Here is a 226,946-nt window from a genome sequence, read left to right as displayed (position 1 = left end):
GCGGTGCCGACCATCGCGACGGTCCGCGGTGTGGTGTTCTCGGGCGCCGGCGCCGGAGGCAGAGCGACCTGCTTGGCCGCCGCCCCGCTCGGCTGGTCGCCGGCGGGCAATTGCCAGGTCAGCGCGGCCACCGGGTCCACGCTGCCGGCGCCGACCACGTTGGACGGGTCGCGGGCGCCGTTGTGCGCGGTCGCGGTGATGCGATGCGTCACCGCGGTGGCGGACAGGTCGGGATACTTGCTGCGCACCAGCGCGGCGACGCCGGCGACGTAACCGGCCGCGTAGCTGGTGCCCTTGAGGGCGACCAGTTGCTGATGGTCGTCGGGCAGGCCGTTCGCCAGGCCCGCGCCGTCACCGTTGCCCACCGACACGATGCGCTCGCCCGGCGCCGCGACACCCACCCACGGGCCCGCCACGGTGAATTTCGACGGCTGGCCCTCCGGGGTCAGCGACGCCACCGAAAGCACGTAGGGCTGCCACAACGACGGGATGGACACGGAGGTGACGCCTGCCCAGTTGCGCGGATCGTTCGGACGGCTCAGGTCGGTGAGCGGGTTGGATTCGCACGACGTCCCACCGGCGAACGATCCGGTCGGTCCGCTGTTGCCCGCGGCGGCCACGATCACCGCGTCCTTGTCCACCGCCGCGTAGCGCACGGCGGCGCCGAGGGCGGCCTGGTCGACGGGCCGGTCGACGGGCAGGCAGGTGGCCGAGCCGACGTCGATGACCCGGGCGCCGAGGTCGGCCGCGTGCACGATGGCCCGGGCGAGGGTCGTGACCTCGGTCGACACCCGCGCCATCAGCGGGTCGCCGCCCGGCGTGCGGGGGGAGAACCTGGCCGACGACGTCCTGATCGACACCACCCGCGCCGCGGGGGCCACGCCCGAGAACCCGTCGTCCGGCGACGGCTGGCCGGCGATGATCCCGGCGACCAGCGTGCCGTGTCCGTCGCAGTCGGTCAGGCCGTCGGTGGCCTCGACGAAGTCGCCGCCCGGCTCGACATTGGGCAGCCGCGGACCCGGCCGCACCCCGGTGTCGAGGACGGCGACCAGCTGACCGTCGCCACGCGAGAACTGCCATGCCGCAGGCAGATTCAGCGCCGACTGGCTGGGCGCGGGGGCGCCCGGATCGCTGCCCGGGATGACCCCGGACGTCACGCACGGTCCGCGCTGCTCCATCGGCTGCACCGGCCCCGGCGCCCCGCTCGGTGGGGGGACGCCGGGATCGACGGTCGGTGGGCTGATCGCGAAAGCCGGCGGACTCGTCCACGTCGCGGTGGCCGGCAACAGGGCCAACACCGCCGCGAAGCAGGCTGATGCCGATCGAATCATCGATTGAGCACCAGGCTGAACAACCCGACCACGAACGCCATGACGGGGATCAGCGAGGCGTCGAGTCCCGCCGCGGCGAAGCCCACCAGCCGGCGCACCGGAAGCGAATAGCTCTCCGGCTCAGCGATTCCCGGGTTCAACGCCAGCACGATCCACACCGCCACGAGCGCCAGGAGCACCACGGCCGCACCGAGGGCGGCGCCGTAGCGTCCCGTCGCCGCGTAGATCACCAGCAGCACGCCGGCGGCCAGGAAGGGCTGGGCGAGCAGCCATGCCTTGCAGGCGGCCGAATCCCACACCCGGGCGCGCAGCACCGATGCCGCGGCGGTCGCCCCGACCACGTACCAACCCGCGCCGCTCAGCGTCTCCGGGCGCAGCGCGATCGCGACCGAGCCCAGGACGCTGAGCAACACCGCGGCGGCGATGAATCCGCTCTGGTGGGCGTCGCTGATCCGGACCCGGCGGGGCAGGTCCTCGAGCACCTGCAGCGAGGGCGCCGACGGCGTGGGATCCCCGGGCGCCGGGATGACCGGCAGCGGGAAACGGGCCCACAGCGCGGACATCTGCGCCGCCTCGATGGTGACCAGCAGCGCGGCCACGATCAGTCCGCAGCCGATGGCGACCAGCTTGACGTGCCACAGCAATTCGGCTCCGGCGGCCAGCAGCACCGCGGCGCCCAGCACCGCCGTCGCGGTGAAGAATCCGGCGATACGTTCCCGTTCGGCGCTGGGCACCATCAAGGCGATCAGCGACCACGCGGTGACCCCGGCCGCGGCCAGCATCACCTGCGCCGGGCCGAACCTGCCCGGCACCGCCAGCACCAGCGCGGCGGCGATGGGCACCAGCGCGGCGATCGACAGCGCCGTGCCGGTGCGCGCCGAGCGCGCCGTGACGAGCAGGCCGACGATCGCGGTCAGCGCCGCCACCGCGCTGACCGCAACCAGCCCGGACAGCGCGCCGGTGGCGACGCGGTAGGTGACCGACAGGCCGGTCGCCAGGAAGGCCACGGCGATCGCCGCGGCCAGCGCGCCACGCTGGATATGCGTTGTGCCCCAAGGCTTGAGCCGAGAGGTGGAGAAAATCATCGCGGCGTCGGCGATGTCCTCGACGATTCCGGGTGCGGCCGGGCCGGCCGGCACCGGCTGCAGCGCGAGCAGGTCACCGTCGACGACGCCGACCGTGTCCAGGCTCGCGTCCAGACTGAACGGCGCGCCACCGATGGGCGCCAGGCTCAGTTGGGTCGCGCCACCGACCTCGGCGGCGCCGCGCGAGCCGGAGGCGTCCTCGCCGTCGCCGTTCGCGGTGGCCGGGACCACCAAACGCTGGACCGCGGGCAGGATTTCGCGCAGCGGCAGCTCGGCGGGCAGGGCCATTTCCGTCAACCTGCTGTCCGCGAGAATTGCCACGCGGACGATCGGCATGACGGTTCCGGACGTCACCGGACCCTCGAAGAATGTTGCGGCCGTTCCTGGAACATCGTGCTCTCTTCTCTATTTCTTTCAGTGTTGGACGGACAGTGTTGAATTCGAAAAGTCTCGTGCTAGCCGGTGTTCGGCGAACCATCCGGCGTCGGGCAATTGGGCGGTCAATTGTTCGATCGCGACGGCGATCGCGAACGGGGTGCCGGGCGCGAAGGTCGAAACCCACTCGCCGTCGAACGCGCGGGACGGGCTGACCAGGACCCGGCCCTCGCTTGCGTCGACAATGCTCATACCCACCTCGGTGGTGGAGTGTCGACCGTCGCGGTGGCAGCCGGCGACGATCTCGACGTAGCTTCGCGACCCGTTGAACACCGACTCCACCACAGGACGCGCCGATTGCGGAATACCAAGATAGTCAAGGACTTCGGCGAGTGGAGCACCGGAACGCAGCCGCTCGTCGGCGCGGGCGCCCACCCGGGTCGGCATGCTGAACTCGTCGAACCGAGCCGGTTGCCGCTGGGCGAGCCCGACGCACAGGACCGGAACCAGGGCGCGCGGATCGTCGATGTCCATGGCGGTGAACGTGATCAGCTGCGCGCTGCGCAACGCGACCACCGTCCTCGACGGCCGGCCGCCGGCCCCGGCGCGCTGCGCGACGATGCCGCGCAGTAGCTCGCCGGCGCCGCCGGCCGCACCGGCGTCCTTGGCGGGGCCGACGTAACGCAGGTCGAGCCACCGCTCGGGAAAACACACCACTTTGATCCACTCGGCAACCGCGGGGTTGATGAGCCCGCCTTCCGATACCAGGCCCATCTGGGTGAGCTCCGCCTTCTGACGGTCGAGGAACGCGTTGCGTTCCGCGGCATCACGATAGGGGCAGGTGATTGCCAATACCCACGGGAAGCTTCCCGCCCCAATCGTTTCCGCGATGAACCACGCGTGGTCGACCGTCAGCTCGACGGCGTTGGGAGCTGGTTCCATCAGGCTCGTTCAGCCACGAACTAGCCGCCCCACTTGGCGGCTTCGGCCTGGTCGCGGGCCAGCATCGACATGGTGTTGGCCTCGTGGGTGCTGGCCATCGACTGGTACGCGCGCACCAGGCTTTCCATGGCCTGGTTCCACTGGGCCTGCCACACCTGGTAGGTCATACCGGTGTCACCCTGCCAGGCGTTGGACAGCGTGGCCTGTTCGGCGGAGATGTCGGCGCCGAGCCCCTGCATCGTGCCGGCGTAGCCCGACATGTCGGCGGCGTGGCTCAACATCGCCGGGTAGTTGTACATGATCTGCGACATCAGAAGTCCTTTCGCGGTTTGGTGGCGTCTAAGGGTGGCTGGATCAGAACGCGGTGTAACCGGAGGCGGCCGCCGCGTCCGCGGCCACGTAGGTGCCGGCGGCGTCGCCGAGGTTGGCCTGGGCGATATCCAGCAGCGTGTTGACCCGTGCGGCGACCTCCACGAACCGCGCGTGCGCGGCCTGGAACGCCGCCGAGGACTCGCCCTGGTGGAAGGCCTGCGCCGACATCGCTTCCTGCTCGGCCTGGCTGATCGTGCTGCGCAGCAACGCGGCCTTGGCGCTGAACGCCGACTGCGAGGCAACCAACTGCGGAATATGAGCGTCCAACATACTCATGGTGATTCCTTTCTATTGCGTCCGTTGGGGTTTGGAGTAGTTCACCTGGATGTGGCTGACTGCCTTATCCCCCCTTCCCCGGTTCGGCTGGGCCCCTACCGTTGACGGCGTCCTGCTCCCACGTGCCGGGCACCATCGGCATCCGTGGGCCGCCGCCGAAGTCGTCGTCGGCCAGCTTGGTCAATCCCGCCGCCTGAAACGCCTTCTGCCTCTGCTTGGTTCCGGCGAACCCGAGCGGTCCGGCCCCCTGGGCCGAAGCCACCGCGGCCGCCAGCTCTTCCTCGTCGCCGTAGTCCGGGGGCACACCGAAATCGGATTCCATGTCCGCGAATTCGTCGGCGTGGTCGTGCAGCGCGGCTCGCCGCCTGCGCCGAGCCCGCGCCTCGGCGCGGGCCGGTGCCGCCGCGCCGGCCGCCGGGATCGTCGCCGCCGGCGCCTTGGCCCCGCCGCGCCCGGTCAGGGTGGGACCGACGCCGGTGTCCGGGTCAGCGCCGTAGGCGACCACGTAGGCCAAGTTTCCGGCCGCCGCCGCCGGCGCCGGGGCCGCCGGCGCGCCGGTGCCGGCCGCGACCGTGGTGGCCGGGGCGGCGGCGGGAGTCGCCACCGTCGGCGCCATGGCGACCGCCGGCAGCATGGACGGCTTGTTCGACGCCAGCACGGGGGCCACCGCGGCCGGGGCCGCCGCCTCCGGCGCGGCCTCGGCGGGCGTGGTGAGCAGGGAGCTGAGGCCGATCCCCAGCAGCAGCGGAATCAGGAACGGTGCGGTCAGGATCGCGCCCCAGGTCGGCCAGCCGACGGCGTTGAAGAACACCTGGTAGGCGATGAAGAACAGCAGCGGTCCGTTGGCCGCCAGGAACGCCGGCAGGTTCGAGAAGAAGTCCTGCAGCATCTGCTGGATGTTCTGGAAGAAGTCCTGCAGGAACTTCGACAACTGCTGGATGAAGTTCTGCCACCAGTCCCCGGTGTTCTGTGCGGCGTTGGACGTGAGGTTGTTGGTCTCGCTCCCGGGATTGACGATGGTCGGCGCGGCCATGGTGCGGGGCGCCGCGGCCAGCGCCGAACCCGAGACGGCCTGGTAGGTGCCCATGGTGGTGGCCGCCTGAACCCACATCCGCGCGTAGTCGGCTTCGTTGACCGCGATCGGAATGGTGTTGATGCCAAAGAAATTCGTCCCCACCAGCACCGCGTGCACGGCGTGGTTGGTGGCGAGCTCCCCCAGTGTCGGCATCGCCGCCAACGCTGCCGTGTACGCCGTCGCCGCGACCTCTTGTTGCGCCGCGGCGCCCGCGCTGTCGGCACTGGCCTGCTGCAGCCAGGCCAGGTACGGCAGGTGGGCCGCCACATACTGCTCGGCGCTCGGCCCTTCCCACGCGCCCGCCTGCGCCTCCCCCAGCAGCGCACTGAGTTCCCCGGCCGCCGTGGCGTATTGGGCGCTGAGCGAGGTCCACGCACCGGCGGCCGCCAACAGCGGCCCCGGTCCCGGACCGGCGCTCAGCAACGCCGAATGCACCTCTGGTGGCGACGCCATCCAGATGGGGGCGAGGGGGGCAGTCATCGTCAGGCGCCCGCGATCCCGAACGTCGCAGCGGCCGCGGTGTCACCCGCGAGATAGCTTGCGCCGGCTTCCCCGACGCCGAGACCGGCGCGGCCCAGCTCCTCGACGCCCTGGGCCGCCATGGCCGAGTGCTCCTGGCCCTGAGCGCTGAATCCCATGGCCGTCTGCAGCGACACCGGATCGACCGCCGGCGGGACCACCGCCGTGATCGCCGGGGCCGCCGCCGCGTGTGCGGCGGCCAGCCGTGCCGTCAGCGCCTCCACCGCGGCGCTGGTGGCGGCCAGTCCTTCGGGAACCACTCGCAGCGTCATCTCTACTCCTCCCGTTGCGCTTCACTTGCCATTACGGATTCCCCGATCAAGGGGTTGATCAACTGCACGTACGTCGGACCATCGCCGTCGCCCAACAGGATCGCCCGCCCGGCCGGCAAGCGGCCGAATCGTTGGCCGCGGATCTTGCCGCTGTCTTGCGGATTGCCCGCCAGCATCAACGTGGTGGCCTGCAGGTCGTTGAAGCGGCGCAGCAGCGGGTTGGTCATCAACGCGTGTCCCGAACCGGTGGCCCGCGCGGTGACGATCACCCGGATCCCCAAATCGGCTGCCTGCGACAGCAACCCGATCAGCGGAGACCACGGGCGCTGCCCGACGTAGGGGCCGCTCATCGCCGGCGAATCCGGAATCTGGTCGACGTCGTCGATGATCAGGTAGTGCGTCTGGCCCGCGAACGTCCAGCGCGACAGCTCGGCCGGCGACAGGCCGGCCGGCGGCCGGCGCGACTCGATCAGGTTGGCCAGCCCCAGCATCGCCGGGATGATGCGGTCGATGTTGGCCGTGTACTCGTTGTCGGCGAACAACGGTTCGTCGACGAGGTGCAGCCGTCGATCCAGCACCGTGAAGGCGACCTGGTCCGGCGTGGAGTGTTCGCGGACCGTGCGGATGAGGTGGCGCAGCAGCGTCGTCTTCCCCGACTTGCTGTCACCGAACACCATCAGCAGCGGGTTGTCGGCGAAGTCGACCACCACCGGCGCGAGGTCCTCCTCGCGCTGGCCGATGACCACCTGCTCGGGCCCGCGGTACAGCGACCCGACGGCATCCGGGGCGAGGTTGGTGGGCAGCAGCCGCACCGGGGGCGCCGCCATGCCCGGGTAACGGTCGTTGATCGCGGCGATCTGGTCCAGCTCCGGGGTGGCGAACAGGAAATGCTCTGCGGCCATGGTCAATCCGCGACCCGGCTGGTCGTGCGGCACCGCTTCGGCGGGCCGGCGCAGGGCGCCCACCACCCGCACGTTGCTGTCCCGCGGATCGTGCAGCTTGAGCTCGAGCCTCAACCCCAGGCCGTCCCGCATCGACAGCGGCACCTCCAGCCAGCTGGGCGTGGTGACCACGACGTGGATGCCGTACGCCAGCCCGATGTTGACCAACTCGGTGACCTTGGCCAGCAACGGGTTTCGCGTGTTGAACTGGTCGGTGTTGTCACGGCCGAATGCGTAGAGGTTGTCGATGAGCAGGAACACCTCGCCGAACCCGTCGTCGGGGACCCCACCGCGGGAGTCCCGGAACGCCTCCCGGCGCTGCCGCGACAACAGCAGCTGCTCGAGCTCGCCGAAGGTGCGACGGATCCGTTCGGGCTCCAGCGCCGAGGCGACGCTGCCGACGTGCGCCAGGCCCTCCATCGCACGGAGCTTTCCGCCGCCGTAGTCCAGGCAGTAGAACGTGACCTCGCGCGGCGAGTGCAGGCTGGCCGCCGACAACATGAACGTCTGCAGCGCAGTCGACTTCCCCGACTTGGGGCCACCGTGGATGACCATGTTTCCGGCCGACGACGCGGCATCGAAGATCAGCGGGTCGCGGCGCATCTCGAACGGCTTGTCGATCTCACCCAGCGGCCACTGCCACTGCCGCGGCGGCACACCGGCCCGGGCCAGCATCGCGCTCACCGGGATCGGCTCGTCCAGCGGCGGCAGCCACAACTGCGGGGCGCGCGGCCCGTACCCGGCCAGCTGGTCGCCGATGGTGGCGATGAGCTTGCGCGGCGGCCCGGTCAGTTCGACCTCGTCGGGGCTGGTGATCACGGTGTCCTGATCGGGCTCGACCCGCCCGGCCGTGAACACCTTGGGCTCCGGGATAGACGGCACCACAAGCGATTTGGCCTTTTGCGGCGGATCGTAGATGCCGTCGACATAGGTGCTGCGGAACTTGATCGGGGTCGCGCCCGGCGCGGGCACCAAGAAGCCCACGCCCTTGTGCTCCTTGCCGGATTCGATGTGGTAGGCGTCCTCCACCCCGATGATCTGGCGGGACACGCTGGGACTGGCCACCTTCAACCCGATGCGGTAGGAGGTGTTCTTGTCGATGTCCTTGATCTTGCCGACATCCAGCGTCTGCGACGCGAACAGGATGTGGATGCGGAACGAACGGCCTTTGCGGGCAACGTAATCGAACAGCTCCGCGTACTCCGGGTGGTCGGCCAGCATCAACGTGAACTCGTCGGCCACCACGAACAGCGTCGGGATCGGCGCCAGGTCGTGCCCGGCCGCGATGGCGTTCTCGTACTCGACCACCGAGTTGAACGCGCTGCCCTGCACCCGGCGGCCGGCCTCGCGCAGCAGCGTCTCCCGGCGGGCCACCTCGCCGCGCAGCGTGTCGGCGAACCGGTCGGCCAGCGACTTCTTTTCGGCCATGTTGGAGATCACCGCGACAACCTGCGGGAAGTGGCGGAAGCTGTCGGCCCCCGCCTCACCCTTGAAGTCGGCGTAGATGACGATCAACCGGTCCGCGGAATGAGTCGTCAACAGCGACAACAGGATCGACATCAGGGTCTGGGACTTACCCGACCCCGTCATACCGATCATCAAACCGTGCGGGCCCATCCCGCCCTCGGCCTCGTCCTTGAGGTCGAACATCAGCGGCTCACCGGTCGCGGTGACCCCGATCGGAACGCGCAGCTCGTCCTCGCGGCGCCGCGGCGCCCACAGCGTCGGCACATCCAGTTGCGACGCGTCCGGGATGCCCAGCATCGTGGTGAACGTGGCGCCCCGGGTGGCCGCTGAACGCAACCCCGTGTGGGTCGGGTTGGAGTCCCAGCGCGACAGCTGGCGCGCCAGGTGGGCGGCCTCGTCGGCGCCCAGTTGGTCGGCGTCGTCGATGTACGGCTGCCAGCCGCCGGTCTGCCAACGCTCGATGGAGTGGGTCCGGCCGCCCGCGCCGTCCGCCCCGGTGATGCGCAGGATCGGCTTCTCCGGGTCCGAATACTGCTCGCGGTGCGGGGCCGTGGCGCCGCGGTGCACGACGGTGACGCCCGCGCGGCCCATCGCCAGCGTCGAGGCGTTCAGGTCGCAGTCCGGGTCGTCGACGATAATCAGCAGGTGCCGCAGCGCGTCGGCGGGTTCGCCGGTGAACGCCGGGCGGTCGACTAGCGCGGACCCCAGCTTGGCGACCAGTTCGTCGACGTTGGTGGCCATGAAGCGGGCCGGCCCGACGCCGTCGAGCTCACCGGGAATGTCAATGTGCGGCAACCACTTCAGCCACGACCAGTCCGGGTTCTCGAGGTCGGGGGTGACCAGCGCGACCCCGAGCACGGTCGGGTCGTGCCAGGTGACCGCCTGGGCCACCCAGGCCCGCATCGCCGAGCGCGCCTCGTCCTCGGAGCCCAGCACGGTGATTCGCGAGACCTTGGCCAGGTCGATCCCGGTCGGCACGTCACGCACCGTGCGGTGGGTGTCGAGCAGGCTGCGTAATGCGCTGTGCGACACCGGTTCCAGGTCGATTTCGTCCGCGGTGTCGTTGACCCGCAGCGCGGTCGCCAGGGGCACGTGGTGGCGTCCGGCCCGCAGCACCAGGAAGTCGGGATCGTGCGGGTCGCGCTCCCACTGACGGCGCGATCCGGGCACGGGGGCCAGCGCCGCGGGCTCCGGGTGGGACCACTGCGCGGCGGCGCGCTGCGCGGCGGCCTGGGTGCGGATGTTGTCCCGGACCACCGACAGGTAGCGCAGGTAGTCGGCGCGTTCGGCGTCGACCTCCTCGGTGCGCGTCTTGTTGTCGTTGCCGCGGTACATCGCCGTCGCGGCGAGCAGCAGCACGAACGGGAAGAACAGCGTCTGCGGGGAGATCAACCGCATTCCGGTCGCGAACAGCGCGACGATCATGCCGACGATCAGGATCACCAGCACGTACGGCATCGCGCGGCGCAGGAACGACGGCGGGATCACCCGCGGCAGCTCGGGCGGGGCCTCGATGGCGATGGTGCCCTTGCGGGTCACCGGCGGCGCCAGCCGGCGGCGCGCTTCGAAGATCAGTCGGCTCATCGGGGGGCTCCCTCGGCTTCCCTAGCAGCGGCAGTGACGCGGCCGGGCTTCTGGTCGGGCGTCAGCCCGTCGTGTGCCAGCAGCGCGTCGGCGCGCGATAATGTCGGGCCGCTCGCGAACAGCGACAGCACCGACCACGGGATCGGGACCGGCGACCCGGTAAGGCCAAGGGCCTCAACGGTTTTGTTCTGCCCGGCGGCCGAGTGCTCGGCCTCGTTGTCGATGCCGTAGCGGACACCGGTGTCAGAGACCCAGAACAGCGACCCGGCGCCCGGCGAGTTCGGCCCGCCGCCGACGGTCTGGGTGAAGTAGCCGGTGCCCGGCGCCAGGGCGACGCGGGCGGCGGTTGCCGGCGAGCCACCGCCCACCAGGTCGACGGTGCGTATCGATTCGGCGACCGGCAGGGCCGAGCCCGTCAGCAGGTTCACCGAGCTGCTGGCGGCCTTGGCGGGCTTGCTCCAATAGGCGCACATGACGGGCGATTTGGCCGCATCCACCACCCCGACCTGCTGGTCGGGGTACCGCGCGGTGTCCAGCATCCGCGACACCGGCAGCTTGGCCACCGCGTCGGCGCCCAGCCGCGGCGGTTGGTCCAGCCCATAGGAATTCGTGTTCCGCAGGATCGCGGCGAGCACCGGCGAGATCTGCTGCAGGCCGTCCGGCAACACCGCGTAGTAGCGCGGCGCCCCGGAGGAGCTCTGGTCCAGGGTGTAGGACACCACGACTCCACCGATCGGTGCCGGCACGGTAAAGGGCGCCGGCGCACCGGCGTTCGGGATGCCGGGCGCGGTCAGCGGCGGGGCTTCGGGTATCGCGTTGAACAGGCCCAGGGCGATCGGGCGGGGCGCGGGGATCTCGGAGTTGCCCTGCCCCAAGCCAAGTGCGTTCGTGATCGCGTGGTCGGTGAGGTTGATCTGACTGCGCTTGCCGTCCCACAAAAGCCACGTGGTGCCGTCACGGTCGGCGAGCAACGCCTGCCGCGACGGGAGCGTGGCGGCGCGGGCACCGCTGCTGTCCGGCCGGCCGGCGATCACCGTGACACCGGTGCTGTGGGCGGCGTGCCCCCCGGGCTCGCTGACCGCGTCGCACACCGTCCAGTTCGCATCCGTCGAGGGGTTTTGCACCATCCGTTCCGGCGCACCGGGGATGCCGATCAGGTTGCCGCGCGGAAACCGGTCCAGCTCACTGCTTTTCACCATGGTCGGGTCCACCGGCCGACCCGTGATCAGTCGGGCCGAGGTCAGGTTGAGCACCGGATGCAGATCCTCACCGACACGGACATACAGCGCGGCGGTGGACCGGTCGGCGAGCACGGCGTTCGTGCCCGCCGTCCCGTTCGGACGGATCAGCGAGAACACGAAGCAGCCGGCCAAACCGGTGACCAGCAGGACGGCGCCCATCGCCACCGCGCGCGACTGCGTGCGCAGCGGGTCGACGAGCATCCTGGTGTCGTGCAACGCGATACCGGAGGCGATCCGGCGCATCACGAATCGCCAGCCGCTCACCTGGTGCCGGGTGACGAAGCCGCGGCGGTACTCGACCTGGTCGGGATTGTCGTTGACCGGGGTCCGAGACGAGAACGAACGGCGTTCGTCGGGTTGCTGATTGGACGTCATGCCGGCACCGACAGCCCGAGGCCGCGCAGCAGCGGCTCAACCGACCTTGCGACGTCGTCGTCGGTGATCGTCATCAGCTCCTCGTCACTGAATTCGCCGGTTCCGGCGTGTTCCGAATGGTCGAGCCGGAACTCTCGTTCTTCTTCGGAGCGTTCGACGATGTTTCGCACGAATCGACCGTTACCGGCGATGTCCAGGTTGCGTCGCGAAATCCCGTTGGCGTCGGGTGTCGACTCGGTCGCCAACTTCGTGAACAACTCCTCCATGTGGTCGAGCGCGGCCTTTTCGAAGATGCTGTCGCGCTGCTCGGCCATCTTGTTTGCGATCTCGACCAGTTCCGACGGTGCGTAGGAAGGGAAGTCGATGTTGCGGGTGAATCGGGAACGCAAGCCCTCGTTGGTGTCCAGGAACTTGTCCAGGTCGGCCCGGTACCCGGCGATGATGACCACCAGGCGGTCGCGGTCGTTCTCCATCCGCGCCAGCAGCGTGTCGATGGCCACCAGCCCGAAGTCGTTCTTGGCGCCGGTGGCGACCAGCGCGTAGGCCTCGTCGAGGAACAGCACGCCGTCGAGCGCGCTATCGATGATCGCGTTGGTCTTGGCCTCGGTCTCGCCGATGTGCTGGCCGATGAGGTCGGCGCGGTGCACCTCGCGGATGTTCTCCCGCTTCAAAAGCCCCAGGCCGCAATAGATCTTGGCGACCACGCGGGCGATGGTGGTCTTACCGGTTCCGGGCGGGCCGGCGAAGACCAGGTGGTGGGCGCGCTGCGCGACCGCGAGCCCACGCTGCTTGCGGACCAGCTCCATGGCGACCGAGCTCTTCAGCCGCGACACCTGGTTCTTGACCTCTTCGAGGCCGATGAACTCGGCGAGCTGGCGTTCGGCCTCGTGCAGCAGCACGGCCTTGCGTTCGTGGGCGGCGGGGTCGACGAAATCCTCGGCGCTGGGCTCGGTTTCGGGATCCCACGGATCGGTGCGGGCTTCGATGCGGGCCGCCGTGGTGGTCACGATGCCGAAACTGGTGTCGGTCAGGGCCTGTTCGACCTGTTCGTTCTCGGGGTGGGCCGCGTACAGGTCCTGCAGCACTTCGCTCGCCGCGTCCTCGTCGACGTGGGCGCGCAGCACCAGCGCTTTGGCCAGCGCGCCGTCGACGGCCGCCACCGCGACCGGCCCCTCGGGCTCCTCCAGATAGGACAGCGCCGGGGCGAACATGCCCAGCCGGGCCAGCGCGGTGCCGAGCGCGATCTTGGCCGCGTGCGAGAACGCCTCGTCCAGGTCCGTGTCGTTGACGATCGGGGTCAGCAGTTTGACGACGTCCGACCAGCGCTCGGCGCGGTAGTTGATGACGACGGACACCCAGCGGGCCTCACGCCAGTTCGGTCGCTCGGCCGTCAGGCCGGCGACGATCGCGTCGGCGTCAGCAAACCGTCCCGCCGTCGCGAGCGCGGCCGCGTAGGCAAGGTGGAAGTCGTCGGGAGTGGTCGCGCGGAACTGTAGATACAGTCCGGTGTCGTAGCGGAAGCCCAGCGAGTTGGGCGCCAGGTCGACCTGGCGCTGCAGCACGCCCGCGGAGGCCGCGGTGCGCGACACCGCCTCGAGCACACGCAGGGACGTGTCTCCGGCGGCCGCCAGCCCCGTCCACGCGTCGCATTGGTCGTGGGCGATGCGGGTCAGCGCGGCGAAACCCGAACGCGCGGCGGCCAGGTCGGCCGGCCGCTGGCGTTGGTAGACGACGATGCCCAGCGCGCGGCAGCAGGTGGCGAACCGGCTGACGACGTCGCCGTCAACGCGCGTGTCCACGCGCGGATTGGCCGGCTGAACTGTGAGCATGCCGGTGTCACCGTGTTCCACGGCCGCGTCTTTTCATGTATGTAATCTCCCCTAACCTGACCCGCCTGAAGTTAGCATTGCATAAGCTAACTGTCGAGGCGTTTGGGCCTGTCCGACTCACCACTGCACTGCCCTTCTTCTACCGCCGATGAGGACGTTCTGGAGAGGGTTTAGCCGCATTTTCGGCATACTCACAGCCGCACGCCGTGCGGCCTCACAGCAAGGCCTCACCTTACTGAAAATCATTTTCATTTTCAATCCCGGCACGCCACCTCGGCGCCCACCGGCTCGGCCGAGCGGATCAGGCACGACATCGTCCGCACCGGCGCGGTCATGGCAAGGACTCCTCGACGATCGGGTTGTGCTCGACGATCGCCCCGACCCGCAGGCCGGTGGAACGATCACGCAGCCACTAGTCGGCTGGCGGACCGAAAAAGTTCCGGCGTTGGTCGCTGCCCGAGCGAACTCGCCCGGCCTCCCGTGAAATCCGCCCCGAGGGCTCAGGTGCGGACGGCGCTCACCAACGTGTTGCGCGCGATCATCGGGCCGGCTTCGGTCTCCGGCCCCGGCACCGGGCGGCCGACCTCGCGCAGGTAGTCGGCCAACGGGGTGCCGACCGCGGTCCAGCCGCGGTTGCCAAACCACTCGGTGGCCGGCGCGCACTGCTCGTTGTAGACCAGCTGGAAGAACACGCGCTGGTCGCCCTGCGCGGTGGCCGCCCGTTCTTCGGCGACGGCGGTCTCGAAGTCCTCGGGGTTCATCGGGGCGCCGTCCTCGACGGCGACGTGGCTGCCGTGACCGGCCAGCCCGTCGATACCGGTGAACAGCTGCTCCTGGGCGCTCGCCGGGAGATAGATCAGCAGGCCCTCGGCGATCCACGCCGACGGTTTCGCCGGGTCGAAGCCGCTGTCGCGCAGGGCTTGCGGCCAGTCCTCGCGCAAATCGATGGCGATCTCGCGGCGCTCGGCGCGCGGCTCGGCACCGACGCCGGCGAGCACCTCCCGCTTGAAGTCGAGCACCTGCGGCTGGTCGAGCTCGAAGATCGTGGTCGCGGCCGGCCAGTCCAGGCGGTAGGCGCGCGAGTCCAGGCCCGCCGCCAAGACCACCACCTGTCGCACGCCCGCGTCGGCGGCGCGCCGGAAGTAGTCGTCGAAGTACTTGGTGCGGGCGCCCTGGAAGTTGACGAAGTTTTCGCCGAAGTCGGCGGTCTTCAGCTGGTGGTCGGGGTCCTTGCCGTCGAGGACGTCGGCGGCGGCACCGCCGACGGCGCGGCAGAAGATCTCCGCGTACGGATCCACGGCCAGCGGGTCGGGCTTTTGCGCCTCCAGCGCCCGCGCGGTCGCGACGAACAACGCGGTCGAGCCCACGCTCGTGGTGATGTCCCAGGTATCGCCTTCGCTTCGCACCCCGCCCACAGTACGCCGCCGCGACTCGGCCCCTTTTCGGCTGGCGCGCAACGGTAGTGGAGCGCGTCGGCGCAGTACGGGCTACCGGCGACCGTAGCGGCGGTGGAACTTCTCCACTTGTCCCGCGCTGTCGACGATGCGGCGGCTGCCGGTCCAGAACGGGTGGGAGTCGGCGGTGACGTCGACGACGACGAGCGGATAGGTCCGGGTTCCCCGCGCCGTCTGCCACTCGACCGTCCGCGGGCTGGTGCGGGTCGACCGCGTCAAGAACATGGCGCCGGTGGTGGCGTCCTGGAAGACGACGGGGTGGTAGTCGGGATGCACGCCGGGCTTCATGAAGGGTCCTTGCCTTGCTGGGTGTGGCCGGCCACGTTGTCGGCGGCCTCGGTCAATTCCGCGCACGGATCCTCGTGCCAATCGCCGAACGGGTCGTCGTAGGCGATCCAGGCGCGCGGGTTCCGCATCTCCTCCTCGGTGAGCAGCGCGCCGCGCAGGGCGTCGAGGACCTCGTCGGTCCGGGCGCCGCACACCAGGATGGCCATCGCGGTATGCCGATCACCGTGCCGGTCGTCCCAGCCGAGCGCGGCCAGCGCGCGTCGCTCGGCGTCGACGCCGTCGCGCTCCGGCCCGCTCATCGCCGCCAGCCATTTGCCGGCCGAGCTCACCCGCAGCCCGGGGCCGGCCGATTCCAGCCACATCGCGCGGTCGGGATTGCTGGCCAGCCACAGCCGTCCCCGGGTCCTGATCACCCCGTCGAGCAACAGATCCAGGGCGGCGTGCAGGCGCTGCGGATGAAAGGGGCGACTTGCGTTGAATTCCACCAGGCTGATCGGACCGCGGGACTCCAGCGGCGGCTGCCCGGCCAGCAGCGGGCCGTGCGGGTCGTCGCTTCGGCCGCGGCGCGCGTCGCGGTACAGGTTGTTCAGTGCGTCCTCGATGCCGCCGGCCCCCACGCGGACGCGGGCGCGCGGCGACAGGCGACGCAGCACGGCCGCCACGAACGGGTTGGCGCGGTCGAGCACGACGACGTCGGCGAACTCGGCCTGCCCGATCACCACCTGGGCGTGGGTGCGGCCGTCATCGAGTTCCTCCTCCCCCAACGCCTGGTCCAGCCAGGCCGCCGAATCGACGCAGGTCACCACGGCGGCGATCGCCACGTCCAGGGCCGCGGGCCCGTCGATGTACCCCGGCGCCACCCGCACGCGAACGTGCTTGATGGCCAAGCAGATTGGTTCGGGTTCCAGCCAGGGCGCCAGGTGCACCACGATCCGGTCCACGTCGTCGCGGCGGTGCAGCCGGCGCAGCAGCACCAACAGGTCGTTGCGGATGGTGCACGAGACACAGCCGTGCGCGAGTTCCAGTCCGTTCTCGGTGCTGGTCAACACGCCGTCGGACAGCGTCGCCGTCGTGCGGCGCACCACGTGACCGTCGAATCGGTGCTCGACGACCAGCGTTCCCGGGGTCTGCAGCATCGCACCCACAACGGCGTCGGTGTCCCGCTGGCCGGCGACCAGGATGACGGGCGTCCGCATCGTCCTCCTTATTGATAATCATTTTCATCTAAGCCGTTCCTACGGTACCGTCCGTGGGGGACCTTGTCGAAAATGATTTTCAATAAGAGATGTGGAGGTGCAGGTGTCCGCCCACTGCCAGGTGACCGGCCGGCGGCCGGGTTTCGGTAACGCGGTGTCGCATTCCCATCGCAGGACCCGTCGGCGCTGGTCGCCGAACATCCAACTCAAGACGTACTACCTGCCCTCGGAGGACCGCCGGATCCGGCTACGGGTCAGCGCCAAGGGCATCAAGGTCATCGACCGCGACGGCATCGAGGCGGTCGTCGCGCGGTTGCGCCGCGAAGGGCAGCGAATCTGATGGCGCGCAACGAGATCCGTCCCCTGGTGAAACTTCGGTCCACCGCGGGCACCGGCTACACCTACATCACCCGCAAGAACCGGCGCAACGACCCCGACCGACTGGTCCTGCGCAAATACGACCCCGTCATCCGCCGCCACGTCGACTTCCGCGAGGAGCGCTGACCATGGCCAAGAAATCCAAGATCGTCAAGAACGAGCGCCGCCGCGCGATCGTGGCCCGCTACGCCGAACGCCGCGCCGAACTCAAAAAGATCATCCGCTCGCCGGCGAGCACCCCCGAGCGACGGGCGGCGGCACAGGACGAGTTGGCGCGCCAGCCCCGCGACGCCAGCGCGGTGCGGGTGCGCAACCGCGACGCCGTCGACGGCCGACCCCGCGGCCACCTCCGCAAGTTCGGGCTGTCGAGGGTCCGGGTCCGCGAACTGGCCCACGCCGGCCAGCTCCCCGGCGTGCGGAAGGCGAGCTGGTGATGGCCAGAAAAGTCGCGCGTCGCCGGGCCACCGCGCCGGCCGGCCGCTCGCCCAAGAGGAATCTGCTCGACAGCCTCGGGTTGCGCACGGTGGACTACAAAGACACGGCGACGCTGCGGGTGTTCATCTCCGAACGCGGCAAGATCCGTTCCCGCCAGGTGACCGGCCTGTCCGTCCAACAACAACGACAGGTCGCGGCCGCCATCAAGAACGCCCGCGAAATGGCGCTCCTGCCCTACCCCGGACGGCACACGGCGCCTTGACGTCCCCACGCCGCGGCACCGATCGCCCGTTCACCGTAATCGTCTGTGCCGCATGCGCCGTCAACGATCGACTGTCGGTCATCGACGAATTGCGTCCCGCCATCCGGCGCTGCCCGCATTCCATGTTGGTCTCGGTCGCCTGCATGCTCGGACCACTGACCTGCGCCTCTCGGCCGACCGGCGGGGGCGTGATGGCCCTGGTCCAGCCCTGCACGAACGATCGGGTGGCCAGCGGCCCGGCGCGGTGGATAGGACCCATCGCCGATAGCGATTCAGCCGCGGCGCTGCGCGACTGGCTGGTGCTCGGTCAATGGGAAAACATCCCCGTCCCAAGGCAACTCGATCGGCATCAGCGCTGGACACGCGACTCGCATCGACGCAACTGACGCCTGACGAACCCGGCGATGGGCTGCCGGGGCGCTAGCCGTCGCGGCCCGCCTCGTCGGCACCGTCGTCGCCCCAGGTGCCCGGCATCATCGGTGCCGTTGGGCCACCGTTGAATTCGTCCCCGGCCAGCCGGGTCAGCCCGGCCGCCGCGGCGACCGCCTCACGCTCGGCGGTGCCGGCGAATCCCAGCGTGCCGGCACCCCGATCGGATGCCAGCGACGCGGCCCAATCGGGGTCGACATCGACATTCATGTCCATGAACTCGTCGCCGTACCCGCGGTCCGTCGCGCCCCGGCGCCGCCGCGCCCGGGCCGCTTTGCGCGTGCGCGCGGCCGCGGCCGCCGCGGCGGCGGCGCTATCCGGTTCCGGCGCTTTCCTTTTCGCGCTGGAGCTGGCGCTCGCCCCCATCCCCGAGCCCGTTCCCATTCCGGGCGGACCGACGACGTACGGAGGAAAGAAGCCCGCCGCGGCCGGCGCCGCAGCGGGTGCGGCGGGAGCGGCGGTCACGGTGGTCGCCGTGGGGGCGGGCGCCGGTGCCGGGGCGGAGGCCGGCGCCGCCACCGGCGCGACGGGGGCGGTGGGGGCCATGGCGATGGCGGGCGGGATGCTGGGCGTTGGCGGCGGCGGCGCGGCCACCACCGGGAGGGCCGCGGGCTGGGGGATGGCGGCGAGGCCGGCCAGCCCGGCGAATCCGCCGACGGCGCCGAGGGGCGCCGCCGCGAGGAGGAGCGCGGGCGCCAACAACTCCGGCTGGCTGATGAAAATCTCGAGGATGTGCGTCGGCCAGTCGAACAGGATGAGTTGCACCAGGTACTGAAAGGCCAACGCCGGATTGTGCACCAGGTAATAGCCGAACTGCTCGAAATCCTCGAGCAGTTCCAGGGCGCGCACCACCCAGAAGATGGGCTGCCCGGCATTCGTGTAGGCGTCGTAGGGCAGGCCGTTGACCGTGCCCTCGGACGGGTCCCAGTTGATGCCCAAGTTCTTCAGGATGTTGGCGATGAAGTCGTTGAACGGATTGTCGATCTTGGGGTCGTGATCCTCGTCACCCGAATCATCGCTTGACGCATCGGATTTCACGATCGGCGGCGCCGGATCGGTTTGCGGTGTCGCGGCGACGGCGGCGGTGGACACCGCCTGGTAGGTCGACATCGTGGTCGCCGCCTGGGTCCACATCCGTGCGTAGTCGGCCTCGTTGACCGCGATCGGAACCGTGTTGACGCCGAAGAAATTCGTTGCCACCAGGGCCCCGTGGACGACGTGGTTGGTGGCGAGTTCGGGCAGCGTCGGCATGGCGGTCAGCGCGGCGGTGTAGGCGGCGGCGGCGGTCTCGTGCTGGGCGGCGGCGGCGGCGCTGTCGGCGCTGGATTTTGTCAGCCACGCCAGGTAGGGGGCGTGCGCGGCCACATAGGACTCCGCGCTGGGTCCCTCCCACGCCCCCGCCTGCACCCCCGCCAGCAAGGTGCTCAATTGTTCTGCGGCGGAAGCGTATTCGGCGCTCAGCTCGGACCACGCGCCGGCGGCCGCCAGCAGCGGCCCGGGGCCGGGGCCGCTGCTGAGCAAAGCGGAATGCACTTCGGGCGGCGAGGCCATGAAGATCGGCGCCGTCATAGGTACTCCTCGGGCTGGAGGGCTTACCAGACTGAGGAGAGCTTAATGAATATGATTGTCGTTATCAACTTGGCGGGCACCGCCCCGCCGCGGGCCGCTACACCAGCGGCCGCCCCTTCTTGATCCGGCGGTCCAGGTCGTGCAGCAAGACGTTGAACGGGAACTGCCGGATGAACCGCGGCAGATACCGGTTCACCGTGGCCAGCACGGCGATCAGCCTGTCGAAGCGCCGCTGCTTGGTCGCGTCCCAGGGCAGCCGCATCTCGTCGCGGAACCGTTGCGGCAGGAAGCCCGTCGTGATCATCAGCGCGAAGCCCTCGGAGAGGCGCTGGATGGGGCCGGGCAGCTTCACGCCCCGGATGCGGTTGGCGGCGATCGGGTACAGGTATTCCCGCACCGCGTCGTCGATGTGCACCTTGGCCAGCGACTCTTCCCAGTAACGGTCGAACGCCGCCCGGTCGGCCGGCCACATCTTCGGCGGCACCTGCAAGGTCGTGGCCAGCGCCATGCCCTCGCGGTAGTGGCGCTCGGCGTCCTCGCCGTCGAGCTCACCGATGAACATCCGGTAGATGTCGAGGCCGCCCTTGTACAGGCAGGCCCCCACCCAGAGCTGCAGCGCGGGATCAAAGGCGTTGTAGGACACCGGGCTTTCCGGCGTCGAGTAAACCTGCGCGTGGGCCTTGTTCACGGCCCGGCGGAAGGCGGCCTTCTGGGCCTCGCTGCCGTTGGTCGCCACGGCCAGGTAGGTGAACGTGGTGCGGGCCCGCTTGAACGGGTGCAGGTCGACCCGGCCGCTTTCGACGCGGCTTTCCATGACGCCGTAGCCCACACCCGGCTGCGCGAGTTGCATGATCACGTTCGCCGGACCGGCCAGCAGGGCGACGCCCATCAGGCCCTCGTCGATGCCCAGCGTCCGCCCGCGCCTGCGCCGCTGGGGGCGCGGCGGATCGGTGGCCCCGCGCTCGACGTGCCCGATCGGTGCCTGCACCGACTGGTGAGTTGCCATCGTCAGATCCTCCCGCAGCGCGGCCGCTAATGTGCGAACGCTTGTTTCCTGATATTGTCGCGCCGCGGCGTTAGTGTCAAGATGGTCCGCATGAGCGACACGTCCAGCGCGCGGCCGTATCGCGGGGTGGAGGCCGCCGAACGCCTGGCCACCCGCCGTAACCGGCTCCTGGCCGCCGGCCTGGACCTGCTCGGCGATCAGCGGCCGGACATCTCGGCGGTCACCGTCCGCGGGGTGTGCCGCCGCGCCGGGCTGGCGGCCCGGTACTTCTACGAGAGCTTCACCGACAAGGACGAATTCGTCTCCTGCGTCTTCGACTGGGTGGTCGCCGAGCTGGCCGCCACCACGCAGGCCGCGGTCGCCACGGTGCCCGCCGACGAGCAGACCCGCGCGGGCATCGCCAACATCGTGCGGACCATCACCGACGACGCCCGCGTCGGCCGCCTGTTGTTCAGCACGCAGCTGGCCGACCCCGTGGTGGTGCGCAAACGCGCCGAGTCCAGCGCCCTGTTCGCGATGCTGTCCGGCCAGCATGTCGGCAACGCGCTTCAGGTGCCGGCAAACGATCGCATCAAGGCCGCAGCGCACTTCGTGGTCGGCGGGGTCGGGCAGACCATCAGCGCCTGGCTGGCCGGTGACGTCCGGCTCGAACCGGGTGAGCTCGTCGATCACCTGGCCGCCCTGCTCGACGAGCTTGCCGAGCCAAACCTCTACCGGCTCACCGAAACACGGGCCGAGGCCTAGCGCCTCACACCGGGCAGACCGTGTGCCAGCCCGTTGTGGCGGCCAGCGAGAAGTCGCTCAGCGTCTTGGAAAGCGCTTGTCGCAGACCCTCGTTCGAATTGTGGCGGCCCAATTCGTAGGCGAGGACCGAGATGAAGACCCGGCCGTGGACCCGCCCCGACAGCAACGCCAGCGCCCCGTTGGTGCGGTGCATCGTCGCGGCGGTCACGCCCGGGTACACCGACTTCATGGCGAAGTAGTCGGCGTCCGTGCCGTCCGGCCGGTTGGCGGCCGGGTCGAGCGCGCCAAGATTGGACGACACCACGGTCGCCGCGCCGCCGGTGACCACGCTGAGCAACCGCCGAAACACCGGCTTCGGGATCAGCGGGACGAGGGGCAGCAGCGCCCACCGCTCGTCGGGCTCGTCGTGATGGCGAACCAGCGCCCGCTTGATGGCGGCGCGGATCTCGCGCAGGTCCGTGGTGATCGCCGCGGCCCCCAGCGTGACGTCGACGTTCGTGACCGCGTTGGCGCGCGTGTCGCTTGGGGCGCGCTCGTTGACGGGCATGCCGATGTTGACCGAGCCGTCGGGGGCCACCCGCCCCACCCGCTGGGCGAGGTGGGCCGCCAACCCGACGAGCAGCGCGTTGCTGGTGCCGCCCAAGGCGGTTGCGCGCGCGTCCCAGTCGTCGGCGCTGACGAAGATCGTCTCCATCGGCAGGACGATGGGGTCGTCGGGCGCGGCGGGCGGCGCGGGCCGCTTCCCGCTTGGCGGGGCGACGGCCGCGGTGCCGTCGCGGCCCTGCCGGAGCATCCGGGCCGCGGCGCCGACGGCGCGGCCGACATCGAGCGCGTCGTGCGCGGTTTGGCGCGCGTCCTCGCGCAGGGCTTGGCAGCGCCGCCGGCCTCCCGCTGCGGGCCAGCGGGTCCGGTCGCCGCGTCCGCGAGCCGCGTCGGCCAGGGCCTCGCACAGCCCGACGCCATCGGTGAGGCAGTGGGTGGTGACCAGACTCACCACCGCGCCGCCGTCGGACAGCGGGAGCATCGCCAAGTGCCATCCGGGCCCACGCTCGGCGTCCGGTCGCTTGTGGGTCTGCTCGTCAAGCCACGCGTCGATGTCGTCGCGCTCCCGCGGCGGCGCGACGATCTCCAAGGGGGAGCACTCGGCGGCCGCCACCCAGCGATGACGGCCAAACGGCAAGGCGGAGCGCTCGACTCGCCGCGACAGCCGCCCCCGGCCGAGGTGGCTGTGGAACTCACGCAGCCCACCGACGTCGACGGCGCGGTCGTACACCCAGACGCACTGCAGCAAGCTGGTGGCACCCGTCGCCCGCTCACCCAGGAAGAGTGTTTGGTCGGCCAGGTCCAGCACGTTGCTCATCGCTACGCCGCTTCGTGATCGTCCGTGTCCGGCGCCGGAGCGAATGTGTCGTCCGGGTTCACCTGGGGCGCAACCACAACCGGCTCGTCCCCGGTGGGCCTGGCGACACGCGCGAACACCTGGATCAGCGTCGCGATGTAGCGCAGCACCGACTCCCGCGCGATCGCGTTGTCCGGGAAGGACATCGTCACCGTGGTGTTCGCGGCCTGGCGGTTGATCCACATGTTCACCCCGCCGTGGGACAGGCTGTCGCCGTAGGTGCCGAACTTCGTCTCCGCCCACAACCCGTTGAGGGGGATCTTGCGGAAGTCGAGGAACGACAACATCATCGGCAGCTGCGTGGGCAGCTTGATGCCCAGTTCGTCCGGGGTGGCCAGCTCCAGCACCCGCTCGACCGGCACGTCGGCGAGGCGCTGAGCGTCGTCGAACGACTTCTGCGCCGTCCGGGCGGCCTGGGCGAACGTCTCGCCGGCGGTCGGCACCGTGATCGGAATCAGGCTGGCGAACCAGCCCACGGTCATCGAGTCGACGCCCGGTGTCCGGGTGTCCTTGGCCGTGAACCCGTGATAGGTCTTCTTGCCGGTCAATTCGTGCTCGGCCAGGCCCGTGCAGGCCAGCACTCCCCCGATGAACCGGGCGCCGGCCGCCACGCAGGCGGCGTCGAAAGACTCCGTGTCCTCGGCATTCATCAACTCGACCGTCAACAGGTCGCCTCTGGTGCTGGACCACGTGTCACCAAGGGGCAGCGGGAAACTGGGCCAGTCGCCGTCGGTGTCGCGGGCGAACTCGATCCAGTCCTTGATCTCGGGCGACGAGAGCGTCAACGTCGCCGCCTTCTCGCGTTGGCGCGCAACGTAGTCGCGGTAGCTGCGGATCTCCGGTAGGCCGCCGGGCTGGTGCCCTGTCTGCGCGAGTTCCTGATACGTGAGGTGGACGTCGAGGAAGATGAGGGCGGCCGACAAGCCGTCGATGTGCAGGTGGTCGACGCTGGCGTAGAACGTGAAATAGTCGGCGTGCTGGACGATTCCGTAGGTGAAGCAGCCCCACTCGAGGGTGTCCGGGGTGGTGGTCAAGGCATGGGCGCGGACTTGGTCCGCGGTCTTGTGCCCCAGCGCCACGGGGACGAACTCGATCGCTTCGGGATCGTCGATCACCCGGCGCACGAACGTGCCGTTGTCGTACTCGAACCAGTTGTGATAGGTGTCCTGGCGGCGAACGTGGGCGTTGATCGTCGCCGTCATCGCCGCAATGTCGCAGGTGCCGGGGATGTCCCACGCGACGATCATCAGACGGGGCAGCTGGCGGTTCATGGCCTTGCCTTGGTAGGAGGCCCAGAGGTGTTGATTCTGTTGGTAACTCGGCGCCAGGTCGCTTCGCCGTGCGGCGCGGGCCGCTTCGCGTGCGTCGGGTGCGGCCATCCACATGGTGACCGGGCCGTGCGGCGGGTGCCATTCGTTGATATTTCCGAGTGCGACCATTTCCTCGAGTCCTTGTGCTGTGAGACGACGACGTTTGCGGGGCGGTCTGGGGGTGCTGGAAGTGCGGTTGGCGCTTGGCTTTTCGAGGATCGTCGATGTGTGTCGCGCTTGAAATTGTCCGACGGACTTTCGCCTGTGTTGGTGAACTACCCCGCCGCTCATACCCCTATGTCGCTGCTGTGGACGCTAGCTGACGCAGGCGAAGATTTCGCGGTTTTGTCAAGACTCGAATTCCGCCGCGAGATCGCCGGCGGTGCAGTAATCTTTTCCCCCTCAACGGCCCTGGCCACGCCGGGCGGGGTCGATTCGCGACGACTTATCGCCGATTCGGCCCGCTACGCCCACAACTCGGGATACAGTTGTCCGGCCCTCGAGCCGGTGCGCGGGCCAAACCCGCACCGCCTCACGGGAACAGCGGCAGCTCCCAGAGGCGCATGCCGGGACGCAGCAGCCACAAACGCATCATGGTGAGCCGCAGGATGCGCATGGCGCTGAAGATCATGAAGATCGCCAGCGGCACCTCGATCAGCAGCGCGGTGATCACCGACAGCCACACGTCCTTGGGGCCCGCGGTCATGAGATCGAACCACGCGTCGCAGATCAGCAGCACCCCGGTGGTGAACGCGGCGAGCACCAGCAGCTGGCGGCGCAGATACCCCAGCGCGGCCGTCGTCAGCATGAAGGCGACCAGCAGCACATCGAAGCCGATCCAGGTGACCGGCCAGTTGTGGGCGACGTACTTCTCGGGCAGCGTCATCGCCAGGTACCCCAGCCAGGGAACCATCGCGATGGAACCGCCGATCATCAGACTCAGCCGGACGCGGCGCACCCGGTCCAGGAAGTCCGGGTCGATGACCTCGCCGAGGGGCCGCTCCAGCCGGGAGATGAGGTCGCGGCGCTGCCCGGGGGTAAGCGCGGCGATCTGTTCGTCGGTCAAAATGCCGTCGGTCATACCTTGCATTCTCCGACTCGCGGAGCAGCGGCGCGATCAGTGACCGGCGCCCACCGGGGGCCGGCGGTCCGCGGCGGTCTTGGGCACGGCCTTCGCGTCGCCGCTTTCGAATTCCTTCACCCAACAGGCGAACTCAAGGGTAATGCCGTCGGGATCCTGGAAATAGAACGAGCGCACATAGACGCCGGGATGCACGGTCGCCGAGACCTGCATGGGGCTCTCGTCGTGGTTGAGCACCGGCCCGACCCGCACCCCTTTTTCCTTGAGTCGCTGGCGGTAGGCGTCGAACTTCTCGGCCGGCACGTGGAAGGCCAGGTGGTTCATCGTGCTGACCGCGCTGGTGATGTCGCCGATGCCGGGGATGGCGCCCGGCGACGAAATGCCCGGCACCCGGTCGGGGGCGTCGGCGAACCAGAAGAAGGCGACGCAGTCGCCGTTGCCGGCGTCGAAGAAGAAGTGCTGGCCCGCCCCGCCGGGCAGATCGAGCGACTTGATCAGCGGCATGCCCAGGATGTTGCTGTAGAAGTCGACGGTTTTGGCCATGTCCGAGCACACCAGCGCGACATGATTGATCCCGCCGAGTTCGAATTCCGCGTTGGTGTTGTGCGGCTTGATCATCGTGCGGCTCCCCTCGGTTCCCGGCTCGACGAGCCTGGCCAAGATCCGAATCTGAATCTAACATCAGATTCAGTTTTGGCCCAGGGAGGTGCGCCGGTGTCCACCGCGGCATCCCCTGCTGACCGGAGCGGGCCCCCCTCGGAGCTGCCCACGCATCGCGGCAGGCGGACGCAGGCCGCGATCGATCTGGCCGCCCGGACCGTCATCGCGCGCAAAGGCGTCCTGGCCACGACCATCGCCGACATCGCCGCGGAGGCCGGCCGCTCGGCGGCGTCCTTCTACAACTACTACGAGTCCAAAGAGGCGATGGTGCGCCAATGGGCGCTGCGCTTCCGCGACGAGGCCAACCAGCGCGCGCTGGCGGTGACCCAGCACGGGTTGACCGATCGCGAGCGCGCGTACGGGGCGGCCGCCGCGCACTGGCACACCTACCGCAACCGGCTCGCCGAGGTGATCAGCGTGTCACAGCTGGCGATGATCAACGACGACTTCGCCCAGTACTGGGCCGAAATCTGCTCGATACCAATTTCTTTCATCGCCGAATCGGTCCGTCGCGCGCAGGCCGAGGGCCGTTGCCGCGACGACGACCCGCAGCTGATCGCGGAGGCGATCGTGGCGATGTTCAACCAGTTCTGCTACATCCAGCTCGGTTCGGCACGCTGCGGGGAACCCGACGACGAGGCCTGCATCCAAACCCTGGCCAACATCTATTACCGGGCCATCTACGCCACTGAGGGGGACCGCTGAATTGACTCGTCGCACCGGTGCCGGAGTCATCCGCGAGTTCGTCGGGCTGCCGTCGCCTACGGCCGGGCGCGCCGGCGCCGGCGGGCACCCCTGCCAGGGGCTGTATCACCGGGGGGTGGGACGCAAGCCCAAGGTGGCGATGATCGCGGCGCACTACCAGATCGACTTCTCCGAGCACTACCTCGCCGACTACATGGCCACTCGCGGCATCGGCTTCCTCGGCTGGAACACCAGGTTCCGCGGCTTCGAAAGCAGCTTCCTGCTCGACCACGCGCTGGTGGACATCGGGGTGGGGGTGCGCTGGCTACGCGAGGTGCAGGGCGTGGATACCGTTGTGCTGCTGGGCAACTCGGGCGGGGGGTCGTTGATGGCCGCCTACCAGTCCCAGGCCGTCGAGCCGAACGTGACCCCGCTGGAAGGAATGCGCCCCGCGGCCGGGGTGACCGAGTTGCCGGCCGCCGACGGCTACGTGGCCACCGCCGCCCACCCCGGGCGACCCGAAGTGCTCACCGCCTGGATGGACGCCGCCGTCGTCGACGAGAACGATCCCGTCGCCACCGACGCCGACCTCGACCTGTTCAACGGGCGCAATGGGCCGCCCTACACCGCGGAGTTCCTCGCCCGGTACCGCAGCGCGCAGGTCGCGCGCAATCACGCCATCACCGACTGGGCCGAAAGAGAGCTCAAACGCGTTCGCGCGGCGGGGTTTTCCGATCGCCCGTTTTCGGTGATGCGCACCTGGGCCGACCCGCGCATGGTCGATCCCGGCATCGAGCCGACCAACCGGCAGCCCAACATGTGCTATGCGGGCGTCCCGGCCAAGGCGAACCGCTCGGCGCACGGCATCGCGGCGGCGTGCACGCTGCGCAACTGGCTGGGCATGTGGAGCCTGCGGGTGGCCCAGACCCGGGCCGAGCCGCACCTGGCCCGGATCCGGTGTCCGGCCCTGGTGATCAACGCCGACGCCGACACCGGGGTGTTTCCCTCTGACGCGCAACGCATCTTCGACGCCCTCGCCGGCGCGGACAAGACCCGGGCCTCGGTGGACACCGATCACTACTTCACCACCCCCGGGGCCCGCAGCGAGCAGGCCGACATCATCGCCGGATGGATCGGCAAGCGGTGGCGGTAGGTGATGTCGTCAACCAACCGACTGGTTGTTAGCTTGGAAGGTACTTGGCCGAGACGGCGTCCTGCAGCAACGGAAGGCGACCAATGCCGATCGCGATAAATCCCGAGCATCAAGAACTGGCCGATTCCGTGCGAGCGCTGGTGGCGCGCATCGCCCCGTCCGAGACGCTGCACGAGGCGATGGAGACGGAGGTCCAGAACCCGCCGCCGTACTGGCAGGCCGCGGCCGAGCAGGGCCTGCAGGGCGTTCATCTGGCGGAATCCGTCGGCGGGCAGGGCTTCGGCGTTCTCGAGTTGGCCATCGTGCTCGCGGAATTCGGCTACGGGGCGGTGCCGGGCCCCTTCGTTCCGTCCGCGATCGCCAGCGCATTGATCTCCGCGCACGACCCGGACGCCAAGGTGCTCGCCGGGCTGGCATCCGGCGCCGAGATCGCCGCCTACGGCCTGAATTGCTGCGCGCTGACCGCCACCCGGCAGGGCAGTTCTCTGGTGATCCGCGGCGAGCTCCGCGCGGTCCCCGCCGCCGCGCAGGCGTCGCTGCTGGTGCTGCCCGTCGCGATCGACAGCGGCGAGGCGTGGGTGGTGCTGCGCGCCGACCAGCTCGAGATCGAGCCGGTGAAAAGCCTGGACCCGTTGCGGCCCATCGCCGACGTGCGGGCCAACGCCGTGGAGGTCGGCGACGACGTCGTCTTGACGAACCTGAGCATGGGCACCGCGCACGCGCTGATGACGACGATGCTGTCCGCCGAAGCCATCGGCGTGGCGCGCTGGGCGACCGACACCGCGTCGAGCTACGCCAAGATCCGCGAGCAGTTCGGCAGGCCGATCGGCCAATTCCAGGCCATCAAGCACAAGTGCGCCGAGATGATCGCCGACACCGAGCGGGCCACGGCTGCGGTGTGGGATGCCGCCCGCGCGATCGACGAGGCCCGCGAAAACCGTTGGGACACCGCGGGTTCCCACGTCGAGTTCGCCGCCGCCGTGGCGGCGACACTGGCGCCGGCGGCCGCTCAACGGTGCGCGCAGGATTGCATCCAGGTGCACGGTGGGATCGGCTTCACGTGGGAGCACGACACGAACGTGTACTACCGCCGGGCGCTGATGTTGGCCGCCTCCTTCGGCCGCAGCTCGGACTACCCGCAAAAGGTGGTCGACACCGCGACCACCACCGGGATGCGCGCGGTCGACATCGACCTCGATCCCGAGACCGAGAAGCTGCGGGCGGAGATCCGGGCTGAAGTGGCGGCGCTCAAGGAGATCGAGCGCGAGCAACGCAAGGTCGCCATCGCCGAGGGCGGCTGGGTGCTGCCGTACCTGCCCAAGCCGTGGGGCCGGGCGGCCGGGCCGGTGGAGCAGATCATCATCGCGCAGGAGTTCGCCTCCGGGCGGGTCAAGCGGCCCCAGACCGGCATCGCCACCTGGATCGTCCCGTCGATCGTGGCGTTCGGCACCGAGGAGCAAAAGCAGCGGTTCCTGCCGCCGACCTTCCGCGGCGAGATGATCTGGTGTCAGCTGTTTTCCGAGCCCGGCGCGGGTTCGGATCTGGCCGGCCTGTCCACGAAGGCCACCCGGACCGACGGAGGGTGGCGCATCACCGGCCAGAAGATCTGGACGACCGCCGCGCAGTTCTCGCAGTGGGGTGCGCTGCTCGCACGGACCGACCCCAGCGCGCCGAAACACAGCGGCATCACGTACTTCCTGCTGGACATGAAGAGCGAGGGCGTCGACGTCAAGCCGCTGCGCGAGCTCACCGGCAACGCGATGTTCAACACCGTCTACATCGACGACGTGTTCGTGCCCGACGAGTGCGTGCTCGGTGAGGTGAACCGGGGCTGGGAGGTCAGCCGCAACACGCTGACCGCGGAGCGGGTGTCGATCGGCAGCAGCGAGGCGAACTTCCTAGCCACGCTGTCGCAGTTCGTCGAGTTCGTTCGTGACGGGCAGTTCGATCAGGTCGCGCAGCACCGCGCCGGTCAGTTGATTGCCGAGGGCCATGCGGCCAAGGTGCTGAACCTGCGTTCCACGCTGCTGACGCTGGCCGGCGGTGACGCGATGCCGTCGGCGGCGATCTCCAAGTTGTTGTCGATGCGCACCGGCCAGGGTTACGCCGAATTCGCGGTCTCGTCCTTCGGGACCGACGCCGCGATCGGCGACACCGACCAACTGCCCGGCAAATGGGGCGAGTACCTGCTGGCCAGCCGGGCGACCACCATCTACGGCGGGACGTCCGAGGTGCAGCTGAACATCATCGCCGAACGGTTGTTGGGCCTGCCGCGCGATCCGTAACCGGGCGCAGAAATGGGCCATGCCGGCCTGACTGAGTCAAGCCGGCATGGTTCCCCCCATACGCGGGCCGCCCATCCCGAGGGTTGGCGTGTCGGTGATGGCCGGCTACCGCGCGGAGATGGTGGTCACCACCACCAGTTCCACCAGTGCTGGGGCTTCCAGTAGCCGGGCCCGTGGACCCAGCCACCGTGCCCCCAGCCGCCGTGACCCCAATTGCCATGTCCCCGACCATCATGGCCACCCCATCCACGACCGCCGGGGCGCTCGGGAATGAAGCCCGGTCCGCTCTGCGGCCCGGCACTGGCGAAGCTTGTGGAGTGACTCGGCCCGGGGGCGGCCGAAGCCACGGGGGCGCCGCCGAAGAGCAGCGCGCCCGCCACGGCTCCGGCGCCCACAACACCTACGGCCGCGCCACGTAACGATGCTGACGAGATCATCGAGGGCGCTCCTTTCAAAGACTTGATATCGATGCTTAAAACGCTAACCGGACATTTCTAAGCAAACAAGCGAATTCGGGGCCTTTGTGGTGTGAATTGTGCAACAACGACGTGATAGCGCCCAATCCAGCGCGCGCTGATCAATCCCTATTTACGCAATTCATTTATCCGCGAATACTGAGCCAGCGCACGGGTGATCGGCTAATACCTGCAGGTAATACGCGGTATACTGATGTACTGCGCGAACCTACCGTATTTACTGAAGTCCGAATGTGCGCATTGTCAGATCCACTGATTCGTCTCCGAATTACCGACTACGGGTCGTCGGATGACCGCAATCCTGGCCCTGTTTTTACCGGCGACAGCTATTTGCAGGAATTTGCTCTTTCGCCTGCATCCGGCGTCGCGCAGGCGCGCGTAAATCCGTCGGCGTCCCACCCGGGCCGTCCGCGGCCCGGCGACGCGACTTAGGGTGGCGTCGGTGAGAGAATCAGTATTGACACATAGGCGACGAGCGCTGATTTACTGATCCGCACTCACGGAGGAAGACACCGAAGTGAACTTCAAGCCCAGTCCCAACGGACCCAGCGCCGGATCCTTTCGCGCCCCCACCCCGGCGGGCGGCCCCGCCGGAGACGCCGCGCCGACCGAGCGCCTCAGCCTCGGGCAGCCCCGCGGCCAGCGCATCGCCAGCGAGCCGTCGGCCAACCAGGCGGGGCGCACCCAGCGGACCCGCCGGACCGTCGACCTGGCGGCCGCCACTCACCGGGCCCTCGACATCTGGCAGCGCGAGGCGGCCGATCGGCTCGGCGTCGCCCGCGTGACCGGGCAAGAGGTGCTCACCGCGCTGATCGACCAACTCCTGGTCGACCCGAAGCTCACGGCCCAGATCACCCGGGCCATCAAAGAACGCCGCTGAGGCCTATTCGATCTCCATTTCGCGCAGCTCGCGCTTGAGGATCTTGCCGGTGGGGTTGCGCGGCAGCTCGTCGAGGAAGATGACCTCGCGCGGCACCTTGTAGCGGGCCAGGTGATCGCGCACGTAGTGCTTGACGGTGTCCTCGTCGAGGTCCGCGCCGTCCTTCTTCACCACGAAGGCGCGCAGGCGGTGGCCCCACTCCTTGTCGTCGACGCCGATCGCGGTGGCCTCCACGACGTCGGGGTGCCCGGTGATGAGGTCCTCGACCTCGGCCGGGAAGACGTTCTCGCCGCCGGAGACGATCATCTCGTCGTCACGCCCGCTGATGTAGAGCAGGCCGTTCTCGTCGAAGTAGCCGACGTCGCCCGACGACAACAGGCCGTCGATGATCTGCTTCTTGCCCCCGCCCGTGTAGCCCTCGAACGGGAAGGCGTTGCCGACGAAGATGCGGCCGACCTCGCCCTGCGGCACCTCCTTGCCGTTGTCGTCGTAGATCTTGACGCGCACGCCCTTGACGACCGGCCCGACGGTCGACGAGTTGTACTGCAGGTGCTTGGGTTCGGCGATCGTCGCAAAGGCGATCTCGGTCGAGCCGTACATGTTGTAGATCACCGGGCCGAGGTCCTTGAGCGAGCGCTCCGCCAGGTCGGCCCCCAGCGCCGATCCCGACACGAACACGATCTTCAGGCTGGACAGGTCGGGCTTGGAGTCCATCTTCTCGACCGCTTCGAGGATCCGCGACAACATCACCGGGACGACGACCATCGCGGTCACCTTGTACTTCTCGATGTCCTGCAGCACCAGCGGCGGCTTGAACTTGCGGCGCAGCACCAGCGTCGAGCCCAGGAACATCGCGATCGTGCCGTGCAGATAACCCAGCGCGTGGAACATCGGCGCCGGCAGCGACGTCACTTCGCCGGCCTTGAACGGGACGTGCGACAGGATTCCGCCGACCGGCGCCAGCGTCGGCGGGGTGCTGCGGTTCGCGCCCTTCGGGGTGCCGGTGGTTCCGCTGGTCAGGATGATGATCGAGGCGTGCCTGGCCGCCTTGGGGGCGGGCTCCTTGCTGCTGCGCTCGATCAGGTCGGCCAGCGTCTCGTCGGTGCTGCCGGACGGCTCGTCACTATCCGGGTTGGTCCCCAGCGCCCGCAGCTTGCCCAGCTCCGGCGAGGCCTTGCTGACGGCCTTGGTGTACTCGTCGTCGTAGATGATCAGCTTGGCGCCCTCGCGCTCGGACACCTCTTTGATCTGCGGACCCGAGAATTCGCTGTTGAGCAGGATGATGCGCGCGCCGACCCGCGCGGCGCCGTAGTTGGCGATCAGGAACCAGCGGGTGTTGCGGGCCAGGATGGCGACGCCGTCGCCGCCCTTGACGCCCTTCTCGATCAGCGCGTTGGCCACCGCGTGCGCCGCCTCGTCGAGTTCGCGGTAGGAGAATTCGCCCTCTTCGTCGATGCACGCCGCGCGGTCGGGATGGCGCCGCGCGTTGAGGGCGGGCAACATGCCGAACTCGCCCCACTTGTAGATGTCGGCCGCCATCGCGGCGTAGTTCTGCGGCGGCTCGATCCGGAACGCGCCCGACTCGAAGATTTTGCGCACGTAGTGCAGTTCGGCGGAGCCGCGCTCGACGTACTGGTGCAGTTTTGCTACCGCTTTGGAGGCCTGACCGGGCAGGCCGAGGAGGTTAGGCATGGAATCCACCATATGTGACGTCCGTCTCAGCACGGCCAGAAATTCTGGCGAATTAACATGAACCGCATGACCCGTCCGGTTTTGCTGGAGGTGGCCGGGCGCGAGGTCACCGTCACCCATCCGGACAAGGTCGTGTTCCCCCGCGCGGACGGCCACAAAACATCGGGCCCCTACACCAAGCTCGACCTGGTCCGCTATTACCTGTCCGTGGCCGACGGCGCGCTGCGCGGCGTGGCCGGGCGCCCCATGATCCTGAAGCGCTTCGTCAAGGGCATCACCGAAGAGGCGGTGTTCCAGAAGCGCGCGCCGGCGAAACGGCCGGACTGGGTCGACGTCGCCGAACTCCGTTACGCGCGAGGCACTTCCGCGGCGGAGGCCGTCATCCGCGACGCCGCCGGGCTGGCCTGGGCGATCAACCTGGGCTGCGTCGACCTGAATCCGCACCCGGTGCTCGCCGACGACCTCGATCATCCCGACGAACTGCGCGTCGACCTCGATCCGATGCCCGGGGTCTCCTGGCGGCGCATCGTGGACGTCGCCCTGGTGGCGCGCGAGGTGCTCGAGGACTACGGCCTGACCCCGTGGCCGAAGACGTCGGGGTCGCGCGGCTTCCACATCTACGCCCGCATCGCCCGGCGCTGGGAGTTCCGCCAGGTGCGCCTGGCCGCGCAGACCGTCGCCCGGGAGGTGGAGCGGCGCGTGCCCGAGGCGGCGACCAGCCGGTGGTGGAAGGAAGAACGCGAGGGGGTGTTCGTCGACTTCAACCAGAACGCGAAGGACCGCACGGTCGCCTCGGCCTATTCGGTGCGGGCGACGCCCGACGCCCGGGTCTCGACCCCGCTGCACTGGGACGAGGTCGCCGGGTGCCGGCCCGAGGCGTTCACGATCGATACCGTGCCCGCGCGGTTCGCCGAGATCGGTGACCCCTGGGAGGGAATGGACGACGCGGTCGGTGACCTCGACCGGTTGCTGGTGCTGGCCGAGGAGATGGGGCCTCCCGAGCGGGCGCCCAAAGGGTCGGGCAAGCGCGACAAGGGCACCGGCGGCCGGCGTCAATCCTCGATGCCCCTGATCGAGATCGCCCGCACCAAGACCAAGGACGAGGCGATGGCGGCGCTGGACACCTGGCGCGGCCGCCATCCGGCGGCGGCCGAGCGGCTGCAGCCGGTCGACGTCCTCGTCGACGGCATGCGCGGGCCCAGCTCGATCTGGTACCGGATCCGGATCAACCTGCAGCACGTTCCTGAGGACCAGCGGCCGCCGCAGGAGGAGCTGATCGCCGACTACAGCCCCTGGGCCAACTACAGCGGCAAGCAGCAGCCGTAATTAGATCCCGACCCGGGTTATCGCGTTGTGCCTGCGCAGGTAGCAGTACCAGGTGACGCCCAGCAGGGCGAGGAAGAACGCGATGTAGAACCGCAGCGCCGGCTCGATGCTGCCGAACTCCGACTTCGACCAGGCGTAGGCCAGCGGCACGATGAAGCCGCCGAAGGCGCCCACCGCCGAGATGACGCCCAGCGCGCCGGCGGCCTGGCGCCGCATCTGCACCATGGTGTCCGGATCGCCGCCGGCCAGCTCGCCCTTGATCTTGAAGATCCGCGAAATCATCCGGTAGGTCGAGCCATTGCCGATGCCGGTGGCGACGAACAAGAACATGAAGCTGGCGAAGAACGCCGGCAGGTTGACCGCCCGCACCGACCACAGCGCGGCCGCCGCCCCGAGGGCCAACAGCGCGAAGCTGGCGGCGGTGATGCGCGCCCCGCCGATCCGGTCGGCCAGCTTGCCGCCGAGGGGCCGGATCACCGACCCGATGCCGGCGCCGAGGAAGGCCCAGGTCAGCGCGATGTCGCCGCGGCCGAACACCGTCTTGAGCAGGGTCGGGAAGGCGGCCGAGTAGCCGATGAAGGACCCGAACGTGCCGATGTAGAGCAGCGACATGACCCAGGTGTCGGGGTGGCGCAGCGACTGCCACACCGGCTTCACGTCGGCCTTCGCCTCGCTCAGGTTGTTCATGAATCCGAACGCGCACACGGCGGCCACGACGGCCAGCGGCACGTAGAACAGTCCGGCGCGCGCCAGGGCCACCCCGCCGCCGGCGACGACGACGGGCGGGATGATCTTCTGCACAACGGCGACGCCGACGTTGCCGCCGGCCGCGTTCAGGCCCAGCGCCCAGCCCTTGTCCTTCTCCGGGTAGAAGAAGGAGATGTTGGCCATCGACGAGGCGAAGTTGCCGCCGCCGAAGCCGGCGGTCGCCGCGACCGCCACCAGGACCGCGAACGGGATGCCGGGATGGCTCACCGCCCAGGCCAGCAGCAGGCACGGGATCAGCAGCAGCGCCGCCGAGATGGTCGTCCAGTTGCGGCCACCGAAGATCGGCACCGCGAAGGTGTACGGCAGCCGCAGGAAGGCGCCCACCCCGCTGGGGACGGCGACCAGGCACAGCGCCTGGCTGGGGGTCAGCGCCCAGCCGGACGCGGCGGGCAGCCCGTGCGCGCCCGCGGTCATCTGCACCACGACGATGCTCCACAGCATCCACACGCTGAACCCGACGTGCTCGGCCAAGATCGAGAAGATCAGGTTGCGGCGGGCGATCGGCTTGCCGGTTGCCTCCCAGAACTCCGGGTCTTCGGGTCGCCAGTCGTCGATCCAGTGCCGTCCGGCAGGACGCTCGCGCGTCGGCGCGGGCTGCGATGCCGGGCTGAGGGTCGTGGTCATCTGGTGGGACTCCCTTGTGGGTAGGCGCGGGCGGTGACCACTTGACGCTAGAGAGGCACTGTTACCGGTCCGGGTGTGCACAGTTACGCGGGCGATACGCAGAAATCGCAACGGGGCGGGCGCGTTTGTCAGAACTCTGCAACGCGAGCCGCCGGGTGGCGGAACGCGATACTCTCACGCGATGCGACAGGGATGGAATCGACGGGGATTCTTGCAGCTCGCAGGGGCTTCCGGCGTCGCCGCGCTGGCCGGGTCCTCGGCGCTTTCGGCGGGGTGCTCGTCAAACAAATCCGCACCGGGAGCCACGCCGGGATCGGTGACCCTCACCCACCTGTTCGGTCAGACCGTCATCAAAGAGCCGCCCAAGCGCGTCGTCAGCGCCGGCTTCACCGAGCAGGACGACCTCCTCGCCGTCGGTGTGGTGCCGATCGCGGTGACCAACTGGTTCGGTGACCAGCCGTTCGCGGTCTGGCCGTGGGCCGCGCCCAAGCTCGGCGGCGCGCGGCCGGTGGTGCTGAACCTGGACAACGGCATCCCGGTCGACCAGATCGCGGGGCTGAAACCGGACCTGATCGTGGCCGTCAACGCCGGCCTCGACGCCGACACCTATCAGAAACTGTCCGCGATCGCCCCGACCGTCGCGCAATCGGGGGGCGACGCCTTCTTCGAACCGTGGAAGGAGCAGGCCGCCGCCGTCGGGCAGGCCGTGTTCCAGGCGGACCAGATGAAGTCGCTGGTCGACGGTGTCGACCAGAAGTTCACCGACGTCGGCAAGAGAAACCCGCAGTGGACCGGCAAGAAGGCGCTGCTGATGCACGGCGCGCTGTGGCAGGGGACCGTCGTGGCCACCATGGCGGGCTGGCGCACGGATTTCCTGAACCAGATGGGGCTGGTCATCGCCGACACCATCAAACCGTTCGGCACCGATCAGCGCGCCGTCATCCCGCGCGATCACATCAAGTCCGTGCTCGATTCGGCCGACGTGGTGATCTGGACGACCCGCAACCCCGACGATCAGAAGGCCCTGCTGGCCGACCCCGAGGTGGCCGGGTCACTGACCACCGCGCAGAACCGCCACATCTTCACCACCGCGGAGCAAGCCGGCGCGATCGCCTTCGCCTCACCGCTGAGCTACCCCCTCGTCGCCGACCAACTGCCCCCGCTGCTCACCAAAATCCTGGGCTAGCCGCTCGCGCGCATCCTGGCTGTTTGAGCGTTTGCTAAGGCAGCTCTGGCAGTGCTCGAAAATCCCGCCGCCGCCCCTCGCACGAGCCCCGATCCCGGGGTTACCGTCGAGTAATGAGCGTGACGGACCTTAGCGGCGACCTGGCCCACGAACTGCCGACCGAGCTGGCCGGCAACACCGTCCTGGACTACGGCGACCGGGCGCTGATGGTGCAATGTGGCAGTGCCGCAGAGGTTTTGGCGTGGACCGCCGCGCTGCGCTCCGAGCCGATCGCGGGCGTGGTCGATGTCGTGCCGGCCGCCCGCACCGTGCTGGTGAAGCTGGACGGCCCACGCCGCCAGGGCGTCGTCCGCCGGAGGCTGCACGCGATGCGCGTCACCGCCACGCCACCGGCCCCGTCCGAGCGCGGCGCCGACGTGGTGATCGACGTGGTCTACGACGGCCCCGACCTCGCCGAGGTCGCCGGCCACACCGGGCTGACCATCCCGCAGGTGATCGACGCCCACACCGCCACCCTGTGGCGGGTCGGATTCAGCGGATTCGCACCCGGTTTCGCGTACCTGGTCGACGGCGACCCGCGCCTGCGGGTGCCCCGGCGTCCCGAGCCGCGGACCGCCGTGCCGGCCGGATCCGTCGCCCTCGCCGGAGAATTCAGCGCGATCTATCCCCGGCAATCCCCCGGCGGGTGGCAACTCATCGGCCACACCGACGCGGTCCTGTGGGACCTGCAGCGCCCGGACCCTGCGTTGCTGATGCAAGGCATGTGGGTTCAGTTCCGGGCCGTCTAGCCCAACCGGGCCGCACCATTCAAGGAGGCAGTCGTGGCAGTCCTGGAGATCCTGCGCACCGGGCCGTTCGCCGTCGTCGAAGACCTCGGCCGGCCGGGACTGGCCCACCTCGGCGTCAGCCGGTCCGGGGCCGCCGACCGGCGAGCGCACAAACTGGCCAATCGGCTGGTGGCCAACCCCGACGACCGCGCCACCGTGGAGGTGACGTTCGGCGGGTTCGCGACCAGGGTCCGGGGCAGCGACGTCGACATCGCGGTGACGGGCGCCGACACCGATCCGACCGTCGACGGAATCGAGTTCGGCACCAACAGCATTCAGCACGTGCGCGACGGTCAGGTGATCTCTTTGGGCGCCCCGCGGGCGGGGCTGCGAAGCTACCTCGCGGTCCGCGGCGGGATCTGCGTGGAGCCGGTGCTGGGCTCGCGCAGCTACGACGTCATGTCGGCCATCGGGCCCTCACCCCTGCGGGCCGGGGACCGGCTGCCGATCGGCGAGCACACCGCGGACTACCCCGAGTTGGACCAGGCGCCGGTGGCGGCCATCACCGGCGGCGTCGTCGAGCTGTCCGTGGTGCCCGGGCCGCGCGACGACTGGTTCCTCGACCCCGACGCGCTGGTGCGCACCGCTTGGGTGGCGTCCGATCGCAGCGACCGGGTGGGGATGCGGTTGGTCGGCCGTCCCCTGCAATGCCTCCACCCGGACCGGCAGCTGCCCAGCGAGGGTGCCACCCGTGGCGCAATCCAGGTGCCGCCCAACGGTTTACCGGTGATCCTCGGTCCGGACCACCCCGTCACCGGTGGCTATCCGGTGGTGGGTGTGGTGATCGACGAGGACGTCGACAAGGTCGCCCAGGTGCGGCCCGGCCAGTCGGTGCGGCTGCACTGGGCGCGGCCGCGTACCCCGGTCGGCGCCGTGGCCGGGGCCGGCGTCGCGAGTTGGCCGTTCGGCTAACGCAATTCCGGCGTTCGACTGTAGGACAGCTCACAAAGTCCGACGCACCGGCGTGAGATCACTTGGCGGCGATCGGCATTCGCGCGCGCCGGCACCCTTCAGGGACTTACCAGATAACTGGTAATCAACTAACAGCCCATATCGGCCGATTCCGGTTGACCCGCTCGCGTCCTAGATGTGAGCATCGGAAACCTACGGCGGGGCATGCCCCTTCATGCGGGACGCCCACGCGCGTCGCTGGCCAGACCCCGAACTGCTTCCAAAGAGAGGGATCGGTATGCACGCACGCGCAGCGTCCATATGCCAACGCGCCCAGGTGATTTCGCCGCACCGCAACCATCGCATCGCGGACTGGAATCCCGAAGACGCGGCGGCCTGGGATGCCGGGAACAAGAAGATCGCCCGGCGCAATCTGCTCGGCACCATCGCGGGTGACCACGTGGCCTTCTCGATCTGGACGCTGTGGCCCGTCATGGCGCTGTTCATGCCGGGCGCCGTCTACGGTTTCTCCGCGGGCGACAAGCTGCTGCTGGGCGCGGTGGCCACCCTGGTCGGTGGTTGCGCCCGGATCCCCTACACCCTGGGCATCGCCGCCTTCGGCGGTCGCAATTGGACGACGTTCTCGGCCTTCGTGCTGGTGATCCCGACGGCGGGCACGATCGCCCTGTTGGCCAACCCCGGCCTGCCCCTGTGGCTCTTCGTGCTGTGCGCCGCGCTGACGGGGCTGGGCGGCGGCAACTACGCGGCCTCGCTGGCCAACGTCAACGCCTTCTACCCGCAGCGCCTCAAGGGCGCCGCGATGGCGGTCAACGCCGGCGTCGCCAACCTCGGCGTCGCGGTGATCCAGCTGATCGGCCTGCTGGTGCTGGCCACCGCCGGGCACCAGGCCCCGTACTGGGTGTGCGCGATCTACCTGGTCTTGCTCGTCGCCGTGGGGATCGCGGCCGCGTTGGTCATGGACAACGTCCACCACGGCACCCAGCTGCGCACCATGCGCTCGATCCTGTTCGAGCGCGACACCCACGTCATCTCGCTGCTCTACATCGCCACCTTCGGCTCCTGGATCGGGTTCTCCTTCGCCTTCGGGCAGGTGCTGCAGGTCCACTTCCTGGAAAGCGGGGAAACCGCCAAGCACGCCGCGCTGCACGCCGCCCAGGTCGCCTTCGTCGGCCCCCTGCTGGGCTCCGTGGCGCGCATCTACGGGGGGCGGCTGGCCGACCGCATCGGCGGCAGCCGCGTCACGCTTGGCGTCCTCGCCGGGATGACCCTGGCGGCCGCGCTGTTGGTCACCATCAGCGCCCTCGAGGACCAGCAGGCCGTAACACGTTCCGTCAGCATGATCGGCTGCGTCGCCGGCTTCATGGTGCTGTTCGTCCTGTCCGGCATGGGAAACGGGTCGGTGTTCAAGTTGATCCCGACGGTCTACGAGGCCCGCAGTCGCGGGCTGGCCATGAGCGAAGACGACCGTCGTCGTTGGGCGCGCGCGCAGTCGGGATCGCTGATCGGCATCTGCTCCGCGGTCGGCGCGTTCGGCGGCGTGGCAATCAACCTGGCGCTGCGGCAGTCCTACCTGAGCACCGGTACCGAAACGGCGGCGTATTGGGCGTTTTTGGCTTCCTACGTCGGCGCGGCGATCATGACCTGGATGGTCTACGTCCGGCGTCCCGTCACGGCCCCGGGCCGCTCCGGGGCGCGGGCGGAAGCCGAGGCCGCCCGTGTGTGAGCGGACTCGCAACACGGGCAATGCCACAGCAATTGCCCGGTAACGCAACCGAAATGTCGCAGGCATACACACTTCATATGGCCCCCCAACTGGCCCCACCAGACTCCGCGCCGCTGACCGGCTACCGGATCGCCGTGACGTCGGCGAACCGGGCCGAAGAGCTGTGCGCGTTGCTGCGCCGCAACGGCGCGGAGGTGTCCAGCGCCGCGGCCATCAACCTCATCGCGCTGCCCGAAGACGAAGAACTGCACCGCCACACCGAAGCGGTCATCGCCGAGCCTCCCGATATCTTGGTGGCGCACACCGGCATCGGCTTCCGCGGCTGGGTCGCCGCGGCCGACGGCTGGGGACTGGCCACCCAGTTGCTGGCGTCCCTGTCTCGGGCGCGGATCGTGGCCCGCGGGCCGAAGGCGACCGGCGCCTTGCGCGCCGCCGGACTGCATGAGGAGTGGTCGCCCAGGTCCGAATCGTCGAGCGAGGTCCTGCGCTACCTGCTCGAATCGGATATCGCCGGAAAGCGGGTCGCGGTCCAGCTGCACGGCGCGGCCGACACCTGGGACCCGTTCCCGGAATTCCTCAACGGGTTGCGGTCCGCGGGCGCCCAGGTGGTCCCCATCCACGTATATCGCTGGAAACCAACGCCGGCCGGCGGCGACTTCGACCAACTCGTCACCTCGGTCGCCCGGCGGCAGTTCGACGCGGTGACCTTCACCTCGGCGCCCGCGGGCGCGGCGCTGCTGGAGCGCAGCCGCGAGTTGGGCGTCGAAGAACAACTGCTGCAAGCACTTCGCAGCGACGTGCACGCGATGTGCGTGGGCCCGGTCACCGCGCAGCCCCTGCTCCGCGCCGGGGTCCCCACGTCGTCGCCCGAGCGAATGCGGTTGGGGGCGTTGGCCCGTCACATCGCCCAGGAGCTCCCGACCCTTCGCTCGACCACCATCCGGGCGGCCGGCCACGAGATGGAGATCCGCGGGACCTGCGTGCTGGTCGACGGTTCGCCGCGGTCCCTGTCGGGATCGGGAATGGCGACGCTGCGCGCGCTGGCGGAGCGCCCCGGCGACGTCGTCGCGCGCAACGACCTGTTGCGGGTGCTTCCCGGCAACAGCAACGATCCCCACGCCGTCGACACGGCCGTGCTGCGGCTGCGAACGGCGCTGGGCGACAAGAACATCATCGCGACGGTGGTCAAGCGTGGCTACCGGCTCGCGATCGACCATCCGGACGAATCCCCATGGCACTGATCCTGGTGGCGCACGGCACCCGCAGGCCCGGCGGCGTGGCGATGGTCGAAGACCTTGCGGCACAGGTGAGTACGCTCGTCCGCAGCCCGGTCGACGTGGCGTTCGTCGACGTGGTGGGACCCACCCCCAGCGAGGTGCTGGCCACAGCGAAGGCCGCCGGCCGGCCGGCCATCGTGGTGCCGGCGTTCCTGTCGCGCGGATATCACGTCCGGGCCGACCTGCCCGCCCACGTCGCGATCAGCGGTCATCCGAACGTGACCGTCACCCCCGCGCTGGGCCCGAGCGGGCAGGTCGCGCGGATCGTCGGCGATCAGCTGCTGAAATGCGGTTGGCGGCCGGGTGATTCGGTGATTCTGGCGGCCGCGGGAACCTCGGACGACAACGCCCGCGCCGACCTGCACACCACGGCGACGTTGTTGTCGGCGCTCACCGGGTCGCGGGTGAGCCTGGCGTTCGCGGCCACCGGGGACCCGCAACTGCACGAGTCGGTCGACCGGGCGAGGCGCCGCGGTGGACGCGTCGTGGTCGCCTCCTACCTGTTGGCCGACGGCCTGTTCCAACAACGGCTGCACGACTGCGGCGCCGACCTGGTCAGTCAACCGCTGGGCACCCATCCCTGCCTGGCGCGCCTGATCGCGAACCGATTCCGCCGCGCCCTGCCGCCCGCCCTGGCCGCCACCGCCCGGCATGCGTCGCGTCGATCGGCCCCCCAACAGGTCACCCACGCGCGCGCGTTACGGCCAATTCCTTGATCTTTGGGCTCGAACCGGCGATCCTGGCACCATGCCCCGTCGCGAAGAGCCGTCGCGTGGCATCCTTGATCCGGTCGCCAAGGCGCTGCGTTTGCCGTTCGGCACACCGGAATTCATCGACCGGCTCGTCACCGGAGGGGTCAATCAAATCGGCCGCCGGACCCTGACGATGCTGATCACCACCTGGGATGCCGCCGGGGGTGGGCCGTTCGCGGCCAGCGCCGTCGCGTCCACGGGCATGGCCAAGACCGCCGAAATCGTCCAAAGCAATTTCGTGGGCCCGGTCTTCGGCCCGCTGCTGAAAATCCTCGGCGCCGACAAGGCGGCCACGCGGGCCTCGTTGTGCGCCTCCCAGCTCGTGGGCCTGGGCATCATGCGCTACGGCATCCGCTCCGAGCCGCTGCACTCGATGTCGGTGGACGCGCTGGTCGACGCGATCGGTCCGACGATGCAGCGCTACCTGGTCGGCGACATCACCCGGTGAGCGGTCGCGCGCTCAGGCCGCCCGGGCCTCGGCGTCGCGGGCGATCTGCACGAAGCCGTCTGCGGTGATCCGCACCGGGTACACCGGCACCGAAACGCTCGGATCGTCCAGGCAGGAACCGTCTTCGAGCGAGAACGCCTGCTTGAGAATGGGCGACTGAACCGTGACGCGGCCTCCGCGGTCGCCGACGATGCCGCGGGACAGCACGGCCGCCCCGGAGAACGGGTCGACGTTGCCCACCGCGTGCACGGACCCGTCGTCGAGCCGGAACAACGCGGCCTGGGAACCGTCGTCGAGCAGCACGCCGACGCCGCGGCCCGGAATGAGGTGGTCGTACGCGCACGCGCTCGTCCACACGGCAATGTCGTTGAGAAGCGTCATGATACCTTCCTCGTTCCTTCGGAGTTGTGCTCGCGAACCGTCGGCATGCCAATGGACACAGGGATTTTGCGCCCGGCGTGCTCGGTGAACGTCACCGTCGAATCGACGGCGTCGGGGGCGTTGACGAACGAAACGAAGCGCGAGAGCTTGTCCGGGTCGTCGAGCACCCCCTTCCATTCGCACTTGTAGTTGCGCACGTGCCGCTCCATCGCGGCCTCGAATTCGGCTGCCAGGCCCAGTGAGTCCTCGCAGACGACCTCGCGCACGTGGTCCAGACCGCCGTCGAGCGACTCGACCCACGGCGCGGTGCGCTGCAGCCGGTCAGCCGTGCGGATGTAGTACATGACGAACCGATCGACGTACCGGACCAGCGTCTCGGTGTCGAGGTCGCTGACCAGCAGCTGCGCGTGCTTCGGGGTCATCCCGCCGTTGCCGCCGACGTAGAGGTTCCAGCCCTTTTCGGTGGCGATGACGCCGACGTCCTTGGAGCGGGCTTCGGCGCACTCCCGCGCGCAACCCGAGACGCCCATCTTGATCTTGTGCGGCGCCCTCAGGCCGCGGTAGCGCAGTTCGAGGTCGATGGCCAGCTGCACCGAATCCTGCTGCCCGTAACGGCACCAGTCGGTGCCCACACAGCTCTTCACCGTGCGCAGCGCCTTGCCGTACGCGTGCCCGGATTCCATGCCGCCGTCGACCAGGCGCTTCCAGATCTCGGGCAGTTGGTCCACCCGCGCGCCGAACAGGTCGATGCGCTGGCCCCCGGTGATCTTGGTGTAAAGGCCGAAGTCCTGGGCGATCTGGCCGATCAGGATCAGGTGCTCGGGCTTGATGTCGCCGCCGGGGACCCGCGGCACCACCGAGTAGCTGCCGTTCTTCTGGATGTTGGCCAGGAAGTGGTCGTTGGAGTCCTGCAGCGACGCCTGCTCGCCCTCGAGGATGTGGTCCGAACCGGTGGACGCCAGGATCGAGGCGACCACGGGTTTGCAGATGTCGCAACCCTTTCCGCGACCGAAGCGCTCCAGCAGTCCGGAGAAGGTCCGCAGCTCGGTGGCGGAGATGATCTCGAAAAGCTCGGCGCGCGACTGGCTGAAGTGCTCACACAGCGCCTTGGACTGCTCGACGCCCTCGGCTTCCAGCAGCTGCTTGAGCAGCGGCACGCACGACCCGCACGACGTCCCGGCCGAGGTGCACGACTTCAGCGAGGGCACATCGGCGCAGCCGTCGGCGATCGCGCACTTCAGATCGCCCTTGGTGACGTTGTTGCACGAGCAGATCTGGGCCGAATCCGGCAGCGCCCCAATGCCCAACGCCTCGCCGCCGCCGGATTGGGCCGGCGCGATCAGCGCGAGCGGATCCCCGGGCAGCTCGCTGCCGACCATCGGCCGCAGCACCCCGTAGGAGGAGGCGTCGCCGACCAGGACGCCCCCGAGCAGGGTCTTGGCGTCGTCGGAGAGCACCAGCTTCGCGTACGTCCGGTTCACCGCGTCGTTGACGGCGACCTCGAGGCAGTTCTCGGTGACGCCCATCGCGTCACCGAAGCTGGCGACGTCGACGCCCAGCAGCTTCAGCTTCGTGGACAGGTCCGCCTCGCCGAACTCCGCGACGCCGTCCAGCAGGCGGTCGGCCACCACCTCGGCCGAGGTGTAGCCCGGACCCACCAGGCCGTAGCACCGGCCGCCGATCGCGGCGACCTCGCCGATCGCGTAGATGTCGGGATCGCTTGTCCGGCAGGACACGTCGGTGAGCACACCGCCGCGCTCGGCGCGCGTCAGCCCGGCGGCGACCGCCAGTTCGTCGCGCGGCCGGATCCCGGCCGCGAAGATCACCAGGCCGGCGTCGACCACCTGCCCGCCGGTCAGGCGCACCCGCACCGACGTCGACCCGTCCGGGTGGTCGACCGATTCGATCGACTCGGTGCCGGTGCCGACATGCACGGAGATGCCCAGGTCCCCGACCATCCGGGCCAGCAGCGCGCCGCCGGCCTCGTCGATCTGCTGCGCCATCAGTCGCGGCATCATCTCGATGACGTGGGTCCGCAACCCGAACTGGCGCAGCGCATTTGCGGCCTCCAGCCCCAGCAGGCCGCCACCGATGACCACGCCCGCGGTCGCGTGTGAGCTTTGCGCCGCGCGCTGGGCGTCGGCGCGGATGGCGTCGAGGTCGTCGAGCGTGCGGTACACGTGGCAGGCGGGCAGGTCGTGGCCGGGCACCGGCGGCACGAACGCGTAGGAGCCGGTCGCCAGGACCAGGGTGTCGTAGTCGTGGCGCCGCCCGTCGGCGGTGAGCACCGACTTTGTCGCGCGGTCGATTTCGGTGACCCGCTGGTTCAGCACCAGCCGGACCCGGTCGTCGCCCGCGTACTCGTTGCCGGGCAGCGCGAGCAGCTTGCGGTCCCAGCTTTCGGTGTAGGAGGTCAGCCCCACGCGGTCATAGGCGGCGTCGGTCTCCTCGGCGAAAACCGTTATGCGCCAACGGCCCTCGGTGTCGCGGGCGCGGAGCGCCTCGACGAACCGGTGGCCCACCATGCCATGTCCGACTACGATGATGTGACGCGGCGCACAGCTTGCGCGCGAAATCCCGTCTGCAGACATGGCTTTGAGAGTAACGGCCAGAAATTACGTCTTTTTCGCGCAATGTGACAGTCCTATGACGAGGATCTCACAACTCACAGGGACGGCTGTGATTGATCGTTCGCTGCCGGCGAACAGCCAGTTGGAACTTAAGCGTGGTCGACTCATGTTTGTACTAGTAGCCGGTCATCGGAGCGCCGGTCACAGGAATCTCACAACGAAGATCAAGGAATCGAAAGGGGAAGCACCATGAGCAACCTCGCACTGTGGTCGCGACCGGCCTGGGACACCGACCGGTGGCTGCGCGACTTCTTCGGCCCCGCCGCCGCGGCGGACTGGAACAACCCGCTGAGCAGCGGTTGGCGCCCCGCCGCCGAGATCGTCAAGGACGGTGACGACGCGGTCGTACGTGTCGAGCTCCCGGGCGTTGACGTCGACCGGGACGTGAACGTCGAGGTCGACCGGGGTCGCCTGGTCATCCACGGCGAACACCGCGACGAGCACGCGGAGGAGAAGGACGGCCGGACGCTGCGCGAGATCCGGTACGGCTCGTTCCGCCGGTCGTTCCAGCTGCCCGCCCACGTCACCGGCGACGCCATCACGGCGTCCTATGACGCCGGAGTGCTGACGGTGCGGGTCAGCGGCGCGTACGCCGGGAACCAGGCGCAACGCATCGCGATCACCAAGTAAGGCGCCGACGAGACGCAACAGCCCCCGCACGCACCGCGTGTCGGGGGCTTTTGCGTCGCTGCGCGTCAGCCCCAGCGGGCGAGCAGCTCGTTGGCCCGGCCCGTCAGCGCGGCCTGCAGGAAGGGCCCGAAGCTGATTCGCGCCACGCCCAGCGGACCGAAGGCCGCGGGGTCGTCCTGGTCGGGCAGCGCGATCGCGTTGACCGGCAACACCAACTCCGCGGTCAAGCGCCGCAACGTGTCGGGGTGGTGGCGGCCGACCGGGTACAGGACATCGGCGCCGGCGGCGGCCGCCTGATTCAGCCGTGCCACGGCGCGGTCGACGCGATCGGACTCCTCGCCGTCTTGGCGCAGGAACAGATCGGTCCGGGCGTTGATGACCACATGCACCCCCACCGCGTCGGCGGCCGACCGCAGCGCGCCGACCAGCTCGGCGTGTTCCTCGGCGGACCGCAGCCGTCCGCCCTCCGAGTGCACGGTGTCCTCGATGTTCAGCCCGACGGCCCCGACGCTGAGCAGGCCCTCGATCAGGCGGTCGGCCGGAAGTCCGTAGCCGGATTCGATGTCCACCGAGACCGGGACGCCTTCCGTTTCCGAGACCGCCGCGGTGATCTGCGCGACGCGGGTGAGCACGTCGTCGAACGACATGCCCTCGTTGTCGGATTTGCCGATCGAGTCCGCCATCGGATGGCTCCCCACGGTCAGCGCGGCGAATCCCGCGCCGACGGCCAGTCGCGCCGACCAGGCGTCCCACACGGTCGGCAGGATGACCGGGTTGCCCGGCCGGTGCAGCTTCAACAGGGTGGCGGCGCGCTCGGCCGGCGTGTTGGGGCCCGTCATCAGTGTTTGCTCCCTTGGCGTCGGAGCTCAATGGTCTGACGTTCGCCTGTGCCGTGGATAGTATTGGGGACGTACTGTGATCCGAAACACTGCCGAGGAGATGCGTTGACGAGCACGACTGGCACGACAGAATTCGCCGAACTGCACGATCTGATCGGCGGCCTGCGGCGGTGCGTGAGCTCGCTGCGGTCGCGATACGGCGACAGCCCCGCGATGCGTCGCATCGTCATCGACGCCGACCGCATCCTGTCCGACGTCGATCTGCTCGACACCGACGTGTCCGAGTTGGACCTGGCGGGCGCCACCGTGCAGCAGTCGGGCGAGAAGATCGTCATCCCCGACACCCAGTACGACAGCGAATTCTGGCGTGATGTCGACGACGAGGGCGTCGGCGGTCACAACAGGGCCTGAACAACCCGAGCGACCCGACTCCATGCCCCCCGCTGGAGGGGGCCTTCTCTCTGTGTACCCTTCGACAGACAGCCCGTTCGAAGAGGAACAACTAGATGAGCGCACCCACGGCGAACCGTCCTGCGTCCGGTGTCTTTTCACCCACGCGCGCCCGTATCCAGCAGCGGACCCTCCGTACCGACCGGTGGTGGATGTCGCCGCTGAGGATCGACCTCGGCTTCGCCGCATTCGTCATCTACGCGACGGCACGAGCGTTCCAGCAGAACTACTTCTTTGTCCCCAAATACCACTACCTGACGCCGTTCTACTCGCCGTGCGTCAGCAAGGGTTGCGGTGAGGCCGGCGACATCTGGCCGCAGTTCCTGCCCGACGTGTGGTGGCTGCCGTATGCGGCGGTGTCGCTGCCGTTCCTGCTGCTGTTCCGGTTGACCTGCTACTACTACCGCGGCGCCTACTACCGCACGGTGTGGCAGTCGCCCACCGCGTGTGCGGTGGCCGAGCCCCGCGTGCACTACAGCGGCGAGACGAAGTTCCCGCTGATCATCCAGAACACCCACCGGTACTTCTTCTACATCGCCTGCCTCATCTCGATCGTCAACAGCTACGACGCGATCGTCGCGTTCCATTCCGACAGCGGGCCGGGCGGATTCGGCTTCGGGCTGGGCAACCTGATCCTGCTGGGCAACGTCATCATGCTGTGGGTCTACACGCTGTCCTGCCACTCCTGCCGGCACGTCACCGGTGGGCGACTCAAGCACTTCTCCAAAAACCCTGTGCGGTATTGGATCTGGACGCAGGTCAGCGCGATGAACACCCGGCACAAGCAGTTCGCCTGGATCACGCTGGGCACCCTGATGCTCACCGATTTCTACATCGCACTGGTGGCCAGCGGCGCCATCAGCGACCTGAGATTCGTTGGCTGAAAAGCCATTTGACTTACAAATCAGAACGTAGCTAGCGAGGGTTTTCATGGTTGATGTCGAGCGGCATGCCTACGACGTAGTCGTCATCGGCGCCGGCGGCGCGGGATTGCGCGCGGTCATCGAGGCGCGCGAACGCGGCCTGCGGGTCGCGGTGGTGTGCAAGTCCCTGTTCGGCAAGGCACACACCGTGATGGCCGAGGGTGGGTGCGCGGCCTCGATGGGCAACACCAACCCGAAGGACAACTGGAAGACCCACTTCGGCGACACGATGCGCGGTGGGAAGTTCCTCAACAACTGGCGGATGGCCGAACTGCACGCCAAGGAGGCCCCGGACCGCGTCTGGGAGCTGGAAACCTATGGCGCGCTGTTCGATCGCCTCAAGGACGGCAAGATCAGCCAGCGCAACTTCGGCGGGCACACCTACCCGCGGCTGGCGCACGTCGGTGACCGCACCGGCCTGGAGCTGATCCGCACCATGCAGCAGAAGATCGTCTCGCTGCAGCAGGAGGACTACGCCGAGCTCGGCGACTACGAGGCCCGCATCCGGGTGTTCGCCGAAACCACGATCACCGAACTGATCAAGGACGGCGACGCGATCGCCGGGGCGTTCGGCTACATCCGCGAAAGCGGCAACTTCATCCTGTTCGAGGCGCCCGCGGTGGTGCTGGCCACCGGCGGCATCGGCAAGTCGTTCAAGGTCACCTCGAACTCCTGGGAGTACACCGGCGACGGGCACGCCCTGGCGCTCCGGGCGGGCGCGTCCCTGATCAACATGGAGTTCGTCCAGTTCCACCCGACGGGCATGGTGTGGCCGCCGAGCGTGAAGGGGATCCTGGTCACCGAGGGCGTTCGCGGCGACGGCGGGGTGCTGAAGAACTCCGACGACAAGCGGTTCATGTTCGACTACATCCCGCCGGTCTTCAAAGGCCAGTACGCCGAGACCGAGCAAGAGGCCGACCAGTGGCTCAAGGACAACGACTCGGCCCGCCGCACCCCTGACCTGCTGCCGCGCGACGAGGTCGCGCGCGCGATCAACTCCGAGGTCAAGGCCGGCCGGGGCAGCCCACACGGCGGCGTCTTCCTCGACATCGCGTCGCGGCTGACGCCGGCGGAGATCAACCGCCGCCTGCCGTCGATGTACCACCAGTTCAAGGAGCTGGCCGGGGTCGACATCACCAAGGAGCCGATGGAAGTCGGGCCGACCTGCCACTACGTGATGGGCGGCGTCGAGGTCGACGCCGACACCGGGGCGGCCACCGTGCCCGGGCTCTTCGCCGCGGGCGAATGCTCCGGCGGCATGCACGGCTCGAACCGGCTGGGCGGCAACTCGCTGTCGGACCTGCTGGTATTCGGCCGGCGCGCCGGCCTGGGCGCCGCCGACTACGTGCGGGCGCTGAGCAGCCGTCCGACGGTCGGCGACGGCGCCGTCGAGGCGGCGGCGAAGCGGGCCCTGTCCCCCTTCGAGGCGCCGGCGGGCGGCGGCCCCGGCGAGAACCCCTACACCCTGCAGCTCGAGCTGCAGCAGTCGATGAACGACCTGGTCGGCATCATCCGCAATGCCGACGAGATCTCCGAGGCTTTGGCCCGGCTCGACAAGCTGCGGGAGCGGTTCAAGAACCTGCATGTGGAGGGGCAGCGCCGCTACAACCCGGGCTGGAACCTGGCCATCGACCTGCGCAACATGCTGCTGGTCAGCGAATGCGTCGCCAAGGCCGCGCTGCAGCGCACCGAGAGCCGGGGCGGGCACACCCGCGACGACCACCCGTCGATGGACTCGTCGTGGCGCAAGCTGTTGCTGGTCTGCGAGGCAGTCGCCGAGCCAGGCGACGTTGAAGCCGCGGTGATCCCCGACATCACCATCACGAAGAAAGAGCAGACGCCGATGCGGCCCGATCTGCTGGAACTGTTCGACATCGCCGAGCTGGAGAAGTACTACACCGACGAGGAGCTCGCCGGGCATCCAGGGCGGACACCCAGGACGGAGAAGTAAATGACCTACAACGCGACGATGCGGGTGTGGCGCGGCGACGACGCCAACGGTGCGTTGCAGGACTTCACCGTCGAGGTCAACGAGGGTGAGGTTGTCCTCGACATCATCCACCGCCTGCAGCAGACCCAGACGCCCGACCTGGCGGTCCGGTGGAACTGCAAGGCGGGCAAGTGCGGCTCGTGCTCCGCGGAGATCAACGGCTATCCGCGGTTGCTCTGCATGACCCGGATGTCCACGTTCGCCGAGGACGAGGTCGTCACGGTCACGCCGCTGCGGACGTTCCCGGTGATCCGGGACCTGGTCACCGACGTCTCGTTCAACTACGAGAAGGCCCGCGAGATACCGTCTTTCGCGCCGCCCAAGGACCTGCAACCCGGCGAGTACCGGATGGCGCAGGAGGACGTCCAGCGCTCCCAAGAGTTCCGCAAGTGCATCGAGTGCTTCCTGTGCCAGAACGTGTGCCACGTGGTCCGCGACCACGAGGAGAACAAGAAGGCGTTCGCCGGCCCCCGCTTCCTGATGCGGATCGCCGAGCTGGAGATGCACCCCCTGGACACCCGGGACCGGCGCAAGGACGCCCAGGAAGAGCACGGCCTGGGGTACTGCAACATCACCAAGTGCTGCACCGAGGTCTGCCCGGAGAACATCAAGATCACCGACAACGCGCTGATCCCGATGAAGGAGCGCGTCGCCGACCGCAAGTACGACCCGGTGGTCTGGCTCGGTAACAAGCTGTTCCGTCGCTGAGCGCTCCCGCCGCGCCCCCACCCGGGTGGCGGGGTTAGGGCGTCGCGGTACCCGGGTAACCAACCTGCATCCTGTCGGGCCGTCCGGATGGACGGCCGCTGTACCAACGACCGGAAAGGCAGCTCATGGAACCCAGGCGAGAAACCGCCAGCATCAACAACATTCGGACCGCAATCCGGCAATTGTCCGTGCGCGCCCAGCTCGCGCAGAAGGAGGGGCGGCACAACGACGCCGCCGAACTCGAAAGCCGCATCCAAGGCTTCCGGGAAGAACTCAGCCACCGGCCCTAGCGCGCGCCGGCGGCCCCGGTTCAGGCGCCCAAGCGGCGGAAATTGCTCCGGTGGAACACGATGGGCGCCACGTCGGCGTCCACGGTCACCTCGTTGACCCGCAACACGACGATCGTGTGGTCGCCGGCGGGAATGAGTTGCTCGATGGCGCTTTCCAGCCACAGGCCGGTGCCCTTGATGAACACCGCCCCGGTGGGCCGCGAGACGGTCTCCAGGCCGGCGAACCTGTCGCCGGTTTTGGCGGCCAGCGTGCGGGCGGCCTCGTCGTGCGCCTCGCCGAGCACGCTGATGCCCAGCATGGGCAGGTCCTTGAGTTTGGGCCACGTCGTCGAGGTGTTCTGCACGCAGAACGACACCAACGGCGGGTCCAGCGAGACCGGCACGAAGGTGCTGGCGGCCAGCCCTTCCCGGGTTCCGTTCACCTCGGCGGCGATGGCCACCACACCCGATGGGAAATGACCGAAGGCCTCACGAAGTGACGACGCTGTCAGCTTGTTGTTCGAGTTCACCGGACTTTTTCGCCCCTAGAGCGCCAGACGTATTTTCGGGTCCGACCCTACCCGGCGCGCATCGTCCCGGCGCGGACACCCTTACTCGTTTTCTAAGCGCTCTGCCGAATACCCGTGCGCGGAAGCGACATCCGGGTGCGAGCGCAGCCGGCTCTTCCAGGCGTTGCGGCCGTAGACCGAGAAGATGGGGTCGGCGGGATCCTGCGACGCCGCCCAGTCCGTCCCGGTGCCCGCCGCGAGTTCGCGGGGCAGCGCGAGTACGGGTATCCGCGCGTCGAGGCGCGGATTGAAGAAGTAGGGCACCGAGATCCGGTCGGTCGCCGGGCCCTGCAGGTTGACCCGGTGCTCGGTGGCCCGCAGGTAGCCGCGCGTCGCCGCCTCCAGCAGTTCACCGATGTTGACGATGAACGCCCCCTCGCGCGGGGGGACGTCGATCCAGGCGTCGTCGAACGCCCGCCGCACCTGCAGGCCCCGGCTGCCCGGCTCCGCCAGCAGCAGCGTGAGCACCCCGGCGTCCCGGTGCGCGCCCACGCCCTGGGAGCCGGCCGCGCGCCCCGGGTAGCGGATGATCTTGATCAGCGTGGCCGGGGTTTCGGCGAAGGCGCGGTCGAACACGTCGGCCGGGCTGCCCAGCGAGGCCGCCCAGTGCCGCAGCAGGGTGCGGGCCACCGCCGACAGCGCGGCGTCCCACTCCTCGACGAGTCCGGGCAGCTCGGGCAGCGCGGCCGGCCACTGGTTGGGACCCTGTAGCCACCGGTAGTCGGACTTGCCCAGCCCGCCGATCGGCGGACGTTGCGGCCCGATGTCGATCTGCTCGCGCCAATCCACCTCGCCGCGGGTCACCTCGCCACCCAGGCGGGTGTAGCCGCGGAAATGCGGGCTGCGCACCATGGCGACCGAGTCCTTGTCGTGCTGCGGCAGCGCGAAGAGCCGGCGCGCGGCCTCGAGCATCCGCGTCACCAATTCCGGGGCGACCCCATGGCCGGTCAGATAGAAGAATCCGACCCGGTGGGCGGCCTCGCGCAGACCGTCCCGCAACCGCGCCGGATCGGCCCGCAGGTCGACGACCGGCACCGCAGTGACGCCCGGCACATTGGCCGTCCCGCGCCCGTCTCCGCAGGTAGCGCGGGTTTTCGACGGCATCGGCGCACCCTTCCCAACCGGTTGGTTAATTAGGCAATGAAATCTAGCTCACATCCGCTTGCATCCCACTGACGCTAACGATATTTTAGGTGTTGTTACTGGTGGGTAACTTAGACCTAGTACCCAACCACAAGTGGCATTCTCAACGAGGAGGACCGTAGTGAGCCACTACAAGAGCAACGTCCGCGACCAGGCGTTCAACCTGTTCGAGGTATTGGGCGTTGACAAGGCCTTGGGCCAGGGCGAATACAGCGACCTGGACGTAGACACCGCCAACGAAATGCTCAACGAGATGAGCCGGCTGGCCGAGGGGCCGATCGCCGACTCGTTCGTCGAGGGCGACCGCAACCCGCCGGTCTTCGACCCGAAGACGCACTCGGTGACGCTGCCGGAATCCTTCAAGAAGTCCGTACACGCCGTCATCGAGGCCGGGTGGGACAAGGTCGGCATCGACGAGGCCCTCGGCGGCGTGGCAATGCCCAAGTCGCTGCTGTGGGCGCTGCACGAGCACATCCTGGGCGCCAACCCGGCCGTGTGGATGTACGCCGGCGGCGCGGGTTTCGCGAACATCCTGTACCACCTCGGCACCGAGGAGCAGAAGAAGTGGGCCGTCCTGGCCGCCGAGCGCGGCTGGGGTTCGACCATGGTGCTCACCGAGCCGGACGCCGGCTCCGACGTCGGCGCCGGGCGGACCAAGGCCGTCAAGCAGGACGACGGGTCCTGGCACATCGACGGTGTGAAGCGATTCATCACCTCGGCCGACTCCGGCGACCTGTTCGAGAACATCTTCCACCTGGTGCTGGCGCGCCCCGAGGGCGCCGGACCCGGCACCAAGGGCCTGTCGCTGTTCTTCGTGCCCAAGTTCCTGTTCGACTTCGAGACCGGTGAGCTGGGCGAGCGTAACGGCGTGTTCGTCACCAACGTCGAGCACAAGATGGGCCTGAAGGTGTCGGCGACCTGTGAGCTGAGCTTCGGCCAGCACGACGTTCCCGCCAAGGGCTGGCTGGTCGGCGAGGTGCACAACGGCATCGCGCAGATGTTCGACGTGATCGAGCAGGCCCGCATGATGGTCGGCACCAAGGCCATCGCGACCCTGTCGACGGGTTACCTGAACGCGTTGGAGTACGCGAAGTCCCGGGTCCAGGGCGCGGACATGACCCAGATGACCGACAAGACGGCACCGCGGGTGACCATCACGCACCACCCCGACGTGCGCCGGTCGCTGATGACCCAGAAGGCCTACGCCGAGGGTCTGCGGGCGCTGTACCTGTTCACGTCGACCTACCAGGACGCCGCGGTGGCCGAGGCCTTGCACGGTGTGGACGCCGAGCTGGCCGTGAAGGTCAACGACCTGATGCTGCCGGTGGTCAAGGGTGTCGGCTCGGAGCAGGCCTACGCCAAGCTGACCGAGAGCCTGCAGACGTTCGGTGGGTCCGGCTTCCTGCAGGACTACCCGATCGAGCAGTACATCCGGGACGCCAAGATCGACTCGCTCTACGAGGGCACCACCGCCATCCAGGCGCAGGACTTCTTCTTCCGCAAGATCGTCCGCGACAAGGGTGTGGCGCTGGCCCACGTGTCCGAGCAGATCCAGAAGTTCGTCGACAGCGAGTCCGGCAACGGGCGGTTGAAGACGGAACGGGAGTACCTGGCCAAGGCCCTGACCGACGTTCAGGCCATGGCGACCTCGCTGACCGGTTACCTGATGGCGGCGCAGGAGGACGTGACCAGCCTCTACAAGGTGGGTCTGGGTTCGGTGCGCTTCCTGATGAGCGTCGGTGACCTGGTCATCGGCTGGCTGTTGCAGCGTCAGGCCGCGGTGGCCGTGGCGGCGCTCGACGCCGGCGCCAGCGGTGACGACAAGGCCTTCTACGAGGGCAAGGTCGCGGTGGCGTCGTTCTTCGCGAAGAACTTCCTGCCGATGCTGACCAGCACCCGCGAGGTCATCGAGACGCTGGACAACGACATCATGGAGCTCGACGAGGCCGCCTTCTAGGCCGCTTCGAAGAGACGCACAAAAATCCCCCGCCTCGCGTGCGAGGCGGGGGATTTTGCGTCGGTCTGACCGTCAGAACACCAAAAAGGCCGCCGCTGGATCCCCTCACTCCAGCGGCGGCCCTTTTCGGACGCCCATCGGCCAAGACCGACAGGCGGTCGTTCCGGGGGATGCCCCGTATTGCCGTCGGGGTCGGGGGGTCAGACCACAACACGGGGCCATCCGGGGTCACGGATACCCGCCGCCTTCGATCGCTAACCCGATGTGACCCATCTCATCGGCCCGACGGTCAGGCCTCCAGGATCGCGGCCACTCCCTGGCCGCCCGCCGCGCAGATCGAGACCAGGGCGCGCACCGGCTGGCCCGCGCCCTTCTGCTCGGCCTTTCGCTGCGCGAGCTGCTTGGCGGCCTGAGCCAGGATCCGCCCGCCGGTGGCGGCAAACGGGTGGCCGGCGGCCAGCGAGGAGCCGTTGACGTTGAGCTTGGACCGGTCGATCGAGCCCAGCGCGGCGTCCAGCCCCAGCCGCCCCTTGCAGTACTCCTCGGATTCCCACGCCTGCAGGTGACACAACACAACCGACGCGAACGCCTCGTGGATCTCATAGAAATCGAAATCCTGCAGGCTCAGGCCATTGCGGGCGAGCAGCCGCGGCACCGCGTACGTGGGCGCCATGAGCAGGCCGTCGCGCCCGTTGACGTAGTCGACCGCCGCCGTTTCGGAGTCCACCAGGTACGCCAGCGGTGTGAGCGAGTGGGCCTCCGCCCACTCGTCGGTGCCCAGCAGGGCGACCGAGGCGCCGTCGGTCAGCGGGGTCGAGTTGCCGGCCGTCATCGTCGCGTCTCCGGCCTTGACGCCGAACACCGGCCGCAGCTTGGCCAACTTCTCGGCCGACGAGTCCGCTCGCAGGTTGTCGTCGCGGTACAGCCCCAAAAACGGCGTGACAAGGTCGTCGAAGAAGCCGCGGTCGTAGGCGGCGGCCATGTTGCGGTGGCTGGCGGCGGCCAGCTCGTCCTGGGCGACGCGCGAGATGCCCATCTGCTTGGCGGTGATCGCCTGGTGCTCCCCCATGGACAGCCCGGTGCGCGGTTCGCTGTTGACCGGGATCTCCACGCCCAGGGTCGCGGGCAGCGTGCCCACCAGCTTCAGCCGCTGCACGTTGGACTTGGCGCGGCGCAATTTGAGCAGGGTGCGGCGCAGGTTGTCGCCGAGGCCGATCGGCGCGTCGGAGGTGGTGTCCACCCCGCCGGCGGCGGCCACCTCGTAGCGGCCGGCCGCGATGCCGTCGGCGGCGGCGATCGCCGCCTGCAGGCCGGTGCCGCACGCCTGCTGCAGGTCGAACGCCGGCGTGTACGACGCCAACTGCGAACCGAGCACGCATTCGCGCGTGAGGTTGAAGTCCCGGCTGTGCTTGAGCACGGCGCCGCCGACCACCACGCCGAGCCGCTCGCCGGCCAGCCCGAAGCGATCCACCAGCCCGCCCAGCGCGGCGGTGAACATGTCCTGGTTGGAGGCCTCGGCGTAGGCGCCGTCGGACCGGGCGAACGGGATGCGGTTGCCGCCCAGGATGGCGACGCGCCGCCGCTCGGAGCTGCGCTGAGCAGCCGGTGTACTTGCCTCAGAACTTGCAGGGGCCACTGTTTTCTCCGTGCTCGTGCGGTCTATCGGTTTGGGATTCGCCCGTCTGGGGCCATACTACCCACTGTTCTTACTCTGCAGTAAGTTCGTCCTCGATACGGTTGTGCTGTAGGCATACCCCGACTTCGCAAGAACATGGAAGGTAGCTCCGGTGGCTCCCAAGGTCTCGTCCGATCTGTTCTCTCAGATCGTCAACTCCGGTCCTGGTTCGTTTCTCGCCAAGCAGCTCGGTGTTCCCCAACCCGAGACGCTGCGCCGCTATCGCGCCGGTGATCCGCCGCTGGCCGGGGCGCTGCTGATCGGCGGGGAGGGCAGAGTCGTCGAGCCGCTGCGCGCGGCGCTGGACGCCGACTACGACCTGGTCGGCAACAACCTGGGCGGGCGCTGGGCCGACAAGTTCGGCGGGCTGGTCTTCGACGCCACCGGCATCACCACGCCCGAAGGGCTCAAGGGGTTGTACGAGTTCTTCACCCCGCTGCTGCGCAACCTGCGCCACTCGGCCCGCGTGGCGGTGGTCGGCACCACGCCCGACGGCGCCGCCAACCCGCACGAGCGGATCGCCCAGCGCGCGTTGGAGGGCTTCACCCGCTCGCTGGGCAAGGAGCTGCGCAACGGCAGCACGGTCGCGCTGGTGTACCTGTCGCCGGACGCCAAACCCGCTGCGACGGGCCTGGAATCGACCATGCGGTTCATCCTGTCGGCCAAGTCGGCGTACGTGGACGGCCAGGTGTTCTACGTCGGGGAGGCGGACTCCACACCGCCGGGTGATTGGGAACGGCCGCTGGACGGCAAGGTCGCCATCGTGACAGGCGCGGCCCGCGGCATCGGCGCGACGATCGCCGAGGTGTTCGCCCGCGACGGTGCGCGCGTCGTCGCGATCGACGTCGAATCGGCCGCCGAGGCGCTGGCCGAGACGGCCAGCCGGGTCGGGGGCACCGCGCTGTGGCTCGACGTCACCGCCGCCGACGCCGTCGACAAGATCACCGAGCACCTGCGCGAGCATCACGGCGGCCACGCCGACGTCCTGGTCAACAACGCCGGGATCACCCGCGACAAGCTGCTGGCCAACATGGACGACGCGCGGTGGGACGCCGTCTTGGCCGTCAATCTGCTTGCCCCGCTGCGCCTTACCGAGGGGCTGGTCGGCAACGGCAGCATCGGCGAGGGCGGCCGGGTGATCGGCCTGTCGTCGATGGCCGGCATCGCGGGCAACCGCGGCCAGACCAATTACGCCACCACCAAGGCCGGGATGATCGGCCTGACCCAGGCGCTGGCCCCAGAGCTCTACGACAAGGGCATCACCATCAACGCCGTCGCACCGGGATTCATCGAGACCCAGATGACGGCCGCCATCCCGCTGGCCACCCGCGAGGTCGGCCGCCGGATGAACTCACTGCTGCAGGGCGGCCAGCCGGTGGATGTCGCGGAGGCCATCGCCTACTTCGCCAGCCCGGCCTCGAACGCGGTGACCGGCAACGTCATTCGCGTATGCGGCCAGGCCATGCTGGGCGCATAGGAGAACTTGATGAACCAGCCAAGCGGCCTGAAGAATCTGCTGCGCGCGGCCGCGGGAGCCCTGCCGGTGGTGTCCCGCGGCGGCGGACTGCCCACCCGCACGGTCACCATCGAGGAACTGCCCATCGACCGCACGAACGTCGCCGAGTACGCGGCGGTGACCGGCCTGCGCTACGGCAACTGTGTGCCGCTGACCTACCCGTTCGCGCTGACCTTTCCGGCGCTGATGTCGCTGGTGACCGGGTTCGACTTTCCTTTCGCCGCAATGGGTTCGGTGCACACCGAAAACCACATCACCCAATACCGCCCCATCGCGGTCACCGACACCGTCGGCGTGCACGTGCACGCCGAGAACCTGCGCGAACACCGCAAAGGTCTGCTGGTCGACCTGGTGACCGATGTCAGCGTCGGCAACGACACCGCGTGGCACCAGGTCACGACCTTCCTGCACCAGCAACGCACCAGCCTGTCCGACGAACCCAAACCGCCCCCGCAGAAACAGCCCAAGCTGCCGCCACCGCCCACCGTGCTGCGCATCAGCCCGGGCCTGATCCGGCGCTACGCCGTCGTCGGGGGCGATCACAACCCGATACACACCAACCCGATCGCGGCCAAGCTGTTCGGATTCCCCACCGTGATCGCGCACGGAATGTTCAGCGCCGCAGCCGTATTGGCCAACATCGAGGCCGCCATCCCGGACGCGGCTCGGTACTCGGTGCGCTTCGGCAAGCCGCTGGTGCTGCCCGCGACGGCCGGTCTCTACATCGACGAAAACGACGACGGCTGGGACCTTTCGCTGCGCAACATCGCCAAGGGATACCCGCACCTGACCGGCACGGTCCGGCCGCTTTAGCTTCTACCGGTGGCGACCGGCTAGCCGGCGTGCGTCGAACCGCGCCCGCAGGCAAGCACTTTCAGCGCGTGGGCGGCGGTCGCGGTCAGCAGGAACAGCGCAAACAACCACAGCGGCGGGCGGGCGAGTTCCCACACGAAGATCGCCGCCCAGATCGGCGAGCCCTGGGTCACCGCGAGCACACCGGCGGCCCCGGCCAGCGACACCGCCGGCACGTGCAGGTGCGTCCCGCTCGCCCAGTTGATCGCCAGCACCAGCGCCGCCCCCGCCGCCGCGCCGGTGGCCAGCGACGGCGTCAGCAGCCCGCCCGTACCCCCGGCGCGCAGGAACAACGCTGTCAGAAGGGGTTTCAATGCCAGGATCGCCAGCGCGGACACCAGGGTCATGCCGCTGGCCAGGCTGACCGTCAGGATGCTGCGGCCGTTGCCGGGTAACTCGGGCCACCAATGCGAGCAGACGCCCATTACCAGGCCCGCCCCGGCCAGCGCCGGGATCAGCACCCAGCTTCGCACCGGGCGCGGCGGCCGCGCCGCGGCCATCAACCGGTTGAAGGCCCAGCCCGCCGCGAAAGCCACCGGCGCCAACAGCAATCCGTGCGCTGTCAACAGATAGGTCGATTCCTCGATCGGCCACTGCAGGTTGGGTTGATCGCGCGTGATGGCCGAGCCGATGGCGACCGCCAGGCCGGAGGACAGGAACGCCGCGCCCACCGCGCGCGGGTGCCAGGTGCCCAGCAAGATCCGGGTCGAGAAGAGCGCCCCGGCCAGCGGAACCGCATACACCGCGCCCAGCCCCGCCCCGGCCGCGCAGGCCAGCAGGATCTCACGGTCGCGCCCGGAGAGCCGCTTGAGCCATCCGGTTCCCAAATCGCTTAGCACCGCGGCGAATTGGCGTGGCGCCCCTTCCCTGCCGAGCGATGCTCCCGACCCGACGAGCACCACCTGCAGCATGGCGTCGATGCTCCACGAGAGCCGCGGCACGCGTTCTCGGCGGGCGATGGTTTCCGCCAGCGGCGGCACGTCCGTGCGGCGCCGCAGCAGCCACCACCCGAGCGCGGCCAGCGCGGCGCCGATCATCGGGCCGACCACGCGGCGTATCGGGCTGCTGGCGGCGACCCCGGCCAGCAGGGTGCCGAAGCTGTAGTGGTAGGTGGCGTGCTGGACCGCCCGCAGCACGAGCGTCGTCGCTAACCCGGCGACGCCGGCCAGCAACCCGACGATGACGACCGCGCAAAAGAAGTCGAGGTTGCCGCGGTCCGTGCGGGCGACGGGCATCGGGGCCACCTGACGAAGGAGGGGTCTAGTCGCCGGCGGCGTCCGAGCCGTCCGGCTGGGACCGGGCCGCTTCCCGCTCCTCCGGTGAGCCTTTGAGGCCGTACCAGAACAGGTCGATCATCAGCTGGGCGGCCTCGTCGACATCGATATCGCCGGTGGACAACCGATTGGCCACCGCCTCGCCGGCGCCCACCAGCGCCACGGCCATCATCTCGTGCTCGATGTCCGGCCGCGGCGCGCGGCTGCCGGCCCGCATCAGCCCGGCGACCAGGTCGATGATCTGCTCGCGTCCCTCGCGCACCATGTGGGCGAACGCCTGCGAGCTGGTGGCCTGGGTGTACATCACGATCCACGACGCCCGGTTCGCGTCGATGTAGCGCATGAACGACGCGATCGTGTTGCGCAGCATGTCATTCGGGCTCTGGCGAAAGTCGATGTCGGCGCGCAACACGTCGATGAACCGGGTCATTTCCCGGTTCAGGCAGGCACCGAACAGGTCCTCCTTGGAGCCGTAATACAGGTACAGCATGGGCTTGGAGATCTGGGCCTCGGCGGCGATGGCGTCCATCGAGGTCTCGTGGTAGCCGTTGACCGAGAACATCTGCACGGCGGCGTCGAGCATCTGCTGCTCGCGCACGGCGCGCGGTAATCGCTTGGTACCACCCGCCATCGCTCGCCTCTCTAGCCCGTCTATCTGACTCAAGAGTAAGCAATGCGGCCGGACCGCACAGCACTAGTGCCCACGGCGGCGACCCGCTTCCCCCGGGGTGGACTATGCGGCGACCCGCTTCGCCGGCTTCGCCTTGGCCCGTCTTCGCCGCCGCGCCTCGGCCCGTCTTCGCCGCGCCTTGGCCCGTCGAGTGTGAATCGTTGGCTTTCGGTGTGAATCTGCGGCGGCGACACGCCGATCGGGCGCGCCGCCACTGCACACTCAAAGCCGTCAGTTCACACTCAAGGTTGCGGCGGCCGGCCCGGCTCACGCCGCGCTCGCGATCGCCGCTAGTGCCCGCAGGTCGGGCCGGGGCCCTTCATCTTCGCCACCCGCACCAGCGCCTCGTCCACCCGGCGTGCCGGCAGTTCGCCTGAGGCGACGGCCTTTTGCAAGCGGTCCAGCACCGCGGGCACCTCGTCGGTGGTGACCCACAGCGCGACGTCGACGCCGGCCAACAGGCTGCGCAGCACCGCCTCCGACACCCCGTACCGGTCGGAGATGGCGGCCATGCTGGACAGGTCGTCGCTGAACACCGGGCCGGTGAACGGCGGCCCCTTGTAGCCGACGCCGTTACGCAGCAACTGCACCGCCTCGGGGCTCAGGCTGGCGGGGACATCGCCGGTGAGGCCCGGGACCTGCAGGTGGCCCACCATCACCGCGACCGGCGCCGCGGCCACCAGCGACCGGTAGGGCACCAGGTCACTGGTCTGCAGGTCGGCGAGCGGCGGCGTGACCACACCGCCGGTGTGCGAATCACCCGAGCCGTGCCCGTGCCCGGGGAAATGCTTGAGCACCGGCAGCAGCCCGGCGTCGCGGAGGCCCTGCGCGTACGCCCCGGCGTAGTCGGTCACCGTCTGCGGGTCCGCGCCGAAGGAACGGTTGCCGATGACGGCGTCGTCGTCCTCGTCGCTGACGTCGACCACGGGAGCGAAGTCGACGGTGATGCCCAGGTCGCGCATCTTGCGGCCGCGGTCGGCGGCCAGATCGTGGACCTGCTGGACGGTTTGTGTCTGCGCCAGCTCCCGGGCCGGCGGCGACGTGCCGATCAGGGTCTTCAGCCGCGACACCCGGCCACCCTCTTCGTCGACGCTGACCGCCAGCGGCAGCGGTCCCGCCTTGGCGCTGATGTCCGCCAACGGCCCCTGGAAGATCGTCAGGTCGGTCCAGCTGCCGATGAAGATCCCCCCGACGTGGTAGCCGTTGACAACGGCCCGGGCGTCATCGGCGTTCTTCACGCCCACCATCAGGAGTTGGGCCAGCTTGTCGCGGATGCCCAGCGCGGCCGGCACCGCCGCCGGGTCGGCGCACACCGGGGGCGCGGGCGCGGCCGCCGGCTTGCTCGACGTCGACGAGTGGGCGGGTGGCGCGGGGTGGTGGCCGCAGCCGGCCACCAGCGCCGACGCGGCCGCGAGCACGGCGAAGGTGCGCGAAAATGCCATCGGGCCATGCTTTCACGGGGGGCGTTTCGTCCCCGGCCCCAGGGGGCACAAGCGGTAGGTTGCCCATCAGGGGAGGTCAGCAGGCGATGAGCGGTTTCACGGTGGCGGCCGCGGCCAGCATCGCGGCGGGGTTGGCCGTCGGGATCGCGACGACGGTCGGCATCACGCTCGCGGTGGCCGACGACACCGCCGTCCCGGCGCAGGCGCCGGCGCGCCCGGCGTTGCCCTATCAGGTGCAATACGGCGACCGCTGTTTCCACGGACACTGTCTGCACTGGTGACGAGCGCTCGGTCGAACGCTCTTCTGCTAGGTTGGCGCTAGGTTGAAGTCACGACCGCAAGCCCCGCAATTACCCAGGAGCCGTCGATGAACCGGATCGTTGCGCCCGCCGCAGCGAGCGTTGTGGTTGGCCTGTTGCTCGGCGCGGCCGCGATCTTCGGGATCACGTTGATGGTCCAGCAAGACACGAAGCCGCCACTTCCCGGGGGCGATCCGCAGTCGTCAGTGCTCAACCGGGTCGAGTACGGCAACCGTAGCTAGCGGCGAGGTAGGGGCAGCGCGGCCGGAGCCCGCGGAGACGACCCTCACTTCGTCGGCTGTGTCGCGCCGCTGGTTGTGGTTGGTCGGCGCGATCGCGCTGGCGTTGACGTTCGCCCAGTCGCCGGGGCGGATCTCCCCCGACACGAAGCTCGACCTGACCGCCAACCCCCTGCGTTTTTTGGCGCGCGCGACCAACCTGTGGAACAGCGAGCTGCCGTTCGGGCAGGCGCAGAATCAGGCCTACGGCTACCTGTTTCCGCACGGCACCTTTTTCCTGATCGGTCACGCGCTGGGCGTGCCCGGCTGGATCACGCAGCGGCTGTGGTGGGCGCTGCTGCTCACGGCGGGCTTCTGGGGGCTGATCCGCGTCGCCGAGGCGCTGCGGATCGGCAGCCCGGCGTCGCGGGTGATCGCCGCGGCCGCGTTCGCGCTGTCGCCGCGGGTGCTGACCACCCTCGGATCGATCTCGTCGGAAACCTTGCCGATGATGCTGGCGCCCTGGGTGTTGCTGCCCACGATCCTCGCGTTGCGGGCGTCGACGGATCGGTCCGTGCGAGCGCTGGCCGCCCGGGCGGGCCTGGCCGTCGCGCTGATGGGCGCGGTCAACGCCATCGCGACACTGGCCGGCTGCCTGCCCGCGGTGATCTGGTGGGCATGCCACCGACCGAACCGGCGGTGGTGGCGTTACACCGGGTGGTGGCTGCTGGCGCTGCTGCTAGCCACGCTGTGGTGGGTGGTGGCGCTGGTGATGCTGCGCGCCATCAGCCCGCCGTTCCTGGACTTCATCGAATCCTCCGGCGTGACAACGCAATGGTCGTCACTGACCGAGATGTTGCGCGGGACCGACAGCTGGACCCCGTACGTGGCGCCCAACGCCACCGCGGGCGCCCCGCTGGTGACGGGGTCGGCGGCCATCCTGGGCACCTGCCTGGTCGCCGCGGCCGGGCTGGCGGGGCTGGCCTCGGCCGCCATGCCGGCGCGTGGCCGCCTGGTCACGATGCTGTTGGTCGGCGCGGTCTTGATGGCCGTCGGCTACAGCGGCGGGCTGGGCTCTCCGGTGGCGCACGCGGTGCAGGCCTTCCTGGACGCCGGCGGCGCCCCGTTGCGCAACGTGCACAAGCTGGGGTCGGTGATCGGCATCCCGGTGGCGCTGGGCATCGCCCACCTGCTGGGTCGGATACCGCTGCCGGGCGCCGCCCCGACGCCGGTGTGGCTGCGCGCGTTCGCCCACCCGGAGCGCGACAGGCGGGTGGCGGCCGCGATGGTGGTCCTGACGGCGCTGATGGTCAGCACCTCGCTGGCGTGGACCGGTCGGCTGGCGCCGCCGGGGACGTTCACCGCCATCCCGCCGTATTGGCATGAGGCCGCCGAATGGCTCACCGAGCACAACACGGGCGCCCCCACACCCGGGCGGGTGCTCGTCGTGCCGGGGGCGCCGTTCGCCACGCAGGTGTGGGGCACCAGCCACGACGAGCCGCTGCAGGTGCTGGGCAGCAGTCCGTGGGGGGTGCGCGATTCGATCCCGCTGACCCCGCCGCAGACCATCCGGGCGCTGGATTCGGTGCAGCGCCTGTTCGCCGCCGGACGGCCCTCGGCTGGATTGGCCGATACCCTTGCGCGCCAAGGCATTTCCTACCTTGCGGTGCGCAACGACCTGGATCCCGACACGTCGCGCTCGGCGCGCCCGATCCTGGTGCACCGCGCCGTGGACGGCTCGCCGGGGCTGCGGAAGGTGGCGCAGTTCGGCGCCCCGGTGGGGCCCGGCACGCTGTCCGGCTTCGTCGCCGACAGCGGGTTGCGGCCGCGCTACCCGGCGGTCGAGATCTACCGGGTCACCGGCGGCGGTGACGTCAGTGACCCCGCCACGCCCTACCTCGTCGACGCCGACCGGCTGGCCCGCGTCGACGGCGGCCCGGAAGCGTTGCTGCGCCTGGACGAACGGCGGCGGCTGCTGGGCCAGCCGCCGCTCGGCCCGGCGCTGCTGACCGCCGACGCGGGCGCCGCCGGGCTGCCGCTGCCGCCGGGAGCCGGCGTGACCGTCACCGACACCCCGGTCGCCCGGGAGACGGATTACGGTCGGGTGGACCAACATTCGTCGGCGATCCGGGCCCCCGGCGACGCGCGGCACACCTACAACCGGGTGCCGGACTATCCCGTCCCGGGCGCGGAGCCGGTGGCCGGCGCGTGGACCGGCGGGCGGATCACCGTGTCGAGCTCGTCGTCGGATTCCACCGCCATGCCCGACGTCGCCCCGGCGACCTCCCCGGCCGCCGCGATCGACGGGGACTCCGCGACCGCCTGGGTGTCCAACTCGCTGCAGGCCGCCGTCGGCCAGTGGATGCGGATCGATTTCGACCACCCCGTGACGAATGCGGCAATCACGTTGACCCCCAGTGCAACCGCCGTCGGCGCCCAGGTCCGCCGCATCCTGATCGAAACCGCCACCGGCAGCACCACCCTGCGGTTCGACGAGCCGGGCAAGCCGCTCGCCGCGGCGCTCCCCTACGGTGAAACGCCGTGGGTCCGGATCACCGCCGCGGGCACCGATGACGGGTCCGCCGGCGTGCAATTCGGCATCACCGACCTGACGATCACCCAGTACGACGCGTCCGGGTTCGCCCACCAGGTCGACCTGCGGCACACCGTGCGGGTGCCCGGGCCGCCCCCCGGCGCCCCGATCGCAGGGTGGGACCTGGGCTCGGAACTGCTCGGCAGGCCCGGCTGCGCCCCGGCGCCCGACACCGTGCGCTGCGCGCCGTCGATGGCGCTCACCCCGGAGGAGCCGGTCAACTTCAGCCGGACGTTGACCGTGCCGGCGCCGGTGTTGGTGACCCCGACGGTGTGGGTGCGACCCCGGCAGGGCCCGAAGCTGGCCGCCCTGATCGCCGAGCCCAATGCGACTGTCGCCCAGGGTGATTCGGATGCGGTCGATGTGCTGGGCTCGGCCTACGCGGCCACCGACGGCGACCCGGCCACCGCCTGGACGGCGCCGCAGCGGGTGGTGCAGCACAAGACCCCGCCGACGCTGACGCTGAGGCTGCCTCGACCCACCGAGGTCACCGGGTTGCGGCTGGTGCCCAGCCGGGCGGCGCTGCCCGTGCGTCCGACGATGGTGGCCGTCAACCTCGGTGACGGCCCGCAAGTGGGGGCGGTCAAGGCCGATTCAGGCGCGGCGCAGACGCTCGCGCTGAAGCCCCGGGTGACCGACACGGTGACGCTCAGCCTGCTGGACTGGGACGACGTCATCGACCGCAACGCGTTGGGCTTCGACCAGCTCAAGCCGCCCGGGCTGGCCGAGGTGGCCGCGCTCGGTGCCGACGGCAACGCGATCGCGCCCGCCGACGCCGCCCGCAACCGCGGCCGGGAGATCTCCCTCGGGTGCGATCGCGGCCCGGTCATCGCGGTCGCGGGCAGGTTCGTGCACACCGCGATCCACACCACCGTCGGGGCGATACTGGACGATCAGCCCCTGGCGGCGGTGCCGTGCGACCGCGATCCGATCGCGCTGCCCGCCGGCGACCAGGAGCTGCTGATCAGCCCGGGGGCGCAGTTCGTCGTCGACGGGGCCCAACTGTCGACCTCGGGGGCCCCCGAAAGCGCGCGGGCCGAACGTCTTTCGTCCTGGCGGGCATGGGGACCGGCCCGGCGCGAGGTCCAGGCTCCCCCGTCGGCCACCCCCCGGGTGATGGTCATCCCGGAAAGCATCAACCCCGGCTGGGTGGCGCGCACCGGCAGCGGGGCCCGGCTGACGCCGATCGCCGTCAACGGCTGGCAGCAGGGGTGGGTGGTCCCCGCGGGCGACCCCGGCACGATCACGCTGACGTTCGCCTCCAACCCGCTTTACCGTGCGGGACTGGTGGTGGGACTGGCCTTGTTGCCGCTGCTGGCGCTGCTGGCGTTCTGGCGCACCCGAACACGCGACGCGGGCGCCCCCACGCAACCATGGCGGCCCGGGGCATGGGCGGCGGTCCCGGCGCTGGCCGCCGGAGCGCTGATCGCCGGCGCCGGCGGCGTCGTCGTGATGGGCGCCGCCCTGGGGTTGCGCTACGCGCTGCGCGCCCGGCGCTGGGAAGGCCTCGCCCTGGTGGGCAGCGCCGGCGGGCTGATTGTGGCCGGGGCGGCGTTGTCGCGCCAGCCCTGGCGCTCGGCGGACGGCTACGCGGGTCATTCGGCGAACGTCCAACTGCTGGCGCTGGTTTCGCTCGCGGTGCTGGCCGCCTCGGTGATCGTCATGCCCGACCGGGAGCGCCGGCCCGGCGACGAATAGTGCCGAATAGTTTTGGCGGGTAGTGGCTACCCCCGTTTATCGGCTGATTGACTGGATATGCGGTCGGTGCGACAGCCGCCGATCGGGGAGTGAGCGCCATGACCTGGTTTTCCGCGCCCGAATACTGGGTGGGCAGACTGGTCCTCGAGCGCGGCGCCGCGGCGATCTATCTGCTGGCGTTCGTCGCGGCGGCCGCGCAATTCCGCGCGCTCATCGGCGAACACGGGATGCTGCCCATTCCGCGGTTTGTGGCGGCGCAGTCGTTTTGGCGCACGCCGAGCATCTTTCATCTGCGCTACTCCGATCGGCTGTTCGCGGCGGTCGCCTGGTTCGGCGCGGCACTGTCGGCGGCCGTCGTCGCCGGCGCGGCCGACGCGGTGCCGCTGTGGGCCGCGATGGCGACGTGGCTCGTGCTGTGGGTGCTCTATCTCTCGATCGTGAACGTCGGGCAGACCTGGTACTCGTTCGGTTGGGAGTCGTTGCTTCTCGAGACCGGGTTTTTGATGATCTTTCTCGGCAACGACGACGTGGCGCCCCCGGTGCTGACGTTGTGGATGGTCCGATTGCTGTTGTTCCGAGTCGAATTCGGTGCGGGGCTGATCAAGATGCGCGGCGATCCGTGCTGGCGCGACCTGACGTGTCTGTACTACCACCATGAGACGCAGCCCATGCCCGGGCCGCTGAGCTGGTTCTTCCACCATCTACCCAAACCGCTGCACCGGGTCGAGGTGGCGGGCAACCATTTCGCGCAGCTGATCGTGCCGTTCGGATTGTTCGCGCCGCAGCCGGTGGCCAGCGTGGCCGCGGCGATCATCGTCATCACGCAGCTGTGGCTGGTCGCGTCGGGCAACTTCGCCTGGCTGAACTGGGTGACGATTCTGTTGGCGTGCAGCGCCATCGACGACGCGTCGGTCGCGTCGCTGCTTCCCGGGGGGCTGGTCCCGGCGCACGACGGCCCGGCGGCGCCCGCGTGGTTTGCGGTCCTGGTTGCTGCGGTGTCGGCGGCGGTGCTGTTCATGAGCTACTGGCCGATTCGGAACATGTTGTCGTCGCGCCAGCGAATGAACATGTCGTTCAACTCATTTCACTTGGTGAACACCTACGGGGCCTTCGGCAGCATCGGGCGGATCCGTCGGGAGGTGGTGATCGAGGGCACCGACGATGACCAGCTCAGCGACCAGACCGTCTGGCGGGAATACGAATTCAAAGGCAAGCCGGGTGGGCCGCGCCGGCTGCCGCGACAGTGGGCCCCCTATCATCTGCGCCTGGACTGGCTGATGTGGTTCGCCGCGATCTCGCCGGGCTACGCGCAGCCCTGGTTGCGGCCGTTCCTGCAGCGGCTGCTGCGCAACGACCGGCCGACCCTGCGTCTGTTGCGCCACAACCCGTTCCCGGATGCGCCGCCGCGGTTTGTGCGCGCCCAGCTCTACCAGTATCGCTTCACCACCCCGGCCGAGCTGCGCCGAGACCGGGCGTGGTGGCATCGCGCCCTGGTGGGTGGCTATGCGCCGCCCATGACGTTGTCGACACCTACCACCACCAATTGAGGCCAATCTCGGCGTCACCGGTCGTATCGGCCAGGACGCGACGCAAGGCCGCGTGAACCCCCTCTAGGCGCGGTTGCGTTCACGGAAATTCAAACCGTTGTCCGCCCAACCGATCTGCCATAGCCTCGCCTTCCACAGCGCCGCAGCCTTGCCTGCGCGAATCCCGTGCCAACCGGCCCCGTCCCGGGTACCGCACCGACGTGCTCAGCCAGCTCGGTGTCCTGATCTGAGGAGCTCGATGTCGACACGACGCCATACCGCGCTACTGCTGGCTGCCATCGCTCTGCTGCTGCCGGCGTGCGTCTCCCGCCAACAGGCCGCCGGCCCCGGCGCGGTGCCGGACCGAGTTCCGCTGTCACAGCTGGCCGACCTGACTCTCAAGGTCGGCGATCAAAAGAGCGTTGGCACCGAAGCCATGCTGAGGGCCGCCGGCGAGCTGCAGAACCTTCCGTACCGGATCGAATTCTCCACCTTCACCTCGGGACCACCGATGGTCGAGGCCGCCGCCGCCGGCAAGATCGATTTCGCCATCACCGGTGACACCCCACCGATTTTCGGCGCGGTCGCCAACGCCCGCATCAAGGTGGTGTCCGCATTCGACGGTGGGGGCCCCGGCGATCAGATTCTGGTTCACGCCGATTCGCCTATTCACTCCGTCACCGACCTGCGAGGCAAAACCATCGCGCTGGCCAAGGGCAGTTCGGCGCACGCCAATGTGCTTGATCAGCTCGACAAGGCCGGACTCAAACCCGACGACGTCCACCTGGTGTTCCTGCAACCGGCCGACGCCCTGTCGGGATTCCGCAATGGCCAGGTCGACGCGTGGGCCGTGTGGGATCCCTATACCGCGCAGGCCGAACAGCAACTCCCGGTGCGGGGCCTGGTCACACGCAAGTACAAGTACTCGTTCGGGATCGCCTCCGACCAAACGCTGGCCGACGCCAAACGGAACACCGCCCTGGCGGATCTGCTGGCGCGATACACCCGAGCCGCGGTCTGGGCGCGCGAGCACCCGCAGGAGTGGGCCGCTCAGTACGCCGGGTCCGCCGGCATCGACCCCGCCGTCGCCGCCGTCGCGCAGGGGCGCACTCTGCGACAGCCGATCCCCCTCGACGACACCGTGATTGACGCCGAACAGCGCCTCACCGACCTACTGGCGGCGGCGGGCCAGATCAAGTCCGCACCGCGCTTCGGCAACTGGGTGGATCGTCGCTTTGCCGCCACCGCCGCCGAAACTCACTGACCCGCATGAGGTGGGACTTCTGATGACGAGGCCAGACCGCCCCGCGATAGTGGGCGCGGCAAGGCCGACGTAGTGGTGTTCGCATCGGTTGACGCCGCCGGGGCGGCCGGCTCAGGCACCGGAGGCTGTGGAGCGAAACAACATTCGCGGTCGTCGCTGCGCCGGTGATTCCGGGCCGCGACGGCGACGTCGTGTTGCCAGTGGACTCTGGTCAAGCGCGCGCGGATGACCGCGCCCGGTGCGGGGCAGCGAATTTTGGATGGTGAGATTTTTATTGAGGAAACCCCCTGGCACGCTCATGTTTGCCGGGTGTTGATCGTGTTTTCACTCTGGGACGTGTACGAATTCGCCCGAGGTAGACGGGGCTATCGGCGCCTTGCCAATCAAACCGCTGCGTTGCAGGCCTTGCCATTCGAACGCGGTGTTCCCCCGGCGTCGGCCTGCATTTGCCACGAGCTCTTCGGGCAGAGCTGGCTAGTCTTCTGAGCACCCGAACATTTCAAGCAACTGGCATCCACTGGCGGGTGCCGACCGAAGTTGCTCAATGTTGTTGAAGACCAACCTTATCGGCAAGGACGAGCGCGGGGTCCGTGGTGTTCGCGGCCGGAGGCGGAGGAAACAAATGGAATTCGGAGCGTTACCGCCGGAGATCAACTCCGGCAGGATCTACTCAGGCCCCGGGCCGGCCCCGTTGTTGGCCGCCGCGGCCGCCTGGGACGGATTAGCGTCCGAATTACGCGCCACGGCAGCGTCTTACGGGTCCGTCGTCGCAGAGCTGAGAACCGCGTGGAATGGCCCCTCGTCGACGTCAATGGCGGCCGCGGCCGCGCCGTACGTTGCGTGGCTGATCGGCAGCGCCGCGCAGGCCGAGCAGTCGGCCAGTCAGGCGAAGGCGGCGGCGGGCGCGTATGAGGCCGTCTTCGCGGCCACGGTGCCGCCGCCGGTGATCGCGGCCAACCGGGCGTTGTTGGCGACACTGGTCGCGACCAACATCCTGGGCCAAAACACCCCGGCCATCGCGGCCACCGAGGCCCAGTACGCCGAGATGTGGGCCCAAGACGCGGCCGCGATGTATGGCTATGCGGGTTCCTCGGCGGCCGCGACTCAACTGGCACCGTTCACCACGCCGCCGACGACCACCGACGGCAGCGCGGAAACCAACCAGGCCGCCGCGGTCGCCTCGGCTGCCCAGTCCTCGGCGAGCTCCAACGTGGAATCCGCGGTCTCCCAGGCGCTCTCGCAGGCCCCGGCCGCGGCACAAACCGCGGCGACGGCGACGGCGACGACGTCGCCGGGAGTGTCGCTCGGTCTCGGGGAAGCCACGGGGGGCCTGAAGAGTTTCAACAGCTTCCTCAGCACCCTTACCGGGCCCTACTCGCCGCTTGGGGTCGCAGACGCGGGGAAGGGTTTTTATCAGCTTGCGCTCAACACCAAGGCGATGGGCGGCAACGTTCAAAGTGTCGACCCCACACTGCATCCCAAGGGTCTCCATGGGGTTCTGGCCCCGTTGCTGCACAGCGATCTGCTGACCGGCTCCACCTCCTTTCAGGCGCCGAGTGCGGGAACGGTGTCGGCGGCGGTGGGTCGTGCCGGTGTCGTCGGATCGTTGTCGGTTCCCGCGAACTGGGCCTCGGCCGCGCCCGCGATCAGGACCCTGGCCGCCGAGTTGCCCGAGACGATGCTGGACGCCGCACCGGCGATGACGATGAGCCCCGGCCAGGGCCTGCTCGGCCCCACCGCCCTGTCGAGCCTGGCCGGACGCGCCGTCGGGAGCAGCGCCACCCGCGCGGTGGCCGGGCCGGCGGTCCGGGTGCCAGGGGCGGTGGCCGTTGATGACATCGCCACCACCTCCACGGTCATCGTGATCCCGCCGAACCCGAAATAAGGAAAGGCACCGCCATGGTTTTCACCGATTTCGCAGCGCTCCCACCAGAGGTCATCTCCACCCAGCTCTACGCCGGCCCCGGCGCGGCGCCCATGCTGTCGGCGGCCGCCGCATGGCAGGCGCTGGCCGCCGAATTGCATTCCACCGCATCCTCGTACGGCGCGGCGATCTCCGAACTCATCGGCGAGGACTGGCAGGGCCCGTCGTCGGACTCCATGGCGTCCGCCGCGGCACCGTACGTGAACTGGATCTCGACCACGGCGGGCCTCGCTGAGCAGACTGCCGCCCAAGCCCAGGCCGCGGCCAGTGCCTATGAGGCCGCGCTGGCCTCCGTCGTCCCGCCCGCGCTGATCGCCGACAACCGCACCCAGCTGGCAGCGCTGCAGGCGACCAACCTGTTGGGGCAAAACGGCGCGGCGATCGCGGCCACCGAAGCCGAATACGCCCAGATGTGGTCCCAAGACGTCACCGCGATGTTCGGCTACGCCGCCGCCTCCCAGTCCGCCGGGGAACTGGCGCCGTTCGAGCAGGCACCCGCTGTCAGCAAGGACACCGGGTCGGCGGCTCAGGCGAGCACCACGGCCGCCGCGGCGTCGAGCTCGTCGTCCTCGTGGATGCAACAGCTGCAGGACTACGTCAACTCGCTTACCACGGGATACACCCAATCGTGGCAGAAGCTGATCGAGGGCATGACCGGCAGTAAGGAGGTCGCGCCGCTGTGGGAGGCGCTGTTTTCCAGCGTCAAGGGCGTCGGCGGGCAGGCCACCTGGACCAACGTCGTCGGCGCCAGTGGCGGCCTGGGCGTCTCGGAATGGAAGGGGGCCTTCGTCTACGCCCCCTGGAGCGCCGGCTTGCCCAAAGCGTCGCTGGGCGCGGGTCTGGCCTCCCCCGGAGGCCTTGGCGCCGGCGTCCCGGTGCGTCCCGTATCGGCGGTGCTGGGCACCGCGCCGACCGTGGGAAAGCTGTCGGTGCCCTCGAGCTGGGCCACCGCCGCCCCCGCCATCCGGCTGGCCTCCACCGCACTGCCGGCCACCAGCGCGGCCGCGGCCGCCGCGGCGGGTTTCCCGGCCGAGCTGGTCAACGACGCCACCCTGGGCAGCCTGGCCGGCGGTGCACTCGGCGGCCCCGCCGCCCGCGTCATCAACACCACCACCGGGATCCAGACCCGCGCGATCGCCGGCCAGCGCCGCACCCAACCGGTCAAACTCGACCGCATCATCGCCCAACTACAAGAAATGCCCGACCAGGTGCAGCACTGGAACGTCGACGAGGCCGGCCTCGACGACCTGGTCGCCCAACTCAGAACCACACCCGGCGTGCACGCCGTGCACGTCAACGACGAACCGACGCCCGCCGCCGCACACCCCGAATCCCAGCTGGGATAACCACACCGAAGGAGGCTCCATGACACGGCTGCTCGCGCTTCTCACCGTATCGCTGGGCATCACGCTCGCGGCACCCGCACACGCCACGCCGGGCGAGGACGAGGCACCCGCCGATGACAACAACGGATCCTTCCTGTCCGACCTCCACACCGTCGGGATCAGCTTCAAGGACCCCGGCCAGGCCGTCGCCGCGGGAAAGTCGGTGTGCGGCATGATCACTCGCGGCGTATCCGGCCTGCAACTCCTCACCGACATCCGCGACAACAACCCCGCCCTGACCACCAACGGCGCCGCCCAATTCGCCACGATATCGGCGAAGGCCTACTGCCCCGGGCAGCTCGAAGAGAGCAAGGGCAAAGGCGGGGGCTGAGCGCCAACTGGCCGATGCCCGCGACTACTTCTGGTAGGACAGCGCCCCGGTGCCCGCGAGCCTGCCGCCCTCGACGATCAGGTACTCCGGACGGATCGGCGTGCCGGCGAACCAGCTTTCCAGGATCTCCCGGGTGCCGGCCGCGTAGCGCGCCTGCGCCGACAGGGTCGTCCCCGAAACATGCGGCGTCATCGCGTTATTCGGCATCGTCCGCCACGGATGGGCGACCGGCGGGGGCTGCGGGTACCACACGTCGCCGGCGTAACCGCCGAGTTGCCCGCTGCGCAGCGCGTCGGCGATCGCTTCCGGGACGGTCTCCTCGGCGCGGGCGGTGTTGACGATGTAGGAGCCACGCCGCATCGTCGAGATCAGCTTCTCGTCGAACATCGCGCGGGTGTCCGCGTACAGCGGCGAGTGGATCGAGACCACGTCGACCGCCCGCACCAGCTCCTGCACCGTGGGATGGAACGTCACGTTCAGTTCCTTTTCGACCTCCGGTGCCAACCGGCGGGTGTCGGTGTAGTGCAGGTTGACGTCGAACGGCGCCAACCGGCGCAGCACCGCACGCCCGATCCGTCCGGCGGCGATCACACCCACGTCCATGCCCTCGAGGTCGTAGGCGCGCTCGACGCAGTCGGCGATGTTCCAGCCGCCCTCGACGGCCCACCGGTGGGACGGGACGAAATTGCGGACCAGTGCCAGGATCTGCATCACCGCGTGCTCGGCGACGCTGATGCTGTTGCTGTAGGTCACTTCCGCCACGGTGATCCCGCGCTCCTTGGCCGCATCCAGATCCACGTGGTCCGAGCCGATGCCGGCGGTCAGGGCCAGCTTGAGCTTGGGCGCCTTGGCGATGCGCTCCTTGGTCAGGTAGGCCGGCCAAAACGGTTGCGAGATCACGATTTCGGCGTCGGGCAACGCGCGTTCGAACTCCGAGTCGGGTCCGTCCTTGTCCGACGTCACCACCAGTTCGTGGCCCGCGTCTTCGAAAAACTTGCGCAGCCCGAGGGCGCCCGACACGCAGCCAAGCAACTCACCGGGCGTGAAATCGATCGTTGACGGAGTCGGCACGGTGCTGCCGTCGGGATATCCGTGGATCGTCGGGATGCTGTCGCGCGCGTAGGCCGGCGGGTATCCGTCGACGGGGTCGGGATAAAGCACCATCACACACTTGGCCATTGAATTCTCCTTAACTGGCGATCAACCCCAGTCTCACGGCGCGGCCACGGGCTGTCCAAGACGCGATTCCGACTGGCTGATAGGCGACGCCGATCAGTGGAGACGGGGGCTAGGACCGCTCGGAGAGCGTGGCGCCGATGCGGGCCTCGCGCGCGGTCCGCCGCAACGCCCGCGCCAGCAACGAACCCGGCTCGGCCCGGTTGGTGACCAACGCGATCAGCGCGGTGACCGAGGGCCGGCGCAGTCGCAGCACGCTGGCCCCGGCGGGGATGCCCAGGGTGTGGATCCACGGTTGGGGCACGATGCTCGCCCACCGGCCGGTGCGCACGTGCGCGAACAACGCTGCCACGGAGTCGGTTTCCAGCTGCGGTGTCACCTCGAGGCCGTGGGTGGCCAACGCGTCGTCGATGACCCGGCGCCCGCGCATGCCCTGGGTGAGCAGGCACAGCGGCAGCTGCACGGCATCCGACCACGCGATGGTGTCCGACTCGCCGCCCAGCAGCTCGGCGGCGGCGATGAGCACCGGCTGTTCGTGGTAGAGCGGCGTGACCAGCAGGTCGGCCGTGTCCTGTTGGTCCGGATAGAGGATGCCCGCGTCCAATTCGAACTTGCGGACGCGTTCGACGATGCCGGCCGAACGCAGATTGACCTCGAGCCGGACCCGCACCAGGGGATGCGCGGCACAGAACGGATCCGTAAGCAGCGCAACGGTGGTCGATGCGGCCGGGACCACCCCCAGCCGCAACTCACCGGTCAGCCCGGCCTGCAGCGCGGTGACCTCCCGTTTGAGCGAGTCGCGGTCGGCCAGGATGCGCCGCGCCCAGGGCACCAGCCGCTCGCCTTCGGGGGTGAGGCCTTCGAACCGCTGCCCCCGCCGCACCAGCGGGACGTTGAGTTCGGATTCAAGCTTGCGGATGGCCTCCGACAGCGCGGGCTGCGACACGTAGCACGCCCGCGCGGCGCGCGCGAAGTGGCGCTCTTGCGCGAGCGCGACGAAGTACTCCAGCTGACGAAACAGCATGCGCCCATTCGACCACGCGCACGGTTACTCGTCGCAGTGGTGGGGGAACCCACGCAGCGAACCACAACGCACGCGAAGGAGGCGCACGGTGGCCAAACAGTTCGAGGTAGGGGACCACGTCCGATGGAATTCGGAAGCCGGTCACGTCAGCGGCATCGTGGTCAAGAAGCACACCCGCGACACCGAGTACAAGGGCCACAAACGGCACTGCACGAAAGACGACCCGCAATACGAGATCAGAAGCGACAAAACCGACCACATCGCGATGCACAAGGGCGACGCCCTGGAGAAGATCGACTAGGACACGCCGCGACACCACCATGAGCGACGACGGCGAGATCTGGACGATCGGGCATTGGACATGCCCGGTGCCCACCTTCCTGGAACCCCTCGATCAGGCCCGCATCGACCTGCTCGTCGACGTGCGCGCCCAGCCCGGCTCGCGACGCAATCCCCAGTTCGGCAGTGCGGAGATGGCGCGCTGGCTCAGCGACGCCGGCATCGGCTACCTCCACCTCCCCGCGCTCGGGGGACGACGCGGCCGGCAAAGCGTCGACCCCACCATCAACGCGGGCTGGCAGAACGCCAGCTTCAAGAATTACGCCGATTACACCCTCACCGACGAATACCAGCGCGGCCTGGCGGAACTGATCACGCTCGCCCGCTCCCACCGCGTGGCGATCATGTGCGGTGAGCCCGTGCCGTGGCGATGCCATCGGCAATTGATCGCGAACAGCCTTGTCGCCCAGGGCTGGACGGTATGGCACCTCATCAGCGGATCCGCGCCGCGTGAGCATCGACTCGGACAATGGGGCGCCACACCCGTCGTCGACGAGCGCAGGCGTGTGACGTACCCGGCGGACGCCGACGGTGCCTGAATAACACACTGAGGCAACGGGTTTGGCACGCGGCAGCGCCGTGAGCTAGTCAGCGCTTGCTGCGACCACCACACAGCACCGGCCCGGCGTCGGCTGCAGCCGGGCATCCAGGCAATGCGGGGTCATCGCGTCCACCATCCCGTCGATCAGCGCGTGGTTCATGCCGCAGGCCAATTCGGTCTGTTCCTGAGCCAGCGCATGGAACGGGCAGTTGACCAGATACACGCCGTCGTCGTCGTGACCCGGTTCATAGCCATACTCCCGCAACAAGCGGGCCACCAGTTTCAGCGCCGCACGCGCGTCGGCCGGCCGCCGGCGGGCTGCGCTCAGCGCGCTCTCCGCGATGCTCCGGCCGTAGTCGTGGGCGTTGCGGTGCAACACCTCTACGACGGGCGCGCCGCTCTGCTGGGATTGGACGATGGCCCGGCCCATCAGCCGCCCGGCCAACTCGTACTGACGTTGCGGCAAACTCACGGCGATGTCGCGACGGACACGTCGGTACAGCTTCGAGGTGCGCCCCGCTCCCGGGCCGGTCCGGCCGGTCAACCGGGCGTAGTCACATTCCAGCAGGCCTTCGGCCGTCAGCCGGTCGAGATGAAACTTCGCCTGGTGCCGGGCGATTCCCACCACTTCGGCCGCCTGATCGCGGCTCACCGGTCCGGGCTGCGAACACACAAACTGATACAGCTCGTAGCGCACGGGGTCGGCGAGGGCGCCGATTCCGGCGGCATCGCGTTGCAGTTGGTCCATCGCGCCCACTTCTAAATCACAAAAGTCTTGACGTTACAGCGAATAATTTCTAAAGTTTAATTACTTATCTGTTAGTTTTCAGGAGCCGCCATGGTCACCTTGCCAACCAGCGCCGCCCACATCCATCGGTTCGACGATCAGGCTACCCGCGCGCATCGCCGACCACGATGCGATATCGCCGTGGTAAAGCGCCCGGTGTCGTGAAGCACTTTGTGCTCCGGACCGCCGCGCGGTCGGCCACCTGGACCATCGGGCTGGCGCTGGCGGCGAGGACCGTTCCCCACGTTGTGCTGACGGCATCGGGCCTCATCGTTGCCGTGGTGTTCTTCTCGGTAACGCAGACGACCCTGTCGGTGAAGATCTTGAAATTGCCCCATGGATACGCGTCGCTGCTGCTGGGCTGCACCGGCCTGACCCTGACCATCGGCGCGATGAGCCTGGCTTCGGTGTCGACGCACGGACTCAGCATCTACGGCGGCGCATCGTGGCTCGCCGCGACGGTCATGGTCTGGCTCGTGACGACGATCGGCGCGATCCTGCTGTTCGACGTCTACGTTCCCCGTGATATCGGCTTCCCCAAAGTTGCCGAGTCACTGCGGAATTGACCGACGAGAGGGAACCATGGGAGACACACATCACGACCCGACCGATCGTCATCGGACGGCACACCCACGCGCCGGTCTCACGATGAAGGACAACTTCTTTTGGCCCGGGTTCATTCTGCTGGGGGTCGCATTGTGCGGCATCATCGCCAGCTTGGCCGTCGCCGCCTACCAGCATTACGAATGGCTCAGCACGGTGGCGATCATCGCGCTACTCGCCACCGTCGCCGCAACCTTGTGGTTCGTTGTGGAACTTCGCCGGGTCACGCTGTTGGAGAATCAACAAGACGGGTAACGGGACGCGCCGATCCCGTTGGCGAGCCGGCCATTTCAGGCCGTCAGGCGGGGCCGTAGCCGCGATGCGGTGATATCCGCCCCGGCGGCGAGGGCGTCGATCAGCGCATCGGCGAAGTCCACCAGCCCGGCCGCATCAACGGCGTGCGGCGCCGGCCGATCCTGCTGCGCCAGATGGGCGCGGGCACGGCTGAGCAGCGTGGTCGCACCCTTGACGTTGCCACGCTGCGCGTGGGTGATCCCCACCGCGAGCTGCGTCAGGCCTTGCCACAGGGCCTGCTCGTCGGCCGGTCCGTTCTTCCAGGCGGCCTCGAGCACCTCATGGGCGTTGAAGGCGAGGCCTCGGTCCAGCAGATCCTGGGCGTATGCCAGCGTCTCGACCGGCGCCAGCGCCAGGTCGTCCGGAATGCGTGGAACGCCTTCGCTGCCCGGCGGCAGGGGCCGGCCCAGGGCGTCGCGGGGTCGGGCGCTGCGCGGCCGGCCCGATTCGTCGCGATCACGCTCGGTCATCGGCAATGGATTCCCGAATCACAGCGTTTCGTCCAGCTCGCCGAGCCGGTCGGTCAGCCGCAGGTTCTCCGAGTAGTCGACCGGGCAGCTGATCAACGAGACGCCCTCGTCGTCGAGCGCGGCGCGCAGCGTCGGGAGCAGTTCGTCGGCATGAGTGATCCGATATCCCTTGGCGCCGAAGCTTTCCGCGTACGTCACCACGTCCGGGTTGTTGAATTTCACGTAGTAGTGCGCCCCGAGTTCGAGATCCATCTTCCATTCGATGAGGCCGTACCCGCCGTCCTCCCAGATCAGCACGACCAGCGGTATCCGCTCGCGCACGGCGGTCTCGATCTCCTGCGAGTTCATCAGGAACGCGCCGTCGCCGACGACGGCCAGCACCTTGGACTCCGGCTGCGCCAGCTTGACGCCGAGCGCCCCGGGAAGGGCGAAGCTCATGGTGGACAGGCCGTTTGAGATCAGGCAGGTGTTCTTTTCGTACGTCGGGTAGAGCCGGGCCATCCACATCTTGGTGGCGCCGGTGTCGACCAGGACGACGTCGCTGCGGCCCAGCGCCGCGCGGGTGTCGGCGACCACCCGCGCCGGCGCCAGCGGGTAGCGCGAATCCTGTTGCCCCCGGGCGAATTCCTCGGCGAGCAGGCCCGACCCGGGCACGTCGGCGGCGTGGCTGAAGCTGTGACCGGACAGCGCGTCGGTGAGGGCGTTCAGCGAATCGCTGATGTCCCCGATGATCCCCACGTCGACCGAGTAGTGCGCGTCGACCTCGGCGGGGAACCGGTGAATGTGGATGATCTTCTTATCGGCCTGGGGGTTGATGCGGACCGGGTCGAATTCCTGCAACTCGTAGCCGACGGCGATGACGACGTCGGCGTTGTCGAACCCGAAGTTGACGTAGTCGTGCCGCATGAAGCCCAGCGTGCCGATGCTGTTGCGGTGGTCGTCGGGCATGACGCCCTTGCCGTGGAAGGTGTTGGCCACCTGGATGCCGAACTCGTCGGAGAAGCGCACCAGGGCTTTGGTGGCGTCGGCGCGCGCGGCGCCGTGCCCGGCCAGCACCACCGGGCGCTTGGCGTTGCGCAGGATTGCGACGGCGCGTTCCACCTGGCGGGGCGCCGGAGCGTCGGGGCGCACGACGTTGCGCGGCAACGGCCCCAGGTCGTAATCCTTCTCGTCGGCGTCGATGTGCTCGGGCACCGCGAGATAGACCGCGGCCGGGCGTTCGGACTCGGCGAGCTTGAACGCCTTGCGCACCATCTCCGGGATGGCGCGCGGGGTCGGGATGCCGGCCGCCCACCGGGTGATCGGGGCGAACATCGACACCAGGTCGACGTATTGGTGTGACTCCTTGAACTCCCGGTCGTGGCCCACCTGCGCGGAGATGGCGACCAGCGGGGTGCTGTTGGTGGTGGCGTCGGCGACGCCGAGCTGCATGTTGATCGCGCCGGGCCCCAGGGTGGCCGACACCACCGCCGCCCGGCCGGTGACCCGGCCGTACATCTCGGCCATGAAGGACGCGGCCTGCTCGTGCCGGGTGAGCACGTAGCGGATGGGCGACGCCGCCAGGGCCTGCACGAATCGGATGTTCTCCTCGCCGGGCACCCCGAACACGACGGAAACGCCCTCGTTTTCCAGGCACTTGACGATCAACTCGGCGGCTCTGCTCATCCGGCACCTCCCTTGAAGGAACGATAGTGGCAGGGTGGGTGTTGGACTTTTCAGCTACTCATCCGATGAAGGAGGGCCAGGTGCCCATCGCCACCATTAACCCGGCTACCGGCGAGACGGTGAAAACCTTCACCCCGGCCACCGATCAAGAAGTCGATGCCGCGATCGCCCGTGCCTACGAACGCTTCCTCGACTACCGCCACAACACCACGTTTGCCCAGCGCGCGGGGTGGGCAAACGCCACCGCCGACCTGCTGGAAGCGGAGGCCGACGACGTCGCCGCCATGATGACGCTGGAGATGGGCAAGACCCTGAAATCGGCCAAGGCCGAGGTGTTGAAGTGCGCCAAGGGTTTTCGGTACTACGCCGAGCACGCCGAGCAGCTGCTCGCCGACGAGCCGGCCGACGCCAAGGCGGTGGGCGCGAAGAAGGCCTACATCCGCTATCAACCGCTCGGCGTCGTGCTGGCGGTGATGCCCTGGAACTTCCCGCTGTGGCAGGCCGTGCGGTTCGCCGCCCCGGCGCTGATGGCCGGCAACGTCGGGATCCTCAAGCACGCCTCGAACGTCCCCCAGAGCGCGCTGTACCTTTCCGACGTCATCACCCGCGGGGGCTTCCCCGAGGGCTGCTTCCAGACCCTGCTGGTCTCCTCGGGCGCCGTCGAGCGCATCCTGCGCGACCCGCGCGTCGCGGCGGCCACCCTGACCGGTAGCGAGCCGGCCGGCCAATCGGTGGCGGCCATCGCCGGCGACGAGATCAAGCCGACGGTGCTCGAGCTCGGCGGCAGCGACCCGTTCATCGTGATGCCCTCGGCGGACCTGGACGAGGCCGCCAAGACCGCGGTCACCGCACGGGTGCAGAACAACGGCCAATCCTGCATCGCCGCAAAGCGGTTCATCGTCCACACCGACATCTACGACGCGTTCGTCGACAAGTTCACCGAGCGCATGCAGGCGCTCACCGTCGGCGACCCGACCGACCCCGACACCGACGTGGGCCCGCTGGCCACCGAGTCCGGCCGCGACGAGATCGCCAAGCAGGTCGACGACGCCGCCGCCGCGGGCGCCACCATCCGCCTCGGCGGAAAGCCCATCGACGGGCCGGGGTGGTTCTACCCGGCGACGGTGGTGACCGACATCACCAAGGACATGGCCCTCTACACCGAGGAGGTGTTCGGCCCCGTCGCGTCGATGTACCGGGCGGCCGACATCGACGAGGCCATCGAGATCGCCAACGCCACCACGTTCGGCCTGGGGTCCAACGCCTGGACCAACGACGAGGCCGAGCAGCAGCGCTTCATCGACGACATCGAGGCCGGCCAGGTCTTCATCAACGGGATGACGGTGTCCTACCCCGAGCTGGGGTTCGGCGGCGTCAAACGGTCCGGCTACGGACGCGAACTCGCGGGCCTGGGCATCCGCGCGTTCGTCAACGCCAAGACCGTCTGGGTCGGCGAATCCGAAAGCGGCTCCTCGTCGGGCGACGACAAGGTCGAGTGAGCTGCTAGGCCGACGCGCCCGCCAGCGCCTTTTCGTCCTCGTCGGCGAACGTGTCCTCGAGCTGCAGCGGCGAGTAGTCCAGGTCGATCTCGCCGAGCGGCCGGCCGCGGGCGCTGGAGATGGTGCCGAACCGCCGCATCCCCTTGTCGGAGGCGTACTGCATGAACTCGTCGACCGACAGGCCGAAGGGCATCGGGTCGTAGAGGGCGAAGCCCTCCTCGATCAGCCGCAGCCCGAGCGGCATGAGTTCGTTCATGCGCGTTTCGAAGACGCCCCAGTTGGCGTCGTCGGCGGCCACGTGGCGACGGCAGGTGAAAGTGCCCCACGCCATGTGGCGGCGCTCGTCGTCGCCGATCCGCCGGACCAGCTCCTGCATGCCGGGCAGGATGCCGCGTTCCACGCAGATCTTGTGCCAGCCGAAGTAGCCGGTCAGCGCCAACATGCCTTCGACCATGTGGTTGTAGGTCACCGACGCCCGCACCTGGGCGGCCGGCGACGGATCGAGCGTCAGCGCGTTCAGACACGCCGGCAGTTCCTCGTAGAAGATGGTGCGGTAGGTCGGGACGTCGTCGAGGAAGTAGTGCAGGTCCTCGGTGATGCCGACGGCGTCGAGCCACATGCGGAACACCTGGACGTGCTTGGCTTCCTCGAAGGCGAACTGCGTCAGGTACATCTCGTCACCCAGCCGGCCTTCGGCCCGCATCGCGGCCATGAACGGCTGGATGTCCTGGGTCACCGATTCCTCGCCGGCGATGAACTCGGCGCACAACCGCGTCGCATAGCTGCGTTCGTCCTCGGTGAGGCGTTCCCAGTCCTCCCGGTCGCGGGAGAAATCAATGTCGGCCGGATTCCAGAATTTCGCGTTGCCGCCCGCAAACAGCTTGAGCGGCAAGCTATCCCAGTTGAGACCGCCCTCGGCCATCGAGGCGATTCGGGTTCGATTCATGAGACCTCCTCAGATCGTTGGGGGGCTGAGTTGACGGAGGAGTCCGCCGAGAATGCCGCGGCCAGCACGCCGACGAGCCTGCGCACGGCCAGCGCCGGCTGCTCGGGGGTGGGCTCGTCGAGCCCGAGGATCGGGTCCAGCCCGCGCATGTAGGGCGCCAGCGCCAGGTGCGGAAAGATCAACAGCAGCAACGACAACAGCGCGTCGGTGTCCGACTCGGCGCGCAGGTCGCCGCGCAGGTGCGCGTCGCGGACCAGCGGGCGCATCACTTCCAGGTAGTGGCGGTGGATGACGTTCTGCACGCTGACGCGGGCCTCGGTGTCGACTTCGAGGGTCGCCGCGGCGTGCAGTGCGCGCTCGTGCGGGTGGTCGGCAAAGTAGGCCACCCAGGTGTCGAGCCAGTCGGTCAGGAACTCGAAGAAGGGCCGGCTCGGGTCGAGTTCGCGGATGCGGCCCTCCATGTAGGCCCGCACCCGCTGGCTGGCGATGTCGGCGATGAACGCGTACAGGTCGCGCTTGTCGGCGAAGTACTGGAACAGGCTGCCCTTGGCGACGCCCGCGCGGCGCGCGATGACGTTGAGGCTGCCACGGGAGAAGCCGTGCGCCCCGAATTCCGCCTCCGCGGCTTCGATGATCGCGGCGCGACGAGCGGGGTCGACGCGCGCCCAGGTGACCGTCGGCAATGCTGGCTCCTCGCTTCGATGACCACTGGTCATATTACGGTGACCTGCGTCACAGTCAAGGGGTCGCGTCCAGCCGCCTTGCCGAGTGCCCGGCGGCCTGGGCACGCGAATCCCAGCGCCCGGCCGGCCGGGCGCTCGGCGAGCGAACTTCAGGCGGGTGTTTGCTTGCCGGCCGTGACGCCAGAGTCACGTCCGGCGCCGGGCGTGACTCTGGCGTCACGGCCGGGCGCCGAAGGCGACGAACCTAGGGGCGCATCTGGTAGGCGCCGCTGAGCGGAAGGACGTGCTCCTTCCAGATCTGCGCGTACCGCGACGGGTCGTGGACGGGGCGACGGATCATCCGCATCGCGTAGCGCGCCTGGGCGTCCGTCGTCGCGGGCTTGTCGCTCAGCTCCACGGCGTAGGCGTTGAAGTCGCGGACCAGCACGGCGAAGATCTCGTCGAGCAATCCCTCGTCGACACCCGAGAGCCCGGCCTCCTCCAAGATGAGCTGGGCGTAGGGCACCGTGGCGAACAGCTGACCGACGGCGAACGCGAAGTCGATGTCCTTCTGCTGCGCGGCATCCGGGGTGGCGCTGGCCAGCATCTCGGCCAGCGCGTCGACCTGCGAGCGCAGCAGCGCGACGTTGGGCAGGTGGCCGAAGCTCTCGAACGGCGCGCGCCAGTCGTGGAAGCGCACCTTGCCCAGGCCGCCCGTCGGGCCCTGCGCGAACAGGAAGGTGTCGTCGGCGGCGTCATCCCGGCGGCCGATCGACGGCAGCGCGTCGTTGGGGGCGAACAGGAAGTTGGGCATGAACTTGCCCAGCAGCCCGATGTTGATGTGGACGGTGCCCTCCAGCCGGGGCAGCAGGCCGATCTCGCGGGCCATGGCCTCGAAGATGGTGTCCTTCTCCACGCCCTTGGCGGCGATGACGTCCCACAGCGCGGTGATGACGCGCTCGCCCTCGCTGGTGATCTTGGCCTTGGTGAGCGGGCTGTACAGCAGGTAGCGGCGGTCGTCGGTTGACGCGCTGCGCATGTAGTCGCAGGCGCGGGTGGCGACCAGCCGCATCGCGACCAGCCGCGCATACGCGTCGGTGAGCAGCCGCCGCACATGCGTGAAGTCGGTGACGACGGTCCCGTACAGGATGCGATTGGACGCGTGGGTGACCGCCTCGTACATCGCGTGGGTACACATGCCGACCGCGCCCCATCCGAGGTTGTACTTGCAGACGTTGACGGTGTTGAGCGCGGCGTGGAACGCCTCGGGGCCGCGGTGCAGGATGTCGGCCTCGGTCACCGGGTAGTCGCGCAGCGCGTAATTGGCGACGTAGTTCTGCGAGTTCACCACGTTCTTGATCAGCTGATAGCGCTCGTGCTGGGAGTCGGCGGCGAAGAACACGTACTCGGCGTCGTTCTTCGAGGCGCCGGCGAACTTGCCGAAGGTGGAGACCATCCGGGCCACGTTGGCGTTGCCGATGTAGTACTTCTCCCCATTGGCGACCCAGCCCCCGCCGGAGGGCGTCAGGTTCATGTCGGTCTGGTAGACGTCGGCGCCGTGCGTCTGCTCCGACAGGCCGAACGCGAACACCTCGCCGGCCTCGAGCAACCCGGCGGCCTTGCGCTTGGCGTCGGAGTTGGCGCTCATCCAGATCGGGCCCAAACCCAGGGCGGTGACCTGGAAGGGGTACCAGTAGTTGAGCCCGTAGAAGCCGACGATCTCGGCGAACGCGCTGATCCGGTAGGTGTCCCAGCGGCAGTCGGGGGCACCGTAGGCCGACGGCGTCAGCAGCGACGCGAAGATGCGCTCCCGACCGATGTGGTCCAAAAACTCGGAGTACCAGACCCTTTCGTGGTCGTCAGACTTCAACCGCGCCTTGCCCCGGGACTCGAAGAAGTCGACCGTGGCGGCCATGATCTCCGCCGAGCGGCGGTCCGGGTACTGGCGTTGCAGGTGATTGGGGTTGAGCAACATGGCGGGACTCCCAGCGGTTCTCGACGCAGACGAGGGTGACGGTACTGCAACGGCGCGCCCGTCGGGGCACTTGTGCGCAGGAGGCCGTCGAGTCGGCGGCACCCGGCGTCATCGTCGAGCAGGCGCCCGAAACACTGACGGTGAGTCGAATCGCGGCATGCACAGCCGGTCAACCGACCCGCCGCGGCTGACCAGCGCAGCGGTATGACGATCCGAGAGCAGGGCATAGTCCGCGATCGGCGTGGTGCTCACGGCTTTTGCCACCGGTCGGGATCGGCCTCCAAGGCGCCGCGATCCCAGCGGCCGAGGTCCGCGGCGGCCGCGTAAGTCGTTTGCAGGAACTGCAGTAAATCCCCGTCGGGATCCTCGGCGGTGCGTACCGCCTCGTAGGGCAGGACGAATTCACCATGGTCTGCACTGAAATGCGCCGCCGCGGGCGCTATCGGGTAGTCGGCGTAGCCGTCCGGTTGCGGGTAGGCGTAGGAGTAGAAAGCGCCTTCCTCACCGCCGCCGGGCCAGAAGCCGCAGCTGCTCAATTCGTGCGAATAACCCTCGACCATCACCCAGTCGCCGCAGTTCGGTGCGCCGCCGGGATGTTTGGGCGCCGGCCTACCCGAAAACCGGGTACACGCGAGATCCATTGCCCCCCAGAAGAAATGCACCGGGCTGACTTTGCCGATGAACGATGCGCGAAACTGGCTCATCACCCGGTGCGCCTGCAGGAGTTGTCTCCAGAACAAGCGCGCGGCGTCGGGATCATAGGAGGCGTGCTGATGGTCCTCGGCGAACCGGATGGCCGGATCCACCTCGTTGGGGCTGGCGCTGATGCGTGTCGCGACCCCCAAATCGTCCAGGGCCGACATGGTTTCGTCGTAGAACTGCGCCACCGGTTTGGCCGTCAACGGCACCGAGACTTGCCGCCCGTCGCTGTGACGAATCCGCAGCACGGCGTCGATGACGTCGAATTCGATGTCGAACACCCCGGTTTCGTGGGGTATCGCGCCCGTGGTCATTCCGCGCGGGCTCACGTACAGCGTCACCTGCCACCAGTGGTTGACCATCGGCGTGCGCACCATGCGGACCTTGCCGACGATCTGGGTCCACATGTGCAGCGTTTCGCGAGTCGGAGTCCAGTCGTCGACCCGTAGCGACGGCCATCGATCGGTCCCGGTTGCGGCGTCCATGTCGGCTCCCCTTGTATGCGGCTCAGTTCGCGGGTACCCGCCGCAGCGGCCCGCTACCAGAACGGGAACGTGCCTCACGTTTCTGCGGTCATCCGATGCGTCATATCCACTGGTACGGCCGGTGCACGAGCGATGCGCGGAGGTAAGGTCCTCGAACCCGTCGAATTCAGGCGGCCGGAGCTCTAGCATCGGATGCGTGTCGCGACTGAATACCGCACGTGGACCGATTGATACCAGCGACCTCGGCGTCACGCTCATGCATGAGCACGTGTTCATCATGACCACCGAGATCGCCGAGAACTATCCCGAAGCCTGGGGCGACGAAGAACGGCGGGTGGCCGACGCCATCGACAGGCTCAACGAGCTCAAGGCCCGCGGCGTGGACACCATCGTCGACCTCACGGTGATCGGCCTGGGCCGCTACATTCCGCGGATCGCCCGCGTCGCGGCGGCCACCGAGCTGAATATCGTTGTGGCGACCGGGCTTTACACCTACAACGACGTGCCGTTCCGGTTCCACTACGAGGGCCCCGGCGGATTGCTGGGCGGCCCGGAGATCATGACCGAGATGTTCGTCCGCGACATCGAGCAGGGCATCGCCGACACCGGCATCAAGGCCGGAATCCTCAAGTGCGCCACCGACGAGCCCGGCATCACCCCCGGCGTCGAGCGGGTGCTGCGCGCCGTCGCCCAGGCGCACAAACGCACCGGGGTGCCGATTTCCACGCACACCCACGCCGGACTGCGACGCGGCCTCGAGCAGCAACGCATCTTCGAGGAGGAGGGCGTCGACCTGACCCGGGTGGTGATCGGCCATTCCGGCGACAGCACCGACATCGGCTACCTCGAGGAGTTGATCTCCGCCGGCTCCTACCTCGGCATGGATCGGTTCGGCCTCGACGTGATCTCGCCGTTCGAGGAGCGGGTGCGGATCGTGGCGGAGATGTGCGAGCGTGGGCACGCCGACAGGATGGTGCTCTCCCACGACGCCAACTGCTACTTCGACGCGCTCCCCGAAGAGCTGGTGCCGCAGATGGCCCCGAACTGGCATTACCTGCACATCCACAACGACGTCATCCCCGCGCTCAAGGAGCGCGGCGTCACCGACGAGCAGCTGCACACCATGCTGGTCGACAATCCGCGCCGCATCTTCGAGCGTCAGGGTGGCTATGAGTGAGCCGGTCCCGCCGATCGGCACCCAGATTTCGCAGCTAGCCCAACTCGCCCCCGACGAGCCCGCCGTCACCTGTGACGGGGTGACCCTGACCCGGGCCGAGCTCGACCGCTCGACGAATCGGTTGGCCCGGGCCTACGCCGAGCGGGGCGTAGGCGTCGGCGACTACGTGACCATGGTGCTGCCGAACTCGATCGAGTGGATCCAGGCCGCCGTGGCCTGCTGGAAGCTGGGCGCGGTGCCCCAGCCGCTGTCGGCTCGGCTGCCCGACGCGGAGTTGGCGGGCCTGCTCGAATTGCGGCCACCGGCCTTGTTGGTGGGGCGAGATCATGTCGAATTCCCCTGCGTGCCAGCGGATTTCGTGCCCGATCCGGCGCTGCCGGACGGCGCGCTGCCCGAGGCGGTGTCGCCGGTGTGGAAGGCGATGGGATCCGGCGGCAGCACCGGGCGGCCCAAGCTGATCGAATCCGGCGGCGACAGCCGGATACCGCCGCTGATCGGCTACCCGCTGGGCGCCCAGGAGGGCGACACCACGCTGGTGCCGGTGCCGCTGAGCCACAACACGGGCTTCACCACCGCCACCATCGCCCTGCTGATGCGCCATCACCTGGTGCTGATGAGCCGGTTCGATCCGGTTCAGTTCCTCCGGCTGATCACCGATCATCGCGTCACGTTCCTGACGACGGTGCCGACGATCATGCAGCGGACGCTGCCGGTCTATCACGCCGACCCCGCCTCGTACGACCTGTCCTCGCTGCGACGGTTCTGGCACCTGGGGGCGCCGTGCCCGCCGGCCATCAAGCAGGCCTGGATCGACCTGCTGGGCCCGGAGAAAGTGTGGGAACTCTACGGCGGCACCGAATTACAGGCGCTGACCTTCATCTCCGGCGACCAGTGGCTGGCGCACCGGGGTTCGGTGGGCGTGGTCGTCGCCGGCGAGATGAAGGTGCTCGACGACGACGGCAACCCGTGCCCGCCCGGCGTGGTCGGCGAGATCTACATGCGGCCCGGGCCAGACAGCGCGCCCACCTACCGCTACGTCGGCGCCACGGCGAAAAGCCGCGACGGCTGGGACTCGCTGGGCGACCTCGGGTATTTCGACGACGACGGCTTCCTGTACCTGTCGGACCGGCGGGTCGACATGTTCACCGTCGGCGGCCGCAACGTCTACCCCGCCGAGATCGAGAACGCGCTGTCGGCGCACCCGGACGTGTTGTCGTGTCTGGTCGTCGGAGTTCCGCACGGCGACCTGGGCCAGGTGCCCTACGCCCTGGTGCACACGGCCGACGGCTCCACCCTGGATTCCGTTGGTGTGCAGGCGTTCCTGCGCGAACACCTGGCGGCGTACAAGGTTCCACCCAGCCCCGACTTCATCGAACTCGTCGACACCCCGTTGCGTGACGACGCCGGCAAGGCCCGCCGCTCGGCGGTGCGGGACCGGATCCTGCAGCGGCTCCAGACCGCGGAAGCCGGCTGACCCGACACCGTCGAAATCGGCGGCAAGCCACTCGATATGAGGCGGCGGGGGGCGCTCGAGAGCAAGAAGTGATACTTGTCGAGTCCTGTCATCACCGGGTAATGGAGAACGATGCCGCCTAAGTCACCGTCATCGACCCCGAAACTGCCGCCCGCCCGGGTGGCTCGCGCGGTCGAACGAGTCCGTCATCATGTGGGGCGGCTATACCTGCGCCTGGCTCCCCCGCCGATCGCGGTCATCGACATCATCTTCGGCGCCTTTCTGTCGCAGGCCATCTCGGCATCCGCGCAGCTGGGTATCGCCGACGCGCTGGCCGCGGGCCCGCTGACCAAGGAGGAACTGGCGGGGCGCATCGGGGCCGACCCGGACAGCGTGGCGCGGCTGATGCGGTTGCTGATCAGCCGCGGCGTGTTTCGCAGGCGCCGCGACGGCCGTTTCGCACTGAACGCGCTGGCCGACACCTTGCGCACCGATTCGCCGGTCTCGACGCGTGGGGCCGCCCTGCTTTTCGGTTCGCCGCAGCACCGGGCGAACTGGACGCGGCTGGCCGACGCGGTGCGCACCGGAGAGCCGAACCCCCCGAAAGTGTTCGGTAAGGACTTCTTCGACTATCTCCGCGACGACCCCGAGTTCGCGGAGATCTTCAACAGCGCCATGACCTCCACGTCGTCGGTGCTGGAGGCGGCGGTGGTCGCGGCCTACGACTTCACCAAATTCGGTGTCATCGCCGACATCGGTGGCGGCCACGGCCGGCTACTCTCGTCGATTCTCGCCGCCGCCCCCGATGCCCGCGGCGTGCTGTTCGACCTCCCCGAGGCGGTCGAGGGGGCGCCACCGGTGTTGGCCGCGCACGGTGTCGCCGACCGAGTCACCGTGACGGGCGGGTCGTTCTTCGAAAGCGTGCCGGCCGCTGACGCCTATGTGATGAAGAACGTCATCCACGACTGGCCCGACGACAAGGCCGTCGCGATCCTGGGCATCGTCAAAGCCGCGGCCCCTCCGGGCGCGACCCTGCTGCTGCTGGAGATGGTCGTCCCCGATCACGACCGCGAATTCCTCGGCCACTACGCCGATATGGAGATGCTGGTATGGCGGGCGCACTGGAACGCAGCCTCACGCAGTGGACCGACCTACTCCGGCAGGGCGGCTTCCGGCTGCAGCGCGTGGTGCAGACGGCAGGGCCGCTCTGCGTCATCGAAGCCGTGCCCACCTAGCGGTGTGTCATGCCAATAGCAACAGCAGACGTCTAGGTGGACACCGGAAAGTCTTGGCCCTCGCGGACATCGGCCTCGGTCGCGCCGACGTGACACCTCGAACGCCTTGGCCGACAATGCCGGCCAGCGGTGCGGTCGGTTGGGCGAGAAATCGGTCATGAGTTCGACGACCCCATGAGGCGATGCCGTTGTTGAGTCGAAGTCGAATCTCGTGCGCACCCCGACGAACGTATCAGCCTGTCAGCGCCGGTGAACCTGCCCTTCGGTTGGCCGCTGACGCGCTGGAAACGATGGACGGACCGCAGCGGCTAGGGCGCGATCGCGTCCGCCTCCGCATCGACGGCCTGCGCGGAATCTGCGGGTCGCTCGCGTTTCTCCCAGCGCCGCAAGGCTTCTCGGCAGGGCGACTCCACCAGCGCGTAGCTGACGGCGGCGATCGCGAACCCGAAGACCAGGGTCAGCACCAACACCGTCGGCATGTTGCCGGTGAACGGAAACGTCCCGACGACCGGAAACACCATGGCCAGCGCGGCCAGGTGCCAGATGAACAGGCCGTAGGACCAGCGGCCCAGGGTGACCATGGCGGTGGTCCCCAAGATCCGGTGCGGCGTGTCCGGCCGGTCCAGCACCAGCGGCGCGACCAACGCGAAGGCCACCAGCGCGCCCATCGCGGTCTTCACCGCAAACTGCGCGGGCGTGCCGGGCACCAGACCCTCCGGCCCGGCCAGCGGCGAGGCCGCGACCAGGTAGGCCGCCGCCGCGACGACGGCCATCACCAGGCGGTGGCGCGCGATGCGGTGCGGGAACCCGACGCCGCTGTGGACCCACTCGGCCAGCAGCATGCCGGCGGCGAACCAGGAGAAGAACGCCGGCGGCCAGTTGAGCGGGTTGACGCCCTCGGCCGCGTGGCCCGGCACCCAGCCCCACGCCCAGCTCAGCGCCCCCAGCGCGGCGATCGCCGGTACCCGCGCGCGCACCGGGAGCCGGCGGGCCAGCAGCGCGAGCACCGGCAGCGCCAGATAGAAGCTGACCTCGACCGACAGGCTCCACATCTGGGTCAGCCCGCCCGTCAGCGTGAGCGGCACATAGATCTGGGTGAGCGTCAGGTTGGCCAGCCACACCGTCGGGCTGGCGTGGTCGGCGTCGGGCAGCAGCGTCAGGATCACCACGACCGCCACCAGGTAAGCGGGCATGATGCGCACGACCCTGGACCGCAGGTAGTGGCCGGTGCGGGGGCGGGGTCCCAGATCCCTTGCCGCCCCGGCGTGCCCGCGCCACAGCAGGAAACCCGACAGCGCGAAGAACACCGCGACGGCGAGGTCGAACCGGCCGAACAGCCGGCCGGAGGCGCCGCTGGAGTGCCCGGTCTGGAAGGCGACGTGGGTGACCACCACGCCCATCGCCGCGCAGGCGCGCATCCCTTCCACGGCCGGTAGGAAGCTGCGCACCCCGCCCACCCGCTGGTCGTCGCTCACCACCACAGTGTGCCCGTGCTGGGTTGCCCGGCGAATGGGTACACCCGAAGGACCCGCCCGCGCGAGCATCAGGTTCGTAAGCCGCCACCTTACTTTCTGCTGTTAGGGTCAAACGAGTTTGCCCCGGGCTGCTCGCTCGGGTCGGGTCGCGGCTGAGAAATGCAAGGACATGAGGAGGGCACAGCGACGTGAACCGAGCAGTCATGTTGCGGTTCGCCGCATGCGGGATCATCGGACTCGGAGCCGCCCTGCTGATCGCCGCGCTGCTGTTGTCGACGTACACCACCAGCAGGATCACCAAGGTCCCCCTGGACCTCGACGCCACGCTGGTCGGCGACGGCACCGGGACGGCGCTGGACTCCGCGTCGTTGTCCACCGACCACGTCGTCGTCAACCAGAACGTGCCGCTGGTCTCCCAACAGCAGATCAGCGTCGAGTCGCCCGCCAACGCCGACGTGGTCACCCTGCAGGTCGGAAGTTCGTTGCGGCGCACGGACAAGCAGAAGGACAGCGGGCTGCTGCTGGCGATCGTCGACACCGTCACCCTCAACCGCAAGACCGCGCTGGCCGTGTCCGACGACACCCACACCGGCGGCTCGGTCCAGAAGCCGCGCGCCGTGAACGACGAGAACCCGCCCACGGCGATGCCCCTGCGGCACGACGGGCTGTCGTACCGGTTCCCGTTCCACACCGAGAAGAAGACCTATCCCTACTTCGATCCGATCGCCCAGAAGCCGTTCGACGTCAACTACGACACCGAGGAAGACGTCAACGGGCTGACCACCTACAAGTTCACCCAGAACGTCGGCTACAACGCCGACGGCAAGCTGGTGGCCCCGGTGGCGTACCCGTCGCTGCTGGCCGGCAACGAGGACGCCAAGCAGACCACGTCGGCGTCGATGTGGGGCGTCCAGGGCGGCGATCCGAACGAACAGATCACCATGACCCGCTACTACGCGGCGCAGCGCACGTTCTGGGTGGACCCGGTGTCGGGCACCATCGTCAAGCAGACCGTGCACGCCGACCACTACTTCGCCCGGGACCCGCTCAAGCCGGAGCTCACGCTGGCCGACTACAAGGTCACCTCGAACGAGGACACCGTCGAATCCCAGGTCAACGCCGCCCGCGACGAGCGGGACCGGCTGGCGCTGTGGTCGCGGGTGCTGCCGATCACGTTCACCGCGGTCGGGCTGATCGCGCTGGTCGGCGGGGGGCTGCTCGCCTCGTTCAGCCTGCGCAGCGAGAGCGCGCTGACCGACCCCGGCCTGGATCGCGGCGATCAGGACTTCTTCGGCCGCAGCGGCCTCGAGGAGCCGGTGCCCGGGGCCGAGGCCGAGACGGAGAAGCTGCCCACCCAGCGTCCCGATCTGCGCCAGGAGTCCGGCGGGGATCCGCCCGGCTCGGCCGGCTCGCCTGGGGCCCCCGGACCGTCCGGCCCGGACGAGCCCACCGAGGCGGGCCCCACCGAGTCCAACCCGCCCGGCCCGCACGACCGCGAATAGCCCGGCCCGGATGCGGTAGCCGTGCGCTGGACCCGACCCGGGTACGCACTGGTCCTGGCGCTGCTGGTGGTCGGGCCGCTGCTGGCCCCGGGGTACCTGCTGCTGCGTGACGCCGTCTCGACGCCGCGGTCATACCTGTCCGACACCGCCCTGGGGTTGACCTCGGCGCCGCGCGCCACCCCCCAGGATTTCGCGGTGGCGCTCGCCTCGCATGTGGTCGACGGCGGCATCGTGGTCAAAGCGCTGCTCGTGGTGGGGTTGTGGCTGGCGGGCTGGGGCGCGGCCCGGCTCGTCGAGGTGGCCCTGCCGCCTGCGGGCGCGCCCGGGCAGTTCGTCGCGATCACGCTGGCGATCTGGAATCCCTATGTCGCCGAACGACTTCTGCAGGGCCATTGGAGCCTGCTGGTCGGCTACGGCTGCCTGCCCTGGGTGGCGACGGCCATGCTGACGTTGCGCGCGGGATCCGGCTCGCTGTTCGGGCTGGCCTTCTGGATCGCGCTGGCCGGTCTGACCCCGACCGGGCTGCTATTGGCCGCGACGGTGGCGCTGGTCTGCGTGGCCGCCCCGGGTGACGGCACGGCCGGGCCCTGGCCGCGCCGGTGGTGCGCCGCGGCGGCGCTGGGCGTCGCGCTGGTGGCCGCGCTGCCGTGGTTGGTCGCGTCGGCGCTGGGCGCTTCGCTGACCGCCCACACCGCGGCGAACCGGCTGGGGGTCGAGGCGTTCGCGCCGCGCGCCGAGCCCGGCCTGGGCACGCTCGCCAGCCTGGCCAGCCTCGGCGGAATCTGGAACGGCGACGCCGTACCCGCTTCGCGCGCCACGCTTTTCGCGGTGTCCTCGGCCGTGGTGCTGCTCGGGATCGTGGCGGCGGGCCTGCCGGCGGTCGCCCGCCGGTCGGTGGCGGTTCCGCTGCTGGTGCTGGCCGCGGTGTCGGTGCTGGTTCCCGCGGCGCTGGCCACCGGGCCGGGCCTGCACCTGCTGGGCGCGGTGGTCGACGCCGTGCCGGGATTCGGCGTGCTGCGCGACGGGCAGAAGTGGGTGGCGCTCGCCGTGCCCGGCTACACGGTGGCGGGCGCCGGCGCGGTGGTGACGTTGCGACGGTGGACGCCGCCGCCTGCGGACGTTGCGGCGGCGCTCGTCTGCTGCCTGGCGCTGCTCCTGGCGCTGCCCGACCTGGCCTGGGGGGTGTGGGGCAAGGTGTCGCCGGTGCACTACCCGCACGGCTGGACCGCCGTCGCCGCGGCGATCAACGCACGGCCGGCCGCGGTGGCGGTATTGCCGGCCGGGACGATGCGGCTCTTCTTTTGGTCGGGCGCCGCGCCGGTGCTGGACCCGCTGCCGCGCTGGGTGCGCGCCGAGGTGCTGAGCAGCGGCGACCTGGTGATCTCGGGGTCCACCATCGCGGGCGAGGGCGCGCACGCCCGCGAAGTGCAGCGGCTGCTTTTGGCCGGGCCCGATCCGTCGGCGCTGGCGGCGGCGGGCGTGGGATGGCTGGTGGTGGAATCGGACAGCGCCGGCGACATGGGGGCGGCCGCCCGCACCCTGGGCGCGCTGGCGCCGGTCTACCGGGACCACGCGATCGCGCTCTACCGGGTCGGCGGGCAAAGCGCCGGGGTGTCGGCCGATCGCCGGGCGGCGACGGTGATCGCCCATGCGGCGTGGCTGGCGTTGTTGGTCGCGGGCGGCGCCGGCGCGGGAATCGGCGCGTGGCGGCGCCGCGCCTCGGTCAGCCCCGCCCGGTGACTAGTCCGTGCACCGTGCGGCCGCAGTGCACCGCGTCCAGCACGCCGCGCATCGCGTCGGCGCTTTGCGCCCAGGAGAACTCGCCGCTGCGGGTGTGCGCCTTGGCGCCGAGTTGGTCGCGCAGCACCGGATCGGCGAGCAGTTCCTCGAGACGGTCCACCAGCTCGGCGTGGGTGTCCACCAAGATCCCGGTCACCTCGTCGACGATCGAGTCCGACAGGCCGCCCGAGGACCGGTAGCCGATGGTCGGCACCGAGTGCTGGGCCGCCTCGATGACCGCCAGCCCCCAGCCCTCCTTGCGCGAGGGCAGCACGTGCACCCAAGCCGCTTGCAGCACATGGTGTTTCGTCACGTCGTCGACGTGACCGTGGAACGTCACCGCGGCGCAGATGCCGAGCCGTCGCGCGTGCTCGACGAGCCGCTCGCGCCACCAGCCGTCCCCGACGATGTCGAGATGCAGGCCCGGCGTCCGCGGCAGCAGCGCCGCGACCGCTTCGAGCGCGTCCTCGATCTGCTTGTGGGGCACCAGCCGCGACAACACGACCACGCGCGGCGCGGCCGCGCGCGGGCCCGACAACGATTGCGCCGGCGCCAGATCCAGGCCGTTGCGCACCACCGCGATCTGCGCGCCATTGACGCCCAGGGTGACCAGGTCCCGCGCGGACGGCAGCGACACCGTCACGTACTGGTTGCGCCGGTTCACCCGGGGCGACAGCGTCGACTCGACGAACCAGCCGAGCCGGCCGAGCACCGGGCCGGCCACCGGCCACTGCTGGCGGTGGCAGTGATGCACCAGCACCACCACGCGGCGGCCGTAGACCAGCCGCGCCAGAAAGGGCAACCCGTTCTGCGTGTCGACGACCACGTCGGGCCGCACCTTGCGCAGCGGGCCCACCCCGAGCCGGGCCGCCGCCATCGCCAGCAACGCCCAGACGTACACCGAGTACCGGCCACCGGCGCGGTCGATCCGCACGCCGTCGACGACTTCGCGGCGCGCCGCGCCGGGATAGCGGGCGGTGCGCAGCGTGACGTCGATCCCCGAGGCGGCCAGCTGCGCACCGATGCGCTGCAGATAGGCTTCGCTGCCGCCGCCCTGCGGGTGCCCGGTATCGCGCCAGCACAGCAGCAGGACCGAGCGCAGAGCAGACATCACCGGTCAGCCTAATGGGAATCGGTCGGCGCGCCATGCGGGACCGCTAGCGCCGCACCCGCCCTTCCTGCCGGGCGCGACGGCGCACCCACCGAATCAGTTCGATGATCCCGGCCAGCGCCAGCGCCGTCCCGAACGCCACCGCGAACGCCGCGACCGTGTTATCGGCGAACGCGTTGCCGCCGATGTAGCCGATCAGGGTGTTGAGCGTCGCCCACACCACGGCGCCGATCGCGTCGAACACCACGAACTGGCGATAGGGGAAGTCCAGCACGCCGCAGGCGATGGTGGTGGCCGTGCGGCCCCCGGGCAGGAACCGGGCCACGATCACCAGCGGGCCCCCGTGCCGCTCCAGTTCCCGGTGGGCCCAGTCCAGGCTGCGCTGTCCCTTCTCGCCGCGGGTGATCCAGCGGCGGGCGAAGTCGTCGGCCGAGTGGCCGATCGCGTACGCGAGGTTGTCGCCGACGAACGCGCCGATGGCCGCCATGACGATCACCCAGCCCAGCAGCATCGACCCGTTGGCCGCGAGGATGCCGCCGGTGAGCAGCGCCGTCTCGCTGGGCAACAGGGGGAGGATGGCGTCGAATGTGCACGAGGCCAGGATCAGCGGATACGCCCACCACGAGTTGCCGAGCGCATCAAGCAGGGAATCGAACACTAGAGCGCAACACTACACAGCGCGCGCCGGCGGCCGGCTTCTCAGGAGGTCAGGCCCATCCTGACGAACGGCTCGGCCTCGCCGCGGCCGACGGCTTCGTCGTGCTTGGCGGCCGCGCGGTCGAACAGGTCGATCAGCGCCGGCTCGTCGCGGACCAGCTGGCGGTACCTGGGACCGAGCGCGAGGATCTGGTCGCGCTCGTCCAGCAGCTTGCGGAAGATGCGCTCGCGTTCGCCCGCGTCGTGGGTGTATTCGGAGTCGAGGTAGGCCGTCGCGTGCCGCCGGGCGCCGGCGATGGCCGTCCGGGCCTTGCCCATGGGGCTCAGCAACGAGGCGACGACGGTGACGACCAGAACGCCGACGATCACGGCCAGCGACAGGTAGGTGCTGATCTCGACCAGCGAGACCGGCTCGCCGTCGTTGATGAAGGGCACGTTGTTCTCGTGCAGCGCATGCAGGATCAGCTTGACGCCGATGAAGCCCAGGATCGCCCCGAGGCCGTACGAGAGGTAGACCAGCCGGTCCAGCAGGCCCTCGATGAGGAAGTACAGCTGGCGCAGGCCCAGCAGCGAGAAGGCCGTCGCGGTGAACACGATGTAGACGTTCTGGGTGAGGCCGAAGATCGCCGGGATCGAGTCGAGCGCGAAGAAGATGTCCGTTCCACCGATGGCCACCATGACCAGCAGCATCGGCGTCATCGCGCGCCGGCCATCCACCATCGTGAACAGCCTGTCGCCGTCATAGTGCTCGGTGGTGTGCAGGACCTTCTTCGCGATCCGGATGACGACGTTGTCGGCCTTGCGGGATTCCTCGCGCTCGTCGGGCCGCAGCACGCCGCCGGCCGCGAGCAACAGAATCAGCCCGAACAGGTAGAAGACCCATGCGAACGTGTTGATCAGCGTGGCGCCCAGAAAGATGAAGCCGGTCCGCGCGATCAGCGAGAAGACGATCCCGAACAGCAGCACCTTCTGCTGATCCTCACGCGGCACCCGGAAGCTGGCCATGATCATCAAGAAGACGAACAGGTTGTCGACCGAGAGCGCCTTCTCGGTGACGTACCCGGCGAAGTATTCCGGGCCCTCCTCGTGTCCTCCGAACGCGAGCAGGCCGACGCCGAACAACAGCGCGATGCCGACGTAGACCACCGACCACAGCGCGGCCTCCCGCAGCGTCGGGGCGTGCGCCTTGCGGACATGGAAGAAGAAGTCGAAGGCCAACAGCCCGACGATGGCCAAGACGGTCAGGGCCCACACCCAATCGGGAACATCCATTTCGCTGCCTGAGCCACCTTCGTCGGAGCCGTCGTCTGGGTCTTCGTCGCTTCCGTACCCTCTTTGCCGCCACACTATGTGCGCGCCCGGTTGCGCGCCCGGCCGTAGGGTTGGCCGGTGGCCGTGACCGACCTCTTCGCTCGCCGGGCGACGCTGGCCCGCTCGGTGCGGTTGCTGTCGGAGTTTCGCTACGAGCAGACCGATCCCGCCCGCTTCTACGGCGCGCTGGCCGCCGACACCGTGGCGATGGTGAGCGACCTGTGGCGCGCCGCCCACGCGGACTCCCCCGCCGGCCGCACGCTGCTCGACGTCGGCGGCGGGCCGGGCTACTTCGCGACGGCCTTCGCCCGCGCCGGGCTCGACTACGTCGGCGTCGAGCCCGACCCGGGCGAGATGCACGCGGCCGGACCCGCCGACGCGGCGGCCGGGGGAACCTTCGTGCGCGCGTCGGGCATGGCGCTGCCGTTCGCCGACGATTCGGTGGACATCTGCCTGTCGTCCAACGTCGCCGAACACGTGCCGCGGCCCTGGCAACTCGGCGCCGAGATGCTGCGAGTGACCCGGCCCGGCGGGCTGGCCGTGCTGTCCTACACCGTCTGGCTGGGCCCGTTCGGCGGACACGAGATGGGCCTGACCCACTACCTGGGGGGCGAGCGCGCCGCGGCGCGCTACGCGCGCAAGCACGGCCATCCCGCCAAAAACAACTACGGGTCGTCGTTGTTCGAGGTGTCGGCGGCCGACGGCCTGACGTGGGCCGCGAACACCGGCGCCGCGCTGGCCGCATTTCCCCGCTACCACCCGCGATGGGCGTGGTGGCTGACGGGCGTGCCGGTGCTGCGCGAGTTCCTGGTGAGCAACCTGGTGCTGGTCCTGCAACCCCAAGAGTGAAACGTGTTCTCGTTTTGCCCTCGCTTGGGTAGGGTGGCGCGCATGCCCGCCGACGAAGATGACAGGGCAGTGCGATCTGAACAAGCAGGAGGAGTGGCGGAAGATGACAGACGCTAAGACCGAATACGACAAGCTTTTCATCGGCGGCAAGTGGACGGAACCGTCGACCTCCGAGGTGATCGAGGTGACCTGTCCGGCCACCGGTGACTACGTCGGCAAGGTGCCGCTGGCCGCCGCGGCCGACGTCGACGCCGCCGTCGCCGCGGCCCGCGCGGCCTTCGACAACGGCCCGTGGCCGACCACGCCGCCGAAGGAGCGCGCCGCCGTCATCGCCAACGCGCTCAAGGTGATGGAGGAGCGCAAGGACCTGTTCACCCAGCTGCTCGCGGCCGAGACCGGCCAGCCGCCGACGACCGTCGAAACGATGCACTGGATGAGCTCGATCGGGGCGCTGAACTTCTTCGCCGGCCCGGCCGTCGACCAGGTCAAGTGGAAAGAGGTCCGCACCGGCGGCTACGGGCAGAGCATCGTCCACCGCGAGCCGATCGGTGTGGTGGGCGCGATCGTGGCCTGGAACGTGCCGCTGTTTTTGGCGGTCAACAAGCTGGGCCCGGCGCTGCTGGCCGGCTGCACGGTGGTGCTCAAGCCGGCGGCCGAAACACCGCTGAGCGCAAACGCTTTGGCGGAGGCCTTCGCCGAGGCGGGGCTGCCCGAGGGCGTGCTGTCGGTGGTGCCCGGCGGGATCGAGACCGGGCAGGCGCTGACCTCCAACCCGGACGTCGACATCTTCTCCTTCACCGGCAGCTCGGCGGTGGGCAAGGAGATCGGCCGTCGCGCCGCCGACATGCTCAAGCCGTGCACCCTGGAGCTGGGCGGGAAGTCGGCGGCCATCGTCCTCGACGACGTCGACCTGCCTTCGGCGATCCCGATGCTGGTGTTCTCCGGGATCATGAACACCGGGCAGGCCTGCGTGGCCCAGACCCGCATCCTGGCTCCGCGCTCGCGGTACGACGAAATCGTGGACGCGGTAAGCACTTTCGTGCAGGCGCTGCCGGTGGGCCTGCCGTCGGACCCGGCCGCCCAGATCGGTTCGCTGATCTCGGAGAAGCAGCGGGCCCGGGTGGAGGGCTACATCGCCAAGGGCATCGAGGAGGGTGCGCGGCTGGTGTGCGGCGGCGGCCGTCCCGAGGGTCTCGACGGCGGCTTCTTCGTGCAGCCGACGGTGTTCGCCGACGTCGACAACAAGATGACGATCGCCCAGGAGGAGATCTTCGGGCCGGTGCTCTCGATCATCCCCTACGACACCGAGGAGGACGCGATCAAGATCGCCAACGACTCGGTGTACGGGCTGGCCGGCAGCGTGTGGACCGCCGACGTGCAGCGGGGCATCGAGGTCTCGGAGAAGATCCGCACCGGGACATACGCGATCAACTGGTACGCGTTCGACCCGTGCTGCCCGTTCGGCGGCTACAAGAACTCCGGCATCGGCCGCGAGAACGGACCCGAGGGCGTCGAGCACTTCACCCAGCAGAAGAGCGTGCTGATGCCGATGGGCCACACGATCGAAAGCTAAATCCCGTGTCGAACGTGCACGCAGGGCGAGATATCTGCCGATTTTTCGCCGTGGGTGCGCGTTCGGCGTTTGGGGGGCCGTCCTAGCGGCGTTCTAGCGGTTATGCAATAGAGCATATTTTCGGCCGGTTCACGCGGCCGCAAGTGCGGACCGCCGCGCCGACGCGCCCTGTTTGTGCGGCGTACGTCACATTTCGCCTGAGAAATTGCTTAATTTACGGATGTCTTATATGGTTCTTAGCATAATCAAGGGCCGCACACAGGCCGGGAGAACACCATGTGGATCATTGAGCTCAACGTCGCCGGCTATCAATTCACCCGCGAGATGCCAGAGTTGCGGCGCCGGACATTCCGCTTCAGCCCGCGTCATATGCACTGGCCGGCGCTGCGCCACTCGCACGCTGCATGACGCCAGCCTCGGGAGGTACGACAGTGCCGACTATCGGTGACGCCCCGACGAAGCGCGGGGACACCCGGACAAAAATGCTGGCCAGCGCCGCCGAGGTGATGCGTGAGCGCGGCGCCGCGGGCGTGACGATCGACGCGGTGCTCGCCCGCAGCGGCGCCCCGCGTGGCTCGGTCTACTACCACTTTCCCGACGGGCGCAATCAGATCCTGACCGAAGCGCTGCGCTACTCCGGCGACTCCATCACCGCCCTGATAGACGACGCCGCCGGCCGCGGCGCCCGGGAGTTGTTGGCCGAGTTCGTCGGGTACTGGGAGCGGCTGCTCACCGAGGGCGGCTTCACCGCCGGCTGCCCGGTGGTGGCGGCGGCGATCGGGTGTTCCGACGGTGACGGGCCCAAGCTCTCCACCGAGGCCGGCGCGATCCTGGGCCGCTGGTGCACCGCGCTCACCCGCGCGTTCGTCAACGACGGCTTCGACGACGCTGACGCCGCGTCGCTGGCCGTGATGTCGATCTCCGCGCTGGAGGGCGCCATCGTCCTGTCGCGGTCGACCCGCAACGCGGGCCCGCTACACCAAGTGGGTGAGCAGCTCGAATTCCTGATCAAGGCAAAGGAATTCGTTCTCCGGAACAAGATCCCGGGCAAGCCTGCCGGCTCGCAGTGACGTCGTCAGTCGCTCGCGGGTAGCGGCTTGACCTCTTTGAGGTGCAGCGCGGTCTGCCCGATGCTCAGGCTTCCGGCGCCGGGCTTGGTCACCAGCACCTCGGCGCCGGATTCGTCCACGTAGCGCTTGCCCATGACCGTGCCGTCGGAGAACGCCGGGTCCAGTTCGCCCGAGCGCTCGGCGCCCACCGGCACCATCGGCGCACCGCCACACCGCAGGTCGTCGAGGCTGTCCGCGCTTCTGACGACGATCACCTGGGTGTCGCATACCTGGCTGGCGAGACGAGTTCCGTTCTTGATCATTGATTTCCGTCCTTGATCGCTTACTGCTGGGCCGGCGCGGAGCGCAATTCCGTGAGGGTCTGGATGATCTCCCGCCGCAACACCTTGCCGGTGGCGGTGGTGGGCAGCTCGTCGCGAAACACTACCTCGTCGGGGGTGCGTGATCCGCGCAAACTCTTGCGGACGAATTCGCGCAGTTCCGCGGGGTCGGGGTCGACGCCCGGCGCCGGCACCACCACCGCGACGATCGCCTGGCCCCACTGCGGATCCTCGACGCCGACCACGGCGACGTCCCGCACGTGGGGGTGCTCGACCAGGACCTCTTCGAGTTCGGCGGGCGCGATGTTCTCGCCGCCGCGGATGATCGTGTCGTCGCTGCGCCCACCGATGAACAGGTAGCCCTCGTCGTCGAGCATGGCGATGTCCTTGGTCGGGAACCAGCCGTTCTCGTCGAGCACCGAACCGATCCCGGTGTAGCGGCCCGAGACCTGCTCGCCCCGCACGAACAGCTCACCGGTCTCGCCCGGCGGCAGCACGTTGCCGACCTCGTCGCGGATCTGCAGCTCGATGCCCGCCACCGCCTGCCCGACCGACCCCAGCCGCCGCGCGCCCTCCGGAGTCGACGCCGCCAGCGCCGCGCGATGGTCGTCGGGAGTCAGCACCGCGATCGTCGAGCTGGTCTCGGTCAGGCCGTAGGCGTTGACGAAGCCCACGTCGGGGAGCAGCTCGAGGGCCCGGCGAACCAGCGGCAAACCGACCTTGGAGCCGCCGTAGGCAAGGTTGCGCAGCGACGGCAACTCGATGGCCGGCCCGTCCCCGTTCTCCAGCACCGTGACGATGCGGTCGAGCATGGTCGGCACCACCGTCGCGGTGGTCACGTTCTCCGTGTTGATCAGCCGAACCCATTCCTGCGCATCGAAATTGGGCAGGTACACCATCTTGCGGCCCGCATACAGATTCGACAGCGCGGCGCTGACCCCGGCGATGTGGTACGGCGGCACGCAGATCAGCGCGGCATCGGTGTCGGCGGCCGCCCCGAATTCCACCGTCCCGGTGACGTAACTGGTCAGGTTGTTGTGCGAGAGCTCGACGGCCTTGGGCTGCGAGGTGGTGCCCGACGTGAACAGCACGATCGCGACGGCGTCCGGATCGGGGAATTCCGCCGCGGGCTCGGCACCGCCGGCGGCGTCGAGGAAGTCGTCGGACACCATCACCCGGTCCGACACCCCGCCGATCATCTCCCGGTAGCGACCGTCGACCACCACCAACGGCTCGGGCAGCCGCTCGATCAGCGCCTGGATGCCCTCGGCGGAGAGCCGGTAATTGATCGGCGTGAACGCCACCCCGGCGCGCGCCGCGGCGAAGATCAACACCGGCAGCATCGCGCCGCCGGTGCCCACGTACACCAGGTGCTTGGCGCCCGAGGCCGCGACCACCCCCGCCCCGCCGTCGGCAAGATCGCTGAGCTGCTGCGTGGTCAGCCGCAAATCGCCGGACACCACCGCGGTGCGCTCGGCGTCGCCGGACACGGCCATCTCGAGCAGCAACGAAATGCTCATCCTCGATCCTTCTGGATTCCCGGCCCTTTACAAATCTCGTCTGCAGTGTAACTCAGCCGGATTGCCCCTCGATGCCGAGCTTGCCGCGCGACGGGCGCCCTGGTCACGGCGGGTCCCTCGACGGCAAAGGTGGGACGGGAACCCCGAGTTGCGATCGGTGCCGGCGCTTGCCACCGCCTCAGGAGCGGGCGGGCGGATCCCAGGCCGAGACCCGCGGGATCCAGCGCGGCACGTTGCTTCGATAGTCGACGTATTCACGGCCGTAGCGCTCGGCGAGATGGGGCTCCTCCCAGAACCGGATGGCGATGGCCTGGAACGTGAAAAAGATTGCGAACCAAAGCAATAGCGGGCCCGATGCAATGATGGCCGCCTCGCCGAGCAGGATGCACAGCACGCCGGTGATCATCGGGTTCCGCACGTGCCGGTACGGGCCCCGCACCACCAGATGGACCGGCTCCCCCATCACGTTGCCCAGCCCGAGCGTCCCCTCGCCCACCCGGTCGAACAGCACATTCGTCCAGATCATCAGGGCCAGGCCGGCGGCGATCAGCACGCAGCCGACCGTGATCAGCGCGATCGTCGGCGCGGCATCCAGGCGCGGCTCGTGCACGCCGGCCGTGCCGACGATCAGGGCCGGCACCACGAGCGTCATCGTCGCCGGGAACAACAGGACCGATATCAGGTGGCGCCACCACAGGCGTCGCCGCGTCCTCGTCACCATTGAAGGCCTCCTTCAGCTAATACTTCAACCTTCGTTCAACAACTAAGGTACGCCGCGCGGCGGCATTCGCCAACGCCTGTTGAACTATTCTGGTGCGCATGCCAGCAGCGCGGCGCGCCGGCCGGTGGCGCACCGGCCAAGTGAACAGACAGCGCATCATCGATGCGGCGCGAGAACGCTTCATGCGCGACGGGTACGAACGGGCCACCGTCCGCGCGATCGCGGCCGACGCCGGTGTGGACGTCGCGATGGTCTACTACTTTTTCGGCAACAAGGAAGGTCTGTTCACCGCGTCCACGCTGACCGGTCCCGAGCACCCGTTGCACCAGCTGGCCACACTGCTCGACGAGGGGACCGAACGGGTCGGCGAACGGCTGGCGCGCCGCTTCCTCGAGCACTGGGAACAAGGCGCCGTGTTCGAGCCGTTCCTGACGCTGTGGCGTTCGGCGGCGATCCACCCCGAGGCGCGAAAGGTGTTGCACGACAGCCTCGCCGGCCCGATCGCCGAGCGGGTCGCGACGGAATTCGGGGTTGCCGATGCCGAGCTACGGGTCGAGCTGGTGGCCAGCCACCTGGCCGGGCTCGCCTTCGCGCGCTACCAGCTCAAGATCGAGCCGCTCGCGTCGACCAGCATCGAGGACCTGGTCGGCCGGCTGGGGCCGACGCTGCAGCGGTATCTGACCGATTAAGTGCCCGTCCACTTGGGCGGGCGCTTCTCGGCGAAGGCGATGGCGCCCTCCTTGGCGTCGTTGGAGGAGAACACCGGGGCGAGCAGCTTGTTCTGCTCGGCGAACATGGTCTCGGGGCTCCAGCCGCGGGACTCGACGATGATCTGCTTGGTGGCGGCCACCGCCAGCGGCCCGTTCGCGGCGATCTTCTCGGCCAGCTCGATCGCCGCGTCCAGCGCCGATCCGGGCTCGGCGAGGACGTTGACCATTCCCAGCGCGTGCGCGCGCTCGGCGCTCAGGTTTTCACCGGTCAGTGCGAGCTCCATGGCGATCGCGGACGGGATGCGCTGCGGCAGCCGCAGCAGCCCGCCGCCCCCGGCGACCAGGCCGCGCTTAACCTCCGGGATGCCGAACGCCGAGTCCTTGGAGGCCACGATCAGGTCGGTCGCCAACGCCAGCTCGGTGCCGCCGGCCAGCGCGTAGCCCTCGACCGCCGCGATCAGCGGCTTGACCGGCGGGCGTTCGGTGAAGCCCATGCCGCGGCCCTCGACGATCGGGAGCTCGCCGCGGGCGAAGGCCTTGAGGTCCATGCCCGCGCAGAACGAGCCGCCCGCGCCGGTGAGGATGCCGACCGACAGGCCGGGTTCGTCGTCGAGCCGGTCGACGGCGGCGGCCAGGCCGTTGGCCACCGCGGAGTTGACCGCGTTCTTGGCCTTCGGCCGGTTGATCGTGATGATGAGGATCCGGTCCCGCTGTTCGACCAGGACTTCGGGTTCGTTGGCCTCTTCGCTCACGGTGCTCCCTTGTTCGTCACGCTACTGACTTGTCGGACCGATGGTAACGGTCGACGGGAACGGCGTTAACGGCCCGGCGAGATTCGGGTTACCGCCCGCGCGAGGTCAGCGACCGCACCGACCCGGTCAGGCCGGCGCCATCGCCGCTTCGATTGTGGTGAGCTTCTCCGAAATCCCTGCGGCCCTGCGTATTTCGATAAAATCGTTGACCATGGCGTCGGTGACCTCGTGCGGGTCCTCGCACGTGGCCCCGTCGGCGAGCACCGAGATGTTGAGCTGATCGACATAGCTCCACACGGTGATGTTGAGCCCACTGCCGGCGGTCAACGGGCCCACCGAATAGATCTCGGTGACCAGCGCACCGCCCACGCGGCCGCGCTCGCGCGGCCCGGGGACGTTGGAGATGTTCAGGTTGAGGATCTTGTTGTGGCCATCGCGGCCGGACGCCCACCGGAAGAAGGCCTGGGTGGGGCCCGGGGGCATGTAGGCCGCCCACCGGCTGACCAACTCCGGTCCCATCAGCTGGTTGCTTTCCTTGGCGGCGATCGCGTTCTCGTGGCTGCACCGCACCCGCTCCAGCGGATCGTCGGAATCGGTCGGCAGGCCGACCAGCACGCCGGTGAAACGATTGCCGGAGATCCGCTCGGGCGAGAAGTCGAAACTCATTGGCACCGAAGCCAACAACGGCTCGGCCTTGCCGTCGTAGCGCAACAGCAGGGTGCGCAACGCGCCCGTCGACATGGCCAGCACCATGTCGTTGATCGTCGCCCCGAGCCGCTTGCCGGTCTCCTTGACGTCGGCCAGGGCCAGTGTGGCGGTGGCGAACCGGCGTTCCGGGGTGAGCTTGTGGTTCATGAACGTCGGCGGCGGCTCGAACGGCCGCGTCAGTTCCGGGGAGAACTTGCGTGTGCTGCGGCGCACCCGGCCCAAACCCTGCGCGGTGTAGCGGATCGTGTGCGGCAGCCGCCCGACGTGGCGGACGTGGTCGGCGAGCGCCGAGGCGACGAGCTGCCGCGTGGTCGGGGGCGGGTCGCACATGTACGGTCCGCCGTCCGGGCACGGCTGCAGGTCCATGCCGCGGGCCAACAAATTCGCCGATGCGACGCCGTCGGCGAGCGCGTGGTGAATTTTGCCGACGACCGCAATCCTGTTGTTGGCCAACCCTTCCACGAAGTACATCTCCCAGAGCGGGCGGCTGCGGTCGAGCGGGGTGCTGGCGATTTGCCCGATGGCTTCGTCCAGCTCGCGGCGGCCCCCGGGCGGCGACACTCGCCAGGGACGGATGTGATAGTCGAGGTCGACCTCGCAGTTCTCCCGCCACATCGGGTGGTGGAAGTTGAGGGGGACCTCGATGAGCTGGTAGCAGAACGGATCGAGCTTGTTCAGCCGGCCGGCGATGACTTGTCGGAACGCGTCGACGTCCAGGGAACGCCGATCAACGTCCAGTTCGATGACGGCGGCTTTGATGGTGTGCATGTGCACGTTCGGCGTTTCGCTGTACAGCAGCACCGAGTCCCAGCCGCTAAGCCTCTTCACCGCTGCCCCTTACCCATAGAGGGACCATACTCAGCGGCGCCGGCTCAGATAACCTCTTTTGCCCCGATCCGTGTCTTGGTGCGATAAACCTGGTTGAGGAACAGGGAGGCGACGTGTGCCGCCGCGCCGGCGCGCTCGCCGTCGATGAGGTCGTATCCGTGGCCCGCGCCGGGGAACTCCAGGTAGCCCACCGTCGAATGCGACACCGTCCGCAGCCGCTCGACGAAGCTGCGCGCCTGCTCCACCGGGATGACGCTGTCCTTGCTGCCGTGAATCACGAGGAAGGGCGGCGCATTACGGTGCACCCGGGCGATCGGCGAGGCGGCCCGGAATACCTCGGGGTGACGGGCGATCGACTTTCTCACCACGACCCGTTCCAGGAATTCGACGAACCGGGCGCGCTCCGCCGTCGAGCGGTCCTCCCAGTCGTAGCGGCCATAAATTCCGACGACCGCGTCCACCGACGTGTCCGCACCCTCGGGCAGCTTCGCCCGGTACTCCGGGTCGTCGGGGGTCAGCCCGGCCAGCGCGCACAGGTGGCCGCCGGCCGAACACCCCGCTATCGCAACGAAATTGCGGTCGCCGCCGAACTTGTCGACGTTGGCGCGCGCCCACGCGATGGCGGTTTTGACGTCGACGATGTGGCGCGGCCAGCGGTGGTGTGGCGCGACGCGGTAGTCGACCGCCAGGCACACCCACCCCTGCTCGGCCAGCCGCGACATCAGCGCGGACCCCTGACCCATGCACCTGCCGTGCACCCAGGCGCCGCCCGGCAGGAAGATCAGGACCGGCGCGGGTTGCGCGGGCAGGTCTTTGCGGCGCCAGACGTCGAGCACCTGTGCTGGGTGGTCCCCGTAGTGGACGCCCCGGCGATAAAGGTGGCGCCGCTGGCGCAGGCCGTCCCAGATCGGCGGCGTCCGTTCGGCCGCCGGCCAATCCATCTCGAGGTCCGCCGCCGACACGACCCCCCGCAACGCCGCGAGGGAGACCTGCCGCGTGCTCTCACGGTCCCGGCGCCGCGCGTCGTTGATCCCCGGGGTGAACCAGTCCTTGGTCGCCGCGGAGATCGCCTCGGGTGCGTGCCGTGCGCCCCACACGCCCATGGCGGTGATGCCGGCCAGCGGCTCGAGGTGTTTGCCGACCACCGGCAGCGACGCCCCCGCCACACTCAGCGCCAGCGCATAGTCGGCGGGACCGGCCCGCAGCAACCACTTCATCCACGGTGTGAAACCCGGTCGGTTCGCCGTCATGTCGGGAACTGTACCCCCGGGCAGGTCGCCGAAACCGGTGTTTACGTAGAACCGGCTATGGTTGCGCTCACGCTTTGCCCAGGTGTGTCGCTGAAGGGGTTATTCACCCTGTTTGGAACGCATTTGGCGGTTCGCTACGTGCGCCGGATTTAGCTGCGCGCGACACGCTCAGACCGCCGCCAGGCTGGCGATCACCCGGTCGCCGATCAGGCGGACGCCGGTCAGCGTCAGCCCCACCTGCGCGGCCAGCGCGGCGGCGCTGTCCACCCCAACGGTGGCCCAGCGAAACCAGGGCCCGACCTCGCACGACGACTCGAGGCGGACCCAGCGCGACCGGATGCCGATGGTCTCGGCTTCGAATTCGGCGATGCAACGGCCGCCGCGGGCCAACAACTCGAAGGCGCGCGCGAGAATCCGCAGCGGGTCTCCACCGAGCCCGACGTTGCCGTCGACCAGTAACACCGTCTGCCACAAGCCCGTTCCGGGCAGCTCCTCGAACACGTCACCCAACAGGGCCGGCGCACCGCCCCGACCCGCCAGCTGGATCGCGGTCGCGGACCGGTCGATACCGAGTGCGGGGATGCCCCGCTGGATCAGTCTCGCCACCAACCGCCCCGGACCGCAGCCCAGCTCGATGGTCGGCCCGGTGCACATCTGGGTGACGGCCTCGTCGAAAACCTCGTCGACGGCGTCACCGGATCCGCCTGAGCCGTCCGGGGGACATCGCACTCCCAACCAGCGGTGCGCCGGCAGCGGCCGCAGCTCGCCGTCGTCATGGCGGATCCAACATCGCTCCCCGCCGAGTGCCCGATCGTATAGCTGCCCCAGCATGTCTCGCCCCTCGCGTCGCGGCCGATCGGGCGGCCTGCGGACGCGCGGCCCCAGGCGGGACGTAGCGAACACGAGCCGACAAACCCCACAAGCTGACGGCAAGCACGTTCGCCAGCATTGCACCGATACCCCGATCGCGGTTCGGTTAATCCACTGCCTTGTGGGCCCTGCGCGGGCCCGTTAGGGCTACGTGGCAACGCGTGTTTCGGTTCGATAGCGGCGCCGCGTCACCCGAACAGAAACGACTCCAGCAGCGCGTTCACCCGGGCGGGGTCCTCGAGCGCCGCGAGGTGCGCGACCCCGTCCAGGACGGTGAAGGACGCGGTAGGGATCGACTCGGCCATGGCCCGGGTTTCGGCCACCGGGAAGGTGGCGTCTTCCGCGCCGGCGACCACCAGCACCGGCGCCGTGACGCGCGCCAGCAGGGCGTGCTGATCGGGCCGGGCCGAGACCACGCTGCGCACCGCCCAGCGGACCGAATCGGCGTTCACCGCAGCCACGTTCGTCCGCACGGCCTCGACCACGTCCGGGCGGGTGCGCAGCGTGGTCGGCCCCAGGAAGGCGCGGATGCTCGACTGGGTCAGCGGCGGCCGGATGCCGCCGAGCAGTCTCGCCAACCACAGCATGGCGGCGTACTGAATCTTTTGTGCGACACCGGCTTTGGAGGCGGTGCAATTCATCAGCACGGCGCGGTCGAGCCGTTCGGGGTGCAGCGCGGCGAAGGTGCCGCCGATCATCCCGCCCCAGGAGTTGCCCACGAAGTGGGCGCGGTCGATGCCGAGCCCGTCCAGCAGGTCGACGACGCAGCGCGCGCAGTCGGCGAAGCTGAAAGGCCCGCTCAGCGGCGCGCTGCCGCCGTGGCCGGGCGGGTCGACGAGCACCAGGCGATGGCTGTCGCCGAACCGGGCGGCCTGTCCGGCCCACAGGTCGCCCGTCATCAGCAGGCTCGGCCACATGAGGACCGCGGGACCGGTTCCGCCACTCACCTGGACCCGAAGCGTCCCGAGCGTCGTGTCGACCAATCGCGTGGCGAGGTGGGGGACGTTTGCGGGCACGCGGCCTCCTCGTGTCATGAACGGCAGAACACCGATAGCGGTCCCTTCATTTTCCCCGTCGGTGATACTGGATCGGTGACGAACGACGCTGTTCATCCTGACCTGCAAAAACTCGCCCGCTTCGCTCCCCGGCGGCTCGTCGGCCCACGCACCCTGCCCATCATGCGGGCGGCGATGGACTGGCGGGCGCGGCTGGGCAAGCCCGTCCGCGACGTCGAGGTGATCACCCTCGAGTCCGGGGCCGGCGTCCGGCTGTTCCGGCCCGCCGGTGTCAGCGAGCCGACGCCCGCGCTGCTGTGGATTCACGGCGGCGGATACGTGATCGGCACCGCCCAGCAGGACGACCGGTTGTGCAGCGGGTTCAGCAGGCGGCTGGGCATCACCGTGGCGTCGGTGGAATACCGCCTGGCGCCCGAACATCCGTACCCCGCACCGCTGGAAGACTGCTACGCGGCGCTGACCTGGCTCGCCGGGCTGCCGTCGGTGGACCGGTACCGGGTGGCCATCGGGGGTGCCAGCGCCGGCGGTGGCCTCGCCGCGGCCCTGGCCCTGCTGGCCCGCGACCGCGCCGAGGTGAGCCCCTCGTTTCAGCTGCTGACCTATCCCATGCTCGACGACCGCAGTTCGGCGACCGAGCCCAGCGCGAACTACCGGCTCTGGGACAACCGCAGCAACCGATTCGGTTGGGCCGCATATCTGGGCGGCGCGGACCCGCAGGTCGCGGTGCCCGCCCGGCGCGACGACCTGAGCGGGCTGCCCCCGGCATGGATCGGTGTGGGCACGCATGACCTGTTCCATGACGAAGACCTGGCCTACGCCGAACGGCTGAAAGCCGCCGGGGTGCCGTGCCAGGTCGAGATCGTTCCCGGCGCCTTCCACGGGTTCGACCTGATCGCGCCGAAACTTCAAGTGTCGCAACAGTTCTTCGGCAGCCAATGCGACATCCTGCGCGCCGCGCTCGCCCCGGCGTCCTGACCGCCGGGTCACATCGCGAAGTACACCAGCTCGCCGCCGATGACGGTGGCGGCCACCATGCCGGCGTCCAGCTCGGCCAGCGCCGTCGCCGGTGGCTCGCTGAGCACGCACAGGTCGCCCGGCTGCCCGGTGCGCACCGCGCGCACCCGGTCCGGTCGATCCGCGCACCCCAGAAACATCGTCAAAGCCGTTGACGGCAAGACACATTCGTCGGCGCCCAGAACGGCACCGCTCGGTGTGGTGCGGTGCACCGCGGCGCGCATCGCCGTCCACGGGTCGCCGTGGCCGAACGGCATGTCGGTGGACAGCGCGACCGGCACCCCCGCGTCGCGCAGCGCCGCGACGCGCCACAGCTGATCGTGCTCGGCGGCGGGAACCTCGGCGAGGTACTGATCGCCGCGCTCGGCGACGAAGTTGGGCTGGGTGACCACGGTGACCCCGAGCTCGGCGAGGTCGGCCACGTTGTCGTCGGGCACCACCGCGGCGTGTTCGATGCGGTCCTGCGGGTGGCCGCCGGCCGCGCGCAGGGCGGCGATGGTCACCACCAGCTGGGCCGCGGTCACGCAGTGCACGGCGACCGGTTGGCCCGTGTTGTGCTGCCCGGCAATCCATTCCGTGAGGCCGTCGAGGTCGAGGCGGTCGTCGTGCAGGATTTTCTTGCCCGGGGACAGGAAGCTGACCCGTGGCCGGAACTCGCCGCGGCCGTGCGCCGCCGCCAGCAAGGCCCTGTCGTCGGCGTCGAGGTCGGGGGTGGCGTCGGTGACCCCGGTGACGCCGGTCGCCGTGATGCGGCGGCTGAGTTCGGCGAGGTCAGTTTCGCGTCGGTCCAGGGTCTGCGACCAGCCGTCGTCGGCGCTGCGCAGTCGCCCGTCGGGGTGTTCGGCCAGGCCGATCCGGCCCAGCGCCTCGGAGTTGAGGATCCACAGCGCGCCGCTGCGGTGCTGGATGCGCACGGGCACGCTGCGGACCATCGCGTCCAGAGCGGTCCGGTCGAGTTCCCCGGCGACCGAATCGTGGTAGCCGACGGCGCGAATCCACCCGTCGGGCCCGGGCGTGGCGTTCGCCAGCAACTGGGTGAGCTCGGCTTCGGTGCTGACCCCGGGCGGTCCGACGAAAAACGAATCGAGCGCCGAGGCCGCCGAGCGCAGGTGCACGTGGTGGTCGTGCAGCCCGGGCAGCACGGTTCCGCCGCCCGCGTACAGCACGCCCTCGCCGGCCCGCGGCGTCAGGCCCTCGCCCGAGGGCGCCATCTCCTCGATCTGCGCGCCAACGCGGATGTCGGTCACGGTCCCATCCAGCAGGGTCGCCTGACGAATCAGCATGACAGGCAACGTCTTTGGCCGACGAGGTGGCGCACCGCCGCGTTGTCGGCGCCCAGCCCGGACGCGGGAGGCGCCGCCGGCGGCATTAGCGGCGGTGACACCGGCGCGGGCGACTCCGAGGGCCCCGTGGGCAGCGCCGCGTAGGTCGCGGCGACGGCCGCCATGGAGAGGCGGATCAATTCGCCGCCGCCGCGCGCCAGGGATTCGGCCACCGCCAGCGCCGCCTGCAGGCCGGTCAGCGGGTCGGCGATGGCGTCGCCGCAGAACACCGGCCCCTCGGCGCTGGTCCCGACCAGGCCGCCACCGACGGCGGCGTCGTCCCCGAATCCCGGCCGGCGCCCGTCATAGGCGGTGATCTGCAACCAGATTCGGCCCGGTCGTGGCGCGACGTCGTCGGGCCCGAGGCCCCGGCGCGCCAGCCCGGCCGGGCGGGAGCCCTCGATGACGACGTCGCTGACCGTGAGGAGCTCGCGTAATTCGTCGGTCTGGCTGTCGAAATCGATGCCATAGCAGAGCTTTTTGTGGTTCATCCAGTCGAAGAAGGTTCGGTCCCCGGCGCGGGTGCCGTCCGGGCGGCGAGGGCTTTCGACCTTGACCACCGTCGCCCCGGCGTGGGCCAGCAGCCGACCGCACAGCGGTCCCGCCCACATCGAGGACAGATCGGCCACCAGCAGCCCCCGCGGCGCGCGCGGTGGCGCCGGCGGTCCGATGCGGCGTGTGTGCGACGGCGCGGCCGTCGCCTCACCCAGGCCCGCCGCCGGGATGTCGAGCAGCGCCGCCCGCTCGACGATGTCGGGGACCGCACGGGTGGCGGCCCACCGTCGCAGCTGCGGCCACGGGTCGACCGCGGCGTCGTCGACCTGCAGGAGCGCCGGGACGGCGGCGAGGTCGTCGGCGCGGGAGAGGGTGAGCGCGCACCAGCCGTCCCGCGCCGCGAGCAGGCGGGTGGCGCCGCCGGGCGACACCCGGCCGGCGCGGGTCAGGCCCCGTAGGGCGGCCCGGCCGGTCAGCAGCCCGGCCGCGTCGACGTCGATGCCCCAGCGGCCGCCGATCGCCGCGGCCACCTCGTGCGCGCGGGACAGCACGCGGGCGCGGGAGAAGTCGGCGGGTCCGTCGGGCGGGCCGGTCAGGTAGGCCAGCCCGCTGCTTCCCCAGGCGGTTGCGGCCGAGCTCACGCCCCCCATTGTGCTCGTGGCGCGCATCGTCGTTAGAACTGCAGCGCGCGAAACCGCCAGTCCAGCACCGGCCGGTCCGGCCCGCCCTCCGCGTCACCGGCGGCATACACCAGCGACCGCAACCCGAGCACTCCCCCATGCTCGGTCGGCTCGGCGGATTCGATGTGCAGCTCGCTGTAGAGGGTGTCGCCCTCGTGTACGGGACCTGTGTGATCGCACGACTCCCAGCCCAGCACCGTCACCAGATTGGGCAGCAGCCTGCCGGCCTGCGCGAGCGCCAGCCCGATGGTGTGTCCGCCGTACACCAGCCGGCGCCCGCCGACCCGCGAATCATGATGGGTCGCAGCGTTATTCAGGGTGAGCCGGGCGAGCTCGGGGGCATTGGTGACGACGTCGGCGGTGCTGTGCAGCACCGATCCCGCCAGAGCGGGATCGAAGTGCGGCCCGGGCACCTTGGTGCGGAAAACCTCACCGTCCCATTGCGCGGTGGGATCGTGGGCCGGGCCGGGCACGTCGGCGCCGATGGTGGACAGATCGTCGTGCGGTGCGTTGTCGGCATCGAAATCCGGTCCGGCGGGCAGCATCCCGCAACGGTAGAAGTCGAGTACCAACTGGTCGGCCTGGTCGATCGTGATCATCCGCAGCGCCACCAAGCCCGTCGGGGCCCGGCCCGGCTTGGGTGAATTGGCCCGCAGCCCAACCACTTCGGTGCGGGTGTAGAGGGAATCGCCGATGACGGGGAACCGGTGAAACACCAGGCCGCGATAGAACAGGTTGGCCTTGACCCGCTGGGTCACCAGCGTCGACTGGCCGATCGCCACGTCACACACCAACCCCGGGTGGGCCAGCGGGGCGGGCAGCCCCGTCACCGCCCCACACAGATCGGCGTCGAGCGCCAGGCGCAGCCGGTCGCCCACGATTGCCTGGTGCGCGCCCGCCAGGCCGGACGACAGCGTCATCGACGGCGCCCAGTCGAACACCTGCCCCACCGAGAGGTCGTCGAAGTACGGCCCACCCTCGCGAATCCGCGCATACCCGTCACTAGTCACAACGCCACATGCTGGCAGGCTGTGGAATCGAGGGTCAATCCGGATCAGGCCCCAACGTCGACCTGCTGGTGCCGATTTTCCCAGCAAGTCGACGTTCGGCGCGAATCGACGAGGTGCTCATAGGTGAACGACGAAGAGGACATGCTGGTCGCGACGGTGCGGGCGTTCATCGACCGCGAGGTCAAGCCGAGCGTGCGCGAGACCGAACACGCCAATACCTATCCCGAGGCGTGGATCGAGCAGATGAAGCGGATCGGCATCTACGGGCTGGCCGTGCCCGAGGAGTACGGCGGCTCGCCGGTGTCCATGCCCTGCTACGTGCGGGTCACCGAGGAACTGGCGCGGGGCTGGATGAGCCTGGCCGGCGCGATGGGCGGGCACACCGTGGTCGCCAAGCTGCTGACGCTGTTCGGCACCGAGGAGCAGAAACGGACCTACCTGCCTCCGATGGCCGGCGGCGAGGTGCGCGCCACCATGGCATTGACCGAGCCCGGCGGCGGCTCGGACCTGCAGAACATGGCGACCACCGCCCTGAGCGACGACGCGGGCGGCCTGGTGATCAACGGGTCCAAGACCTGGATCAGCAACGCCCGCCGCTCCGGGCTGATCGCCCTGTTGTGCAAGACCGACCCGAACGCCAAGCCGCGCCACACGGGCATCTCGATCGTGCTCGTCGAGCACGGGCCGGGGCTGACGGTGTCGCGGGACCTGCCCAAGCTGGGCTACAAGGGCGTGGAGTCCTGCGAGCTGTCCTTCGACAATTACCGGGTGCCGGAAACGGCGATACTGGGTGGCGTTGCGGGCGAGGGCTTTTCACAGATGATGAAGGGACTCGAGACGGGCCGCATCCAGGTGGCGGCCCGCGCCCTGGGCGTCGCCACCGCCGCGCTGGAGGATGCGCTGGCCTACGCCCAGCAGCGGGAGAGCTTCGGGCAGCCGATCTGGCAGCACCAATCGGTGGGCAACTACCTGGCCGACATGGCGACCAAACTCACCGCCGCCCGCCAGCTCACCCGCTACGCCGCCGAGCGCTACGACAGCGGTGAACGCTGCGACATGGAAGCCGGGATGGCCAAGCTGTTCGCCTCCGAGGTGGCGATGGAGATCGCGCTGAACGCGGTGCGAATCCACGGCGGCTACGGTTATTCCACCGAATACGACGTCGAACGCTACTTTCGGGACGCGCCGTTGATGATCGTCGGTGAAGGCACCAACGAGATCCAGCGCAATGTGATCGCCCGGCAACTGGTGACCCGCGGCGGGATCTGACGCGGGCTTGTCAATCGCGCGGCGGCAGAACGGCGTTTGGGAGTATATTTGCCTGACTTCCGAACCAAAGGGAAAGGCAGCCGCCATGAGTTATCCTCCCGCGCCGCCCGGCGGTTCGCCTGAATGGCCGGGGCAACAGCCGGAATGGCAAGGGCAACAACCGGAATGGCAAGGCCAGCCGCCGCCGGACTGGCAAGGTCAGCCGCCGCCGGGGTATCCGCCGCAGCCGCCCCCGGCGTGGCCGGGTCAGCCGCCCACGGGATGGCCCGCGGCCCAGCCGGGCTGGCAGGGCCAGCCGGAACCCGAGAACTATCTGGTCTGGGCGATCCTGTGCACGGTGCTGTGCTGCCTGCCGCTGGGGATCGTCTCGATTGTGTACTCCAACAAGGTCTCCGGGCTGTGGGCGCAGGGCCGCTACGCCGAGGCGCACGAGGCGGCCAACAACGCCAAGAAGTGGGCCATCATCGGCGCCATCGTGGGCGTCGTCGCGGCGGTGATCTTCGTGCTGATCTACGTCGTCGCCGGGGTGCTTGTCGTCTCCCATCTGCCCTCGACGACCACGACCACGTATTCGGGCTTCTGACGCCGAACCCGGGCCACGTCGAGCGTGCCGCGGCGCGATCGCTAGGCCTCGTCCACCAACCCCCAGGCCAACGCGGTCTCGGCGTCCACGGTGTGGCCGGACAGCACGAGATACGCCGTGCGCCACCGGCCTATCCGCCGGGTGACGCTGACGGTGCCGCCGGCGCCGGGGATCAGGCCGAGCGCCAATTCCGGTAGCCCGAACACCGCGTCGCCGCGGGCGGTGACCCACCCGCAAAACGCGGCCATCTCCAGTCCGCTGCCCATCACCCGGCCGTGCACCTCGGCGCGGCACGCGCGGCCGAGTCGCGCGGTCAGCGCGTCGAGCGCGAGGGCGGGGCTGTGCCGGGTGCGGGCGAGGTGGGCACTCGCCGGGTCGGCGAAGGTGCCGAATTCGGCGAGATCTCCACCGCTGCAAAACGATGGGCCGTTGCCGCTCAACACGATGCCGGTGACCGAGGGATCCAGCTGCGCGACGGACAGCGCCTCCAACAGCGCCGCGCGGGCGTCGGTGGAGAACGCGTTGTGGCGCTGCGGCCGGTTGAAGGCGATGCGCAGGATGTCGCCGTCACGGTCCGCCAGTACCGGGTCGGCGATGTCGGGCATGCGGACCCGGCCGCGCTCCTGTAGCCACCGCGCGAACTCCGGGCCGGACTGCAGCGTTGAATACCCCAGCGACTCGGCCACCACCCCGGCCAGCGTCGGCCCCTCGGGATCCACCGCGCGCAATACGTCGTCACAGATCCCGCCGGCGTGCGGCCAACGTCGACAGCGATCGGTCAGCTCGACCAGCGCGTCGGACACGGAATCGACGGTGATGACCCGGCGGTCGGCGCAGGCGTCCTCGGTCAGCGTGAAAGTCGCTGCGTCAAGCCAGGTTCCGGCCCTAGCGATGTCGTCGGCCGAGCCGACGGCGATGATCACGCCGGGCGGCGACGCCGGACCGTCCTCCGGCGCGCTCGACAGGTCGACCACCCGGAGCATCGGTCACACCGAGTACTTCTCGATCAGCCCATTCTTGTAGAGCTTGCCGGTGTCGGTGCGCGGCAGCTGCGCTTCGAAGGCGATCGATCGCGGACATTTGTAGTGCGCCAGGCGATCCCGCAGCCAGGCCAGCAGCTCATCGCCGAACGCGTCGGTGGCGTCCGCGGGGTCGACGGTCTGCACGACCGCGGTGACGCGCTGGCCCATCTCGTCGTCGGGAACGCCGAACACCGCCGCGTCCATCACCTTGGGGTGTGTGACCAGAAGGTTCTCGGCTTCTTGCGGGTAGATGTTGACCCCGCCGGAGATGATCATGTGGTGGCGCCGGTCGGTCAGGTACAGGTAGCCCTCGTCGTCGACGTAGCCGATGTCGCCGACGGTGGCCCAGCCGTGCTTGGAGCGCGATGACGCGGTTTTCGTTGGGTCGTTGAGGTATTCGAACGAATACCCGCCCTCGAAGTAGATCTCGCCGGCCTGGCCGGGCGGGAGCTCGTCGCCGTTCTCGTCCAGGATGTGCACGGCGCCGCCCATGGGCTTGCCGACCGAACCCGGATGCGCCAGCCAATCTTCGGCGGTGATCAGCGTCGACCCGTGCGCCTCGGAGGAGGCGTAGTACTCGTCGATGATCGGACCCCACCAGTCGATCATCTGCTTCTTGATCTCCACCGGGCACGGCGCCGCGGCGTGCATCACCCGCTGCAGGCTGCTCAGGTCGTACGAATGACGCACCGCATCAGGCAGTTTCAGCATCCGGGTGAACATCGCCGGCACGAACTGTCCGTGGGTGACCCGATGCCGCTGGATGGCATCCAGGCAGCCCTCCGCGTCGAACTTCTCCATCACCACCGTGGTGATGCCGCCGGCCTGCGCGCTCATCGACCACACCGACGGCGCCGTGTGGTACAGCGGCGCGGGGCTCAGGTAGACCGAATCGGGCGTCATCCAGAAGCCGACCAGCGCCGACATCATGCCGGGGGCGTCGGCCGGGGGAACGTGCGGCAATTCGCGCTTGATGCCCTTGGGCCGGCCGGTGGTTCCGGACGAGTACTGCAGCAGGTCACCCTCGATTTCGTCGTCGATCGGGGTATCCGGTTGGCCGGCAACGCATTCCGGGTAGCGCTCCCAGCCCGGCAGGCCCTCGTCTTGCTTCTCGGCGGCGATCAGCAACAGTTCCGGTAGCCCGCGCGGCAGCTGCTCGGCGAGGCCGGCGCAGGTTTCGCGCAGCGCGGCCGAGCCGATGATCGCCTTGGCGGCGCTGTTGTCGACGATGTAGGCGGCCTCCGCCGCGGTCAGATGGGTGTTGATGGGCACGTAGTACAAACCGCTGCGGCGAGCAGCCCACATCACCGCGTGGATGTGCTCGTTGTTCTCCATCAGGATGGCGACCGTGTCACCCTCGCGCAGGCCCGCCTGACGGAACCGGTGCGCCAGGCGATTGGCGCGGGCCTCGAGGTCATCGAAGGTGACGACCGTGCCGGACGGGTACAGGATGACAGCAGGTTTGTCGGCGCCGATATACGGGCGGATCTGCATGCGCAGACTGTACCGCCGCCAAACTTGACGGGTGTTAAGTGGTGGGTGGACCCGGCGAGTTTCTGCGTCAATCCCGGCGCGGGGCGCGCGGCGCCAGCCATAATGCAGTCAAGTAGAGCGCCGTGGGCCCTGGAACCCGACCTTGGTCAGCAACGCGCGGCGGGATACGCCACTGCCGCACGGAGGTGCGCATGACCGCCGAGCAAGAATCGGAGCCTGCCGCATCTTCGTTCGCCGATTCCGACTATGTCGACGGCATGGAGCGGCTCGTGCACGCCATTCAGGAGCTGTCGCTGGCGCGCACCCTGCCCGACCTGCAGCGCATCGTCCGCTCCTCGGCGCGCGAGCTCACCGGTTGTGACGGCGCGACGTTCGTGCTCCGCGACAACGACAGCTGCTATTACGCCGACGAGGACGCGATCGCCCCGCTGTGGAAGGGCAGCCGTTTCCCCATCGGGTCCTGCATCAGCGGCTGGGCGATGCTCAACCGCGACGCGGCGGTGATCCCCGACATCTACGGCGACCCGCGCATCCCGCACGCCCTGTACCGCCCCACCTTCGTCAAGAGCCTGGTGATGGTGCCCATCCGCAAGCTCGAGCCGATCGGCGCGATCGGCAATTACTGGGCCAGCCGGCACCAGCCGTCCGACCAGGAGGTCCACCTGCTGCAGGCCCTGGCGGACTCGACGTCGATCGCGATGGAGAACGTGCGGGTGTACTCCGAGCTGGAACGGCGGGTGCGCGACCGCACCGCCGCCCTGGAGGACGCCAACGAGGAGATCCGCCGGCTCTCGGTCACCGACGAGCTGACCGGGTTGAACAACCGTCGCGGCTTCTACCTGCTGGCCGAGCAGAAACTGCGCGGGTCGCACCACCTCGGCCACAATTGCGTGCTCGCCTTCCTCGACGTCGACGGCCTCAAGAAGGTCAACGACGAGCTGGGCCACGACACGGGCGACAAACTGATCAAAGACGTCGCCGGGGTGCTGCGCACCATCCGGCGCGAGTCCGACATCCTCGCCCGCATCGGCGGCGACGAATTCTGTGTGATGATCACCGAAAGCGACGGCGACACCCCGTCGCTCGAGGAGCGGCTCGCGCTCGCGTTCGGGAATTTCAACAAGACGAGTGAGCGGCCCTACCGTCTCTCGGCCAGCATCGGCTTCGTGCGGGCGCCGGTTTCCGACACCGCGAACGTGGGCGAACTGCTCGCCCGCGCCGACGAGCTGATGTACGCGCAGAAGAAGGCCAGCCCCAATTCGCGGCTGGCGGGCTGATCAGCCCGCTTCGGACAGCCGCTGCTTGAGCGCCTCGAACTCGTCGCGGACGCCGGTCGGCAGCTTGTCGCCGACGAACTCGAACCACTCCTCGATCAGCGGCAGTTCCTCGCGCCACTCGGCCGGGTTGACCGCCAGCGCCTGGGCGACCTCGTCGCTGCTGGCGTCGAGCCCGTCCAGGTCGAGGTCCTCCGCCTTCGGCACGATGCCGATCGGGGTGTCCTGACCGCCGGCCTTGTGCTCGATGCGGTCGACGATCCACTTGAGCACGCGGCTGTTCTCGCCGAAGCCCGGCCACAGGAAGCCGCCATCGTCGCCGCGACGGAACCAGTTGACGAAGAACACCTTCGGCATCTTGGACTCGTCGGCGTTCTTGCCCAGGTCGAGCCAGTGCTGGAAGTAGTCACCGACGTGGTAGCCCAGGAACGGCAGCATGGCCATCGGGTCGCGGCGGACGGTGCCGACCTTGCCCTCGGCGGCGGCGGTCTGCTCGCTGCCCATGGTGGCACCCATGAACACGCCGTGCTGCCAGTCGCGGGCCTGCGTCACCAGCGGGACCGTGGTCTTGCGGCGGGCGCCGAACAGGATGCCCGAGATCGGCACGCCCTGCGGGTCGTCCCACTCCGGCGCGAGGATCGGGCACTGCGACATCGGCGTGCAGTAGCGCGAGTTCGGGTGGGCGGCCTTCTCGTCGGAGTCCGGCGTCCAGTCGCGGCCCTTCCAGTCGATCAGGTGCTGCGGGTCGCCCTCGAGGCCCTCCCACCACACGTCGTTGTCGTCGGTGAGCGCGACGTTGGTGAAGACGGTGTTGCCGGCCTCGATGGTGCGCATGGCGTTGGGGTTGGACTTCCAGTTGGTGCCGGGCGCGACGCCGAAGAAACCGAACTCGGGGTTGACCGCGTACAGCCGGCCGTCCTTGCCGAACCGCATCCAGGCGATGTCGTCGCCGAGCGTCTCGGCGCGCCAGCCCGGGATGGTCGGCTGCAGCATGGCCAGGTTGGTCTTGCCGCAGGCCGACGGGAACGCCGCGGCGAAGTAGTACGCCTTGTTCTCCGGAGAGATGAGCTTGAGGATCAGCATGTGCTCGGCCAGCCAGCCCTCGTCGTGGGCCATGGCCGAGGCGATCCGCAGCGAGTAGCACTTCTTGCCCAGCAGCGCGTTACCGCCGTAACCCGAGCCGTAGCTCATGATCTCGCGGGTCTCCGGGAAGTGGGTGATGTATTTGGTGTCGTTGCACGGCCACGGAACGTCCTTTTGGCCCTCCTCCAGCGGAGCCCCCACCGAGTGCAGCGCCTTGACGAAGAACCCGTCGTCGCCCATCTTCTCCAGCGCGGCCTTGCCCATCCGGGTCATCACCTTCATCGAGATGACGACGTACTCGGAGTCGGTGATCTCCACACCCAGCTTCGGGTCGTCGGCGCCGAGCGGGCCCATGCAGAACGGCACCACCCACATGGTGCGGCCGCGCATGCAGCCGCGGTACAGGTCGGTCATGATGGACCGCATTTCGGACGGGTCCATCCAGTTGTTGGTCGGGCCGGCGCCGCTCTCCTGCTCGGTGCAGATGAACGTCCGCGACTCCACGCGCGCCACGTCGGACGGGTCGGACAGCGCCAGGTAGGAGTTGGGGTGCTTCTTCTCGTTCAGCTTCTTCAGCGTGCCGGCCTCGACCAGTTGCGCGGCCAGCCGGTTGAACTCCTCGTCGGAGCCGTCAGCGAACACCACCCGGTCGGGCTGGGTGAGCTCGGCAACCTCCTGCACCCATGACAGCAGGCCCTGGTGCTTCGTGGGTGCTGTGTCCAAACCGGGAATGGTCGCTGAGGTCATCGAACTCTCCTGGATCCGTTGCGTATCGGGCTTGTGTTGCTCGGTATGCCGTCGCCCACATAATTAAGGACTTGGTGGCGTTAACTACAGGTTATCGTGAGGAACTTGTCGGGGAAGTCTCGGGCAGGTATAAGCCTTCTCACAACAACGATTCAGAAGCTCCCGACGGGTCGCCATCTTCGCTCCTCGAAGCGGGTTTTTCGGTTTCGTCACCGTCGCCGGTTTCGGCGGGACTTTCAGCCGGTTGTATACCCGGTTCTCCGAGTTCTGCACGCACCGCCCGCAGGGCGGCGGCGACCGCGGGCATCTCCCGATCCCGCGCGGCCGCGGCCCGCGCGGCGGCCAGGGCGTGCTCGCGCAGTTCGGTGTCGATGACGCCGACGGCGGCGGACGCCTGCGCGTTCTCGGCCTCGTCGTGGGCGAGCAAGGCTTTGCTGAGCACGGACTCGGCGACCAGCACCCGGGTCGCGACCAGTTCCTCGACCACCGAGCGCAGCGAGGACGTCGCGTCGCCCGCCCAGCGGTCCAGCAGCGCCCGGTCATGCAGCAGGGCGCGAATGTTGATCACCAGGAAGGTGAGCGCCACCGAGATCACCACACACACCACCGCCGCGACGACCGCCAGCGCGGGGTTGAGCCGCGAGACCACGCCGCTCATCAGCCGGCTCAGCGTGAGCGCCACCCCCAGCCCGAAGCCGACGCCCAGCACGATCATCAGCCAGGTTTCCTGCCGGCGCGACTTCAGCGGCGGCGCCGAGACGTCGACCTCCGGCATCTTCTCGAGGGCCGGCAGGTCCACCGGCACACCCACCGCCTGCGCGACGTCGGACAGCTGCGTGTCCGTGCCGTCGCTGACCTCGGCCACCACCTCGTCGAGGCGGGCGCGGGTGTGCGCCTCGAACCCGGACATGTCGCGCCGCGACAACCCGGCCGCGTGTTCCTGCAGCTCGGTGCGCGCCGTCGCGCATTGGTTGCGCGCGGAGTGCGACAACTGCACCCGAGCCTGCTGGATCTGACCCCGCAGGGTGATGGTGCGTTCGCTCTTCGCTTGACGCCGCCGCTGCAACGCCGTGCTGCGTTCCTCGCGCAGCGCCTCGACCCGCGCGCGACGACCGGATCCCTCGACGTCGCGGTCGAACCGCCGTTTGATGGTCTGTAGGCGAGATTCCCACGCCCGCAACCTGTTTCGCCGGGGGAGGTCGGGGTCGTCGAGTTGCGCCGAGACGGCGGCGACCAGGGCGTCGACGTCCGGCTCACCGGCATCGGGCAGGGCGGCCGCGCCCACCCACGGCGCCCGGCCGTAGCGCGGCGAATGTGCGGCCAGCGCTTCGCGATTGGCGTCGACCACCTCACGCCAACTCCGGTGCACGTCGATCTTGGACACCACCCCCACTACCGCGTCGGTGTGCTCGGTCGCGGCGTCCAGCAGCGCGCAGTCGGAGGCAGTCAGATGGGCCGCCGCGGACACGACGAACACCACCGCCATCGGCACCTCGCCGGGTCCCAGGTCCGTCGACTCCACGAACTTGTGCTGCGGCAGGCGGCCTTGCAGCGCCGTGGCCACCGCGCTGACCCCGGCCATCCACGGGCCGGTCACCAGGACCACGTCGCAGCGGTGCACGGCCGGCGGATCCAGGTCCGGCGCGACCGCGGCCACCATCGCGTCCACCTGGGCGATGGGATCGCCGCCGCTCACCAGGATTCCCCCGGCAGTGACGCGCAGGCCTGCGACCACAGCCGCAGCGATCCGCGGGCGATGTCCGCGCCGCAGGCGCGGTGCAGTTCGCTGGCCGAGGCGCGGCTGTAGCGCTGCCACCGCACCGCGCGCGGCAGGTGCGCGGACGGGTCGCGGTCGACACCGGCCGGCCCGGGGCCGCCCGGGTCCAGCCCGGCCGCCTCGGCCAGATCCACCGCGGCCGCCATCCGGGCGACCACCGTGCCGTCGCGGGACAGGAACCCGCCGATCCGCTCGCCGAGCTGGCCGCCACCGGCGGCCAGCGCCTCCAATTCCGCGACGGCCCCGAGCACCCGCTGGTAGCGCACCTCGGCGCCCAGCGCGCCGACCTTGGCCAGGACGGCGTCGACGCCGCTCATCCGGCGCAGCAGGGCGCGCACCTGCGCCGGGGTTCTGCCCTGGCGGATCGCGGCGACGGCCAGCGCGGTGCCGAACAGGTCGAGGGTGTCCAGCAGGCGCTGACGCACGCCGGCCGGCACCGGGCCGTCCGCCGCCAGGAACCCGGCGAACGAGCCGTCGAGGCACGCGGCGGCGCCGGGGTGCGTGGCGAGCGTGTGCAGCGCCGCCCACAGCGCGTGGTCGTCGGCTTTGTCGAGCTCGTCGAGCGCGACCGCGAGCAGGCCGATCATCGGTTCCATGGGAGCGCCGATCAGCGCCGACAGATCGGCGCACCGCGCCCGGGCCGCCGCGATCGGCCCGTCGCCGCGCCGGCCCGACAGGTCGGCCTTGTTCAGCACCGCCACCACCGGCTGCCCGGCGGCCGCGATGGCGTGGGCGTCCTCGGGCTTGACCACCTCGGCGACCACGTAGACCACCGCGTCCGCGCCGGGATCGGGCGCCGCCGCGTTCAGCTGGAGGTCGGCCGCGATCCCCGACGCGCTTCCCGCGCGGTCCAGCGCGCGGGCCACCGTGCGGCGGCCGACCCCCCGGCGGCCGCGAACCACGACGCGCAGGGGTGCGGCGGTTCGCGTGGCGATCGCCGTCACGCGCGGATCGACGACGCCGTCGGCAAACCGCGTCAGCTCGTCGACGAAAATCTGGTGTCCTTGTCCCCTCATACCCCGCCTGTTCGGTCCGAATGACCCGATCGCCCCGTCGGTCCCACCGAATGGTGGCATTCACGTCGCCAAGAAGCGAGCCACCGTTAATCAGTTACCAGTTCAAGGCAACTGTTGGGTATCAATCCGGACCAGGGGCGGCTACATCCGAGGTTTATAGGCCACCATGGACAAATGCATGCGCAGCGCGGGGTGGCGATGTCTGCCGACACGCCGATCGGGGAATCGGCCCGCCCCGACCAGCGCTACCTGCCCGCGACGGCGTTTCGGTCGCGACGATCCGCGCTGTCCGACGCGCAGCGCCAGACGTGGGAGCGGCGCTGGCCCGACCTCGGCCTGTCGGTGGGCGCCCCCGCCGACGGGACCGTCGGCGACGAGCCGCCGCTGGACACCCGCTCGTGGTTCGGGCGCCAGGCGCCGCTGGTGCTCGAAATCGGTTGTGGCAGCGGCACATCGACGCTGGCGATGGCCAAGGACGAGCCCGACGTCGATGTGATCGCGGTCGAGATCTACCGGCGGGGGCTGGCGCAGTTGCTGTGCGCGATCGACCGCGACGCGGTGACCAACATCCGATTGGTCCGCGGCAACGCGCTCGACGTGCTGCAGCGGCTCATCGCCCCGGCTTCGCTGACCGGGGTCCGCGTCTTCTTCCCCGATCCGTGGCCCAAGGCGCGGCACCACAAGCGCCGGTTCCTGCAGCCGGGCACGGTTGGCTTGATAGCCGACCGGCTACTCCCTGGTGGTGTCCTCCACGTTGCGACGGACCACGCCGGCTACGCCGAGCACATCGCCGAAGTCGGCGCGGGCGAGTCCCGGTTGCGCCGGGCGGAGCCCGAAACCCCGCTGCCCATCTCGACTGTCCGCCCGACCACCAAGTACGAGACGAAAGCCCAAGAAGCGGGCAGCGCCGTCACCGAGTTCGTTTGGCTTAAACGATGAGTAGGCGATGAGTGATGAGCCTGACTGAGACGACCAACGCCGGCGCGGAACCCGTCGCGCCGCCGGCGGTGCTGCCCGACGACGGCGTGGGCGCCCTGGGCGGCTTTTCGCCGTCCGGCGGACGCGTATTGCTGGTGTGGGACGCCCCCAACCTCGACATGGGCCTGGGCTCGATCCTGGGTCGCCGGCCGACCGCCTTGGAACGCCCACGGTTCGACGCCCTGGGACGCTGGCTGCTGTCGCGCACGGCCGAGATCAGCGCGCAGCGACCGGGCGTCGTCGTCGAGCCCGAGGCCACCGTGTTCACCAACATCGCGCCGGGCAGCGCCGACGTCGTCCGGCCTTGGGTGGACGCATTGCGTAACGTGGGGTTCGCGGTGTTCGCCAAGCCGAAGATCGATGAGGACAGCGACGTCGACCGCGACATGCTGGCCCATATCGAACTCCGGCGGACCGAAGGGCTGGCGTCCCTGGTGGTGGCCTCGGCCGACGGACAGGCGTTCCGCCAACCGCTCGAGGAGATCGCCCGGACCGGCACCAGCGTCCAAGTGATCGGATTTCGCGAACATGCGAGTTGGGCGCTAGCGTCGGATACCTTGGACTTCGTTGACCTGGAGGAGATCGCCGGCGTCTTCCGGGAACCATTGCCGCGGATCGGCCTGGATTCGCTGCCTGACCAGGGCGCATGGCTGCAGCCGTTCCGGCCGCTGTCAGCGCTGTTGACCGCGCGTGTGTGACACTGAACAACCAGTGCGCGGGTCGTTGACGACTAAGACGATCCAGTAAGGAGCTTGCGTGTTCGCCTGGTGGGGTCGAACTGTGTACCGGTATCGGTACATCGTGATCGGGGTCACGGTAGCTCTGTGTCTGCTCGGCGGCGTCTTCGGCATCAGCCTGGGCAAGCATGTTACACAGAGCGGCTTCTACGACGACGGCAGTCAGTCCGTCAAAGCCTCGGTGCTGGGGGACGAGACCTACGGCCGCGACCGCACCAGCCACGTCGTCGCGACGTTCACCGCCCCCGACGGCAAGACGGTCGAGGACCCGGCGTGGCGGGAAAAGGTCGTCGCCGAGCTCAACAAGTTCAAGGCCGATCATCCCGACCAGGTCGTCGGGTGGGCGGGCTGGCTGGCGGCCCCCAATAGCGACAACCCCGTGATCAAGGGGATGGTCAGCGAGGACAAGAAGCACACCTTCGTCAGCGTCCCGCTCAAGGGCGACGACGACGACAGCATCCTCAACAACTACAAGGCCATCGCGCCCGGCCTGCAGAAGCTCGGCGGCGGCAACGTGGAGCTGGCCGGCCTCGAGCCGATCGCCAACGCCCTGACCGGCACGATCGCAACCGACCAGCGCCGCATGGAGGTCCTCGCGGTGCCGCTGGTGGCAGTGGTCCTGTTCCTGGTGTTCGGCGGCGCGGTCGCCGCCGGCCTGCCGGCCATCGTCGGCGGGCTGAGCATTGCGGGCTCGCTGGGCATCCTGCGGCTGGTCTCCCTGTTCGGGCCGGTGCACTTCTTCGCCCAGCCGGTGGTCTCGCTGATCGGCCTGGGTATCGCCATCGACTACGGGCTGTTCGTCGTGAGCCGGTTCCGCGAGGAGATCGCCGAGGGCTACGACACCGAGGCCGCCGTGCGAAGAACCGTGATGACGGCCGGGCGCACAGTGACGTTCTCGGCGGTGCTGATCATCGCCTCGAGCGCCAGCCTGTTGGTGTTGCCCCAGGGCTTCGTGCATTCGCTGACCTACGCGATCTTCGCGGCGGTGGGGCTTGCCGCGCTGTTGTCGATCACGTTCCTGCCGGCCTGCCTGGGCATCCTCGGCCGCCACGTCGACGCGCTGGGCGTGCGGACCGCGTTCCGGGTGCCGTTCCTGCGCAACTGGAAGTATTCACGCGCCTACCTGAACTGGCTCGCCGACCGGCTACAGAAGACCAAGACCCGCGAGGAGGTCGAGGCCGGCTTCTGGGGCAAACTCGTCAACTGGGTGATGAAGCGGCCGTTGGCGTTTGCCATCCCGATCGCCGTCGGCATGATCCTGCTGGTCATCCCCCTGGGCAACCTCTCGTTCGGCGGCATGAGCGAGAAGTATCTGCCGCCCGACAACGCCGTGCGCCTGGCGCAGGAACACTTCGACAAGCGATTCCCCGGCTACCGCACCGAGCAGCTGACGGTGGTGATCCAGAGCGACAACCACAGCAAGGTCACCGACCAGCAGGTGGCCGACATCCGCAACAGGATCTCCTCGATCGGCGGGTTCACCGACAAGCAATGGGAGGAGCGGGCCTGTCCGACCATCGCCGGCAATCCCTGCGTCGCCGGTCCCAACGGGACCACGGTGCCCAAGGACGGCTCGGTGCGGGTGATCCAGAACGGCCTGGTCAACAAGAACGACGCCGCCAAGAAGATCACCGAACTGCGGGCGGTCAACCCCCCGAAGGGGCTGAATCTCTATGTAGGCGGCACCCCGGCGCTGGAGCAGGACAGCATCCACAGCCTGTTCGACAAGGCTCCGCTGATGCTGGTGCTGTTGCTCGGCGCCACCATGCTGTTGATGTTCCTGGCGTTCGGCTCGGTGGTGTTGCCCGTCAAGGCCGCGGTGATGAGCGCTCTCACGCTGGGATCCACGATGGGAATCCTGACGTGGATCTTCGTCGACGGTCACCTGTCGGGCGTGCTGAATTTCACGCCGACCCCGCTGATGGTGGTGGTCATCGCGCTGGTTGTCGCCGTCGGTTTCGGCCTGGCCACCGACTACGAGGTGTTCCTGGTCTCGCGCATGGTCGAGGCGCGCGAACGCGGCATGTCGACCGCCGAGGCCATCCGGATCGGCACCGCGACCACCGGCCGCCTGATCACGGCCGCCGCGCTGGTGCTGGCCGTGGTCGCGGGCTCGTTCGTGTTCTCCGACCTGGTGTTGATGAAGTATCTGGCGTTCGGTCTGATGGCGGCGCTGCTGCTGGACGCGACCGTCGTCCGGATGTTCCTGGTGCCGTCGGTGATGAAGTTGCTCGGCGACGACTGCTGGTGGGCGCCGCGCTGGGCCCGGCGCCTGCAGAACAAGATCGGGCTGGGCGAGATCGATCTGCCCGACGAGCGCAAGCGGCCGACGCTCAACGGGCGCCCCGCGCGGCCGCCGGTGGCGGCCAGCCTGGTCGCCGCCGCGCCGCGTCCGCCGCACGACCCCACCCACCCCGCGCCGCTGGAGCCGTCGCGACCGGCGCGCCCGGCGCCGGAACCCAGGCCCGCAAAGGAACCCACCCCGAGCGCGTCGACCACACGGGCCGACGACAGCGTGGACACCACCCGCATCCCGGCCCGGCCGAACCAGCCGACCGAGGCCAAGACCACACGTTTCGCCGCGCAGGGCGCCCCGGGCCGGGACCGGCCGGCCGAACCGCGCCCCCCGGCCAAGCCCTCGCCGCCGGCCCCGCAGGCACCCCAGCGTCCGCCGACGGCGCCGCCGTCCGGCGATCAGACCCGGGCCATCCCCGTCCCCGGCAACCGGCCCGACGACCCCGACAACGACGCCCCCGGCGACGCGGTGAACCCCCGCGGCCAGGGCGAGAACGGCGACCCGGCGCGGCAGCGGCGCCGCTCCGGCGGCGGGCTGTCCGCGGCGGATCTGCTGCGCCGCGAGGGACGGTTATAGGAAAGCGCCCCGGCGCCTCTTGACGCTGGTCTCAGTCGGAGCCCGGTTTGTCCGGCTCGGCCTGCAGGATGGCGTTCTTCTCGTCCGCCTCCTCGGTCTGCTTCTCGGCTTCCGCCTCGGGATTGGGCGCCAGCAGCACCTGGAACGCGTTGTTGAGGAACGCGACCGTCGGGACGGCCAGCAGGGCCCCGACGATCCCGGCGAGCACGCCGCCGGTGGAAATGGCCAGCACCACGGCGAGCGGGTGGATCGAGACCGCGCGGCCCATCACCAGCGGTTGCAGCAGGTGGGCCTCCATCTGGTTGACCGCGATCAACACCCCCAGCGTGATGAGCGCGTACACGATGCCCTTGGCCAACAGGGCGACCACCACGGCCAGCAGGCCGGAAATCAGCGCACCGATCAGCGGGATGAAGGCACCCAGGAAGACCAGCGAGGCCAGCGGCAGCGCCAGCGGAATGCCCATGATCGCCAGGCCCGCGCCCACCCCGGCCGCGTCGGTCAGCGCCACCAGAAAGGTGGCCCGCACGTACCCGATCAGCGACCCGTACCCGGCGTTGCCGGCTTCGTGCACCCGGTCGCGGACGTGGGCGGGGATGATCTGCACCACGTACCGCCAGATGTTGCGGCCACCGTAGAGAAAGAAGATCAGCGTGAACAGCACCAGCACAGCAGCCGTTACCAGCTCGGTGACGGTCGCCGCGGTAGACAGCGCGCCGCTGGTCAGCTTGGCCTGGTTGTTGTGCAGCGCCTCGATGGCGGCGTTGCCCGCGCTGTCGATCTGTTCGCTGCGCAGATGCGCGGGCCCGTTGATCAGCCACCGGCGGGTCGACTCGATGCTCTGCGTCACCTGTTCGGTCAGGCCGGGCAGGCCGTCGATGAACTGCAGGATGACGAACGCCAGGATGCCGCCCAGGATCGCGAAGCCGCCCAGCAACACCAGCGCCACCGCGCCGCCGCGGGGCAGGCCCCGCCGGTCCAGCCAGTCGACCACCGGCACCAGCAGCGCGCTCAGCAGCAGCGCCACCAGCACCGGAACGACGATGACTTCGAGCTTCTTGACCACCCACAACAGGGCAACCGCGGCGGCCAGGATGACGAGCAAACGCCACGCCCAGGCTGCGGTCTTGCGTACTACGGGTTCCACCGACGCGTCGTCGACGTTTGCTGACATCTGGCCAGCCTATCGGTAGCGGCGCCGCCCCGAATCGGTTCGCGACGGGCTGCGCGTCGCCCGCAGCCGTCGGAGCCGGCACGATCCGGTTACGACGGCGACACAGTCGGCGGCGCGCAGCGATCGCCGCGCCACCTGCACCGTTACCCTAAATCACGTGTCGCACGACGCACCCGCCCGCAATCTCGACTTCCCGCGCGAACAAACCCCGCGCGGGAAGTACTGGTGGGTGCGCTGGGTCATCCTCGGGATGGTTGCCATCGTGCTTGCCGTCGAGGTTTCCCTGGGCTGGGATCAGCTGGCCAAGGCGTGGATGAGCCTGTACGAGGCGAACTGGTGGTGGTTGCTCGCCTCGGTCGTGGCGGCGGCCGCGTCCATGCACAGCTTTGCCCAGATCCAGCGCACCCTGCTCAAGTCGGCCGGGGTGCACGTCAAGCAACTGCGCTCGGAGGCCGCGTTCTATGCGGCCAACTCGCTGAGCACCACGCTGCCCGGCGGGCCCGTGCTGTCGGCGACGTTCCTGTTCCGCCAGCAACGGCTCTGGGGTGCCTCGACGGTGGTGGCGTCGTGGCAGCTGGTGATGTCGGGCGTGCTGCAGGCGGTGGGATTGGCTTTGCTCGGGTTGGGCGGCGCTTTCCTGCTGGGCGCGAAGAACAACCCGTTCTCGTTGCTGTTCACGCTCGGCGGTTTCGTCGCCCTGCTGCTGCTGGCGCAGGCCGTCGCCTCGCGGCCGGAGCTGATCGAAGGCATCGGCAGCCGGGTCCTGGCGTGGGTCAACTCGGTGCGCGGAAAGCCCGCCGACACCGGCCTGGACAAGTGGCGCGAGACGCTGATGCAGCTCGAATCGGTGAGCCTGGGCCGCCGCGACCTGGGGGTGGCGTTCGGGTGGTCGATGTTCAACTGGGTCGCCGACGTCGCCTGCCTCGGCTTCGCCGCGTACGCCGCCGGGGATCACGCGTCGGTGGCCGGGCTGACCGTCGCCTACGCCGCGGCCCGCGCGGTCGGCACCATCCCGCTGATGCCCGGCGGGCTGCTGGTCGTCGAGGCGGTGCTGGTGCCGGGGCTGGTCTCGAGCGGGATGTCCCTGTCGAGCGCGATCTCGGCCATGCTGATATACCGGCTGATCAGCTGGCTGCTCATCGCCGCGGTCGGCTGGGTGGTGTTCTTCTTCGTGTTCCGCACCGAGAACGTCGACGACTCCGACGACGACCCGATCACCGGTCCGCTGCCGATCGTGCCGCAGCCGGGCGACGCTTCCGCCGACCCGACCGAGGCCGCCCTGCAGGGGCCGCTGCCGCCCGACCGAAACCCGGAGACCGAGGGCCGGGACAGCTAGCCGACGGTGTTTCCGCGCGGCGGGCCCGAGAGCGGGTTGGTGCCGGCAGGGAGAGGAGCGGGCTGCGGCGCGGCGGGCGGGGCGCCCGTTCCGCCCAGCGGGGAGGCGCCCGGGGGGTTACCGGGAAGCGCGGGCAGGGCGCCCGCGGCCCCCTGCGCCTGCTGCATCATGCCCATCATCTGCGGGATCGAGATCGGCAGCTTGCACTGCAGCGACAGGCTGGTCAGGGGTTGCGCGATGGACGTCATGTCCCCGGCGACCTTCGGGTTGGCGTCGAAGTAGCTCTTCAGCCCGCTCAGCGACTGCGGCCCCGCCTGCTGCTGCAGCATCGAGGTCATCGTCTGGTTGGTCTCGGGGTGCGAATCCAGATAGTCACCCATCGACTTCGAGACCGAGCCGATGGTGCGGGCGACCTCGCTGGCCGCGCACGGATCGTTGGCGCCGGTCGCCGGCGGACCGGCGAGCACCGCGAGGGCGGCGCCGGGCGCGGCGGCGGCGATCAGGCCGGCCAAGATTTTGCCACGCCGTCCAGCGCTGCCTGTCGTCATCGAGAACTCCTCACAGTTTGCGCGGACCGCCACGGATGAGCGCGTCGCAAACAGCTGCAATGGACGGCCTTACCGATGGCCGGGTCCCAATGAATCCCCCGAGGACCCGCCAGGCCAACCGACATCCTGCCACCGCCGATATCGCCCGGCCAGCCGCGAACTGCGGATGTGACCGAGATCCCGCTTGGTCACCGGTTCACAACGACTCCGCAGCTTCTTGGCAACGACGCCGTCACCGCAGCTCAGGAACTACATAACCCCACATAAACCACAGCGTGCTCCGGTATCCTCGCCTGCACGCGTTACGCGAGAACCGGGGAGCGAGAAAAATCCAGCAGTTGATGATGCGCCTCAGCCGCAGCCTGCGTAAGTACCGCTGGTTGGTCTTCACAGGCTGGTTGCTGGCGTTGGTTCCTGCGGTCTACCTGGCGCTGACGCAATCCGGCAACCTCACCGGCGGCGGTTTCGACGTGGCCGGTTCCCAATCGCTGGCGGTCCACGACCAGCTCGAGGAGCTCTACCACGACCAGGGCGGGTCATCGCTGGCGCTGGTGGCCGCGCCCCGCGCCGACGCCACCTACCAGGACATGAACGAGGCGGTCGCACAGTTGCGACGGCTCACCGCCGAGGTCCCCGGCACCTCGGAGATCCCCAACCCCACCCAGCGGCCGCCGCAACCCGATCGCCCCTACGTGCTGTCGGTGCGGCTCGATTCCCGCAACACCAGCGACGTCGCCAAGAAGCTCCGCACGAAGGTCGGCATCAAGGGCGACCAGCCCGGCCAGACCGCCAACGGCCGGGTGCGGCTCTACGTCATCGGCCAGGGCGCGCTGAGCGCCGCCGCGGCCGCCAACACCAAGCACGACATCGCCGCCGCGGAACGGTGGAACCTGCCGGTGATCCTCATCGTCCTGCTCGCCGTGTTCGGCTCACTGGCCGCCGCGGCGATCCCTCTGGCACTGGGCGTGTGCACGGTCGTGGTGACGATGGGCCTGGTGTACCTGCTCTCCGCTTACACCACCATGTCGGTGTTCGTGACCTCGACGGTGTCGATGTTCGGGATCGCGCTGGCCGTGGACTATTCGCTGTTCATCTTGATGCGTTTCCGCGAGGAACTGCGCAGCGGGCGCCAGCCCCGCGAGGCCGTCGACGCCGCGATGGCGACCTCCGGGCTGGCCGTGGTGTTGTCCGGGGCGACCGTCGTCGCGTCTCTCACCGGGATCTACGTGATCAACACCCCGGCGCTGAAGTCGATGGCCACCGGCGCGATCCTGGCCGTCGCCGTCGCGATGCTGACCTCGACCACCCTGACACCTGCGGCGCTGGCGACGTTCGGCCGGGCGGCCGCCAAGCGGTCGGGCTTCCTGCACTGGTCCCGTCGGCCCGAAAGCACCCAGTCGCGGTTCTGGAACCGGTGGATCGGATGGGTGATGCGCCGGCCGTGGATGTCCGCGCTGGCGGCGTCGCTGGTGCTGCTCGTGATGGCCGCGCCCGCGGCGTCAATGGTGTTGGGCAACAGCCTGTTACGCCAGTTCGACTCGTCCCACGAGATCCGCGCCGGCGTCGGCGCCGCCGCCCAGGCGCTCGGTCCGGGCGCGCTCGGGCCGATCCGGGTGCTGATCAACTTCCCCGAGGGCGGGGCGGCCTCGCCCGAGCACAGCCACACCGTCGGCGCGGTCCGCCAGCGGATGACGCAGGCGCCGAACATCGTCTCGGTGTCACCGCCCCAGTACGCCGAGGACAACGGCAGCGCGCTGCTGTCCGCGGTGCTGTCGGTGGACCCCGAGGACATGCGGGCCCGCGAAACCGTGGGCTGGATGCGCGCGGAGCTCCCCAAGGTCCAACAGTTGGGGACCGCGCGCGTGGACGTCGGCGGCCCGACCGCGCTGATCAAGGACTTCGACGACCAGGTGTCGGCGACCGAACCGTTGGTGCTGGGCTTCGTCGCGCTGATCGCGTTCGTGATGCTGTTGGTGTCCGTCCACTCGGTGTTCTTGGCGCTCAAGGGCGTACTGATGACGTTGCTGTCGGTCGCGGCCGCCTACGGCAGTTTGGTGATGGTGTTCCAGTGGGGGTGGCTGAAGGATCTCGGCTTCGCCCAGATCAGCTCGATCGACAGCACGGTTCCCCCGTTGGTGCTCGCGATGACCTTCGGGTTGTCGATGGACTACGAGATCTTCCTGCTCACCCGCATCCGGGAACGGTTCCTGCATTCGGGCAACACCCGTGACGCGGTGGCCTACGGCGTCAGCACCAGCGCCCGCACCATCACCAGCGCGGCGCTGATCATGATCGCGGTGTTCGTCGGGTTCGCCTTCGCCGGCATGCCGCTGGTGGCCGAGATCGGCGTGGCCTGCGCCGTGGCGATCGCGGTGGACGCCACCGTGGTGCGGCTGGTGATGGTTCCGGCGTTGATGGCGATGTTCGCGCAGTGGAACTGGTGGCTGCCGCCGTGGCTGTCCCGCGTGCTGCCGTCGGTCGACTTCGACCGGCCGCTGCCGGAGGTCGACCTCGGCGACGTCGTCGTCATTCCCGACGACATCTCGGCGCTGGTGGCGCCCAGCGCGGACCTGCGGATGGTGCTCAAGTCCGCCGCCAAGCTCAAGCACCTGGCGCCCGACGCCATCTGCGTGACCGACCCACTGGCCTTCAGCGGCTGCGGTCGCGGCCGCGGTCAGGCTTCGTCGGGCCCCGACGAGGAACGCACCCGCGGCCTGGGGCCCGGGCAGATCCCCCACCAGGTAGCGCTGGGCGAGGAGAAGGTCGCCGTCGGGGTGACCGCGGCCGACAGGAAGACCGCCACCAACGGCCATGCCAACGGTTCGTCGGGCCCCAAGAAGCTCGTCGGCGGGCTGGCGGCGCGCAACGGTATCGCCAAGGCCATCTCCGGGTCGGACCGGCCCGTTCATCCGGTGACGCTGTGGCGGGGCCGCCTGTCGGTGGCGATCGACGCGCTCGAGACCGACCCGGACGCCGCACCGGCGGGGGCCACCGACCGTCCGAGGTACGCGCGGCGCAGCCCGGTGGAGACGACCCATGTGCAGCTGCCCACCGGCGACCGGTTGCTGGTCCCGACCGGCGCGGAGACCCTGCGGCTCAAGGGCTACCTCATCATGTGCCGTAACAGTCGCCGCGATTATGCCGACTTTGCAGACATGGTGGATGCGATGGAACCCGAGACCGCCGCGGTGGTGCTGGCCGGAATGGACAGGTATTACTGTTGTGAATCGTCCAGGCGGCAATGCATCGCCACCCAGTTGGTCCGTCGACTCGCAGATCCCGATCCGTGCGACTACCCGGAAGACCAGGGGTCGGAAGCCGACGCGAACTCGGACTGGGAGGGGATCAGGGAACGCTGCCTGTCCGTGGCGGTAGCGATGCTGGAGGAGGCGAGGTGACGTTGGCATCCGACCGACGCCCCCCACCGCCGCCCCGCCGGCCGGCCCCCGAACAGCGCAACCGCGGCGGTGGCCCGTCCGAGGGGCCGTCCGGATCCGTTCCGGATCTGGACCAGCCGGTGGAGTTCTGGCCGACCGCCGCCATCCGGTCGGCCCTGCAGGGCGGTGACATCGCCACCTGGAAGCGCATCGCCGGCGCGTTGAAGCGCGACCCGTACGGGCGCACCGCCCGCCAGGTCGAAGAGGTCCTCGGCGGCACCCGCCCCTACGGCATCGCCAAGGCGCTGTGGGAGGTGCTCGAGCGCGCCCGCACCCACCTGGACGCCAACGAGCGCGCCGAGGTGGCCCGCCACGTGCGGCTACTGATCGACCGCTCGGGACTCGCGCAGCAGGAGTTCGCGTCCCGCATCGGGGTCAGCCCCGAGGAGCTGGGCGGCTACCTCGACGGCAGCACCAGCCCGACGGCCGCACTGATGATCCGCATCCGCCGGTTGTCGGACCGGTTCGTGAAGGTGAAGTCCGGCCCCTCGGCCGAATCCAACTGAGCTACCTGATCGGCAGCACGTCGGCGACCAGCCAGTCGCTACCGCGCTTGGTCAGCGTCACCCGCAGCGCCGGCGCCACCTGACTGGGTGGCTGGCCCGGCGCGTTCTGGGTCACCCGCAGGATCACCGCGACGCTGGCCGCCGTCGGCCCGAGCGCCTCGACGCCGGCCGAGACCGTGGCGGCCTGGGCGGTGACCTTGTGCTGGCCCAGCTCGGCGCTGGACTTGGTGTACTGCTCCTTGAACGCCGCCGCATGCTCGGGGACGACCATGGCCGTGGCCCGGTCGATCGCATCGGTCGGGGCGGTGGGGCTGAACGACGCCATGGCCTCGGCCATGCCGGTGGCGATCCGCACGACCTTGCGGGAGTCGTCGGTGAAGTCGCGGTCCGTCTTCGTCCAGTGCGTGTATCCGGTTGCGACGGCCGCCGCCAGGGCGGCCGTGCACAGCAGGGCCACCGCCAACCGCAGCCCCGGCGCGTCGTCGTCGGTGCCGAGGCTGACCGAATCGCGGCGCAGCAGCCAGAAGTTGACCGCGACGCCCTCGAGGATCAGCAGGACCAGCACCGAGCAGGCCGACACCCACCACAGCGGCCAGCCGAGCACCACCCCGATGGCCACCAACGCGGCGATCGCGGCCAGCGGGGCCGCGATGTCGAATGCGAACAGTCGCCAGATGTTTCTCATCGGATCGAACTCAGTCCGGAGATCATCAGCTTGCCGTCGACGTCGGACACGTCCAGCCGCAGGTTCCAGTGCACGGTCTGCGGCTTGGCGCCGGCGTTTTCGCTGACGGACGTGGCGACCAGCAGCACCGAGTCGGTCCGGCTGGCGAACGGCGGCAGCTTGGTGGTCACCGACTCCGATCCCGGGGGCCTGTCGGCGCCGGGCTGGGCGTCCAGTTCGTGGTGCACGGTTTCGATCGCCACCGCGTCGATCCGCCCGGCGCTCTTGGACTGCAGCTTTTCCACCACCGCCCGGTAGGGCTGCACGGCGGCGTCGAAGTAGGTGTTGAGTTCGCCGACCGTGCCGTCGTGCAGCCGCTGCAGGCTGGCGTCGACGTTGCCGCTGTTCATGTTGATCAGCACGTTGGTCCACCCGGCGGCGGTCTGCATGACGCGGCTCAGATAACCGCGCTCGGCGACCTGGTCGCGGTGGCCGGACCAGATGATCACCCCGAGCACGACCGCGGCCACCGACAGCAGGCCGAGAACCGTTGACGCCACCCCATAATGCGAGAAGACCCCACCGCCGGGTTCGCCGTCGTCAGCGTCGTCGGCGGTCGGGTGGCCGCCCTCTTCGGCGTCGTCGCCGGCGTCGACGACATCTTCTTCGGCAGGTGGCTCGGTGCGCGCGCCCTCGGACATGGCCCGATCGTCGCACCCGGGAAAGATGGAAGGATGGCGGGGTGACGAATACGGCCCTCCGCTCGGGCATCGACCTGAGCTACGTAGACGACAGCATCCGCCCCCAAGACGACCTGTTCGGTCACGTCAACGGCCGCTGGCTGGCCGAATACGAGATACCGGCGGACCGGGCCACCGACGGCGCCTTCCGGCAGCTGTACGACCGCGCCGAGGAGCAGGTGCGGGACCTGATCGTCGAGGCCAGCGAGCGGGGTGCGGCCGCCGGCGACGCGGACGCGCAACGCATCGGCGACCTGTATGCGAGCTTTCTCGACGAGGAGACCGTCCAGCGGCGCGGCGTGCGCCCGCTGCTCGACGAACTGGCCGTGATCGACGACGCGGCCGACGCCGACGCGCTGGCCGCCGCCCTCGGCGCCCTGCAGCGCACCGGGGTGGGCGGCGGTGTCGCGATGTATGTGGACACCGACGCCAAGAACTCGGCCCGTTACCTGGTGCACTTCACCCAGTCCGGACTCGGGCTGCCCGACGAGTCCTATTACCGCGAAGAACAGCACGCCGAGGTGCTCGAGGCGTACCCCGGGCACATCGCCCGGATGTTCGGCCTGGTCTTCGGCGGCGACCCGGAAAGCCACATCCGGACCGCCGAGCGCATCGTCGCGCTCGAGACCCGGCTGGCCGAGGCGCATTGGGATGTGGTCAAGCGCCGCGACGCCGACCTCACCTACAACTTGCGCACGTTCGCCGAACTGCGCGACGAGTCGGTGGGTTTCGCCTGGGGCACGTGGGTCGCCGCGCTGGGCACCCAGCCCGAAGCGCTCGCGGAAGTCGTTGTGCGCCAACCGGATTACGTTCGGTCATTCGCCGAGCTGTGGCGCAGCGAGGACCTCGAGGTGTGGAAGAGCTGGGCGCGGTGGCGGGTGATCCGCGCGCGGGCCGCCTGGCTGACCGACGAGGTGGTGGCCGCGGACTTCGACTTCTACGGCCGCCGGTTGACCGGCACCGAGCAGATCCGGGACCGGTGGAAGCGGGCGGTCTCGCTGGTCGAGAGCCTGATGGGCGACGCCGTCGGAAAGCTGTACGTGCAACGGCATTTCCCGCCCGGCGCCAAGGCGCGCATCGACGAGCTGGTGGCCAACCTGCAGGCGGCCTACCGGATGAGCATCAACGACCTGGAGTGGATGACGCCCCAGACGCGGGAGCGGGCGCTGGCCAAGCTCGACAAGTTCACCGCCAAGGTCGGCTACCCGGCGAAATGGCGGGACTACTCCACGCTGGTGATCGACCGCGACGACCTCTACGGCAACTACCAGCGCGGGTACGCCGTCAACCACGACCGCGAGCTGGCCAAGCTCGGCGGCCCGGTGGACAAGGACGAGTGGTTCATGACCCCGCAGACGGTCAACGCGTACTACAACCCGGGGATGAACGAAATCGTCTTCCCGGCAGCCATTTTGCAGCCGCCGTTCTTCGACGCCGAGGCCGATGACGCCGCGAACTACGGCGGCATCGGCGCGGTGATCGGGCACGAGATCGGTCACGGCTTCGACGACCAGGGCGCCAAGTACGACGGCGACGGCAACCTGGTCGACTGGTGGACCGACGCCGACCGCGCCGAATTCGGTGCTCGCACAAAGGCCCTCATCGCTCAGTACGACACGTACATCCCGAGGGGGCTGTCGAGCGGCCACCATGTGAACGGCGCGTTCACTGTCGGGGAGAACATCGGGGATCTGGGTGGGTTGTCGATCGCGCTGCTGGCCTATCAGCTGTCGCTGAACGGCCAACCCTCCCCCGTGATCGACGGCCTGACCGGCGTGCAGCGCGTGTTCTACGGCTGGGCCCAGGTATGGCGCACCAAATCCCGTGAGGCCGAAGCGATCCGGCGGCTGGCGGTGGACCCCCACTCGCCACCGGAGTTTCGCTGCAACGGCGTGTTGCGCAACATGGACGCCTTCTACGACGCGTTCGACGGCGCCGACACCGGCGCGCTGTTCCTGGAGCCGGAGCGCCGGGTCAAGATCTGGAACTGAGGCCCACCCGGACGGCACCAGCTGTCGTGACAAGGCCTTCGAAGAAGTACTAGAGGGACCGCAGGTAAGCAACGGAGAAGTTGCAGCTGAACACCGTTTGACTTGCGACGAGTAAATCGTCAGTACCTTCTGCGACAATCACCAATATGACGGCCAACGAATTCGCACCAGAGTTCCGCCGCGCAATCATGAACCTAACCGACGCGGCACGTTATCTGGCTATAAGCCAGCAGACCTTCCACCGTTGGGCCAGGGGATACCCCAGAGGGGAGCCTCTGCTTCATCTCGCCGACCGCCCCAGCGACTCAGACGCGTTTTCTGACGTCAGCGGAGGCAAAGTCGTCGGCACCGTAAAGCCCAGGCATCCTGTAGACGGAGTAGGCGGCTCCGCCAAAAGTGACAGCAATCGTGCGAGACTCACTGGCCGTCGAGTCGCGTCCGTCAGCTTCATAACGCTGACCGAGGCGTACGTCCTTGAGGCCCTCCGTACTGCTGGCGTCCAAGTTCGGAAGATTCGTCCAGCCCTGAGTGTGCTTCAGCGTGAGTTCGGCACTGAATACGCCCTCACGGCTCCAAACCTCGCCACCGATGGAATAGACGTTCTATGGGACTTTTCGAAAACGCCAGGCGGACGAGGGCTCATCGAAGCCCGCACGGGTCAAACGGTGATCAGGGCGATCGTCGAGGACTACCTCACTTACATATCGCGCGAAGACAACGGGCAACCCACGCGGCTCAGACTGCAGAGCTGCGAACCCTCCAAGGTGATCGTTGATCCTCAGTACGGGTTCGGTCAACCCCGATTTGGAGCGTCAGGCGCTCGCATGATCGATGTAGCTGCGATGCTCAAGGCTGGAGAAACCGCCGAGACTGTCGCTGACGAGTTCGGAATTTCAGTCCATGATGTCGGAACCGCCGCCCGCATCCTCTTGGGCCGCGCCGCCTGAGTTCTACATCGACGAAGGGCTGGCGGGGAAGAGCCTCCGCCGGTTCTTTGAAGATCTGGGCTATGTCGTACATACGCCGTGGAGCGTGTTCGGATCACGACATGAGGCCCAAGGGACGCCAGATGCGATCTGGTTGGCGCGATGTGGCGAAGAGCGTTGGGCCGCCATCGCTAAGGACACGAAGATTCTCGAACGGCCAGACGAGCTTGCCGCGCTCGTGAAGGCGAAGGTGCACATCTTCTATTACCCCGGCAACGCTACGCGAGCAGAGCTGCTTTCGATCGCTGCAGCAACACTGGCTGACGTGTGCGCTATGGCATCTCTGGTTGGTGGGAGCGCGTGGCGGGTACGTGGCGGAGCTAGACCACATCTTCAACGAATCGACCTATAGGTTTTGGTGGGCTAATCTCTCTCGATCAGCGGCCTCGATGCGCGCGGGCACGTGCTTGTGCCACGGCGTACCGGCGTAGGGGTCGCGCCACCCGGTCGAGGTCAGGGCGTTCGGGGCCACTCCGGGCACCACGGTGTGACCGTCGTCGTCGAGATAGTCGAGCCCAAAACCGTTGGGCAGGGCGGCATGTCCGGCGAGCATGGTCTCGGTGATCTCGACGGTGGCCTCGGCGCTGCCGGCCGCGGTGCTGATGCGGGCCCGGCATCCGTCGACGAGCCCTAGGGCCTGGGCGTCTTCCACGCTCACCCGCAGCGCGCCGTCGGCGTCGCGTTTGCGCCAGGACGGGTCGCGGAAGATGTCGTTGGCGGTGTAGGCGCGCCGCTCCCCCACCGACAGCACGATCGGGAAATCGGGCGTGGTCAGCTCGGCAGGGGTCCGGGCCAGCGCGGCCAATTCGTCGAGCATCGACGGGATTTCCAGCGCGATCTTCTGGTCGGAGTGGCTGATCAACGCGAAGTCGTCCTCGTAGTTGTGGACGGTGAACGTCACGCCCGAGGGGTTGTCGAGGATCGCGTCGAACAGGGCGTTGCCGTCGGCGTGACCGGCGCGCCGCACGGCGTCGGGATAGTTCATCGCGGTCTTCTGGGCCAGGCCCCATAGGGCGGCCGCGCCGCGCAGCCCGTCCGGCAAGGTCGGTCCGAGCGTCTCGTAGAGCACGTACGGAAGTAGCTGAGCCACCGTGGGATTGGTGGCGGCGGCGGACAGGAAGGCCTCGGCGTACGCTTGCCGACCCCGCTGGGCGGCTTCGCGCAGGGGCCGCAGATCCGCGTCGTCGACCACGCCGAGCGCCCGCACCAACCGGGCCCAGATCTCGGGCTCGGGCAGTGTTCCCGGCAACGGCTCCAGCAGCGGACGGCGCAATTGGAAAGTGTTGTGCGGGAACTCCAGGTTGAAGAAGGTGGCTTCCGGCTTCTCGAATTGGGATGCGGCTGGAAGTACATAGTGGGCGAGCCTGGCGGTCTCGGTCATCGCGACGTCGATGACCACCATCAGTTCCAGCGACTGGAAGGCTTCGCGGCAGGCGGTCGAATCGGCTAGCGAGTGAGCGGGATTGCTGCTTTCCACGATCATGGCGCGGAAGCGGTCCGGATGGTCGGTCAGGATTTCCTCGGGGACCACGTTGCTGGGCACCAGCCCGGAGATGATGGGCGCGCCGGTGACCGGGGTGCGGCCGGAGAACTGCCCGAACAGGGGTGCGAACGACGAATGCAGGTGCTGGCCGCCCTTTTTCGCGAAGTTGCCGGTGAGAACCCATAGCAGCTTGTTCAGGTAGGAGCACAGCGTGCTGTTGGGTGCCTGCTGCACGCCGAGGTCCTCGAAGACCGAGACGCTCGCCGCGGCGCCGATGCGCCGCGCCGCCGCGCGCAGCAGTTCCTCGTCGACCCCGCAGTGTTGGGTGTAGTCGGCGACCGCGACGTCGCGCAACGCGTCGCGGACGGTGTCGGCGCCGCGCACGTGCTCGGCGAGAAACGTTTCGTCGCAGAGGTTTTCCTGGACGAGGACGGCGGCCAGCGCCGCCAGGCACCACGCGTCGGTGCCGGGCCGCACCCGCAGGTGGAAGTCGGACATCTTGGCGGTGTCGGTGACGACGGGGTCGATGACGATCATCGACCGGGCCGGATCCTTGGCGATGTCGTTCAGCACCACGCGGGCGCGCGGGAAGCTCTGCGACATCCAGGGGTTCTTGCCGACGAACACCGCCACCTCGGCGTGCTCGAACTCGCCCCTGGTGTGACCGCCGTACAGCTGCCCGTCGACCCAGGACTCGCCGGTTTTTTCCTGCGCCAACGCATTTGAGCGGTACCGTGAGCCGAGCGCCTTCAGGAAGGCGCCGCTGTACGCCCCGCCCAGGTGATTGCCCTGCCCGCCGCCGCCGTAGTAGAAGATCTTGTCCCCGCCGTAGGTGTCGCGGATGTGCTTGAACCCCTCGGCGATCTCCACGATCGCGGTGTCCCAGTCGATTTCCTCGTAGCTGCCGTCGGGGCGGCGGCGCAGCGGGGCGGTCAGCCGGGTGCGGCTGTTCTGGTAGTGATCCAGCCGCAACGCCTTGTTGCAGGTGTAGCCCTGCGATGCCGGGTGCGCCTTGTCACCGCGGATGCGGGCCAGCCGGCGATCGTCGAGCTGAACGACGATGCCGCAGTTGCATTCGCACAGGATGCATGCGGTGGAGTGCCATTCACCGGTCGTGTCTGTGGTCACTGTGGGACATCCTCTCCGGTCACCCGATACGACGACGTAGCCAAGAGCAGTTCGCGCACCTGGCGGCGGACGACGTCGAGGGGCATCAGGTCGCGGCGCACCCGGGCCAGCAGGATCGCGCCCTCGAGCGCGGTGGTGGCGAGGACCGCCAATTCGCCCGCCGGTTCCCGGGCTATGCCGTCGGCGATGAAGCGCTGGGCGATCAGGTCGGTCCAGCGGTCGAACGCCGCCGCCGCGCGCTCGACGACCGGCGCCATGCGCTCGGCGTCCTGCTGCTCGCCCGCCTCCACGGACACGGCGACGATGGGGCAGCCGGCGCGGAAGTCGCTGTCGAGCAGCTGCTGGCGGAATTTGTCGATCAGGGTGTCGATCAGGTCGAGGCCGCTCGCGGCTTCGGCGATGATCGCGGCGACGTGGTCGCCGGCGTAGTCCACGGCCTCGCAGAGCAGTTGCGTGCGCCCGCCCGGGAAGTAGTGGTAGGCCGATCCGCGCGGCGCGCCGCTGTGCTCGAGGACGTCGGAGATGGCGGTGGCGTGGGCGCCGCGCTCCCTGATCAGCAGGGCGGCCGAAACCACCATCCGGTCGCGTGGACCGCGCATCGCCGCTCCTCAGGGGCCGAAGTTATATATGATGCTATACATAATCGCCGCGCCCAAGGAAGCCCCCTCGGCGAGGAGATGGTCAACAGACGCAAAATCGCCCGATTTCGCGGGGGAAACGGGCGATTCTGCGACTGCTCTCGGGCAGCTAGTTCATCCAGTCGGCGGAGCCGTCGTTCTTCTTGTAGTTGCCGCCGGTCGAGTTCTTCACGATGATCGGGTCTCCCGCGCCGAAGTTGTCGAAGAACCACTTCGCGTTGGAGGGGCTGATGTTGATGCAGCCGTGGCTGACGTCGCGCTTGCCCTGGTCGTCCACCGACCAGGGGGCGCTGTGCACGTAGTCGCCGACGTTGTCGAACCGGACCGCGTCCTCCACCGTCACCTTGTAGCCGTAGGTCGAGTTGACCGGGACCCCATAGGTGGACGAATCCATCACCACCGACGCCTTCTTGTCCTGCACGTAGTAGGTGCCGTTGGGGGTTTGGTGGTTGCCGGACGTCATGCCCATCGACATCGGGATCGTCTTTTCCACCGTGCCGTTGCGGGTGACGGTCAGCTGATGCGTGGCGTCGTCGGCCGTGGCGACCAGCGTGTCTCCGGTGCGGAAGCTCGACACGGTGCCCCCGGCGTCGACGGTCACCGCGGTGTGGGCGGGCCAGAAGCTCAACGGCCGCCAGCGCAGCTGCGTCGGGGTCATCCAGTAGAACTTGCCCGGGACCGCGGGCACCGACGAGACGTGGACCGCGCCCTCCGCGGCGCCGGCGTCGTCGACGCGTCCCGGAAAGTTGATGATGATCGGCTGGGCGACGCCGACGGTCGACCCGTTGGCGGGCTGGATCTTGGGGGGCCCGAACGGGGCCGTCCCGGTGAACGGGGTGGGGTTCTGCCCGGCGGCCGAGGCCGCCGCGGGTTCCGCCATGGGCGGGAGCCATGGTGGCGCCGCCGCCGGGTCGGGCGGGGGCGGCGGTGCCAGCGGGTCGGGCGGGGGTGGCGGCGCGAAGGGATCCGGCGGCGCGGGCGGGCCGGGCGGGGCGGCGACGGCGCCCGGGTCGGCGGGAGCCGGGTCCGGGTCGGCCAGCGCGGGGGCGGCGCTCAGCACCAGCGCCAGGGTCAACACTGCGCCCCAGCCGGTGACGTTCAGAGCGGCGAAGAGACCCTTGAAAGTCCAGGCCTTCGTCCAGCCCGACATATGCATACCTCCACTTGTCTACTCCGACACAGTCTGGCATAGGGCGGGCGCCGTCGACCGTCGCCGGCGGGCGTCCGCAGCCCCGGAGCCGCCAAGAACACGCCTCTGAGCTGGGCGGTTATGAATCGAGTGAGCTTGTCGGCCGCGGCGGGGGGACGTCGAGCATCCGCCGGTTGGCGGCGATGCCGACCAGCGCGACCGCCATCAGGATCGCCGAAGCGATCAGCATCATCGTGACGCTGTGCTCGTAGAGCAGCCCGCCCGCCAGCGAGCCGGCCATGATGCCGACCTGGAATGCCGTCACGTAGAGGCCCGAGGCCCCGTCGGGGTCGTCGGCCCCGTTGCGCATGGCGGCGGATTGCATCATCGGCGATACGGCGGTGGCCATGGCCCCCCACAGCACGATGGCGGCGGTGCCGATCAGCGCCGTCGTCGCGCCGGACCGGCCGCCGAACGCCAGCGCCGTCAGCACCACGAAGGCGGCCGTCAGACCCGTCATGCACAGGATGACGGCGCCCTTGGGGCGGTGGTCCAGGGGCCGCGCCACCAGCGGCACCGATAGCAGGCCGGCCAGCCCGTAGGCGGCCAGCACCCAGGCCAGGTTCGGCCCACGCACGCCCAGGACGTTGCGGATGAGCTCGACGATGAACGTGTAGGACACGAAGTGGCCGGTGACCGCGATCATCGCCAGCACGCTCACGATGATCAGCCGCGGGTTGCGGTGATGGCGGGACCGGGGCCCGACGTGGGCCAGCTGATCCTCGGTGAGCACCATCTCCGGCAGCATCAGCCGGGCGGCGACCGTGACGAGCGCGGCCGCGACGGTGACGCACACGACGGCCAGGCGCCATCCCCACATCAGGCTCAGGGCCGCGGTCAGCGGGCTGCCGACGACCAGCGCCAGGCTGGTGCCGACGTAGATCGATGTGGTGGCTCGCCCGGCGTGGCTGGGCGGCACCAGCCGGGTCGCGATCGGCGCGATGACCGACCACAGCAGCCCGTGGGTGATCGCACACAGCACCCGCCCGGCGGCCAGCACCGCGAAGTTGGGCGCCAGCGCCGAGATGAGCTGGGAGGCGGTCAGGCAGGTCAGGCTCGCGACCAGCACGCGGCGGCGCGGCAGGTGCGCGGTCCAGCGCACCAGCGGGATCGTCGTCAGGGCCGCGACCAGGGCGTACCAGGACAGCAGGGTCCCCACCAGGACCAAACTGACGTTGAGGTTGCGGGCGATCGCCGGCAGCGCCCCCACCGGCAGGATCTCGGCGGTGACATAGGTGAAGGCCGCGGCCGCGAGGATGGCGAGCTGAGCCGCGATCCGTGGCGTCCACGTTCGCGCGGCTGCGTTGGCGGTTTCGGCAGTCATCACAGTCATCGCTTGGGTGTGCGCAATCGGCTGAGCAACGTCGCCGAGGTCACGCTCCCCATACCGTACGCACACCGGCTACCGGTTCCTCCAACTTGGCGCGGCAACACGCCCTGCGATCAGGAGCGGACGAGGCGAGCGATCGCGGCGGAGGCCTCGCTGAGCTTCGTGTCGGCCTCGTCGCCGCCCTCGGCAACGGCCCGGGTGACGCAGTGGCTCAGGTGCTCGTCGAGCAAATTCAGCGCGACCGACCGCAACGCGCTGTTGACGGCGCTGATCTGGGTCAGCACGTCGATGCAGTACTTGTCTTCCTCGATCATGCGGGCGATGCCCCGCACCTGGCCCTCGATGCGCCGCAGCCGCTTGGCGTAGTTGTCCTTCTGCTGCGAGTACCCGTGTTCGTCTGTCATCGTCGATTCACCCCTGCCGCTCCGTCTGGCCCGCCCATCCCAGCTTATACCCCGACGGGGTATTACCCCGGGAACGGGCATCGCGACTGGCCAGCGCATACTTGAACGATGCCCACCACCGATTCGGCTCGGACCGCCGACATCAAGCCGCGTAGTCGTGACGTCACCGACGGCCTGGAGAAGGCCGCCGCCCGTGGCATGCTGCGGGCAGTAGGCATGGGAGACGAGGACTTCGCCAAGCCGCAGATCGGCGTCGCGTCGTCCTGGAACGAGATCACGCCGTGCAACCTCTCGCTGGACCGGCTCGCCAAGGCCGTCAAGGAGGGGGTGTTCTCGGCCGGCGGGTACCCCCTCGAGTTCGGCACCATCTCCGTGTCCGACGGCATCTCGATGGGCCACGAGGGGATGCACTTCTCCCTGGTGTCGCGCGAAGTGATCGCCGACAGCGTCGAGACGGTGATGCAGGCCGAACGCCTCGACGGCTCGGTGCTGCTGGCCGGCTGCGACAAGTCGCTGCCCGGGATGCTGATGGCCGCCGCGCGGCTGGACCTGGCCTCGGTGTTCCTCTACGCGGGCTCGATCCTGCCGGGGGTGGCCAAGCTCTCCGACGGCAGCGAGCGCGAGGTCACCATCATCGACGCGTTCGAGGCGGTGGGGGCCTGCGCCCGCGGGCTGATGCCGCGCGAGGACGTCGACGCCATCGAGCGGGCGATCTGCCCCGGCGAGGGCGCCTGCGGCGGCATGTACACCGCCAACACGATGGCCAGCGCCGCCGAGGCGCTCGGGATGTCGTTGCCGGGCAGCGCGGCGCCGCCGGCGACCGACCGCCGCCGCGACGGGTTCGCGCGGCGCAGCGGCGCGGCGGTCGTCGAACTGCTGCGGCGCGGGATCACCGCCCGCGACATCCTCACCAAGGAGGCGTTCGAGAACGCCATCGCGGTGGTGATGGCGTTCGGCGGGTCCACCAACGCGGTGCTGCACCTGCTGGCCATCGCCCACGAGGCCGACGTCGCGCTGACGCTCGACGACTTCAGCCGGATCGGGTCGAAGGTTCCGCATTTGGCCGACGTCAAGCCGTTCGGCCGCCACGTGATGTCGCACGTCGACCACATCGGCGGCGTGCCGGTGATGATGAAGGCGTTGCTGGATGCCGGCCTACTGCGCGGCGATTGCCTGACGGTCACCGGTGCGACCGTGGCCGAGAACCTGGCCGAGATCGCCCCGCCCGACCCCGACGGCAAGGTGCTGCGGGCCCTGAGCAATCCTATTCACCCCACCGGCGGCATCACCATCCTGCGCGGATCGCTGGCTCCCGAGGGCGCGGTGGTGAAGTCCGCCGGCTTCGATTCCGACGTGTTCGAGGGCACCGCAAGGGTTTTCGACGGTGAACGGGCCGCGCTCGATGCCCTCGAGGACGGCACCATCACCAAGGGCGACGCGGTGGTGATCCGCTACGAGGGCCCGAAGGGCGGACCCGGCATGCGCGAGATGCTCGCCATCACCGGCGCGATCAAGGGCGCCGGTCTCGGCAAGGACGTGCTGTTGCTGACCGACGGCCGGTTCTCCGGCGGGACGACGGGGCTGTGCGTCGGTCACATCGCCCCGGAGGCGGTGGACGCCGGACCGATCGCGTTTCTGCGCGACGGCGACCGCATCCGGCTGGACGTCGCCAACCGGGTGCTCGACGTGCTCGCCGATCCGGCTGAATTCGATTCGCGGCGAAAGGGTTTCACACCGCCGCCGCCGCGCTACAAGACCGGGGTGCTGGCCAAGTACGTCAAGCTGGTCAGCTCGGCCGCCATCGGCGCAGTCTGCGGTTGATCTCCGCCTGACCGGATCGCCCGGCCAGGCGGCGAATCGACCTGTGCCCTAACCGAGTTCGGGGCTAGGCGTGCGTTCCCGTGGCGCGCGTGCGCATGCCGAAGTAGGTGGCGTTGAGACCCAGGAAGGTCAGCAACGCGCCCGCGACGACATTCGACCAGGTCATGCCGGTGGTCAGCGTGACGTCCGGCAGGATCCACGTCGACACGATGACCCACGCGCCGAGTACCGGCAGCGTCCATGTCATGCCGTGCGCGCGATCCAGCGTCGTGGCGAACCCGTACGCCAGGAACGCCACCGCGATACCGGCGATCAGGTCAGACGTGGCGAGCGACCTCGTCGCGCTGAACCCCACGATCCACGGCGACGCGGCCACATACAGACCCGTCAGCAGCGCCAGGCCGAAGGTGAAATGCGCACTCATCGACTCGGCGACACGCTCGTAGCGGGCGCGCAACGCCATCAAATCGGGGTGGTGATCGATTGATGAATGGACTGTACTCATTTTGTGACCTTTCTGTTATGCAGCAAGCCTTTTGAGCTGGGCTGCACCCATCCATCTGTGATCAACATTACGCTCGATCGCGGCCCAGTTCGAGAAACCGCGTAGCCTCTTGAGGCATGGACCTCGCGGATCGATTGCGGCTCGATCACCCGGTGGGACAGGCCGGCATGGGCGGCGGGCTCGCGGGGGCGGCCCTGGCGGCCGCGGTCGCCAACGCGGGCGGGCTCGGCACGCTGGGCATCGACACCCCGCGCCGGCTGCGCGCGTCGATCGACGAGGTGCGCGAGCAGGCGCCGGGTCGTGCCGTCGCGGTAAACCTGTTGCTGCCCTTCATGCATCGCCATCACGTCGCGGCCTGCGTCGACGCCCGGGTGGACGCGGTGGTGTTGGCGTTCGGCGACAAGCGGGGCCTCGTCGAGCATCTGCGCGACGCCGGGGTCTTCGTCTTCGTGATGGTGGGCACCGAGGCGCAGGCGCGGGCCGCGATCGCCTGCGGCGCTGACGGTTTGATCGCTCAGGGGCGCGAGGCCGGCGGGCACCTCGTGGGGACCGTGCCGGCCCTGGATTTTCTCCCGCACGCCCTGCGCGCGGCCGGGAACCGACCGGTGTTCCTGGCCGGCGGCGTCGCCACCGCCGCCGACACTCGCGCCGCGCTGGACGGCGGCGCCAGCGGTGTCATCGCGGGCACGCGATTCCTGTTGACGCACGAGGCCAACGCGAGCCGCGAGTATCAGCGGCGAATCCTTCGGGCCGACAGGACGATCGAGACAAACCTGTTCGGCCTGAGCTGGCCGCTACGGCACCGCGTCGTGCCCAACGAGGCGACGCGCCGGTGGTGCCGCGCCGACGGGCGGGCCAAGGCGGTGCCGGCGGCGCTCAACGCGGCCAGTCGTCCCCTGTCGGCGCTGGGCTATTTCGATGCAGGCGCACTGATGCGCCTGCAGTCGCCGGCCCTGCCGTTCTTCACGCCGCTGGCACCGGTGGCCGGTGTGCCCGACTCCTGGCTGGACGGCGCCGCCCTGTACGCCGGTGAAACCGCCCTGCGGATCGGCGAACTCACCTCTGCCGGGCAGGCGGTCGCCGACCTGTCCCCGCGCTGAGCTACTGCACCAGCGCCAAGGCGAAGCCGTCCCAGTGCTTGGCCCCCACCGTCTGGATCACCGCGGTGTCCAGCCGCGGGTGCTCGCCCATCGCCTGCAGCGTCTCGCGGGTCGCCCGCACCCGGGCATCGTCGGAATCCGGCCGCAGAATCTGCCCGTCTCGAATCACGTTGTCCACCACCACGACCGCACCGGGCCGGGCCAATCGGACCGCCCACTCCACATACGCCAGGTTGTTCTCCTTGTCGGCGTCGATGAAGATCAGATCGAAGGGTCCGGTGACCGTCGGCAGCGTATCCAGCGCCGCGCCGACGATCACCTCCACCCGATCGTCGACGCCGGCGCGCTTCAAGTTGCCCCGCGCCACCTCGGCGTGCTTCGGCTCGTACTCCAGCGTCACCACGCGGCCCTGCGGCCCGGCGCCACGCGCCAACCAGATGGTGCTGAAGCCGCCCAGGGTGCCGATCTCGAGGATGCGCCGCGCGCCGATGGCGCCGGCGAGCAGGCTCAGGAACTTTCCCTGTTGCACCGAGACCGCGATCGGCGGTAGCCCGGCCGCGTTGCTGGCCTCGAGCGCCGCGGTCAAGGACGGATCGTCGCCCACCACCGTGCTGTCCAGGAATGCGTCGACGTCGTGGGGGGTCGGTTTCTCGCTCATGACGTCAACGCTAGCCGCGCCCGCCGGGCCCCCGCACGACAGCCGTCCCCGCCACGAAACCCGTCGCGACCGTTTACGTATACCCATGGGGGGTATATAGTGGGGGTGCGGCCGAACCGCGCCGCACGAGTCACACCAGGAGAAAAGGGTGAGTCAAATGGCAACTTACGAAGCCGGGACCCTGCTGACGTGCGGTCACGAAGGCTGCGGCTGCCGTGTCCGCATCGAGGTGCCCTGCCATTGCTCGGGCGCCGGCGAGGGCTACCGCTGCACGTGCGGCGACGCGCTGACCCCCGTCGAGTAACGCCTCGGGCCGGTCGTACGTTCGGGCGTCAGCCCGAGGGAGTCATCGCCCGAACGTACGGCCGGTCAGTTCGACCCCCGCCGCGAGCCGCATGGCCAACGCCGAAATGCCCACGGCCGCCGTGTAATCGCCCGCCTCGATCCGCCAGCATCCGGCGCCGCCGTCGTAGCGTGCGAGCAGGCGCGGATCGGCCTCGATCCTCAGCCGGCGGCTGGCGCCCGGTTCTAACTCGATCCGCTCGAATCCCAGCAGCCGCAGGCACGGTCCGCCGGGCTCCGCCGTCACATACAGCTGCGGCACGTCGGCCCCGGCGCGGTCGCCGGGATTGACGACGGTGAAACTGGCCGTGATGGTCTCCCCGCCGGTGACCACCAGGTCACGGTAGTCAAACCTGGTGTAGGACAGGCCATGACCGAAGGCGAACATCGGGACGTGGCCGTTGGCCGCATACCATCGATAGCCGACATCGGCGCCCTCGAAGTATTCGATCGTGCTCGCGGTCCCCCACGGCGTGCCGACACCGGGTAGCCGCGGGCGAGGCGTCTGGTCCAGATCGGCGGGAAAGGTGATCGGAAGCCGGCCCGAAGGATTGACCCGGCCGGTGAGGATCTCGGCGATCGCCCGGGCGCCGGCCTGACCCGGATACCACGCCTGCACAACGGCATTCACCGCGTCGCGCCACGGCATGCTCACCGGGTTGCCGGTCTCGAGCACCACCACGGTATTGGGGTTGGCCGCCGCCACCGCCGCGATCATTTCGTCCTGGCCCCAGGGCAGCGACAGGTCGGCGAGATCGTATCCCTCCCCTTCCGCGCGCACCGCGAACACGATCGCGACATCGGCGAGCCGCGCCGCCAGCGCCGCCTCGGCCGGACTGATGCCGGGATCGAATTCGATCTGCGCCCGCGGCAACTGGTTTCGCAACTCCTGCAACGGCGACGACGGCAGCAGGTACAGGTTGCGCAGCCCGGCCTCCAGCCCCGCGCCGCCGATCGGGACCACGCCCGCGTAGCCGCCGTCGGGAACGACGGTGCTCGAACCATAACCGGCCGGCACGCCCAGGTGCGCGTATCCGCCGATGACGGCGATGCGCATGCCCGGCTCGGGCGCCAACGGGAGCGCTCCCCGGTTGGTCAGCAACACGGCCCCCTGGCGGGCGATGCGCAGCGCAATCTCGTTGTGCGCGGCCAGATCCGGCTCCGGCGGCGCGGCGTCGCGGTCGATACCGACGGCGAACATGGACCGCAGGATCCGTCGGACCATGTCCGACAACCGCTCCCTGGGCAGCCTGCCCTCGGCGTACGCGTCGCGCAGCGGCGCGCCGAAGGTCTCGGCCTGCCACAGCAGCGCGTCGATCTGGGCGCCGCACTCCTGATCGAGGCCGGCCAGCGCACACTCCCAGCTCGGCGTGGCGCCCCAGTCGGACATGACCCAACCACGATACGCCCAGGCGCCCTTGAGCACCTCGTTGATCAGGACATCGTTCGCCGCGGCGTAGACGCCGTTGACCTTGTTGTAGGCGGTCATCACGGCGCCCGGTTGCGCCCGCTCGATCGCGATCTCGAAGGCGAGCAGGTCGGACTCGCGGTGCGCGTCGGGATCGATGACCGCGTCCAGGAAGTGCCGATTGGTCTCGTTGCAGTTCAGCGAGTAGTGCTTGACCGTCGAGATGACGCCGTGGCGCTGAATGCCGTCGATCGACTCCGCGATCATCGCGGCGGTCAAAAGCGGGTCCTCGGAAAGGTATTCGAAGTTGCGGCCGTTGCGCGGGTCGCGCGCGAGGTTCATCGCCCCGGCGAGCTGCACGTTGAATCCGCGGCTGCGCGCCTCTGAGCCGATCACTTCGCCTGCGGACCGGGCCAGCGCCGGATCGAAACCCGCGGCCAGCGCCAGCCCGGCGGGCAGCGCGGTGGCCGTGTCGCCCGGACGGTAGCCGGGGTTGGTGACGCCCAGACCGGCATCGCTCATCCGCAGGGGCGGCACCCCGAGGCGGGGAATCCCGGGCACGTACCCCGCGCTCATCGGCGTGTCCGCCGGGATGCGTTCGTCGCGCACCGGCCACAGGTCGCCGGCGCCCATCACCGAGACCAGCAGGGAGAACCGCTCGTCGTCGGTCATCTGGGCTTCGATCTCGCGGGCCCTCTCGTCGGGATCGCTCACCGCACACCCTCTTTGGCGTAGACGACGCGCAGCACATGCCCCACTTCGGGTCCCATCACCAGCTCCGTCAACTCGCAGATCGTCGCGACGAACTCGCGGCCGTGCGGCGGCTCGGCCCGGCACAAATGATGCGCCACTTCGTGCAACATCACCAGCTCACGCAGCGCCCAGTCGGCGGTGTCACGGTCGGGGACCGCGATAACGCCTGCGCCGTCCTGGTTTTCGTAGTGCGCGGCGGTGGCGGCCCGGCGCGGCCGGACCCGCAACGGGGCCACCCCGGGCCACCGGCTGCGCACCGCCGGCAGCGCCAGCACGTCGTCCACGTAGCGCTGGGCGGAGGCCACCGAGCCGAATCGGCCCTCCGGCGGCAGCGTCAATTGTGTGCCGAAGAAGTCCACGGCGGGTGAACCGTGCTGGGCGGCGCGGTCGAACAACGTGCGGACGAATTCCTCGGCCGCATAGACCCTGGAGCGTTGAGAATCCCGCCGCGGGGAGTTCCCGGGAGTCACCCGCTCAGCGCGCTCCGCGCCCCGGGGAGTTCCGGGCTGTTGCCGAGCCGCGCTCGCTTGCCGGCCCGGTCGCCCGCGCGCCGCGCCGCCGAGGAATACCCGGCCGAGGCTCGACTGGCCTGCCAGGTGCCGCGCGCCTTGGACGCACCGCGGTAGTAGTCCACGAGCTCAACCTCCTTGTCCCGCAAGGCGATAGCGGTTCCCGGCGCACGTTGCCGGTCCTTGGTGGCTTCCCGCCGGGCCTCGTCGCGGGCCTCGGCCAGCCGTTGGCCCACACGCGCCCCGAAGGCCAGCTGAAAGTTGAGCCGGGCGGTGATCGTCGGCGTGGGACGGTGCGCGCCCGAGGCGAGGTAGGCGTCCGACGCGCGCACCATTTGCACGACCAGGCTGGCGTACAGGGCGTGGCTGGCGTCGATGTCCTCGGCAAACCCGTAGGCGTAGACGAACGTCGAATTGGACGCGACGTCGCACCGCACGTCGTTGGCCGCGGCGATCAGCACGAAGAGCTGAACGTAGGTCCGCAACCCCTTGGTGCCCGCCGCGCCGATGGTGATGGTGCGCTGCGTCGGGGCCTGCGCGGCCGAACGCTGGGCCGAATGGGAGCGCGCCACCGCGAGGTCGATGGACGCGGCCGTCGCGAGCCGCTGCGCGGCCGACATGAACGCGTCGGCCTCGTGGGAGTTGTCGGTGCCTTCGGCCTGACGCAGCAGCGCGGCGATGCGCGCCAGCATCTTGTCGTCAGTCATTAGCGCCGTTCCTCCTCATCGCTACGCTCTGCATCGTCACCGGCGCGAGTCATTAGCGCCGTTCCTCCTCATCGCTACGCTCTGCATCGTCACCGGCGCGAGTCATGGCGCCGTTCCTCCTCGCCCGTGCGAGTCATTAGCGCCAACGTACGGGAGCGGTCCGACACGCCCGCTCACAGCCGAGCGGTGATCCAGGAGACGACATCGTCGAGCACCTGCTCGCGCTCGGGCTCATTGAAGACCTCGTGATACAGGCCGGGATACACCTTCAGCTCGACGTCGGTGGACCCGACGCACTCGACGAGCCGACGGCTGCCGGCGACGGGAATCAACCGGTCCTCGGACCCGTGCACCACCAGCAACGGCGCCGTCAGCGCCGGCGCCCGCTGCGGCATCGTCTCGCCGACCTGCAGCAACGCGCGGCCGATGCCGGCCGGAACCTTGCCGTGGTACACCAGCGGATCGCTCTTGTAGGCCGCCACCACCGCGGGATCGCGCGAGATGGCGTCGACGTCGAGGTCCTGCGCCGGCAGGCCGGGCACGACGGCCCCCAGCACCTTGGCGGCCAGGGCCAGCAGCGGTGACACCTGGTCCTGGGCCGCCACCGCGGGCCCCGACAGCACCATCAGGTCGTAGTTGTCCGGGCGCTCGACGCCGTAGGCGAAGACGATCCCCCCGCCCATGCTGTGGCCCAGCACGACGCACTTGAGGCCGTGGTGTTCGCGCGTGGCGATGCCGACCAGGGTGTCGAAGTCGGTGGTGTACTCGTGGATGTCACGCACCACCGCCCGTTTGCCGCCCGAGCGGCCGTGCCCGCGATGGTCCAGCGCGTAGGTGACCAGGCCCGCCTCCCCGAAGCACTGGGCGACGTGGTCGTAGCGGCGGGCGTACTCGCCGAGACCGTGCGCCAGCACCACGACCGCCCGCGGCGGCGTGTCGGGGGTCCAGACGTCGTAGACGATGCGCACACCGCCGAATCCGTCGAAACTGCGTTCGGTGCGGTTCATCGGCTGGTCCTAGTCATTGAGGTGCAGCGTAATGGCTGGGATCCCGGCCGGGGTTGCGGACACTGCGTAGGCTCATCCGCGTGAGTCTTCTCGCCCAAGACCCCGAAGGCGACGCGGTGCTGGGGACCGATTTCTCGGCCCAAGCCGAGCCCTATCGCCGCGAGCTGCTCGCCCACTGCTATCGGATGACCGGGTCGCTGCACGACGCCGAAGATCTGGTGCAGGAGACGTTGCTGCGGGCCTGGAAGTCCTACGACCGTTTCGAAGGCAAGTCCTCGCTGCGGACCTGGCTGCACCGCATCGCCACCAACACCTGCCTGAGCGCGCTGGAGGGCAAGGGGCGCAGGGCGTTGCCGGTGGGCCTGGGCGCCCCGAGCTCGGACCCGACCGCGGAGCTGGTGGAGCGCCGCGAAGTGCCCTGGCTCGAGCCGCTGCCGGAGTTGACCGATCACCCGGCGGACCCGTCGGTGGTCGTCGGGTCGCGGGAGTCGGTACGGCTGGCGTTCGTGGCTGCGCTGCAATACCTTCCGCCGCGGCAGCGGGCGGTGCTGCTGCTGCGCGACGTGCTGCAGTGGCGCTCCGCCGAGGTCGCCGAGGCGGTCGGCACCACCACGACCGCCGTCAACAGCCTGCTGCAGCGGGCCCGGTCGCAACTGGACGCCGTCGGTCCCAGCGCCGACGACCAACTGGCGCCGCCGGATTCGCCCGAGGCCCAAGACCTGCTGGCCCGCTACATCGCCGCGTTCGAGACCTACGACATCGACCGCCTGGTGGAGTTGTTCACCGCGGAGGCGATCTGGGAAATGCCGCCGTACGCCGGCTGGTATCGGGGCGCGGCGGACATCGTGACCCTGATCCACCAGCAATGCCCGGCCGAGGCGGGCGGAGACATGCGGCTGCTGCCGCTGGTCGCCAACGGTCAGCTCGCCGCCGCGATGTACATGCGCGCCGGCGACGTGCACGTCCCCTTCCAGTTGCATGTGCTGGATGTGCACGGCGAGAAGGTTTCTCACGTGGTGGCGTTCCTCGATGAGACGTTGTTCACGAAGTTCGGGCTGCCCGGTTCGCTGTCCGCCGGTCAGGAGTAAGAAGGTTGCGCACATGACGAATTCCACCGCCCTGGTCACGGCCGCGCCCGGCAAGCCGCTGCTGCTGCTGAGCGCCTATGACCTCGCCAACGTGGGCTACCGCGTCGAGGAATTCTTCGTTTCCGCGACGGCCTCGTCCTATACCCCGGTGACCGAGTTGGGACCCGATGGCCGCTGGGACGTAACACCCTCGGGCTCGGCCGATTTCACGACGCGGATCGTGGTGTTGACACCCACCGATCCGGCGCGATTCAACGGAACCGTGCTGGTCGAATGGCTCAACGTGAGCGGCGGCATCGACGCTCCCGCGGTATGGATGATGGCGCACCGCGAAATCATCCGGGCGGGCTACGCCTACGTCGGGGTCTCGGCGCAGCGGGTGGGGGTCGAGGGCGGCGACAGCCTGCTCGGCGCGGACATGTCGCTGAAAACCCAGGACCCACAACGGTATGCGCCCCTACACCACCCGGGCGACGCCTTCTGCTACGACATGTTCTCCCAGATCGGCGGCCTGCTCAAAAGCGACGAAGGCCGGGACCTGCTGGGGGATCTGCCCGTGCGGCGCGTCATCGCGCTGGGCGAATCGCAATCGGCCATGTTCCTCACGACCTACATCAACGCCGTCGACCCGTTGGCCCGCACCTACGACGGGTTCCTCGTCCATTCCCGTTTCGGCTCGGCCGCCCCGCTCGACGGAACCTCGATCTTCGCCGAAACCGAAGAGCCGCAAGGGGTTACGTTCCGCCCGGAGCTGCGCGTCCCGCTGCTGACGGTCGTCACGGAAACCGACGTGTTCGGCGGAGCCCGGCAGGGCTACTACTTCGCCCGCAAGCCCGACAACCAATACCTGCGGGTCTGGGAGATCGCCGGCGCCGCCCACGCCGACAACTACACCATCCAGGTCGCGTTCATCGACAGCGGGTCGGCGCCGCTCGCGGACATCGCCGCCGCCTACACGCCGACCAACATGCTGATGGGCCAGCAGTTGGCGCACTGCATCAACTTCGGGCCGCAACACCACTATGTGGTGCAGGCCGCGCTCGCCGCCCTCAACACGTGGGTCGCCAGCGGCGAGCCGGCGCCGAGCGCGGAAGCCCTTGAGGCCCGGGAAACCGAAGGGCCGCAACCGGTTCTGGATGGCAACGGCCTCGCCCGCGGAGGGCTCAGGACCCCCTGGGTGGACGTGCCGGTCGCCCGGACGTCGGGGCTGGGTGGCGAGGAAAGCATCATGTCCATGATCTTCGGCTCCGGCGAGCTTTTCGACGCCGCCACGCTGCGCCGGCTCTATCCCGGCGGGAGCACGGAATACCTGGAGCGCTTCACCGGCGCGCTCGACGCGGCGATCCGCTCCGGATTCATTCTGGCGGCCGACCGCGCCGAGATCCTGGAGCTCGCCGCCGCGACGTACCCCGGCGCGCGGTCCTAGGCAAGATTGCCCGCCTCCTCACTCGCGCCGTTCCGGCGCTCGCCGTCACCGGGCGAGGCAAGATTGCCCGCCTCCTCACTCGCGCCGTCACCAACTAGAACAGCCGGCTGTCGGGCGGCGGGCCCGGCACCGGACGCAACAGGCCGTTCCCGGTGATCAGCGGCAGGTCCAGCGCGGAGAGCAGCCCGGGCGCGGCGGCGCACACGGCGGGGATGGCGTTGACCATCCTCGAGGAGCCCGCGATGCGCGCCCCCAGGTCGTGGTCGTGGTCTTCGGCCATCTCGAATTCGCAGCGCATGCTGGGGGAACCCTCGATCTCGACGCGGTACAACCCGCGGCCGGACGCCGGGCCGTAACCGAGGTCCTTCGGCTCGATGCAGATGCGGGGCTGGGGCCAGTCCGGGGCGATGTCATCGCGCATGCGCGTCACGTGGTCGAGGACGAAGGTCGGTTTCCCCCCGACGTAACCGGTCAGCGTCGAGCGCATGGCCGCGATCGTTCCGGCCGCGATGTGCCCCGTTGGCGTGTCGAAAGATTCGCCGGCGGGGATCCGCTCGTTGGCCTCCTCGATGTTGTCGATCTTGACCCCCAACCCGGCGGCGAGCTGGTGCAACACGGGCCCCCAGCCGAAGGTGAAAATCCCCGGCTGGGCCGCGAAGGCCGGGTAGTCCGGTTGCTGCCCGAACCCGAGGATCTCGTAGACGGCGGAGCGGTCCGGGTAGGTCGCGTAGTTGAACATCTCGGTCACGCGCACCGATTCGATCACCCGCGACACGCCGGTAAGCATCAGCGGCAGAACGTCGTTGGCGAATCCGGAGTCGATGCCGGTGGTGAAGAACGACACCCCGCCGTCGATCGCGGCCTGGCGCAGCGGCTCGGTGAACGCGGCGTCGACGGCGTCGGGAAAGACCAGCGGCACCACCGAACACGACACCACGTTCTTTCCGGCCCGCAGGATCGACACCATGTCCTCGACGGCGTCCAGCGGCCGCAGGTTGGCGGCGGCGGCGTACACCACGGCGTCGGCGTCGCCGGCGAGCATGGCCGCCGGATCCTGGGTGGCCACCACGCCCACCGGCGCAATGCCGCACAGCTCCCCGGCATCTCGGCCGGCCTTGGCATCGCTGTGCACCACGACGTCGACCAGTTGCAGCTCCGGATGGTCGATCACGCCACGCAGGGCGACCACTCCCATGGACCCGGGCCCCCACACCCCCACCTTCAACACGATTGTCTCCTAATATTAGGACATATATTCTGGCATTTTGGACGGATCGTAGGGAGGCGGCGGTGGCTACGTCAATGGCGCAGGCGCGCGGCGAACCACGCCCCAAATCGCCGCCGACGGCGCGGGTGATGGATGTCCTTGCCGCCCTGGCGAATTCGCCGGGTGGGCTCACATCGGCGGAACTGGCAAAACGTTGCGCCATCAGCACCTCGACGTGCGCCCTCGTGCTGGCCGAGTTGGAACGGCGCGCCTGGGTGGCGCGGCGCGGGGATCGTCGCTACGTGCTGGGCAGCGGGCTGTTCGGGCTGGTGCACGGGCTGCGCGAGCAGTTTCCGCTGCTGGACCGCGGGCGCGACGCGCTGCGCTTCCTGCACGACAGGCTCGGCGCGGGCTGCTCGATGTCGAAGATCGGCGCCCGGCACCTGATCACCGTCGACACGGTCGGCCACGGCACCGACGGCGAACACGCTGTGGGCCAGCGCTTCCCCATCGACCCGCCCTTCGGCCTGGTGGCCATGGCCTGGCGCGACGAGGATTTCGTCCAGGCCTGGCTGCATCGCGTGATGCCCCGGCTCACCCGCGCCGAAATCTCCGAGCACCAGCGTGTGCTCGCCGATATCCGTGCCCGCGGCTATGGCGCGTGGCGCTTCGACGACACCCACCAGTCGCTGCACCATCGGCTGGCCGAGGTGCTGGCCTCGCTGGAGCCGACGGCCCACGTCACGCGTCAGCTCACCACGCTGATGACGATGGTGACGCTGCGGTCGGTCACCGATGTCCTCGAAACGGACTTGGCCACCGCCGAATTCGTCGTGCTGCCGATCTTCTCCCCCGATGGCCAGCCGGAGTATCAGATCGAGATCCACCTGGGCCACGCCACCGGGTTGACCCTGCCCGAGCTCGACGCCGCGCTCCGCCACGCCCAGCGGCTGCTCACCGCGGCGGTCGGCTGACCCGCCCGGGCATTACGCTGGGATCATGTCTGCCACCGCGGAGATCCGCCGCGCGGCCGATCGGGCCGTCACCACCACGCCGTGGTTGACCTCCCGGCACTCGTTCTCCTTCGGCGACCACTACGACCCGGACAACACCCACTACGGGTTGCTGTTGGTCAACAACGACGACATCGTCTCCCCCGGAACGGGATTCGACACGCACCCGCACCGGGACATGGAAATCGTGACCTGGGTGCTGCGCGGCGAACTGTCCCATCGCGACTCCACCGGCAACCACGGGGTCGTCTATCCCGGACTGGCGCAACGCATGTCGGCCGGCAGCGGCATCCTGCACTCCGAGCGCAACGACTCCCCCAGCGAGCCGGTGCATTTCGTGCAGATGTGGGTGGTACCCGACGAGTCCGGCATCGACCCGAGCTACCAACAGCACGAGATCGACCCGAAAATGCTGGACGACAACCTGGTGACGATCGCCTCAGGCATCCCCACCCACGACGCGGCCATCACCCTGCACAACCGCCACGCCGCGCTGCACGGCACGCGCCTGCGGGCCGGGGCGGCCGCGCACCTCCCGGCCGCGCCCTACCTGCATCTTTTCCTGGCCCGCGGCCGGGTCAGCGTCGAAGGGATCGGGGAGTTGCACGCGGGCGACGCCGTGCGATTGACCGACGCCGACGGCCGCCGCGCGGCGGCGAGCGAGCCCTCGGAACTGCTGCTGTGGGAGATGCACGCCAAGCTGGGCGACTGAGACATGGAGGGCCGGCGACGCAGCCCATAGAGTGGGCACGACAGACAGGAGTCGGCATGCCTCAGTCGCACGCGCAGCACGCGGCGCCCAATCCCAAGCACAACATCAAGGCGATCCGCACCGTGCGGTTCTGGGCGGCGCCCCTGATCATCACGTTGGCGCTGATGTCGGCGCTGTGCGCGCTCTACCTCGGCGGCATCTTGAACCCGAGCACCAACCTGCACCATTTCCCCATCGCGGTGGTGAACGAGGACGCCGGCCCCGGGGGCGCGCAGATCACCGACCGGCTGGTCAATGGGTTGGACAAGAACAAGTTCGACGTCCGCGTGCTCTCCCGCGGCGAGGCCAAACGTCAACTGGACACGGGCCGGGTCTACGGGTCGGTCGTGATACCGCCCAGCTTCTCGTCCAAGCTGCGGGACTTCGGGACCAGCGCCGTGGCGCCGATCCGCGCCGAACGGCCGTCGATCACCGTCTCCACCAACCCGCGGGCCGGCACGCTGGGCGCGAGCATCGCCGGCCAAACCCTCAGCACGGCCATGGGGATGGCCAACGGCATAGCGGGGCAACGGGTTACGGCGGAGGTCGCCGCGCAGACCGGCGGCGCGCCGCTACCCGGCGCGGCCCAGGTGGGGCTGGCCGCCCCCATCGAGATCCAGTCGGTCGTCTACAACCCGCTGCCCAATGGCACCGGCAACGGACTGTCCGCGTTCTATTACGCGCTGCTACTCCTGCTTGCCGGGTTCACCGGCAGCATCGTGGTCAGCACGCTGGTCGACGCGCTGCTCGGCTACGTGCCCGCCGAATTCGGCCCGGTGTACCGATTCGCCGAGCAGGTCAGGATCTCGAGATTCCAGACGCTGCTGCTCAAGTGGGCCATGATGGTGCTGCTCGGGCTGCTCACCTCGGCGGTGTACGTCTGGATCGCCGACGCGCTCGGCATGCCCATCGATCTCAGTTGGCAGCTCTGGGCGTTCGGCGTGTTCGCGATCGCCGCGGTGGGCATCACGTCCAGTTCGCTGCTCTCGGTGCTCGGCACCGCGGGGATGTTGGTGAGCATGCTCATCTTCGTGATCCTCGGCCTGCCGTCGGCCGGAGCCACGGTGCCGCTGGAGGCGACGCCGTCCTTCTTCCGATGGCTGGCCGAATTCGAGCCGATGCATCAGGTTTTCCTGGGCGCGCGATCGCTGCTGTACTTCGGCGGCCGCGGGGATGCGGGCCTGAGCCAGGCGCTGACCATGACGTCGGTGGGCCTCGTCATCGGCCTGCTGCTCGGCGGCATCGTCACGCACCTCTACGACCGCAAGGGCTTTCACCGGATCCAGGGCGCGGCCGCCCTGGCGCTCGCGCAGGAACACCAGGCTCAACACAAGGCCCGCCGCGGCAAGCGGGCCGAGCCCGCCGCCACCGAGTCGACGCCGGCCGCCACCGAATCGACCCCGGACGTCGCCGAGCCCGAAAGTTCCAGCGAACAAACGTAATTCGCACGTGGCCCCAGCGTCATCGGCTCGTTATCTTTATTGACAGTGTGACTAATGAGGCTGATGATGTCTCTGTTGCATCCAGATCATGGCCGAAAGGGCTATCGTGCTGACCCGACGCGCCAGCTTCCGCCGGCTGGCGGCGTGCTGCACCGCCCTCCTCGCCTGCTTCACGCTGGCCGCCACCAACGGGCTGCCCCTGGCGCGAGCCGCCGACGGGCGCGATCTGCTCGCCAACGCCATCGGCAGCACCCGCGGTTCCTACCTGGTGTACAACTTCGGCCCCGGCCATCCCGCGCCGATGCTCAACGCCGCCGGCAGCTGGTATGAGATGAACAACGGCGGCCACCTGATGATCATCAAGAACGCGGCCGGACGTCTCTCACCGCACCTGCTGGTCGACACGCACCAGGGCGACCAGGCCCGCTGCGAGAACAATCCCGGCGCCCGCACCGGGGAGGGGCTGTGGCAGGCCTCGGAGCTCTACACACCGCTGCAGGCGTGGCAACGCATGGGCCAGCCGACGATCGCGATCAACGCCAACTTCTTCGACGTGCGCGGGCAAAAGGGCGGTTCGTGGCGCCAGACCGGGTGCAGCTCACCGTTGGGCGCCTTCGTGGACAACACCAATGGCCGGGGCCGCGCCAACCAGGCGGTCACGGGCACCCTCGCCTATCCCGGCAAGCAGGGTCTCTCCGGCGGCGGCGAGAGCTGGAGCGCGCTGACGACGATGATCCTGCCGTCCGGCGGCGCGCCGTATGTGGTGTGGCCCAAGACAAAAAAGGACTACGACGCCGCGACCCCGGTCGTCCAGGATCTGCTCAGCAAGAACGAGAGGTTCGTGGCGGTGTCGGGCATCGGGCTGCTGGCACCCGGCAACACCGAACAGCTGCACGACGGCGGGCCCAGCGCCGCGCGAACGGCGTTGGCCTACGCGCGGCAAAAGGACGAGATGTACATCTTCGAGGGCGGCAACTACACCCCGGACAACATGCAGGACCTCTTCCGCGGGCTGGGCAGCGACAACGCCGTGCTGCTCGACGGCGGTGGCTCCTCGGCGATCGTGCTGCGCCGTGACACCGGCGGCATGTGGGCCGGCGCCGGCTCCCCCAGGGGGTCGTGCGACACCCGACAGGTGCTCTGCGACTCACACGAGCGGGCGCTGCCGAGCTGGCTCGCGTTCAACTAACCACGGCCGCAGCGCCTTTCGTTGCACCGGGCCCGAACCTGAAGATCAGCAGGCTCGTCGCTATCACCGCCGCGGCCACGACGAACACCGGGGCGACCGTGTACCTCGACATCGTCGCGCCGACGAAGGCGCCGGCGCCCATCGTGACGACAACGCCGACCCGCAGCCTTTGGCGCTCACCGGTGCCGCCGGCCAGCCGGCTGTCCAGGCCGAGGCTGACGATCGTCGATGTCAGCACGGTGGTGGAGAGTTCCGGAATGCCGAACTGGCGCGCGCTCGAGTGCTGCAGCCCGAACGTCACGGCGAGGATGCCGATCATGACGAGGGTGGAATTCCGTTGGTAGGTCAGCACTCCCGCGCCCGCCAGGATCGACACGGTAACCAGCAGGACGATCTCCGTGGCCAGCACCGTGGTGATCCACGCCCGCGTCCGCTCGCCGAAATGCCGGGACAGCCGGCCGCTGAGCACGGTGGTGCACACGAAGGTCGGCAGGGCGACCACGACGGCGGTCAGGTCGATGCTGGTTCTCGGCGCCAGCCAGAAACCCAGGAAGATCACGTTGCCGGTCATGTTGGCGACGAACACGTGGCCGAGCACCAGGATACTGATCGCGTCGGCCAGTCCCGTCGCGAACGTCAGCAACAGCAGCGCCGCCACCGTCGATCGTTGTGAGACCGGTGAGGTAACCGCCATGGGGTGCAGTCTATTTCGGCGTGCCCGTGGCTGCGGCGTCAGGTTTTCGGTGTCAGATCCAGCGAGGTGATCGTCGTCATCCTCGTCACCAGCCAGCGGCTCTTTTGACGCTTCATGAACAACCGGTAGGACAGGTACTTCAGCGACGGCACGTTCTTGGTCAGCGGGCTGGTCGACGTGGTGTTGGTGTAGATGATGACCACGGCGTTGTTGTCGTCGAGCGATTCGACCGCCGCGCCGGTGACGTCGGTGTGGTTGGTGATCTTGGCCTGCTTGTTGGGCGCCACGATGGCGTCGACGAATTTGCGGTACTGCGCCGCGAAATCGCCGGTGAGATAGGCGGATGCGCGGTCGGCGAGGGTGTCCATGTTTTCCGGGGTGTAGGTCCACAGCGTGGTGATCGCGTTGGCCGCCGTGCGCGCGACGTTGATTTTCGTTTCGGCGACGGCCCGGTCGGTTAGGTAGGGCTGCACCATCGCGCCGGCGAACCCGGCGGAGCCGACGAACAGCACGGCGGCGACCAGGGCGACGATTGCCCATGCCTTGCCGGCGAGGCGCCGCTTGCGTGGCGCCGGCGCCGGGGCGTCCGCCGCCTGCTCGCCGGCGTCCTCGGTAGCCTCGGCGTCGGTGGCCTCGTCGGTAGCCTCGGCGTCGGTGGCGTCGTCGGTGGCCCCGGCGTCCGGCGCCGCAACGGTCGCCTCGTCAACGGTCGCCTCGTCCTCGGCGGTCAGATCACCTGCTGCAGGTTGCTGATCTTCCACTGGTTACCTTCCTGCGTCGCGGTTGCCGCCCAACGATTGGCGTTCTCCAAAACCTGTTTCTCGTCCGGTGATTTCGTGGTGATGGCCGTGGCCACCATGACATTGGCGCTGCCGTCGTCGTTCCATCGCTCCAGGCCGGCGTCGAGCACGCTGCCCGTGGCCGGTTCGGCACGGGCGACCTGAAGCAGGATCTCGTTGGCGTTCTTCTCGTACTGCTTGGCGAAATCGCCGGTCGCCTGGGCGAGTATCCGGTTCACGTAGTCGTTGGCGTGAAATGGGTCGATGGAGGTGAACTGCGTCATGAATCCGGTGACGTAGGTGAGCACCTCGCGGTCCCGGGAGGCGGCGCGCGCCCGGGATTCGTGGGAGCCCCACATCAGCGCGCAGACGCTGATCGCCGCGACCATCAGTACCGCCGCCGCCGTGGCGGCCAGCGGCACCAGCCATCCTTGCCGCGGCGGCACCGGGTGCTCGACGAGCAGTGGCCGCTCACCGGGCGTGAACTTGCGGCGCGGGCTCATTTTGCGTTCCCCGGCGGCTTGGGCTTGGACAGCACGGTGAGATCGTCGACGCGCCAAGCGTTTCCGCCGCCCTTGGCGAAGTTCACCCGCACGGTTGCGCTGATGTAGCGCACCTCGGGTGCCGCGCCGCGCCGTCCCTGCATGAACAGCAGCATGGTGGCCCGGTTCGGGGCGGCCGATTCGATCGAGCTGTTGGTGACCCAGTACTCGTTGATGACCGGGGTGCCCTTGCGCACCAGGTCCTGCTGGGCCGCCAACTGTCCGCGGTACTTGTCGGTCGCCAGCGACTGCGCCCGGGCGAAGTCGTCCTGCAGCGACTTGGGGTCATACGTCAGCATCTGGGCCACGATCTTGGGCCCCTGCGTGGCGATTTCGGCGCGGGTCTGATCGCTCGCCCGCTGTGGGGCGTACGCCGCGCCGTAGCTGAGCGCGGCGCCGCCCAGGCACACCGCCGTCGCGGCCAGCACCGCGCCCGCGGCCCAGCGCCGGACGTTCGGGGGCGCCTGGTCCGGCTGCAGGCGTCGCGCCTCGGTGCGCGCCACCATGTCGGCGAACGTGCGGCGACGCGAATCCCACAGCGGCCACAGCCATCCCACCACCGTCGCGGTGTCGAGCAGGTGGGCGACGTCGCGCAGCAGCAGCGTCCACGGCCCCGCGGCCTCACCGCCGCGACGCGTCACGGCGATGCCCGCCACGGCGCGGCCCAGGCTCCAGCCGAGGATCGTCGGTAGCAGCAACCGGTTGACCAGCATCGCCAGGACGGCGAGTCCCATGACGCAGATGGACACCCACCACCACACGCCGCGCGCCGGCACCGTGAGCGACACCAACGCCAGCGTCGCCAGCACCGCCACGCCCGGCAGCACGTCGATGGCGAAGGCGCCGACGCGAGAATGCCAGGGCGCCAAGGCTTCCCGCGGTGGCTCTGGGACGTCCGTGGGTGCAGTCTGTTCGACCACCACCGTCACTTCGTCACCTGGTCGAGTTTGGAGATCCTGTATTGCCCCTCGGCGAACGCCATTTTCACCCGCAGGCGGTAGCCGGTCTCGTTCTCAGTCTGATCGCTGGCCACCTTGACGCGGAGCGCGACAAGGATATTTATCGACCCGTCGGGGTTGTTGCGCTCGACCGCCGCCCGCACATCGGACACCTGAACGTGGATGTTCGCGGCCTGGTACGCCTGAACGAGCATGCTGGTGTACAGCAAGGCCTGCGTGCGGAAAGTGTCTGTGCCACATTCGATGATCTTCTGCTCAGCCGCGGTCATCGCGTTGGTGTCCGGCGCCTGCGTCGCCGTGACGCATTCGACCGCCGCCTTGAGCGCGGTGGCATCGTTGCGGGCGATCACCAGGCTGTCGCGGTGATAGCGCTGCGCGAGGTAGCCCCCCGCCCCGATCGCGCCCGCGCACAGGACCAGCAGCACCGCGATGGCGGCCAGCCACCCGCGTCCCACCCGCGACGGGCCGCGCGGCGCGGTCGCACCGGGCTCACCGGATTCCGCCGGATCCTGGGGGTCACCCTGCGGATCGGCCTGCTCGGCTCCGCTGTCGGGTGCCGTCGAATCCTCGTCCTTGTCTTCGGGGCTCAACGAATCGTCGTCCGTGTCGATGGGGTTCAGCCGGCTGGTGCCAGCATCTCCTTCCATCCGTCGTCTCCTGTTCTGGTCGAGTTCTCGACGGAGTATTTAACCCCGTCTGGCCCCACCAGTTCACCGCTTTGGGGACTGTAGACCGCCGTGGGAGGCCCGCTGGGGGTGTAGACACACGGGTTGGGTTGCTGGCCGTTGCACTGCACGCTACCCGAGCCCGGTCGCGACAACGGATCGCTGGTGGGCGGGGGAGTCCCCGCCACCCGGTCCGAGGGCGCGGGGTTGAGCCCGTTGTTGATCGACGGCGCGGGGATCACCATGCCCGGGCGCACCGACTGATCGCATCGCGCTCCCGGCGCGGGGCAGGTCAGGATCTGGTTGGGGTCGCCGTACCAGGGGTTGGTGCCCGCCGGAACGTACGGCTTGGGGTCGCGGCATTCCCGCGGGGTGGCCGCCCGTTTGCCCGGGATGTCCGTACAGGGGATGTTGCGCGACCCGCGCACGCTGTTGGCCGGGGTCTCCATCGGGATCTTGCAGTACGTGCCCGTCGGCAACGGCTGAATGCTGGTGTCCGCCGGGGACCGCCACTCCGAGGCCGGGATGAAGCCGGTCAGGCACGGCGGCGGCTGGTTGATCGACAGCGCCAGGTCGAGCGCGGCCATGTTCGGGAAGGGGGCGGCCACCGTCTGGGCGATCGACGCGCCCTGCGGAAGGAACACCAGGACCTGCTCGACGCCGGTGTGGTAGCGCTTGAGCAGGTCGAAGACGACCTCAAGGTTGGCCAGCGTCTGCGGCAGCGACTCCCGGACGCCGCTGAAGAGGTCGTTGACCTGATCGGCCGTCGGCGCCGCCTGGTGCAGCAGGCTTTTCAGACGCTGGTCCTGCTGCGCGGACTGGGCGGCGAGCCTGTTCAGGTTGCGTGCCCAGCGCTCGATGTTGTCGCGCGATTTGACCTGGCTGTCCAGCACCGGGCCGGAGTTCTCGATGATGTCGTTGACGTCGGTGATCTGGGTCTTGAAATCGCCGACGATGGCCTGGGTGGAGTCGACCAAGCGCTGCAGGGCGGGACCCAGCCCGCCGACGGATTGCGCCGTCTCGTCGAGCAGCTGGCCGATCTTTTCCTTGGGCAGCACCGCCAAGCCGCGGTTCGCCGTGTCCAGGGCCGGCCCGATTTCGGCGGGCACCGTGCCCTTGGTGATGGTCTGTCCGTCCGCGAGGTACTTGCCGGGGTTTCCGCTCGACACCAGGTCCAGGTATTGCTCACCGACGGCCGAGACCGAGTGCACGTTGGCGATCGTGTCGGTCGGGATCTTGTAGTGGCTGTCGATGCTCATCGTCGCCTCGGCGCCGCGCTCGGTCGGCTCGACGTCGGTGACCTTGCCGATGGTGATGCCGCGATAGGTGACATTCGCCGTCGGATACAGCCCGCCCGAGGCGGGCAGCTCGGCCTTCAGCGTGTACCGGCCGATGCCCATCAGGCTCGGGATCTGCAGGTAGTACACCCCGAGCACGAGCAGCGAGATGACGGTCAGGATCCCGAAGGCGATCAGCTGGCGTCGGATGAAGGGAGTCAGCAATTCCTGTCCCCCCTTTCCACCAGCGGTCCACCCGGCGCGTCATTCGGGTTCGGCGTGTAGCGCACGTCGGGGATCATCGTCTCGGGGTCACGCCCGAACGACTGCTCGAGCGCCCGCAGGGCTCCCGACAGCCCGGTCCCGGTCAGGAACGCGTTGTCGACCGCGCTGTAGGTCAGGTCCAGCGTCAACGAGATGTTGATGTAGTCGCCGCGGAAGATCTTCGGCACCGTGTCGATGTCGAACGGCTGCGTGAGGATCAACTTCAGCGCGCCGATCAGGTACGGCGAGGCCCGGCCGAGCTCCTTCAACGGGCATTGCAGCGCCTGCAGGTCGGTGTACAGCGGCGCTCGCGCCTCCGACAGGTACTGGTCGGCGACCTGGCTCAGGCGCCCCACCGAATCGACGGCGTTGATCAGCAGGTTTTGCGTGTCGGCGAAGTGTTTGATCAGCGGCGGGATGTCGGTGAGCACCCGGTCCAGGACATCCGCCCGCCCGCCGACGTAGGTCAGCAGCCGGTTGGTGGAGTCGATGGCGTGGGTGATGTCGTCGCGCTGCGCGTTGAGCTGGGTGGTGAAGGTGTCCAGCTTGCCGAGCAGGGACCGGATCGCCTCGCCGCGGCCGTTGAAGATGTTGTAGATCTCGTTCTGCAGCACCTCCAGGTTGGGGATGCCGCCGCCGCGCAGGATCAGCGAAAGGCTGGCCAGCGTCTGCTCGGTGGTGGGATACGCCGACGAGTTCTTCAGCGGAATGGTGTCGCCGTCCTTGAGCAGCTCGGGCGACGGGTTCGGCGGCGACGCGAGCTCGACGTGCTGCGAACCCAGCAGCGAGGTCTGGCCGATCTTGGCGGTGGCGTTCTTGGGCAGCTTGGTGTGCTTGTCCAAGCCCAGCGTCAGGGTGGCCACCCAGTTCTTCAGGTTGATGGCCTTGATCGAGCCGACGAACACGTCGGCCACCATCACCTTGCTGTTGCCGTTGATCGCCAGGGTGTCGGGCACCTGCACATAGATGGTCATCGATCCCGCGCCGCTGCCGGGGCCGCCCGGAATCGAGACGTTCGAGATGCCCTTCCAGCCACACGAGCTCAGCACCATCGCGGCCACCAGCAGGGTCAACCCCTGCCAGGCCCGGTGCCGGATCAGCCTCATCGCGCTCGTCACTGGCCACCTCCGAAGTCAGCGGCCGACGCCGGCCCGCCAGCGTTCGGCGCGGGCGCGGACACCGGCGCCGGGGTCGGCGCCACGGGACCCGGGGCCACGCCCGGCCCGGGCGGCGGCGGCTGGATCGGCACCGGGGCGTTCAGTCCCATCGGCGGCAGGATCGGGTTCTCGTCGTAGGCGTTCGGCGGACCCGGCGGGGTCTGCAGGTTCGACTGGACGGGTTCGATGTTCGGGCCACCCATGAGCTCTTCCAACGACTCCGGCGTCATCAGGCCCGCGGTGATGGGACCGACCTGCTGACCCTGCATGCCCGGGGCGACGATCCAGCCCGGCTGGGTGTTGCGGTGCGAGGTCGGGGTGTCGGGCACCCAGATGCCGGGGACGGTCGTGTCCTTGTACCCGTTGGGCGGCTGCAACCGCGGCTCGGAGTAGGCCACTTGCTTGGGCAATGTCTCGGCGGTGCTGAACAGGTTCAGGCCGAACGGCGGGTAGTTGAACTTGATCGCGTCGAGGATCGGCGCCAGGTACTGCGCGCACAGTTCGGCCGACTCCTGGTACCCAAGCCGGCTGCCGGCCTGGATCGCGCTACAGATGAACTGCATCGGGTTGGCGAAGTTGGTGATCGACGGGATGGCGACCACCGATCCGTGCGACGGGTGATAGATCTGGTTGATGTTCGCCGCGGCTGTCGGAAGGACGTGCAGCGCGGTCTCCAAACCGTTCAGCGAATCCGGTTGCAGCAACGCGTTCGTCGCGGTCTCCAGGTTGTTGACGTCGTAGGTCAGCACCCCGGCGTTCTTGTCGAGCCAGGGGCGCACGGTGGTGAGCAGGCTGTCGAACTGCTGGATCGCGTTGGACAGGTCGGTGTCGTTATGCGCGAGCCGGGTGGTGAAGTCGGCCAGGTTTTGGTTGAGCGCGACGAACTGCGCGTCGTCTTGGTGCAGCGCGTTGACGAACAGCGCCAGGCTGCGCACCACGGCGAAGAAGTCGCCGCGGCCCTCGTTCAATGCGGTCAACGCCTGCGACAGGTTGCTCAGCGTGGTGTTGAACTGCTTGCCCTTGCCGGCCAGCCCGTTGGCGAACGACTCGATGACCTCACCGAACGGGCCCTTCGGCTGCTCGGCGGTGGGACCCAGCTTCGAGATGATGTTGGTGATGCTGTTGCGCAGCTGGTCCCATTCGACCGGAACCTGGGTGCGCTCTTCGGGGATCACGGCGTTATCGGCCAGCACCGGACCGCCCTTGTACGGCGGCTCCAGCTGGATGGCGCGCGAGGCCACCAGGGTGGGGTTGAGGATCACCGCCGACGCGTTGGCCGGCACCCGGTATTTGTTCTCGTAGTGGAAGGTGACCTTCATCTTGTCGCCGGTGGGCTCGATCTTGTCGATCGCACCCACCCGCAGGCCCATGATCTGGACCTTGTCCCCCGGGTACAGAGCGTTGGCCGCCGGGAAGTAGGCCACCACGGTGTTGTTGGTCAGCTTCTCGTAGAGCCGCCAGCCGACGTAGCCGACGACGAGGGCCAGCACGATCACCAGTGATCCGATGATCACCGACGCCCGGGACAGCTTCGGGAGTCGAATGTTGCGGATGTCAAAGATGGTGCTCAATTCTGGCTACCTCCCGTGACACCGCTGCCTCCGGCTCCACCGGGGTTGATGAACGGCGCCGGCAACTGGTTGCCCGGCCCGGGCGGTGCCGGCGGACCCGGCGGTAGCCCCGGCGCGAACGTCGACGGCGGCGGCACCGGTCCGGCCGGCGCCAGGTTCTCGGTACGCGCACCCGGGGGCGCCTGCGTCGGCAACGGGACGGGTGTCCCGGGCACGTCCGGCGGCGGGTCGCCCGGCCGGCCCGCGATATTGATGCCGGGCGTGGGTGGCAGGCCCGCGGGGTTCGGCGGTGACGTCATCACGTCCACCGGCGCCGGGAAGCCCGGTCCACCGAACGGCCCGGACACCGCACCCGCACAGGGCAGCGGGTTGTCGGGGCGGGGCAGCCCGTCCGCCGCCGGCGTGTACGAGCACGGCGATCCCGGAGGGACGGCCGGCCCCGGGTGGTCGGGCGTGCCCTCGAGCACCGGGGGCGCCGGGGGCGGCGCGCCGTTGGGGAACCGGGTGCCGTTGGGGTCGGGGAACCGGTAGGCCGGCAATCCGGCGCTGCGCCAGAAGTCCTCCGGGTCGATCCCACGCTTCTTGAACGCCGCGTCGACCCACGGCTGCGAAATCTGATACAGGGCCAGGTTGTGCAGGACCACCTTGAAGAACGGTCCCGAGGCGATGGCCTCGTTCAACGACGGCAGGAACTTGCCGACCTCGGTGAGCCCATTGGCAAGGTCGTCTTTGCGCTGCACCAGGATGTCGCTGAGCGTGCGCAATTGCTCGAGCACGTGATTGATGTTCGGGTTGTCGTCGAGCAGCCCCTTGACCTGTTCGGAGAAGGCGGCGATGTTGGCCAGCAAGGCGTTGATGGCCTGGCCGCGCTCGTTGAAGGCGGCCAGGAGCGTTTTCGCATTGACCAAGGCCCGGTCGATCTGGTCGCTGCGATCCCCCAGGACGCCGGCCACCTGGTTGGCCTGGGCGAGCAGGTGCTTGACCTCCTCGTCGCGCTTGCCGATCGTGTCGGAGAACTTGGCCACCCCTTCGAGCGCCGGGCTCAGGTGCGGGTAGGTCTGGTCGATGGTCTGGGAGAGCACGTGCAGGGACTGCTTGACGGTATCGATGTCCCAGCCCTGGGCGGCCTTGGTGACGTCGAAGAACGCGTCGTAAATCTGGTACGGCGTGGTGCTTTGGCCCAGCGGCAGACTCGCCCCGGGCCGCAGGGGCTGGTTGCCGCGGGCCTCGACGTCGAGGATCTTCTTCCCCAGGATGGTGTCGGTCTTGATCGCCAGCCGGCTCTCGGTGCCGATGGTGTTGGTGCCGATGGAGAACTTCAACCGGATGTGGTCCCCGTCGATCTTGATGCCCTCCACCTTGCCGACGTCCAGGCCGGCGATACGCACTTTGTCGCCGGTGTTGATGCCGCCGGAGTCGGTGAACTGGCCGTAGTAGCTCGGCTTGGCGAACAGCATCGGGACGCTGGTGAAGCTTTGGCCGACGCCGATCACGAGCACCGTCACGACGATGCCCATCAGCCCGATGCGGACCCGGTTCGGCGGTTCCAGTGTTCTCATTGCGGCGTGCACCTACCCGTCGGCTGCTGGAACAACCGGACCGTGCGGACCGGGCCGCCGGCCTGCAGACCGTTGATCTTGAGGGTGATGTCGCAGGCGTAGAAGTTCACGAAGTCCCCGTAGGAGCCGATCGCGCGCCCGATCATGTTCAGCGCTGTGGGCACCTTCTTCAGGTAGTCCTGCAGTTGGTCTTGCTGGTCGATCAGCGGCTGCTGAACGGCGTCCAGGTAGTTGATCGTCTTGTGCAGTAGCGCTCGGTCCTCGGCGAGCAGGTCGGCGACCGTCCCGGCGGCGTTGCTGATGTGGGCGAACCCCGCGGCCTGCGAGTCGCCGTGGTTCTTGAGGCCGGTGATCAACACCTCGAGCTTGTCGACCGTCTGGTCGAATTGCTGCCGGTGCCGGACCGTGGTGTCCAAGACGATGTTCAGGTTCTTGATGACCTCACCGATCGCTTGGTCGCGCTCGCCGAGCTGGTTGGTCAGCTGCGCGGTGTTGTCGAGGATGTCGTTGATGGTGCCGCCCTGGCCCTGGAACACGGTGACCAGCGCGGTCGCGATGGTGTTGACCTTCTGTGGGTCGAGCGCCCGGAACAGTGGCTTGAAACCGCCGATCAGGGCGTCGAGGTCGAGCGCCGGCGTCGTCCGCGACAAGGGGATGAACCCGCCGGGCGGCAGGACCTTGTCCGCGCCTTCGCCCTGACCGCGTTTGATCTCCAGGTAGCGGTTACCGATCAGGTCGAGGTAGCGGATCTGGGCGGTCGTCGACTGGTACAGCGGGATGGAGCGGTCGACGTTGAATTTCACCCGGGCGCGCTTGCCGCCGTCGACCAGCTCCACCTTGTCGACCTTGCCGACCTCGACGCCCGAGGCGCGGACGAACTGGCCCGCCCGCAGGCCGCTGATGTTGCTGAATTCCGCCGAATACCCGTTGGTGCGGTCGAAGCGCATCTGACCGAACACCACGAAGATCATCACGGTGAAGATCAACAGCACCACCGAGAAGATGCTGAGCCTGGTAATGGTTCCGGAGATTTTCATGGGTTGATCGTGTTATCCCCTACCTGGCGTCCCCAGACATACTCGATCGCGTACGGCGATCCGGTGTCCAGGTGGTTGTACGGCGCGATGCTGTTGCCGGAGTCCATCACCAACTCCGGTGCCGGCCACAGATCGTGGGTGAGCGGCTGCCAGCAACCGGGGGCGCCGCCGGGGCCGCCGCGGGCGTTCACCCGCGGCAGGTTCTCGGGCCAGACGTAGGGGTTGGGCGCCCCACCGACCAAACCTGCCGTGGCACCGAGCCCAAGCGTGAGCGCGGCGACGGCGACCAGCGACAGCGGGTTGGCGATCAGGCCCAGCCCGGACAGGGCCTGGGTGTGGCTGTTGAGCGAGTAGCCGTTGCCGCCCAGGAACGAGGCGGCCTTGGGCTCGATGTCGTGGTAATTGCGGACCGCGCAGAACAGTTCGGGGCTGTAGGTGTCGAGCAGCTGGGCCGTGGGCACCAGATCGGCGGCCCCGCGCGCCAGATACGGGCCGCCCTTGGTGAACAGGTCCGCGCCGGTGTTGCCGAACCCGGCCGCCGACAACAACGCCTGATCCAGATCCTTTTGCTGCGCGTTGATCGTGCGCGAGGTGACCACCGCGTTGTTCAAGAAGTCGAACAGATCCGGCGAGGCGTCCGCATAGGTGTCGCCCAGCGCCGCCAACTGCTGAATGTCCTTGCGCGCCTGCGGCATCCGCGGATTCACCTCATCCAAAACCGCGTTCGCATTCACCACCGACTGCCCGAACTTCTCCCCCAGCCCGGCCAACGACTGCGCCGCCGCGCTCAACGTCAGATTCAACTTGACCGGATCGACCTTCTGCGCGATCGAGGTGATCGTCTGAAACAGCGTGTTGATCTCGGTGGTCACCGAACGCGCGTCGAGCACGGTGTGCGCCGAGATCTTCTGCGGCGACGGGTGCGCCGGCGTCGTCAACGACACGTACTTGCCACCGAACACCGTCGTCGCCTTGATATCGGCATTCACATTGGACGGGATCAACGCCAAATACCGCGGATAGACCTCCAGCGTGAACTTCGCCGCCGGCTTGCCGTCGCGCACCGTCTCCGCGATGCTGCCGACCCGCCCGATCTCCACCCCGTTGTAGGTCACCTTCGAGCCCGGATCCATCACCAGACCGGCCCGCGACGCCAGCATCGTCAGGTTGGTCTTGGGGGTGAAGTCGCCGCGGAACTGGCCGTAGACGAAACCGAGGACCAGCGCGGCGATCACCAGCGCCGCCAACCCGGCCCACTTGTACGGCGGGGTCCGGGGGGCGTTGGTCTGGATCGGCGCTGACATGGCTACACCGTGAGCGCGAAGTTGGGGTTGACGCCATAGAGCGCCAACGCGGCGGCCAACACGACAACCTGCACCGACACCAGCGAGAAGCGCATCGATCGGCCGACGGCCTCGCCCACGCCGACCGGCCCGCCGCCGGCGTTGTAGCCGTAGAAGCAGTGGGTGATCATGACGACCGCGGTGATAAGGATGGCTTCCAGGAACGACCAGAAGACGTCGTCGGGGCGCAGGAACGTCCGGAAGTAGTGCTCGTAGGTGCCGTTGGATTGTCCGTAGAGCACGGTCGTGGTGATCTGCGGCGACAGGAACGACATGATCATCGCCAGCGCGTACAGCGGGATGATCACCACCAGCCCGGCCATGATCCGGGTGGTCGCCAGGAACGAAATCGACTTGATACCCATCACTTCCAGCGCGTCGATCTCCTCGCTGATGCGCATCGCGCCCAGCTCGGCCGTCGCGCCGGCGCCGACCGTGGCGGCCATCGCGATGCCGGTGACGACGGGCGCGGCGATGCGCACGTTGATCAGCGCGGCGAAGAATCCGGTGAACGCCTCGACGCCGATGTTGCCCAGCGAGGCGAACCCCTGGATCGCGACCAGGGAGCTACCGGACAACGTCACGAAGCCGACGATGGCGACGGTGCCGCCGATGACGGCCATGGCGCCGGTGCCCATCCCGATCTGGGCGACCAGACGCAGGGTTTCCTTGCGGTAGTTGCGCAGCGCGTGCGGGATGTGTGCCAGGGCCACCCCGCCGAACCACGCCATCTGGCCGATGTCGTCGAGCCCGCGCGCCGCGGCCAGGCCGTAGCGGTTGAGATTCTCTGCGGCCCGCGGGAAGCGGGAGCGAAAGACGGTGGTCGTCGACATGTCAGTGCCCCGTCCCGAATCGCACGCCGATCGTGGTCAGCACGACGTTGACCGCATACAGCGCGACGACGCAGAGCACGACGGTCTCGTTGACGGCGGTGCCCAGGCCTTTGGATCCGCCGCGCACCGTCAGCCCGCGGAAGCAGCCGACCAGTCCGGCGATCAGGCCGAAGACCGCGGCCTTGACCGTCGCGATGACGACCTCGGGCAGGCCGGTGATGGTGGTCAGGGTGGCCAGGTACGCCCCTCCCGACACGTTCTGCAGGTAGACGCCGAACAGGTAGCCGCCGACCAGGCCGACGGTGATCACCAGGCCGTTGAGCAGGGTGGCGACCAGGGTCGCGGCGATCACCCGGGGCACCACCAGCCGGTGGATCGGGTCGATGCCGAGCACCTCCATCGCGTCGATCTCTTCGCGGATGGTGCGCGCGCCCAGGTCGGCGCAGATCGCCGTCGACCCGGCCCCGGCGACCACCAGCACCGTGGTGAGCGGGCCGAGCTGGGTGACCGCGCCGATCGCCGCGCCGGCGCCGGACAGGTCGGCGGCGCCGAACTGCGCCAGCAAAACGTTGAGGGTGAAGATCAGCAGCACCGTCAGCGGGATCGACACCATGATCGTCGGCAGGAACGCCACCCGCATGATGAACCAACACTGCAGGACGAATTCGCGCCACTGGAACGGCCAGCGGAACAGGGCTTTCCCGGTGAGCACGCACATCCGGAAGAACCCGCCGACAAGCTCCAGCGGGGTTTGCAGTTGATCGCGCACATAGCCGACCAGGTAGGGGCCCCGTCGACTAGTCGACGTCGAAGTCACCGCTGCCCCCTCTGGCCGTCACCGCGCGCCGTCCGGCGCCGCGGCGGAACATATAGCACGCCCCCTCCTCGCCCCGATTCGACGTCTGTGACCATCGGCTCCCTACTGGCAAGTAGTAACGGAGACCACAGGAATGTACCCGATGGCCAAGCACGTGTGAACCGCATCCGCACAATTAACCCTTCGCCAACGACTGGCAAACGTTACAGCTCCTGCCCAATTTCCTTTCTGGTCCTAAAACCTCTTGCCCTAGAATGGATTTAGTCGATTTTTGCGGCCCCGTAGCGGATCCGCAGCTCAGTTTTGAGCACCTTGCCGGCCGGGTTGCGCGGCAGCGCGTCGACGATCTCGAGCGCCTTCGGGTGCTTGTAGCGCGCCAGTCGCTCGGTCAGGAACTCGTCCAACTCGTCGAGCGCCAACCCCTCGCCCGCCACCGCGGCGACCGCGATCGGCACCTCGCCCCACTTGTCGTGGGCCCGGCCGATGACGGCGACTTCGACGATGCTCGGGTGGCTGGCCAGGACGTTCTCCACCTCGGCGCAGTAGATGTTCTCGCCACCCGAGATGATCATGTCCTTCTTGCGGTCGACCACCCACACGTAGCCGTCGGAGTCCATGCGGACCAGGTCGCCGGAGTGGAACCAGCCGCCGGCGAACGCTTCCGCCGTCGCCTCGGGATTGTTCCAGTAGCCGCTCATCAAAGTTGGTGCGCGATAAACGATTTCACCGACCTCGCCGATGGGCACGTCGTTCATGTTCTCGTCGACGACCCGGGCGGCGACCGTCGGGATCACCTTGCCGACCGAGCCGCGCTTCCGGATGGCGTCCTCGCCGAGCAACATGCAGGTGACCGGCGACATCTCCGTCTGGCCGAACGCGGCCAGGATCTGGGTGCCGGGAAACCTCGCCGACATCTCCCGCAGCAGCGCGTCGGGAGCCGGGGCGGCACCCCACGAGATCACCCGCAGTTTCAGGTCGCGCGGGCGCGCCTGTTGCTCGGCGCAGACCGCCTGCCACTGCGCGGGAACCAGAAAAATCCCGGTGACCTTTTCTGCCGCCAGCACGTCGAGGAGCTGCCCGGGCTCGAACGCGCCGAGCGGGTAGATGACCGTGGGGATGCCGAGCAGCACCCCGGTCAGCAAGTTGCCGATGCCGGCGATGTGGAAGAACGGCACCCCGATGAACCCGACGTCGCTGTTGATGTCGGCGCCGTTGGTGTACAGCCCGGTCATCGTCTGTCCGGTCAGGTTGGTGTGGGTGAGCACGGCGCCCTTGGGGCGGCCGGTGGTGCCCGAGGTGTACATGATCAGCGCCGGCGAGTCGTTCGGGATGTCGACGGGTTGGTGCGACTCCCCGGTCTCGTTGACGAGGTCTTCGTAACCGAGCACGGTGTCGTCGGTCGAACCGCCGGCGACCACGATGGTGCCGAGCATCGACTCGATGTCGCGCACGCCGGTTGCCACCGGGGCGAGCACCGATTCGGTGATGATCACCCGCGCTTCGCAATCCTGGACCAGGAAGGCGATTTCGGCCGCGGTCAGCCGGAAGTTCAGCGGCACGGCGATGGCGCCGAGCATGTTGATGGCCAGCACCGATTCGACGAACTCGGTGCGGTTGAGCATCAGGATCATGACGCGGTCGCCGAAGCCGACACCCCGGCGGCTCAGCGCGTCGGCCAGCGCCGCCACCCGGCCGCGCAGTTCGCCCCACGTCAGGGTCTTGCCCAGGAACCTCAGCGCGGTCGCGTTCGGCTGCATCAGCGCGTGCCGCTCGAGTTGGTTCACCCAGTTCTGCCGCCGGGCGAGGTACGGCTGCTCTGTCAGATGGTCTGCCAATTGCGCGGTCAAACTCGACACTTCCCTTCACTCGCGCACCGCCTGCGCCAGGTTGATATTTGATAAAACATAGTGTTGTGTGGGTCACACTATGGCTTTGACGGTCCACTGACAAGTCCTCGACAAGCGCCCGTCAAGGTCCGTCAAAACTTGAATCCCGTCCCGCCAAGTCACTGAAAGTCCTGGCAGACCCTGTGAACGCACCGATGTCCATGCAGCCGAGGAGCCGGCGGCCGCTGCGGCGGGCTCAGCTGTCCGATGAGGTCGCGGGCCATCTGCGGGCGTCGATCATGTCCGGAACGCTGCGTCCGGGGACGTTCATCCGTCTCGACGAGACCGCCGCCCAGCTAGGGGTCAGCGTCACCCCGGTGCGCGAAGCCCTGCTGAAGTTGCGCGGCGAGGGCATGGTGCAGCTGGAGCCGCACCGCGGCCACGTCGTATTGCCGCTCACCCGCCAGGACATCGAGGACATCTTCTGGCTGCAGGCCTCGATCGCCAAGGAGCTGGCGGCGGCGGCCACCGACCACATCACCGACGCCGAGATCGACGAGCTGGACCGCATCAACGATTCGCTCGCCGCGGCCGTCGGATCCGGCGACGCCGAGACCATCGCGGGCATCGAGTTCGCCTTTCACCGGGTCTTCAACCAGGCCAGCGGCCGGATCAAGCTGGCGTGGTTCCTGCTCAACGCCGCCCGCTATATGCCGGTACTGGTGTACGCGGCCGATCCGCACTGGGGCAAGGCCGCCGTCGACAACCACCGGAAGCTGATCGCCGCGCTGCGCCACCGCGACACCGCCGCGGTGATCGAGCACACCGTATGGCAGTTCACCGACGCGGCGGCCCGGCTGACCGAGATGCGCGACCGCGCCGGCAACCCCTTCTAGCGGCGATCGCGAGCGCGGCGCAGCCGGGCGAAGCGGGTCGCCGCCAACTCCTAGCGGCGATCGCGAGCGCGGCGCAGCCGGGCGAAGCGGGTCGCCGCCAACTCCTAGCGGCGATCGCGAGCGCGGCGTAGCCGGGCGAAGCGGGTCGCCGCCAATTTCTAGGTCGCGGCCAGCTGCTCGGCGCGCTGCTTGAGGCTCTCGGCGAGGTGGTCGAGGACGTTGTTGAGGAGCTGCTTGACCATCGGCGCCGGGACCGGCATCGACGTTTCGACGTCCAGGTCCACGGTCAGCAGGCTGGAAGCGCCCATGGCCACCACGGAGAAGAGCTGCTCCTGCTTGGTGAACAGGTCTCCCTGCTGCAGGACGGTCTGGATCTGGTTTTCCCCCGGGTAGTACACGGCCTGGATGAACATGCTCTGCATGCCCTGGTAATCGGTGTCGAGCCGCAGCTGGCTGGGCCGCCCGTCGTCATAGCGGGCGAGCACCCAGAGACCCTTGATCTCCTCGTTCCACTGCGGGTAGGCCTCGAAATCGCCGACGATCTTCATGATCAACCCGGCGTCGGCGCCGATCTCGACGGTCTTGCTCAACACTGGCATGCGCGCAGCATAACGGGGTGCGCGAAAACCCCAGCGCAGGGCGGTATCTGGGCCCGGAGCTAGGCCGATTCGCCGACGCTGGCCGTCGACAGCAGGGTCCGGACGGGGTCGGGAATCGGGACGGACTTGCGCGTAACCCGGTCGACGTAGACGTGCACCCAATGTCCCAGCGCGGTGATCGGCCGCGGGTCGCCGTCACCGGACTCGAACACGCCCAGCCGGTAGGTGACGCTGCTGCGGCCCAGCCGGGTCACGGCCAGGCCCACCGTGAGGTCCTGGGGGAAATGCAGTTCGGAGAAGTAGCGGCAGCCCGACTCGGCGACGATGCCCAGCGCCGGCGTGGTGATCGGGTCCAGCCCGGTGGCGGTGTTGATCCAGGCGTTGATCGCGGTGTCGAACAACTGGTAGTAGACGGCGTTGTTGAGGTGGCCGAACATGTCGTTGTCGGCCCATCGCGTCCCGACGGGCCACAGCACCGGGAAGTCGTTGCTGGTCAACCCGTCCGGGGCGGGGGGAACTACTGGAGCCGACGCCATGGTTGTATTCCAGCATGTCCGGAATTCGGGGCGCGGTACTGGAGCACATCGGGGCGCCCCGGCCCTACGCGCGGTCGCGGCCCATCAGCATCGCCGACGTCGACCTCGCGCCGCCGGGTCGCGACGAGGTGCTGGTCCGCATCGAGGCGGCCGGCCTCTGCCACTCCGACCTGTCGGTGGTCGACGGCAACCGGGTGCGCCCGGTGCCGATGCTGCTCGGCCACGAGGCCGCCGGGATCGTCGAGCGGGTCGGTGACGGTGTCGGCGATGTGGCCGTCGGCCAGCGGGTGGTGCTGGTGTTCCTGCCGCGCTGCGGCCATTGCGCGGCGTGCGCGACCGAAGGCCTGACGCCGTGCGAGCCGGGCAGCGCCGCCAACGGCGCCGGCACCCTGCTGGGCGGCGACATCCGGCTCAGCCGGGCCGGCCAACCGGTGTTTCACCACCTCGGGGTCTCGGGATTCGCGACGCACGCGGTCGTCAATCGGGCCAGCACGGTCGCGGTGCCGCCCGACGTGCCCGCCGATGTCGCCGCGCTGTTGGGGTGCGCGGTGCTCACCGGCGGCGGCGCGGTGCTCAACGTGGGGCAGCCGCGGCCGGGCCAGACGGTCGCCGTGGTCGGGCTGGGCGGCGTCGGGATGGCGGCGCTGCTCACCGCCCTCACCTATGACGACGTGCGCGTCGTCGCCGTCGACCAGTTGCCCGACAAGTTGGCCGCCGCCCGCGCCCTGGGCGCCCACGAGGCCTACACGCCGCAGCAGGCCGACGACGCGCGGGTGAAGGCGGCCGTGGTCGTCGAGGCCGTCGGCCACCCCGCCGCGCTCGAGACCGCGATCGCCTTGACCGCGCCGGGCGGGCGCACCATCACCGTCGGCTTGCCCCCGCCGGACGCCCGGATCACGGTGTCGCCGTTGGGTTTTGTGGCCGAGGGCCGGTCGCTGATCGGCAGCTATCTCGGTTCGGCGGTGCCCAGCCGGGACATTCCGCGGTTCGTCGAGCTGTGGCGTTCCGGCCGGCTGCCGGTGCAATCGCTGGTGTCGTCGACGATCGCGCTCGACGACATCAACGAGGCGATGGACCACCTGGCCGACGGCACCGCCGTGCGCCAGCTGATCCGATTCGACGCCTAGTCGCCGTGCAGCGCGCCGGCCAGCGCCTCGCCTTGCAGCGCGAACAGGCGTTGCGAGCCCGGCCATTCCGGCAGCAGTGAGTCGAATCCATGGCAGGCGCGCGCAAACACGTGCAGCTCCGCCGAGATCCCGGCGTGCAGCAGCCGCAGCGCATAGTCGATGGCCTCGTCGCGGAAGGGATCGATCTCCGCGCAGGTGATCAAAGCCGGTGCCAGCCCGGCGAATTCGGGTCGCCGTGCGGGCACCGCGGCCTCCGGCGCGGCCTTTGGGTCGAGGTAGTGGCGCCACATCAGCTCGGCACCCTCGCCGTCGAACGCGGGACTGGTGCGGAACTCCGACTTGGATCCGGTGGGCCGGTCGTCGAGCACCGGCTGGTGCAGCAGCTGGAACACCACCGGCGGCAAGGATCCATCGGCGGCGCGCTGCGCCAGGCATGCGGCCAGGGCGGCGCCGGCGCTGCTGCCCGCGACGGCCACCCGCGCCGGGTCCACGCCGAGCGACGCCGCGTCGTCGATCACCCAGCGCAGCACGGCGCTCGCGTCGTCGAGCGCGGCCGGATAGGGGTGCTCCGGAGCCAGCCGGTAGTCCACCGACACCACCGTGCAGCGACCGCGTCGGGCGAGCTCCACGCACTGGCGGTGATCGGTGTCCAGGTTGCCCAGCGCGAAACCGCCGGCGTGGCAATACACGAGGGCGGGCGCCGGGGCTGGGCCACCGCGATAGATGCGCACCCCGACGCCGGCCGCGTTGTCCTCGTCGATCCGGACGTCACCGGCGTCGGTCTGCTCGGCGGTGATGCGGCGGCGTTCGTTGAACGGTCCACGCGTCAGCTGGATCGCGGCGGCCGAGAAGTCCGTGCGCGTGGTCGCCAGTGCGCGCAGCGCCGGGTCGAGGCGGTCAGCGCCGTCGAGCTCCGTCATCGGGTGCCCCGCTCGGGCACGGCGACCGGGGACGCGGCGGAGGTGGCGGGCGGTTCGAAACGGAAGTCGGCGGGCCTGAACCTGCGCGTCATCCCCCAGAAGGTTCGGGCGCTGCGCGGCCACTGGGTGACCACGCGCCCGTTGGGGGCGCGGAAGTAGTTGCTGCACTGGGTGGTCCAGACGGTGCCCACCATCCAGCGGTCGATCTTGGCGACGAACTCGGCCAGCGCCGAGGCACGCACCGCGACGTAGCGTTTGCGGCGGCGGCGCAGGTGCCGCAGCGCCCGCACGATGTAGCGCGCCTGGGCTTCGAGGATGAAGATGACGCTGTTGGAGCCGACGTTGGTGTTCGGCCCGTACAGCATGAAGAAATTGGGGAAATCAGGCATGGCCATGCCGAGGTAGGCGTGCGCGCCGTCGCGCCAGACCTGCCGCAGCGTGATTCCGTGTTCGCCGGAAACGTCCAGCTCCCCGAGATAGTCGGCGGCGGCGTAGCCGGTGGCGCACACCACCAGGTCGACCTCGCGTTCGGTGCCGTCTTCGGTCACCAGGGACCGGGCGCGCAGGGAGCGCGCCGGGCTGGTCACCACCTCGACGTTGGGGCGGGTCAGCGCGGGCAGGTAGTCCGACGAGAACACCAGCCGCTTGCAGCCCATCGGATGGTCCGGTGTGAGCTTGCGGCGCAATTCGTCGTCGTCGACCGTGTTTTCGAGCAGCCGCAGGGCGAGGGCGGTGAATTGCTCGGTCTTTTCGCTGCCGTGCTCGATCACCGCGATGTTGGATTCGCTGCGCAGCCACAGCCGGGTGCGGTAGATCTTCTTGGCGAACGGGAGGTGCGCGAAGGCCCAGCGCTCCCCCCGGGTGTAGCGCCGGTCGGGCTTGGGCAGTATCCAGGTGGGCGATCGTTGCACCGAATACACCGTGCCGGCCACTTTGGCCAATTCGGGGATCAGCTGGGAGGCCGTCGACCCGGTGCCGAGCACCGCAATCTTCTTGCCTTCCAGCGGGATCGAGTGGTCCCAGCGTGACGAGTGCATCACCGTTCCGGTGAAGGGCTCTTCCTCGACGAGGTCGGGCAGCAGCGGCCGGGTGAACAGGCCCACGGCCGAGACGACGACGTTGAAGTGGTGCTGTTCGCCGGTCGCGGTGGTCAGGCACCATCGCTGGGTGTCCGAATCCCATCGTGCGGAACGGATTTCGGTGCGCAGTTTCAGGTGGGTCCCCAGGCCGTGCTTGTCGGCGCTGCGCTGGAAGTAGTCCAGGATTTCGGGTTGGCCCGACCACAGCCGTGACCAGTGGGCGTTCAGGTCGAACGAGAACGAGTAGAGGTGCGACTTGACGTCGCACGCCAGTCCCGGATAGGTGTTGATCCGCCAGGTGCCCCCGACGCCATCCTCGCGGTCGAAGATGGTGAAGTCACGAAACCCGGCGCGTGACAGCATGATTCCCAGCGCCAGGCCGCCCGGGCCGGCGCCGATGATGCCGACCGACAGGTCGGTCATCGGATCTGCAGGCATTGACCACCGTCGATGATGAGTTCGGAGCCGGTGATGAACGACGCCTCGCCGGAGACCAGGAACGCCACGGCGTCGGCGACTTCGTCGGCGCGGCCTATCCGCCCGAACATCGATGCGGCGGCGAGCCGGGTCTGGGTGGTCTCGTCGAGCATCGTGGTGGCGATCGGCCCGGGGAACACGGCGTTGACCCGGATGCCGGAGGGCGCGAGTTCGGCGGCGGCGGTCTGGGTCAGGCCGCGCAGCGCCCACTTCGACGAGCCGTAGGCGCCATGCTGGGGGAACGGGCGGATCGCGCCGGTGCTGCAGATGTTGACGATGGAGGCGTCGGGCGCCGCGCGCAGGTGTTCGAGCGTGGCGCGCATGCCGAGGAACGCGCCCAGACAGTTGACCCGCCACGAGTTTTCGAATCCTTCGGCGGTCTCCTCGGTCAACGACGCCCGGTGTAGCACGCCGGCGCAGTTGACCAGCGTGCTCAGCGACCCGAAGCGCTCGACCACCGCCGCCACCGCGGAGTCCCACTGCCGCTCCGCGGTGACGTCGAGCTCCACCGCGATCAGTTCCTCGTCGCCCGATTCGCGCACCGCGGCGGCGAGATCGTCGGCCCGCCGATCGCAGGCCGCCACCGAAAACCCCTTGGCGCGTAGCCGTTCGGCGATGGCCCGGCCCTGCCCGCCGGCCGCGCCGGTCACCAGTGCGACACGTGGATTCATGCCGGCGTCACCTCCGGGCTCTCGGCCAATCCGCCGCTGGTGATGAAGCGGCACCGGCGCCGCGCGAAACGCCACTGGCCGTCCACGCGGGTCAGCTCGTCGTCGTAGAGGGCGGGCCGCAACTGCAGATCGCCGCACCGGACGAACAGCACCTGCGATCGGGCGCTCGCGCGGTCCCCGTCGACTGTGATCCGCGAGACGCCGGTCAGATGCAGGCCGCGCGCCGCGGCGCGGAACATGTCGGCGATCCCGTCATGGCCCGCGAAAGTCCGGCCGTACGCCAGGAATTCGCCGTCGGGGGCGAACAGCCGGACGCAACCGTCGACATCACCGGCGTCGAGAGCGAGCGCGTAGCCGGCGATCAAATCGCGGATCGCTACCGCGTCGTCCGGCGGGTAGGCGGTCATTGCGTCGCCTCACGCAGGTGTTCGGCGGCCCCGCGCCGCAGCGCCTGGGACTCGGCGGCCAGGGTGATCATGCCGAAGCCCAACCGCGCCATGGCCTGGCCCGTCATGCCGTCGCCGGCGTGGATGCCGGTGACCAGGCCCGCGTCCGAGGCCGCCCGGTGGATGCGCGTGATCGCGTCGAGCACCTCGGGGTGCCGGGTCGCCCCGAGGACGCCGGCGCCCATGGAGATGGCGAGATCGGCCGGGCCGACGTAGATTCCGGTCAGGCCGTCGACGGCGCAGATCTCCTCGATGCCGGAGAGCGCCGCCGCGGTCTCGATCATCGCGAACACGCTCACCCGGGATTCGTGGCCGGCGGGGTCGGCACCCAGGCTGGCGCGCAGCGGTCCGAAGCTGCGCACGCCCGCCGGCGGGTAGCGGGTGGCGGCCACGGCGGCGGCGGCCTCGCCGGCCGACTCGATCATCGCGATGATGACGGCGTCGGCCCCGGCGTCGGCCACCCGCCCGATCGGCGCGGTATCGGCGTTGGGCAGGCGCACGACGGTGGCCAGCGGCAGGTGTTCGGTGCGGCGCAGCATGCGGGCGATGCCGGCGTCGTCGAGATAGCCGTGCTGGGCGTCGAATCCGACGTAGTCGTAACCGGCGCGGGCGAATTCCTCGGGTCCCAGCCAGGTGGGGCCGGTGACCCAGCCGCCGAAGATGGCGGGCTTGCTGCTGAGCGCCAGTTGCAGATTGCCCGGCGAAGCGTCGGTCACGGTCGGCCCCTCACCCGGCGATCGCAATCTTGATGCGCTCGGCCACCGGTCGGCAGGCCAGCTCGAACGCGTCCTGCACCTGCTCGACGCCGAACGTGTGGGTGAGGTACGCGCCGAGCAGCCAGGGATGCTCGGCGGCGAACTTGCTCGCGAGCTCCAGCATCCGCCGACGGTCAAGCGTCACACCGGATTTCAGCGTCAGGTTGTTGCGCAGCATGGCCCGCATGCTGATGGGATACATCTCGTCGTCGGCGACACCGAAGTAGAAGACGGTGCCGCCGGGGGCGGTGGCGTCGATGGCGTGGGTGAGGGTGGCCACCTGGTGACCGACCGCCTCGATGACGACGTCGGCGCGGTCCCCCGGTTCCAGCTGACTCGCCCAGCGGTCGCTGGTGGCGCGCACCGGTTCGTCGACGCCGAATGCCCTTGCCACATCGCGGCGGTCGATCGGATCGACCCCGGTGACGCGGCGCGCACCGGCCGCCTTGGCGACGTAGGAGAACAGCAGGCCGATCGATCCCTGGCCGATGATCGCGACGCGCCGCCCGGCCAGATCGCCGAGCTGCTCGCAGGCGTAGAGCACACAGGCCAGCGGTTGCAGGCCGATCGCCTGCGCCGGCGTCAGCGCCGGGTCGTAGGGCGCCAAACCGTCGCCGTCGGTGACGATGCGTTCCATCATGCCGTCGAACCCGGAGGCCCAGCCGACGACGAGGTCCCCGAGGCGGTGCGCGGGGTGGCGGCTGGCGATCACCTCGCCGGCGACCTCGTGGATGGGGAAGCCGTCCTTCTCGGGTCCGCTGCGACCGTCGTCGCCGGGGATTCGGCCCTTGGCGCCGCGAAACGCGGGCAGATCGCTGCCGCAGACGCCGGCCGCCAGGAACCGCAGCAGCACCTGCCCGTCGGTCAGGGACTCAGGGGCGGTGTCGGCGATCGTCGTCCGCTCGAACAGATACGGGGCGATGAGCCGGTAGGACCACACCTCAGACCTCCACCGGGATGTTGTTCCAGCCCCATTGGAAGCTGGACGGCAACCGGGTGGCGGCGTGGGTCTGGATCGCGTAGTCGGGCACCCGACGCAGCCATTCGGCAAGCAGCACATCGATTTCCAGCCTGGCCAGGTGGTAGCCGATGCAGAAGTGCTGGCCGCGGCCGAACGCCAGCGAGCGGCGGATCGGCCGGTCCCAGATGAACTCGTCGGGCTCGGGGTATTCCCGCTCGTCGCGGCTGGCCGAGGCGAGCAGGGTGATGACGCGCTGGCCGGGATTGATGGTCTGACCGTGAATGTCGAAGGGCTTGCGCGCCGTTCGCGCGAACCACTGCGCGGGCGCGCAGTATCGGATCATCTCCTCGCGGGCGACGGGCACGTTGCGTTCGGGGTCGGCGCGCACGGCGGCCAGCTGGTCGGTCCGCCGGCTGAGCTCCCACAGCCCGTGGGCGACGATCTTGGGGACCGTCTCGGTCCCGCCGATGAAGATGCACAGCATCTGGGTGGCGACTTCCATGTCGTCCAGCGCGCTGCCGTCGGGCAGGTGGTAGCCGAGCAGGCCGTCGACCACGTCCAGCGGCGGCCCGGACCGGTCGGCGCGGCGGCGCGCGACCGCGGGCAGCAGGAACTCGAAATAGTTCGGGCGCGCCTGCCCGGTGTCCACGCCGACACCCGGCTGGGCGAGGCTGCCGGCGTTGACCGCGGCGAGGACCTGCGGCGCGAGATCGGTGGGGATGCCCAGCAATTCGCAGACAACCGCGGCCACCACGACGCCGCCGTAATCCTGGGTCAGGTCGAACGCACCGCGCGGCAGCAGCAGGTCGAGCCGTTCGTTGGCCAGCTCCCGGATCCTGCCCTCGAGGTCGGTGACCGACCGCGGCCGAAACGGCCGGGAGTGCGTGCGCCGGATCTCGCCGTACAGGTCGGCGTCGAACATGGCGTGGAACGGCAGGGGGTGCAGCGGTGGGTCGTCGACCGGACCCGAGTTGTGTTGGGCCAGCACCGATGCCGCGGGCAGGGTGCCCTCCGAGGCGACGAACGTGCCGTTGTTGACCTCCAGGACCTTCCAGATGTCCTCGAAGCGCGACAGCGCGAAGGTGTCCCACTGCGGCATGTAATACACCGGGTGGTGGTCGCGCAGGATTCGGTAGTACGGCAACGGGTTTGCCATCACCGCAGCGTCGAAGGGATCGTAGCTGAAGTCGGTGTGGTCCATGGGTCCTTGGCGCTCGGTCACTGCAGCGGTGAGGGCGGGAGGGCCTGCAGGATGGAATCTTCCCACCCGTCACGCAACGCGGGGGCCACGCTCATCCAGGTGACGATCTCGGCGGGCGGGCTCTCCTTCCACGAGGGGTAGTGCTCGGCGAAGCAGTCCCAGCCCCCGTCCAGCGCCCAGTAGTGGATGACCTCGTTGAAGCGGAAGGTCGTGGTGAACGAACCGAGCCAGCGTTTTCCGGTGCGTTCCGACCACGGCACGTAGAGCCGCTCGAGCTCCCGGATGTAGTCGTCCTGGCGGCCCGGCTTGGTCTGCATGATCTCCTGAATCACCAGCGGCGCAGTGAAATTCGCCTCACGCAGCTGGGCGAGCGTCCTGTTGCTGGGTCCGGCGTACATGATGCGGCCCTCGCCCGAGGCGCCGAGGTCGGCCAGAAACGCCGACCATTTTCCGGCCGCGGCCTCATGACTGCCGCCGCGGGCCTGGGCCGCGCCGATCCTGGCGTAGTCGGCGAACCCGTCGATCTCCCAGATGACCGTCACCTGCGGCCAGTGCCCGTTGTACGCGGTGGACTCCCAGATCGCGAACAACCGGGCGCCCAGTTGCTCCATCATCGGCTGGTAGGTGTCGGCGAAGATCTCGGTGAACCGGTCGCTGCGTCCGGATCCCAGCGAGATCGTCTCGTGCAGGTAGAGCAGCGCGTGTTTGTGGTACTTCTTCATGGGCCTAGTCGAGCCGGATCAGCTCGGAGTCGGCCCCCGACCCCACGTCGCACAGCAGTGTTTCGATGGGGGCGACCGTGGCGTCCGAAATGCCCGCTGCCGCAAGCGCATAGCCCTTGAACATGCGCGCCGCACCGCTGAGCAGGTGCTGGGCGCGGGTCGTGGCGCGATGCACTCCCAGGGGCCACCCGTCGCCCCACAACGCGACTTCCGTCAGCCGGTTGTCCAGCGACTCGAGCACGGCGTCACGCACCCGGGCGTCGGCGGTGAAGGCGTCCGCGCTGACGGCCAGGCTGGTCGAGCCCGCCCCCAGCGCGGCCAGGGACGACTCGAGGTCGGCAACCCGCACCCCCAGGATCCGCAGCGATCGGGTGTCGCGGCCCTGGGGCAGCAGGACCGTCACCTCCCAGCCGGCCATCGCCCGGTCGTAGAGCCACCCCCCGGCCGATTGCACGACGTCGACGGCGCTGGCGGCGACGACGTCCAGTCGATAGCGCAGGCCATCACTGGTGGCCTGGGTTGCTCGGGCGGCGTCGGTCTTGCTGATGTCGAACGTTGGAGCGACCATCGATCCATTCCTCACCACGGCCCCAACGACTCCGTTGGCGGGCCTCAAGCACTTGTCATGGGCTTTCTCAAGGGCTGGAGCCGCTGCACGCGTCGGGTGAAGCGACTCACCGGACAGCGTGACACTTCCGGCGAAATTTGTAAAGGTCCTCGCGGGCCGTTACGAACCGCGGCGCGCCTCGAGGTCGGCCAGGACTTCCTCGGTGTGCTGCCCGAGTTCTGGTGCCGCAGAACGCGGTGCCCAGGGGGTGCCGTGAAAATCCGCGGGCGTGGCCACCATCGGCACGGCCGCCTCCCCGTCGGGCACGTCGACGATGCCACCCGCGGCGTGGAACTGCTCGTCGGCCACGACGTCCTCGAGGGTGTTGACCGGTGACCAGAAGAAATCCGGTTCGCCGGCGAAGACCTGCGCCCATTCGTCGAGCGGGCGCGTCGCGAAGATCTCGTCCAGGGCGGCAATCAGCGCCGCCGAGTTGGCCGCACGGGATCGGGCATCGGCGAACCGCGGGTCGTCGCGCCATTCGGGCCGTCCCACCGCGCGGCACAGCGCCGGCCAGTGCCGCTCGGGCTCCAGGCCGACGATCCAGAACCGGCGCCCGTCTTGGGCGGCGTAGTTGTTCATGCACGGGTTGCCCATCGATTCGCGCTGCCCGATCGCGATCGGCTGGCCGCTCATCAGATAGGTGTTCAGGTCGAAGCTCACGGTGTAGGCGCCCTGCCGGTACAGCGAGGTGGTCACCAGCTGGCCCGCCCCGGTGCGTTCGCGCGCCAGCAGCGCCGCGCACACCGCCGCGGCCATCGTCATCCCGGCGGAGTGGTCGCCCATGCCGCCGCGCTGAAACGGGGGCGTCTCGCCTGGCCGGGTGAGCAGGTGGGCCACCCCGGCCCGGGACCAGAACGCGGCCACGTCGAAGGCGGCGCGATCGGCGTCCGGCCCGTTTTCGCCATACCCGGTGATGAGCCCGTAGACCAGGCGGGGGTTGGCCGCCGACACCGACTCGAAGTCCAGCCCCAGACGCTGCAGCGCGCCGGGTCGCACGTTGGTCAGGAAAACGTCTGCGCCGGCGAGCAATTCGAACGCGGTGGCGCGGCCCGCGTCGGTGCCGAGATTGAGGACCACGCTGCGCTTGGAGCGGTTGTCCATTTCGAAGGGCGGGTTGAGGCCCATGTCGCAGCCCAGCATGCGGCCGAACATGCGCGCCGGGTCGCCCGTCGGCGGCTCGATCTTGATCACGTCGGCGCCCCAGTCCGCCAGGATGCCGCCGGCGGCCGGTCCGGCCACCCACACCCCGAGTTCGACGACCTTGACGCCTTCCACCGGTCCCGCCATGCGTAAGTTCCTACTCCCTGCGCCGGCCGCCCGTTGCCACCGGGTCATCCGGTTCGCCGTTCTGATCTGCCCGCCGATGAATCTGGGTGGCCCCGTGTATCGGAATACATGCGGGCGTCGCGCAACGACTGGCCGCGGCAAGCCACCTCACCTATGCGGCCTGCCCAATCCGACACCAATCAATGAAGGAGGCCGTCATCGTGGCCACAATCTCATGCAGGACGGTGCTGATCACCGGGGGAAATCGTGGCATCGGCGCCGCGCTGGTCGCGGAGGCCTTACGCCGGGGCGCCCGACGGGTGTACGTCGGCACCCGGAAGGCCTTGGCCGGCAACGGCGATTCCCGCGTGACACCGCTGGCCCTCGACATCACCGACCCCGCGCAGATTCGGCGGGCCGTGGCCAGGGTCGACTCGCTCGATGTCCTGGTCAACAACGCCGGCCTGGCGGTGTACGACGATCTCGGCGACGCCTCCGCACTGCGGACGCACCTTGCGGTGAATCTGCTCGGCACGTACGACGTGATTCAGGCCTTCCTGCCGATGCTGACGCGATCCGGGGGATCGATCGTCAACAACCTGTCGGTGAACGCCCTGGCGCCGTTGCCGCTGATCCCGGCGTATTCGATCTCCAAGGCCGCGGCGTTCTCCCTCACGCAATCGCTGCGTGTCATCCTGGCCGGGCGGGGCGTGCGGGTTCATGCGGTGCTGACCGGTCCCGTCGACACCGACATGACCCGAGGCCTCGACATCCCCAAGGCCTCAACGCAATCCGTGGCACAAGGCATCTTCGACGGGCTGGAGAACGGCGACGACGAGATCTTTCCCGACCCGATGTCGCGTTCGTTGGCGCAGCGCTGGCAGGTGGGCGTCGCCAAGCTGCTCGAGCAGCAGTACGCGGCCCTGCTCGCACCCGGAGATCCCGTCACATCCTGACTCGCAATCACGAATCCGAATGCCGCCACGCTTACTCGGCCGCGCTGCGGTCGGGCTCCCGCCCTAACCGGGTCTGTCGGATCGAGGCCGGTGTGCACCACAATGGCCTACGCGGGAGCTAGATGAGTGGTTGCAACCGGGAGGAACGCATGACTCTGGTGGCCGGGCGGGGACCGCTCAGCAGCGATCCGGCGGGGCGCTTCTCGCCCGCGATACCCGACGGGCCAGAAGGGATTGTGTACGTCGAGCCGCATCCCCGGCGCGTGCAGGCGGTCAAGGACGGGCGGCTGGTGATCGACACAGAGCGGGCGCTGATGGTGCACCGGCGGGGCCGACCGCTGAGCTACGTCTTCGCGCCCGACGACGTCGGCGACCTGCCGAATGAGCCCGAGCCGGAGGCCCCCGGTTTCGTTCACGTTCCCTGGGACGCGGTGGACACGTGGTTCGAGGAGGGGCGCAAACTCGTGCACTATCCGCCCAATCCGTATCACCGCGTCGACTGCCGTCCGACGCAGCGCCGCCTGCGCGTCCGCGTCGGCGGCACCACGCTGGTCGACACCGACGACACGACGATCCTCTTCGAGACGGCGCTCGAGCCGAGGTTGTATGTCGACCCGGCGCACGTGCGCACCGATCTGCTGGTGCGCTCCGAGACGTCGAGTTACTGCAACTACAAGGGCTTTGCGACGTATTGGTCGTTGGTCTCGGGTGAGCGCGTCGTCGAGGACGTCGCCTGGTGTTATCCCGATCCGCCGCCGGAAAGCCTGCCGATCAAGGGATTCCTCAGCTTCGACGACACCCGCGCCGACGTGCTCGCCGAGCTGCCCGGTGGCCCCCGCGATCCCGCGAGAGTGTAACTGGCAACGCATCTCCCGGGTGCCACCGTCGGTGGTGACACTCTCGCGGCAAAAGTCAGCGGCCGTAGCTGGGACGCCCGAGCCCCAGCTCGTGCTGGGCGATCATGTTGCGGAACACCTCCATGGTGCCGCCGTAGATTCCGGCGGGCACGCCGTGGCGGAAGATGAACTCGATGGCACCGTCGTCCGCGGAACCCGTTGTGTCGGTGGGCAATGCCGAGGCCGTCCCCAGCAGGTCCATCAATTCCTGGGAGACCTCCCGCATGGTCTGGATGAGGCCCACGCGCCCGTACATCCCGGGAGTCGACATGGCCGCCTCGATCCGAGCCATGGCGCGCCCGAGGCGGTATTTCGTCGCCTCGTCGTCGATCGGGCGGCGCCCGTCGGCGTCGGGCGTGGCCAGGATGGCCGCGACTCCGTCGGCCGCCTCGGCCATCAGCTGGCCGTGTTCGGAGAGCATCGAAATGTTCTGCAGGCCATGGTCTTGGACCTCGGTGATGCCGTGTTCGGCGTCGAGGGCGAACCGCATCACCGTCCAGCCGCCGTTGACCTCGCCGATCCGGTAGAGGTCATCGACCCGCACGTCGCTGTAGTACACGATGTTGGTGCGGTCACCATCCAGCGTGCGGATGCCCTGGATCTCGATGCCCTCCGAATCCAGCGGCACCAGAAACATGGTCAGGTTCTTGTGCTTGGGTCCCTGCGGATCGGTGTTGGTGAGCAGGAAGACGTACTTGGCGTTCTGCGCGTTCGAGGTGAACATCTTGGACCCGTTGATGACCCACGCATCGCCGTCGCGCACGGCGCGCGTCTTGCAGGTGGCGACGTCGGAGCCGCCCTCGGGTTCGGTGTAGCCCAGGCAGAGCCGGATCTCACCGGACAGCACGCCCGGCAGCACCGCGTCGACGAGTTCGGGCGCCCCGAACTGCTGCACCAACCGCGCGACGACCGCCGTGGTGCCCCAGTGGAACCACGGGGCGTGGGCGCGACCGATCTCGAGGTGAAAGATCCGGCGGCGCACCGGATTGAAGCCGCCCTCGGACTCCAGCTTCCAGTCCGATTCCAGATAACCGGCTTCGCCCAACGCCAAATGCACCGGTTCACTGAAGTTTTCACCGGTCTCCCGGTCACGCCGCCGCACCTCATCGGTGACGTGCTCGGCGATGAACTCCCGGAACTGATCGTAGAAATCCTGGTCCTCGGGTGAGAGCGCGACGCGGGAGAAGTCCATTCAGGCCGCGTCGATCACGAGGGTGCGGAAACGGTCGAGGGTCTCGAGTGCGTGCGTCATGCTGTCGCCGGGCAGGTGGACACTGACCCACGTCACCCCCAGCTTCGCCAGCCTGTCCAGGCCGTCGAGGTACGCGTCGGCGTTGAACGCGTCATCGGCGGGGCTGCCGCCCTCGAAGTTGGTGAAGGTGATGTCGATCGCCGACCAATCCCGGCCCGCCGCATCGCATCTGCGTCGCAGGTCCTCGATGCCCTCGGCGAGCTTTTGCACCGAATCGATGGTGGCCGTGCCGGCGGTCTGCGCCAACTGGGGCGGGGCGGGAAACGGGCACCAGCCGTCGCCGTACTGTGCCACCCGCTGGCGCGACGCGGTGGTGTTGCCGCCGATCCAGATCGGCGGGTGCGGGCTGCTCAGCGGCCGGGGATGCGCGGTGATGCCGCGCGCGCTGAAGTGCTTGCCCTCAAAGGAGATGTCGTCTTCGGTCCAGACGGCCCGGATCACCTGCAGCGCTTCCTCGAACAACTCGGCGCGCTCGTCGTAGCTGACGCCCAGCGCCGCGAACTCGCGCTTGAGGTAGCCCACGCCCACCGCGAGGGTGAAGCGGCCGCCGGATAGCAGATCCAGGGTGGCGCCGGACTTGGCCACCACGAACGGGTTTCGGTACGGCAGCACGACGATGTTGGGGATCAGCCGCAGGGTGGAGGTGGTGGCGGCGGCGAAACCCAGTGCGACGAAAGGGTCTAACGCGTCATGCCCGCCCGCGTCCAGCCACCGCTGCGACGGCGCGGGGTGATCGGTGAAGCCGAAGCCGTGGATCCCGGCCGCTTCGGTGGCCGCGGCCACCTTGCCGATGCCGTCCCCACTCACCAATTCCGGGTTGTAGGGATGGCTGTGCATCGGGTGGGTGATGGTGAAGCGCATCTGACTTTTCCAGCCGTCAGAAACGCGCGCGGGAATCGATCGCGGTGTCGCTGGTCCGCAGCGGGCGGATCAGCGCCTCCTGGGAGAACGACGCCAGCAGCTCCCCCTCCTCGGCGTGCACGGTGCCGCGCACGTACGACATTCCCGCGCCCACCTGGGTGCTCTCGTGGGTGTAGAGCAGCCAGCCGCTCCAGCGCGCCGGCTCGTGGAAGGCGACCGAGATGCTCATCGGCGCGGTGGACACGGTCAGGTGCGCCTGGGCGGTGCCGATGCCCTCGTGCGCGCGCATGGTGGTGGAGATCCCCAGGTGGCCGGTGAAGTACGCCAGCAGCGCCTTGGCCAGGTCGTCGCGGGTCGGGATGGGGTCGTAGTGCAGCCACGCGTAGAGCTCCGGCGGGCCGACCTCGTCGGGGCTGTTGACGTCGACGACGTCCACCAGGCGCAGCTCGCGGCCGACCATCGGCATCGGTGAGGGGTTGGCGTCGGCCGGCGCGGCCACCTCGGGGCGCGGCAGGTGGTGACGGATGACGTCCGCGGTCGGGACGTCGGCCAGCACCGTGATGCTCAGGCACCGGCGGCCGTTCTGGTGCACGGCCACGACGGCGGTGGCGGTGGACCGGCCCTCGGCCACGACGTCGAGGATCAGCTCGATCGGCGGGCCGACGGTCACGGCTCGGGAGAACACCGCGTGCGCCGAGCGCACCGACTTGTCCGGGAATCGTTTGGCCACCGCGACAATCGCCTGGGCGAGCACCTGGGTGCCCTCCACCACCTGACGTTCGTCGCCGCCGGCGATGCCGGTCTCGCCGGTGAACCGGTCCTGCCCGTCGGCCTGCACGTCAAACAGATCCAGCAGGCCTTGCACCGTCCACTCGGTCTGCTGAGACTCCTCGGAAGCTTTCGTCAAATCCGCTCCACCTCTCGCGCTAGCAGCTCAGGGCTCAGCGTGACACTTTGAGTAGGATTTGTAAAGCTTGGCTAACAAGACCGCGGCCCGGCGGACCAGCCCGCCGACGAAAAGCGCAGGGAGGCAACGCCATTGGGCATCGTGACCACCACTTCGGAGACCGCGTTCACGCAGTCCGCCGAGACCGTCTACGACTTCGTCACCAACCCGTTGAACTGGACCAAGACCTACCCCGGCAGCGCGCACATCGGCGGGTTGCCCGACCTACCCCTCAAGGTGGGTGACACCTGGGAGGAAGCGGGGCCCGACGGCGACCGGATCTTCCGCTGGCAGCTGGCCGCCGCCGTGCGGCCGACGCTGTTCGTGTTCACCTCGATCGGCAGCCTGGGCCATGACCGCGACGGGAACGGCGGCATGGAGGGCAGGATCACCGTGTCGTACCGCTTCACCCGGCCGGGCCAGGACGTCACGCTGTTCTCCCGGACCATGACGATCGAGGCGTACAAGCACGCGCCCCTGCCCGATCAGCTCTTCATCCAGGCCAACCCGGCGAAGATCGACGCCTACCACGAGGCCGTCGCACGAGAACTCGCCCGGTCGGCAGATTGACACCGGTACCCGCGGTGCGTGACACTTTTTCGGTGTTTTGTAAAGCGGAAGGTTGGCCAAAGGCATGAGCGGATGATCCCCGAGCCGCTGGCCAACGGGTTCTGCTTCGGCGAGGGGCCGCGCTGGTTCGAGGGCCTGCTGTGGTTCTCCGACATGCTAGGCGAGGCGGTCCACACCTCGACCATGGGGGGCTCGCTGACCACGCTGCCGCTGCCCGGGCACTCGCCGTCGGGCTTGGGTTTCCGTCCCGACGGCTCGCTGCTGATCGCGTCGACCGAGGACCGGCGGGTGCTGCGCTACGACGGCGAAAGCGTCGCCACCATCGCCGATCTCGCCGACGTGGCGCCGGCCAACCTCGGTGACATGGTCATCGACGACGTGGGCCGCGCCTACATCGGATGCCAGGCGCTGCGCGGCGGCGTCATCGTCCGCCTCGACCCCGACGACAGCGCGACCGTCGTCGCCGAGGATCTCGACTTCCCCAACGGGATGGTGATCACCCCGGACCGCGAGACGCTGATCGTCGCCGAGTCAACGGGCCGGCGGCTGACCGCGTTTTCGATCGGCGGCGACGGTGGGCTGACCGACCGCCGGATCTTCGCCGACGGCCTGGACGGGCCGCCCGACGGCATCGCGCTCGACGCCGAGGGCGGGGTGTGGACGTCGATGACCCTGGCCCACCAGTTCGAGCGGATCGTGGCCGGCGGGAACGTGACCGACCGGATCGACATGGGCGACCGGGTCGCCATCGCCTGCGCCCTCGGCGGCCCGCAGCGCCGCACCCTGTTTCTGTTGTCGAGCACGGACGCCTATCCTCAGCGCCTGGCCGGCACCCGGCTTTCCCGGCTGGACGCCGTCACGGTGACCACTCCCGGCGCCGGCCTGCCCTGACCCCCGAAGAGGTTGACGATGACCGACGCCTACTACGAGCTGATCGACCCGGCCGACGCGCCGGGCGAGAAGTTCCGGGCGACCGACCTGGCGCGCGGCACCTGGTCGGCGGCGATCCAGCACGGTGGTCCGGTGTCGGGGCTGCTGGTCCGGGCGCTGGAGCGCTGCGAACAGCGCGACGACACCCGCCTGTCCCGGGTCGTGATCGACCTGCTGGGCGGGGTACCGGCCGAGGGCGACCTGTGGGTCCGCTCGCAGGTGCAACGGCCCGGCAAGCAGATCGAACTCGTCAGCGCCGAGATGCTGGCGCCGGGTCCCGACGGCGCGCCCCGGCCGGTGGCGCGCGCCACCGGTTGGCGGTTGCAGCACCAGGACACCGAGGAGCTCGCGCACGCCGCGGCTCCCCTGCCCCGGCCGAGGGCCGAGGCCCACGACCGCAACCTCAAGGCCAAGGACTGGGACCGCAACTACGTGCACAGCCTCGAGTGGCTGTGGCTGACCGAGCCGCTGAGCGAAGGCCCGGGCGAATCGTGGATCAACCCGACCGTCGACCTGGTCAACGGCGAGCCCATGACCCAGCTGGAACGGCTGTTCGCGGTCGCCGACTGCGCCAACGGCATCGGCAGCAAGCTGGACATCACCAAATGGACCTTCCTCAACACCGATCTGGCCGTGCACGTGTTTCGTGTCCCCGATGGTGATTGGATCGGGATCAGGGCGGAAACCAGTTACGGGCCGGACGGGATCGGGACGACGATCGGCACATTGTTCGACGAACAGGGCGCGGTCGGCGCCATCCAGCAGTCGGTGCTGGTGCGCCGGCGCCCGCCTCGGGCCTAACGTGGAGGCGAAAACATGAGCCACCCGATCCGGGCGACGACGATCGCCGACACTGACACCTCGACCCGTCAGCGCATTCTGGCGGCCACCGCCGAGGTGCTCGGCCGCAACGGCAAGACCAAGCTGAGCCTGTCCGACGTGGCCACCCAGGCGGGCGTCTCCCGCCCGACGCTGTACCGCTGGTTCGCGTCCAAAGAGGAGTTGCTGTCGGCGTTTTCGGCCTACGAGCGACAGATCTTCGAAAGCGGCCTCGTGAAGGCCACCGCGGGCCTCAAGGGCGTGGACAAGCTCGACGCCGTGCTGCGGTTCATCGTCGATTACCAGCATTCGTACTCCGGCGTGCGCATGGTCGACGTCGAGCCCGAGCACACCATCGCCCAGTTCTCGTGGGTGATCCCGCAGATGCGCGAGGGCTTGCAGCGGCACCTGCCCGGGCCCAACTCCGCGGTGAAGGCGGCGACGGTGATCCGGATCGCGATCTCGCACTACATCGTGCGCAGCGACGACGCCGACCAGTTTCTGGCGCAGCTGCGCCACGCGGTCGGCATCAAGGGCTCGTCCTAGCCCCGCGAAACTGTAACTGGCAGCGCGTTTCCCGAGTAGCAGCGTCGGTAACGAGAGGCTCGCGAAGGCGCGCTACTCGAACAGCACCGCGGCGTTGAGGTAGCCGGTCGGGTCCAGCGCCGCCTTGAGGGTGCGCATCGCGGCGATGTCGGCGGGTTCGCGTGACATGCCGAGGTAGGGCCGCTTGCGGCTGCCGACGCCGTGCTCGGAGCTGACGTTGCCGCCACAGCGGGCGATGAGGTCCATCATCGGCTCATAGAGGTGCCGCTCTTGCTCGCCCGGGCAACGCAATACGTTCAGGTGCAGGTTACCCTCGCCGATATGCCCGAACAGCACCGGCAGCGCCCCGGGGGCGTGGGTGCTGACCAATTCGACGGCGTGCCTTTCGAATTCGCTGATCGCCGACAGCGGCAGCGACACGTCGAACTTCAGCGGCGGCCCGTACACGCCGAGCACCTCGGCCAGTGATTCGCGCACCTGCCACAACCGTTGCTGCGCGGCAAGATCCACGCCCACCGCCGGTTCGCCGCACATGGGCACGTTCTCGAGCAGGCCGGCGAGGCGCTCGGTCTGGTCGTGGTCGGCGGCCAACTCCACCAGCAGCAGCCAGTCCCCGGTGACGGGGGCCCCCACGCCGCGATGCTCGCGGGTCAGCGCGGCGGCCCGGCCGTCGATCAATTCCAGGGCCGCGATGCCGTCCACGTCGCGGAAGATCCGGCCGGCGGAAACCAGCGCGTCGAGGTCGGCGAATCCGCAGATGGCGGTCACCCGGTGCGGGGGGATGGCGTGCAGCCGCAGATCCAGCCCGGTGATGACGCCGAGCGTGCCCTCGGCGCCCACGAACAGCGCCGGAAGGTCATAGCCGGTGTTGTCCCGGCGCACCCGGCTGTGGCGGCGCAGCAGCGAGCCGTCGGGCAGCGCGACCTGGACGCCGATCACCTGCTCACCCATGTTGCCGTACCGGACGGTGCGCAGGCCGCCGGCGTTGGTCGACGCCATGCCGCCGACGGTCGCCGTGTCGCGGGCGGACAGGTCCACACCGAACACGAGATTGGCCGCGGCCGCGGCCCGTTGCACCGCGGCCAGGGTGGCTCCGGCGCCGACCTCGATGCGGCTCTCGACGGTGTCGACGTCACCGATGGCGTGCAGCCGCTCGGTGGACAGCAACACGTCGTCGTGTTCGGGGACGGTGCCGGCCACCAGCGAGGTCCGGCCGCCCTGCACCGTCACGTGCGCGCCGGCGTCGCGGCACACCCGCAGCACCTCGGCGACCTGCTCGGCCGAGCCGGGCCGCACCAGCGCGCTCGCCCGCCCGCGGTAGCGGCCGGTGTGGTCGACGCTGCGCGCCGCCAGCACGTCGGGGTCGGTGACGACGTGATTCGATCCGACCAGGCCGGCCAGCCTACGCAGCATGATTGCGGTTATAGCACCGCACTAGAACAAGTCCTTGTGGTTCACGTCGGTGATCAGGCCGCCGTCCATGACGAACTCGCTGCCGGTGGCATACGACGATTCGTCGCTGGCCAAAAACAGCACGAACGTTGCGACCTCCCGCACTTGCCCGGGCCGGCCCAGCGGGACGGTCACCATGTCCTCGGGCAGATGCTTGGTCATCGGGGTGCGAATGAAGCCGGGGTGTATGGAGTTGACCCGGATGTTGTGCTTTGCCAGCTCCAGGGCGGCCGACTTGGCCAGGCCCCGCACTCCCCACTTGGATGCGACATACGGGTGCACCATGGGCGCACCGCGCAGGCCCTCGATCGACGACACGTTGATGATCGAGCCACCGCCGGCCGCGATCATCGGGTCGACGGCCACCCGCATGCCCAGGAATGTTCCGGTCAGATTGACGTCAATGACCTTCTGCCACTTGGCCAGATCGAAGCTCCTGAGCGGGCCGAGCGCGACGGTGCCGGCGTTGTTGACCAAAACGTCGAGCTTGCCGAATTCGCCGACCGCGGTCGCGACCGCGGCTTCCCACTGGTCGGGCTGGGTGACGTCGAGGTGTACATAGCGCGCGGATTCCCCGATCTCGTCGGCCAGCGCCTTGCCCTGGTCGTCGAGGATGTCGCCGATGACAACCTTGGCGCCCTCCTCGACGAGCAGGCGCGCGTCTTCGGCGCCCATCCCACCGGCGGCGCCACTGATCAGTGCAACTTTTCCGTCAACGCGACCCACCTGGGTCTCCTTTCGATTAACTGGTCACCAAAGTGCTTGGTGCGTAAAGGCCTTTTCCGGTGACCAGCGGCAGGTCGAGCGTGGTCCGGATGCCGGGGGGCGCCGCGATCACCGCCGGGATGGCGTTGACGACGCGGCCCGCGGCGCCCGCGATCGCGGCGTGATTGTGGTCGCCCTTGCGGCTGCTGGGAATGATGTCGACCGCGTAGGAGGGTTCGCCGGTGATCTCGACGCGGTAGGAGCCGTCGCCCGCGGCGGGCTGGGGCAGGTCCGGGCGCAGGTCGGGCCGCAGCCGGGTGACGTGCTCGATGACGATGGCGGGGTGGCCCTTGACCATGCCGCGGATCTCGAACTGCAGCACGGCCACGGTCCCCTTGGCGACGTGGCCGACCGCGATGTCGAAGTCCTCGGGCGCGGGCTCGCGCTGGTAGGACTCGGTGATCTCGTCGACCTCGATGCCCAGGCCGGCCGCCAGCTGACGGATCGCGGTGCCCCAGGCGATGCTGAGGATGCCCGGCTGCAGCAGCATCGGGATCTCGTCCATGGGCTTGGCGAATCCCATGTAGTCCATGACCTCGGTGCCGTTGTAGGACGCGTAGTCGTGAATCTCCATGCAGCGCACCTGCTCGATGCGCTGACACGTCCCGGCGAGCGCGAACGGGATCAGGTCGTTGGCGAACCCGGGGTCGACGCCGCTGATGAAGATACTTGAATTGCCTTGCTTGGCAGCGTCTTCCACGCGGGCGATGTATTTGTCGGGCATCACGCCCCACGGGTACTGCAGCAGCCCCGGCGAGGATCCGACGACGTTGATGCCGGCGGCCAGGATGCGCATGACGTCGGCCATGGCCTCGGGCAGCCTGGTGTCGCCCATCGCGCAGTAGACGACGCACTCGGGCTTGGTGGCGATGATGGCGTCCAGGTCGTCGACGGCCGCGACGCCCGTCACCACGCCGGCGTCCAGGCCGACGCCGCACAGCTCGCCCGCGTCCATACCCACCTTTTCCGGGTTGGAGACGCACACCCCGGTCAGCTCGAACTGCGGGTTGGTGATCAGTTCGGCGAGGGCCAGCCCACCGACGTTGCCGGTACCGACGTGCGCGACGCGGATCGCCATGACAGTCTCCGTCCGTTGAGCGCTCAAAACGTTTCTAGACACTAGTCCATTAATTTGGGCGCGCATACCTGCGGACCGCCCGTGGACCGCGGGGGCAGAATCAACCGTTGATGACCACACGCGAAGACCTTCGGTTCCCGTCCGGCGACGACCTGATCAGCGCCTGGCTCTACCGCCCGCCGGGCGACGGCCCCGCGCCGCTGCTGGTGATGGCCCACGGCCTGGGCGCCGTGCGGAGCATGCGCCTGGACGCCTACGCCGAACGCTTCAGCGCGGCCGGCTACGCGTGCCTGGTGTTCGACTACCGCAACTTCGGCGACAGCGGGGGCCGGCCCCGTCAGGTCCTCGACGTCGGCATGCAGCTCGCCGACTGGGCCGCGGCCGTCGACTACGCGCGCACCCTGCCGGGTGTCGATCCCGCTCGAATCGCGTTGTGGGGCACCTCTTTTGCCGGCGGTCACGTGATCGCGACGGCGGCGCGGCTGCCGGGCATCGCCGCGGCCGTCGCCCAGTGCCCCTTCACCGACGGCATCGCGTCCGCGCGCACCATCACCAACCCTCTGATCACCGCGCGCATCACCGCGCGGGCGGTGCGCGACGTGCTCGCGAGCAAGCGGGGCGGGCCACCGGTGATGGTCGCGACGGCGGGGCGGCCCGGCGAGGTCGCGTTGATGAACACGCCCGACGCGTACGAGGGCTACCTGCGGCTGGTGCCCGACGGCGCCGACGTACGCAACGAGGTCGCCGCCCGAATCGCGTTGCAGGTCTTCACCTATCGCCCGGGACGCCTGACACCGAAGATCGGTTGCCCGATCCTGTTCTGCGTGTGCGAGGCCGACTCGGTGGCCCCCGCGGCGGCGACGCTGCGCCACGCGGCCAGAGCGCCCCGCGGCGAGGTCAAGCTGTATCCGGAGGGCCATTTCGCGATCTACGTCGACGACGCGTTCGAGCGGGTGGTCGCCGACCAGCTCGCGTTCCTCGACAAGCACCTGCGCGGTTAAGGACCCAGCGGAGACGTCGTGCGGATCGCCTCGTCGCGGATCAGTCCGCGCAGCAGCGCCGTGCTGAACTCCGCCGCGATCTCCTTGGCGGAGCGCCGCCCGCTGGGCCGCAGCCAGCGATAGCTACCCAGCGTCATGCCGATGTAGCCCAGCGCCAGCACGTGCGAATCGCACTGGTAGAACTCGCCGCTGGCGATCCCGCGGTCGATCAGGCCGTGCACGTGGTGGTAGACCTGCGCTTCCTTCTCGCGGACCTCGGCGACCTGCTCGCTGGTGAACCACTCGGTGATGTAGGGCTGCTCCTGGAAGTACACCGCGGCGCGCTCGGGATCGCTGGCGATGCCGGTCAGCAGCCGGACGGTGTACTGGTAGAGCGCCTCGCGCGCGGTCCAGGACGGGTCGTCGTGCACGGCGGCCAGCGTGCCCTCGGCGGCCTGGCGGTAGATGTCGAACAGAATCAGCGACTTGCTGGCGTAATAGTGGTAGACGGTCGCCTTGTTCAGGCCGATCACGTCGGCCACGTCGTCCATCCGGGTGCCGTGATAGCCGCGCGCCGCGAACAGCTTGGTGGCGACGGCCAGCAGCTCTTCGCGCCGCGTTTGCCCATTGGGTGTGACGCTGTCGGTGGGCATCTGTTCTCACTATCGTCGGTACGGGCAGGCCAGGCCCGGTTCGGCCAAGAATAACTATCAATCAACTGGTTGGACAGTTTAAGCAAAAACGCCGGGTGTCACGTCGACGGGCATGCGACTAGACTCCTCTTCGAACGAGATTCGAGAGGTGGGACCGATGGATCCGAGCCCGGATTACGACGGAAGCGACGAGATCGAGTTCTTCATGCGGTACCTCACCTGGGGCTTGCGCGGTGTCACCGACGGCAACGGGTACCCGCCGCCGGCCTACCCGCCCGTTTAGCCCCGGCGCGGAGGACCGCAGTCTTTACAGCGCTTTGAGTTCCTCGGCGACCTCGGTCACCGACTTCTTCGCGTCGCCAAACAGCATGCTGGTGCCCTCGCCATAAAACAGCGGGTTGTCGATACCCGCGAACCCGGAGTTCATCGACCGCTTCAGCACGATCACCGACTTCGCCTTGTCCACGTTGAGGATCGGCATGCCGTAGATCGGGCTGGACGCGTCGTTGCGGGCCGCCGGGTTGGTGACGTCGTTGGCGCCGATGACGATCGCGACGTCGGTGCGCGCGAACTCGTCGTTGATGTCGTCCATGTCCTTCATGGCGTCGTAGTCGACCTCGGCCTCGGCCAGCAACACGTTCATGTGCCCGGGCATCCGGCCGGCGACCGGGTGGATGGCGTACTTGACCTCCACGCCCTTGTCCTCCAGCAGGGCCGCCATGTCCTTCACCGCGTGCTGCGCCTGCGCCACGGCCAGGCCGTAGCCCGGCACCACGATCACCTGGTTGGCGTAGGCCATCTGGATCGCGGCGTCCGCGGCCGAGGTGGCCTTGACGGTCTTGTCTCCCCCGCCGTCGCCACTGGGGGCCACCCCGCCGCCGCCGAAGCCGCCGGCGACGATCGCGGGGATCGAGCGGTTCATGGCCTTGGCCATCAGGTTCGTCAGGATCGAGCCGGACGCGCCGACGATCATGCCGGCCACGATCATCGCGGTGTTGTTCAGCGCCAGACCGGCGGCCGCGGCAGACAACCCCGTCATCGCGTTGAGCAGCGAGATGACGACCGGCATGTCGGCGCCGCCGATGGGCAGCACCACCATCAGGCCCAGCACGCCGGCCGCGGCCAGCAGCCCGATCATCCACCACAGGGACGCCCCGCCGGTGCCGGGATGGGCGTGCACCCCGACCACCACCGCGGCGGCCACCGCGGCGACCAGCAGCAGCAGGTTGACCGGCTGCTGCGCCCTGCCGAAACCGATCGGTGCGCCCGAGATGATCTCCTGCAGCTTGCCGAACGCGATGATCGATCCCCAGAACGAGATCGAGCCGATGACCGCGGCGAACAACGACGCCACCACGATGTGCACGGTCGGCGACTCACCGTGCTGGAACGCCGAAAAGCCTTGCGTCTCAATGAATTCCGACAGCGCGATCAGCGCGACGGTGCCGCCGCCGACGCCGTTGAAGAACGCCACCAGCTGCGGCATCGCCGTCATCTTGGTGTAGCGCGCCGGCGGGACACCGAGCACCACGCCCACCACCAGGCCGGCGATGATCAGCACCCATTGGTCGGTGTGGCGGATCTTGACCAGCGTCGCGGCCACCGCGATCGCCATGCCCACCGCGGCGATCAGGTTGCCCCGCACCGCCGTTTTGGGCCCGGTCAGGCCCATCAGGCCGTAGATGAACAGGGCGAACGAAATGATGTACAGGCCGATGACCAAGTAGTTCATTTGGCGGCCGGCTCCTCACTCGCGGCGGGTACCGGTTTCTTCTTGCCCTTGAACATGCCCAGCATCCGGTCGGTGACGATGAACCCGCCGATGACGTTCAGGGTGCCGAACACGACGGCCACGAACAGGATGATCTGCACCGCCAGCGAGGGGTGGTCGACCGAGCCGAACACCACCAGCGCGCCCAGCACCACGATGCCGTGGATGGCGTTGGTGCCCGACATCAGCGGCGTGTGCAGCGTGTTGGGCACCTTGGAGATGACCGCGAACCCGACGAACCCGGACAGCACCAGGATCGCCACGTTGGCCAACAGTTCGTCGTACATGTAGTCCTCTCAGTCCCGCGTCACACAGGAGTCCGCGATGACCTCGTCGTCGAAGTCCGGCGCCAGCTTGCCGTCGGTGAGCAGCAAGTCCAGCAAAGCGGTGATGTTCTTGCTGTAGAGCTCGGAGGCGTGCTCGGGCATCGTCGCCGGCAGGTTCAGCGGCGACGCGATGGTGACGTCGTGCTTGACGACCGTCTTGCCGGGTTCGGTGAGCTCGCAGTTGCCGCCGGTCTCGCCGGCCAGGTCCACCACCACGCTGCCGGGCTTCATCGCCTCCACGGCCGCGGCGGTCACCAACCGCGGGGCGGGCCGGCCCGGGACCAGCGCCGTGGTGATCACGACGTCGAAACCGCTGATGGCCTTCTCCAGCGCCTGCTGCTGCTGCGCGCGCTCCTCGTCGGTCAGCTCGCGGGCGTATCCGCCCTCACCGGCCGCGTCGATCCCGATGTCGAGCCATTGCGCGCCCACCGAGCGCACCTGATCGGCCACCTCGGGCCGCACGTCGTAACCGGTGGTGCGGGCACCGAGCCGCTTGGCCGTCGCCAGCGCCTGCAGACCGGCCACCCCGACCCCGAGCACCAGCACCGTGGCCGGCTTCACCGTTCCGGCGGCCGTCGTCAGCATCGGGAAGAACCGGGTCGCCTCCGAGGCCGCCAGCAGCACCGCCTTGTAGCCGGCCACGTTGCCCTGCGACGACAAGGCGTCCATCGCCTGCGCCCGCGAGATCCGCGGGATGGCCTCCAGCGCGAACGCCTGCACGCCCGCCTGCTTCAAAGCTCCGATCGAGTTCTCGGCGTTGCGCGGCGCCAGGAAGCCGATCAGCGTCTGCCCGCTGTGCAGCTTGCCGACCTCGTCCGCGGTCGGCGGCGCGACCTTGACCACGATGTCGGCGGCCCACGCGTCCCCGATGGTGGCGCCGGCCTCGGTGTAGAGCGCGTCGGGCAGCAGCGCCCGTTCGCCCGCGCCGGACTCGACCACGACCGCCACGCCGCTGCCCACCAGCGACGCCACCGCCTTCGGCACCAGCGCGACCCGCCGCTCGTCGGCCCCGGACTCGGAGACCACTCCTACCGTCGTCTGCGCATCTGTCATGGCGCGTACATCTACTTTCCGTACTCTTACGTACTGTCCGTGCCGATGGGCGTGGCGCTGGCTCGGCCGCGCGCTTCGCTACCTTAACCAGGTTCCGCCATGGATGGGTGATCGGCTCTGGGCCACCCGGGGCGGGATACCCCGCCGACGGGCGATCGACTCCCGGTCGATGGTTCGCCGCCGCATGCCGATGCAGTAGCGGCCACACCGTTGTGAGGTCACAAGGCGTCGTTGTTGCCCGCCGCTACCAGAGCGGGATGTCGTGGGCGTGTTCGGACGACGGGCGGGGCCCGAAGATGCGTCGCTGCGATTCGTCGATCGGCACGTCGTTGATGCTGGCTTCGCGGCGGGCCATCAGCCCCGACTCGGCGAACTCCCACAGCTCGTTGCCGTAGCTGCGATACCACTGCCCCGACCGGTCGCGGCACTCGTATTGGAAGCGGACCGCGATGCGGTTGTCGTGGAAGTCCCAAAGAACCTTGCGCAGCGCGTAATCCAGTTCGCGCTGCCACTTGCGGGTCAGGAACGCCACGATCTCGTCGCGGCCCACGATGTGCTCGCCGCGGTTTCGCCACCGCGAATCGACCGTGTACGCCAGGCTGACACGGTGCGGGTCGCGGGTGTTCCAGGCATCCTCGGCCGCCTGCACCTTCTGCAGCGCGGTCTCCCGCGTGAACGGCGGGAACGGGGGGCGGGATTCGGTCACGCCCCAATCCTGCCGCGAACAGACACCCGAGCACCTCCTCAACGGCGTGTCGCGGTGCTTGTGCGTCTGCTCGCGCCCCCTTGTCGCGCGTGACCTATCGTGACGGGCATGGACTTCGCGATGTCGGCCAAGGCCAGCGACTACCACAAGCGGCTGACCGATTTCATGACCGAGTATGTGTTCCCGGCCGAGGCCGACTACGACAAGTTCCGTCACGAAGCCGGCCCGCGCGACCACACGGTTCCGCCCGTCGTCGAGGAACTGAAGATCAAGGCCAAGCAGCAGGGCCTGTGGAACCTGTTCCTGCCGGCCGAATCGGGCCTGACCAACCTCGAATACGCGCCGCTGGCCGAGATCACCGGCTGGAGCCTGGAGATCGCCCCCGAGGCGCTCAACTGCGCGGCACCCGACACCGGCAACATGGAGACGCTGCACCTGTTCGCCACCGAGGAACAGCGCAAGCAGTGGCTGGAGCCGTTGCTGGCCGGCGAGATCCGCAGCGCCTTCTCCATGACGGAGCCGGCCGTGGCCAGCAGCGACGCCCGCAACATCGAGACCTCGATCGTGCGCGACGGCGCCGACTACGTGATCAACGGCCGCAAGTGGTGGACGTCGGGCGCGGCCGACCCGCGCTGCAAGATCCTGATCGTCATGGGCCGCACCAACCCCGACGCCGCGAGCCACCAGCAGCAGTCGATGGTGTTGGTGCCGATGGACACGCCCGGCGTGACGGTGGTGCGCTCCACCCCGGTCTTCGGCTGGCAGGACCAGCACGGCCACTGCGAGATCGTCTACGACAACGTGCGTGTGCCGGCCACCAACCTGCTCGGCGAAGAGGGCGGCGGCTTCGCGATCGCCCAGGCCCGGCTCGGGCCGGGCCGCATCCACCACTGCATGCGCGCGCTCGGCGGGGCCGAGCGCGCCCTGGCCCTGATGTCCGACCGGGCCCAAAAGCGGGTGGCGTTCGGCCGCCCGCTGGCCGAGCAGGGCGTGGTGCGGGAGTCAATTGCCAAGTCCCGCAACGAGATCGACCAGGCACGGCTGCTGTGCGAGAAGGCGGCGTGGACCATCGACCAGCACGGCAACAAGGCCGCGCACCTGCTGGTCTCCCAGATCAAGGCGGTGGCCCCGCAGGTGGCCTGCGACGTCATCGACCGCGCCATCCAGGTGCACGGGGCTGCTGGCGTCAGCGACGACACGGTGCTGGCCCGCCTGTACGGCTGGCACCGCGCCATGCGGATCTTCGACGGCCCGGACGAGGTGCACATGCGAACCATCGCGCGCGCCGAGCTGGGCCGGGAAAAGTCGGCGCTCGCCGCGGCGGTCACCGCGCATGACTGAGGCGTTGCGAGAACTGTCGGGCGCGTGGAACTTTCGTGACGTCTCCGACGGCGCACCGGCGCTCAAACCCGGGCGGCTGTTCCGCTCCGGCGAACTGAGCGGGCTCGACGACGACGGCCGCGCGACGCTGAGCCGGCTGGGCATCACCGACGTCGCCGATCTGCGGGCGGCCCGCGAGGTCGCGCGGCGCGGGCCGGGGCTGGTTCCCGACGGCGTCGAGGTGCACCTGTTGCCCTTCCCCGATCTCGGCGAGCAGGACGCCGGGACCGACGACGCGGCGCCGCACGAACACGCCTTCCAGCGCCTGCTCACCGGCGAGGGCGTCGAGGAATCGGAGCAGTCGGGCCAATCCGTCGATGAGGCCGCCACCCGCTACATGATCGACGAATACCGCCAATTCCCAACGCGTAACGGGGCGCAGCGGGCGTTGCACCGCGTCATCTCGCTGCTGGCCGACGGGCATTCGGTGCTGACGCACTGCTTCGCCGGCAAGGACCGCACCGGCTTCGTGGTGGCGACGGTGCTGGAGGCGATCGGCATCGACCGCGACACCATCCTGGCCGACTTCCTGCGCAGCAACGACGCCGCGCCCGCCCTGCGGGCGCAGATCTCCGCGATGATCGCGCAGCGCCAGGACGCCGAGCTGACCCCGGAGGTGGTGACCTGGACCGAGGCGCGGCTGTCCGACGGCGTGCTCGGGGTCCGCGAGGTCTACCTGGCCGCCGCGCGCCAAACCATCGACGAGGAATTCGGGTCGCTGGACGCCTACTTGCGCGCCGCGAGCGTCAGCGAGTCAGACGTGGAGCGCCTGCGCGAGGCGCTGCTCGCCTGACCCGCCGACCACTCGGGAAGGCCGGGCTCAGCCCAGCTTGAAGCTGGCCTGCTGGGCGGCGGACAGGTCGGTGATCTGGCCCCACTTGGCGGCGATGTCCTCGACCGACGGCACGCTGTCGAAGGTGATGCCGTCGTTCTGGAACAGCGCGGTGCGCTGCACCTTGCCGCCGCCGACGATGAACACCGAGTCGGTGTCGGTCAGCTCCTCGGTCATCAGGTAGGCCACCACCGGGGCGACGTACTCCGGGGTGAGCTTCTCGAAGACCTCCGGCGGCAGGATGTCCTGCGTCATCCGGGTGGCGGCGATCGGCGCGACCGCGTTGGTCTTGATGTTGTACTTGGCGCCCTCCTGGGCCAGCGTGTTGATCAGGCCGACGAGGCCGAGCTTCGCGGCGCCGTAGTTGGCCTGCCCGAAGTTGCCGAAGAGCCCGCTGGTGGAGGTGGCGACGACGACGCGGCCGAAGCTCTGCTCACGGAAGTGCGGCCACGCGGCGCGGATGACGTTGTACCCACCGTAGAGGTGCACCTTGAGCACGGCGTCCCAGTTTTCGAAGGACATCTTGTGGAACGTGCCGTCGCGCAGAATGCCCGCGTTGCTGACCACGCCGTCGACCTTGCCGAATTCGTCGAGCGCGGTCTTGACCATGTTCTCGGCGCCCTCGGGCTCGGCGACGCTGTCGTAGTTGGCGACCGCCCGGCCACCGGCGTCCTTGATCTCCTTGACCACCTCGTCGGCCATGTTGTGGCCGGCGCCGGTGCCGTCGCGGGCGCCACCGAGATCGTTGACCACGACGCTGGCGCCCTCCTTGGCGAGGGTCAGGGCGTACTCACGGCCCAGTCCCCCACCGGCTCCGGTGACGATGACGACGCGATCCTGCACTCCGGGCATTAGGTTCCTCTCTGCTGTGAAAAACTTTGTCTGGCAACTGGTTCGGCGAAGCCGGGTCAGAACATCCGGCGGGCCATCTTGAAGGCCCGCTCGGTGTATGGAGGGTAGATGAAGCTCGACAGGTCGGGCCGGGTGGGCTTGGTCAGGACCGCCTTGCGGTGGCTGAACTCGTCGAAGCCCCACTTGCCGTGGTAGGCGCCCATGCCCGACGCGCCGACGCCACCGAAGGGCAGCTTGGCCGTCGACACCTGGAAGGCGACGTGGTTGACCAGCATGCCGCCCGCCGGCACCTCCTTGATCACCCGCTCGCGGGTCTCGCGCCGCTTGGTGAACAGGTACGCCGACAGCGGCTTGGGCCGCGAGTTCACGAAACGTATTGCCTCGTCCAGGTTTTGGACGGTGATCACCGGCAGGACCGGACCGAAGATCTCGTTCCGCATCAGCGGGCCGTCCGGGTCGGGGTCCACCACCACCGCGGGCTGGATGCGCAGCGTCGACGCGTCGCATGCCCCGCCGACGGTGACCGTGCCGTCCTTGCCGGAAAGGTAGCCGCTGATCCGGTCGAACTGCCGCTGGTTGACCACCCGCATGCCGTCCGGTTTGTCGGAGGTGAACTTGGTGATGGCGGCGCCGATCTTGTCGACCAGTTCGTCGCGAATCGTGGCGTCGGCCAACACGTAATCCGGTGCGACGCAAGTCTGTCCGGCGTTGAGCAGCTTCATCCAGGCGATCCGCTTGGCCGCCACCTCCACGTCGGCGTCCGCCGCGACGATCACCGGGCTCTTGCCGCCGAGCTCGAGCGTGCAGGGGGTCAGGTGCGGCGCCGCGCCCTCGTAGACCTTGCGGCCGATCTCGGTGCCGCCGGTGAACATCACCCGGTCCAGGCCCTGGGCGATGAGCTCCTGGCTGGTCGCGCCGTCGCCCTCGATGACCGCGATGGCGTCGTTGTCGAGGTACTTCGGCACCAGCTCGGCCATCACGCGCGAGGACGCGGCCGCGATTTCCGACGGCTTGAGGATCACGGTGTTGCCGGCGGCGATCGCCCCGACGGCCGGGCCCAGCGTGAGGTAGAAGGGGTAGTTCCAGGCTCCGATGATCAGCACGGTGCCGTAGGGCTCGTATTCCACCCAGCCGCGGCCGGGCAGCTGCGGCAGCTCCAGCAGTTGATACTTGCGCCGCGTCCACTTGCGCACGCGCTTGGCCGCGTACTTGGCCTCACCGGCGGTGGTGGCGATGTCGGCGATGTAGGCCTCGAAGGGGCTGCGGTCCAGGTCTTCGGCGAGCGCGGCGGCCAGCGCGGCCTCGTTCTCCTCCATCAGCTTCACCAGCTGCAGCAACTGCCGCTTGCGCCAGTCGACGTCGCGGGTGCGTCCGGTAGCGAAGGTCTGACGAAGCCGGGCAACCGTGGCGGCGACGTCGGCCGAGCCGGTCCCGTTCGTGGAGTCCTTGGAGAGCGATGCCTGCGATGCAACCGATTCGGTGGTCATCATTGTCCTTCCCGAGCAGAGTCCCGCCGCGGGGCGGCCGCTCATCGGTGATAACCGCGATACTAACCATCCGGTTGGGAGAGCAGTAGAAAGGATCGGGCCGCGCGGTTACTTGACGCAGGGGACGCTCGAGGCCGTCATCTGGCTGAGGTCGGTCGGCGCCGGGGCGTGGTCGCCGCTGCCGGTGGCGGCGACCGCACTCACCTGCCCGGACGACGGCGCGTCGCCGGCCGCGCCGGGTTCGGCTTCGGAATGGGAGAGGTAGTCCGCCGCGGGAAACCGCGTTCCCACGGTCAGCCGGACGGTTCCGGAGGCCACCGTGGGATCCGCGGTCGCGGGCACGTGCAGTTGCCCGGACAGGACCTGCGCGCCCGCGTCGGCGCCGGGACCGTATTCGATCGTGCTGTCGTCGGCCGCGGCGGCGGCGGTCGTGGCGCTGCCCCGGGTGAAGCCCCGGCCGGTGAGGGCCTCCTCGAGGGCGGCCGCGAGTCCGTCGCGCGAGCTGGCGTTGACAACGTCGAGGATGACGGGTTCGGTCAGCGCGGGCGGTGACTGGGCCGCCGGCGACGCGGCGTCGAGCGCGGCCGGCGCGTCGGACATGAAGCGCTCGTTGACGATGCGCCGGATGGCAGCGAGATCGACGAGGTTGATGTCGGAGCCGTTCGCGTCCTTGCCGAAGCCGGAGATCGGCAGGGTGTACAGCGACAGCGGCCGACCGGTCAGCCGAGAGGCCCGCGCGGCGAACTGCCCGAGGTCGAGCCCGGCGTCGACGGCGACGTTGTCCCGGGCGACCTCGAGCATTTTGCGCAGCCCGCTCACGCTGGACAGCGCGCCGCCGCTGCGGGCCGCCTCGACCAACGACACCAGGAACGCCTGCTGGCGCCGCGTCCGATCGAAATCGGTGAACGAGCCGTCGTTTTCGTCGCGCCGCTGCCGCACGAAGGCCATCGCGTCGGCCGCGTCGATGCGCTGCACACCCTGGTGGAAGTCCGCGCCCGAGTAGCTGTCACGCGTATCGCCGTTGAGGCACACCGTGATTGGCTCCACCGCCTTGGCGATCTGGTAGAAGGCGCCCAACGTGACCTCGACGAAGTGGTCGACCGAGATACCCAAAAAGTCGCTGACGGCGCTGATTTCGGCCTTGCGGCCGGCCTCGCGGGCGGTTTGCTCGCGGGCCGCCAGATCGGTCGACCCCGCGCCGCCCGAGTCCCCGGCGGCCTGCGTGTTCAACGATTGCTGATAGGCCAGGCCGTACGCCTGCTTGATCTTGCCCGTGCACACCGAGCCGGGGCAGCCCGGCAGCTCGGCGTAGTCGTCGCGGGGAATCGACACCGCGGTGACGGGACCGTCACGGTCCGAAATGTGCACGACGATAAGCACATTGGCGTTGTAGCCGCCCGAGGTTTCGTCGCCGGCGTGCAGCGCGTCGTAAACCTCCTGCGGTAGCGGCCGACCGTTCTGGTCCAACCGGCTGTCCAGGCCCATCAGCAGGATGTTCTGGTTGTCGCCGAGCGAGGCCGCCCCATTCGGCAGCGCGTGGGAGATGATGATCCGGCCCAGGGCGGTGTGGTAACCCGTCCAGCCGATTCCGGTGATGGCCATGACGAAGGCCGAAGCGATGCCGGCGACGAGCCGGCCCTTCAACAGCACCCAGCGGTGTGATCGCTGCGCCGCGCCGCCGCCCATAATGAGTCATCATTATGGGCGATGACCTGCCGAAACGGCGGTAACCGCGCCGTTACAGGCGCTCGGCGATCACGAAGTCGGAGAAGGCGTCCTTGTCCTGGTCCAGCTCGAAACTCTGCACCCCGCGGTTCAGGCGGTGCATCTCATCGATCGAGTTCTGCGCCGTCGCGCGCCAGCCGTGGTCGTTGAGCCAGTCGGCGAGGTTCGCGCGGTGCTCGTCGCGGTACATCAGCTCGCCGACGTCGATGGTCTCTTCCAGGCCGAGCTGGTCGGCGACCTTCTTGAACCGTTCCCGCATCTGCTGGCGCCGCTCCTCGGCGTGCATCGGTGCGGTTTCGGCGGCGACCCGGCTGCCGGCCGGACTCAGCTCGCCGATCTGCGTGAACAGCTTGTCCTGCGCCTCGGCGGGCAGGTACATCAGCAGTCCCTCGGCCAGCCAGGCGGTCGGCCGGGTCGGGTCGAAACCCGCGGCGCGCAGGGCGGCCGGCCAGTCTTCGCGCAGGTCGATCGCCACCTCGCGGCGATCGGCGGACGGCGTGGCGCCGCTTTCGGCCAGCGTGGTGGTCTTGTAGTCCAGCACCTGGGGCTGGTCGATCTCGTACACCGTGGTGCCGGCCGGCCAGTCGAGGCGGTAGGCCCGCGAGTCCAGCCCCGACGCGAGGATCACCACCTGCCGGATCCCGGTGGCGACGGCGTCGGCGAAGTACTCGTCGAAGAAGTGGGTCCGCACCGCCTGGTAGCCGCGCATGTGCTGGATCCGGGCGGCGGATTCCTCATCGATGGCTTCGATCTTGGCCACGACGTCCGGGTCGAGCATGGCTTCCCACAGGACGTCGGCACCGGCGTTGTTGACGAGCAGCCGGGCGTAGGGGTCGCGGATCAGCGCGTCGGGCTGCTCGGTCTCGATGGCCCGGGCGGCGGCCACCATGACCGCGGTGGTGCCGACGCTGCTCTTGATGTCCCAGGTGTCGTCGTGGGTGCGCAGCGAGCTCATGCATTAACTCCTTGGGTCTTGGGCAGGCGAAGGTCAAAAGGTGGTTTCGCCGAGGCGCGCCCGCAGCAACGTGCTGCGCACCGCCTCGTCGGAAAGGTCGTCGGGCACCGCGCGGCCGAGTCGGGCCATCTCCTCGCGGTTGTCCACGGCGTGCACGTGCCAGCCGTGGTCGGAAAGCCACGCGGCGGCGTCCGAGCGGTCCGGCTCGTGGTAGGTCAGCGCCTGGACGTTGACGTCCAGGCCGAGCCGCTCGCGCATCCGCAACCAGCGCTGCGAGTTGCTCCGCGAGTTGATGCCGAACACCTCGATCGCGACCTGGCTGCCGGGCGCGCTGAGCGCGGTCAACATCTCGAACAGCCGGTCCTGGGCATCGCCGGGCAGGTACGGCAGCAGCCCCTCGGCCAGCCAGGCGGTCGGCTGCGTGCGGTCGAATCCCGCGGCGGCCAACGCGGTCGGCCAATCCTCGCGCAGGTCCGCCGGGACGGGATGGCGGATCGCGGTGGGCACGGCGCCGTGCTGCTGCAGGATGCCCGACTTGTACTGCAGCACCTTGGTCTGGTCGATCTCGTAGACGGTGGTGCCGGTGGGCCAGTCCAGCCGGTAGGCCCTCGAGTCCAGGCCCGCGGCCAGAATCACCGCCTGCCGGATTCCGGAACGCACTGCGCCGTCGAAGTATTCGTCGAAGAAGTGGGTGCGCACGGCCTGGTAGTCGATGCCGGTTCGGTGCGCGCGCCGCCCGTGCTGATCGTCGGCGAGCCAGGACAGCTCCGGGTCCGCCAGCCGCGCCCACGCCGGGCCGGCCGACGACACCAGCAGGCGGGCGAACTCGTCACGAATCAGCGGGTCGGCGCCGGCGGTCTCCGCCGCGCGCGATGCGGCGACGCCCAGCGCGGTGGCGCCGACGAGTTCGGTGATGGACCAGCTGTCGCCGGCAGACCGCACGGAAGGCGGTGTCGAGGCATCCAGGTCAGTCATATCCCGACCATGGTACCGGGATAAGTTAGTTAGCCTATACGCTTTGTGCGCAACTTCACTGCGCCGCCCGGCGGGCTAGGCCCCCGGACGCCAGAGCGCGCCCTCCAGCAGCTGGCGCAGCATTCCGGTGACGGCCAGCATCTGCTGGTAGCTCTCGACGTAGCCCGCGTACAGGCCCACCCCGCAGATGATGACGAGCAGGGTTTCGACCAGTGCCGACGCATCGACGTCCGCCGCGAGCTCACCGTTTTCGATCGCGTCGTTGACGGCGCGCAACAGGAACTCGCGGCACACGCGCACGGACGAGTTGTCGGTTCCGGTCAAATCCGGATGGCGCTGGGACTCGAGTACGCCGCTGATTAAAAACGCCGATCCGGCGGGATTTTCCGAATTAGCCCTAACGGCCACGGAGATGAAGGCCGTCAGCCGCGCGACCAGCCCGGTTTCGGCGTCCGCCTCTTTGATACCGGCCGCAATGACGAATTCGTTGGTGTCCTCCAGAACTTCCCGATACAACGCTCGCTTGCTCGAAAAGTAATGGTTGATCGCCGGGCGGGTCAGGTCGGCACGGGAGGCGATGGCCTGGAACGTCGCGCCGTCGTAGCCGCGTTCGCTGAACACCAAACGAGCAGCTTGGATGATTCGTTTCCGGGTCTCGTCCGCCTTCGCCGCAGGCGGACGGCCCGGCCTGCGAGTCCCCCGTGGAAGCATTGCTAGAGTGTGCCACCGCCATGGTGGGGCATTAGTGCATTTGGCGGAATAGCGCCAAATTTTCCGGCTTGATAGTCCTCGAGCGCCTCGATCAATTCCGCGCGAGTGTTCATCACGAAAGGCCCGTAGTGGAATACCGGCTCGCGAATGGGCCGCCCACCTAGAAGCAGGACATCAATGGCGGTCGCGTCGCCCCAATCCCGAGCTCGCTCCGCCCCGACGGTGATCCGGTCGCCTGGGCCCAGGACCGCCAGCTGCCCCTGGTGGATCGGGTGGGCGACCGGCCCGACGTACCCGCTGCCCGACAGCACGTACACGAGCGCGTTGAAGTCGCGCCGCCAGGGGATGTTGAGCCGGGCGCCGTTCTCGACCGTCGCGTGCGCGAGCGTGACCGGCGTGTGTGTGACCCCGGGCCCCCGGTGGCCGTCGATCTCGCCCGCGATGATGCGGATCAGCGCCCCGCCGTCGTCGGACGCGACCAATGCGGCGTCACCACCCTCGATGGCCTGGTAGCGCGGCGGCGCGAACTTGTCCTTTTTCGGCAGGTTCACCCAGAGCTGGACGCCGTGGAACAGGCCGCCGCTGTCGACGAGTTCGGCCGGCGGCGTCTCGATGTGCAGGATGCCCGAGCCGGCGGTCATCCACTGGGTCGCTCCGTCGGTGATCAGCCCCCCACCGCCGTGGGAGTCCTGGTGCGCGAATTTCCCGTCGAGCATGTAGGTCACCGTTTCGAAGCCGCGGTGCGGGTGCCAGTCGGTGCCCCTGGGTTCGCCGGGCTGGTAGTTCACCTCGCCCATCTGGTCCATGTGGACGAAGGGATCCAGGGCGGCGCTACCGACCCCGGCGAAGGCGCGCACGACCGGGAACCCCTCACCCTCGTACCCGCGCGGGCCCGTGGTGATCGATCGCACCGGCCGCTCGGTGTCGGCGGGGCCGGGGCCGCGGACGCGCGGCAATGTCAGTGGGTTGGCCGTAACTGCAGGCATTTGACCTCCTCGTAGAGCGGAACTACCCGGTATAACCGGACTAGGGTCCACTTATTCCGGGCGGTCGGCACCTGCGTGGCGGCCAAGCCGACGCGCCCTCGCCCCGGCATCGATTTGCCGGGGCGAGGGCGCGAAGTGTGCGACTGAGGGTGTCAGGATTTGCTGCGCGCGCTCTTGGCGGCGGACTTCTCGGTGCTCTTGCCCGCGTGGGCGAGCTGACCGCCGGCGCTTTCCAGGTGCGCCCGGACGAACCACTGGAACTTCTCCAGCTGGCCCGCCTGGCCGATCAGCAGGTCCTGGGTCACCGGGTCGAGTTCGTCGGTCTCGTCGATGTATTGGCGGATGTCCTCGATCACGCCGTTGTAGACGAGGTCCAGCGCGGCCAGGTGGGCCTGGACGGTGTCGCGGCCGACCGAATAGTCGTCCCACGAGCGGTCCTTGATGATGGCGCCCGGCGTGCCCTGCGGCGAAGAACCCAGGGCGGCAATGCGTTCGGCGACATCGTCGGCGAAGCCACGCACGGCCTCCACCTGTGGGTCGATCATCTCGTGCACGCCGATGAAGTTCGGGCCGACCACGTTCCAGTGAATGTGCTTGAGCGTCAGGTGAAGATCGTTGTAGGTGCTCAACTGTTTTTGCAGCAGTTCGGTGAGCCGCGCCGCCTGCTTGTCGGTCAATCCCGGAATTGTGAACTGAGTCATCGCGTGTTTCCTAGCTTCCTTCCGTGGGGGTCCCACACACTTTCTTGCTCTGCTGGGTACCCGATGGCGACGCCGAAAAACGCGACGGATCACAGTGAGTGGATTTGCTGCACCGGCAGGCGCGGGCCCCGGCGCGGTTCGTAGGCCAATCCGCTGGCTTCGAGCAGCCGGACCACGCGCTGGCGATGTGGCCGCATCGGCTCCAGCAAGTCGAGCATTCCCGCGTCGTCGACGGGCTCGCCCAGCAGTGTCCAGCCGATCATCTTCGGGATGTGGTAGTCGCCCACCGATACGGCGTCGGCGTCGCCGAAGGCGCGTTGGGCCGTCTCCGCGGCGGTCCATTCCCCCACGCCCGGCAGGGACGTCAAGGCCGCCCGCGCCTGTGCCGCCGGCCGCGACGTCAGCCGCTCCAGCGACGCGGCGCGCTGCGCGCAGGTCACCACCGTTTGTGCGCGCCTGGGGTCGACGTTGGCGCGATGAAATTCCCACGACGGGATGGTTCGCCACCGCTGCGCCGACGGCGCCACCCGCATGCCCTCGGGGGCGGGCCCCGGCGCCGGTGTCCCGTACTTGGTCACCAGCACGCGCCAGGAGCGGAACGCGTCGGCCCCGGGCACCCGCTGCTCGATGATCGCCGGGATCAGCGCCTCGAGCACCAGCCCGGTGCGGCCCAGCCGCAGGTGCGGAACCCGTCGGTGCGCGGCGGCGACCGTCGGATGCCGCGGCACGAAGTCGGAGGCGTCGTCCTCGAGACCCAGCAGGGCGGGCAGCATTTCGACGAACTCACCCGCACCTCTCCCCCACGCCACACAGTGCGCGGCGTTGGGGGCCGCGCGGCTGATCCTGGCCGTGACGGGGCCGGTGGGCAGCAGGCTGGTCCGCCAGATCGAGCCGTCGCCGGTCGCGCGGAAGCAGGGATCCGCGGGGCCGCGGCGCAGCGGCGACAACGTGTGCCCGAAGCTGGCGGCACCGGGGAACACGACCGTGCGCGTGCTTTTCACCTGATGACTCTCCGACCGCTCGATTGACCCTGAACTCCGTCCCCAGTCAGTATTGCGGTGTGATGACGCCCTTCGATGACCCTCAGGGCGAACTGGCCTGGATGTTTTTGCAGAGCATCAGCGACGGCGGCGATCTGGACGAGGGCTTCGCGTTGCTGCGCGACGACTTCACCTTCTGGACGCTCTACACGCGCACCGCGTGCGACAAGGACACCTTCCGGCGCGCGGTCGAGCGGCGCAAACAAGACCTCGAGCTGGTCATCGACCTGGTGCGCTGCGTCAACGAGGGAGAGACGGTGGTGGTGGAGGCGCAGGCCACCGGCACGACGTCCGACGGCACCTCCTACGACAGCCCGTTCGTGTGCATCTTCGACACCCGCGCCGGGCTGATCGTCTCGATGCGCCTCTACGGCGACACCCGGGCGACGGCGTCCGCCCTCCCGGGATGGGTCCCCTACTGAGCCGAGACGGTGATGTCGGCCTTGTTCGGGTAGAACGCGACGTGCCCGGCGATCGCGGCGACCGCCGGATACGGCTGCTCATAGGTCCAGATCACGTCGTCGACGGTGTCACCGGACGAGGTCGTCACGCTGTAATAGCTGGCGTCGCCCTTGAACGGGCAATACGTGCTGGTGTCGGTGCGGGTGAGCCGATCCTGTTGCACGTCGGCGATCGGAATGTATTGCACCGCAGGGATTGTGGCTTCGCGCAGTTCCAGCGCGGCGGTGGTGTCGGCCACCAGTTCGCCGTTGACGCGGACCTGCACCCTGCCGTGGGTGGGTTCGATGGTGATCGGGTGCCCCGCGTTCGGCTCCAGGACTTGCCGGTGGGCCATGATCGATACCTCCTACAGACGCCTATTGGTGCTGTAACACCCGGCCGCCGTCAACCCTTCCCGTCCGGCGGGCCGAATGCGTAGCGATGGTACTGGGACATGTTCGCGGCGGCGGGGATCAGCGACATCACCCTTCCCAGGAGTCGGGATGAGCGTGGCAATCGTGCGAAGGTGTCCGACTCGAACCAGCGCTCGCAGGCCAGCAGCCGCACTGCCGGTACGGCCGCGATGATGTCGTCGGGCCCGTTGATCGCCCACCGCAGCGTGGATCCCGACCGTCGCACCACGGAGTTGAGCCATTGCGACTTGATCCCGAGCCAGTTGAACACGTCGAACTGCAGCTCACCCGAGCCGAACCGGTCGACCACCCGGCGCAGCAACGCGGTGCCGTCCTGCTCGGTCAGGTACATGGTCAGCCCCTCCCCGATCATCAGCGTGGGGCGATCGGTGGGGATTTCGCTCAGCCATGACGGGTCGGTGACCGAGGCGGCGATCACGCGATAGTGATCGCCGCTCGGGTAGAGCTGGGCGCGCAGCGCCGCGACCTCGGGGTAGTCGACGTCGTACCACTGCACGTCCGGACCCGGCTGCACGCGGAAGAACCGGCTGTCCAGTCCGCAGCCCACGTGCAGGACGACCGAGCGCGGGTGCGCCGCAAGGAATTTGCGCGTCCAATGGTCGAAGTGTGCCGAACGGGTAGTGACCGACGGCGCCCGCCGGGCGGTGATGGTCGTCTTCTTCCAGTCGTAGTCGATGCGATCGACGATCTCCTTCGCGTACCGATCACCCAGGATCGGCTTGTCGAAGTCGGCGTCCAGCGCCTTGGCGTAGAACGTCGCCAGCATGGTCTGGGGAGCCCCGGTGAGATCGACGGACACTCGCTCGGTATTCACCCGCTCGAGGCTAGTCCCACGCCAGCGCCGCGCCGCGTCCTGAACAGCGGTCGGCGTGGCGTTCAGCGGGGAGTCGCGCTCTTACCCTTGGCATTTCGCATGGCGGCCCAGAATCGGGCCGCCTCGCGGATGGACTCCTCGACCGGGCGTGGCTGCCAACCCAATTCGCGGACGGCCTTGCTGTGGTCGACGGGCGCCTCGGCACGCATCATGCGCACCGACGCGAGGCTGAGCTCGGCGTCCTTGCCGGTGAGCCGGGCTCGCAGGCTGCCCAGGGCGCCGAGGGTGTACAGCACCGGAACGGGGATGGAACGTCGCGGCGGCGGCACGCCGGCCTCGTCGGCCGCGATCCGCACCACCTCGGTCAACGCGATCATTTGCTCGGAGATCAGGTATCGCTCGCCGATGCGGCCGCGCTCGGCGGCCAACAGCATGGCCTCCGCGGCGTCGGTGACGCCGACGACCTCCAATTGGATGCCGTCCATGGTGAAGGGCAGCTTGCCGAAGACGGCGCCGGCGATGAACGCGCCGTGCGGGGTGCGGCCCCAGTCGCCGCTGCCGTAGGTCGTCGACACGCACATCGCCACCGCGGGCAGCCCGGATTCGGCCACGTAGCGCATCACCAGGTTCTCGGCCTGGACCCGGGATTGGACGTAGTCCGACAACCCGCGGGTGGCGACGATGTCGTCCTCGGTCGCCACGCGCCCGCGCCGCCGGCCGACCGTCGCGTAGGTGCTGGTGAAGACGAACCGACGCAGGTCGGGTTGCGCGACGGCCACGTCGAGGACGTTGCGCAGCCCCTCGACGTTGGTGCGAAACAGCGGCGAGGTGTCGCGCAGCCAGGCGCGGGTGTCGACGACGCAGTAGTAGACGTCGTCGACCCCGTCCATGGCCTCCCGCAGCACGGCGGTGTCGAACACGTCACCGTGAAACCGGGTGAGCTCGAGGTCGTCGATGGACCGGGTGTTGGCGTTCTCGCGCACCATGGCCCGCACTTCATGGCCCTTGGCGACCAGCTGGCGCGTGACGTGCGAACCCAGAAAGCCGTTGGCGCCGATGACGAGTTTGGGCCTGGCGGTCACTGGGCGCCTCCGTATTGCTCCATGAATTGCGCGCCGGCCTCGTCGAGGGTGCCGAGCTCCTGCGCTTTGCGGCACCACTTCAACGTGGCCTGCACGAAGCGCAGCGGGTTGTAAATGTCTTCCTGCTGACGCCACAGGCCATCACCGGCGTAGGTGATGATCGAGATGTTGGTCGCGCCGATGACCGTGCCGTCACCCGGATCGCGCATCGGGTTGTCGAGTTCCATGATGATGCGCCCGGTGGCCTCGTCGATCACCGACCACAGCGACGGAAACGCGACCATGTGACTGCCGGGGAAGCTGCCCATCGTCCTGCTGATCCACTCGCGGACCTCGTCGCGGCCGTGCATGGTGCCCGCCGCGTGTTCGATGTACAAGACGTCGGGTGTGTAGTGCTGGACCCACGCGTCCCAGTCGTGCGACTGCGCGGCCGCATCGACGGTCGCTTCGAATTGCTCGAACGCGGCGGCCAGTTCGCTACGGGAGAACTTCGGCGTGCTCATGATTTCGCGGCACCATTGCGGCTCATCGGCGGAGTGTAGCCTGGGCCTCACTGTGGCGGGTGAGGAGGACGAGCGATGACCAACCAGAAAGCGATTCTCGCCGGCGGCTGCTTCTGGGGAATGCAGGAACTGATCCGCAAGCAGCCGGGGGTGGTCTCGACCCGGGTCGGCTACACCGGCGGTGACGTCCCCAACGCGACCTACCGCAACCACGGCACCCACGCCGAGGCCATCGAGATCATCTACGACCCGGCCGTAACCGATTACCGGGCGATCCTGGAATTTTTCTTCCAGATCCACGACCCGACAACGAAAGACCGCCAGGGCAACGACCGCGGCCCCAGCTACCGGTCGGCGATCTTCTACCTGGACGAGGAGCAGAAGCGGATCGCGCTGGACACCATCGCCGACGTCGAGGCGTCCGGCCTGTGGCCCGGCAAGGTGGTGACCGAGGTCAGCCCGGCCGGCGACTTCTGGGAGGCCGAGCCCGAGCACCAGGACTACCTGCAGCGGTATCCGAGCGGATACACCTGCCACTTCATCCGACCGGGCTGGAAGCTGCCGCATCGGGCCGCCTCCAGCCAGTAGCGGTCCCCGGCGAATTCAGCGCCGGCGCACCGTGATCCGGCCGCCGTCCTTCGGGGTGAACGCCACACCGCGGCAATGCCACCGCTCACCGGGCGCATCCGTGGTCTCGATTGTCAAGTGGCGCAGCACGGTCCGGAGCACGACATCCATTTCCATGTTGGCGAACGCCGCGCCGACGCAGCGGCGGGTCCCGCCGCCGAACGGGATCCAGGACAGCGCCGACGGTTTGGTGTCGATGAAGCGTTGCGGGTCGAACCGCCGCGGATCGGGGAACACGTCGGGGTTGTCGTGTATCTGCGCGATGCCGACGATGATCGAGTAGCCGCGCGGGATCGCCCATTCGCCGAGCCGGTAGGCCTCGGGGTAGACGTGGCGACCGGCGAAATCGATGACGGTCCTGGCCCGTTGCACCTCGAGGATCGTCGCTTGGCGCAGCTCGTTGCCGCCCTCATCGGCCCCGTCGGCCTCCTCGACCAGCCTCGCCAACAGCTCGGGGTGTCGGCTGATCCGCTCGAATGCCCATGCCAGCGTGGACGCGGTGGTCTCGTGCCCGGCGGCCAGCAGGGCCAGCAGCTCGTCGCCGATGTCCTTGTGCGACATCGCGGAACCGTCGTCGTAGGTGCTGCGCAGCAGCAGCGCCAGCACGTCGGTCCGCTCGGCGAAATCCGGGTCGGCCCGCTCCGCGGCGATCAGCTTCTCGATGACGATGTCGTATTGGCGCCGCCACTTGTCCAACCTGCCCCACGGGCCGAACCGGGGATAGCGCTTCGGCTTCGGCAGCGCCGCAAGGCGTGAGCCCAGGGTGACCCACGGCGGGATGAGCCTGCGCAGCTCGTCGAGTTCGGCCCCCTCGGCGCCGAACACCGCGCGCAGGATGGCGTTCAGCGTGATCCGCATCATCGGCGGCAACGTCGCGAACGGGCTGCCCTCCGGCCAGCCGGCCATCTCGCGCAGCGTTTCTTCCTCGATGATGCTTTCGTAATTTTTCATGCTCTTGCCGTGAAATGGCGGCGCCAACAGCCGCCGCCTCCGGCGATGGTCGTCGCCCTCGAGTCCGAATACGGAGCCGGGACCGAACAGTCTGCTCAAATTGGGTTGGATGTTGCCGAGTTCGTCTGGGCTGGTGGTGAAGATCTGCTTGGCCAGCTGTGGATCACTGACCATGATGACGCGCCCCCACATCGGCAGCCGCAGCGTGAAGACGTTGCCGTAGCGGCGTGACAGGCGTCGCATCATCATCCGCCGCGACACGGCAAAACCGACGCCCTGCACCAGCTTCGGGCTTCGGACCGCGGGGGGCAGGCGAACCGTGGCCGGCGGGACGGTGGCTAGTTCACTCATGGCGTCATTGCTCCCCACGTCTGCCGGGCCGGAGTTGGTACCGCGATGTACCACGGACCTTTCCGAGTACGGTACTCTGCAGTACCAAAGCTGACAAGGTGCGTTTCGAACCGAAAGGGGGTGCGGGCCGTGACCTCAGCAATGACAGCAACGGATGGCGACCCCGCTCTCGACGAGGTCGATCCTTTCCGCCTCCGGCTCCTCGATGGCCTGGCCACGTCGATCACCGAACGCGGCTATCGCGCCAGCACCGTCGCCGACGTCGTCCGTTGCGCGCGCACGTCCAAACGCACCTTCTACGACCACTTCGCGGGCAAGGAGGAGTGCTTTCTCGAGTTGCTGGCCGTCGACATCGAGAAACTGGGCGCGAAGATCGCGGCGTCGGTCGATCCCGACGCCGATTGGCACGCACAGATCCGGCAGGCGGTCGAGGCCTATGTCGGTTACATCGAGGCGCGCCCGGCCATCACGTTGAGCTGGATCCGTGAGTTGCCGTCGCTGGGTGCGGCCGCTCGCCCGGTCCAGCGCCGCGGGTTGCAGCTGTTGACCAGCCTGTTGATCGACCTCAGCGCCAGTCCCGGGTTCCGGCGCGCGAAGCTGCCGCCGTTGACCGCGCCCCTGGCCGTGATCCTGTTGGGCGGTCTGCGGGAGCTCACCGCACTTGCGGTCGAAGACGGAACACCGGTCCGAGAAATCGTGGAACCGGCGGTGGATGCGTCCGTAGCCCTGCTCGGCCCGCGGCATTGAGCGCGTCCGGCGCCGTAAATCGAGGTGTCGCAAGCCATCCCGGGCCCGGCCCGGCGGGGCTAGGCTCACCGCAGACCCCGCCCGTTCTGACATGGAGGATTCTGCGATGCGGCTCTCGACTCGAAACCAGCTCCGGGGAAAGATCACCGAGGTCGAACTAGGCACCGTGATGGCCGTGGTGAAGGTGACGCTCGACGGCGGCGATCAGGTCGTCACGTCGTCGGTCACCAGGGA

General features: G+C 69.0%; 213 protein-coding genes and 1 pseudogene (2 of these 214 only partly in view). 88 read left to right on the top strand and 126 right to left on the bottom strand.

Annotated features, from left to right (window positions below):
• From mycP to mrf, 13 genes are all read right to left on the bottom strand, one after another.
• Nucleotides 1-1,331: the 5' portion of a type VII secretion-associated serine protease mycosin gene (gene mycP, locus QGN30_RS04415; RefSeq protein ID WP_009955673.1), read on the bottom strand. It extends 79 nt beyond the left edge of the window; 1,331 of the gene's 1,410 nt are visible here — the first part of the coding sequence; it begins with the start codon at nt 1,329-1,331; the stop codon falls past the left edge of the window.
• A complete protein-coding gene (eccD, locus tag QGN30_RS04410) occupies nt 1,328-2,752 on the bottom strand; it encodes a type VII secretion integral membrane protein EccD (protein ID WP_085977589.1) in 1,425 nt (474 codons plus the stop codon). The genes mycP and eccD overlap by 4 nt, the downstream gene beginning before the upstream one ends.
• Nucleotides 2,753-2,830: 78 nt before the next feature.
• Nucleotides 2,831-3,733: an ESX secretion-associated protein EspG gene (locus QGN30_RS04405; RefSeq protein WP_008261661.1), complete on the bottom strand. Its 903-nt coding sequence runs from the start codon at nt 3,731-3,733 to the stop codon at nt 2,831-2,833.
• Nucleotides 3,734-3,753: 20 nt separating this feature from the next.
• Nucleotides 3,754-4,044: a WXG100 family type VII secretion target gene (locus tag QGN30_RS04400; protein ID WP_008261663.1), complete on the bottom strand. Its 291-nt coding sequence runs from the start codon at nt 4,042-4,044 to the stop codon at nt 3,754-3,756.
• Between the two features lie 43 nt (nt 4,045-4,087).
• A complete protein-coding gene (esxG, locus tag QGN30_RS04395) occupies nt 4,088-4,381 on the bottom strand; it encodes a type VII secretion system protein EsxG (protein ID WP_008261664.1) in 294 nt (97 codons plus the stop codon).
• A 64-nt stretch (nt 4,382-4,445) separates the two neighbouring features.
• Complete coding sequence (locus QGN30_RS04390) at nt 4,446-5,936, bottom strand: PPE family protein (RefSeq protein ID WP_036429551.1); 1,491 nt, start codon at nt 5,934-5,936, stop codon at nt 4,446-4,448.
• A gap of 2 nt (nt 5,937-5,938) precedes the next feature.
• Nucleotides 5,939-6,247: a PE family protein gene (locus QGN30_RS04385; protein ID WP_008261668.1), complete on the bottom strand. Its 309-nt coding sequence runs from the start codon at nt 6,245-6,247 to the stop codon at nt 5,939-5,941.
• 2 nt (nt 6,248-6,249) lie between these two features.
• Complete coding sequence (locus QGN30_RS04380) at nt 6,250-10,239, bottom strand: type VII secretion protein EccC (RefSeq protein ID WP_038537933.1); 3,990 nt, start codon at nt 10,237-10,239, stop codon at nt 6,250-6,252.
• Entirely contained in the window at nt 10,236-11,855 is a 1,620-nt protein-coding gene (gene eccB, locus QGN30_RS04375) for a type VII secretion protein EccB (RefSeq protein ID WP_038537936.1), read from the bottom strand. Before eccB ends, QGN30_RS04380 begins: the two co-directional genes overlap by 4 nt.
• On the bottom strand, nt 11,852-13,705 hold the full coding sequence (gene eccA3, locus QGN30_RS04370; protein ID WP_038537938.1) for a type VII secretion system ESX-3 AAA family ATPase EccA3: 1,854 nt from the start codon (nt 13,703-13,705) through the stop codon (nt 11,852-11,854). Before eccA3 ends, eccB begins: the two co-directional genes overlap by 4 nt.
• Nucleotides 13,706-14,184: 479 nt before the next feature.
• Complete coding sequence (locus QGN30_RS04365) at nt 14,185-15,090, bottom strand: class I SAM-dependent methyltransferase (protein ID WP_008261692.1); 906 nt, start codon at nt 15,088-15,090, stop codon at nt 14,185-14,187.
• Between the two features lie 81 nt (nt 15,091-15,171).
• On the bottom strand, nt 15,172-15,426 hold the full coding sequence (locus QGN30_RS04360) for a type B 50S ribosomal protein L31 (RefSeq protein WP_008261694.1): 255 nt from the start codon (nt 15,424-15,426) through the stop codon (nt 15,172-15,174).
• On the bottom strand, nt 15,423-16,622 hold the full coding sequence (gene mrf, locus QGN30_RS04355; RefSeq protein WP_038537944.1) for a ribosome hibernation factor-recruiting GTPase MRF: 1,200 nt from the start codon (nt 16,620-16,622) through the stop codon (nt 15,423-15,425). The genes QGN30_RS04360 and mrf overlap by 4 nt, the downstream gene beginning before the upstream one ends.
• A gap of 103 nt (nt 16,623-16,725) precedes the next feature.
• On the opposite strand from mrf, the gene rpmB reads away from it, so the two are divergent.
• The 5 genes from rpmB to QGN30_RS04330 are packed head-to-tail and all read left to right on the top strand — an operon-like array spanning nt 16,726 to nt 18,083.
• Nucleotides 16,726-16,962, top strand: a complete 237-nt coding sequence (rpmB, locus tag QGN30_RS04350) for a 50S ribosomal protein L28 (RefSeq protein WP_008261697.1) — start codon at nt 16,726-16,728, stop codon at nt 16,960-16,962.
• Nucleotides 16,962-17,126: a 50S ribosomal protein L33 gene (rpmG, locus tag QGN30_RS04345; RefSeq protein WP_041787121.1), complete on the top strand. Its 165-nt coding sequence runs from the start codon at nt 16,962-16,964 to the stop codon at nt 17,124-17,126. The genes rpmB and rpmG overlap by 1 nt, the downstream gene beginning before the upstream one ends.
• Nucleotides 17,127-17,128: 2 nt before the next feature.
• Nucleotides 17,129-17,434, top strand: coding sequence for a 30S ribosomal protein S14 (gene rpsN, locus QGN30_RS04340; protein ID WP_008261701.1), 306 nt, complete (start codon nt 17,129-17,131; stop codon nt 17,432-17,434).
• On the top strand, nt 17,434-17,697 hold the full coding sequence (gene rpsR / locus QGN30_RS04335; RefSeq protein WP_009952527.1) for a 30S ribosomal protein S18: 264 nt from the start codon (nt 17,434-17,436) through the stop codon (nt 17,695-17,697). Before rpsN ends, rpsR begins: the two co-directional genes overlap by 1 nt.
• A complete protein-coding gene (locus QGN30_RS04330) occupies nt 17,694-18,083 on the top strand; it encodes a hypothetical protein (protein WP_095562950.1) in 390 nt (129 codons plus the stop codon). Before rpsR ends, QGN30_RS04330 begins: the two co-directional genes overlap by 4 nt.
• Before the next feature lie 34 nt (nt 18,084-18,117).
• Here QGN30_RS04330 and QGN30_RS04325 read toward each other — a convergent pair whose 3' ends face one another.
• Both QGN30_RS04325 and QGN30_RS04320 read right to left on the bottom strand, forming a co-directional pair.
• A complete protein-coding gene (locus tag QGN30_RS04325; protein ID WP_095562951.1) occupies nt 18,118-19,695 on the bottom strand; it encodes a PPE family protein in 1,578 nt (525 codons plus the stop codon).
• Between the two features lie 97 nt (nt 19,696-19,792).
• Complete coding sequence (locus QGN30_RS04320) at nt 19,793-20,701, bottom strand: oxygenase MpaB family protein (protein ID WP_014383431.1); 909 nt, start codon at nt 20,699-20,701, stop codon at nt 19,793-19,795.
• An 81-nt stretch (nt 20,702-20,782) separates the two neighbouring features.
• On the opposite strand from QGN30_RS04320, the gene QGN30_RS04315 reads away from it, so the two are divergent.
• Nucleotides 20,783-21,445, top strand: a complete 663-nt coding sequence (locus tag QGN30_RS04315) for a TetR/AcrR family transcriptional regulator (RefSeq protein ID WP_009955646.1) — start codon at nt 20,783-20,785, stop codon at nt 21,443-21,445.
• A 4-nt stretch (nt 21,446-21,449) separates the two neighbouring features.
• On the opposite strand, the gene QGN30_RS04310 is transcribed toward QGN30_RS04315, so the two are convergent.
• The 4 genes from QGN30_RS04310 to QGN30_RS04295 form a co-directional block, all read right to left on the bottom strand.
• Nucleotides 21,450-22,805 (bottom strand): hypothetical protein, encoded by a 1,356-nt coding sequence (locus tag QGN30_RS04310; protein WP_248923267.1) that lies wholly within the window; start codon nt 22,803-22,805, stop codon nt 21,450-21,452.
• Between the two features lie 2 nt (nt 22,806-22,807).
• Nucleotides 22,808-24,283, bottom strand: coding sequence for a condensation domain-containing protein (locus QGN30_RS04305; RefSeq protein WP_095562952.1), 1,476 nt, complete (start codon nt 24,281-24,283; stop codon nt 22,808-22,810).
• 403 nt (nt 24,284-24,686) lie between these two features.
• Nucleotides 24,687-25,235, bottom strand: a complete 549-nt coding sequence (locus QGN30_RS04300) for a hypothetical protein (RefSeq protein WP_003874010.1) — start codon at nt 25,233-25,235, stop codon at nt 24,687-24,689.
• Between the two features lie 36 nt (nt 25,236-25,271).
• Complete coding sequence (locus QGN30_RS04295) at nt 25,272-25,853, bottom strand: VOC family protein (protein ID WP_014383433.1); 582 nt, start codon at nt 25,851-25,853, stop codon at nt 25,272-25,274.
• A 96-nt stretch (nt 25,854-25,949) separates the two neighbouring features.
• Between QGN30_RS04295 and QGN30_RS04290 the strand changes: the two genes are divergently transcribed.
• The 4 genes from QGN30_RS04290 to QGN30_RS04275 all read left to right on the top strand — a co-directional run bounded on the left by QGN30_RS04290 (nt 25,950) and on the right by QGN30_RS04275 (nt 31,373).
• Nucleotides 25,950-26,600, top strand: a complete 651-nt coding sequence (locus tag QGN30_RS04290) for a TetR/AcrR family transcriptional regulator (protein ID WP_014383434.1) — start codon at nt 25,950-25,952, stop codon at nt 26,598-26,600.
• Nucleotide 26,601: 1 nt separating this feature from the next.
• Nucleotides 26,602-27,732: an alpha/beta hydrolase gene (locus QGN30_RS04285; protein WP_014383435.1), complete on the top strand. Its 1,131-nt coding sequence runs from the start codon at nt 26,602-26,604 to the stop codon at nt 27,730-27,732.
• Nucleotides 27,733-27,815: 83 nt separating this feature from the next.
• Nucleotides 27,816-30,017 carry an acyl-CoA dehydrogenase gene (locus tag QGN30_RS04280; protein ID WP_014383436.1) on the top strand — a complete coding sequence of 734 codons (2,202 nt, stop codon included), beginning with the start codon at nt 27,816-27,818 and terminating at the stop codon, nt 30,015-30,017.
• A gap of 993 nt (nt 30,018-31,010) precedes the next feature.
• Nucleotides 31,011-31,373 (top strand): hypothetical protein, encoded by a 363-nt coding sequence (locus QGN30_RS04275; protein WP_008261730.1) that lies wholly within the window; start codon nt 31,011-31,013, stop codon nt 31,371-31,373.
• 3 nt (nt 31,374-31,376) lie between these two features.
• Here QGN30_RS04275 and fadD2 read toward each other — a convergent pair whose 3' ends face one another.
• A complete protein-coding gene (fadD2, locus tag QGN30_RS04270; protein WP_026071139.1) occupies nt 31,377-33,065 on the bottom strand; it encodes a long-chain-fatty-acid--CoA ligase FadD2 in 1,689 nt (562 codons plus the stop codon).
• 57 nt (nt 33,066-33,122) lie between these two features.
• Here fadD2 and QGN30_RS04265 point away from each other — a divergent pair, with 57 nt between their 5' ends.
• Nucleotides 33,123-34,391, top strand: coding sequence for a DNA polymerase domain-containing protein (locus tag QGN30_RS04265; protein WP_014383438.1), 1,269 nt, complete (start codon nt 33,123-33,125; stop codon nt 34,389-34,391).
• Here the strand turns inward: QGN30_RS04265 and QGN30_RS04260 are convergent, their stop codons facing one another.
• Complete coding sequence (locus QGN30_RS04260; protein WP_248923268.1) at nt 34,392-35,783, bottom strand: NarK family nitrate/nitrite MFS transporter; 1,392 nt, start codon at nt 35,781-35,783, stop codon at nt 34,392-34,394.
• Nucleotides 35,784-35,964: 181 nt separating this feature from the next.
• Here QGN30_RS04260 and QGN30_RS04255 point away from each other — a divergent pair, with 181 nt between their 5' ends.
• From QGN30_RS04255 to QGN30_RS04225, 7 genes are all read left to right on the top strand, one after another.
• A complete protein-coding gene (locus tag QGN30_RS04255) occupies nt 35,965-36,969 on the top strand; it encodes an ABC transporter substrate-binding protein (RefSeq protein ID WP_038537960.1) in 1,005 nt (334 codons plus the stop codon).
• A gap of 113 nt (nt 36,970-37,082) precedes the next feature.
• Entirely contained in the window at nt 37,083-37,757 is a 675-nt protein-coding gene (locus QGN30_RS04250) for a 5-oxoprolinase subunit B family protein (protein WP_008261736.1), read from the top strand.
• 33 nt (nt 37,758-37,790) lie between these two features.
• Nucleotides 37,791-38,708 (top strand): 5-oxoprolinase/urea amidolyase family protein, encoded by a 918-nt coding sequence (locus tag QGN30_RS04245; RefSeq protein WP_008261737.1) that lies wholly within the window; start codon nt 37,791-37,793, stop codon nt 38,706-38,708.
• Between the two features lie 277 nt (nt 38,709-38,985).
• The gene (locus QGN30_RS04240; protein WP_225346453.1) at nt 38,986-40,431 is read left to right on the top strand and encodes an MFS transporter; all 1,446 of its coding nucleotides are present in this window, start codon (nt 38,986-38,988) and stop codon (nt 40,429-40,431) included.
• An 89-nt stretch (nt 40,432-40,520) separates the two neighbouring features.
• Entirely contained in the window at nt 40,521-41,672 is a 1,152-nt protein-coding gene (locus tag QGN30_RS04235; RefSeq protein ID WP_026071138.1) for a uroporphyrinogen-III synthase, read from the top strand.
• Nucleotides 41,663-42,424, top strand: coding sequence for a sirohydrochlorin chelatase (locus QGN30_RS04230; RefSeq protein WP_008261744.1), 762 nt, complete (start codon nt 41,663-41,665; stop codon nt 42,422-42,424). The genes QGN30_RS04235 and QGN30_RS04230 overlap by 10 nt, the downstream gene beginning before the upstream one ends.
• Before the next feature lie 31 nt (nt 42,425-42,455).
• Nucleotides 42,456-42,908 (top strand): TetR/AcrR family transcriptional regulator, encoded by a 453-nt coding sequence (locus QGN30_RS04225; protein ID WP_008261746.1) that lies wholly within the window; start codon nt 42,456-42,458, stop codon nt 42,906-42,908.
• Nucleotides 42,909-42,920: 12 nt separating this feature from the next.
• Here the strand turns inward: QGN30_RS04225 and nirD are convergent, their stop codons facing one another.
• Complete coding sequence (gene nirD, locus QGN30_RS04220) at nt 42,921-43,289, bottom strand: nitrite reductase small subunit NirD (RefSeq protein ID WP_008261748.1); 369 nt, start codon at nt 43,287-43,289, stop codon at nt 42,921-42,923.
• Nucleotides 43,286-45,880 carry a nitrite reductase large subunit NirB gene (gene nirB / locus QGN30_RS04215; protein ID WP_081490142.1) on the bottom strand — a complete coding sequence of 865 codons (2,595 nt, stop codon included), beginning with the start codon at nt 45,878-45,880 and terminating at the stop codon, nt 43,286-43,288. Before nirB ends, nirD begins: the two co-directional genes overlap by 4 nt.
• Nucleotides 45,881-46,108: 228 nt before the next feature.
• Here nirB and QGN30_RS04210 point away from each other — a divergent pair, with 228 nt between their 5' ends.
• Nucleotides 46,109-46,549 carry an Hsp20/alpha crystallin family protein gene (locus QGN30_RS04210; RefSeq protein ID WP_008261751.1) on the top strand — a complete coding sequence of 147 codons (441 nt, stop codon included), beginning with the start codon at nt 46,109-46,111 and terminating at the stop codon, nt 46,547-46,549.
• A 65-nt stretch (nt 46,550-46,614) separates the two neighbouring features.
• On the opposite strand, the gene QGN30_RS04205 is transcribed toward QGN30_RS04210, so the two are convergent.
• Entirely contained in the window at nt 46,615-47,388 is a 774-nt protein-coding gene (locus tag QGN30_RS04205; RefSeq protein WP_014385984.1) for an isocitrate lyase/PEP mutase family protein, read from the bottom strand.
• A 105-nt stretch (nt 47,389-47,493) separates the two neighbouring features.
• Here QGN30_RS04205 and QGN30_RS04200 point away from each other — a divergent pair, with 105 nt between their 5' ends.
• From QGN30_RS04200 to QGN30_RS04180, 5 genes are all read left to right on the top strand, one after another.
• Nucleotides 47,494-47,799 carry a hypothetical protein gene (locus QGN30_RS04200; protein WP_008261755.1) on the top strand — a complete coding sequence of 102 codons (306 nt, stop codon included), beginning with the start codon at nt 47,494-47,496 and terminating at the stop codon, nt 47,797-47,799.
• Nucleotides 47,800-47,894: 95 nt separating this feature from the next.
• A complete protein-coding gene (locus QGN30_RS04195; RefSeq protein WP_008261757.1) occupies nt 47,895-48,722 on the top strand; it encodes a hypothetical protein in 828 nt (275 codons plus the stop codon).
• Nucleotides 48,723-48,768: 46 nt separating this feature from the next.
• On the top strand, nt 48,769-50,712 hold the full coding sequence (locus QGN30_RS04190; protein ID WP_014381385.1) for a fumarate reductase/succinate dehydrogenase flavoprotein subunit: 1,944 nt from the start codon (nt 48,769-48,771) through the stop codon (nt 50,710-50,712).
• Nucleotides 50,713-51,459: a succinate dehydrogenase/fumarate reductase iron-sulfur subunit gene (locus tag QGN30_RS04185; RefSeq protein WP_003874034.1), complete on the top strand. Its 747-nt coding sequence runs from the start codon at nt 50,713-50,715 to the stop codon at nt 51,457-51,459.
• Between the two features lie 125 nt (nt 51,460-51,584).
• Nucleotides 51,585-51,749, top strand: coding sequence for a hypothetical protein (locus QGN30_RS04180; protein ID WP_008261761.1), 165 nt, complete (start codon nt 51,585-51,587; stop codon nt 51,747-51,749).
• Between the two features lie 20 nt (nt 51,750-51,769).
• Here QGN30_RS04180 and QGN30_RS04175 read toward each other — a convergent pair whose 3' ends face one another.
• Together QGN30_RS04175 and QGN30_RS04170 are read right to left on the bottom strand one after the other, a co-directional pair.
• Entirely contained in the window at nt 51,770-52,258 is a 489-nt protein-coding gene (locus QGN30_RS04175; RefSeq protein ID WP_014943076.1) for a flavin reductase family protein, read from the bottom strand.
• Nucleotides 52,259-52,339: 81 nt separating this feature from the next.
• Entirely contained in the window at nt 52,340-53,401 is a 1,062-nt protein-coding gene (locus QGN30_RS04170; RefSeq protein WP_193375525.1) for an isopenicillin N synthase family dioxygenase, read from the bottom strand.
• Nucleotides 53,402-53,561: 160 nt separating this feature from the next.
• Between QGN30_RS04170 and QGN30_RS04165 the strand changes: the two genes are divergently transcribed.
• Nucleotides 53,562-55,397 (top strand): acyl-CoA dehydrogenase, encoded by a 1,836-nt coding sequence (locus tag QGN30_RS04165; RefSeq protein WP_014381387.1) that lies wholly within the window; start codon nt 53,562-53,564, stop codon nt 55,395-55,397.
• 289 nt (nt 55,398-55,686) lie between these two features.
• Here QGN30_RS04165 and QGN30_RS04160 read toward each other — a convergent pair whose 3' ends face one another.
• Nucleotides 55,687-57,033, bottom strand: a complete 1,347-nt coding sequence (locus QGN30_RS04160; RefSeq protein WP_202378455.1) for an acetyl-CoA C-acetyltransferase — start codon at nt 57,031-57,033, stop codon at nt 55,687-55,689.
• A 151-nt stretch (nt 57,034-57,184) separates the two neighbouring features.
• Here QGN30_RS04160 and QGN30_RS04155 point away from each other — a divergent pair, with 151 nt between their 5' ends.
• Nucleotides 57,185-58,549 (top strand): 3-oxoacyl-ACP reductase, encoded by a 1,365-nt coding sequence (locus QGN30_RS04155; protein WP_248923269.1) that lies wholly within the window; start codon nt 57,185-57,187, stop codon nt 58,547-58,549.
• 9 nt (nt 58,550-58,558) lie between these two features.
• A complete protein-coding gene (locus tag QGN30_RS04150) occupies nt 58,559-59,401 on the top strand; it encodes a MaoC/PaaZ C-terminal domain-containing protein (protein WP_008261782.1) in 843 nt (280 codons plus the stop codon).
• Nucleotides 59,402-59,421: 20 nt separating this feature from the next.
• On the opposite strand, the gene QGN30_RS04145 is transcribed toward QGN30_RS04150, so the two are convergent.
• From QGN30_RS04145 to QGN30_RS04135, 3 genes are all read right to left on the bottom strand, one after another.
• Nucleotides 59,422-60,675 (bottom strand): chloride channel protein, encoded by a 1,254-nt coding sequence (locus tag QGN30_RS04145; RefSeq protein ID WP_008261783.1) that lies wholly within the window; start codon nt 60,673-60,675, stop codon nt 59,422-59,424.
• A gap of 25 nt (nt 60,676-60,700) precedes the next feature.
• The gene (locus tag QGN30_RS04140) at nt 60,701-61,345 is read right to left on the bottom strand and encodes a TetR/AcrR family transcriptional regulator (RefSeq protein ID WP_014383448.1); all 645 of its coding nucleotides are present in this window, start codon (nt 61,343-61,345) and stop codon (nt 60,701-60,703) included.
• Between the two features lie 329 nt (nt 61,346-61,674).
• A complete protein-coding gene (locus QGN30_RS04135; RefSeq protein WP_036454133.1) occupies nt 61,675-62,826 on the bottom strand; it encodes a glycoside hydrolase family 3 N-terminal domain-containing protein in 1,152 nt (383 codons plus the stop codon).
• Nucleotides 62,827-62,912: 86 nt separating this feature from the next.
• Between QGN30_RS04135 and QGN30_RS04130 the strand changes: the two genes are divergently transcribed.
• The 8 genes from QGN30_RS04130 to QGN30_RS04095 all read left to right on the top strand — a co-directional run bounded on the left by QGN30_RS04130 (nt 62,913) and on the right by QGN30_RS04095 (nt 74,064).
• Entirely contained in the window at nt 62,913-63,107 is a 195-nt protein-coding gene (locus tag QGN30_RS04130) for a DUF2613 family protein (RefSeq protein ID WP_014381395.1), read from the top strand.
• Between the two features lie 86 nt (nt 63,108-63,193).
• Nucleotides 63,194-63,367: a DUF2613 domain-containing protein gene (locus QGN30_RS04125; RefSeq protein ID WP_007769006.1), complete on the top strand. Its 174-nt coding sequence runs from the start codon at nt 63,194-63,196 to the stop codon at nt 63,365-63,367.
• A 58-nt stretch (nt 63,368-63,425) separates the two neighbouring features.
• Entirely contained in the window at nt 63,426-67,634 is a 4,209-nt protein-coding gene (locus QGN30_RS04120; RefSeq protein ID WP_233042284.1) for an alpha-(1->3)-arabinofuranosyltransferase domain-containing protein, read from the top strand.
• Between the two features lie 98 nt (nt 67,635-67,732).
• Nucleotides 67,733-69,181 (top strand): lipase maturation factor family protein, encoded by a 1,449-nt coding sequence (locus QGN30_RS04115; RefSeq protein ID WP_225346599.1) that lies wholly within the window; start codon nt 67,733-67,735, stop codon nt 69,179-69,181.
• Nucleotides 69,182-69,419: 238 nt separating this feature from the next.
• Complete coding sequence (locus tag QGN30_RS04110) at nt 69,420-70,424, top strand: ABC transporter substrate-binding protein (protein ID WP_008261807.1); 1,005 nt, start codon at nt 69,420-69,422, stop codon at nt 70,422-70,424.
• Between the two features lie 622 nt (nt 70,425-71,046).
• Nucleotides 71,047-72,309: a PPE family protein gene (locus QGN30_RS04105; RefSeq protein ID WP_014381398.1), complete on the top strand. Its 1,263-nt coding sequence runs from the start codon at nt 71,047-71,049 to the stop codon at nt 72,307-72,309.
• Between the two features lie 14 nt (nt 72,310-72,323).
• Nucleotides 72,324-73,694, top strand: a complete 1,371-nt coding sequence (locus QGN30_RS04100) for a PPE family protein (RefSeq protein WP_014381399.1) — start codon at nt 72,324-72,326, stop codon at nt 73,692-73,694.
• Nucleotides 73,695-73,713: 19 nt separating this feature from the next.
• Entirely contained in the window at nt 73,714-74,064 is a 351-nt protein-coding gene (locus QGN30_RS04095; RefSeq protein WP_009957651.1) for a DUF732 domain-containing protein, read from the top strand.
• A gap of 24 nt (nt 74,065-74,088) precedes the next feature.
• Here QGN30_RS04095 and QGN30_RS04090 read toward each other — a convergent pair whose 3' ends face one another.
• Together QGN30_RS04090 and QGN30_RS04085 are read right to left on the bottom strand one after the other, a co-directional pair.
• A complete protein-coding gene (locus tag QGN30_RS04090; protein WP_009957650.1) occupies nt 74,089-75,243 on the bottom strand; it encodes an NAD-dependent formate dehydrogenase in 1,155 nt (384 codons plus the stop codon).
• Between the two features lie 109 nt (nt 75,244-75,352).
• Nucleotides 75,353-76,264, bottom strand: a complete 912-nt coding sequence (locus QGN30_RS04085; RefSeq protein ID WP_008261812.1) for a LysR family transcriptional regulator — start codon at nt 76,262-76,264, stop codon at nt 75,353-75,355.
• An 88-nt stretch (nt 76,265-76,352) separates the two neighbouring features.
• Between QGN30_RS04085 and QGN30_RS04080 the strand changes: the two genes are divergently transcribed.
• Entirely contained in the window at nt 76,353-76,565 is a 213-nt protein-coding gene (locus QGN30_RS04080; protein WP_008261813.1) for a DUF2945 domain-containing protein, read from the top strand.
• A 19-nt stretch (nt 76,566-76,584) separates the two neighbouring features.
• Entirely contained in the window at nt 76,585-77,142 is a 558-nt protein-coding gene (locus QGN30_RS04075) for a DUF488 domain-containing protein (RefSeq protein WP_009957649.1), read from the top strand.
• A 45-nt stretch (nt 77,143-77,187) separates the two neighbouring features.
• On the opposite strand, the gene QGN30_RS04070 is transcribed toward QGN30_RS04075, so the two are convergent.
• Complete coding sequence (locus QGN30_RS04070; protein ID WP_026071134.1) at nt 77,188-77,892, bottom strand: helix-turn-helix transcriptional regulator; 705 nt, start codon at nt 77,890-77,892, stop codon at nt 77,188-77,190.
• 167 nt (nt 77,893-78,059) lie between these two features.
• Between QGN30_RS04070 and QGN30_RS04065 the strand changes: the two genes are divergently transcribed.
• Together QGN30_RS04065 and usfY are read left to right on the top strand one after the other, a co-directional pair.
• The gene (locus QGN30_RS04065; RefSeq protein ID WP_225331558.1) at nt 78,060-78,497 is read left to right on the top strand and encodes a hypothetical protein; all 438 of its coding nucleotides are present in this window, start codon (nt 78,060-78,062) and stop codon (nt 78,495-78,497) included.
• Between the two features lie 16 nt (nt 78,498-78,513).
• Nucleotides 78,514-78,789 (top strand): protein UsfY, encoded by a 276-nt coding sequence (gene usfY, locus QGN30_RS04060; RefSeq protein ID WP_008261820.1) that lies wholly within the window; start codon nt 78,514-78,516, stop codon nt 78,787-78,789.
• 35 nt (nt 78,790-78,824) lie between these two features.
• Here usfY and QGN30_RS04055 read toward each other — a convergent pair whose 3' ends face one another.
• Nucleotides 78,825-79,298, bottom strand: coding sequence for a DUF309 domain-containing protein (locus QGN30_RS04055; RefSeq protein WP_008261822.1), 474 nt, complete (start codon nt 79,296-79,298; stop codon nt 78,825-78,827).
• A gap of 18 nt (nt 79,299-79,316) precedes the next feature.
• A complete protein-coding gene (locus QGN30_RS04050) occupies nt 79,317-80,963 on the bottom strand; it encodes an acetolactate synthase large subunit (protein WP_009957646.1) in 1,647 nt (548 codons plus the stop codon).
• 80 nt (nt 80,964-81,043) lie between these two features.
• Here QGN30_RS04050 and QGN30_RS04045 point away from each other — a divergent pair, with 80 nt between their 5' ends.
• The gene (locus QGN30_RS04045) at nt 81,044-82,462 is read left to right on the top strand and encodes an NADP-dependent succinic semialdehyde dehydrogenase (protein ID WP_248923271.1); all 1,419 of its coding nucleotides are present in this window, start codon (nt 81,044-81,046) and stop codon (nt 82,460-82,462) included.
• A gap of 4 nt (nt 82,463-82,466) precedes the next feature.
• Here QGN30_RS04045 and QGN30_RS04040 read toward each other — a convergent pair whose 3' ends face one another.
• From QGN30_RS04040 to QGN30_RS04025, 4 genes are all read right to left on the bottom strand, one after another.
• Nucleotides 82,467-83,408 (bottom strand): R2-like ligand-binding oxidase, encoded by a 942-nt coding sequence (locus QGN30_RS04040; RefSeq protein ID WP_009957644.1) that lies wholly within the window; start codon nt 83,406-83,408, stop codon nt 82,467-82,469.
• Nucleotides 83,405-84,091 (bottom strand): TetR/AcrR family transcriptional regulator, encoded by a 687-nt coding sequence (locus QGN30_RS04035; RefSeq protein WP_225346405.1) that lies wholly within the window; start codon nt 84,089-84,091, stop codon nt 83,405-83,407. The genes QGN30_RS04040 and QGN30_RS04035 overlap by 4 nt, the downstream gene beginning before the upstream one ends.
• Before the next feature lie 244 nt (nt 84,092-84,335).
• Entirely contained in the window at nt 84,336-86,045 is a 1,710-nt protein-coding gene (locus QGN30_RS04030; RefSeq protein ID WP_225346404.1) for an acyl-CoA dehydrogenase, read from the bottom strand.
• A 248-nt stretch (nt 86,046-86,293) separates the two neighbouring features.
• A complete protein-coding gene (locus tag QGN30_RS04025) occupies nt 86,294-87,229 on the bottom strand; it encodes a DUF5996 family protein (RefSeq protein ID WP_225346403.1) in 936 nt (311 codons plus the stop codon).
• Between the two features lie 196 nt (nt 87,230-87,425).
• Between QGN30_RS04025 and QGN30_RS04020 the strand changes: the two genes are divergently transcribed.
• From QGN30_RS04020 to QGN30_RS04010, 3 genes are all read left to right on the top strand, one after another.
• Nucleotides 87,426-88,406 (top strand): phosphotriesterase, encoded by a 981-nt coding sequence (locus QGN30_RS04020; protein WP_009957640.1) that lies wholly within the window; start codon nt 87,426-87,428, stop codon nt 88,404-88,406.
• The gene (locus QGN30_RS04015) at nt 88,399-89,880 is read left to right on the top strand and encodes an AMP-binding protein (RefSeq protein ID WP_225346402.1); all 1,482 of its coding nucleotides are present in this window, start codon (nt 88,399-88,401) and stop codon (nt 89,878-89,880) included. The genes QGN30_RS04020 and QGN30_RS04015 overlap by 8 nt, the downstream gene beginning before the upstream one ends.
• Before the next feature lie 192 nt (nt 89,881-90,072).
• The gene (locus tag QGN30_RS04010) at nt 90,073-91,113 is read left to right on the top strand and encodes a methyltransferase (RefSeq protein ID WP_442791867.1); all 1,041 of its coding nucleotides are present in this window, start codon (nt 90,073-90,075) and stop codon (nt 91,111-91,113) included.
• A gap of 289 nt (nt 91,114-91,402) precedes the next feature.
• Here QGN30_RS04010 and QGN30_RS04005 read toward each other — a convergent pair whose 3' ends face one another.
• Nucleotides 91,403-92,638, bottom strand: a complete 1,236-nt coding sequence (locus tag QGN30_RS04005; protein WP_134770515.1) for an acyltransferase family protein — start codon at nt 92,636-92,638, stop codon at nt 91,403-91,405.
• A 119-nt stretch (nt 92,639-92,757) separates the two neighbouring features.
• Here QGN30_RS04005 and QGN30_RS04000 point away from each other — a divergent pair, with 119 nt between their 5' ends.
• Nucleotides 92,758-94,071, top strand: a complete 1,314-nt coding sequence (locus QGN30_RS04000) for a porin PorA family protein (RefSeq protein WP_158020471.1) — start codon at nt 92,758-92,760, stop codon at nt 94,069-94,071.
• 21 nt (nt 94,072-94,092) lie between these two features.
• Complete coding sequence (locus tag QGN30_RS03995; protein WP_036459879.1) at nt 94,093-95,811, top strand: hypothetical protein; 1,719 nt, start codon at nt 94,093-94,095, stop codon at nt 95,809-95,811.
• Here the strand turns inward: QGN30_RS03995 and QGN30_RS03990 are convergent.
• From QGN30_RS03990 to QGN30_RS03980, 3 genes are read right to left on the bottom strand one after another with little or no spacing between them, the layout of a single operon-like run.
• Nucleotides 95,795-96,961 carry a glycosyltransferase family 4 protein gene (locus QGN30_RS03990; RefSeq protein ID WP_008261840.1) on the bottom strand — a complete coding sequence of 389 codons (1,167 nt, stop codon included), beginning with the start codon at nt 96,959-96,961 and terminating at the stop codon, nt 95,795-95,797. The two genes, QGN30_RS03995 and QGN30_RS03990, sit on opposite strands and share 17 nt — an antisense overlap.
• A gap of 46 nt (nt 96,962-97,007) precedes the next feature.
• Nucleotides 97,008-97,619 (bottom strand): DedA family protein, encoded by a 612-nt coding sequence (locus tag QGN30_RS03985; RefSeq protein ID WP_008261841.1) that lies wholly within the window; start codon nt 97,617-97,619, stop codon nt 97,008-97,010.
• Nucleotides 97,620-97,660: 41 nt separating this feature from the next.
• On the bottom strand, nt 97,661-98,890 hold the full coding sequence (locus tag QGN30_RS03980) for a TerC family protein (RefSeq protein ID WP_009956947.1): 1,230 nt from the start codon (nt 98,888-98,890) through the stop codon (nt 97,661-97,663).
• Between the two features lie 117 nt (nt 98,891-99,007).
• On the opposite strand from QGN30_RS03980, the gene QGN30_RS03975 reads away from it, so the two are divergent.
• The 4 genes from QGN30_RS03975 (at nt 99,008) to QGN30_RS03960 (ending at nt 102,421) form a co-directional block, all read left to right on the top strand.
• Nucleotides 99,008-99,778 carry a class I SAM-dependent methyltransferase gene (locus QGN30_RS03975; RefSeq protein WP_009956946.1) on the top strand — a complete coding sequence of 257 codons (771 nt, stop codon included), beginning with the start codon at nt 99,008-99,010 and terminating at the stop codon, nt 99,776-99,778.
• Between the two features lie 103 nt (nt 99,779-99,881).
• Nucleotides 99,882-101,351, top strand: coding sequence for an aldehyde dehydrogenase (locus QGN30_RS03970; protein WP_029385392.1), 1,470 nt, complete (start codon nt 99,882-99,884; stop codon nt 101,349-101,351).
• 276 nt (nt 101,352-101,627) lie between these two features.
• On the top strand, nt 101,628-101,759 hold the full coding sequence (locus tag QGN30_RS03965) for a hypothetical protein (RefSeq protein ID WP_014381414.1): 132 nt from the start codon (nt 101,628-101,630) through the stop codon (nt 101,757-101,759).
• Nucleotides 101,756-102,421, top strand: a complete 666-nt coding sequence (locus tag QGN30_RS03960; RefSeq protein WP_172417544.1) for a TetR/AcrR family transcriptional regulator — start codon at nt 101,756-101,758, stop codon at nt 102,419-102,421. Before QGN30_RS03965 ends, QGN30_RS03960 begins: the two co-directional genes overlap by 4 nt.
• Nucleotides 102,422-102,426: 5 nt before the next feature.
• Here QGN30_RS03960 and QGN30_RS03955 read toward each other — a convergent pair whose 3' ends face one another.
• The 3 genes from QGN30_RS03955 to QGN30_RS03945 all read right to left on the bottom strand — a co-directional run bounded on the left by QGN30_RS03955 (nt 102,427) and on the right by QGN30_RS03945 (nt 104,982).
• Complete coding sequence (locus QGN30_RS03955; RefSeq protein WP_008261847.1) at nt 102,427-102,723, bottom strand: hypothetical protein; 297 nt, start codon at nt 102,721-102,723, stop codon at nt 102,427-102,429.
• 20 nt (nt 102,724-102,743) lie between these two features.
• A complete protein-coding gene (locus QGN30_RS03950) occupies nt 102,744-104,261 on the bottom strand; it encodes a class I adenylate-forming enzyme family protein (RefSeq protein WP_014381415.1) in 1,518 nt (505 codons plus the stop codon).
• 178 nt (nt 104,262-104,439) lie between these two features.
• Nucleotides 104,440-104,982, bottom strand: coding sequence for a methyltransferase family protein (locus QGN30_RS03945; protein WP_014381416.1), 543 nt, complete (start codon nt 104,980-104,982; stop codon nt 104,440-104,442).
• A 98-nt stretch (nt 104,983-105,080) separates the two neighbouring features.
• Between QGN30_RS03945 and QGN30_RS03940 the strand changes: the two genes are divergently transcribed.
• Nucleotides 105,081-105,671, top strand: a complete 591-nt coding sequence (locus QGN30_RS03940) for a TetR/AcrR family transcriptional regulator (protein WP_008261850.1) — start codon at nt 105,081-105,083, stop codon at nt 105,669-105,671.
• Here the strand turns inward: QGN30_RS03940 and QGN30_RS03935 are convergent.
• The 5 genes from QGN30_RS03935 to QGN30_RS03915 all read right to left on the bottom strand — a co-directional run bounded on the left by QGN30_RS03935 (nt 105,668) and on the right by QGN30_RS03915 (nt 111,017).
• Entirely contained in the window at nt 105,668-106,444 is a 777-nt protein-coding gene (locus tag QGN30_RS03935; RefSeq protein ID WP_008261853.1) for a crotonase/enoyl-CoA hydratase family protein, read from the bottom strand. The two genes, QGN30_RS03940 and QGN30_RS03935, sit on opposite strands and share 4 nt — an antisense overlap.
• A 126-nt stretch (nt 106,445-106,570) precedes the next feature.
• On the bottom strand, nt 106,571-107,980 hold the full coding sequence (locus QGN30_RS03930) for a WS/DGAT/MGAT family O-acyltransferase (protein WP_014385998.1): 1,410 nt from the start codon (nt 107,978-107,980) through the stop codon (nt 106,571-106,573).
• Between the two features lie 44 nt (nt 107,981-108,024).
• Entirely contained in the window at nt 108,025-109,230 is a 1,206-nt protein-coding gene (locus QGN30_RS03925) for an alpha/beta hydrolase (protein ID WP_248923272.1), read from the bottom strand.
• A 168-nt stretch (nt 109,231-109,398) separates the two neighbouring features.
• Nucleotides 109,399-110,061, bottom strand: a complete 663-nt coding sequence (locus QGN30_RS03920) for an SAM-dependent methyltransferase (RefSeq protein WP_008261863.1) — start codon at nt 110,059-110,061, stop codon at nt 109,399-109,401.
• A 227-nt stretch (nt 110,062-110,288) separates the two neighbouring features.
• Nucleotides 110,289-111,017 carry an alpha/beta fold hydrolase gene (locus QGN30_RS03915; protein WP_248923698.1) on the bottom strand — a complete coding sequence of 243 codons (729 nt, stop codon included), beginning with the start codon at nt 111,015-111,017 and terminating at the stop codon, nt 110,289-110,291.
• Between the two features lie 174 nt (nt 111,018-111,191).
• On the opposite strand from QGN30_RS03915, the gene QGN30_RS03910 reads away from it, so the two are divergent.
• Entirely contained in the window at nt 111,192-112,091 is a 900-nt protein-coding gene (locus tag QGN30_RS03910; protein ID WP_008261865.1) for an alpha/beta hydrolase, read from the top strand.
• An 8-nt stretch (nt 112,092-112,099) separates the two neighbouring features.
• Here the strand turns inward: QGN30_RS03910 and QGN30_RS03905 are convergent, their stop codons facing one another.
• The 3 genes from QGN30_RS03905 to QGN30_RS03895 are packed head-to-tail and all read right to left on the bottom strand — an operon-like array spanning nt 112,100 to nt 115,637.
• Nucleotides 112,100-113,413: an amidohydrolase family protein gene (locus tag QGN30_RS03905; RefSeq protein WP_225342505.1), complete on the bottom strand. Its 1,314-nt coding sequence runs from the start codon at nt 113,411-113,413 to the stop codon at nt 112,100-112,102.
• Entirely contained in the window at nt 113,407-114,597 is a 1,191-nt protein-coding gene (locus QGN30_RS03900; protein ID WP_008261867.1) for a CoA transferase, read from the bottom strand. Before QGN30_RS03900 ends, QGN30_RS03905 begins: the two co-directional genes overlap by 7 nt.
• 23 nt (nt 114,598-114,620) lie before the next feature.
• Complete coding sequence (locus QGN30_RS03895) at nt 114,621-115,637, bottom strand: MaoC family dehydratase (RefSeq protein ID WP_009951761.1); 1,017 nt, start codon at nt 115,635-115,637, stop codon at nt 114,621-114,623.
• 123 nt (nt 115,638-115,760) lie between these two features.
• On the opposite strand from QGN30_RS03895, the gene QGN30_RS03890 reads away from it, so the two are divergent.
• The gene (locus QGN30_RS03890; RefSeq protein ID WP_008261869.1) at nt 115,761-116,906 is read left to right on the top strand and encodes an acyl-CoA dehydrogenase family protein; all 1,146 of its coding nucleotides are present in this window, start codon (nt 115,761-115,763) and stop codon (nt 116,904-116,906) included.
• Nucleotides 116,907-116,991: 85 nt separating this feature from the next.
• Entirely contained in the window at nt 116,992-117,489 is a 498-nt protein-coding gene (locus tag QGN30_RS03885; protein ID WP_014381425.1) for a CD225/dispanin family protein, read from the top strand.
• A gap of 41 nt (nt 117,490-117,530) precedes the next feature.
• On the opposite strand, the gene QGN30_RS03880 is transcribed toward QGN30_RS03885, so the two are convergent.
• The gene (locus QGN30_RS03880; RefSeq protein ID WP_008261871.1) at nt 117,531-118,472 is read right to left on the bottom strand and encodes an enoyl-CoA hydratase/isomerase family protein; all 942 of its coding nucleotides are present in this window, start codon (nt 118,470-118,472) and stop codon (nt 117,531-117,533) included.
• Nucleotides 118,473-118,475: 3 nt separating this feature from the next.
• The gene (gene fadD4 / locus QGN30_RS03875) at nt 118,476-120,005 is read right to left on the bottom strand and encodes a fatty-acid--CoA ligase FadD4 (RefSeq protein WP_008261872.1); all 1,530 of its coding nucleotides are present in this window, start codon (nt 120,003-120,005) and stop codon (nt 118,476-118,478) included.
• A gap of 191 nt (nt 120,006-120,196) precedes the next feature.
• Here fadD4 and QGN30_RS03870 point away from each other — a divergent pair, with 191 nt between their 5' ends.
• Nucleotides 120,197-121,282 carry a GGDEF domain-containing protein gene (locus QGN30_RS03870; protein ID WP_014383463.1) on the top strand — a complete coding sequence of 362 codons (1,086 nt, stop codon included), beginning with the start codon at nt 120,197-120,199 and terminating at the stop codon, nt 121,280-121,282.
• Here the strand turns inward: QGN30_RS03870 and QGN30_RS03865 are convergent, their stop codons facing one another.
• The 3 genes from QGN30_RS03865 to QGN30_RS03855 all read right to left on the bottom strand — a co-directional run bounded on the left by QGN30_RS03865 (nt 121,283) and on the right by QGN30_RS03855 (nt 125,902).
• Complete coding sequence (locus QGN30_RS03865; protein WP_008261874.1) at nt 121,283-123,109, bottom strand: phosphoenolpyruvate carboxykinase (GTP); 1,827 nt, start codon at nt 123,107-123,109, stop codon at nt 121,283-121,285.
• A gap of 139 nt (nt 123,110-123,248) precedes the next feature.
• Nucleotides 123,249-124,805, bottom strand: coding sequence for a hypothetical protein (locus QGN30_RS03860; protein ID WP_248923273.1), 1,557 nt, complete (start codon nt 124,803-124,805; stop codon nt 123,249-123,251).
• The gene (locus tag QGN30_RS03855) at nt 124,802-125,902 is read right to left on the bottom strand and encodes a hypothetical protein (RefSeq protein WP_095763845.1); all 1,101 of its coding nucleotides are present in this window, start codon (nt 125,900-125,902) and stop codon (nt 124,802-124,804) included. The genes QGN30_RS03860 and QGN30_RS03855 overlap by 4 nt, the downstream gene beginning before the upstream one ends.
• 156 nt (nt 125,903-126,058) lie before the next feature.
• Between QGN30_RS03855 and trmB the strand changes: the two genes are divergently transcribed.
• Genes trmB through QGN30_RS03840 form a run of 3 tightly spaced genes read left to right on the top strand, consistent with a single transcriptional unit; the run spans nt 126,059 to nt 130,489 of the window.
• On the top strand, nt 126,059-126,841 hold the full coding sequence (gene trmB / locus QGN30_RS03850; protein WP_179960108.1) for a tRNA (guanosine(46)-N7)-methyltransferase TrmB: 783 nt from the start codon (nt 126,059-126,061) through the stop codon (nt 126,839-126,841).
• A 14-nt stretch (nt 126,842-126,855) separates the two neighbouring features.
• Nucleotides 126,856-127,578, top strand: coding sequence for an NYN domain-containing protein (locus QGN30_RS03845; protein ID WP_041787129.1), 723 nt, complete (start codon nt 126,856-126,858; stop codon nt 127,576-127,578).
• A 58-nt stretch (nt 127,579-127,636) separates the two neighbouring features.
• Nucleotides 127,637-130,489, top strand: a complete 2,853-nt coding sequence (locus QGN30_RS03840; RefSeq protein ID WP_225331552.1) for an MMPL family transporter — start codon at nt 127,637-127,639, stop codon at nt 130,487-130,489.
• Nucleotides 130,490-130,520: 31 nt separating this feature from the next.
• Here QGN30_RS03840 and QGN30_RS03835 read toward each other — a convergent pair whose 3' ends face one another.
• Nucleotides 130,521-131,663: an AI-2E family transporter gene (locus QGN30_RS03835; protein WP_008261889.1), complete on the bottom strand. Its 1,143-nt coding sequence runs from the start codon at nt 131,661-131,663 to the stop codon at nt 130,521-130,523.
• A gap of 157 nt (nt 131,664-131,820) precedes the next feature.
• On the opposite strand from QGN30_RS03835, the gene QGN30_RS03830 reads away from it, so the two are divergent.
• The gene (locus QGN30_RS03830; protein WP_014381434.1) at nt 131,821-132,999 is read left to right on the top strand and encodes a lysylphosphatidylglycerol synthase transmembrane domain-containing protein; all 1,179 of its coding nucleotides are present in this window, start codon (nt 131,821-131,823) and stop codon (nt 132,997-132,999) included.
• Here the strand turns inward: QGN30_RS03830 and QGN30_RS03825 are convergent.
• Nucleotides 132,996-133,547 (bottom strand): hemophore, encoded by a 552-nt coding sequence (locus QGN30_RS03825; protein WP_008261902.1) that lies wholly within the window; start codon nt 133,545-133,547, stop codon nt 132,996-132,998. The two genes, QGN30_RS03830 and QGN30_RS03825, sit on opposite strands and share 4 nt — an antisense overlap.
• Before the next feature lie 341 nt (nt 133,548-133,888).
• Between QGN30_RS03825 and QGN30_RS03820 the strand changes: the two genes are divergently transcribed.
• Nucleotides 133,889-136,945 carry an MMPL family transporter gene (locus QGN30_RS03820; RefSeq protein ID WP_009952659.1) on the top strand — a complete coding sequence of 1,019 codons (3,057 nt, stop codon included), beginning with the start codon at nt 133,889-133,891 and terminating at the stop codon, nt 136,943-136,945.
• Nucleotides 136,942-137,490, top strand: coding sequence for a helix-turn-helix domain-containing protein (locus QGN30_RS03815; protein WP_008261906.1), 549 nt, complete (start codon nt 136,942-136,944; stop codon nt 137,488-137,490). Before QGN30_RS03820 ends, QGN30_RS03815 begins: the two co-directional genes overlap by 4 nt.
• 1 nt (nt 137,491) lies before the next feature.
• Here the strand turns inward: QGN30_RS03815 and QGN30_RS03810 are convergent, their stop codons facing one another.
• Both QGN30_RS03810 and QGN30_RS03805 read right to left on the bottom strand, forming a co-directional pair.
• Nucleotides 137,492-138,175 (bottom strand): hypothetical protein, encoded by a 684-nt coding sequence (locus tag QGN30_RS03810; protein ID WP_009952661.1) that lies wholly within the window; start codon nt 138,173-138,175, stop codon nt 137,492-137,494.
• The gene (locus tag QGN30_RS03805; protein ID WP_014381439.1) at nt 138,172-138,855 is read right to left on the bottom strand and encodes a hypothetical protein; all 684 of its coding nucleotides are present in this window, start codon (nt 138,853-138,855) and stop codon (nt 138,172-138,174) included. The genes QGN30_RS03810 and QGN30_RS03805 overlap by 4 nt, the downstream gene beginning before the upstream one ends.
• 41 nt (nt 138,856-138,896) lie before the next feature.
• Between QGN30_RS03805 and QGN30_RS03800 the strand changes: the two genes are divergently transcribed.
• From QGN30_RS03800 to QGN30_RS25730, 3 genes are all read left to right on the top strand, one after another.
• The gene (locus QGN30_RS03800) at nt 138,897-140,885 is read left to right on the top strand and encodes a M13 family metallopeptidase (protein WP_014381440.1); all 1,989 of its coding nucleotides are present in this window, start codon (nt 138,897-138,899) and stop codon (nt 140,883-140,885) included.
• A 146-nt stretch (nt 140,886-141,031) separates the two neighbouring features.
• Nucleotides 141,032-141,832, top strand: a complete 801-nt coding sequence (locus tag QGN30_RS03795; protein WP_142305289.1) for a DUF433 domain-containing protein — start codon at nt 141,032-141,034, stop codon at nt 141,830-141,832.
• The gene (locus tag QGN30_RS25730; RefSeq protein WP_179293538.1) at nt 141,786-142,223 is read left to right on the top strand and encodes a hypothetical protein; all 438 of its coding nucleotides are present in this window, start codon (nt 141,786-141,788) and stop codon (nt 142,221-142,223) included. The genes QGN30_RS03795 and QGN30_RS25730 overlap by 47 nt, the downstream gene beginning before the upstream one ends.
• Here QGN30_RS25730 and QGN30_RS03790 read toward each other — a convergent pair.
• The 5 genes from QGN30_RS03790 to QGN30_RS03770 all read right to left on the bottom strand — a co-directional run bounded on the left by QGN30_RS03790 (nt 142,218) and on the right by QGN30_RS03770 (nt 148,043).
• The gene (locus tag QGN30_RS03790) at nt 142,218-144,482 is read right to left on the bottom strand and encodes a molybdopterin-dependent oxidoreductase (protein WP_248923274.1); all 2,265 of its coding nucleotides are present in this window, start codon (nt 144,480-144,482) and stop codon (nt 142,218-142,220) included. The two genes, QGN30_RS25730 and QGN30_RS03790, sit on opposite strands and share 6 nt — an antisense overlap.
• A complete protein-coding gene (locus QGN30_RS03785) occupies nt 144,479-145,081 on the bottom strand; it encodes a TetR/AcrR family transcriptional regulator (RefSeq protein WP_064893396.1) in 603 nt (200 codons plus the stop codon). The genes QGN30_RS03790 and QGN30_RS03785 overlap by 4 nt, the downstream gene beginning before the upstream one ends.
• A gap of 148 nt (nt 145,082-145,229) precedes the next feature.
• Nucleotides 145,230-146,270 (bottom strand): L,D-transpeptidase, encoded by a 1,041-nt coding sequence (locus tag QGN30_RS03780; protein ID WP_008261915.1) that lies wholly within the window; start codon nt 146,268-146,270, stop codon nt 145,230-145,232.
• Nucleotides 146,271-146,388: 118 nt separating this feature from the next.
• Entirely contained in the window at nt 146,389-147,633 is a 1,245-nt protein-coding gene (locus QGN30_RS03775) for an MFS transporter (RefSeq protein WP_008261916.1), read from the bottom strand.
• A gap of 119 nt (nt 147,634-147,752) precedes the next feature.
• Entirely contained in the window at nt 147,753-148,043 is a 291-nt protein-coding gene (locus tag QGN30_RS03770) for a metal-sensitive transcriptional regulator (RefSeq protein ID WP_008261917.1), read from the bottom strand.
• A 108-nt stretch (nt 148,044-148,151) separates the two neighbouring features.
• On the opposite strand from QGN30_RS03770, the gene ilvD reads away from it, so the two are divergent.
• Nucleotides 148,152-149,864, top strand: a complete 1,713-nt coding sequence (gene ilvD / locus QGN30_RS03765; RefSeq protein WP_008261918.1) for a dihydroxy-acid dehydratase — start codon at nt 148,152-148,154, stop codon at nt 149,862-149,864.
• 64 nt (nt 149,865-149,928) lie between these two features.
• Here ilvD and QGN30_RS03760 read toward each other — a convergent pair whose 3' ends face one another.
• Nucleotides 149,929-150,369 (bottom strand): SPW repeat protein, encoded by a 441-nt coding sequence (locus tag QGN30_RS03760; RefSeq protein ID WP_008261919.1) that lies wholly within the window; start codon nt 150,367-150,369, stop codon nt 149,929-149,931.
• 116 nt (nt 150,370-150,485) lie between these two features.
• Between QGN30_RS03760 and QGN30_RS03755 the strand changes: the two genes are divergently transcribed.
• Complete coding sequence (locus QGN30_RS03755) at nt 150,486-151,469, top strand: nitronate monooxygenase (RefSeq protein WP_248923275.1); 984 nt, start codon at nt 150,486-150,488, stop codon at nt 151,467-151,469.
• Between the two features lies 1 nt (nt 151,470).
• Here the strand turns inward: QGN30_RS03755 and QGN30_RS03750 are convergent, their stop codons facing one another.
• Nucleotides 151,471-152,127: an O-methyltransferase gene (locus QGN30_RS03750; RefSeq protein WP_009955438.1), complete on the bottom strand. Its 657-nt coding sequence runs from the start codon at nt 152,125-152,127 to the stop codon at nt 151,471-151,473.
• A 157-nt stretch (nt 152,128-152,284) separates the two neighbouring features.
• Here QGN30_RS03750 and mymT point away from each other — a divergent pair, with 157 nt between their 5' ends.
• A complete protein-coding gene (gene mymT, locus QGN30_RS03745) occupies nt 152,285-152,431 on the top strand; it encodes a metallothionein MymT (RefSeq protein ID WP_008261926.1) in 147 nt (48 codons plus the stop codon).
• Between the two features lie 42 nt (nt 152,432-152,473).
• Here the strand turns inward: mymT and QGN30_RS03740 are convergent, their stop codons facing one another.
• From QGN30_RS03740 to QGN30_RS03725, 4 genes are all read right to left on the bottom strand, one after another.
• Nucleotides 152,474-154,591, bottom strand: a complete 2,118-nt coding sequence (locus QGN30_RS03740; RefSeq protein WP_248913458.1) for a glycoside hydrolase family 3 protein — start codon at nt 154,589-154,591, stop codon at nt 152,474-152,476.
• Nucleotides 154,588-155,100 (bottom strand): TIGR04338 family metallohydrolase, encoded by a 513-nt coding sequence (locus QGN30_RS03735; RefSeq protein WP_009955436.1) that lies wholly within the window; start codon nt 155,098-155,100, stop codon nt 154,588-154,590. Before QGN30_RS03735 ends, QGN30_RS03740 begins: the two co-directional genes overlap by 4 nt.
• Nucleotides 155,097-155,846: a DUF2786 domain-containing protein gene (locus QGN30_RS03730; protein WP_009955435.1), complete on the bottom strand. Its 750-nt coding sequence runs from the start codon at nt 155,844-155,846 to the stop codon at nt 155,097-155,099. Before QGN30_RS03730 ends, QGN30_RS03735 begins: the two co-directional genes overlap by 4 nt.
• A 173-nt stretch (nt 155,847-156,019) precedes the next feature.
• Nucleotides 156,020-156,853 carry an alpha/beta hydrolase gene (locus QGN30_RS03725; protein ID WP_014381448.1) on the bottom strand — a complete coding sequence of 278 codons (834 nt, stop codon included), beginning with the start codon at nt 156,851-156,853 and terminating at the stop codon, nt 156,020-156,022.
• A 31-nt stretch (nt 156,854-156,884) separates the two neighbouring features.
• On the opposite strand from QGN30_RS03725, the pseudogene QGN30_RS03720 reads away from it, so the two are divergent.
• Together QGN30_RS03720 and QGN30_RS03715 are read left to right on the top strand one after the other, a co-directional pair.
• Nucleotides 156,885-157,941 (top strand): annotated as a pseudogene (locus tag QGN30_RS03720) (sigma-70 family RNA polymerase sigma factor).
• Nucleotides 157,942-157,954: 13 nt separating this feature from the next.
• Nucleotides 157,955-159,367 (top strand): alpha/beta hydrolase domain-containing protein, encoded by a 1,413-nt coding sequence (locus tag QGN30_RS03715; RefSeq protein ID WP_248923276.1) that lies wholly within the window; start codon nt 157,955-157,957, stop codon nt 159,365-159,367.
• A gap of 94 nt (nt 159,368-159,461) precedes the next feature.
• On the opposite strand, the gene QGN30_RS03710 is transcribed toward QGN30_RS03715, so the two are convergent.
• A complete protein-coding gene (locus tag QGN30_RS03710; RefSeq protein ID WP_029384940.1) occupies nt 159,462-160,595 on the bottom strand; it encodes an NAD(P)H-dependent amine dehydrogenase family protein in 1,134 nt (377 codons plus the stop codon).
• Nucleotides 160,596-160,669: 74 nt separating this feature from the next.
• On the opposite strand from QGN30_RS03710, the gene QGN30_RS03705 reads away from it, so the two are divergent.
• From QGN30_RS03705 to QGN30_RS03690, 4 genes are all read left to right on the top strand, one after another.
• Entirely contained in the window at nt 160,670-161,548 is an 879-nt protein-coding gene (locus QGN30_RS03705; RefSeq protein WP_009955429.1) for a MarR family transcriptional regulator, read from the top strand.
• 25 nt (nt 161,549-161,573) lie between these two features.
• Entirely contained in the window at nt 161,574-162,299 is a 726-nt protein-coding gene (locus tag QGN30_RS03700) for a pirin family protein (protein WP_009955428.1), read from the top strand.
• A 56-nt stretch (nt 162,300-162,355) separates the two neighbouring features.
• Nucleotides 162,356-163,780 carry a YhgE/Pip domain-containing protein gene (locus tag QGN30_RS03695; protein ID WP_009955426.1) on the top strand — a complete coding sequence of 475 codons (1,425 nt, stop codon included), beginning with the start codon at nt 162,356-162,358 and terminating at the stop codon, nt 163,778-163,780.
• A gap of 79 nt (nt 163,781-163,859) precedes the next feature.
• On the top strand, nt 163,860-164,969 hold the full coding sequence (locus QGN30_RS03690; protein ID WP_085976465.1) for a phosphodiester glycosidase family protein: 1,110 nt from the start codon (nt 163,860-163,862) through the stop codon (nt 164,967-164,969).
• Here QGN30_RS03690 and QGN30_RS03685 read toward each other — a convergent pair.
• The 14 genes from QGN30_RS03685 to fadD5 all read right to left on the bottom strand — a co-directional run bounded on the left by QGN30_RS03685 (nt 164,962) and on the right by fadD5 (nt 180,313).
• Nucleotides 164,962-165,627 carry a YoaK family protein gene (locus tag QGN30_RS03685; RefSeq protein WP_009955423.1) on the bottom strand — a complete coding sequence of 222 codons (666 nt, stop codon included), beginning with the start codon at nt 165,625-165,627 and terminating at the stop codon, nt 164,962-164,964. The genes QGN30_RS03690 and QGN30_RS03685 overlap by 8 nt on opposite strands.
• A 74-nt stretch (nt 165,628-165,701) precedes the next feature.
• Entirely contained in the window at nt 165,702-166,424 is a 723-nt protein-coding gene (locus QGN30_RS03680) for a hypothetical protein (RefSeq protein WP_014383477.1), read from the bottom strand.
• Nucleotides 166,391-166,945, bottom strand: coding sequence for a hypothetical protein (locus QGN30_RS03675; protein WP_038538058.1), 555 nt, complete (start codon nt 166,943-166,945; stop codon nt 166,391-166,393). The genes QGN30_RS03680 and QGN30_RS03675 overlap by 34 nt, the downstream gene beginning before the upstream one ends.
• Nucleotides 166,942-167,913, bottom strand: coding sequence for an RDD family protein (locus tag QGN30_RS03670; protein WP_038538061.1), 972 nt, complete (start codon nt 167,911-167,913; stop codon nt 166,942-166,944). The genes QGN30_RS03675 and QGN30_RS03670 overlap by 4 nt, the downstream gene beginning before the upstream one ends.
• On the bottom strand, nt 167,910-168,590 hold the full coding sequence (locus tag QGN30_RS03665) for an Mce protein (protein WP_201359431.1): 681 nt from the start codon (nt 168,588-168,590) through the stop codon (nt 167,910-167,912). Before QGN30_RS03665 ends, QGN30_RS03670 begins: the two co-directional genes overlap by 4 nt.
• Nucleotides 168,560-170,110 (bottom strand): virulence factor Mce family protein, encoded by a 1,551-nt coding sequence (locus QGN30_RS03660; protein ID WP_014381454.1) that lies wholly within the window; start codon nt 170,108-170,110, stop codon nt 168,560-168,562. Before QGN30_RS03660 ends, QGN30_RS03665 begins: the two co-directional genes overlap by 31 nt.
• On the bottom strand, nt 170,104-171,255 hold the full coding sequence (locus QGN30_RS03655; RefSeq protein WP_014381455.1) for a virulence factor Mce family protein: 1,152 nt from the start codon (nt 171,253-171,255) through the stop codon (nt 170,104-170,106). The genes QGN30_RS03660 and QGN30_RS03655 overlap by 7 nt, the downstream gene beginning before the upstream one ends.
• 8 nt (nt 171,256-171,263) lie before the next feature.
• The gene (locus QGN30_RS03650) at nt 171,264-172,877 is read right to left on the bottom strand and encodes a virulence factor Mce family protein (protein WP_014381456.1); all 1,614 of its coding nucleotides are present in this window, start codon (nt 172,875-172,877) and stop codon (nt 171,264-171,266) included.
• Nucleotides 172,874-174,436, bottom strand: a complete 1,563-nt coding sequence (locus QGN30_RS03645) for a virulence factor Mce family protein (RefSeq protein WP_009957841.1) — start codon at nt 174,434-174,436, stop codon at nt 172,874-172,876. Before QGN30_RS03645 ends, QGN30_RS03650 begins: the two co-directional genes overlap by 4 nt.
• Nucleotides 174,433-175,473: a virulence factor Mce family protein gene (locus QGN30_RS03640; protein WP_009957839.1), complete on the bottom strand. Its 1,041-nt coding sequence runs from the start codon at nt 175,471-175,473 to the stop codon at nt 174,433-174,435. Before QGN30_RS03640 ends, QGN30_RS03645 begins: the two co-directional genes overlap by 4 nt.
• Nucleotides 175,470-176,777, bottom strand: coding sequence for an MCE family protein (locus QGN30_RS03635; RefSeq protein ID WP_248923277.1), 1,308 nt, complete (start codon nt 176,775-176,777; stop codon nt 175,470-175,472). The genes QGN30_RS03640 and QGN30_RS03635 overlap by 4 nt, the downstream gene beginning before the upstream one ends.
• Before the next feature lie 2 nt (nt 176,778-176,779).
• The gene (locus tag QGN30_RS03630; RefSeq protein ID WP_008261964.1) at nt 176,780-177,649 is read right to left on the bottom strand and encodes an MlaE family ABC transporter permease; all 870 of its coding nucleotides are present in this window, start codon (nt 177,647-177,649) and stop codon (nt 176,780-176,782) included.
• A 1-nt stretch (nt 177,650) separates the two neighbouring features.
• Nucleotides 177,651-178,466, bottom strand: a complete 816-nt coding sequence (locus tag QGN30_RS03625; protein ID WP_014381458.1) for an MlaE family ABC transporter permease — start codon at nt 178,464-178,466, stop codon at nt 177,651-177,653.
• A 260-nt stretch (nt 178,467-178,726) separates the two neighbouring features.
• A complete protein-coding gene (fadD5, locus tag QGN30_RS03620) occupies nt 178,727-180,313 on the bottom strand; it encodes a fatty-acid--CoA ligase FadD5 (protein WP_009957279.1) in 1,587 nt (528 codons plus the stop codon).
• Between the two features lie 194 nt (nt 180,314-180,507).
• Between fadD5 and QGN30_RS03615 the strand changes: the two genes are divergently transcribed.
• Nucleotides 180,508-181,188: a GntR family transcriptional regulator gene (locus QGN30_RS03615; protein ID WP_179300695.1), complete on the top strand. Its 681-nt coding sequence runs from the start codon at nt 180,508-180,510 to the stop codon at nt 181,186-181,188.
• Between the two features lie 158 nt (nt 181,189-181,346).
• Here QGN30_RS03615 and QGN30_RS03610 read toward each other — a convergent pair whose 3' ends face one another.
• A complete protein-coding gene (locus QGN30_RS03610) occupies nt 181,347-181,787 on the bottom strand; it encodes an SRPBCC family protein (protein ID WP_008261971.1) in 441 nt (146 codons plus the stop codon).
• Between the two features lie 59 nt (nt 181,788-181,846).
• Nucleotides 181,847-182,323, bottom strand: a complete 477-nt coding sequence (locus QGN30_RS03605) for an acyl-CoA thioesterase (RefSeq protein WP_044059224.1) — start codon at nt 182,321-182,323, stop codon at nt 181,847-181,849.
• 14 nt (nt 182,324-182,337) lie between these two features.
• On the opposite strand from QGN30_RS03605, the gene QGN30_RS03600 reads away from it, so the two are divergent.
• A complete protein-coding gene (locus tag QGN30_RS03600; protein WP_248923278.1) occupies nt 182,338-183,450 on the top strand; it encodes an alcohol dehydrogenase catalytic domain-containing protein in 1,113 nt (370 codons plus the stop codon).
• Here the strand turns inward: QGN30_RS03600 and QGN30_RS03595 are convergent.
• The 10 genes from QGN30_RS03595 to QGN30_RS03550 all read right to left on the bottom strand — a co-directional run bounded on the left by QGN30_RS03595 (nt 183,447) and on the right by QGN30_RS03550 (nt 192,579).
• Complete coding sequence (locus QGN30_RS03595; protein WP_014381462.1) at nt 183,447-184,370, bottom strand: alpha/beta hydrolase; 924 nt, start codon at nt 184,368-184,370, stop codon at nt 183,447-183,449. The genes QGN30_RS03600 and QGN30_RS03595 overlap by 4 nt on opposite strands.
• The gene (locus QGN30_RS03590; RefSeq protein WP_416366844.1) at nt 184,367-185,887 is read right to left on the bottom strand and encodes a flavin-containing monooxygenase; all 1,521 of its coding nucleotides are present in this window, start codon (nt 185,885-185,887) and stop codon (nt 184,367-184,369) included. The genes QGN30_RS03595 and QGN30_RS03590 overlap by 4 nt, the downstream gene beginning before the upstream one ends.
• Entirely contained in the window at nt 185,869-186,597 is a 729-nt protein-coding gene (locus tag QGN30_RS03585) for an SDR family NAD(P)-dependent oxidoreductase (RefSeq protein ID WP_201406146.1), read from the bottom strand. The genes QGN30_RS03590 and QGN30_RS03585 overlap by 19 nt, the downstream gene beginning before the upstream one ends.
• A complete protein-coding gene (locus tag QGN30_RS03580) occupies nt 186,594-187,004 on the bottom strand; it encodes a nuclear transport factor 2 family protein (RefSeq protein WP_201406147.1) in 411 nt (136 codons plus the stop codon). Before QGN30_RS03580 ends, QGN30_RS03585 begins: the two co-directional genes overlap by 4 nt.
• Entirely contained in the window at nt 187,001-187,759 is a 759-nt protein-coding gene (locus QGN30_RS03575; protein ID WP_201406148.1) for an HpcH/HpaI aldolase family protein, read from the bottom strand. Before QGN30_RS03575 ends, QGN30_RS03580 begins: the two co-directional genes overlap by 4 nt.
• Before the next feature lie 10 nt (nt 187,760-187,769).
• Complete coding sequence (locus QGN30_RS03570) at nt 187,770-188,738, bottom strand: zinc-binding dehydrogenase (protein WP_201406149.1); 969 nt, start codon at nt 188,736-188,738, stop codon at nt 187,770-187,772.
• Between the two features lies 1 nt (nt 188,739).
• Nucleotides 188,740-189,960 carry a cytochrome P450 gene (locus tag QGN30_RS03565; RefSeq protein WP_326566395.1) on the bottom strand — a complete coding sequence of 407 codons (1,221 nt, stop codon included), beginning with the start codon at nt 189,958-189,960 and terminating at the stop codon, nt 188,740-188,742.
• A gap of 17 nt (nt 189,961-189,977) precedes the next feature.
• Nucleotides 189,978-190,682 (bottom strand): NIPSNAP family protein, encoded by a 705-nt coding sequence (locus QGN30_RS03560; RefSeq protein WP_326566393.1) that lies wholly within the window; start codon nt 190,680-190,682, stop codon nt 189,978-189,980.
• 4 nt (nt 190,683-190,686) lie between these two features.
• Nucleotides 190,687-191,250: a hypothetical protein gene (locus QGN30_RS03555; RefSeq protein ID WP_067169507.1), complete on the bottom strand. Its 564-nt coding sequence runs from the start codon at nt 191,248-191,250 to the stop codon at nt 190,687-190,689.
• Nucleotides 191,251-191,409: 159 nt separating this feature from the next.
• Nucleotides 191,410-192,579: a CaiB/BaiF CoA transferase family protein gene (locus tag QGN30_RS03550; RefSeq protein WP_326566389.1), complete on the bottom strand. Its 1,170-nt coding sequence runs from the start codon at nt 192,577-192,579 to the stop codon at nt 191,410-191,412.
• A gap of 182 nt (nt 192,580-192,761) precedes the next feature.
• Here QGN30_RS03550 and QGN30_RS03545 point away from each other — a divergent pair, with 182 nt between their 5' ends.
• Together QGN30_RS03545 and QGN30_RS03540 are read left to right on the top strand one after the other, a co-directional pair.
• A complete protein-coding gene (locus QGN30_RS03545; RefSeq protein ID WP_014381469.1) occupies nt 192,762-193,514 on the top strand; it encodes an SDR family NAD(P)-dependent oxidoreductase in 753 nt (250 codons plus the stop codon).
• Between the two features lie 149 nt (nt 193,515-193,663).
• Complete coding sequence (locus tag QGN30_RS03540; RefSeq protein ID WP_014943130.1) at nt 193,664-194,371, top strand: DUF427 domain-containing protein; 708 nt, start codon at nt 193,664-193,666, stop codon at nt 194,369-194,371.
• Nucleotides 194,372-194,426: 55 nt separating this feature from the next.
• Here the strand turns inward: QGN30_RS03540 and QGN30_RS03535 are convergent, their stop codons facing one another.
• The 3 genes from QGN30_RS03535 to QGN30_RS03525 are packed head-to-tail and all read right to left on the bottom strand — an operon-like array spanning nt 194,427 to nt 197,430.
• On the bottom strand, nt 194,427-195,602 hold the full coding sequence (locus QGN30_RS03535; RefSeq protein WP_014381470.1) for an acyl-CoA dehydrogenase family protein: 1,176 nt from the start codon (nt 195,600-195,602) through the stop codon (nt 194,427-194,429).
• A complete protein-coding gene (locus tag QGN30_RS03530; protein WP_014381471.1) occupies nt 195,603-196,523 on the bottom strand; it encodes an LLM class F420-dependent oxidoreductase in 921 nt (306 codons plus the stop codon).
• A gap of 16 nt (nt 196,524-196,539) precedes the next feature.
• On the bottom strand, nt 196,540-197,430 hold the full coding sequence (locus tag QGN30_RS03525) for an acyl-CoA thioesterase (protein ID WP_020188396.1): 891 nt from the start codon (nt 197,428-197,430) through the stop codon (nt 196,540-196,542).
• Nucleotides 197,431-197,562: 132 nt separating this feature from the next.
• Here QGN30_RS03525 and QGN30_RS03520 point away from each other — a divergent pair, with 132 nt between their 5' ends.
• The 4 genes from QGN30_RS03520 to QGN30_RS03505 all read left to right on the top strand — a co-directional run bounded on the left by QGN30_RS03520 (nt 197,563) and on the right by QGN30_RS03505 (nt 200,334).
• Nucleotides 197,563-198,039 carry an SRPBCC family protein gene (locus QGN30_RS03520; protein WP_248923279.1) on the top strand — a complete coding sequence of 159 codons (477 nt, stop codon included), beginning with the start codon at nt 197,563-197,565 and terminating at the stop codon, nt 198,037-198,039.
• Between the two features lie 72 nt (nt 198,040-198,111).
• Nucleotides 198,112-198,930 (top strand): SMP-30/gluconolactonase/LRE family protein, encoded by an 819-nt coding sequence (locus QGN30_RS03515; protein ID WP_248923280.1) that lies wholly within the window; start codon nt 198,112-198,114, stop codon nt 198,928-198,930.
• Between the two features lie 18 nt (nt 198,931-198,948).
• On the top strand, nt 198,949-199,770 hold the full coding sequence (locus QGN30_RS03510; protein WP_009955710.1) for a thioesterase family protein: 822 nt from the start codon (nt 198,949-198,951) through the stop codon (nt 199,768-199,770).
• 15 nt (nt 199,771-199,785) lie between these two features.
• Nucleotides 199,786-200,334 carry a TetR/AcrR family transcriptional regulator gene (locus tag QGN30_RS03505; RefSeq protein WP_009955708.1) on the top strand — a complete coding sequence of 183 codons (549 nt, stop codon included), beginning with the start codon at nt 199,786-199,788 and terminating at the stop codon, nt 200,332-200,334.
• 72 nt (nt 200,335-200,406) lie between these two features.
• On the opposite strand, the gene QGN30_RS03500 is transcribed toward QGN30_RS03505, so the two are convergent.
• Genes QGN30_RS03500 through QGN30_RS03490 form a run of 3 tightly spaced genes read right to left on the bottom strand, consistent with a single transcriptional unit; the run spans nt 200,407 to nt 203,629 of the window.
• Complete coding sequence (locus QGN30_RS03500; RefSeq protein ID WP_248923281.1) at nt 200,407-201,747, bottom strand: FAD-binding oxidoreductase; 1,341 nt, start codon at nt 201,745-201,747, stop codon at nt 200,407-200,409.
• Nucleotides 201,748-201,768: 21 nt separating this feature from the next.
• Entirely contained in the window at nt 201,769-202,512 is a 744-nt protein-coding gene (locus tag QGN30_RS03495; protein WP_009956630.1) for a glucose 1-dehydrogenase, read from the bottom strand.
• Nucleotides 202,513-202,528: 16 nt separating this feature from the next.
• Complete coding sequence (locus tag QGN30_RS03490; protein ID WP_038538116.1) at nt 202,529-203,629, bottom strand: NAD(P)H-dependent amine dehydrogenase family protein; 1,101 nt, start codon at nt 203,627-203,629, stop codon at nt 202,529-202,531.
• Between the two features lie 110 nt (nt 203,630-203,739).
• Here QGN30_RS03490 and QGN30_RS03485 point away from each other — a divergent pair, with 110 nt between their 5' ends.
• Nucleotides 203,740-204,630: an alpha/beta hydrolase gene (locus QGN30_RS03485; RefSeq protein ID WP_038538119.1), complete on the top strand. Its 891-nt coding sequence runs from the start codon at nt 203,740-203,742 to the stop codon at nt 204,628-204,630.
• On the opposite strand, the gene QGN30_RS03480 is transcribed toward QGN30_RS03485, so the two are convergent.
• On the bottom strand, nt 204,627-205,262 hold the full coding sequence (locus QGN30_RS03480; protein ID WP_008262031.1) for a TetR/AcrR family transcriptional regulator: 636 nt from the start codon (nt 205,260-205,262) through the stop codon (nt 204,627-204,629). The two genes, QGN30_RS03485 and QGN30_RS03480, sit on opposite strands and share 4 nt — an antisense overlap.
• A 157-nt stretch (nt 205,263-205,419) precedes the next feature.
• On the opposite strand from QGN30_RS03480, the gene QGN30_RS03475 reads away from it, so the two are divergent.
• The gene (locus tag QGN30_RS03475) at nt 205,420-205,545 is read left to right on the top strand and encodes a hypothetical protein (RefSeq protein ID WP_003874194.1); all 126 of its coding nucleotides are present in this window, start codon (nt 205,420-205,422) and stop codon (nt 205,543-205,545) included.
• A gap of 24 nt (nt 205,546-205,569) precedes the next feature.
• On the opposite strand, the gene QGN30_RS03470 is transcribed toward QGN30_RS03475, so the two are convergent.
• From QGN30_RS03470 to QGN30_RS03455, 4 genes are all read right to left on the bottom strand, one after another.
• Nucleotides 205,570-206,994 carry an NAD(P)(+) transhydrogenase (Re/Si-specific) subunit beta gene (locus tag QGN30_RS03470; RefSeq protein ID WP_009956633.1) on the bottom strand — a complete coding sequence of 475 codons (1,425 nt, stop codon included), beginning with the start codon at nt 206,992-206,994 and terminating at the stop codon, nt 205,570-205,572.
• On the bottom strand, nt 206,991-207,320 hold the full coding sequence (locus tag QGN30_RS03465) for an NAD(P) transhydrogenase subunit alpha (RefSeq protein WP_248923282.1): 330 nt from the start codon (nt 207,318-207,320) through the stop codon (nt 206,991-206,993). The genes QGN30_RS03470 and QGN30_RS03465 overlap by 4 nt, the downstream gene beginning before the upstream one ends.
• Nucleotides 207,321-207,329: 9 nt before the next feature.
• Nucleotides 207,330-208,412: a Re/Si-specific NAD(P)(+) transhydrogenase subunit alpha gene (locus QGN30_RS03460; protein WP_042913942.1), complete on the bottom strand. Its 1,083-nt coding sequence runs from the start codon at nt 208,410-208,412 to the stop codon at nt 207,330-207,332.
• A 244-nt stretch (nt 208,413-208,656) separates the two neighbouring features.
• A complete protein-coding gene (locus tag QGN30_RS03455) occupies nt 208,657-209,118 on the bottom strand; it encodes a nuclear transport factor 2 family protein (protein WP_014943136.1) in 462 nt (153 codons plus the stop codon).
• A gap of 120 nt (nt 209,119-209,238) precedes the next feature.
• Here QGN30_RS03455 and QGN30_RS03450 point away from each other — a divergent pair, with 120 nt between their 5' ends.
• On the top strand, nt 209,239-210,459 hold the full coding sequence (locus tag QGN30_RS03450; protein WP_009956638.1) for an acyl-CoA dehydrogenase family protein: 1,221 nt from the start codon (nt 209,239-209,241) through the stop codon (nt 210,457-210,459).
• Nucleotides 210,452-211,291, top strand: coding sequence for a tyrosine-protein phosphatase (locus tag QGN30_RS03445; protein ID WP_136245113.1), 840 nt, complete (start codon nt 210,452-210,454; stop codon nt 211,289-211,291). The genes QGN30_RS03450 and QGN30_RS03445 overlap by 8 nt, the downstream gene beginning before the upstream one ends.
• Before the next feature lie 27 nt (nt 211,292-211,318).
• On the opposite strand, the gene QGN30_RS03440 is transcribed toward QGN30_RS03445, so the two are convergent.
• From QGN30_RS03440 to QGN30_RS03400, 9 genes are all read right to left on the bottom strand, one after another.
• Complete coding sequence (locus QGN30_RS03440; protein WP_008262046.1) at nt 211,319-212,182, bottom strand: SDR family oxidoreductase; 864 nt, start codon at nt 212,180-212,182, stop codon at nt 211,319-211,321.
• Between the two features lie 56 nt (nt 212,183-212,238).
• Nucleotides 212,239-213,672: an aldehyde dehydrogenase family protein gene (locus QGN30_RS03435; protein ID WP_009956640.1), complete on the bottom strand. Its 1,434-nt coding sequence runs from the start codon at nt 213,670-213,672 to the stop codon at nt 212,239-212,241.
• Between the two features lie 105 nt (nt 213,673-213,777).
• Nucleotides 213,778-215,355: an LCP family protein gene (locus QGN30_RS03430; RefSeq protein WP_225331179.1), complete on the bottom strand. Its 1,578-nt coding sequence runs from the start codon at nt 215,353-215,355 to the stop codon at nt 213,778-213,780.
• A gap of 52 nt (nt 215,356-215,407) precedes the next feature.
• Complete coding sequence (locus tag QGN30_RS03425) at nt 215,408-216,349, bottom strand: class I SAM-dependent methyltransferase (protein ID WP_225331180.1); 942 nt, start codon at nt 216,347-216,349, stop codon at nt 215,408-215,410.
• A 33-nt stretch (nt 216,350-216,382) separates the two neighbouring features.
• Nucleotides 216,383-217,324: a class I SAM-dependent methyltransferase gene (locus QGN30_RS03420; protein ID WP_248923283.1), complete on the bottom strand. Its 942-nt coding sequence runs from the start codon at nt 217,322-217,324 to the stop codon at nt 216,383-216,385.
• Nucleotides 217,325-217,399: 75 nt separating this feature from the next.
• The gene (locus tag QGN30_RS03415; RefSeq protein WP_041298126.1) at nt 217,400-218,035 is read right to left on the bottom strand and encodes a TetR/AcrR family transcriptional regulator; all 636 of its coding nucleotides are present in this window, start codon (nt 218,033-218,035) and stop codon (nt 217,400-217,402) included.
• A gap of 2 nt (nt 218,036-218,037) precedes the next feature.
• The gene (locus QGN30_RS03410) at nt 218,038-219,021 is read right to left on the bottom strand and encodes a pirin family protein (RefSeq protein ID WP_009956646.1); all 984 of its coding nucleotides are present in this window, start codon (nt 219,019-219,021) and stop codon (nt 218,038-218,040) included.
• A gap of 152 nt (nt 219,022-219,173) precedes the next feature.
• Nucleotides 219,174-219,722: a Dps family protein gene (locus tag QGN30_RS03405; RefSeq protein ID WP_008262065.1), complete on the bottom strand. Its 549-nt coding sequence runs from the start codon at nt 219,720-219,722 to the stop codon at nt 219,174-219,176.
• An 89-nt stretch (nt 219,723-219,811) separates the two neighbouring features.
• Nucleotides 219,812-220,723, bottom strand: a complete 912-nt coding sequence (locus tag QGN30_RS03400; protein ID WP_038538135.1) for a DNA-3-methyladenine glycosylase family protein — start codon at nt 220,721-220,723, stop codon at nt 219,812-219,814.
• A gap of 62 nt (nt 220,724-220,785) precedes the next feature.
• On the opposite strand from QGN30_RS03400, the gene QGN30_RS03395 reads away from it, so the two are divergent.
• Complete coding sequence (locus QGN30_RS03395) at nt 220,786-221,184, top strand: nuclear transport factor 2 family protein (RefSeq protein WP_009956648.1); 399 nt, start codon at nt 220,786-220,788, stop codon at nt 221,182-221,184.
• On the opposite strand, the gene QGN30_RS03390 is transcribed toward QGN30_RS03395, so the two are convergent.
• From QGN30_RS03390 to QGN30_RS03375, 4 genes are all read right to left on the bottom strand, one after another.
• Nucleotides 221,178-221,558 (bottom strand): DUF427 domain-containing protein, encoded by a 381-nt coding sequence (locus QGN30_RS03390; protein WP_009956649.1) that lies wholly within the window; start codon nt 221,556-221,558, stop codon nt 221,178-221,180. The two genes, QGN30_RS03395 and QGN30_RS03390, sit on opposite strands and share 7 nt — an antisense overlap.
• A gap of 50 nt (nt 221,559-221,608) precedes the next feature.
• Entirely contained in the window at nt 221,609-222,436 is an 828-nt protein-coding gene (locus QGN30_RS03385; protein WP_014381487.1) for a class I SAM-dependent methyltransferase, read from the bottom strand.
• A 77-nt stretch (nt 222,437-222,513) separates the two neighbouring features.
• On the bottom strand, nt 222,514-223,533 hold the full coding sequence (locus QGN30_RS03380; RefSeq protein WP_038538138.1) for an NAD-dependent epimerase/dehydratase family protein: 1,020 nt from the start codon (nt 223,531-223,533) through the stop codon (nt 222,514-222,516).
• On the bottom strand, nt 223,530-224,036 hold the full coding sequence (locus QGN30_RS03375; protein ID WP_009956654.1) for a nuclear transport factor 2 family protein: 507 nt from the start codon (nt 224,034-224,036) through the stop codon (nt 223,530-223,532). The genes QGN30_RS03380 and QGN30_RS03375 overlap by 4 nt, the downstream gene beginning before the upstream one ends.
• Before the next feature lie 75 nt (nt 224,037-224,111).
• On the opposite strand from QGN30_RS03375, the gene msrA reads away from it, so the two are divergent.
• Nucleotides 224,112-224,624, top strand: a complete 513-nt coding sequence (gene msrA, locus QGN30_RS03370; protein ID WP_038538141.1) for a peptide-methionine (S)-S-oxide reductase MsrA — start codon at nt 224,112-224,114, stop codon at nt 224,622-224,624.
• A gap of 15 nt (nt 224,625-224,639) precedes the next feature.
• Here msrA and QGN30_RS03365 read toward each other — a convergent pair whose 3' ends face one another.
• Nucleotides 224,640-225,965 (bottom strand): cytochrome P450, encoded by a 1,326-nt coding sequence (locus tag QGN30_RS03365; protein ID WP_008262081.1) that lies wholly within the window; start codon nt 225,963-225,965, stop codon nt 224,640-224,642.
• A gap of 141 nt (nt 225,966-226,106) precedes the next feature.
• Between QGN30_RS03365 and QGN30_RS03360 the strand changes: the two genes are divergently transcribed.
• Both QGN30_RS03360 and QGN30_RS03355 read left to right on the top strand, forming a co-directional pair.
• Nucleotides 226,107-226,712, top strand: a complete 606-nt coding sequence (locus tag QGN30_RS03360; protein WP_008262083.1) for a TetR/AcrR family transcriptional regulator — start codon at nt 226,107-226,109, stop codon at nt 226,710-226,712.
• 106 nt (nt 226,713-226,818) lie between these two features.
• On the top strand, nt 226,819-226,946 hold the 5' portion of the coding sequence (locus QGN30_RS03355; protein ID WP_008262084.1) for a TOBE domain-containing protein. It continues 85 nt past the right edge of the window; only the first 128 of its 213 coding nucleotides appear in the window; the start codon lies at nt 226,819-226,821; its stop codon lies beyond the right edge, outside the window.

The sequence above is a fragment of the Mycobacterium sp. 3-98 genome (assembly GCF_035918355.1).
Taxonomy (GTDB): domain Bacteria; phylum Actinomycetota; class Actinomycetes; order Mycobacteriales; family Mycobacteriaceae; genus Mycobacterium; species Mycobacterium intracellulare.
Note: the sequence above shows the minus strand (reverse complement) of the source record. Positions and strands in the feature narration are given on the sequence as shown.

What these genes read in the sequence shown, in the direction of transcription:
- eccD (WP_085977589.1), bottom strand. Translation starts at nt 2,752, where the DNA reads ATGCCGATCGTCCGCGTGGCAATTCTCGCGGACAGCAGGTTGACGGAA.
- QGN30_RS04405 (WP_008261661.1), bottom strand. Translation starts at nt 3,733, where the DNA reads ATGGAACCAGCTCCCAACGCCGTCGAGCTGACGGTCGACCACGCGTGG.
- QGN30_RS04400 (WP_008261663.1), bottom strand. Translation starts at nt 4,044, where the DNA reads ATGTCGCAGATCATGTACAACTACCCGGCGATGTTGAGCCACGCCGCC.
- esxG (WP_008261664.1), bottom strand. Translation starts at nt 4,381, where the DNA reads ATGAGTATGTTGGACGCTCATATTCCGCAGTTGGTTGCCTCGCAGTCG.
- QGN30_RS04390 (WP_036429551.1), bottom strand. Translation starts at nt 5,936, where the DNA reads ATGACTGCCCCCCTCGCCCCCATCTGGATGGCGTCGCCACCAGAGGTG.
- QGN30_RS04385 (WP_008261668.1), bottom strand. Translation starts at nt 6,247, where the DNA reads ATGACGCTGCGAGTGGTTCCCGAAGGACTGGCCGCCACCAGCGCCGCG.
- QGN30_RS04380 (WP_038537933.1), bottom strand. Translation starts at nt 10,239, where the DNA reads ATGAGCCGACTGATCTTCGAAGCGCGCCGCCGGCTGGCGCCGCCGGTG.
- eccB (WP_038537936.1), bottom strand. Translation starts at nt 11,855, where the DNA reads ATGACGTCCAATCAGCAACCCGACGAACGCCGTTCGTTCTCGTCTCGG.
- QGN30_RS04360 (WP_008261694.1), bottom strand. Translation starts at nt 15,426, where the DNA reads ATGAAGCCCGGCGTGCATCCCGACTACCACCCCGTCGTCTTCCAGGAC.
- mrf (WP_038537944.1), bottom strand. Translation starts at nt 16,622, where the DNA reads ATGCGGACGCCCGTCATCCTGGTCGCCGGCCAGCGGGACACCGACGCC.
- rpmG (WP_041787121.1), top strand. Translation starts at nt 16,962, where the DNA reads ATGGCGCGCAACGAGATCCGTCCCCTGGTGAAACTTCGGTCCACCGCG.
- rpsN (WP_008261701.1), top strand. Translation starts at nt 17,129, where the DNA reads ATGGCCAAGAAATCCAAGATCGTCAAGAACGAGCGCCGCCGCGCGATC.
- rpsR (WP_009952527.1), top strand. Translation starts at nt 17,434, where the DNA reads ATGGCCAGAAAAGTCGCGCGTCGCCGGGCCACCGCGCCGGCCGGCCGC.
- QGN30_RS04325 (WP_095562951.1), bottom strand. Translation starts at nt 19,695, where the DNA reads ATGACGGCGCCGATCTTCATGGCCTCGCCGCCCGAAGTGCATTCCGCT.
- QGN30_RS04320 (WP_014383431.1), bottom strand. Translation starts at nt 20,701, where the DNA reads ATGGCAACTCACCAGTCGGTGCAGGCACCGATCGGGCACGTCGAGCGC.
- QGN30_RS04315 (WP_009955646.1), top strand. Translation starts at nt 20,783, where the DNA reads ATGGTCCGCATGAGCGACACGTCCAGCGCGCGGCCGTATCGCGGGGTG.
- QGN30_RS04310 (WP_248923267.1), bottom strand. Translation starts at nt 22,805, where the DNA reads ATGAGCAACGTGCTGGACCTGGCCGACCAAACACTCTTCCTGGGTGAG.
- QGN30_RS04305 (WP_095562952.1), bottom strand. Translation starts at nt 24,283, where the DNA reads ATGGTCGCACTCGGAAATATCAACGAATGGCACCCGCCGCACGGCCCG.
- QGN30_RS04300 (WP_003874010.1), bottom strand. Translation starts at nt 25,235, where the DNA reads ATGACCGACGGCATTTTGACCGACGAACAGATCGCCGCGCTTACCCCC.
- QGN30_RS04295 (WP_014383433.1), bottom strand. Translation starts at nt 25,853, where the DNA reads ATGATCAAGCCGCACAACACCAACGCGGAATTCGAACTCGGCGGGATC.
- QGN30_RS04280 (WP_014383436.1), top strand. Translation starts at nt 27,816, where the DNA reads ATGCCGATCGCGATAAATCCCGAGCATCAAGAACTGGCCGATTCCGTG.
- fadD2 (WP_026071139.1), bottom strand. Translation starts at nt 33,065, where the DNA reads ATGCCTAACCTCCTCGGCCTGCCCGGTCAGGCCTCCAAAGCGGTAGCA.
- QGN30_RS04265 (WP_014383438.1), top strand. Translation starts at nt 33,123, where the DNA reads ATGAACCGCATGACCCGTCCGGTTTTGCTGGAGGTGGCCGGGCGCGAG.
- QGN30_RS04260 (WP_248923268.1), bottom strand. Translation starts at nt 35,783, where the DNA reads ATGACCACGACCCTCAGCCCGGCATCGCAGCCCGCGCCGACGCGCGAG.
- QGN30_RS04255 (WP_038537960.1), top strand. Translation starts at nt 35,965, where the DNA reads ATGCGACAGGGATGGAATCGACGGGGATTCTTGCAGCTCGCAGGGGCT.
- QGN30_RS04250 (WP_008261736.1), top strand. Translation starts at nt 37,083, where the DNA reads ATGAGCGTGACGGACCTTAGCGGCGACCTGGCCCACGAACTGCCGACC.
- QGN30_RS04240 (WP_225346453.1), top strand. Translation starts at nt 38,986, where the DNA reads ATGCACGCACGCGCAGCGTCCATATGCCAACGCGCCCAGGTGATTTCG.
- QGN30_RS04230 (WP_008261744.1), top strand. Translation starts at nt 41,663, where the DNA reads ATGGCACTGATCCTGGTGGCGCACGGCACCCGCAGGCCCGGCGGCGTG.
- QGN30_RS04225 (WP_008261746.1), top strand. Translation starts at nt 42,456, where the DNA reads ATGCCCCGTCGCGAAGAGCCGTCGCGTGGCATCCTTGATCCGGTCGCC.
- nirD (WP_008261748.1), bottom strand. Translation starts at nt 43,289, where the DNA reads ATGACGCTTCTCAACGACATTGCCGTGTGGACGAGCGCGTGCGCGTAC.
- nirB (WP_081490142.1), bottom strand. Translation starts at nt 45,880, where the DNA reads ATGTCTGCAGACGGGATTTCGCGCGCAAGCTGTGCGCCGCGTCACATC.
- QGN30_RS04210 (WP_008261751.1), top strand. Translation starts at nt 46,109, where the DNA reads ATGAGCAACCTCGCACTGTGGTCGCGACCGGCCTGGGACACCGACCGG.
- QGN30_RS04205 (WP_014385984.1), bottom strand. Translation starts at nt 47,388, where the DNA reads ATGACGGGCCCCAACACGCCGGCCGAGCGCGCCGCCACCCTGTTGAAG.
- QGN30_RS04195 (WP_008261757.1), top strand. Translation starts at nt 47,895, where the DNA reads ATGAGCGCACCCACGGCGAACCGTCCTGCGTCCGGTGTCTTTTCACCC.
- QGN30_RS04190 (WP_014381385.1), top strand. Translation starts at nt 48,769, where the DNA reads ATGGTTGATGTCGAGCGGCATGCCTACGACGTAGTCGTCATCGGCGCC.
- QGN30_RS04185 (WP_003874034.1), top strand. Translation starts at nt 50,713, where the DNA reads ATGACCTACAACGCGACGATGCGGGTGTGGCGCGGCGACGACGCCAAC.
- QGN30_RS04180 (WP_008261761.1), top strand. Translation starts at nt 51,585, where the DNA reads ATGGAACCCAGGCGAGAAACCGCCAGCATCAACAACATTCGGACCGCA.
- QGN30_RS04170 (WP_193375525.1), bottom strand. Translation starts at nt 53,401, where the DNA reads ATGCCGTCGAAAACCCGCGCTACCTGCGGAGACGGGCGCGGGACGGCC.
- QGN30_RS04150 (WP_008261782.1), top strand. Translation starts at nt 58,559, where the DNA reads ATGAACCAGCCAAGCGGCCTGAAGAATCTGCTGCGCGCGGCCGCGGGA.
- QGN30_RS04145 (WP_008261783.1), bottom strand. Translation starts at nt 60,675, where the DNA reads ATGCCCGTCGCCCGCACGGACCGCGGCAACCTCGACTTCTTTTGCGCG.
- QGN30_RS04140 (WP_014383448.1), bottom strand. Translation starts at nt 61,345, where the DNA reads ATGGCGGGTGGTACCAAGCGATTACCGCGCGCCGTGCGCGAGCAGCAG.
- QGN30_RS04135 (WP_036454133.1), bottom strand. Translation starts at nt 62,826, where the DNA reads ATGGCATTTTCGCGCACCTTCGCCGTGCTCGCGGCCGCGTCGGCGCTG.
- QGN30_RS04130 (WP_014381395.1), top strand. Translation starts at nt 62,913, where the DNA reads ATGAGCGGTTTCACGGTGGCGGCCGCGGCCAGCATCGCGGCGGGGTTG.
- QGN30_RS04125 (WP_007769006.1), top strand. Translation starts at nt 63,194, where the DNA reads ATGAACCGGATCGTTGCGCCCGCCGCAGCGAGCGTTGTGGTTGGCCTG.
- QGN30_RS04115 (WP_225346599.1), top strand. Translation starts at nt 67,733, where the DNA reads ATGACCTGGTTTTCCGCGCCCGAATACTGGGTGGGCAGACTGGTCCTC.
- QGN30_RS04110 (WP_008261807.1), top strand. Translation starts at nt 69,420, where the DNA reads ATGTCGACACGACGCCATACCGCGCTACTGCTGGCTGCCATCGCTCTG.
- QGN30_RS04105 (WP_014381398.1), top strand. Translation starts at nt 71,047, where the DNA reads ATGGAATTCGGAGCGTTACCGCCGGAGATCAACTCCGGCAGGATCTAC.
- QGN30_RS04100 (WP_014381399.1), top strand. Translation starts at nt 72,324, where the DNA reads ATGGTTTTCACCGATTTCGCAGCGCTCCCACCAGAGGTCATCTCCACC.
- QGN30_RS04095 (WP_009957651.1), top strand. Translation starts at nt 73,714, where the DNA reads ATGACACGGCTGCTCGCGCTTCTCACCGTATCGCTGGGCATCACGCTC.
- QGN30_RS04090 (WP_009957650.1), bottom strand. Translation starts at nt 75,243, where the DNA reads ATGGCCAAGTGTGTGATGGTGCTTTATCCCGACCCCGTCGACGGATAC.
- QGN30_RS04085 (WP_008261812.1), bottom strand. Translation starts at nt 76,264, where the DNA reads ATGCTGTTTCGTCAGCTGGAGTACTTCGTCGCGCTCGCGCAAGAGCGC.
- QGN30_RS04075 (WP_009957649.1), top strand. Translation starts at nt 76,585, where the DNA reads ATGAGCGACGACGGCGAGATCTGGACGATCGGGCATTGGACATGCCCG.
- QGN30_RS04070 (WP_026071134.1), bottom strand. Translation starts at nt 77,892, where the DNA reads ATGGACCAACTGCAACGCGATGCCGCCGGAATCGGCGCCCTCGCCGAC.
- QGN30_RS04065 (WP_225331558.1), top strand. Translation starts at nt 78,060, where the DNA reads ATGCGATATCGCCGTGGTAAAGCGCCCGGTGTCGTGAAGCACTTTGTG.
- usfY (WP_008261820.1), top strand. Translation starts at nt 78,514, where the DNA reads ATGGGAGACACACATCACGACCCGACCGATCGTCATCGGACGGCACAC.
- QGN30_RS04055 (WP_008261822.1), bottom strand. Translation starts at nt 79,298, where the DNA reads ATGACCGAGCGTGATCGCGACGAATCGGGCCGGCCGCGCAGCGCCCGA.
- QGN30_RS04050 (WP_009957646.1), bottom strand. Translation starts at nt 80,963, where the DNA reads ATGAGCAGAGCCGCCGAGTTGATCGTCAAGTGCCTGGAAAACGAGGGC.
- QGN30_RS04040 (WP_009957644.1), bottom strand. Translation starts at nt 83,408, where the DNA reads ATGAATCGAACCCGAATCGCCTCGATGGCCGAGGGCGGTCTCAACTGG.
- QGN30_RS04030 (WP_225346404.1), bottom strand. Translation starts at nt 86,045, where the DNA reads ATGTTGCTCAACCCCAATCACCTGCAACGCCAGTACCCGGACCGCCGC.
- QGN30_RS04025 (WP_225346403.1), bottom strand. Translation starts at nt 87,229, where the DNA reads ATGGACGCCGCAACCGGGACCGATCGATGGCCGTCGCTACGGGTCGAC.
- QGN30_RS04015 (WP_225346402.1), top strand. Translation starts at nt 88,399, where the DNA reads ATGAGTGAGCCGGTCCCGCCGATCGGCACCCAGATTTCGCAGCTAGCC.
- QGN30_RS04005 (WP_134770515.1), bottom strand. Translation starts at nt 92,638, where the DNA reads ATGCTCGCGCGGGCGGGTCCTTCGGGTGTACCCATTCGCCGGGCAACC.
- QGN30_RS03990 (WP_008261840.1), bottom strand. Translation starts at nt 96,961, where the DNA reads ATGTCTGCTCTGCGCTCGGTCCTGCTGCTGTGCTGGCGCGATACCGGG.
- QGN30_RS03980 (WP_009956947.1), bottom strand. Translation starts at nt 98,890, where the DNA reads ATGGATGTTCCCGATTGGGTGTGGGCCCTGACCGTCTTGGCCATCGTC.
- QGN30_RS03970 (WP_029385392.1), top strand. Translation starts at nt 99,882, where the DNA reads ATGACAGACGCTAAGACCGAATACGACAAGCTTTTCATCGGCGGCAAG.
- QGN30_RS03965 (WP_014381414.1), top strand. Translation starts at nt 101,628, where the DNA reads ATGTGGATCATTGAGCTCAACGTCGCCGGCTATCAATTCACCCGCGAG.
- QGN30_RS03960 (WP_172417544.1), top strand. Translation starts at nt 101,756, where the DNA reads ATGACGCCAGCCTCGGGAGGTACGACAGTGCCGACTATCGGTGACGCC.
- QGN30_RS03955 (WP_008261847.1), bottom strand. Translation starts at nt 102,723, where the DNA reads ATGATCAAGAACGGAACTCGTCTCGCCAGCCAGGTATGCGACACCCAG.
- QGN30_RS03950 (WP_014381415.1), bottom strand. Translation starts at nt 104,261, where the DNA reads ATGAGCATTTCGTTGCTGCTCGAGATGGCCGTGTCCGGCGACGCCGAG.
- QGN30_RS03945 (WP_014381416.1), bottom strand. Translation starts at nt 104,982, where the DNA reads ATGGTGACGAGGACGCGGCGACGCCTGTGGTGGCGCCACCTGATATCG.
- QGN30_RS03940 (WP_008261850.1), top strand. Translation starts at nt 105,081, where the DNA reads ATGCCAGCAGCGCGGCGCGCCGGCCGGTGGCGCACCGGCCAAGTGAAC.
- QGN30_RS03925 (WP_248923272.1), bottom strand. Translation starts at nt 109,230, where the DNA reads ATGACGGCGAACCGACCGGGTTTCACACCGTGGATGAAGTGGTTGCTG.
- QGN30_RS03920 (WP_008261863.1), bottom strand. Translation starts at nt 110,061, where the DNA reads ATGCTGGGGCAGCTATACGATCGGGCACTCGGCGGGGAGCGATGTTGG.
- QGN30_RS03915 (WP_248923698.1), bottom strand. Translation starts at nt 111,017, where the DNA reads ATGTGGCCGAGCCTGCTGATGACGGGCGACCTGTGGGCCGGACAGGCC.
- QGN30_RS03905 (WP_225342505.1), bottom strand. Translation starts at nt 113,413, where the DNA reads ATGCTGATTCGTCAGGCGACCCTGCTGGATGGGACCGTGACCGACATC.
- QGN30_RS03900 (WP_008261867.1), bottom strand. Translation starts at nt 114,597, where the DNA reads ATGGGGGGCGTGAGCTCGGCCGCAACCGCCTGGGGAAGCAGCGGGCTG.
- QGN30_RS03885 (WP_014381425.1), top strand. Translation starts at nt 116,992, where the DNA reads ATGAGTTATCCTCCCGCGCCGCCCGGCGGTTCGCCTGAATGGCCGGGG.
- QGN30_RS03880 (WP_008261871.1), bottom strand. Translation starts at nt 118,472, where the DNA reads ATGCTCCGGGTGGTCGACCTGTCGAGCGCGCCGGAGGACGGTCCGGCG.
- fadD4 (WP_008261872.1), bottom strand. Translation starts at nt 120,005, where the DNA reads ATGCAGATCCGCCCGTATATCGGCGCCGACAAACCTGCTGTCATCCTG.
- QGN30_RS03870 (WP_014383463.1), top strand. Translation starts at nt 120,197, where the DNA reads ATGACCGCCGAGCAAGAATCGGAGCCTGCCGCATCTTCGTTCGCCGAT.
- QGN30_RS03865 (WP_008261874.1), bottom strand. Translation starts at nt 123,109, where the DNA reads ATGACCTCAGCGACCATTCCCGGTTTGGACACAGCACCCACGAAGCAC.
- QGN30_RS03855 (WP_095763845.1), bottom strand. Translation starts at nt 125,902, where the DNA reads ATGAGGGGACAAGGACACCAGATTTTCGTCGACGAGCTGACGCGGTTT.
- QGN30_RS03845 (WP_041787129.1), top strand. Translation starts at nt 126,856, where the DNA reads ATGAGCCTGACTGAGACGACCAACGCCGGCGCGGAACCCGTCGCGCCG.
- QGN30_RS03835 (WP_008261889.1), bottom strand. Translation starts at nt 131,663, where the DNA reads ATGTCAGCAAACGTCGACGACGCGTCGGTGGAACCCGTAGTACGCAAG.
- QGN30_RS03825 (WP_008261902.1), bottom strand. Translation starts at nt 133,547, where the DNA reads ATGACGACAGGCAGCGCTGGACGGCGTGGCAAAATCTTGGCCGGCCTG.
- QGN30_RS03820 (WP_009952659.1), top strand. Translation starts at nt 133,889, where the DNA reads ATGATGCGCCTCAGCCGCAGCCTGCGTAAGTACCGCTGGTTGGTCTTC.
- QGN30_RS03810 (WP_009952661.1), bottom strand. Translation starts at nt 138,175, where the DNA reads ATGAGAAACATCTGGCGACTGTTCGCATTCGACATCGCGGCCCCGCTG.
- QGN30_RS03805 (WP_014381439.1), bottom strand. Translation starts at nt 138,855, where the DNA reads ATGTCCGAGGGCGCGCGCACCGAGCCACCTGCCGAAGAAGATGTCGTC.
- QGN30_RS03795 (WP_142305289.1), top strand. Translation starts at nt 141,032, where the DNA reads ATGACGGCCAACGAATTCGCACCAGAGTTCCGCCGCGCAATCATGAAC.
- QGN30_RS25730 (WP_179293538.1), top strand. Translation starts at nt 141,786, where the DNA reads ATGATGTCGGAACCGCCGCCCGCATCCTCTTGGGCCGCGCCGCCTGAG.
- QGN30_RS03785 (WP_064893396.1), bottom strand. Translation starts at nt 145,081, where the DNA reads ATGCGCGGTCCACGCGACCGGATGGTGGTTTCGGCCGCCCTGCTGATC.
- QGN30_RS03780 (WP_008261915.1), bottom strand. Translation starts at nt 146,270, where the DNA reads ATGTCGGGCTGGACGAAGGCCTGGACTTTCAAGGGTCTCTTCGCCGCT.
- QGN30_RS03775 (WP_008261916.1), bottom strand. Translation starts at nt 147,633, where the DNA reads ATGACTGCCGAAACCGCCAACGCAGCCGCGCGAACGTGGACGCCACGG.
- QGN30_RS03770 (WP_008261917.1), bottom strand. Translation starts at nt 148,043, where the DNA reads ATGACAGACGAACACGGGTACTCGCAGCAGAAGGACAACTACGCCAAG.
- ilvD (WP_008261918.1), top strand. Translation starts at nt 148,152, where the DNA reads ATGCCCACCACCGATTCGGCTCGGACCGCCGACATCAAGCCGCGTAGT.
- QGN30_RS03760 (WP_008261919.1), bottom strand. Translation starts at nt 150,369, where the DNA reads ATGAGTACAGTCCATTCATCAATCGATCACCACCCCGATTTGATGGCG.
- QGN30_RS03755 (WP_248923275.1), top strand. Translation starts at nt 150,486, where the DNA reads ATGGACCTCGCGGATCGATTGCGGCTCGATCACCCGGTGGGACAGGCC.
- QGN30_RS03750 (WP_009955438.1), bottom strand. Translation starts at nt 152,127, where the DNA reads ATGAGCGAGAAACCGACCCCCCACGACGTCGACGCATTCCTGGACAGC.
- mymT (WP_008261926.1), top strand. Translation starts at nt 152,285, where the DNA reads ATGGCAACTTACGAAGCCGGGACCCTGCTGACGTGCGGTCACGAAGGC.
- QGN30_RS03730 (WP_009955435.1), bottom strand. Translation starts at nt 155,846, where the DNA reads ATGACTGACGACAAGATGCTGGCGCGCATCGCCGCGCTGCTGCGTCAG.
- QGN30_RS03725 (WP_014381448.1), bottom strand. Translation starts at nt 156,853, where the DNA reads ATGAACCGCACCGAACGCAGTTTCGACGGATTCGGCGGTGTGCGCATC.
- QGN30_RS03715 (WP_248923276.1), top strand. Translation starts at nt 157,955, where the DNA reads ATGACGAATTCCACCGCCCTGGTCACGGCCGCGCCCGGCAAGCCGCTG.
- QGN30_RS03705 (WP_009955429.1), top strand. Translation starts at nt 160,670, where the DNA reads ATGGCGCAGGCGCGCGGCGAACCACGCCCCAAATCGCCGCCGACGGCG.
- QGN30_RS03700 (WP_009955428.1), top strand. Translation starts at nt 161,574, where the DNA reads ATGTCTGCCACCGCGGAGATCCGCCGCGCGGCCGATCGGGCCGTCACC.
- QGN30_RS03695 (WP_009955426.1), top strand. Translation starts at nt 162,356, where the DNA reads ATGCCTCAGTCGCACGCGCAGCACGCGGCGCCCAATCCCAAGCACAAC.
- QGN30_RS03675 (WP_038538058.1), bottom strand. Translation starts at nt 166,945, where the DNA reads ATGAGCCCGCGCCGCAAGTTCACGCCCGGTGAGCGGCCACTGCTCGTC.
- QGN30_RS03665 (WP_201359431.1), bottom strand. Translation starts at nt 168,590, where the DNA reads ATGGAAGGAGATGCTGGCACCAGCCGGCTGAACCCCATCGACACGGAC.
- QGN30_RS03655 (WP_014381455.1), bottom strand. Translation starts at nt 171,255, where the DNA reads ATGAGGCTGATCCGGCACCGGGCCTGGCAGGGGTTGACCCTGCTGGTG.
- QGN30_RS03645 (WP_009957841.1), bottom strand. Translation starts at nt 174,436, where the DNA reads ATGAGAACACTGGAACCGCCGAACCGGGTCCGCATCGGGCTGATGGGC.
- QGN30_RS03640 (WP_009957839.1), bottom strand. Translation starts at nt 175,473, where the DNA reads ATGAAAATCTCCGGAACCATTACCAGGCTCAGCATCTTCTCGGTGGTG.
- QGN30_RS03635 (WP_248923277.1), bottom strand. Translation starts at nt 176,777, where the DNA reads ATGTCAGCGCCGATCCAGACCAACGCCCCCCGGACCCCGCCGTACAAG.
- QGN30_RS03630 (WP_008261964.1), bottom strand. Translation starts at nt 177,649, where the DNA reads ATGTCGACGACCACCGTCTTTCGCTCCCGCTTCCCGCGGGCCGCAGAG.
- QGN30_RS03615 (WP_179300695.1), top strand. Translation starts at nt 180,508, where the DNA reads ATGTCCATGCAGCCGAGGAGCCGGCGGCCGCTGCGGCGGGCTCAGCTG.
- QGN30_RS03610 (WP_008261971.1), bottom strand. Translation starts at nt 181,787, where the DNA reads ATGCCAGTGTTGAGCAAGACCGTCGAGATCGGCGCCGACGCCGGGTTG.
- QGN30_RS03605 (WP_044059224.1), bottom strand. Translation starts at nt 182,323, where the DNA reads ATGGCGTCGGCTCCAGTAGTTCCCCCCGCCCCGGACGGGTTGACCAGC.
- QGN30_RS03600 (WP_248923278.1), top strand. Translation starts at nt 182,338, where the DNA reads ATGTCCGGAATTCGGGGCGCGGTACTGGAGCACATCGGGGCGCCCCGG.
- QGN30_RS03595 (WP_014381462.1), bottom strand. Translation starts at nt 184,370, where the DNA reads ATGACGGAGCTCGACGGCGCTGACCGCCTCGACCCGGCGCTGCGCGCA.
- QGN30_RS03590 (WP_416366844.1), bottom strand. Translation starts at nt 185,887, where the DNA reads ATGCCTGCAGATCCGATGACCGACCTGTCGGTCGGCATCATCGGCGCC.
- QGN30_RS03585 (WP_201406146.1), bottom strand. Translation starts at nt 186,597, where the DNA reads ATGAATCCACGTGTCGCACTGGTGACCGGCGCGGCCGGCGGGCAGGGC.
- QGN30_RS03580 (WP_201406147.1), bottom strand. Translation starts at nt 187,004, where the DNA reads ATGACCGCCTACCCGCCGGACGACGCGGTAGCGATCCGCGATTTGATC.
- QGN30_RS03565 (WP_326566395.1), bottom strand. Translation starts at nt 189,960, where the DNA reads ATGGACCACACCGACTTCAGCTACGATCCCTTCGACGCTGCGGTGATG.
- QGN30_RS03560 (WP_326566393.1), bottom strand. Translation starts at nt 190,682, where the DNA reads ATGAAGAAGTACCACAAACACGCGCTGCTCTACCTGCACGAGACGATC.
- QGN30_RS03555 (WP_067169507.1), bottom strand. Translation starts at nt 191,250, where the DNA reads ATGGTCGCTCCAACGTTCGACATCAGCAAGACCGACGCCGCCCGAGCA.
- QGN30_RS03550 (WP_326566389.1), bottom strand. Translation starts at nt 192,579, where the DNA reads ATGGCGGGACCGGTGGAAGGCGTCAAGGTCGTCGAACTCGGGGTGTGG.
- QGN30_RS03545 (WP_014381469.1), top strand. Translation starts at nt 192,762, where the DNA reads ATGAAGGAGGCCGTCATCGTGGCCACAATCTCATGCAGGACGGTGCTG.
- QGN30_RS03540 (WP_014943130.1), top strand. Translation starts at nt 193,664, where the DNA reads ATGACTCTGGTGGCCGGGCGGGGACCGCTCAGCAGCGATCCGGCGGGG.
- QGN30_RS03535 (WP_014381470.1), bottom strand. Translation starts at nt 195,602, where the DNA reads ATGGACTTCTCCCGCGTCGCGCTCTCACCCGAGGACCAGGATTTCTAC.
- QGN30_RS03530 (WP_014381471.1), bottom strand. Translation starts at nt 196,523, where the DNA reads ATGCGCTTCACCATCACCCACCCGATGCACAGCCATCCCTACAACCCG.
- QGN30_RS03515 (WP_248923280.1), top strand. Translation starts at nt 198,112, where the DNA reads ATGATCCCCGAGCCGCTGGCCAACGGGTTCTGCTTCGGCGAGGGGCCG.
- QGN30_RS03510 (WP_009955710.1), top strand. Translation starts at nt 198,949, where the DNA reads ATGACCGACGCCTACTACGAGCTGATCGACCCGGCCGACGCGCCGGGC.
- QGN30_RS03505 (WP_009955708.1), top strand. Translation starts at nt 199,786, where the DNA reads ATGAGCCACCCGATCCGGGCGACGACGATCGCCGACACTGACACCTCG.
- QGN30_RS03500 (WP_248923281.1), bottom strand. Translation starts at nt 201,747, where the DNA reads ATGCTGCGTAGGCTGGCCGGCCTGGTCGGATCGAATCACGTCGTCACC.
- QGN30_RS03490 (WP_038538116.1), bottom strand. Translation starts at nt 203,629, where the DNA reads ATGGCGATCCGCGTCGCGCACGTCGGTACCGGCAACGTCGGTGGGCTG.
- QGN30_RS03485 (WP_038538119.1), top strand. Translation starts at nt 203,740, where the DNA reads ATGACCACACGCGAAGACCTTCGGTTCCCGTCCGGCGACGACCTGATC.
- QGN30_RS03480 (WP_008262031.1), bottom strand. Translation starts at nt 205,262, where the DNA reads ATGCCCACCGACAGCGTCACACCCAATGGGCAAACGCGGCGCGAAGAG.
- QGN30_RS03475 (WP_003874194.1), top strand. Translation starts at nt 205,420, where the DNA reads ATGGATCCGAGCCCGGATTACGACGGAAGCGACGAGATCGAGTTCTTC.
- QGN30_RS03470 (WP_009956633.1), bottom strand. Translation starts at nt 206,994, where the DNA reads ATGAACTACTTGGTCATCGGCCTGTACATCATTTCGTTCGCCCTGTTC.
- QGN30_RS03465 (WP_248923282.1), bottom strand. Translation starts at nt 207,320, where the DNA reads ATGTACGACGAACTGTTGGCCAACGTGGCGATCCTGGTGCTGTCCGGG.
- QGN30_RS03460 (WP_042913942.1), bottom strand. Translation starts at nt 208,412, where the DNA reads ATGACAGATGCGCAGACGACGGTAGGAGTGGTCTCCGAGTCCGGGGCC.
- QGN30_RS03450 (WP_009956638.1), top strand. Translation starts at nt 209,239, where the DNA reads ATGTCGGCCAAGGCCAGCGACTACCACAAGCGGCTGACCGATTTCATG.
- QGN30_RS03445 (WP_136245113.1), top strand. Translation starts at nt 210,452, where the DNA reads ATGACTGAGGCGTTGCGAGAACTGTCGGGCGCGTGGAACTTTCGTGAC.
- QGN30_RS03440 (WP_008262046.1), bottom strand. Translation starts at nt 212,182, where the DNA reads ATGCCCGGAGTGCAGGATCGCGTCGTCATCGTCACCGGAGCCGGTGGG.
- QGN30_RS03435 (WP_009956640.1), bottom strand. Translation starts at nt 213,672, where the DNA reads ATGATGACCACCGAATCGGTTGCATCGCAGGCATCGCTCTCCAAGGAC.
- QGN30_RS03430 (WP_225331179.1), bottom strand. Translation starts at nt 215,355, where the DNA reads ATGGGCGGCGGCGCGGCGCAGCGATCACACCGCTGGGTGCTGTTGAAG.
- QGN30_RS03425 (WP_225331180.1), bottom strand. Translation starts at nt 216,349, where the DNA reads ATGAGCTCGCTGCGCACCCACGACGACACCTGGGACATCAAGAGCAGC.
- QGN30_RS03420 (WP_248923283.1), bottom strand. Translation starts at nt 217,324, where the DNA reads ATGACTGACCTGGATGCCTCGACACCGCCTTCCGTGCGGTCTGCCGGC.
- QGN30_RS03415 (WP_041298126.1), bottom strand. Translation starts at nt 218,035, where the DNA reads ATGCTTCCACGGGGGACTCGCAGGCCGGGCCGTCCGCCTGCGGCGAAG.
- QGN30_RS03410 (WP_009956646.1), bottom strand. Translation starts at nt 219,021, where the DNA reads ATGCCTGCAGTTACGGCCAACCCACTGACATTGCCGCGCGTCCGCGGC.
- QGN30_RS03405 (WP_008262065.1), bottom strand. Translation starts at nt 219,722, where the DNA reads ATGACTCAGTTCACAATTCCGGGATTGACCGACAAGCAGGCGGCGCGG.
- QGN30_RS03395 (WP_009956648.1), top strand. Translation starts at nt 220,786, where the DNA reads ATGACGCCCTTCGATGACCCTCAGGGCGAACTGGCCTGGATGTTTTTG.
- QGN30_RS03390 (WP_009956649.1), bottom strand. Translation starts at nt 221,558, where the DNA reads ATGGCCCACCGGCAAGTCCTGGAGCCGAACGCGGGGCACCCGATCACC.
- QGN30_RS03375 (WP_009956654.1), bottom strand. Translation starts at nt 224,036, where the DNA reads ATGAGCACGCCGAAGTTCTCCCGTAGCGAACTGGCCGCCGCGTTCGAG.
- msrA (WP_038538141.1), top strand. Translation starts at nt 224,112, where the DNA reads ATGACCAACCAGAAAGCGATTCTCGCCGGCGGCTGCTTCTGGGGAATG.
- QGN30_RS03365 (WP_008262081.1), bottom strand. Translation starts at nt 225,965, where the DNA reads ATGAGTGAACTAGCCACCGTCCCGCCGGCCACGGTTCGCCTGCCCCCC.
- QGN30_RS03360 (WP_008262083.1), top strand. Translation starts at nt 226,107, where the DNA reads ATGACAGCAACGGATGGCGACCCCGCTCTCGACGAGGTCGATCCTTTC.